The sequence below is a fragment of the Spirosoma foliorum genome (assembly GCF_014117325.1).
GTDB lineage: Bacteria > Bacteroidota > Bacteroidia > Cytophagales > Spirosomataceae > Spirosoma > Spirosoma foliorum.
This window is the reverse complement of sequence record NZ_CP059732.1, coordinates 3340757-3571442: the sequence shown is the minus strand read 5'-3', so window position 1 is coordinate 3571442 and position 230686 is coordinate 3340757. Positions and strand designations below refer to the sequence as shown.

Sequence of the window (230686 nt, the reverse complement as noted above, 5' to 3'; positions counted from 1 at the left end):
TCGCAGAATTTCTGCGTTAGCACCACCGCCCGATTTACGAAGTTGCCAAAAATACCCACCAACTCAGCGTTGTTACGTGTCTGGAAATCTTTCCAGGTAAATTCGCTGTCTTTGGTTTCGGGGGCATTGGCCGCCAATACATACCGAAGTACATCTTGCTTGCCCGGTAGCTCTTCCAGGTACTCGTGCAGCCAGACCGCCCAGTTGCGCGACGTACTGATTTTGTCGCCTTCGAGGTTCATAAACTCGTTAGCGGGCACGTTGTCGGCCAGAATGAAGCTGCCTTCAGCCATCAGCATAGCTGGGAAGATGATGCAGTGAAAAACGATGTTGTCTTTGCCGATGAAATGAACGAGTTTGGTCTGTTCATTACGCCAGTATAATTCCCAGTCTTTACCTTGTTCAGCGGCCCATTCTTTGGTCATTGAAATGTAGCCGATGGGCGCATCGAACCAAACGTACAGAACTTTTCCATCCGCATCAGGCAAAGGCACTTTAATGCCCCAATCGAGGTCGCGGGTCATGGCGCGGGGACGAAGCCCTTCTTTCAGCCACGATTGACACTGCCCGAATACATTCGTTTTCCACTCGGTATGGCTGTTGACGTACTCTTCAATTTTAGGCTGCATCCGGTCCAGCGGCAGGAACCAGTTTTTGGTTGAGCGCAGCACAGGTTTCGAACCCGACAGCATGGAGTGGGGTTCGATCAATTCAGTCGGGCTAAGGGCCGTACCACAGCGCTCGCACTGGTCGCCATAAGCGTTTGGGTTGCCACAAACCGGGCAGGTACCCACAATATAGCGGTCGGCCAGAAACTGCCCGGCTACTTCGTCATAGTACTGTTCGGTGACTTCCTCATCGAAATCGCCGTTTTCATAAAGTTTCGTGAAGAACTCCTGCGAGGTTTCGTGATGAATCTGGTTAGAGGTTCGTGAGTAAATGTCGAACGAGATACCAAAGTCGCTGAACGCCTGTTTGATCTGGACGTAATATTTATCGACGACCTCTTGTGGCGTAATACCTTCTTTCTTGGCTTTAATAGTAATAGGTACGCCGTGCTCATCGGTGCCGCTAATAAAGGCCACATCCTTACCCGTCGAGCGAAGGTAACGTACGTAAATGTCGGCGGGCAGGTAGCATCCGGCAATGTGTCCGATGTGAATCGGGCCGTTGGCGTAGATCAGAGCCGCCGTAACGGTATAGCGTTGGGGATTTTCTAACATCAGTTTGAGGTTCGATGTTTGAGGTTCGACGTGCAGGGCGCCATCAACTTCAAACCCATTTTTGGGCAAAATTAGCAATTCAAGCCCGAACGTTGTTATGTTTACAAAAACAGTACAGCCGGGCTACTATGGAGAACACAGCACCGAATACGAATAATTTCCTTAACTGGGTTGAAATCAAAAACTTCAAGTCGATCAAAGACCTACGATTAGATTGCAAGCGAGTGAATGTATTTATTGGCAAGCCAAACGTAGGGAAGTCGAATATTTTGGAGGGGCTGGGATTGCTGGGGGCAGGGTATGACACTGGTAAATTTTTAAAAGGCTCAGTAAGATATCAAAATATAAAGCACTTGTTTTGGGATAACGATACGAGCTTATTTGTCAAAGTTTCTACGGATAGGCAAGGTGCCACTCTTTTTCGTTTACCGTCTTTAAGGGTTCTATTAAACGATGGTTCGAAAAGTGAATCTCCTCCCAGTTTTTCTATTAGAGTAAACGATGAAACTTCTCGGGAAATTGACGGCTTAGGTAATTTGATTAAGATAACACACCTTAATAACGAGTTAAGACAAGGTGATGCCGAACAAAGAAGAGATCAATTAGATAACAAGTTAAGAATAGTCAAAAAATATGACTTTGCTAATTTGACAGAATTTGAAAATTCATTTCAAGGCTATCTACTACCTCCGAGTGGCGTAAATCTATACGAAGTAATTAGGAGAAATAAGGAATTATGGAGCGAATTTGCAAAGCTTTTTGTCTACCAACAGCTGGAACTTGTATTGTATGATGAAAAACAAGAATTCATTCTTCAAAAAAGAAATGGCCCATTTGTAATACAATATCCTTTCTTTTCCATCGCCGATACTTTTCGGCGATTCATGTTCTATATAACAGCCATTGAATCCAACAAAAACTCAGTTATCGTTTTTGAAGAGCCCGAAGTACACTCATTCCCACCTTACACGCAGGAGATGGCGTATCGAATGATTTATGATGAAGATAATCAGTATTTTATATCTACTCATAGTCCATATTTGCTTCATACATTAATTGAAAACCTCGAAGATAGCCAGCTTAATGTGTACGTTACCTATTATGAGGACTACGAAACGAAAGTTAAACTATTAACACCTGAGAATCTTCGGGAGGTGCTTGATTTTAGCATTGACGTATTTTTTAATTTAGATAAGTTCTTAGTCAATGCCTGATCAAATTATACGAATTATACCAGAATGTTATGCAGATACAACACTGGCGCAATTCTTCATAAAAGACCCCAACCCTGTTGACCATGAACAAGGTATCCATAATGTTGCACGAGCTATGAAAGAGGCTGGTGAGTTTGATGCTATCGTTGTTGGAATTATCGATAACGACAAAACAAATACGCCAACTTATTTTGATTCATTTGAAACCATTGATGATACTCAATACCTTACCTTAAAGAAGCATAGCACGGCTACGCAGTTTATAATTGTTATCAAACCAAAAGCTGTTGAACAGTTTTTTCTGGATAATGCCGCCGAAGTGTCTATTCGAGTAGAGGATTATGGTTTCCCAGGAGATGTAAGAAAACTAAGAAAGCTAACTAAAAAAGAAAGTATCAAAAGTAACCCAGATTTTCAGCGTCTTCTCTCCGATCTCCACACGCGCCAGGCTCCCGGCTTTCTTACTCTTGAACGTATTCTGAATGACCTCATCACTACCTAATTCCGTTTTTATTACTGGCGGAACCGGTTTCATTGGTTCCCATATTGCCCGACGCTATCTGACTGACGGGTATACCGTTACGGTTTTATACCGACCTCAGAGTGGCTATGGGTTGCTGGCCGATGTAGCCGACCAAATCACATGGCACGAGGGTGATATACTGGATATCCCGTCTCTCGAAGCGGCTATCTTATCAGGTATGGATGTTATTCATGCCGCAGCCATTGTCTCATTTGTCCCGAAAGATCGAGACCGTATGGAGCAGATCAATGTGGAAGGGACGGCCAATGTGGTAAACGTCTGTCTAAATGCTGGTGTACGAAAATTAGGCTATGTCAGTTCTGTGGCAGCTCTAGGTCGACCCGTGGCGAAAGGAGGGGAGCCCAATGAGCCTATAGTTATTGATGAGGAGCAAAAATGGGTGGATTCGCCCAATAACTCGATTTATGCCAAAACTAAGTATTGGGCCGAATTAGAGGTCTGGCGGGGTGTTGCCGAAGGGCTGAATGCGGTAATGGTCAATCCATCTATCGTGCTCGGTGTGGGCGATTGGAATCGGAGCAGTCTGCAGCTGATTAAATACGTACACGACGAAAAGCCTTTTTACCCGGCTGGCCTGGTCAATTATGTCGATGTACTCGATATGTCGGATGTTCTGGTACAGTTAATGCAGTCAACAACAACGGCGAAACGGTTCGTTTTAAATGGGGGCACCATTCCCTATCGTTCGTTGTTAGAACAGATAGCAACTGCCCTGAACAAGCGACCACCCACTATGCGGGTGGCGCCCGCTCTGACGCGGTTGCTCTGGCCACTTGAGGCCGTTCGGGCGTGGATGACCGGTAAAGCACCGCTTATCACGCGCGAAACGGCCCGATCGGCGAGTTCACTTTATCAATACAATGGGCAAAAAATTAAGCAGATACTTGATTTTCAATACCGACCATTAAGCGAAACGTTACGGCGAATAACCAGTGCGTTTAGCCCACCTTAATAGGTTAGTAAATTTTCGGGCCGAGGGTTGCAGTTTTGTTTTTTTGGCTATATATTTCAATACCAAAGGATAAATCGCATTATTAATGCGTCCCCTATCCGTGATTTACGAAGTACGATTATATCGTGGCTATAAATCGCAACCTGTAAATCGAACCCGCACCGGAATGCCGGACAACGGCGCCCGGTTCTAAATTTTTTATACATGGAGCAAGAGTTCGAAGAACGAGAAGGCGATATTAAAGAATCAATCCGGCGTTTTGAGCAGATGCTGGACCAGCAACAAAGCCAGTTTTTCGACCTGGATGTCTATGAACAAATGGTTGAACATTACCTCAACCAGGGTGATTTAGACAAGGCGTTGAAAGCCGCCGAATCAGGTCTGGAAAACTTTCCCTATGCGCTGGAATTAATGCTTGATAAAGCCCAGATTCTAGCTAATTTTCAACGGTTCGACGAATCGCTGGAGTTACTGGAACGGGCTTCGTTGTTTAACCCCGGCGATCTCGATGTGCCGTTTATGCAAGGCTCTGTGCTGAACATGGCCGGACGCTACGAGGAATCGATTCAGATTTTGGAAGAATTACTAGACCGGGCAGAAGATAAGGACGATATCCTGTTTCAGCTTGGCCAGAGCTACCAGAACTGGGGCAAATATGATGAAGCCATCACTCAGTACAAAAAGTCGATCGCGCTGAATATTAACAATGAAAACGCGCTGTATGAGCTGGCGTTTTGTTTAGACGTAACGGGTGAATTAGAGAATAGTCTATCGTATTACCAGCAACTAATTGATACGGACCCTTACTCGTACAATGCCTGGTATAACATGGGTATTGCCTACAGTAAGTTGGCCCGGTACGCCGAAGCAGCCGAAGCCTACGACTATGCAATTATCATTAAGGAGGACTTTGCATCAGCCCATTTCAATTTAGGGAATACCTATATGAATCTGGGTCTGTTCGAGAAGGCGGAGCATTGTTATCGTGAAACGCTGAAATACGAAGAGGCCACTGCTGATACGTATTGCCATCTTGGCGCTAGTCTGGAAAAACAGGATCGCCTGCCCGATGCCATCAAAGAATACCGCGAAGCAATTAAGTTAGATGCCATGTGGGATGAAGCCTGGTATGGTATCGGAGTTTGCCTGAGCGAATCTGGTAAGTGGTACGAAGCGTTGCCATTTCTGCAGAAAGCCGTCAAACTGAACGATCAGAACGGTGAGTATTACATTGCCATCGCCGAAACGGAATATAAAATTGGGAACGTTTTGTCGAGTGTGGAAGCGTTCGAAAAAGCAGCGGAGGTAGACGCCGAAAATCCTGATGTGTACCTGACCTGGTCATTGGTGCCGTTTGACCAGGGCGATTTTCTGCGAGCCAATGACATTATTCAGTCGGGGATCAACGATATGCCAGCTGATGCCGATTTGTATTATCGGTCGGCGGTGTATTTGATTCATGCGGGGCATTACCGGGAGGCTCTTATTCAGCTGGAAGCGGCTCTTTCGCTTGATTATGATGCGCACGTTCAGTTATTCGAGTTCTTTCCTGAACTGGAAAAACAGAAAGCACTTTACAAGATCATCCAACAGTACAAAAAAGATAAGTAGTAACTGCGAATGCGAGAAAAAGCCGCTCCCTGACAGCAGGAAGCGGCTTTTTGGTTTATAAATGGTTCAATTACGGAATTGGGTCAAGCTGAGCCAGGCGTTTGATGATTTCTGTTTTGCTCAAAAAAACGTCGGAATTTGGCCAGTTATTCTCCTGGCAAATTTGATAGAACCACTGATTCGCCTGTTCAAGATTTTGCAATCGCTTAATCTTGCCATCGTTATCCCAGGTAAACAGAACATACCCAATCTTTCCTTTATCTTCATTGATAGAATAAGTCTTATCGTAAAGCCCAACTTTGCCAACGGTTAATCGGCGGCATAATTGGTTTCGAACCCGGAGGAAAACCGTTGAATCATTTCGGGGAGTGGCAGCCGTATCGGCCCCAACCAGTTTCAGGTATTCGAACTTATAGGCGGGAATATTCATGCCTGGAGAATGCCCGTCCTGGTAGAAGGTAAACGAACTGTTCTTGTTGTACAAAAAACGACCTTGTAGCTGAGACCCGTCAGTTAGTCTGGCAATTCCGTCGTGTAACTGATAAACGATCGGCTGTACGTATGGTGTTGGTCGGGAAGGAATGATGACAGGATAACCACGATACATAGGTGTAGTACGGCCTGCCTGGCCAAAGGTGGCATAGGTTGATACAATCAGCAGTATGCCAGTGAGTAAAGTTTTCATAGGAGCGCTGGTTTGTGGCATTTTTCTTAAAACGGCAAGTATAGTTTTATTAATATGTCATGATGTTAATTTAACTGTATTTTTAGTTGGTTGGTTAAGGGAAAAAATGGCATGGTTATGGTACTTTAATACTTGCAGAAGCATCGCCAAATACGAGTCCCATGACACCTTCCAAGCAACTACTATTAACCCTCTGTATTGCCACAACTGGCACAATAAGCCAGGCCCAGGTAAGTATTCAACGACAACCGAGTGTTCAAAAAACGATTGTTGCCCGAGCCAATCGGCAAAACGACACCAGCGCGCCTATTACCAATCAGGCTACTGGTCAGCGGATTACGCTGGAGGAGTATAGCCTATTAACCAAATCTGATCCCTTTGCCTATCATTTAGTCCCCGATTACAATGAATATGGTGTGCCGAGTGCCTATACAATGCGGGCAGCTACCCCCGAAGAACATGAAACTCACCGATTCCGCGACCGTGATCCCGCCAAACAACCCAAAGCTGGCCAAATGATTGCGCCTTTTGTAATGACTGGAGCAGGCGGGAAATCGTACCGATCGGCCGATTTATTAGGCAAAGTGGTTATTCTAGGCTTTTGGGTTAGTTTAGATAAATCGTTGTGGGATGACAAACAGGCTGCCGATTTAGCAACTGTGCTACGGCCCTATAAATCAGAAACCGCACCCGTTGTTTTGGGTGTTTTAAATAGTGAACAACCTCAGGAAATAGGTGATCCGGAACTCAAAAAGCTTCCATTTACACCCATCTTTAATGCGTATGGGTTTCATAATAAGTATCATATCACCATAATTCCAACAGTTGTTGTAATCGATAAAGCCGGGAAAGTAGTGGCCAACCTGCAAGGAGCCGGGAGTTTCGATAAATTGAAACAAGTACTGGCAACGGTGATGCAATAAGGTGTGAATAGGGCTTAAATGAACGGAATGTTATGTGGATGGGTTAGCCAACAGAGTAATTTAGTATTGACCTTTTCTGGTTTCACATGAATAAGCCGACTAACGGCCTATTAAATTGGGGCGTCAGTGGCCATTTGTTGCTGGGTAGCCTATTGTTGACGCTGGCTTTGCCTTTGAATACTAGGGCACAAAGCGATTCTAGTCGGCTGATTACAACTAGCCAGCCGCCGATGGCCAAAACCGATACGTCGGCTGATGTCTGGGACGTGTATTACCGATTCATTAATCGGAAGGGGCACCGCCCAACAGAGGGCCAAAAGCCGGGTTTCCATCCGTCGGTATTTCCAGAACTTGCCTACGCCCTGCAAACTGGGTTTGCCGTCGGTATAAACGCGAACCTGTCATTTACCAGCGCCGACCCCAAACAGAACGTTTCTGTTATTTATTTTACTCCTCAGTATACTCAATATCAGCAGGTTATTGTGCCTGTTGAAGTAAATCTCTGGACGAAGGATAATCGCTATAATATCGTCACTGATTATCGTTATTACGATTATTCAGCGGATAATTTTGGTCTGGGCGACAACTCGCGATCCGATGTCGACGACCAGTTGACCTATTCCTATCTTCGGCTGTATCAGTCTGTTTTTCGGCAGGTTGCCACTAATTTTTCTATTGGTATCGGATACGCTCTTGATTACCACTGGAAAATTGGAGAGGATAATAAAACGCCTTTGCTGAACAATGATTTTCAGCAGTATGGGTCAGGTGAAAAGTCGGTTTCATCGGGGCCAACGTTTAGTTTGCAATACACGAATCGGCGTAATCCCAACAACCCTCAGAATGGATTTTTCGGAAACATCATCTTCCGACCCAATATGCGCTGGTTAGGTAGCGACCAAAATTGGCAATCGGTGCTGGCTGATTTTCGGAAGTATGTGCCCTTGTCGAACGATGGGCGACATATTCTCACATTCTGGAATGTTAACTGGCTTAGTTTTGGTGGCCAGGCTCCTTATTTAGATTTACCAAGCACGGGCTGGGACACCCATTCGAACTTGGGTCGTGGCTACACACAGGGTCGATTCCGGGGGCGAAATATGATCTATCTGGAAACCGAATACCGGACTGTATTGCTTAATAACGGCTTGCTGGGTGGTGTTGTGTTTGCGAATATGCAGACCTTCAGCGATTACCCCAATACCAATCAATTCGGGAAGCTTCTGCCCGGTGGTGGTGTAGGGTTACGTATTAAAATCAACAAACATTCAAACCTGAATCTGGCCGTCGACTATGGTTTTGGTATTGGCGGTTCGCAGGGAATATTCCTGAATCTGGGCGAGGTTTTCTAACAAAAAAGATTAACCACTAAGAAAATAGAGTGGTATAATTTTAACTCTGTGTTCTCTGTGGTCAAATATTATTTCTTATCAGCATCCGGGAACTGGCTTGTGGCTAGCTTTTGTTTCAAATCAAACGTTTGTCCAGCAAAGACAATCAGGATCTGATTTTCATCGAACACTTTTTTCACGGCAATCATCGCTTCACTTAGCGCCATTTGGGGATTTGTGCCAGTTGGCTTAATCCAGAACCAGAGGACAAACTGAACATTGGCATCGGCAAAGTTCCGATAATGTAGTTCAACGGGATGGTCGGACAGAACGAAAGGTAAAGCCGCTACAGCTCCTTTGGCCAGACGTTGGGCATTTGCCATGTCATCTAAATAGGAAATACCAGCAGCCAGTTCGATACGTCGCAGACCAATTCGGGAAAAATTCTTAATCGGTTTCTGAAAAACATCTTTACTCGGTATCTCGACGGTTTGCCCTTGCCCATTATCGATTACGATGGAGCGTAACTTGATGTCCAACACTTTACCCGTATAGCCATTCGTTTCTACTGTATCGCCAACCTGAATAGGCCGGGCCAGCGCGATCATGGCTCCTGAAATAAAATTGGTCGTTAAATCCTGAAACGCGAAACCTACGGCCAGCGCAATAACGCCCGCCCCCGCCAGCAATGAGGTTACAGTTTTATCTAATCCTAGTACGCCCAGCGCCACAAACAAACCGACCGACAGAACAACTACCCGCATGACGGCCCCTGTCAGATTAATCAAAGAGACGTTTGTGCTAACCCGATCCAATCCCCGAACCACCCATCGGCTCATCCAGCGCGATAAAAACGTAAAGAAGACAAGGAGTAATAAAGCTACGGCTAGCTTGGGTGTGTAACGTATGGCGGTACGAATCCAGGTAGATAGTTCGGAGTAAATAAGCCCGGCGGCCTGCGTAAAATTCATTCTCTAAAAACGACTAGTGATCCCAATAGAACGACGCAGATTTGGATTGTGTTTCATCTATAAACCAATCGCCGTACCTTTGCAAGGTATACAAACCTCATCGACAATGACACCCCCCGCTGCTATTTACCTGGATAACGCTGCTACAACCCGACTTGATCCTGAAGTGCTAGAGGCTATGCTACCGCTTATGACGGAGCATTATGGCAATCCATCGTCTATTCATAGCCACGGTCGAGCGGTGCGTACTGCCATCGAAAAAGCACGGAAAACAGTCGCGTCGTTACTGAACACATCGCCCGCCGAAATTTTCTTTACCTCAGGTGGTACCGAAGCAGATAACACCGCCATTCGAAGTAGCATTGAAACCTACGGATTAACACATGCCATTACATCGCCCCTGGAACACCATGCTGTTTTGCACACGCTCCAGCACCTGGCTGAACAGGGCACGATTCAATTGAGCCTCGTCAACATCGACGAAAAAGGTACTATCGATCTTGCGCACCTGGAAGAATTGCTCCGCACGCAGCCCCGCTCGCTGGTGTCGCTGATGCATGGCAATAACGAAATTGCAAACCTGTTGAATCTGAATCAAGTAGGGGAGCTGTGCCGGGCTTACGAGGCTATTTTTCATTCCGATACCGTGCAAACAATGGGTCATTTCCGGCACGATCTGCAAAAACTACCCGTTGATTTCATTGTTGGAGCAGGACACAAATTTCATGGTCCCAAAGGAGTCGGATTTCTATACGTCAATGCGGATCGGGTGAAAATTCACCCATTTATGTATGGCGGTGCGCAGGAGCGTAACATGCGCGGTGGTACCGAAAACGTATATGGTATCGTTGGGTTGGCTAAAGCGCTGGAAATTGCTTACCATGATATGGATACGCATCAGCAGCACATTACATCCCTGAAACGCCGGATGATTGAGCAACTTCGGGAGAAAATGCCGGATGTTCGTTTCAATGGTAATTCGGCTGATGTTGACAATAGCTTGTACACGGTTCTGAACGTAAGCTTACCTGCGTCGGAGATGAGCGATATGCTCTTGTTTAGCTTAGACATTGCGCGGATTTCGGCCTCGGGTGGTTCAGCCTGTTCGAGTGGATCAAGTATTGGATCGCACGTGTTAGGGGCGCTTCCTGGACTGGATTCCGATCGTGGGTATGTCCGGTTTTCGTTCGGGAAATACAATACAGCGGAAGAGATTGACTACGCCGTCGATACGCTCGTAGGGCTTTATCAGAAAGAGCTAGTGAAATAAACCGCAAGTTTTTTTTTCGCATCCTCGGTGTCCCCAAGGACGCCTTGGCAAAAGCTGACCAACAGGCGTTCTTGGGGACATCGAGAGTATATACACATTTCTGACGCATGCTAATCAGCCCTGTAAGGGCGTCCTGTCAATAGTGATTCTTGCCTACTAAAAGCTCAAAGCGCCGTAGGTGCGACCTGATTATTGATATATAGGTCGCACCTACGGCGCTTGAGGGTATGGACAAGCCACTATTTTCTATTAACAGGCCACTCCTAACGGAGTTTCGAACATGTCCCAAAAATGTGTATATACTCTAGGTGGGGACACAGACCGAGCATGCGAAAATCCTGTTCATCCTGTAAATCCTGTCGAAAAAATTCACCTCTATGCCAACTCCGTCCGTCGTTATCGCACCTTACAATCCTGATTGGGCTAGTTGGGCGCTTCAGGAAATTGATCGGCTTGCCCGGCCACTGAGGCCCAATCTGATTACGATCGAACATATTGGGTCAACATCTGTACCCGGTTTGGCGGCCAAACCGATTATTGACCTACTGCCGATTGTACAGTCGCTGGAGATTCTGGACGAACAGCGATCAATTATTGAAGGGCTAGGCTATCTATGGTATGGTGAGTATGGAATTTCCGAAAGACGCTATTGTAAGCTGATCGACGCGGAGGCTAACCGAGTCTTTCATGTACATTTCTTTCCCTCCACCTCTATTGGCGTTACGCGGCATTTGGCTTTTCGGGATTACTTACGAGCTTACCCGGCTATTGCAGAAGCCTATCAAAACGAAAAGCAGCGTGCTGCCGCCCTTCACCCGTTTGATTCATCTGCTTATACTGAAGAAAAATCAACTTGGATTCGCCAACACGAAACTGATGCACTTAATTGGTTTGTGGGGTAGCCAGACAATAGCTTAATTAATGAACGCTTAATTTGGTCCTATGGAAACAAATTAGATTTATATTCGTTTTCTCTGAACAATGGGCGCTTGGCTCTTACAAAGACTTGACCGGCGATACAGGCCGATGCCAGTGATTGGAGCCTTGAGGTAGCCACGAATATGATTCCCCGAATTCTGCTTAGAATTACGCATGTGCTGCTAATTGGCTGGCTAGTAATAAGCCACACCGCTCGCGCACAAGTGGATACGCTATTCCGACTTAATCCCGATCAGCGGATTCTACGGTTATGTCAGCAGGCTCCTAATTTTGCCGTTACACATCCGCCCTACCTGACAGCTAACGACTCTATCCGGGTTTTCTCACAACTCGACCGACTGGCCTCCTTTGCGCAACAACAGGATGACGACCGCTTGTTCTGGTACGCCCAACTTCATAAAATCCTTTTCCGACACGCACTGGTTTTGCTCTCAGGTAAGCCATCTTTTGTGCTTGAAGAGGCTCAATCTTATCTGGACCAGTGCCCAATACCCGTTGTCCAGGCAGCCTATTGGCATCAAAAAGGTACCTATGAGTTCAGTAAGAAAAAATTTAATGAAGCGTTTCGCTGGTTGCTGCGAGCGCAGCAAACCTTTGAAGAGATTGGTTACGAGCATATTCCCGAAATTAGCGAGTATCTTTCCGCTTTGGGAGGACGGTATTATTTTTTCGGCGAGTACGCTACCTGCATTCGCTACATGGAAGCCTCTTTTCGCTACCCAGCCTGGGTAAAACGAGCGGAGATCACCGCCCATAATACGGTTGGACTGTCGCATCAGCATCTCCATCAATATGCGCAGGCTCAGGATTATTTTTATCAGACCTTAGAGCTGGCCGGTAAACATGATGACTCGGCTTATGTGGCTATCGCCAACTCGAATCTAGGGCATTTGCTTCTTATACAGAGCAAGCCCAATCTGGCTTTGCCTTATTTGTATAACGGCTATCGATTTAGTTGGCAAGACTCCCCAGAGGACAACGTACCCGAGAATGCGGCCCTGACATCCCTCTACCTGGCTCAGGCACTGATGGATCTGGATAGTACTCAGAAAACCAGAATCTATATCGACCGATCAACCCGATTGTTTACTAACCGGCCTTGGTCAGATTATGATCTCCAGTATTATCAGGCTCAGACTCAGTATTATAAAAAAGTTGGCAATTATCGCCTGGCAACGGATTATCTGGATTCACTTCGTCACACAGAGGAATCGCAGCGAAACTTATTCAACACTCGTATGCTAACGGCAAGTCAAAGTCAGGTCAATGCTGAGCGCTATCTGAATGAACTGCGCACGTTGGAAGCCGAGCAGAAGAACGCTGTTTTGGTGCGCAATATCATCATCATCGCTGCCATACTGCTGACCCTGGCAGGTCTCTATGCGTTTCGGCAAAATCAGCGGAAACGCTGGCAGGAAAAGCAGGTGTTGTTAGCCCAACAGCAAAGGGCCGAACAACTATTGGCTCAATACGTGGCTAACATTCAGGAGAAGAACCAGCTTATCGATACGATCTCGGCCCAACTTCACCAGTCTGAACCAGTTAGTCCTCCACAACCATCCGTTAAAAGTTTACAAAACCAGGTTATTTTGACCGAAGCTGACTGGCAGCATTTCAAGCAATTGTTTGAAGATGTATACCCTGGCTTTTTTTCGGCTCTTCATACTCGTTACCCCGATTTGACTAAAGCTGAAATCCGCTTACTAGCGCTCTCAAAACTACAGATTGACCCTCCTCAAATGGGCCGGATGCTAGGCATCTCCCCCGAATCGATTCACAAAACAACCTATCGACTTCGGAAGAAACTAGGTGTCAGCAGTAAATTATACTTAGCTGACCTGTTAGCCGATACGCAAACAGATCAGCAATTGGCTGATAAATAGCTAGTTATTGTTTCTGACTATTCTATCCTCAGCTCTCCTTCAACTAAGGCTCATTATTCATCTATTTCTGTGATAATTCTGAGAACCCCGTCTTGTAAGTCAAATCAGGTGGTTACTCAAAATAGTAATATAGTTTAGACTCTGGCACTCAGTTTGTTCTACTTGCGCATAGGCCACATCTAAGCAAAATATACCTTCCTGAACTAAGGAAAGCTTAACATATACGGGGTATAGTTTACAGTTTCTTAATGTAGGGAAGCCTATTTTTGCAGCGTAAAAGCCGGTTTAATGCACTTCACAACAATTAAAAAATGATACGTTTGGTTGGTTAACCTGGCTGACCAATATTCCGAGCAAATGGGACGAGAAAGTCTATCTATACTCAATTCTGGAGAATGATTGTCTGTTAAACCCTGAAATCGGTCAGAATCCTGGCTGGTAGAAATCCGTAAGTTTCTGTTTTAGGTAATATATGCTGGCGCTGGTAAAGCAAAAGTACTAACGCCAGATAACTTTAAACTCGACTTAAATGCGCATACTAATTCCCCTTTTGCTTGGCAGTTTACTTGCAACAAATACCACATTTGCCCAAAAAGATTCACCTATTACGGTGGCCACCTACAATCTTCGCTACAACAATAAAGGCGATGGTATCAATGCCTGGCCCAACCGGAAAGAGAACGTAAAAGCCCTGATTCAGTTTCATGAATTTGACTTGTTCGGTACGCAGGAAGCGTTGCGTGGCCAATTAAATGATGTGGCTGAATTGAACGAGTTTGCCTTTTTAGGCGCCGGTCGCGACGATGGTAAGGAAGCCGGAGAACATTCGGCGATTTTCTATAAAAAAGACCGTTTCAAAGCACTTCAGTCAGGTAATTTCTGGTTGAGCGAAACGCCCGATAAGCCCGGTAAAGGCTGGGATGCTACCTGCTGCAACCGGATTTGCTCGTGGGCTAAATTCAATGACCTGAAGACGAAAAAAGACTTTTACTTTTTCAGTGTTCACTTCGATCACCAGGGTGTCGAAGCGCGTCGACAGTCGGGAAAACTGATGGTGGAAAAGATTAAGGAAATCGCGAAAAACGTCCCTGTTATTCTCGTCGGTGATTTTAACTCGACACCCGAAACGGAGCAGATTAAAACGATTCAGACACTCCTGAGCGATGCGCATAACGTGACAAAAACTCCGCCTTACGGTCCAGAAGGTACATTCAATAGCTTCAAATTCGATGCGCCAATGGATAATCGAATTGACTACATTTTTGTCAGTAAGCAGTTCGATGTATTAAAATACGGCGTTTTAACGGATGCTAAAGACCAACGATACCCATCTGACCATCAACCCGTAATGGTGAAGGTGATTTTGAAATAGTAGACAGCTGTAGGTTGATCAAATAAAAAAGCGGAGACCGTAATCTCCGCTTTTGCGTTTATGAGTAAATCAGAAAGGCGATACAAGCTTATTTTTCTACCAGCGCTGGTACTCCAATCCAACGTTGAGCTACAGTCAAGGTATAGTCCAGAAAAGCCTTCGCTGTACGTTCGTAGACTTCGTGGCCAATGAAGTGGCCATTTTCGTCCAGATTTTTATCCGTTTCGTGCGACTCATATAGCTTTGGCGAAACGATGGAATAGCTATGGGTGAAGCTGATAATTTTGTTCACCACCGTGGTCATATCCAGCGCTGGCTGCCGACCACCCCGTCCGTTTGAGATTCCCACCATCGCAAATACCTTATTGTTAAACAGGTGTTTGAAGGCAGGGCCACCCAGTTGGTGAATAGCATTGGTAGCCTGTGGGGGGGGCTGTCCAGTTGTATTCGGGCATAGCGAAAATCACTAAATCGGCAGAATCCCAACTGCTAATCAATGAATGCTGGAAAGGAGTTAGGGCATCTTTTTTGACCGATTCCTGGCCAACTAACGGTATATCGTATTCTTCAAAAGATACTATTGAAACCTCATGCTGGCCTTCTTCGGCCAATAAGTGCCGGAGATAGTTCACAAAACGTAATGAGTTACTATTTTTGCGCGATGAGGTAGAAATCAGCGTAATTTTCATTGTGTTAGGTAATTCAAGTTGGTTAACAAACCACAGCTTTTAGGCTTTAGTTTCGTTGCTTAATGCAACGATTTGGGCTTAAGTAGAGTCTATTCATTATCGTGTATCTAATCGCCTAAGCTCATGAAACTCGTCTACATATTATTATTAACTACAAGTTGTGCCTATGCCCAGGTACCCGCAACCGCCGTTCGTCGGGATTCACTGCCATCCGGTTTCTCTGCGGGCCAGATGCCAGTTGTAGGATCTAACAACTCGTTTTATCATTCTCCAACAGATCCGAAAAACGTCATACGGGCTACTCTGGATAATATGCCTATAAAAGTTCCCGATTCATCAACGAATTATACAATGATGCGATCGTATCCGCTTCATGCGAATCCTCAACAACAGCCTCAGTTGTTTCTTGAACCAATGCCCAAAATAATACCGAAAAGATTTAAATGAGGGTAAGGTTAGCCTAGATACGCCATATCTCATAAGATATGGCGTATCTGGCCGGAAACCAGCTGATAACTACGCTAACGCCTGCGCTAAATCAGCAATCAGATCGTCGGCATATTCCAGGCCGACTGAGATGCGTAGTAGATTTTTTGGAGTTATGGAATTAGGCCCTTCGGCAGTGGCCCGATGTTCAATCAGACTTTCCACTCCGCCCAGGCTTGTAGCTCGCGTAAACAAGTTCAACTTGCCAATAAACCGGATTGCTTCTTCGGCACCTCCCTTTACCTGCACCGACAACATAGCTCCGGGGCCTTTCATCTGTTGTTGAACCAACGCATGGCTGGCATGACTGGCCAAGCCTGGGTAATGGACTTTCTCGACCGCTGAATGTCCTTCCAGAAACTCAGCAATGGCTTGTGCTGTACTACTTTGCGCCCTCACCCGGACGCCCAGCGTTTTAATCCCCCGGCTAATCAGCCAGCAATCAAATGGCGACGGTACCGCTCCAGAGAGTCCTTGTAATAGCTTTACGCGTTGGGCAAACTCATTGTCTTCTTTAAAAATTAGTGCGCCACCCAATACATCGCTGTGGCCATTCAGGTATTTGGTGGTTGAGTGCATAACCACATCGCAACCGAAGTCGAACGGACGTTGCAGTACCGGCGTAGCCCAGGTGTTATCGCACACACAAATAGCTCCGGCCTCGTGAGCAATCTGACTGACTGCTTGCAAATCAGTAATGTCGAGCATCGGGTTTGAGGGAGTTTCACACCAGATGATACGGGTATTTTCATGAATCGACGCCCGCACGGCATTCAGGTCGCGCATATCGACGCGCGTATAGGTTAGTCCCCAGGGGTGAAAAACCTGTTCGAGTAGGGCAGGAGTACCATAGTACGCATCAGTTGACAACAGTACATGATCGCCGGGGCTAAGAGCCTGAAATAACGTCATCGTAGCTGCTTGCCCTGAGCCAAAAGCCATAGCTATGGCTCCTCCTTCGAGGGTTGCCAGTGCTTTCTCTAAGGCTTCCCGATTGGGGTTGTTTGGACGTGTATAGAGGTAATTGGCTGGCAACTCATTTGATTCATTGCGAGCATAGGTTGTTGATAAATAAATAGGCGGTACCACTACGCCCGTAACTGAATCGGGCTGGTGTGTAGCACGGAGAGCAAGCGTATCGAAATGCATAAGCGGAAGAGCCGTAAAAACGGCTCATTTTTTGTATGCCGAAGTTCTCGGTTTCCATTGGTAATTCCGCATTCGATAAGTCAAATTGTTTGTTACGGCGGTTCTCTTTTATTTTTTACTGGAACGAACTGGGTATGATGGCATCTCTGGACGAATACACGCCGTTGCTGACGGCCAAAACAGCTGCTCATCTACTTCGACGGGCAACCTTTGGACCGACTCAGGCTGAAATTAGCAACTTCACGGGCCTGACAGCCGCTCAGGCCGTACAGCAACTTATCGCCAATGCCAATTACTCACCTCCGCCCCCGGTCGATCTGGATAGGGATCAAGCCACTGCCGGACAAACCTATTTAGATAAGCCATTTAATCACGATCGGAACTTCGATTTTGGTCATTACCTGCGCTGCTGGTGGTTGGGGTTGATGACTTCGCAGTCTGCCCCGCCCAGTTTGCTTGATAAACTGACGTTATTCTGGCAAAACCACTTCGTTACCAGCCGCGAAACGGTTGGTGATTACCGCTTTCTGAACCAATACCTGTTGCTGTTGCGGAATAATGCCCTCGGTAATTTCCGGACGTTGGTTACTCAAATCTCGAAAGATCCAGCCATGCTTCGGTACCTGAATGGGAACGAAAATATAGTTGGTCAGCCAAATGAGAACTATGCTCGTGAGCTTCAGGAGCTGTTTACAGTGGGGGCTTTCGACTTTGCGGGGAATAAAAACTATACGGAAGATGATGTAAAAACAGCCGCTAAAGTATTGACGGGCTGGGAATACACAAACCATGAGGTAGATGGTTCGATGAGCTTTACAACAACGTTCACGGATGAAAAACACGACAGTACCGACAAAACATTTTCAGCGCATTACAACAATACGGTCATCCCAGGCCGGGCGACTTCACTACCTGGTACCACATCGGCCGGGGATGCTGAGCTGAACGATCTGGTATCGATGCTCCTGAATCATCCGCATACACCCCGGTTTATTTGTCGGAAGCTGTACCGATGGTATGTGAATCCTAACGTTACACAAGCCATTGAAAACGAGATAATTGGCTCGCTAGCGCAGTTGCTGGTGGACAGCAATTACATGATTCAGCCAGTGCTTGTTAAGCTATTAACGAGTCAGATTTTTTTCGATGAGACGAACATTGGCGCTATCGTTAAATCGCCTGCCGAACTGGCCATTGGGGCAATGCGATTTTTTAATCAGCGCGTGCCCGACATAACCACAGAATACGCGGCTTTTAAAACCTATTTCGATTTTGTGTTCTACCGCATGCAAGACATGCAGTTGGCCATTTTAGATCAATCGTCGGTATTTGGTTACGAAGCCTATTATCAAACCGGTTATTCGAAAATCTGGATAAACACAACTACTATGGGATTTCGGTATGATTATACCGATGCCTACGTTTATCGATACCTTCAGGTAACCCCCGATTATTTAATGGGAATCGATGTGCTTGCCTGGGCAAGGGCTCTACAGCCCAATTTTTCCGATGTCGCCGGAACGCCTGCCATTACTTGTGTGGATATACTCAATGGGTTCACGGTCAATTTATTTGTCTATGATTTACAGCCGTCTCAACAGGATTTTCTGATTGATACCATTATGATGCAAAACTTACCCCGTATGTCCTGGATCTTTCAATGGAACGCCTATCGAACTGATATAACGGATGGGGGAGCGCGGTATGAAGTGCGTGCCCGGCTGGAAAACCTGATGAAATATATGCTTCGAATGGCTGAGTATCATATTTTCTAAAGCAACCCGGTCGTTAACTAGGTACTTATTAACGACATATAATCAAACTGATTTTAAATCATGATCTTCAATGCACTGGTTTTTTGTATTTTGTTTATGATTATATTAATATATAAACTTGTATTTAAATAATTGTGTCTAGTGATTAGGTATATTACTGTTTTTTAACCTATATTGTTGATTGAACGGTATATATATGGTAAGGGTTTGTCTGTGCGTCCTTACTACTAGTCTCTTTTGAATGCCTTATCTGGATCAATACACAACAGTACTTACGGCTAAGACAGCCGCTCATTTGCTTCGGCGCGTCACCTTTGGGCCCACGCAGGCCGAAATTACCAGCTTCACAGGCCTAACGGCTGCGCAGGCAGTGCAGCAACTGATCAGCAACGCGAACTACTCACCGTCGCCACCGATTGATCTGGACAATACACAACCAACAGCCGGGCAAACCTATCTCGACAAACCGTTTAACGGGGATCGGAATTTCGATTTTGGGCACTATCTACGTTACTGGTGGCTGGGACTGATGACTTCCCAAACTAGTCCACCGAGTTTGCTTGATAAACTGACTCTTTTCTGGCAGAACCATTTCGTTACTACCCGCGACGTAGTTGATGATTACCGGTTTGTGAATCAGTATTTGCTTGTACTGCGAAACAACGCCCTGGGTAATTTTCGCACCCTTGTTACCAAAATCAGTAAAGAGCCTGCCATGTTGCGGTATTTGAACGGCAATGAAAATGAGGTAGGTAAACCCAATGAAAACTACGCTCGTGAACTTCAGGAGTTGTTTACCGTGGGCGCAGTCGATTTTGCGGGGAATAAAAACTATACGGAAGACGATGTAAAAGCAGCAGCCCGTGTGCTGACCGGCTGGCAATATACTAACTACTGGAAGGTTGGTTCAACCAGTTTTGCCACAACGTTTACGCTGGCCAAACACGATTCGACGAATAAAACCTTTTCAGCGAAGTACAACAATACAGTCATCTCAGGACGCTCCGCTAACCCATCAGCGACAGTGACAGCTGGTGATGCTGAGTTAGATGATTTGGTAACGATGTTGCTGAAACATCCGCAAACGCCCCGGTTTATTTGTCGAAAACTCTATCGCTGGTATGTTAACCCCAACGTTACTCAAGCAATTGAAGATAACGTAATTATACCATTGGCTCAATTTTTGTCAAGTTCAAGTAACAACTATGCTATTCAGCCAGTGATTGTCAAATTGTTGACGAGTCAGATTTTTTTCGATAACGCCAATCGGGGAGCGATGATCAAATCTCCTGCCGATCTGGCAGTTGGGGCAATGCGTTTTTTTAATCAACCAGTGCCCGACATGAAGACCGATTACGCAGCCTTTAAAAAGTACTTCGATTTCATGTTCTGGCAAATGCGCGATATGCAAATGGCACTTGTCGATCAACCTTCTGTATTCGGGTATGAGCCGTATTACCAGACTGGCTATTCAAAAATCTGGCTGAACACAACTACGATTGCACTCCGAAGTAATTACACCGATGCCTATATCTGGCGCTGGCTCGAGGTGAAGCCAGGTTATAATATGGGTATTGATTTGGTGGCTTGGGTAACATCTCTACAGCCAAATTTTGCCGACGTCACTGGAACCGCTGCCATTTCTTGCGCAGATATACAGGCGGCTTTTGCCAAAAATCTGTTTGCTACAGACTTGTTCCAGACGCAAATCGATTTTCTGATTGACACGATCATGATGCAGGGTATTCCTCGTTCATCCTGGACGTTTGAATGGAACGCGTACCGTGCTGCACCGACGAATACAAACAAAAAGAATGGGGTGTTGTGGCGGTTACAGAACCTGATGAAATACATGCTCCGCATGGCTGAGTATCAACTTTGCTGACAGCTACTGACTGAAGACTTCTTTTATGAAACGTAGAGATTTTTTAGCGGCAGCTTCGGCGAGTGTCTTGCCGGTGATGCTCGATGGATTTGGACTGAAAGCCATGTCACGTCAGTCGGCACTGGTTCAATCGCTGCTGGCGACAACGGCGCTTGCCAGCGATCGGGTGCTGGTCATTGTCTACTTGAACGGGGGCAATGATGGGCTCAATACCGTGATTCCACTTGACCAGTATTCGCTATACAATGGCCTTCGAAGCAACATTGCGATTCCACAGAATGCTGTTCTTGGTTTAGATGGGAATCTGGCAACGGGGCTTCATCCCGCCATGACGGGAATGCGGGATTTATATAATGATGGCAAGCTCTCTATTATCCATTCGGTTTCGTACCCCAACCCCGATCAGTCTCATTACCGGGCTACCGACATATGGATGACTGCCGTTGACTCCACTGTAACCTCAAATTCGGGTTGGGCTGGACGTTACCTCGAAAACCGATTTCCGGGTTATCCTGTAGGCTATCCGAATGCGCAAATGGAAGATCCGCTGGCCATTCAGATCGGTTACCTAACCTCAACGGCTTTATTGGGTAGTCAGCAGTCGATGGGTATTGCGCTCAGTGATCCGAATAGTTTTTATCAATTGGTCGGCTCGGCCAGCGCCACTTCGCCAACCGATCTTCCCTGCTGCGATGCGGGCGATCTGATTGCCTTTATCCGAAAACAGCAGGCTTTGTCGGTGGGGTATGCCTCTGAAATAAAGGCGGCTGCCGATGCGGGACAAAATCTGACAACGTACCCCGACAACGGCCTGAATTCTCTGGCTGATCAGTTAAAGATTGTGGCCCGATTGATTCATGGAGGACTGAAAACGAAGATTTATTTTGTATCACTAGGTGGCTTTGATACCCATTCGGGGCAGGTGGATGCCAGTGATACAACGGCTGGTAGTCATGCGGCACTCCTTGGTAAATTGTCTGCCGCGATTGCTACTTTTCAACAAGATTTGAAATTGCAGGGTACGGAGGATAAAGTAATTGGAATGACGTTTTCAGAGTTTGGTCGACGGGCTAATTCTAATAATTCGAAAGGTACTGATCACGGAATAGCAGCTCCCATGTTTGTTTTCGGTAGTAATGTAAAACATCGGACAATTGGACAAAATCCCGATCTGGCGAACCTAACGGGGCAAGTGGGTAGCAAGGATGTGAACATGCAAATCGATTTTCGGCGCGTTTACACCGATATTCTTAACGATTGGTTCGGAACGCAGCGTACCACAACGAATACATTGCTCTTTCATGAGTTTCCTACCGTTTCGTTGTTTTCCAATACGGTTGAAACCGTTGCAACCGGAAACTGGAAAGATCCGAATGTATGGACTGTGGGGCGAGTACCGTTTGCCAATGAGTATGTGAAAGTCAATGCTGGTCATACGCTGACGGTCGACAAAACAATCTCGGTTAAAAACATTCGACTCGAAGGTAAACTGCTCTTTACAGGCCCTTATTCAATTCAGATGACTGGCTAGTACGAACGAATAAGTAGGCGCATGCTTTGGTTCGCTTTCCTGTTCCAGCTTTTAGGCAACGGGTTGCATTGCATTTGGTAATTCTGCTACCTTTACGCAATTCGTATGCATGCATACTATTAGGTAATGGAACAGACATATCAATCTTTATCCTTCACGCAGACCGATGGCGTGATGACCGTTTCGCTGTTGGGGCCTGGCAAGGGCAACGCGATGGGACCAGAATTTTGGGCAGAACTTCCCAAGGCAATGGACGAAATCAACCAAAAGTCCGACATTCGTTGTATCGTGTTTCGGGGCAGTGGTGACCATTACAGTTATGGTCTCAACATTCCACAGATGATGCCTCTTCTGGGAAAAATGACCACTGGAACCGTGTTGGCTCAGCAACGCGTGGAGCTGATGGCGCAAATTCGGCAGATGCAGTCGGGGTTTCAGAAAATGTATGAATCACCTAAACCAGTGATTGCCGCGGTGCATGGTTGGTGTATTGGGGGAGGGCTGAATATGATTTCGGCCGCCGACATCCGACTCTGTTCCCGTGATGCCAAATTCAGTTTACGCGAAGCCAAACTGGCCATAACGCCCGATATCGGCGGATTGCAATTTCTTCCTAACATTATTGGTCAGGGATTTACCCGCGAAATGGCCTTTACTGGCGCCGATTACGATGCTGCTTTTGCTGAGCATACGGGCTTAGTTAATCACGTATATGATACGCCTGACGCTTTATTTGCGGCCGCGGCCACACTTGCCCAGCAGATCGCCGATAACCCAGCCACAGCCGTACAAGGTGCCAAACAAGTACTGAACTACAGCCAGAACAAATCCATCGAAGATGGCCTGCAATACGTAGCGGTCTGGAATTCGAGTCAGTTGCAATCCTCAGATTTCTCCGAAGCCATGCAGGCCACCATCGAGAAACGTAAAGCGGAGTTTAATAAGAAATCAAATCGAGGTTATTAATTCAAATGATTGAATGAGTGAGTGATTGAATGAGCGAATAAAACGCTGGCAATACTATTCTCTCATTCAATCACTCACTCATTCAATCATTATGACCACAGGCATGCTGCGCGACGACGCGCTGAAAGGGAAAACTATTATTGTTACCGGCGGAGGTACGGGTTTGGGTAAATCGGTCAGTCGGTATTTACTCCAGCTTGGAGCCAACGTCACAATTTGCAGTCGCCGACAAGCGGTAATTGATGCCACCGCGAGTGAATTAATGGAGGAAACAGGAGGTGTCGTTCTTGCCGTGCCCTGCGACGTTCGTAATACGGCTGAGATCGAAAACGTCATGGCCAAAACCATTGAAAAGTTTGGCCGTATTGATGGCTTGCTGAATAATTCTGCCGGAAACTTCATTAGCCCCACTGAGCGACTGTCGTACAAAGCGTTTGATACGATTGTCGATATTGTTCTGCGCGGAACCTACTATTTCACACTGGCGGTAGGAAAGTATTGGATCGAGAACAAAATTCCGGGTACCGTCCTGAACATTTCAACTACGTATGCTACTACGGGTTCGGGCTATGTAGTCCCGTCGGCTGTAGCCAAAGGTGGGGCCTTGATTATGATGAAGTCGCTGGCCGCCGAATGGGGGAAATATGGTATTCGACTCAATGCCATTGCACCCGGTCCTTTCCCAACTAAAGGTGCCTGGGATCGGTTGTTTCCCGAACCGCTGGCCAGCATGATGGACCCGACGAGCCGTATCCCTTTACATCGTGTTGGCGAACATGGCGAACTGGCCAATCTGGCGGCATTCCTACTGTCCGATTATTCCGGTTACATCACTGGCGAAAGTATTACGATTGATGGGGGCGAGGTGCTCATGGCAGGTGAGTTTAGTCATCTGGAAAAAGTCACTTCTGAGCAGTGGGATATGATCGAACAAACCATCAAACAAGCCAACCGGGCGAGTAAAAAAGAATGATGAATTATGAATGATTAATGATGAATAAACGAGAACTGAATTCATCATTAATCATTCATAATTCATCATTAATTACGCACCTTTGCACCCTTGTTTACGTTATAAAAGAGTACTAAAATTCGTTAAAATGCCCAACTGGTTTCTCGGAAAAATCCGCTATCAGCAACCCATTGACGACTCGAATGTCGGCAGCCGGAATGAAGAATTTATCAAGCAAAAAACCGTGACCGAAGCTTATCTGGTGGATGCCGTCAGCTATACCGAAGCTGAAGGACGGCTTTACCAGGAGATAGCTGCCAACACGCCCGATTTTGAGATTACCAATATCTCACGCATGAAATTGGCCGATGTCTTTTATAATGAAGATGGGGGCGAGGTGTGGTTTAAAGTGAAAGCTATGTTTATCACGGATGACGAAAAGACGGGTAAACAGAAAAAAACACCGAGTGTAATGCTGGTTAATGCCGTGACGCCTAAAGAGGCTTACGAGCGGGTAGAAATAAGCCTGAAAACGGCCCTCGATCCATTTGAGATTACGGACGTTAATACAACCAAAATCCTGGAAGTTTTCCCATATAACGAAGAGGAGCAGCGCAATCTTCGCCCACTGAGTGAGGTGATAAAGCCTGAACCAGAGACGGTTTAACGTAAATTGTCAGGCATCGTCAGGTAATAATCAAGAGTTGTCAGGTATAGTTTATTGCAATTCCTGACAACTTTTGACAATTCCTGGCCATTCTTGACTACTACCTGAACACTATCTGACGATTCCTGACTCCATTGACGGCCATTTTTTACAGAATGGCCGTCTTTTTTTATGAAATTCAGGACTTTTAGTCACAAATAGTTGCGTTGAATAGGAGCAAATCCGGATATTTGCCCCGTCATGAAACGCACCCTGTTCAAATACTTCAACCTACTAATGGCCTGCGTCGTGCTGCTGAGCAGTACTGGCTTTGGGTTGGTGGAGCATTCGTGCCAGATGCGTGGTAAGAAAAAAACGATGGTTGTCGCGTTCAGCGATGCCAAAACGCAAACAGGTTGTGCTACCGACAAAGGAGCTATGCCTGACGAGCAAACACTTGTTAAAAAGACACAATGCTGTCAGGATAATCAGCAGTACGAGAATGTCGATATTTCGTCATCGCTGAGTCAACTGGTAGCCAAGTTTGTTAAAACCATCACCGAAACGATTGCCGCAGGTGTCGTTAGTGTACTGACTTGGTTTTTTGAGTGGATTTTTGCCGGGAAATCGTCATCTGTTTCGGCTTTCCCATCTCCTCCTTCGCTTTCCGGGCGTGATATTCTGACGCTCGTTCGTAGTCTCCTCCTTTGATACGTTGATTGATCTGTTTTTCCCACGCCGGTAGCTATTGGCGCAGGTTTTGCCGTACTTATTTATCAATCAACGAATTCATGAAATACTTCTGTTTATGGATTGTGGTGCTGACGATTGGTCCGTGGCTTACTCAGTCAGGCATCGTTCAGGCTGCACCCCGCCAACTATTTGCCGCCGATTCTACCCAACCAACCTCTATTCGCGGACGGGTAAGCGAATTGGTCAATGCAAAGCAAGTGCCGCTTGTAGGCGCAACAGTACAATGGGCTAATACGTCGGTAGGGACGCTGACAGATGATACAGGCCATTTCCAATTGCCATTTCAAACAACTGCCAATCGGCTGATTGTGAGTTACGTGGGCTATCAATCTGATACCATTACAGTGACCAGCCCAACTACCGAAGTGGCTGTGACGTTACGCAGCACCCGAACGTTACAGGAAGTGACGGTATCGGGCGCTCCAGGCCAGATTGATCGAATCAACCCAATCCAAACCGAATTTATCAACCAGCGAACGCTCGCCAAAGCGGCTTGCTGCAACCTCTCCGAAAGCTTCGAAACCAATGCGTCGGTGAGTGTGTCGTATAGCGATGCCGTTACGGGCGCTAAGCAGATTCAGTTTCTGGGTCTTGGAGGCCAATATGTGCAGACGAATGTCGAGAATATCCCGACGGTGCGTGGATTAGCCACGACGTTTGGCTTAAACTATATTCCAGGTACCTGGATCACGAGCATCGATGTCGGTAAAGGCGCGGGTTCGGTTGTCAATGGTTATGAATCGATGAGTGGCCAGATGAATGTTGAGCTACAAAAGCCGGACGATGCCAATAAGCTGTTTCTGAACGCTTATGCAAACAGTTTTGGGCGTTTTGAAGGGAACATCAACTGGTCGAAAGTATTGTCCACAAAAAAAAGTGAACCTGAGTATCTATGGCCTGGGCTTACACAAAAACCGATTGCACCAACGGCTAAATGGAGTGTCGGTATTTTGGGACATGCCAGTACACTACGCACAGAAATTGACCAGAACAACGATGGCTTTCGCGATTTGCCGCTTTACAGGCAGCTTAATCTCATTAATCGATACAAATACAATAGTGATCGGTTTATGGCGCAATTTGGGGTAAAAGCGCTTTATGAAGATCGTGATGGAGGGCAATTATCGCGCTTCGGCGACAATCGGTATAAGTTTGGGAATACCACAAAACGGCTGGAATTCTTCTCAAAAACGGCCATTCTTTATCCAAATAAGCCTTATCAAGGGTTAGGCTTAATTATTAACGGAGTTCATCACGATCAAACAGCCGTTATTGGATTCCGACCCTATACTGGCCAGCAACGCACCATCTACGCCAACCTGATTTATCAGAATATCATCGGCAATACAAATCATGCCTATAAAGCTGGATTGAGCTATCTGCTAGATGATTACAGGGAAGAATTAGGGTCTTTAATTACTAAGCGAACGGAATCGGTGCCGGGTATATTTGCCGAATACACGTACACATACCCCGAAAAACTGACGCTGGTATTAGGTGGACGTTTCGATTACCACAATTTGTTCGGCCCTCAATGGACTCCTCGGGCGCACCTTAAATACAACGTCAATCGGGACCTTACCGTACGTGTTTCGGGCGGACGGGGTTTTCGGGTAGCTAACCCAATCAGCGAAAATATGGGTTTTCTGGTCAGTTCACGGGCTGTGTTTATGTATGAAAATCAGACTGCCGGACCCTACGTCAACTGGCAGTTGGGGCCACGTAAGCCCGAAGTCAGTTGGAATTACGGTATAAGCCTAACGCAAGATTTTACTTTGCTGGGCAAAAAAGCATCGTTAGTACTTGATTATTATCGGACTGATTTTCAGAACCAGTTAGTAGTTAATGTCGAGAATTCGTCGCGCATCTATTTCTATAATCTGAATGACGAATACCATCATGGCCGCTCGTTTGCCAATAGCTTCCAGGCTGAGTTGAACGTGCAACCCGCCCGCCGATTCGATGTGAAACTGGCCTATCGGCTTTTTGATACGCGACAAAGCACTGCCATGCCTGCGGGGGATACGTTATTATTGCCCAGAATGATGGTAGCTCGTGAGCGAGTATTGCTGAATGTAGCATATGCGTTGCCTTTCGATAAGTGGAAATTTGATGCCACCTTGCAGTGGAATGGCCCCCGCCGTATTCACTACCTGCGCGAAGGCTACGTTCACCCTAGTAATGAAAATGTGCCAACTGATTATTCACCGAGTTTCGCCAACCTGAACGCACAGCTGAGCCGGGCATTCAGGAGTGGCTTGGAATTCTATGTGGGTGGTGAAAACCTGACGGGGTTTCGGCAATTGAATCCTATTTTCGATGCCAGTAATCCGTACGGACCCGATTTTGATGCCGCGGGCCGGGCGTGGGGGCCGGTAACCGGGCGTATGATTTATGTCGGATTTCGATTTAAACCCGTAAACTAATGACACTGACCATCCGAAATATGGTGTGCGACCGGTGCAAGCGGGTTGTACGCGAGGAGCTAGAAAAGCTTGGCTTAACGCTTGGTCGGGTTGAACTGGGTGAGGTGGATGTAACGGATGACTCGTCGACGATTGACCTCGCTACGATTCGACAAGTCATGCAAGCCAACGGCTTCGACTTAGTGGATGACAAGAAGCAGGCTTTGGTTGAGCAGATGAAAATTCTGTTAATTAATGAAATCCAGCATCTGAAGGGGGAACGACTGCCAACCGAAAACTATTCTACCTTTTTAGAGCGTAAAATCGGGTATGAGTACTCGCATTTGAGTAACTTGTTTTCGGCAAGCGAAGGGCATACCCTCGAGAAATATATTATCGCGCTTAAAATTGAGAAAGTAAAAGAGTGGTTGCGCTATGATGAGCTGACCCTGAGTGAAATAGCCTGGCGATTGAGTTATAGTAGTGTTCAGCACCTATCGACCCAATTTCGGCAAGTGACGGGCCAAACACCTGGTCAGTTTCGGAAGGCGACTCAGGTAAATCGGCGGAATTTGGATACATTGTTCATGAACGAATCGGGTGAGGGAAAAGGATAATCGATAGGGTGATGGTGAACAGCACGTTCGACACAGAGTGCTCAGGTAAACGATAACTTTAACAGTATAAATTCTGATGATGAGACGTTTACGGGATCTACTAAAAACCTTTCTGGAAGCGCTGTTGAAGCGATTTGGAGTTGTTTTGTTAACGAAGCAACAGACAGAGGAATACCTAAGTCCGTACATCGTGGCGGTTAGTCCGGAAACCCAGATTATACTCCATGCTGTCCCCAATGCAGCTCATCCAGCAACCCTTGTATTTAAGCCGACCGAAGCTGTTGCCCACCAGAGTTATGTCTGGTATTATAAGCCTGCTCTCCCCAGAACGACCCAATTGCCGTTTGGCGGAATCCTGACGAATACCAATGTGCTTTGTACCGATTTCGAGCGCTATCATTTGGTGCAAAATTTCCTGAAAAAAGGAAGCCGAACCCGAATTATGCACGATATTCTCATTGCCCCCTGGGCGCATATGTTAGATGGTATTGCTTTTGGAGGATATTATGATTTTGTGATTTTGGTGGCAGCGAAATTGTGCCGAATCCGGGAAGCGCTACCCGAGGCCGTTTTTGCTGAAGCTGTTCTGGCGTATCCTTTGTTTAAAACGGAGTACGAACGTGAGTATCTGTCGTTAATCGGGTTTACACCAGATCGTACTTTGGACAGTCGCCTGTATGAGGTTCAATTTAACGAGTGTATACTTGGCAATAGCGGGCACTGGTTCTACCCAAATCTGGCCGATATTGTAGCTTTGAAAAAGCAGGTAGAAAGCCAACTAAAACCAGTTCGAACGGCCCATAACCGAATCTACATAAGCCGTTCGGGCCGACGGCGTGTGGTCAACGAAGACGCTCTGATTGAGTTACTGAAAAGGTATAATTTCACCATTGTTGATGACAGGCCCAGGTCTGTTGCCGAACAGGTGGCTATCTACAAAAATGCGTCGTTCATCATTGGGCCGCATGGCGCTTCATTCACCAACATCATTTGGTGTGAGTCGGGTACCCACCTCTTCGAGCTGTTCACGTCTACGATGGTTGTCGATCATTTTCGGTATCTGTCTCAATTAATGGGCATGCAGTATTCGGCTTATTACCACGTAATCATGATGGGGAATAGCCGGCATTCCCTTGAGGAAGACCTTTTTGTATCTATTGCCGACCTGGAGCAAAGTCTAAACAACCTGCTTCAGACTGCATAGGCACTGTTAGCTGTATTTATACAGTTCGTCCCTAATTATGTAAAAACCCTATCGAGTGTGTGTAGTTATTTTGTCAGACCAACGGTGGTCGATAAAACGACAACAACGATTATGGAAACGATGCAACACACGCATACCCATGTAGACACCTGTTTCGAATGTGCCGAAGCCTGCGAACGCTGCGTAACGGCTTGCCTGGAAATGGGCGACAAAGACGGAAAAGGTCATGACATGACGGCTTGCATTAAACTCTGCCGCGATTGTGCCGATATCTGTACACTGTGTGGCCGTTTGGATGCCCGTGGCTCAGACTTCTCGCGTGATTTTATGGTACTATGTGCCGAAGTCTGTGAGGCCTGTGCCAAAGAATGTGAAAAACACGCAGGGCATCATGCGCATTGTAAAGCCTGCGCTGAAGCCTGTCGCAAATGTGCCGAAGAATGTCGGTCCATGTCGGCAAGTGCATAAAACGTTTGCTTGATTTTGTAATTAGCGTGTACCCACGGGCTTCAGCCCGTGTATTATTTAAGCTCAAACACGGGCTGAAGCCCGTGGGTACAACGCTAATTACAAAGTTAGTCCATACAAAAACCCTGTTAGTCAATTCGATGCATCCGCTACTGAGCCTCCTGTTCGTAATCAACCTACTAATCGGCCCGCCAGCGATTACGGGGAAACAAGTAGGTAAAGGAAAGCATCCGTCGGTGGCCACCGACCCCGCCGGAAAGGTGCATGTTGTATACGGGCAGGGTGGACTTATTTACTATACCTGCACCCAGGATGGTAACCAGTTTGCCGAACCTGTACGCGTAGATAGTTTGCCAGGATTGCATCTGGGCGCGTCGAGAGGGCCACAAATTGCAGCTACTAAACAGTCGGTGGTGATAACGGCCATTGATAAAGCGGGCAATATTTGGTCGTATACTCGAGTAAATTCGACGGGGAAATGGCAGAAACGGGTTCGGGTGAATGATGTAGCTGATATTGCCAAAGAGGGTTTTGTTGCGCTAACCGCTGGACCCGACAACAGCTATATGGCCACCTGGCTTGATTTGCGGGGAGACAACCAAAACAAAATTGTGGGCGCTCGCTCGGTCGACGGCGGAAAAACATGGTTACCCAATCAGGTTTTATATCAATCGCCGGATGGAACAGTTTGTGAATGCTGTCAGCTTTCGATTGTAAGCCAGCGCCAGCAGGTTGCTATTATGTTTCGCAATTTCATCAACGGTGCCCGCGATATGTATCTGGTCCGGTCGAGCGATGGCGGAAAAACAGTTGGAAAGGCCGAAAAACTAGGAGAAGGCACGTGGCAACTCAAAGCCTGCCCAATGGATGGGGGAGGACTATTTATGACTGAGGACGGTAAATTATCGACCGTATGGCGCCGAAATGATAAGTTATTCATTGCCAAATCAGGGCAGCCCGAAACGGAATATGCCACGGGCAAGAATGCAAAGATTGTGACAACATCCAGGGGCGATTACATCGTCTTTCAACAGGATGGTCAAATTTGGGGTACATCGCCCGGTCAGACAAAACCTGCTCTTATTAGTACGGGAGGGTATCCTAAGTTGGCGCTAATGCCTAAAAATAAAGTACTCTGTTTGTGGGAGGAAGAAGGTACCGTTCAGGCAGGGTTCGTACCCTGAATCAGAGCAATTTATTGAATTACAGCGTTATGGATAAGTTTCTTTTGGTGCTTTTTCTAGGCTTTACACACTTGGCTATTGCACAACACCAACATCACGAAGGCATGTCGATGCCTATGAAAAGTAAACCAGTGGCCGATACAACCAAGCCAATGAGCCACTCGATGCATAGCGGCATGGAGAGGAGCAAGCATGAGGGCATGAATATGGCTGGTATGATGAACGATAAGGATACCCGAAATTTTGGCCTTACGATGGATACGACTATGGGAATGACGCACTCGTTGTCTCGTAATCTATCCATGAACCGCAACGGATCGGGTACGTCGTGGCATCCAGACAATACGCCTATGTATGCCTATATGAGTCAGCCTGCGAACAAGAAGTGGAGTTACATGCTGCACTATGCTCTTTATCTGCGTTACACCAGTCAAAATATCAACAATGACGGCAAGCGGGGGCAAGGAAGTCAATTTGGTGCACCGAACTGGGTTATGGGCATGGCACAGCGGAAAGTTGGACAACGGGGGCTATTTCAGGTGCGGGCTATGCTTTCGCTCGATCCACTAACGGTAGGAAATGGTGGTTATCCGTTGCTGTTTCAAACCGGCGAATCCTACAAAGGGCAGCCGTTAATTGATAAACAACACCCGCACGATCTGGTCTCGGAACTTTCGGTTAGTTACAGTCATGCATTTAGCAAAGACATCGACTTGTTCGGCTATGTTGGTTATCCGGGCGAGCCTGCTTTGGGACCACCTGCCTTTATGCACCGGATTTCGTCGTTCAACAATCCAGATGCACCCTTAAGCCATCACTGGCAGGATGCCACGCACATCTTGTTTGGTGTAGCCACGGTTGGCTTTCGCTATAAATGGATGAAGCTGGAAGGTTCTACGTTTAAAGGACGAGAACCTGACGAAAATCGGTACAACTTCGACAAACCTCAATTTAACAGTTATTCCTATCGACTGTCGGTGAATCCGTCGCCTTCTTTTGCCATGCAGTTCTCCCAGGGATTTCTACACAGTCCAGAAGAAGCGCACCCAGAGGAGAACATCACCCGAACAACGGCATCTATTTTGCATAGTAAAGGGTTAGGAAAAAGTAGTTATGTGACATCGGCCCTTATCTGGGGACGAAACAGTCATGATGGGGAGGGCGAAAACTCGTTTCTGGCCGAAAGTAGTTGGCAAATGAATAAACTAGCGGTGTATGGGCGCTATGAGAATGTAACAAAATCAGCGGAGGAAATGGGCCTTTACCAGCCGGCTTCGTCAATGGAAATTGGTCAAATTGCTAAAGATCAGCAGTTTGTGATTAATAATTTGACACTTGGTACCAATTATCGGCTGGTACAGACACACAATACCGACTTAGTGCTTGGGGCACAAATTACAGGGAGTATGCCTTCTACATCGTTGGAAACATTTTACGGAAAAACGCCCATTTCAGGAGAAATTTATCTTCGATTTTCGCCCAGTTTAATGACAATGCGAACGATGAATCATTCAGGACATGGTCGAATGAAAGGAATGAATCAGTAACTAAATAAAATTCCGCCTGCTGGGTGTATCTACCTGGGCACCAATTCAATTGAGTTTTCGTTATCAATTCACTATAAACCACTTACAACTATGTTGCGTAACCTGTTTCTAACCGCCCTGACCTCATTGGTGCTTTTGGGCAACTCGTTTGCCAGTGCGCCAAATCGGGACGATAAAGAGAAGGAAGTTAAGATCAAGACATCGGCCATCTGTGGCATGTGCAAGGCCCGTATCGAACGGAATCTGGCCTTCGAAAAGGGTGTTAAAGAAGCTGACCTGGACGTAAAATCGAAAGTCGTTACCATTAAATATAACCCTGCCAAGACGGATATTTCTAAACTGAAAGCCAACATCAGTAAAACCGGCTACGATGCCGAAGAAGTAACTGCCGATCCTGTAGGCTACAACAAATTACCGAGCTGCTGCAAGAAAGGTAGCGAGATGGAAAGTCATCAATAAGTTAATGATAATAAACCTATAAGGTTTTAAAAACCTTATAGGTTTGCAACGAAGAAGGCCCGAAATCCACAGATTTCGGGCCTTCTTCGTTGTTATAGTTTGTTATAGTTTGATTACTGCTTTGTTGTGTAATCAATGCGTATGACCTGCTTCCGATTTTCAGTTGGGCGTTCGATGACCATGTTGGTAATGTGATTCCCCGATTTGTTGACTACTTCTTTAGCATACTTGCCATTGAGCGTTGGCTTGCCATTAAGAATATAAATGACTGTGCTATCTGGATTGTCGAATACCTTGATAGTATAGTTATAAGCAAACTCAGACTGCCCATCCTTCGATACATAATCTATGATTTCAGAATCAGATCGTTTGATTTGTTGGTAGGTTGGGAAAGGCTCAGTAGCTATTTTCGCTTGCCCATAAAGAAGGCTACTCGTGAGTGTCAGACTAACTAAGGAAGCAAATACAGCGTAGTTCTTCATGGATTTTAGTGCTTTATCAAACGTGACCCTGAAATGGGGTTAAGAGTTGCAGCAGGTTTTAAGGGAAACTTAAGAAATGTCCAATACCGAGAACTGCTCAAAAGTCACATCGAACCCTCCTCCATCGGGAGCAGCTGCCATCAGGCCGATTTGTACAGAAACATCGGCAGGAAAATAAGCTAACCGTAGCATTTGATAGGTAAAATCATCGAACGAATAATCAATGCGTACTGAGTTATTCTGTCGGGTAAGACGGAAGTAAACGAACGGTGGATTATGAGGTTGCGGGCACACCGACCAGTCTGAAAATTCGCGCGTAACTACTGCGCTTACCTGTTGTTGCTCATCAACATATTCGATTCCCGTCTTGATCCAGTTGTGATTGTCGAGCCTCAGCATCAACCCTGCCTGATCATATTGGTTTTTGTATTGGCCGGACACTTTCACACTAGCTACAAAGTCACCCGCCTGTTCACGATAATAGAAATGCCCGTTATCGCGGATAAAATCATAATGAGTCACCCGCCAGAAATCGGTGTCACCTTCGGCCCTCAGGTACAGCCAGTCCCGTTCTTCCGACCAGATTGCCGGTTTATTGTACCAAATCATAGGTAATCTTTTAGAACGAAAGTATAAAAAAACGGCGGGCCATTGGCGTGGCTCGACCGAAATAAACTCATTGGTGCCGTATCTGCTTGATTCCGGTTTGCCGTGAGAATAGCTATTTTGCTCTGTTGATTGTTATAAAAAGTAGCAACAATTAGATGTAAGCCAATGCCCTCAACTGACCGTGCCTTTAACTATGATCTCGATTACCGAAATCTAAATCTCCGCGAACAGCCTGAACTTTATCGGGTTGGAAAAGGGGAGATGGGTGTGCTTTTGGTGCAGCCCTACAAGTCCGAAATTCTCCCATATTGGCGGTTTAAAACACCGGAAATCGCTCGTGAGTCATCCGGAAAAATTTATCAGCTCTTTCTGGATTATAAAGCCAATGGTGATTTCATTGGCATGGATATGGCCCGGAAGTTTCTACAAATGGGCTACACCAGGTCAAGGCGTTACGCAAACCATGCCAGTGGTCAGAAATACAACGGCCCTGTTCCTGATGATAAAAAAGGCCAGTCAGGTGCGCATGGCCGCGAGCAGCTTCCGCGCGAAGAAGACCCCGTCAAAGCCGAATCGGCACGGATTTTTTATGGGAAGTATCTGGAAGCACGCGAAGATGAAACCTATAAGAAGTTGAAAAAGGAATGGCAGGAGCAGTATGGGTAGTTTGCCAATCTTTGCGACCTTTGCGACTTAGTCAATAATTGAGGGTTGAGCGTGGTCAATAGTTAGCCATTAACCAACAACTATTGACTAACGACTAATCACTATTGACTATCGTATGCAACTCCTTGACGGTAAATTCCTTTCAGCACAAATCAAACAGGAAATCGCGGCCGAAGTCGCACAAATTAAAGAACAGGGCGGTAAAATTCCGCACCTCGTGGCGATTCTGGTTGGCAATAAGGGGGCTTCAGAAACCTACGTAGCCTCGAAAATGAAAAACTGTGAAGAGGTCGGTATGCACTCGACGCTGATCCGCTTCGACCCTTCGGTTACCGAAGAAGAGCTGCTCGATAAAGTTCGGGAAGTAAACGAAAACCCCGATATGGATGGTCTGATTGTGCAACTTCCGTTGCCAGATCATATCAACCCTGATCGTGTCATGGAAACGATTAACCCTGCGAAAGATGTAGATGGTTTCCACCCGATCAACATTGGGCGCATGGCAAAAGGGTTGCCCGCTTACATTTCGGCAACGCCCCAGGGTGTGCTGGAAATGCTGAAACGGTACGATATTCAAACGTCGGGTAAGCATTGTGTCGTGGTTGGACGGAGCCAAATTGTGGGCTTACCGATGTCTATTCTCATGCAACGAAATACCTACCCTGGTAACTGTACCGTAACGCTCACACATAGCCGGACAACGAATTTGGCCGAAATCTGTCGCTCAGCCGATATTTTGGTTGCAGCTCTTGGTAAACCAGAATTTGTAACGGCCGACATGGTTAAAGAGGGAGCTGTTGTTATTGACGTGGGCTTAGAGCGCGTACCTGATGCCAGGAAGAAAAGCGGATTTGCTCTGAAAGGCGACGTGAAATTTGATGAAGTTGCACCAAAAACAAGTTTCATTACGCCCGTGCCCGGTGGTGTTGGTCTAATGACTATCTGCTCCCTCATGCAGAATACCCTGAAAGCTGCGCGGGGAGAGATTTATTAGGCATTAGGCATGATTGAGAATATTCGGGATAAAGTACATGATGAACTGTTTGAGATATCAAATCACGCGCTTACTCGCAGTACTCAACGATACATCCTTCTCGACGAAATAGTAGAAGCAATTTTGGCGGGAGAGATTATTGAAGACTATCCAGATGATCGATATGGACCAAGTTGTCTAATTGCTGGATATACTAAAAAACAGCGACCTTTGCATATTCAGTGCAGTTATCCATCAAGACCTTTACTGAAAATTATTACTGTTTACGAACCAACACTTGACAAATGGGAAGCGAATCTAAAAGTAAGGAAGCGATGACCTGGCCCGACGAGCCGTTGATCGAAACGTTTGTGCGTTATATTCTTGATCAGAATGGGCAACTATTTGTTTTTGAAAACGTACCAGCTCGTGTTAACACAACCACTGGTGAACAATTCTTTTCCCCTGCAACAGTACGCCGTATTCAGCAAATTGCTTTATCAGCTAAGGAGCCAGTCCGAACTATTAAGGCTGGTGTATATGAATGGGGAAATGCAGCCTAAAAATGATCTGCTCACTGGTGTAGAATACGCTAAAAGCGACGCAAGGTGAGCTTTGTTAGAACGTAAAGTACCAATTGTATAGTGGATTCGTGGGAATTACAAAGGCTACGGATACTCACTTAACAAACTTTAACAGCCCGCCCTAGCCCGGTCGGGCTGCTTTTTTACGTATTTTTGATCGCTACTTACACAATAGCAGTCCGTTAATCTTCATTTATATGCAGTCATTCAAACGCCTGAACACCCTCACAGGCTGGTTCGTTTTCGCTGTCGCGCTGGTAACTTACGCGATGACCGTAGAACGGACAGCCAGTTTCTGGGACTGTGGCGAATTTATTGCGTGTTCGTTTAAACTTCAGGTTCCCCACCCACCTGGTGCCCCATTTTTCCTTTTGTTGGGACGACTCTTTTCCATGATGTCGTTTGGTAACCTGACCAATGTTGCCTACTGGGTAAACATGGCATCGGTACTTGCCAGTGCGTTCACCATCTTGTTTTTGTTCTGGACCATTACCATGCTGGCCCAAAAGCTCTTGCCAAAACCGGAGAGCGAATACAACACCGCCGATACGCTATTAGTGATTGGTACGAGTGCAGTAGGTGCCCTGGCCTACACATTTTCTGACACATTCTGGTTCTCGGCTGTTGAAGCGGAGGTATACGGGATGTCTTCGTTTTTTACGGCTATCGTTGTTTGGGCTGCGTTCAAATGGGAGCGTATCGATGATGAAGCGGCAGCCAATCGCTGGCTTATTTTCATTGCCTATCTGACGGGCTTATCGATCGGCGTTCACTTATTGAACCTCGTTACATTGCCCGCTTTGGCACTGATTTATTACTTTAAAAAACAGTCGAAACCAACATTCACAGGTGGCTTAGTGGCTGGTGGTATTGGCCTGGTTGTTCTGGGAATTATCAACGCAGGTATCATTCCGGGTCTTCCTGGTATGGCCTTTACTGTTGAACGGTTCTTTGTAAACACGCTGGGATTACCCTTCACTTCGGGGGCTATTTTCTTTACGGTCGTCTTTATAGGCGCTATCGTATATGGCATTATCTGGTCGGCCCGGAAGCGGCATGTGATCATGAACACGGCTTTGCTGGCCCTGGCATTTGTGCTCATCGGTTATGCCTCGTATATGCAAGTGTTGGTACGGGCTGAGTTCAACCCACCAATTAACGAGAACGATCCTAGCGATGAGCTGAACTTCCTGTCGTATCTGCGTCGTGAGCAATATGGCAGCCGTTCGCTGTTATACGGTCCGGTCTTCACCGCGCGTCCAATCGATCAGAAACAGGGTGCTGCTATGTGGAAAAAAGAAGGTAACAAGTATGTTGTCTTCGACCATCAGCCAGAATACATTTATGCGCCGGGCGATGAGATGCTGTTCCCACGTGTATATAGCAGCCAGCAAAATCACCCTGCGCTTTATCGCCAGATGCTGGGGCTTGCCGAAGGGCAGAAACCGACAATGGGCGATAACATTAAGTATCTGTTCAGCTATCAGTTGGGCCATATGTGGTGGCGTTACCTGATGTGGAACTTCGCTGGTCGGGAGAGTGACGAAGAGGGTGCTGGTTATCTGCTTCCTTGGTCGTCAGACAATGGCGCCCCTGATTTATTGAAAACCAACAAAGCCCGCGACAATTTTTACATGTTACCGTTTGCCCTGGGATTATTCGGGATTGCTTTTCAGTATTTCCGTCGCCGTCGCGATTTTATCATTGTAGGGCTGCTGTTTTTATTCACCGGTATCGCCTTACAAGTATTCCTGAACTCACCGCCATCGGAGCCGCGTGAACGGGATTATATCTATGTGGGTTCCTTCTATTTCTTTGCCATCTGGCTCGGTTTGGGCGTAATGGCCATTGCCGAAGGCTTGCGGAATACGCTGAAATCAGATACCGCCCGGAATGGTCTGGTCGTTGGTTTAGCGCTGCTGGTGCCTGTGATGATGGGTGCCAAGAGCTGGGATAACCACAACCGCGATCATCGGTACCAATCAGTCGATTTTGCGAAGAACCTGTTGAACTCCTGTGCGCCTAATGCGGTGCTCTTCACGGGTGGCGATAACGATACATTCCCGCTTTGGTATGTGCAGGAGGTTGAAGGCTTCCGCACCGATGTGCGTGTCTGTAACCTGAGTTTGCTGGGTACAGAATGGTACATTCAGCAGATGAAGCGCAAAACGTACCAGTCGGATGCGCTGCCGATCTCGTTAGAGTTCGACCAGTTCAATAAGGGTAAAAATGATATTGTGCCCTTCTATGAAGTACCGGGTGTGAAAAATGGTATCGATCTGAAGCAATACATCAGCTTGATTAAGACCAGCAATCCGGCCGTTCAGGTACCATTGACCAATGGCGACATGACGAGCATTTTACCATCGTCGGTGCTATTCCTGCCAATTGATAAAGCATCGGTTGATCAGGCCAATTTTGTTCCGGCAGCGTTGCGCCCATTGATGAAGGATACCTTGCAGTGGACCATTGGTAAGAAGGACCTCTACAAGCCTGACCTCATTATGCTCGATATCATTGCGACCAACAACTGGAAACGGCCTATCTATTTCTCCAGCACACTGGCAAGCGATAACTACCTGAGCCTGAAAAATTACATGCAGTTGGAAGGCTATGCATATCGACTAATGCCAGTTGCCGTTCCAGGTGCTACCGATGGCTATGTGAATGCTGACGTTATGTACACCAACATGACCAAGAAGACATTCTGGCGTGATTTCGACAACCCAAATACGTACTACGACGAAACGTATAAAGGACCTCCGGTGATTTCGGCTCGTATCGCGTTCTTCCGTCTGGCCGATCAGCTTATCCGCGAAGGGAATAAAGCCAAAGCGCATGAGGTACTCAATTACTCGCTGAAGGTGATTCCGGATAAGAGTATTCCATACGACCAGATTTCGTCAAACTACGTTCGGTTCCTGTTTGAAGTTGGCGATAATAAAAAGGCGCTTGAGATTGCTGAAATCATGGCAAATCGCGCCGATCAGGCATTGACCTACGATAAGAGTGGCAACGGAAACCGCTTCGGTAGCCCGGATTCCGATCTGTATATTCTGCAAACGATAGTTGAAGCTTGTAAAGAAGCCAAGCAAACAGCCGCTGCAAACAAATACGAAGCGATTTTCCAGAAGCACATAAATGCCTTTGGTTGATAGAAACTATCTTTTGACATAAAAAGCCCAGCATGCGGACTGCATGCTGGGCTTTTTATGTCAAAAGAGTTAACGTTTTATGCCGTTTTGTACTTTTTTGTCATTTCGACGAAAGGAGAGATCTCAAGGTGGCGATGTTGAGATCTCTCCTTTCGTCGAGATGACAGAAAATAAAATGCTACAATAGAGGCAGTCTAAAAATTAGTTTTTCATTTGTTTACCCTACCCCCAACCCCCTGAAGGGGGCTTAGTTCATCGTGGGAATGAGTCCCCTTCAGGGGGTGGGGTAAAACCGAGACTATTTTTATGGAATTTAGACAGCCCTTAGCCTTAAAAGCTCAATGAATCGGGTGGTCAATCTTTTCTTCTTCCAGGTCTATTCGAGCTTCTTCTCGGCGAATCACTTCGTCATCAAACTCCTGAATGCTTCGTAGTCGATGTAATTCGTCGCGTTTCACCCGAATAATATCAATCATGATTTCGTTGTATTGCGCCACGTTTTCGCCGTCGCTTTCTACAGAATCTAAATGCCGTTTTGTCTGATGAAGATCACTCTCTATTCGATTCTTTAAATTCTCTACTAATTCATTTTGGCTTGATGCTTCGGCATAATTTTGCTGGAGATATTGCAGGGCTACTTTCAATAGCTTTAATCGAATCTTTGTTTCCTGTCTGTCTTCCGGAGTACGCTCAACGAGTTCTTTAGGCTGAACCCATCGAATAACAAGCGGCAATGTCAGACCCTGAAAAACAAGCGTAACCAGAATGACTACGAACGTGATGAACAGGATCAAATTTCGATGCGGAAAAGGAACTCCGTCTTGAATGGTTAACGGAACTGACAACGCGGATGCCAGCGATACAACCCCGCGCATACCTGCCCAGCCAAGAACGATTGGACCGCGCAAACCGGGATTTCGCTGCGCGACAGTGATGTATTTTCCGATAAATTGCGTGAAATAGGAGGCCGATATCGTGAATACCATACGGGTAACAATGATAACGCCTGTAATCAGCAACGCATACAAAATGGCTTCTGTTTTCGAGTACCCATCCAACCCATTGATAATAACGGGTAGTTCGAGCCCGATTAGAATAAATACCAATCCATTGAGCGCAAAAACTACCGTGGCCCACATCCCCGTTCCTTGAATCCGGGAGCTATGATTGAGAATTACGTGACTCTGATTGGATAAAAATAGCCCACCACTAACAACCGCCATTACCCCTGATACTTCGAATTCTTCGGCAGCCATGTACATAATGTAAGGGGCCAGGAAGGTAAGCAGAATGCTAATGCGGGTTGAGGTAGGTAGCCAGCGGTGAATGGCGTAGAAGATGCAGGCAACGACCAGGCCAACAACAATCCCCATAAACGTAACCAGCAGGAAATCAACCGAAGCTTCCTGCCATACGAAAGAACCCGAAATAACAGCGGCCAGGGCAAACCGGAAGACAATCAAACTGGCCGCATCATTTACTAAACTTTCGCCTTCCAGAATACTAACCGTGGTTTTGGAAATCTTGACCTCCTTCAATACCGAAGTAGCCGCAACGGCATCGGGCGGAGAAATGATGCCGCCTAACAGGAATCCCATTGCCAGCGTAAATTCAGGCATTACCGCACTTGATACATACGCAACGGCAACTGAAGTAAAAATAACCAACCCAAAAGCCAGCACAATAATGATGCGTCGCCAGCGCCAGAATTCCTTCCAGGACGTAAACCAGGCTGCTTCGTACAGTAAAGGCGGCAGGAAAATCAAGAAGATGAGTTCAGGGTCAATTTCAATACGTGGAATACCTGGAATAAGACTGACAGCTAAACCACTTATTACTAAAAAAATAGGGACAGGGATACGCAGCCGCTGCCCAACCATTACCAGTAATGTAACCGCCAGCATTAATGCCAGACAAAGCAACAAAGTTTGATGCATACGTTTTCAATAGCGAATGGAGGAAAACTACCAGAAAAGGGTGCTTTAAACAAGGGCTTAATGTACGAAAAAGCCCAGTAAAAAGTCTAGCTGGATTTTTTTGATTTAGGCATTTGATAGATAATATAACTGAAATATGGCCTTATTGAATTCAGCCGAATTTCCTCGATCATTGGGAATGACTAGTCACCGTCATGTGGTGAACGAAGTAGCCTTCGGTTTTCTATCAAACCCCTTGTGGCCCGGTAAATTGATTGAATTATGTGATTGACCGTTAAGTTGGGCTGTCGCTATGTTACTGATGATTGAACAGTTTTCTCCCGGACTAAGGTAGGTTATCACTTCATCGACAAAAGAGTCTCAAAATCCCTGTTTATAATTACGATCATCTGGGCAACAAAAGCGTAAAACATAACTATTTGTGCATGAATAAACATAACAAACTGGATGGTATTGGAATTTGATGGGCGCCAGTAAGCTACATGAAAATAAATAATTGACCATACAGCCGTAAATAGTGTTTATCATTATATAGTGGGCATTATAAAAATATATCGCACCAGCCTGTGTACTCGTATCGTATGAAACTCTACATCAAGTACATGGTAAGCCTCCGCTGCAAAATGATTGTCCAGGAAACGTTAGACAGGCTTGGTATACATCACGGAGTTGTAGATCTGGGCGTCGTAGAAGTAAGAGATGATATCTCAGCTGAACAGCATAATCAATTAAAAATCAATTTGTTGAACTTTGGCCTTGAGTTGATGGATGACAGAAAAGCGATACTGATTGAAAAAATAAAAAATGTCATTATTGACATGGTACATTATACCGATGAGCTGCCTAAAACAAATAATTCAACGTATATCCAGGCGAAACTTGACTATGACTATACCTATCTGACTAATCTTTTTTCTGAGGTAGCTGGAATCACTATTGAGCAGTATATTATTGCTCAAAAAATTGAACGGGTGAAAGAATTACTCTTGTATGATGAGCTTAATCTTACACAGATAGCCTATAAGTTGCATTATAGCAGCGTGGCACATTTATCTAATCAATTCAAGAAAGTTACCGGATTAACTCCATCCTTTTTTAAGCGTCTCAAGCACAAAAAGCGTATTGAGCTAGAGATGATATAATAATGTTACTATTAAGTTGAAATATGTAAATTATGTAACTTTTATGTAAGATGTTGTAATTTTATATAGTGATAGTAGGTGCAGTTTTGTATTACGTAAACTTCTTTGCGTTTAACCTCCCGGAAAATGACTAAACTGCTATCACTTGCTGTACTTTATGTTACTCTATTCAGTTTATCAGCTATAAGTTTTGGGCAGGCACCAAACTTAGGAACAGCTTCTAGCTTTGCCTTGTTTACGGCTAATGGGGCCTTTTCCAACACTGGCGCGTCAATGGTAGTTGGCGATATTGGCACGAATGCAGGTGCTTTCGGTGGGTTTCCGAGTCCAGGAACAGTCGTTGGAAACATTCGTTTACCAGCTAGTGCTGAAGCAGCCCAGGCGGCACTAGACGTGGTAGCTGCTTATAACTCGCTGAACACCGTTGTCTGCAACACAACTATAATCGCTGAACTGGCTAGTCAAACACTCACGCCGGGTGTTTCCTGCCAGCCCTTGACAACGGCAAATTCACTAAACGGAACGTTGACGCTAAGTGGTACAGGTATCTATATCATTAAGTTGAATGGTGCCTTAACGACAGCAACAAATTCAAGCATTTTGCTGACTAATGGCGCCACTGCAGATAATGTGTATTTTCAGGTCAATGGAGCCGTTACTCTAGGAACAGGCTCTAGTTTTATAGGAACTATATTAGCTCTGGACGCTGTCGTTTTAGGAACACAGGCTTCTCTTGAAGGCAGAGCCTTGTCAACGGCTGGTGCAATTACCTTAAATAACAATAGAGTTAATGCGGCTACGCTTGCTCCCGATTTAACACCAACTATTGAATTATCTCAGGCAAATTTCGCATTAGCTCCTGATAATGAGAGAAACTTCGCTGTCAATGTGTTTGAACTGGCTGGAAATCCAACCTCCAGCGGAAATGTTGCAATGACAATCACGGTACCTATAGGCTATACCATTTCGTTTACTAATACTCTTTCAACCATACTTATTTCTGGTGGTTCTACTGAACCTGTGGCGGTAGACAACACCCACTGGACAGTTACTAATACTGATGGGAGACAGATTTCATTGATTATTAATGCCGGACAGTTTATTGCCGCTAAGGCAACAGCCAGGCTAGGATTCACTATGACCCGTACAACGGCTAATTCCGGAAGTATATCTAGTATCACGGTAAACGTAACGAACGATGCTTCACATAGCTATGATAGTAACCCATTCAATAATATCTATGCCAGAATTGTTAGTGGGTTATAAAATGGCTTTTGCCTAATGAGGCTGATACAGAAAGCAACTGTCAAATAATAAATAGATCTAGTGCTTTACCAAGGTAGATTCTCGGGTTTGCTCGCGCGGCTGATTCTATCGGATCCTAATGACGATATTCTGCTGATAATCAATGTCTAGACTATCAATTAGAATCAACCGCGTGGGCGAAATCGCTAGAATCTAAATTGGAATAGTACTAGGACATCTGATAACTCTACGTATGAAAAAAAGACAGCCTTTTAAGTCTGGAGTAAACTACTTTGAGCCAAAAACGGTGCTGTACCTAACCGGCGATGTTAACTATAGCCATGTTCATTTACTAAGTGGGCAAATTATTTTGTCCTGCCGTACTCTGAAATGGTTTGCCCAGCAATGGCCCTACTTTATAAGAGTTCATAAGCAAGCCCTCGTGAATCCAATTTACATTCACCAGCTCAACTTGGGGCCAACTTTACGATCTAACAGTTATTTGATTATGCAGGACGCAGCTCAGTTAGCTATCTCCCGCCGTCGGGTAGCCAGTGTTGTTGCACAGGTTGGGCAAACCAACAATTGCTAAATCCGAAACCGCTTGCTGGTAGCTGTCATAGGCTCAGCTCGGCAATGCATGACCTCACCATTGCTAGTTTTGACAAAACGACATGCTGGAATATAACCCTGGAAAAATAAATGCCCTGCTGTGTTGCAACACAGCAGGGCATTCGTTACTTGAAAAAGTTCTCAACCATGAAAAAAGTCTTTCATTTTGTCGAAGAATCCTTTCTCGTTCTTATTCGGCTTGGGCTGGAAGTTTGGTGAGTGACGTAATTTCTCCAGAATACCACGTTCTTCAGCCGATAGTACTTTCGGAGTCCAGACGTTGACGTGGACGATTTCGTCGCCCCGGCCATAGCCGTTCAGTTCTTTAATTCCTTTTCCTTTCAGGCGGAGCATCTTGCCGCTTTGCGTGCCAGGATCGAGCGTAATACGGGCTTTACCATCAATGGTAGGCACTTCAACGCTGGTACCAATAGCTGCATCAATAAAGCTGACGTACAGATCGAAGACAACGTTGTTGCCATCGCGCTTGAGGTCGGCATCTTCTTCTTCTTCAATTACGATCAGCAGATCGCCCGCAACGCCACCACGGGGAGGGACGTTCCCTTTGCTACCCACCGACAATTGAATGCCTTCGGCTACACCAGCAGGAATTTTGATTGGGATAACATCTTCCTGCAAAACACGGCCTTCACCAAAGCAGGCGTCGCAACGATCCGTTACGATTTTGCCTTCGCCATTACAGGTTGGACAGGTGCTGGTCGATACCATCTGACCAAGCATGGTATTCACCACTTTACGCGTCTGGCCGGTTCCCTGGCAAGTCGAACAGGTTTGTACCGCGGTCCCGTTTTTAGAGCCATTGCCTCCGCAGGTATTACAGGTTACGTGCCGTTTTACCTTGATTTTCTTCTCAACGCCATTGGCAACTTCCTGTAAATTCAGCTTTAGCTTAATGCGCAGATCAGACCCCCGCCGTACGCGTTGCCGTCCGCCACCGCCACCCTGGGCACCCCGGAAGAAACTTCCAAAAGGAGAATCATCGCCAAAGACATCACCAAACTGGCTAAAAATATCGTCCATCGTCGGACCACCGCCACCGTATCCGCCTGCTGCACCACTCATACCAGCATGGCCATATTGGTCATACCGGGCTTTTTTGTTGGGATCGTTCAGGACGTCATAAGCCTCAGCCGCTTCCTTGAATTTTTCTTCAGCGGTGGGGTCGTCGGGATTTTTATCCGGATGGTATTTGATCGCCATCTTGCGATAGGCTTTCTTGAGGTCTTCGGCCGAGACGTTCTTATCAACGCCCAGAATTTCGTAATAATCGCGCTTCGTTGCCATATTGTTGAATGAGTGAATGAGTGAATGAGTGATTGAGTGAATACAGGTTGCGTCAGCTATTCACTCAATCACTCATTCACTCATTCACTCATTGATTTTAGCTTCCTACAATCACTTTTGCAAACCGAATGACCTTGTCATTCAGATAATATCCTTTTTCTATTTCGTCAATAACTTTCCCTTTCAGGTCAGCGCTGGGGGCTGGGAATTGCGTAACCGATTCGTGCAGGTCGGCATCAAATGGCTCACCCTTTGATATCATTGGCTTTAACCCTTTGCCTTCAAGCGTCTTGAAAAACTTCGTATAAATCAGCGAAACCCCTTCTTTCAAAGCGGCCACATCTTCTGTGTTTTCCATCGACTGCATAGCCCGTTCGAAGTCGTCGACAACTGGAATCAGTGCCTTTAAAACGCCCTCGTTAGCATTGCTGATGAGGTCAAGTTTTTCTTTGGCAGTACGCCGACGAAAGTTCTCAAAATCAGCGTATAAACGGAGGTATTTATCTTTAAGTTCGGCTAATTCACTGCCAATTCGGTCCGTTTCAGCAACAAAACCCTCTGCCGAATTCGACTCTGTGGTTTCTTCTGCGGTAGCTGACACGGCTTCATCGCTATCGACTGGTTCGGTTGCCAGGTTGTCAGGTTGTGGAGTATCCATAGACGCTTGTTCGTCCAAAATGTCTTTATTTTCCATTGATGAGCTTCTATTTCGTTTCCAGAAATTCATAGACAAAGATGGGCAAAAGCCCGGCCAAAACCGCATTTCCTGACAAGTTGGCACGGTGTCAGAACGCCGATTTACACGATTTGGCGGCTATCTGAACCAGGATTTACTTGATTTTGCTGAGTTACAGGATTTATCTTTTGCCTAAATCTGTTTGTTTTTTGTCATTCCGACGACAGGAGGAATCTCAAGCTTGACTAATACGAAACTTGAGATTCCTCCTGTCGTCGGAATTGTAAGTTTGCTCTGAACAAATAATCTTTGGTTCTCCAGGTCATACCTACGTCGGGATGGTCTAAAAGACCGGTTGTCATGATCGGTAGCCTGGAGAGCCAATCTCATGGAACCCGGACAGTTCAGTGGGCATATAGCCCGTTTCACAATGATGTCGAGAGCATGAGTAGTATCCCGCTTTTTTCGTTTTTAGCATGAACCAACCAGCTATCTATTACGGGGTTGATGTCAGTAAAGAGACCTTACACATCAGCTACCAAATCGGAATCGATGCCAATGGGCAACCCCAATGGGCCTATCAAACCCTGCCCAACCAAGCGGACTCCATTGAGCAATGGGCTGCTGAACTGCCCGCCAATAGCCACCTCATTTTCGAGCATACAGGTACCTATTCGGCTCGATTAGCTTGGGTATTAGCCCTGCAAAATCGCCCCTTTAGCCTCCTTACGCCCAACCAAAGCAAAGGCTTTGCCGCCACTCTGAAGTCTATCAGCAAGACCGACCGGAGCGATGCGGCACTATTGGCGCGCTACGGACAAGTCTTTCAGCCCCAGCCTTCGCAACTGGCCGATGAGTCTCTACATCAGCTTCGCCAACAGCACAAACACCTCAACGACCTGCGAATCAGTCAGCAAGCGGTGGCTAATCAGCTTCATGCGCTGTCGTTCGACCCCCGGGCCAGTCAGAAAGTCAAGGCTAGCCTGCTGGTTCTCCAACAGAGCTACCTGACTCAGATTGCGCTCTTTGAAGAGGAACTGGATCAGCTGAGTCAACAGGAGTTGCAGGCCATTTCGGAGCGGATGCAGCGGGTCAAGGGGATTGGGCCGGCTTCCTCTCAAGCCTTGTGCACGGCCACCAATGGGCTGGCTGGATTCGAGTCAGCCAAAGCGGTAGCTAAGTTCGTGGGCATTGCCCCCAGTCAAACTCAATCGGGCAGTTCGGTTCGTCGGCGTGGTCGGATGGCCCGCACGGGTTTAGGGTATGTACGGGGCCTTTTATACATGGCAGCTCGTTCGGCCCGTAAATACAATTTGGGCTGTAAAGCGCTTTATGATCGGCTACGGGCCAAGGGTAAATGCCACAAAGTGGCGATGGTGGCGGTGATGAATAAGTTGTTGCATCAGGTGTTTGTGGTGGTGAAGAAGAATATTGAATTCGTCAATGGGTTCAGCCTATCCAAACAAAATTTGGCTTAAAACTTGTTTTTTGACACAGTTCATGACAAAAAAACAAAACATTCTTCATCGCTTATGAATTTGCCCGCCTACCAGTATACGCAGTTAATCAAAGCCAAAGCCACCGAATTGGGGTTTGATTTCTGCGGTGTGGCTAAAGCGGATTTTCTGGAAGATGAAGCGCCAAGGCTGGAGACCTGGCTCAAAAACGGGATGCATGGCCAGATGAATTACATGGCAAATCACTTCGACAAGCGACTTGATCCGCGCCTGCTGGTCGATGATGCGAAGTCGGTGATAACAGTCTTACTAAACTATTATCCCGAGCAGAAATTGCCCGATGAAAAAGATGACTTAAAACTGTCTAAATATGCGTACGGGACAGATTATCATTTTGTTATCAAAGATAAACTGAAGGATTTACTTGCGTATATCCACGACGAAATTGGCGACGTTGGTGGGCGTGCCTTTGTTGATTCTGCGCCGGTAATGGATAAAGCCTGGGCTAAACGGGCGGGCCTGGGTTGGGTTGGCAAACATACCAATCTGATCAACCGGGAGATGGGCTCGTTCTTCTTCATCGGCGAGTTGATTCTCGATCTTGAACTGGAGCCCGATGGGCCGATTGCCGACTACTGTGGCACCTGCACCCGGTGCATCGACGCCTGTCCGACTGATGCCATTGTCGGGCCGTACGTTGTGGATGGCAGTAAATGCATTTCGTACTTTACAATTGAGTTGAAAGACGCTATTCCTGAAGACGTTCGAGGAAAGTTCGATAATTGGATGTTTGGCTGTGATATTTGTCAGGACGTTTGCCCCTGGAATCGCTTCGCCCGACCGCATCAAACCCCCGCTTTCGACCCCCACCCCGAATTGAGTGCCATGACAAATACAGATTGGGTCGACATAACCGAAGAGGTTTTTCGAGAAATATTCCGTCGGTCAGCCGTGAAGCGTACAAAGCTGGAAGGACTAAAGCGTAATATTGCCTTTAATCAACCCAAATAGAATTTTCGAATAACGTCACCTACGCGCCAGACATCCTCAAACGTATTGTAGAGTGGAGTAGGGGCAAGGCGAATGCAATCGGGTTCACGCCAGTCGCCAATGATTCCCTGCTCGGTCAGGTGATTAAACAAGGCTTTGCCATTTTTACGAACTAGCAGCGACAACTGACAGCCGCGCTGGTTGGGATCATCGGGCGTTAGAATTTGAATTTCCTTAAAAGGTGTCAGTAAGTATTCAAGGAAACCCGTTAGCTGTTCGCTCTTTTGCCGAAGGGCCACCATGCCTGCTTCGGCTGTAATGGAAATAGCGGCTCGATGCAATGCCAGTGCCAGGATATTGGGCGTACTAACCTGCCAGCCATCAGCACCAGGCGCGGGCAGAAATCCGGGCGTCATTTCGAATCGCTTATCTTCCCGGTAGCCCCACCAGCCCGCTAGCCTCGGTAAATTCTGGTCATGATGTTTTTGGTGAACAAACACGCCCGATACAGCGCCAGGGCCACCATTCAAGTATTTATATGAGCACCAGGTCGCAAAATCGACACCCCAATCGTGTAGTTGCAGGGGAATGTTACCGATGGCGTGCGCTAAATCGAACCCAATCGGGATACAGTGTTTTTGAGCGGTTTCGGCAATAACCGCCATGTTGTAAACCTGTCCGGTATAGTAATTCAGACCACTCATCCAGATCAAGGCTAGTGAATCGGCATGTTCAGCAATGGCATGTTGAATATCGGTTATATGAATCAACCGGTCATCTGGATGGGGAGCGATCTCAATAAGTACATCGGCAGGGTTTAAACCATGATGTTTTATCTGCGTTTCCAACGCATATTGATCCGAAGGAAAGTCCCCTTTGATCGTCAGGATCTTGTATTTCCTGTCGTTAGGACGGTAGAACGACGACAGGAGTAAATGTATATTCACCGTCAACGCATTCATAGGGCATACTTCAGCTTGTTGTGCGCCAAGAATTTGTGACAGTGCACTTTTACAGGAATTATGATAGCTTAGCCACGGTTGTTCGGCCCCTTCTGACTGCTCAAACCAACCCTCGACGCCTAGATTTTGCCAGGTGTTTAATTCCTGTTCCAAAGCTGCTCGCGCGGTTTTAGGTTGTAAACCAAGCGAGTTGCCACAGAGATAGGTTTGCTGTACACCATTGCGTTGAGGTATATGAAACTGATCGCGGAAGTGGCGAAGCGAATCGGTCTGATCGAGGGCTTGGGCGAAAGTCAGTGAATTTTCGTAGGTCATGGAATGGTTGATCGTCGTTTACTTAACAACTTCTTATTTGTGTTGTTTGACTAGCCAGTCATAAATAGCCTGGTCTTCAAATAAGTATTGAATTTGGTGGCCTGTTTTTTCCAATCGAGTAAATTTTACGTTACCCTTACACGCGTCTAAACGCCTGACTAATCGTTCAGTTTCAGAGATAGGGATGAGATCATCGTCTATTCCATGAAACGTCCATATGGGTATGTGTCTAATCCGACAAACCTGCGTGGAATCGTCGCAACCACCGCACAACGGAACAAGAGCGGCAAACTTGTCTGGATAAGCAATGGCAGTTTGCCAGGCACCATAACCACCCATACTGATTCCGGTTAAATAAACCCGTTTTTGATCAACTCGATATTTGGTAATCAGCTCATTATAAAGGGAGTCGAACCAGTTGTCAGTCGACCAGAATTTGCCGTCGGGGCATTGAGGAGAGGCAATAATAAAGTTAAAATCTCGGCCCTTATCGACCAGATGCGGTAAGCCATATGTCTTGAGTTTAGCCAGGTCATTCCCTTTCTGAGAGCCTCCATGCAGATAGATAACCAGTGGATAAGCGGCCTTATTTGTCGCGTAATCTTTGGGCAAGTAAAGCAGATAGGGGTACTTTTCTCGCGATTTGCTTTTGGGTATTGATTGAGCGTAAACGCCTAAAGAAGAAAGTACGAATAAGAGACAAAAAAATGGATGGATAACTAGGCGCATGACAAGATTATAAAGCCACAAAGATCAGCGTCTTTAGCGGCAATTCAATCGATTTTTAAGCCCTTATGCAGTTCTTTCGTCCTGCTTTTAGGGGGCAAGCCAACTCATTTTGGACTCAGGTTCGTATTGAAAACAAGCACGTGTATGCCCTTGTCGGCTCAGTTGCAGATATTCCATAGCGAGTACCCGACACTCAATAACCGCGAAATTTTTACGGCCAGCTTCGCTTTCTTCAATCGATGGTAAATTGTTGACCAGGTGGTCGGGAACGCCAGGGTAGGGGTGCGGTTGTTCGGTGCCTGGCTTTTGCTCGGAAAGATAAGCTTTACGCCCAGCCACACCCAGTTTTTCCCAATGATCATCGGCAACGTAATCGTCGGTATGAAGCCGGGTTTCAACGGTCAGGCGGAGTTGCACATGTCGATTACTATCCCAGAAAAGTAAGGATGCCTGAGGGAAGGCTTCAAGTTGCAGCACCTTTTCGGCACGGGCATCAGAATAAAACCAAACGTACTTATGATCTATGTCGACCCGACGCAAAACGACCATTCGGGCGTCGGCACCTCTGGATGTACAGGTAGCCACCGTCATTGTTTTGAACCCAGAGGCCTCCGGTTGATCGTCTTTTTGTTCGGCAGCGGCCCGGAGTTGTTCCCAACTGGTACGCTCAAGATCGGGGAGCATGGCAACGGCTTTCGAATTTTCCTGACTGGGGTGGTGATTGGCTGCTGCGCTCTGAATGCTCATAATCTGCTCTATTCAAGAATCATTAACGGGCTGTCTACTTTATTTGTTTGTATTTGTTTTTTTGTCATTTCGACGTCAGGAGAAATCTTGAACTTCCTTATTAATCAAGCTTGAGATTTCTCCTGACGTCGAAATGACAAAAAATAGATTCTATGTCAAAGTAGGTTAGAAAGTAAGCCAAGCAACGAACGCTACGTAACTTCAGGGGCGCTTTATTGGTTTATAAAGAATATCCTTGGGGAGTTTTTGTGTAAATTCCATAGCCTATGTGTTATCATAAATCACTTGTAGTCTCGGCTCCTGAACTGGAGAAACGGTATGAAGCCACTATGCCAGCATCGGCTCACTTTCAGCCCGTATATCATGCCAATGCTTATCAGTTTCCTGCCTGGCCGATTGTGACTCATCAGGAACCGGGCCGGTTTCAGATGATGCACTGGGGATTAATTCCTCGCTGGACCAAAACCAATGACGATGCGACCGAGATCCGAACCCGAACGATCAATGCCCGATCCGAAACAATTTATGATAAACCTTCCTTTCGCTCATCGGCACAAGCCGGAAAGCGCTGTTTGATTCCAGTGACCGGCTTTTATGAATGGCATACGAAGGGCAGCAAAAAGTTTCCGTTTTATATCACGGCGACAGACCAGAAAATAGTGTCGGTAGCGGGACTTTGGGACGAGTGGCCAGACCCGGAAACGGGCGAACTAAAAATGACCTACACGCTTCTGACAACGGATGCAAATTCGCTGTTAGCGGAAATTCATAACTCAAAAAAGCGGATGCCCTGCCTGCTCACTGCCGAAGCTGAACATGCCTGGCTCCATGATAATCTGAGTGAAAAGGAGGCACTGGCTTTATTGGAAAAACAATACCCAACCAGCCGAATGCATAGCTATAGCATTAGCAAACGCATTACATCGCGATCAGAACCAAGCGATGTTCCTGAAGTAATGGCTCCCTCAAACTATCCTGAATTGACCAGTCAGCCTCAGTTGTTTGCGTAAAGCAAGGAGCCCGGTGCAGGGACCAGGGGAATTCCGTTTTAATGCCCTGCTCCCTGCACCGGGCTCCTTGTTTACAACATCGCTGCGCCAAATACACCGGCGCTGTCGCCTAATTTGGGTTTGAGTACACGGTTGTTCAACTCTCCGCTGTTGAACACATATTTTCGGGCTCTTTCTACGCCTTCGGTATAGAGTAGATCAACGTTGCCAAGGCCACCGCCCAGTACAATGACATCGGGGTCAAGCACATTAATGATTACTGAGATACCACGGCCAAAATATTCGAGAAGTCGGTTTACGGTCTGGCTGGCAACAAGATCTTTCCCCTGGTGATAACGCTCCATGATTTCCTGCATCGACCGTTCCTCTTTACTGATCTGCTGATAGTAACGCTGTAGAGCTGGCCCCGACAAGACTTGTTCGACACAGCCCCGTTTGCCACAATAACAAGGGTAACCATTCTCTTCCAGCACATTGTGGCCCCACTCGCCACCAAGTCCTTGTAGCCCATTCAGCACAAATGGACGATCGTTGGGTTCTCCCTGTTTGCTGCGCACCACAATACCGCCACCCACGCCAGTTCCCATAATCACGCCAAAAACTGTCTGATAATCAGGAACAACGTCGGGCACAATACCCATTGTGGCTTCGGCAAGTGCCAGGCAATTGGCGTCGTTCGCTATTTCGACAGGTAAGCCCAGTAAGCGGGCTAAGTCCTGTTTCATCGGTTTGCCGTTTAGCGATGTTGTGTTACAGTTTTTCATGGCCTGACGGGCCGGATCGAAGGTACCTGGTGTCGAAAAACCCACTCGCTCAGGTTGTAGACCCGTTTCTGCTTTCAGCATCTCAATGAGTCGAACAACCTGATTTAGAATGTGGTCGTAGCCGTTGTGGGCTTCGGTATCAATTCGCTTGCGAACAAGGACGGCGTCGGGTGAGGGAGCGGATAGGACAACGCCTTCAATTTTGGTGCCTCCCAGGTCAATACCCCAATAAGACTTCATAAACGATTGAACGACCGGATCGCCGGTCCGATTAGAAAATTCGATTTACGATTTAATTCGTTTCTGCACGTAGCTTTACGGTTAAAATCTTATTAAGCGTCTTATTAACCCTCATTCGTATGCTTGCTATTGGCCAGAAAGCCCCCGATTTTACGTTGTTTAACACCGCCAGAAAAGAAGTATCGCTACAGGATTTTCAGGGTAAGAACCTGATTATTCTCTTTTTCCCAATGGCGTTTACCAGTGTCTGCACGGCTGAGCTTTGCGAAATGCGCGATAACATTGCCGTCTACTCAGGCCTGAATGCCGAAGTCGTTGGCATCTCGGTCGATTCGCCGTTTACGTTGGCTAAATTTAAAGAAGAGCAGCACTTACCCTTCGATCTGCTTTCCGATTTCAACAAAGACGTGTCGCAGGCTTATGACAGTTATTACGACACCTTTGTCATGAATCTGAAAGGCGTGAGTAAACGGTCGGCCTTCGTTGTTGATCAAAACGGCCTGATTCAATATGCCGAAGTTCTCGAAAGCGCGGGCGATGTCCCTAATTTTCAGGCAATTCAGGAAACGTTGACGAACTTATAATTTTGAATGATTGAGTGATAGAATAATGTACAACACTTTTGTCCTAACCTCCATTATTCAATCATTCTATCACTCAATCATTCTATCATTCAAAAAATGGCCTGGTACCACAACTTCTTCCATGGGCTACCGCAGGATGCATGGAAAGCCGCCCAAACCGAGGAGCAAACACAGCTCGACCTCGAACTGCTTGTTGAATCGCTTGATTTTGGTCCCGACGATAAAATTCTGGATGTGTTCTGTGGCTACGGGCGTCATGCCGTACCCCTTGCCCGAATGGGTGCCCGCGTAACAGGTGTCGATATTTCAGCTGAGTATATCGCTGAAGTTGAATCTGTTGCCAAAAAAGAAAAACTGCCACTTGTGGCTCTCGCCGATGATTTTCTGAGCATGTCAGACGCTCAAATCGGTACGGCAGCCTCCTTCGACGCAGCTTATTGCTTAGGCAATAGTTTCAGTTTCTTCCCTCGGCCCGACATGCTGGCTTTCCTGACCCGAATTGCCAGATCGCTGAAACCGGGTGGCCGATTTCTGGTACATTCGGAAATGGTGGCTGAGTCTATCTTGCCCGATTATCAGGCTCGGAATTGGTTACCCGTAGAAGATGAAAAAGGGCAGCAGATTTTGTTTTTGGTGGAGAATGAATACTTCCCATTAACGAGCCATATTGATTCGCATCTGACGTATGTAAAAGCGGGTGAAGTACAGACGCGCACAGCTAAGCATTATGTGTATACCCTTGCCGAACTCGCCCAATTGTTTGCCGAAGCGGGGTTAAGTATTCTTGATTGCTATGGCACGGTAGAAGGTGATCCATACGCACTCGGCGATGAGGCCGTCTGGATACTTGCGCAACGAATGTAAACGGATGTGATACCTTTGTAGATAACGGGTAGTAATTAGTATGAAAATATGAACTAATAATCTATAGAATAAGGAGATATACTAACCGAAAAAGAGATAATTGACTTATTTCCAGAAAAATCGCATCAACTCTAGATAATGCAATCATTAATCAGTAGTTTTCAGATGATTTAACACCGTTAACTTAAGAAGAATAACCTACTCCTATGGAAACTATTGAACGCAAGCCGCGAAGCCGTGAGCAGACTCGCTCGGGTATCGTTAAAACGGCTAAGTCCATTGCGCGCCGGGAGGGCTGGCAAGCTGTGTCGATTCGTAAAATAGCAGACGCAATCGAATATAGTGCCCCTATAGTTTATGAATATTTCGACAGCAAAGATGTGCTGTTAGACGAAATCCGGAATGAAGGATTTCGGCATCTATATCAAGAGTACGACCGTATTCTGAGCCTCTATCGCGACCCCGAAAAGCGCCTGTACGAAATCTCGCTTGTACAGTGGCAGTTTGCTCGTGAAAATCCGGAAATCTATCAGGTGATGTACAATCTGGATGGGGCTTATTGCACAATTCCGGTTTATCAATCGGAAACCATGCAGGCAGTTAGCGCTATCGTTTGCAAAACTATCTTCTCGTTTATTCCTAAGGCAGAGGAAAGTATTAAGCGATTGTATTATCAGTGGTGGTCTATTTCACACGGGATGATTGCGCTGGCCATGCTACTGAAAGACGAACAACCACTCGATCAGTCGGAACAGGTTTACCGCGAAACCATGCGTCGATTCGTACGCGATTTGCGCTAAGTAACGCGGGTGGAAACCCGCGCTGGGCGAATCAATCGCGGGTTTCCACCCGCGTTACGTCATGCATATTGCCATTATAGGCGCAACGGGCATGCTCGGGCGGCCCGTTGCGCATGAATTAAGTAAGGCCGGATTTACAGTTCGCATCCTTGCGCGAGATGTGGTAAAAGCACGCCTGATCTTCCCTGATGTTGACATCGTTACGGGTGATTTACGTGATCCTGCAACCCTAACAGATGCGCTTAGGGGAATAGATATCGTCTACCTGAATTTATCCATTAAGCAAAGCGAGAAGCAGACCGATTTCCACACGGAAAGCGAAGGGCTACGTAACCTGATTGAGGCCGCCAAACGAGTGGGTGTTCGCCGAATTGGCTATCTGTCGTCTATCATCATGCGCTATCAGGGCATGAATGATTTCAACTGGTGGGTATTTGCTATAAAGAATGAAGCCGTCAGATGCATTAAAGACGCGGGACTGGACTTCAGTATTTTTTATCCCTCCTGTTTCATGGATTCGATCAATGGCACCCAGCGTGTTGGGCGTTTTGTCCTGCTAGTTGGGCGTTCGGCTGTTCGACCATGGTATGTATCGGCACAAGACTACGGCAAACAAGTGGCTCGGGCTTTCCAGATTGCTCAGCCTGGAGAAAATCAGGAGTATGTTATTCAGGGGCCTGAGGCAATAACGCAACACGAAGCCGCTCACCGATTTGTAGCCGCTTACCAAACCGAAAAACTGACTATCGTCACGACTCCGCCTTTTTTAATGCGTTTGGGGCGTTCATTTTCAGCGCAAGCTGACTACGGCTGGCACATTACGGAAGCCCTGAACAACTACCCCGAAGTTTTCGAAGCAGAGAGAACCTGGAATGACTTGGGCAAACCTAAAACGACGATAGAGCAATTTGCCAAACGGGTCAGGTAGTAGCCGTGATTGACAATACCTGACCCGTTTGGCAAATTGCTGACAGGTTAGCTACGCTCCACCTGCCCGACGCTTTTCATCCTCTGCTCCGCCCGATCGTCGGCGTGATTGTGATACGGTGTCGCTGCCGAAGCGATAGGTCAGCGACGCTGTAGCTATTCGAGTATCCTGACGCTGGTAAAACTGCTCTACATAATTCGCATAGGTCGATGTGGCGTGTAGTGGGCTGGTATAAAATGCGTCAGTCATATTCAGCTTCAGCGTTCCTTTCTTGCCCCACATCATTTTTTGCAGACCAATATTGATTTGTCCCAAGGGTCGAATATCTAAGAAACCATACAACTGATGCGATTGATAATTACCCGTCAGATCGGCAGTCCAACCCCGGCCCAGGGTGAACGTATTAGCGGTATTAAGCGTGTAGGCTGGCAAGCCCTCGTTCAGGGATGTTCCGGCCAGATCGCCAATAAAACGGTTGTAAAAGGCAACAATATTGTTGTCCATTGTCCACCAGTTGGTGGGTTGAACAGGAATCGTCAGCGTCAGGCCGTAATAATCAGAACGAGTTAAATTCTGGAAGGTTGAGACGGCCTGCCGATTACCTTCGGGAGCGGGCTGGATTACATTGATAATTGGCTGATCGGTACGGCTGTAGCTAATGGATGTCATGAACTTCTGCTTAAAGGTGTGCGTCAGTTCGATGTTATAACTCAATTGCGGATAGAGCGACGGATTGCCCGTAAAATACGTCGTAGCATCGATATACGCCCGGAATGGGTTCAACTGGTTATATGTTGGACGGTCGATTCGGCGGCTCAGCGATAGACTTAGATCCTGGTTTTTCGATACCGGTTGTTTGACGAAAACGCTGGGGAATACTTGAAAATAGTGCCGTTCGAAACCACTGTTGCCAATTACCTGCAAGCCTGTAGCATTGGTTTGCTCACCACGCAAACCAAGTTGAATAGACGTCTTGTTAATCGTTTTGTTAAGGTTCAGGTAGGCAGCATTGATGTTTTCAGTATACCGAAAACGATTACTCTTGCCCGTATCGACCAGACTGATGCCTTCGCTGATGTTGGTGAACAATACATCGTTGTCGGATTGTACCCAACTTGCCTTTATGCCGCCTTCCAGCCGGGTTTTATTGGGGAATGTGTGAACATAATCGGCTTTGAACGACGTAATATCCAGGCCACCATTCAATTTGCCATCTAATATGGTTGGTGATTGAACAGGAACGATGAACGAAGTTGCCAGATTCTGGAGTCGATGGATTCCGTAATGCGCAAAGTCAAGGTCAGCGGTCAATTCCCGCCGACCCGTTGAGTCGAAACTGTGTTTCAGATTTAGATTGGCCGCCGTATTCGGAGTTTCCAGCATACGCTGATTGGCTGATTGATAGCTAGACTGCAAACGACCCGTTTCATCGAACGTTTGCGTCACGTTAGGAATGCTGGCTTCGGCATGGTTAATCAATCCATTAACAACGGCTCCCAGCGTAGTGCGCTTCGACAAGGTATAATCCAGGCCAGCGCGATAGGTATTGGAGATCCAATGCGTTTTTCCTACGTTATCCTGATCGCTGCTGCCGATAAACTGGCTGTTCTGGTAAAAATCCCGATGGAGCATCAGTTGGCTGAACTGGTTCCGGTTGTTATAGGTGTAATTGCCGAAGATATTCAGCTTTTTATAGCGATGATTCAACGAAATGCCGCTCGTGAATTTGCCGTATTTACCATAACCATAACTGGCATTCACACTGCCATTGGTACCCTGACGACCGTCTTTTTTGAGTTTTATGGCAATTATGCCAGCGCTACCAGCCGCATCGTATTTGGCAGGTGGGTTGGTGATTAACTCAATTTTTTCGATTGAATTAGCAGGTAAGGCACGTAACATTTCTCCCAATTCAGCACCCGTCATGGGCACCCGTTTACCATCAATCAGTACTAAAACACCCTGTTTGCCCCGAAGCGCCAGATTGTCATTCTGATCGATTGTGACCCCCGGCGAACGACTCAGAATTTCTAACGAAGTAGCTCCTGCACTAAGCGGAGTTCCATCAACGTTCACCACGATCCGGTCCGTTTCTCGTTCAAACATGGGTTTTCGTGCCTGAACTGTAACTTCCTTCAATTGGGTATTGGCGCTTGATTTTAACTGAATTGGCGCCAGGGTTTGATCGGTGGACGAAATCACAAATGGAGCGGTCTGAACACGCTCGAAACCTACCTGTGAAGCCGAAACGAAATAGCTGCCTGCTGGTAGCTGGTCGAAATGGAATGCTCCTTTAGTGTCGCTAAACTCGGTTTTAACAACCACCGAATCGGCAGCCCGGTGAAGTGCAACCGTAGCAAACTCAACTGTTGTACCGGCTGGGTCGCGCACGGTACCCGATAGAATCGGGCCGGATTTGGCGTACAAACCCACTCGTGGGGCTAGTAGGAGTAAGAGAACAAAAAAAGAATGTAGAGAGAAGTGCATACTGAATTGTGTTTAGGTCAATCTGAGAAATCAGATTAAAGAACCCAAACCATAGCCCCGGCACGGCATTTCTCCACAAACGGGCAAAAATGAGTATTAATGGATAGAGTGATTTTTCGGGATTGATCAGTATCGAAAATATATGCTCACGCCTGCCAACTTTCCGAGAAAGAGTAATGCGCTCTCATCCAGATAGTAAGATTCAAAAACGAAAGGCAGATCAGTAGAATTGTTGCCAGTTGTAAATTCCCATGAGCCGATTAAGAGGGCCTAATCGGCTCAAAAATGCTGGTTTTGTGAGCCGATTAGATCATCATAATACGCTTAGATATAGTCAAGTATTGGTCAAATTTTTACATCTGACAATACCTGACTACATCTGACAAATATTGACTCTTTAAATTTAATGCATAGGCAGACTCTTTACTTTACCCCCTGACACGTCATCGACGCTGTGCTGAATAATAAAAGCATTGGGATCAAGTTCGAGAACTATTGTGCGCAATCGACTGATTTCCAGTCGAGTTATTACTGTGTAAAGGACTGTGTCGATATCCTGGTGGCTGCCGTGTTTACCATAGCCTCCCTGGCCTCTTAGAATCGTTATGCCCCAGCCCTTGGCAATAATCTGTTCTCGAATCGGATCTGGAGTTTTCGAGATGATCAGAATAGCCGTATACTCCTCAATACCGTGAATAACGAAATCAACCGTTTTGGAGGCTGCGAAATACGTGATCATCGAGTAAAGCGCCGGACTGATACCCAGGAAGAAGGCTGCTGCCCCGAAAATAAGTACGTTGAGTACTAAAATAACGTCGCTCACTTTCAGGATAGGGCTGCTGCGACTAATAAGCAGGGCTGCAATTTCAGTACCATCCAAAACGGCTCCCCCTCGCATCGCAAGTCCGATACCCGCGCCAATAAAAAATCCTCCGAAAACAGCTGTTAACAAAAAATCAGGCGTAACATCGGGGTAGGGTATAATCGCGAGACTGAGCGAGAGGCCAGCAATCGCGAGCGTACTTTTGATCGCAAACTGCCGACCAAACTGCCGGTAACCTAATCCAATAAATGGCAGGTTAATGAGGAGTAGCCAGATGGGCAGAGGAATGCTAAATAAGGTAGCCAGCAACATGGAAATACCCGTAACTCCACCGTCGATGAAATGGCTTGAGGTCAGAAATCCTTTGATGCCCATACCCGCACTGAGCACCCCCGCAACAATGAAAATGGTATCCTTTATTATTCTGAAAGCAGAGGTTTGTCGCGTCATTGAGTCGTGTTGAGAGTGAGTGAATAGTCGATAATCATTAGTTATTACCAGACTAATGACCGACAAATTAATATAAGCCTTCTATCGATAGATAGCGCTCACCGGTATCATAGCAGAAGGTCAGGATTCGGCTGCCGGGGGTAATATCGGGGAGTTTTTTCGCGACGGCAGCCAGTGAAGCACCAGACGAAACGCCCACAAAAATACCCTCTTCCTTGGCCGATCGCCGAGCCATTTCGTAGGCTTCGTCTTTACTAACCTGAATAGTGCCGTCCAGCAGATCGGTGTGTAAATTTTGAGGAATGAATCCAGCACCAATACCCTGAATAGGGTGCGGGCCTGGCGCACCTCCGCTAATAACGGGCGATAGCTCCGGCTCAACGGCGTACACTTGCAGATTCGGAAATTTGGCTTTTAGTACTTGGGCCACACCTGTAATATGCCCGCCAGTACCCACACCCGTAATCAGCACATCGAACCCTTCTGGAAAATCGGCCAGAATTTCTTCGGCTGTTGAACGAACATGGATATCGATATTCGCGGGATTCTCGAATTGCTGGGGCATCCAGGATCCTGGAGTCAACGCAACCAGTTCATGAGCCCGCTCAATGGCTCCTTTCATTCCTTTCTCGCGGGGTGTCAAGTCGAATTCGGCACCATAAGCCGCCATGATTTTCCGGCGTTCGATACTCATGGATTCGGGCATAACGAGAATGATCTTGTAGCCTTTTACCGCAGCCACCATTGCCAGACCGATGCCGGTATTGCCTGATGTAGGCTCAACAATGGTGCTATCCGATGTCAGCAAACCTTTCGCTTCTGCATCTTCAATCATGGCCAGTGCAATTCGATCTTTAATGCTGGCCCCAGGGTTTGCCCGTTCTAGTTTCGTCCAGACTTCATAGCCTGGAAATAGTCGGTTAATACGTACATGGGGCGTGTGGCCGATAGTATCAAGAATAGTAGTTGCTTTCATAAGGGTTTATTTATGTAGAGACGCATCCTTGCGTCTCCTGACCGGATGGGTTTTGAGCTGACGTGTTGGAAACGAAAAGACCGAAGACGCAAGGATGCGTCTCTACTAAATCACAAAATTGATTGGCTCCTGCGATTCCAGCGATTTCAACCGTATCTCCGTTTGGTGCTGGTGGAATACGAGCGAATGCGCTTCGACACTGCTGGTGAGCCAGACGTTACCGCCAATAACTGAATCGTGACCGACAACGGTATGGCCTCCTAAAATGGTGGCATTGGCGTAAATAACCACATTGTTTTCGATGGTTGGGTGCCGTTTTTTCTGCGCCATCGATTTGGCCACGTGGGTAGCGCCGAGGGTTACGCCCTGATAAATTTTTACGTTGTTGCCAATAACCGTTGTTTCTCCAATAACAACTCCGGTGCCGTGGTCAATAAAAAATGACTTACCGATTTGAGCCCCTGGGTGAATATCGATCCCGGTCTGTCCGTGCGCATATTCAGTCAGCATTCGGGGAAGAAGTGGCACATTAAGTTTCAGAAGTTCGTGCGCAATCCGGTAAACCGAGATGGCATAAAACCCTGGATAAACCGCTACGACCTCCTCAATTCCCACCGAAGCCGGGTCATTATCGGCAATAGCGTGGGCATCGAAAAGCAAGTTATCGTAGATAGCGGGTAGCTGTTCAAAAAAACGTTCTGTTAGTACAAGCGGGCTTTCTGCCAGATTTTTTTCCAGCGGACATAACAGGTTGTTGAGTTGTTCATGAAGACTCTGATAGGTCTCCTCTACATGTTGCGAAATGGATTTGCAATCCTGAGTGACCGGAAACAGCAGGCGCATTAACTGGTCAATAAACCGCCCGGCATCAGGTCGTGAGGGGAGTTTATAGCGGTATTTTGAACGCTGAGCTTGTAGGTGATCAAGAAGAGTATTGGTCGCCGTGGTCATAGTATTTTGCTTGTTAATAGATCAAATGGCACTACGAAATTTTTGTTGTCAGGCTTGAGTATAGTAGAATCTGCACCCCATAGTGTAGAAACACAACCTTAGGTCCCTATACGCTTAACGAACAAAAGGCTTGTCTCTATCAAAGAGATTCTATGATTTTGGAACAAAATGCGGGCCGCAAAGTTCGCCGGACGTGTTTGGAGTGTGATTTGTATTAAAAAAATAGTGTCTAATGAATCGAATCATCATGTTCAGTAAAACCGTCACCACATTTCTTATTTCTCTAATCGCCACGTCAGGGGTTTCCTGGCTCGTTGCGTCGGCCTGTAAGCCCGAAAAAGAAGCGAATGTTGTGACGACTGATTCAACAGGAAATACATCTGGTATAGCGGCTACTAAGGTTGTGAATGCTTACCCCAAATTGACCTTTGCTTCACCAGTCGAATACACCTATGCAAACGATGGCACCAATCGGGTATTTGTGGTAGAGCAGGAGGGACGTATTCGGGTAGTTGAGAACGACGCTAATGCCGCTTCGGCTGGTACGTACCTGGATATACGTTCGAAAGTGGCCTCCGGCGGAGAGATGGGATTATTGGGGCTGGCTTTTCATCCTGATTTTAAACAGAACGGCTTTTTCTACGTCAACTACACAAAAAATAACCCGCGCGAAACAATTGTGAGCCGGTTTAAGGCATCATCGGCTAGTGCATCCGAAGTTGATCCTGGCTCGGAAGTAATTCTGTTTCGCTTCGATCAGCCTTATACAAATCACAATGGTGGCAAAGTGTTGTTTGGTCCAGATGGCTACCTGTACGTTGCAACCGGCGATGGAGGCAGTGGGGGAGATCCTCAAAATAATGCACAGAACCGAGCCAGCTGGTTAGGAAAAATTTTGCGCGTTGATGTGAACAGTACCGATAAAGGTCAATATGGCATCCCCAGCGATAATCCGTTTAAAGGGAATACCAATGGCTACCGCGAAGAGATTTTTGCCTACGGACTCCGTAACCCCTGGCGAATCAGTTTCGATGAGAAAGGTCAGCTATGGGCGGGCGATGTAGGCCAGAATGCCATTGAAGAGGTGGATATTATTACGAAAGGGGGTAACTATGGCTGGCGAGTCAAAGAAGGCAATGCCGATTATAATGCACAAGGCAATACGGTCAATGCAGCCGATTTGAAAGCGCCGATCTGGCAATACTCGCATGACAAAGGTGACGTGTCGATCACGGGCGGTTTTGTGTATCGGGGTTCAACGAATCAAACATTAACCGGTAAATACATTTATGCCGATTATGCCAGCGGCCGTGTCTGGGCACTGACGACTAACGGCACAATATCAGCCACAAATCAGGAGATTATTTCATCGGCTGGAGCTATCTCGGCCTTTGGCGAAGATCAGAAAAAAGAACTGTACCTCTGTGATTATGGAGGAGGGAAAATTCTGAAACTAATGCCAAATTGATTGGCGCATATACGTTTTGCTGAGCCTGACTTTATAGAGGTCAGGCTTTTTATGTAACGCGGACATCTTGTCCGCCTAGTAAAAGGTAAATGCAGTCCAAAAGCTATTAGCCTTTACGGTGCGGACAAGATGTCCGCGTTACAATTGGCAGCCTACCCTATCAATTGCTAGTATCTAGGTTCACTGTGGAGATTGGTAGTTATACTCTACGGATTTTGTAGAAATTAAGAAACACATCCGCCTTCCCAAAATCTGTAACTTCAAGAGAATCAGCAGTTGGCTCGAAATTAGCAAAGTCCTGGTAAACTCAATGTTAGTTAACTCAAAACCATAGTAATCATGGCAACGTTTGGAGAACGCATCGCTAACTTTTTCGGCGGTACAGACACAGAAACACAGGAAGGCCTTCGGGGCTTATTTATTACCGAACTCAAAGACATTTATTACGCTGAAAAACAGGCTGTCGATGCGCTGGGTGAGCAGGCTGATGCTTCAACGACCGATGAAGTTCGAAACGCTTTTTTACAACATCAGGAAGAAACCCGAAACCATGTGGCCCGCTTAGAGCAGGTATTCAGCAGCATTGGGGTTGATGTTGAAGAAGGTTCCTGCGATGCGATTGATGGATTAGTCGATGATGCGCAGCGCGTTGTCTCGAATACTGACTCAGGTTCATTGACGCGTGATGCCGGATTGATTATGGCCGGTCAGAAAATCGAGCACCATGAAATCGCTTCGTATGGTTCGGTGGTGACGTTTGCACAAGTGCTGGGCTACAATCAGGCGGCCCGACTTCTGGAGCAAACTCTGAACGAAGAGAAAAATGCGGATAAAAAGCTAACGACCCTGGCTGAATCGTTTATCAATAGTCGGGCTTCTTCAGAAGAGAATAACTCGCACCGAAACGACGACAATGCCGATAATTTCGAAGATAATCTCGTTAAGCCGGATGGCGTCCGTTATGACTCCTCCGTCACACCAGGTAATACGTTGGGATCAACTTACAGTGGTAATGCCAGTACACCATTTGCGGGTACATCGGGCATTTAACCTGATTAAATGAATTGCCAGCTATATACTGGCTGATTCAATTACAAAAAGCTGACTTTTCGGAAAATCACTTTGATGAGATTTTTCGAAAAGTCAGCTTTTTTATGGAGTTTAGTTTTTTCGCTCAAAGCCGTGCCACGGTTACAGCTCTGAGCAAAAAAACTAGTATATCTACACCAAACTCTTTACCTACATGAACAACGTTTCCCGTGACCTGCTGAATGCCGATGAGCTGCTAGCTACGCCAATTACACCCACAAGTCGGCTGAAACGCCTGGCCAACTTGTTGCTGGATACTCTGTTTTTTTACATTATCGTCTTTACGATTGGCGGTGTAGTGATTTTGATATATCCAGAAATGAGCGATTCCCTCGAGTCAGTAAATCCATTACTGGATCGTCTGATCAGTACCTTACTGTTTTCAATTTACTGTATTGTATTTGAAAGCTGGCTCGGTAGAACACCCGGTAAACTAATTACGAAAACCAAAGTTGTAAACAGCCAGGGCGAAAAACCTGATTTTAACACCCTGGTAGTCCGTAACTTTGCCCGCGTTATTCCATTTGATGCGTTCACATTTTTGCGTGAAACCCCCATAGGGTTGCACGACCGACTAGCGCATACGATGGTAATTGATGATCGACCGTCCTTTACGCTCGATCAGTCGCTTCGCAACTTGCCTGACTAAAGTTTACGTTATGACAACCACCATTTTTGAATCTCCGCTTGGTCTGATCCGTATCGCTGGCGACGAAAATGGCGTTTCCGTGATTTCCTGCCTCGATGTTCCCGCACAGGAAACACAACCGGTTGATTCACTTGCCGGGCCAGTTCAGGAGGCCGTTCGGCAATTGCAGGAGTATTTTAAAGGTGAGCGACAAACGTTCGATTTTTTGATGAATCCGGCCGGAACCGATTTTCAACAAACGGTCTGGAAAGCGCTGCTCGAGGTTCCGTTTGGAACGACGTTATCATATCTGGCACTTTCCCGACGCATGGGCGATGAAAAAGCGATTCGGGCCGTTGCGGCTGCCAATGGCCGAAATCCACTCTGGATAGTAGTACCCTGCCATCGCATCATTGGTTCCGACGGATCGCTGACGGGCTATGCCGGTGGGCTTTGGCGCAAAAAATGGCTTCTCGAACACGAAGGCGCTTTCGCCCGGTCGAGTCAACTTTCGTTGTTCTGAATGACTGTTGTAAACCTATAAGGCTTTTGAAACCTTATAGGTTTTGCTCAACGAAATGCTGGTACGTCGGCCTTGTGATTTATCGGCAGATTTTCGAAAGTTTTGAACATTCGGAAATCTGATCTGGTATATTCACGATATGCACACTGTACTGCCTCTGATATTCGTATCCAGCCTGTTTTTGATTGTGTCGGCCTGCGCCCCGCGATACAAAGGCCCCATTACCGACCATTTCAACGGGAAGAAATTCGTTAATCCCGGAATGCCCGAACGAACCTCGGGTGGGGTGCTCAAATGGCTGCTTCACCGCGACAAAGGCCCCTGGCCAGAGCAACCCGATGCCTTTGTTGGCGCTAAACCGGCTACCCGCATCGAAGGCGATAGCCTTGTGCTCACCTTTGTGAATCATTCTACCTTTCTGATTCAGACCAATGGGCTAAATATTCTGACTGACCCTGTCTGGTCGAAACGGGTTGGGCCAACGTCGTGGCTGGGGATCAAACGGAAGCGACCACCTGGGCTTCGGTTTGAGGAGTTGCCCCCGATTGATGTGGTTTTGTTGAGCCACAACCATTATGACCACCTTGATTTACCGACCATCAAGAAATTGGTCAAGGCGTTTAATCCGCTCTTCGTTACACCACTTGGCGTATCGTATTTGCCTAAATCGGTTGGTGGGCGCACCACCCGCGAACTCGACTGGAATGATACATTACAAGTGAATGAAAAACTCCGGCTTAGCTGTACCCAGGCACAACATTTCAGTAATCGGGGCATGGGTGATCGTGATGAAACGCTCTGGTGTGGCTATTTGCTGCACACCAGTTTTGGGACAACTTATTTCTGTGGCGACAGTGGCTATGGCCCGCATTTTAAGAAAATCGGTGAGCAGGCGGGTGCCCCCATTAAGCTGGCACTGCTGCCGATTGGCTCCTATAGACCCGAATGGTTTATGGCCCCTGTCCACGTGTCGCCCGCCGGGGCTGTGCAGGCATTCATGGATTTGAACGCGATACAGGCCGTTGGTATCCACTTTGGTACGTTCCAGCAAGGCGACGATGGCCTGTTTGAACCTGCCGATGATTTGCGAAAATCGCTGCGGGAGAAAAAGATTCCTGAAGAGAAGTTTTTAGTACCGAAGGAAGGACACCCAATGGTGTTTAAGTAGGTTCTTATCAAGTAGTCTCTGGACTACGCCGAACAAAGAGAATTAGAATGAGTCTTCGTGGAGTCAGATTCTCAAATCTGACTCTAGTGAGGTTTCTGAAAACCTATCGATTCATACAATTCGGTTTTGAGAAACCTCACAATGTCGGGTTAAAGAACCCGACATCACAGATACGAATGTTGAGCGTAGTATTGACTACGTTCGAGTGTTATCCAGTCTCTGACCGGGGCGAAATAACTTGAAAATGCCGGTCGGAGACCGGATAACGCTACGACGTAGTCTGGAGACTACGCCGAACAAAGAATTAATCAACGATTTGAAAATTATCAGCCCACAGCTTTAGCTGTGGGTTAAGAGAAAGTAAGCCAACTAGAACAACCGTTTCAACGGTTTGAAAGCTGAGTAAACCGTTAAAACGGTTGCTAAAATGGGATCAATTTTGCCTATACCTACAGCTAAAGCTGTGGGCTGATACTAGGCCCGTTATTGGCGATTAATTACTGCAGACCAATCAGACTGCGCCGAACAAACGCAAACTAACTACTTGATAAAAAAACTACAACAAGATATTATTAACCGCCTGAATAGCTGGTGGAAGGTCGGTTTCGTCGAGCATTTCGCGGAGGTCGATCTCGATGGTGCGGCTCATGGACGTGATGGGCGTATCGTTGGCACTGCCTTCGAATGGGTTTTCGGTGCTTTCGCCAACCTGTTCTAAACTCATAAATACCCAGGAGACCAGCACGCCAAACGGAATTGTTAACCAGACGATGTGCTCGCCCAACTTGTCGAATTCTTTTAACAACCCAAACGGAACCAGCCAGACGAACAGGCGAATAAACAGCCCATTAATGGTGGCAAACTGGCGCGGGTAGGGGAAATTCTTGATGCGTTCGCTTTTGCCCTGGTGTTCATAGAGCTCTTTTAGCATCAACTCCAGTTCGACGTATCGATAGTTCTCAATCCAACCCTGATCAGCTAATTCGCGTAGCTGCTTGGACTGTAGGCTGATTAACTGCGTAGCCCGGTTTTTCTTGCTCAGTACATAATCGGTATCTTGGGTCGATAAGAGCTTCCGAAGTTCATCGGCCAGATTGCTTTCCCGTTCCGGAATTTTGTAAAACTGCCGGTATTCAGCATTGTAAATATTGTCAATGTTTTCCCAAACCCGTGGCTCCCGCAATTGAAACCGAAGGGCTGTCAGCCAGGCGATGTGCCGGTAAATGAGTTGCTGGTGAATGGCTTTTGAGTCGGTACCCAACGCTGCCGGCCTGCGCACAAAATCCCGAATCATAATTCCCAGGCTTCGGCTGCTATTGACAATACCACCCCAAATCTGACGAGCTTCCCAGGCACGGGCATAAGTTGCATTATTTCGGAAGCCAGCAATAAAGGCGGCTGCCGTACCTAGCAAGGCAATAGGCACCCAGGGCATACCCAGCCATTTAAGGCCAACCACCTGATACAGAACCGTGACTCCGACATTGATGCCGATTAACCAGTATAAATTCTGGCGAGTCCAGACGATAAATTCCTTTAGGGTATACTTCCTTCCTGCATGCATGGTGCGAAACGGTTAGCGTCATGATTTTCACAAAGATGTAGAATTATGCGAAAAACAGAAGCGCTTTAATATCCCGTAGAGATTCTGTAATTATCAGGCTAACGGCTTCTCATAAGCCAGAAACCGTAATCCGGGTCGGAAGCCAAGCGTAATTTCGCCCGCGTATTGATACCCTAGTTTGGGGAACAGCTTCTGCGTTGACTGGTTTTCGGAGTTGGTGTCAATCCGTAAAAATTTGATGCCGCGCTCAAGCGCCAATTGCTCTGCTTGTTCCAGTAAGGCAACGGCAACTCCTTGTCCGCGAAACGCCGGGTCGACAGCTAGTCGGTGCGTAACAATTGCACGCTGGCTCAAGTCAAAACCGACTTGCGCGTATTCTGGCTCCTGGTCTTCGGTTAGAGCAGCAACCCCTGCGAGTTGCCCATCGATGTCGGCTACCCAAAGTTGTTCGTTGGTAATATCGTTTCCGAAAACGGTAGCATTGGGGTACTGATCGTCCCACTGAAAATTACCCACTTCGTGCATAAGGGGTATTACATTTTTAAGCAGATTCAGTAAAGCTGGAATATCAGCAACAGTAGCAGGGCGAATGGTCATCGATTGATTCGTTAATGGAGCGCAAATAAGGTATTTGGCCGATTGCTAACCAAATGAAAGACCATTGTAACTACGTTAATCCTGTAAAAGTACCCCACTATCCTGATCAATGAATAACGTTGCGTTGCCATGTTGGCGTAAAATGGTGGAAGGGTATTTTTCAGAAATGGCGTCGGTCACCGTATGTTGAATCGCTTCGGCCTTATGAGCTGCCGGGACCATGCAAAAAATAATGGGTGCTTTTACCAGAGCTGGAATTGTGAGCGTAAGGGCGTATTCGGGTACTTCTGACAAGGAGGCAAAACAGCCGTCGTGAACCTGTTGCCACCTACTGGTTAAGTCTAACCCTACTTTTTTGACAAGCGTAGGATCGTCAAAACGGGCCACGTGCGGATCGTTAAAGGCAATATGACAGTTTTCGCCGATTCCCATACAAACAATATCGGTGGGGTATTCCTGGAGTAGTGCGGCATACCGGTCACATTCTGCATTTGGATCATTATTGCCATTGATGAAATAAACGGCTTTCAGGGGTACCTTGCTAAAGAGTCTATCATTCAGGAAGTTGCCGAATCGCTGAGGGGCGTCTTCAGCCAAATTGACGTACTCGTCCATATGAAAAGCATTGATGCGCTCCCAGGCAATGCCGGGTTGTTCGGCCAAGGCCGCCAGAAACTCATTTTGAGAAGGGGCTGCCGCGAAAATAATATTGATAACGGGTTGCTTCTCCTGCAAATTCCGAATGGTATTGGCAGCTTGCCCGGCTGCCTGTTGGCCCAGACTATGCCGGTTTTCAAAGAGCTTAACAGTAAGCTGGTCAACGGTAAATTCACGAATTAAAGAACTAATTGTATTCATAGTATCAGGTAGTTATGACGAGTCGATTTAGGCTGAATAGATAATTTTACCCTGTATCATGGTTAGGTTAACCGTAAAATCCTGATCGAAAAAGACGATATCGGCATCTTTACCTTTGGCTAGTGATCCTTTTTGCTGATCGACGCCCATGATGCGGGCAGGGGTTGTGCTGGCCATTCGGATGGCTTCGAGCAGCGGAACATCGGCTAGTTGAACCATATTACGAACCAGGCGATTCATGGTGGCCACGCTGCCAGCAAAGGCCGTTCGATCGGGTAGTTTCGCAACGCCATCTTCGACGATTACTTTCAACCCATTCTTTAAGGAACCTAAGGTACTTTCGCCTTCCGGCATCCCAGCGGCACGCATCGCATCGGTAATAAGCGCGGTCCGATCGGCCCCTTTAATTTTGTAAACCAGTTTGAGTAACGGAGCGGGTAAATGGACACCATCGCCAATGATTTCAACGTCCAGATCGAGCAAAAAGGCACTTTCGATAACGCCAGCATAGCGAAATGCATTTCGGCGGGTAACACCCGACATAGCTGAATATAAATGGGTTACCAGCGAGTAGCCATTTTCGTAGGCCAAAAGTACATCGTCATAGAGCGCATCCGTGTGGGCAATAGCCGCTATAATTCCTTTCTCTCGAAGCCGCTGCCCGAACCGAATGGCGCCGTCTAACTCAGGAGCCGCACTCCAGCGGGCAATGGAGGAAGAGTGAGCTAAAATCTCCTCGTACTCGAGAGGGTCAGGGTTTCGGATATAGCGAGGGTCTTGTGCACCCCGTTGACTGAGGGCGAAATAGGGGCCTTCCAGGTGCATGCCCAGAAAAGCCGCTCCCTGAGTATTGTTTCGGTGAGCTAGTTCGTAGACGTCCAGTGTTTGCAGGAGATCGTCTTTCTCGGCCGTCAGCGTGGTAGGGACCATTGCTGTCGTGCCGTAACGAGCATGGAGTTCGGCAATTTTCAGAAAAGCCTCCTGCGTGCCATCCATGAAATCGAAACCACCGCCACCATGTACGTGAATGTCGATAAAACCGGGTGCTACAAAATGCCCTTTTGCATCGAGTTCGACTGCTTCCGGCACATCGACAGGTCCTTCGTGGATGCCGATAATCTGACAGTCCTCAACGACAATTGTTCCACCTCGAATGGAGCGAAAGGGCGTTAGAATGGTACCGTTAACTATTTTTAGTTTCATCAGAATCCCCACCGTTTTACTTTATGCCCAAACATAGCATAATAGATCAGGTATAGGTAGCAGGGGAAAAGAACCCAGTAAGCAATATGGACAGAATAGAGGTCGGCAAAATAGCCGTAGACGAGTGGCATAATCGCATTGCCACACAAACCCATAATGAGAATCGAAGCGCCGAGTTTGGTAAATCGACCCAGACCATCCAACGCCAGCGGCCATAATCCGGCCCAAACCAGCGAGTTAGCCAGCCCCAACAAGACCACAAACCAGATCGAAATATCGGCTGTATGCCCCAGAAAAGTGACAGTGCCATGCGTGAAAATAATCAGTATCGTAAACGTCGCGCCCAGAATAGTGCAGATGCGTAACGCGTTGACCTGACTAATAAATCGCGGAATCGTGCTGATACCGATGAGATACCCGCAAATGGTACAGAACAACGTGTAGGAGGGAAAGGTCTTGGCTTTCAGGAGATCGATTCCCATCGAATTGGCATAACCGATAATGGTATCGATGGCGATAACCTGCGTTCCTACGTGGAGAAAGATGGCAACTGCGCCCAGAATCAGGTGAGGGAACTGGAGGATGCTACTCTTTCCGGCATTCGCAGTGGCTACATCGGGCGTTTCGTGCTCCGTGTCGATTTCGGGTAAGGGAGATCGATATACTAAATAGCCTAGTGCAAACAGAAATGTACCCAACACTGCATAGGGTGGAATAACCCGTCGAACCAGTTCGTCGAGAGCCGCTCCCCGTTGCTCCGCGCTCATAGTGCTTAATTGGGCAAACAAATCGGTATCCGTAGGCCGTAGAATAACGGCGGCAAAGATCAGTGGCGAGAGAATGCCGGCGGCTTTATTGCAGATACCCATCATGCTTATTCGCTGGGCGGCCCGCTCTTTGGGACCCAGAATCGTTATGTAGGGATTGGTTGCCGTTTGCAGAATGGCCAGCCCGACACCAATAGTGAACAAGCCCATCAGAAACAGGGCGTATGTTCGGGTCATGGCCGCCGGAATAAAAATGCCCGCGCCTGCGGCCATCGCCCAAAAACCAAACATCATTCCTTTCTTGAAGCCAACAGCCTTCAACAGATAAGAGGCTGGAACCGACATGATGAAATAAGCAATATAGAACGCAAAGGCAACCAGATACGCCTGAAAACTGGTCAACTCGCAGGCAATTTTGAAGTACGGAATCAGGATGGAGTTCACCCACGAAATGAAGCCGAAGATGAAAAACATCAGCCCGACCAGAAAAATCGAAATGGTCGTTTCCCGCTTACTCAGACTGTTGACGTCGATAGCTAGTGTGCTCATTTTTTTAGGTTTTAGTGCGGACCGTCCGCGCTACATTATAGCGTTGGTTCCCAACCCTTCTCGTATTCACGTTGCCAGAATTTCAGGGCGTTTTTGTTATTCAGAATATGACCGTTGGTTGGGTCAATATCCAGGGCGTCGCCTGAGCGCAGGGCGATATTGCCCAGTTGACAAAGCAGTGTACTCTGATGCCCACCCACAATGCCTGATGCCAGTGGTGTACCCTGTCTGATGGCTTCCATGAAATTTTGAAGGTGTGTGGCGTCTAGAGCCTGCGACGGGTTCATTTTGTTACGTGGGTCGATAGGCAGATCGTTCTTCACATCCTTGATCAGTTTATTATCGAGGTCGAAGATTTTGTAGGCGTTGCCACCACCGTATTGTAAAGAGCCCGTTTCTCCATAGAACGTAACGCCCACATCGCTGCCTTCTACGGTTCGTCCATTGCAGCTTCGGCCTTCCCAGGTCATGGCTGTGTTGTTGGCGAAGGTCAGGTTTATTACCTGGGTGTCGGGTGTTTCCCAATCGTCTTTATAGCGATACCGACCACCCAGCGACGTGACTTTATTGGGGTAGTCGACATCCAGACCCCAACGCATCAGATCGAGCATGTGGGTACCGTTGTTGAGGGCTTCGCCCGTGCCCCAATGCCAGAACCAGTGCCAGTTGTAATGAATAACGTTGTCTTTGTAGGCACGCCGGGGAGCGGGGCCCTGCCATAAGTCATAGTTGAGCCAGGTGGGTACTGCCTGCGGTTTGCCAACCCCAATCGTTGCCCGATTGTTGGTGTACCAGCCTTTGGCAAAGTAAGGCCTGCCAATTGCCCCTTTTTTGATGTCGTCGATGGCTTGTTTTACATTGGGCCAGGAGCGCCGTTGGTTACCCATCTGGATAACATTCTTGTATTTTGCCGCCACGGCAACCAGCAACTCACCCTCGTGTGGATTGTGGCTACAGGGTTTTTCGAGATACACATGTTTGCCCGCTTTAGAAGCCAGAATGGCAGCTGGGGCATGCCAATGGTCGGGTGCCGCAATAACGAGCGCGTCCATATCCTTGTCTTCCAGGGCTTTTCGGAAGTCGGGCTGATTCTTTGGCTTCGTTTTCTGAATGCCTTCTACCGTCGTAATGCATTTTTCAGCTGCTCTTGAATCAACATCACAGATGGTGACAACTTCACAATTGGGTTGCAAGGCGTAGTTACTCGATAAAGCCAATCCTCGACTGTTTACACCCATGACGCCGACCCGTACTTTTTCATTAGCCCCCAAAATTCGAGCGTAGCTTTTAGGGCTAAACTGGGGTAGAACCCCGCCAATGGATACGGAGGCAGTGCCAATAATCGCCTTCTTGACAAAACTTCTTCGGGAACTCGAAGTCTGATGATTTCTATCGTTTTTCATGAGCATGGTTTTAGGAAAAAGACGCTACTTACCTTGAGGAGCCCAATAGGTGCAATAGCCGGTTGTGTACACGGGGCCTTTGAAGAGCATACACGAACCACAGCTTTGCCCTTCTTTGGGAGGAAGCCACAAATTGCAGTTACCGCACTTCGATTCTGGTCGGGAAGATTGCTTCACGTAGCCCAGCTTTTTTCGGGTTTTCAGATCTGCTTCACTGACGCCCGAAAAGTCCTCACACGGATCGGTGGCCACTTTTTTCTCCTCTTGCTCTGAAGTCGTTTTTGACTGACACCTACTCAGGAATAGTACTAATCCTAAAGCCGTTGATCCCGAAAAAACGGATTTGCCAATAAATTGTCGTCGGGAGTAGCGTTGCTGTTTAGTCATTGGTTTTATTAGGCAAGGAATTATTTTGTACGCCGGGCGGCCCCGTCCGGCGTACCTGTGGATCTATCATACTTTTCAAGCGGTCGTCCAGCGGCACTCCCGCCGATTTTGCCCCATTTGTCAGGCCCGTGAATACGATCTGTTGCCAATGAGGTTGATTACTGAATAAACTCAACAATTGAACAGCTTCTCCTTTGCGATTGCGAGAGCCCACAACGAAAGCCAAATCCGTTAAAAATGTGTCTTTTTCAGGACTGATCGAGTTGAAGTAAGCACTGCTCACCAAATGACGGGCAAACCCGGTGGAAGAGCCAAGTTCTGAACTGAGCACCGCCGTTCGGAACCAGGTGTCTTTGCCGTGTTTCTCAAGCAGGTTTGCCAGAGCGGTCGTAACTTGTTGAGTTGGGAATTGCCCCAAACTCAACGCTGCCTGAAATGCGACCGGAACAGACGGGTCGTTGGCTTTTTCAATTAGTTGCGGTAAGGTGCCTGGAAAATGCTCGGCCATCATCACTCCATAGGCGCGAATTTCTGGTTGCGCATCCTGCATCGCCTGTTTTACCAGATTGGCATCCAGTGCATTGAGGCCTTCCAGCACGAAAAAAGCGTGCAGGCGCGTCCGTGGGTCCATATCTTTAATGAATAAGTCTTTCAAGGCCAGTACAACTGATTTGTCCTGCTTTTCCAGAAGCAACCGTTGGGCCTGTAGCCGCCACCATTGGTTGGTATGGCCCAGTAACGCCACCAGTTCGGCACTAGTTTTACTCCTCAGTTTAGGTTGACCAATGGCTGTTTTGCTCGTTTTATCTGCAATGCGGTAGATGCGGCCCAATTTGCTGCCATTCATGAAATCCATGTCTTCCTTGAGATCTTCGGGAATGGCGGTGGGCGTTTCAATGTGTTGCCGATACATATCGATCACATACAACGCGCCGTCAGGGCCGACCGTGAAGTTGACTGGCCGAAACCAGGGGTCGGTGGAGGCCAGGAACTCATGTGCTGCCTCCTGGTTGCCCCGTTGTGCGATAAATTGAGGACTGTTAGGCGAGCGTTTCAGCACATCACGGTGAACGAGATTACCCGCCACTTCTCCCGTAAAAATCGATCCGTAATAGTCTTTCGGTAAGGCATTGCCACCATAGTAAGTCCCTCCCGAAGCGCCCGTAAAATGATCATCGGCATACTCATGCCGGTCACTGAGTTTAGCTGCCTCAAACTGCTCATTCCTACGTTTTGTGCGTTCCTGACGCCAGTAGGGAGCAGGCGTTTTCTGGAACATTATTGGGTCGTGGTCAGAGATGTTGACAGTTGGCTCAACGGTTGGCAGGTGCTTGTGTCGGTATAGGTAACGGGCTGGAATCGGTGCCTGCTGGATGTGTAGACTATTTTCGGTGAAGAACCGATTGCCCCAATCGTCGATGGCTAGCCCAAACTGCCCCGAACTCGACTCTACTTCAAACTGACCCCGGTCTAACCGAAACCGGAAATCTCCTCCTTTGACCGAAACGGGTGCCGCTTTGGGGTTTCGGGTAAATCGGATTTCACCCTCCCGGCCAGTGTTAGAAGCATAAATCCAATTGTCGATGCTGTAACGGAGGTTGGTTATCTGCGCTTCAGAGTTGTCGGCAAAGAAACCAGTGAACAGGATTTCTTTCACATCGGCCCGATGGTCACCCGTTGTGTCTTTGAGAAACAGGATATTGGGGGCAGCCGTCACCAGTAAGCCACCTTGCCAGGGTAAAATGCTGGTAGCTTCGGAAAGATGATCGGCAAATACCGTCATCGAATCTGTTCGACCATCATTGTTCGTATCGATCAACATGCGAATAGCTCCGCCCAAAGTGCCATCTTCAGGCTTGGATGGGTAATCCGGCATTTCGACCACGAACGCGTTCCCGTCCTCGTCAAATACCATCTCAACTGGGTCCAGAACGTGCGGTTCTGCGGCAAACACAGAAACTGCTAATCGATCATCACTCAGTTTAAAACTGGTAAGAGCTTCCTCAGGCGAGAGGGCGTCTTTGTAATGCGAACAGGACAGGCATAAACTTATGAGCAATAGTAACCCCAACCATTTCATAGTTAATCCTGTCGAAAATAAATTTTAACTAAATCCTGAATTTCATGCCCTTCGTGTTCAAAGCGGGCTAGTGTATACACCGATTCATCCGCCCCAATGGCAATCGAGTTGACATAGGTTGGGCGATTCCCATCGGCATAAAAAATGGGGCCGTGGTCCGTGTAAGTCCGGCTCGGGATATGGAAAGTAACCAGGTGTAAGTTTTCAAGCCCTTTGGCCGCACCTTTGGCAATCTGCTCTTCGCCCTTTACCCGTTTGCCATCGACATACACAGGGCCGCCCGTGAGGTAATAAATAGTCTCCTGATCTGGCCCTAGCTGAAAGCCCAGATAGCCATAGCTGAACTGATCGAACATGCCACTTTTTCGAGATGGCTCTGAGGTAAGTCGTTCGACTAGTTCAATATGTTGCCGACGAGGGTCGAACCTGAACAGATAGCCCGAATTGCCATGAATGCCATAGGCCACTTCCTCGGGAGCGTACCAGAATATTTTGCGCCAGTTGTAGCCCATACTACCGGGGTGCGTTGGGTCATATTTTCCGAAGTAGTCGAGCCGTAAATCGACATCGGGGAGTTTACTCAAGCGGTCTATCTCAGGTTGATAGGTGAAAATATCCCCTTCGGAAGTGGAGAAATAAACGGCGCCATCGCGCGGATCAACAAACATAGATCGACACAATACCCGGTAGTCATCCCCCGGAATCCCGGCTTCTCCCTTGGCCGAAACGAGGTCAATTGTCTTGAGCGTATTGGTCTGACAATCATACTGGATGAAATAGCCTAGCGGCCAGGTGATGCCGTACAAATACCCACGCTCTTTGTCGATGGTCATGGTCAGAATTCCTTCGCCTTCGGGCGCAATGGCCAGATTTTCGAATGCGCCTGTCGTTAAATCGTAGGAGACAAAGTGCCCGCCGGGGTAGAGATTTTTGCCATTCGGTGCCTGCAGCGGCAACCGCTCCATCCCGTCGATCATTTCGTACACGCCAATGTGCGTAGCGAAATACAGCTTGCCATTACTCTCGTAAAACCGAACGTGGCTTTTGCCTTGTGGAATGGCATTGGCATGGGTTTCGCCACAGATGTCTGTTAAATCAGCTAGCCATTCGGTACTGTCGGTCGAGGGATCATATACATAGAGTTGACCACCTTGCTCGTACGATTCGGAACAAAGCACGTAGTAGATTTTTCCGTTGCTGGCGGCCGTGATCGCGTTGTACGTATCGTGCGCGAGCGGGAAGCCTGAGTAGTAGGGTGTAGCGGTTAACGAAGAGGTAGGCACGTGGGTTTCGTTGACTAAAGTCATTGTTATTTTTGTTAGTGGCTGTGGTGTCGGATTTAAGAATCCGACACGTGAGGTTTCTCAAAACCTCGTGCTGTTCTGTCAGTAGGTTTTGAGAAACCTATCAGGTCAGGTTTGAGAACCTGACCTCACGGCATGCGTCCCATGAGAATCAATTTAGTTTAGGCAGGCCCACCTGATCGGCGAGTCGGTTTATTTCCTGGTAAATCATGGCCGGGACATCGGGTGCCCAGACACTGGGTAGCCCATATACCATCTGCGACGAAGCGCCCTCGTAGCCGCCTTCCTGTAAAATTGTGGTCGAAGGAATATAGCCCATGACATCGTTGGAGTAGCCCATAACGAAAATATCCTGCCCGAAGCGTTTTTTGCAGTCGATTGCATATTGGATAACCAGTTCGCCACCAAAACTCAGGATGGATTGGGTGCCTAACTGCCAGATTTGTAATGGATAAGCATACCGGCTGATAGGGACTTTCCCTTGCTTCTTTTCGGCCAGCATACGCGTTGCCCAACGTTTAAGATAGCCTTCGTTTTCCTGAATCGTCTTTGTTAATTCAGCTTCGGATGGCGGAGCCGAAAGCGGAAGGTCAATCTCCGAATAGGCTGTACGAACCTGGGGCGTCAGATTGCGCATCGGTTCATCGAGTACACGATCCACAGCAGCAGCCAATTCCTGCCCGTACTGACGGGCCAGCGGTATCGTACGACGGGGTAATGGATTCTGGTCGCCAGCTGCTCCCTGAAAGAACATCGCTGTTACGCCGGGATGCGTTTTCTCCAACTCCAGTTGAGCAAAGCCGACATAATCGCCCGACCACTGGTATAAATCCAGAACCGTAGGGTGGCAGGCGTATCCGAACACAATGGTTTTGAGCTTTCCTTTGGCATCGACAATCTTGATCACCGGTACAGCATAATCGTTAGGGCCTTTCAACTCCGTTTGTTCTAGTAGAGCCCCTTCTTTGTTGTTGCGCCGATTGACCTGAAACCGCGTGACTCCATTTTGGGAGAACAATTCAACGGGTTCTAGCGTCTTCAATGCCTGACCAACCAGGCTGACGATCTTCGTTTCCAGCCAGTGCGAATACTGATCAATTTTCCTCTGCTCCTTTGCGTCGAGAGGATAAATATCCTGAAGGGCGTAGTCCAATACAGGCCCGGAGTGGGTATGCGAACTGTTGAGAATGATCTGGGCTTTGGCCAAGCCAAACTGGCTGTTCAGTCGCTCCCGAATCCGGTCCGACATGGCTTTAGGGAAGCCAAGCATATCGGTAGTAACTAATACAACGCGCGTTCCGGTTTCGTCTTCCAGCGCCAGCGCCTTGGCCCATAAGTCGTGCAGTTTTCCGTCGGCAGCGTGGGTGCGCGAGGCATAGCCTGCCTGCCATTGTGGCTCCTTGGGTGTAATAATCACCCTGGCCGTTCCAGCCTTCCAGCCCTTGCCCACCACATAGCCAGGAATCAAAAAGCCTAGCCATATTAACCACGCGAAGCCCAATCGATTTCTCATTTCTGACTCAGTAGTTTATCGGCGTGGGTATGAATTTTTTCGATGGCATTGGTAATTTCGTCCATATCGGCCTGCGTTCCCAGTAGCATGTTTTGCGTGAACCAAACGGCCTCCTCATTGCATAATCGGTCGTTTTGCGGACAATGGTTCTGCTCGACATAGCTCTTGAAATTCAGCATCGATTTTGGATACATTTTCTGGAAGTTTTTCGATTTGAACGCGTCATCCAGATAGGGCATGTTGTTCAGCGTAGCGTACCCTTTCGAGCAGGGAATTCCTTCCGCCGTGAGTGCTTTTAGAAACACCTCGCGCGATAAGCCTTTGAAGGCTTCTTTCTGATACCGAAATGGGAAGAGATGGAAAGCGGCCCGCGTTACATCATCGTAAAGTTTATACGGAACAATACCCGGAATGCTTTTGATTTTTGCTTTCAGATAAGCTGCGTTTTTGTTTCGGGTGGTGGTTTCGGCATCAAGTCGCTTTAATTGGGCCAGTCCAATGGCTGCCTGATATTCGGTTAATCGGAGTTTCGTGCCCTGAATAATGGTTCCTGCCCCAATGACTCCCGAAAGCATGCCATAGGGATTGCCGTAGTTGTGGTACGAAAAACAACGATCCATAAACGCATCGTCATTGCTGACAATGGCGCCACCTTCGCCGATGGCCAGGTTCTTGGAATTCTGGAAACTGAAACAGCCCGCATGCCCAAACGTCCCCACTTTCTGATGGTTGATCTCGGCCAGGTGCGCCTGACAGGCATCCTCAATCACAGCCAGATTATGCTTTTTCGCGATGGCCAGAATCTGGGGCATGTTGGCTGGTAATCCCAGAATATGCACCGGAATGATTGCCTTGGTCCGGGGCGTAATCTTGGCTTCAATTTTCGCTGGGTCGATCTGAAAGGTTTCCGGATCGACATCCACGAAAATCGGCATCGCGCCTGTCGACAAAACAGGGGCTACCGTTCCAATAAACGTGTAGGGTGGGACCAATACTTCATCACCCCCGCGAATATCCAGTTGAGCCAGCGCCGTCATGATGGCATTGGTTCCGTTTACGACAGCCAGCGACCGTTTGGCACCGAGGGTAGTGGCCCATTTGGTTTCAAACTCACTCACTACATTTCCCCGCGACCAGATGCCGCTACGAATTACTTCCAGCAGTTGTTTTTCGTCCTGTTCGGGTTTCCACAAGGGCCAGTTTGGCCATTCGGCGGTGCGTACGGGTTTGCCACCCAATAGAGCGGGTGGTTCTGCCAGTGAAAAGGGTGTTGATTTTGTGGCTGCGTTTGCCGGAGTGCTGGGAGGTAGTGCCGGACTATCCGTGAGCAACGAGGCCGGTAGCATAGCTCCCAGGCCAGTTAATGAGTTTCGTTTTAAAAACTCTCTTCTTGATACGTTAGACTGCGCCATACTGTTGGATTTGTAGCGCGGGTGGAAACCCGCAATTGGACTTAAAAGTCGCGGGTTTCCACCCGCGCTACTTCTTCGCTTTAGCCAGAACACTTTCGAGGGTAACGGCAGCCCCTCCGCGACGTTTACTTTCATCGGCGGCTTCCATAAAGGCGAAAATTTCGATGGTTTCTTCGGGTGTAACGGGTACTTCGCCGGTTTCGTAATAGGTGATAATGTCCTGTAACAAGGGTTCATAGCCACCGTAGGGACCCAACACCAGGTTGCCCGTTTGGGTAAACACCGTACCGCCGTAATCATGCTTTCCTGTACGTGTACCGCGAACGGTGCCTACGCGTCCATTGGCCCACGTTCCCACAATAATATCGGTGCCGTCGGTATGCACGCGAACCACCTGTTTGCAACCCGTCCCCATGACGGTGTACAGCGTTTCAACGCCATGAATACCATACCAGTAAAAGTCTGGGTGGGTCTTTTCGAGGACAGCCGGACTAAAAGTATCGGCACCCACGACCTGGCTTTTATCGACTTTTTCAATGCCTTTGATGTGCCGAAGGGACGAGGCCGAAAAAAGCGGAATGTTGTATTTCTTAGATGCGTCAAAAATGGCAATGGCATCCGACAACGAAGCCGCAATCGGTTTGTCGATGAACACCCGCTTGCCTGCTTTCAATACCTGTAGAGCCTGTTCCAGGTGCAAGCGCCCATCGTTGGTTTCGAGCAACACCACATCGACTTTTTTGAGCAAATCGCTGATAGACGTGACCATTTCGACGTTCTGCTTTTTTACTTCTTCCGTATAGGCCGGAACGCGCGAGGTACTGCTTTCAATATCTTTACTTCCCTGTGGATAAGCGGCCACGACCTTGTAGCCCAGAAAAGCAGGATTGGCATCGGGGGCATTGAGCGCTTTCACAAAAGCGGTGCTATGCGACGTATCCAGTCCAATGATTCCCACCCGTTTGCCAGTTGCCGTCGTTGGTCTGGCTTGAAGTAGCGTGGGGGCCAACAGCAAAGCCGCGCAACCCTGCGACGTATGTTTCAAAAATGTTCTTCGACTGGATGCTGGATTCATGACGTTAGGTTTTTACTGATGCAGTTGGGTTGGTAGTAGAGATATGCCGTGGAGTCGGGTTCTTAAACCCGACATCACGGCTAAAAATAAACCATTATACTTTCGCCTGCGTAGTGCCGCCTTTGCTCATCGAAATATCGACGGGTTTATTTTTTTGCCAGGCTCCACCCGTAAAGTCGGGGACATCAATTGAGTTGGATCGGTGCGCCACCGACCACGCACTTAGCGGCCCAACCGAACTCCACAAAGCGGCATCATACACATCCTGATCGAGCGGTAAGCCGTTCCGAAGACAGTCGATGGTTCGCCAGTCCATCAGGAAATCCATCCCACCGTGACCGCCTACGTTCTTGGCGATATCGCCCATTTTCTTGACGATAGGCGGCATGTATTTTTCTTCAAGTTCTTTAATTTCTTTCTCATTCATCCACTCATGGCCGGTGGAGTAGCGGGCGGGTTCAGGGTATTTTAACGCAACGCCTTTGGTGCCGCTAACCAGCTGGATTCGAGAATATGGTCGTGGTGAGGAAACATCGTACTGAACCATAATGGTCTTGCCCTTTTTGGTTCGGATGGTGGTGGTACTCATGTTGCCATTGAAAGGCTTACCCACGTACGGTTTGTAAAAATCGTCTTTGGCTGCCAGTTCTTTCGCCAGATTACCCAGCACAAAATCATTGCTCGACATGGAGACGAGATAATCCATCTGATCCCCCCGATTGATATTTAGTACCTGGCAAACGGGCCCTAATCCGTGAGTTGGGTAAAGATTGCCCGTGCGTTTGTACATCTCCTCTAATTCCCACATCTGGTAAAAGTGTTCTTTCGAGAAGACAAGCTCTTGTAAATTATGGATATAGGCGGCTTCGCAATGTGCTATTTCGCCGAAGAAACCGTGCCGTGCCATGTTTAGGGTGAGCAACTCGGTGAAGTCATAGCAGCAGTTTTCGGTCATCATGCAATGCTTTTTAGTGCGCTCCGATGTTTCGATCAACTGCCAGCATTCTTCGAGCGTTTTGGCGGCTGGTACTTCCACGCACACATGCTTGCCATGGTTCATGGAAAATACCGCAATGGGCGTATGCAATGCCCAGGGCGTTACGATATAAATAAGGTCGAGGTCGGTGCGTTCGCAGAGTTTTTTCCAGGCATCCGCACTCCCCGAATACAATTGAGGGCGGTGGCCGTTCGCTTCAATTTTCTTCAGCGCCAGATTCACCCGCTCTGGTCGAAGATCACAAAGCGCTTTTATCTCAACGCCCTCAATTTGATTCAGTCGTTCAACGGCTCCCATGCCCCGGTTGCCAATTCCTACGAAACCAACGCGAACAACATCCAGCTTGGGGGCTGCATAGCCACTCATATTGAAGACTTGAGAGCGTATTTTGCTGGCCTGCTCGCCAATAGTTTCCAGTTCTTTAGTGGTAGACGCATAGGCCGAAAATGGACTAGCCGCTACCAGACTTAATCCGCTTAGTCCGGCTGTTTTTAAGAAATTTCGTCTATTGTTTTCCATGTTCGTTTTGTGTGTATTGTAGTGACGTAGCGTGGACGTCTCGTCCGCGTAACCGAAGGCTAAAAAAAGCAATTTCAACTTAGCCTTCGGCTACGCGGACGAGACGTCCACGCTACATTGCTAGTCCATTAAATAGTGCATCGCCTAAAAAGGCAGGTTTATAGCCTTTTACAGTAGCCCATTTTATCGCTGTCAGAATACGATTGAAGAAGTCGGGTTGGTAGGCTTCGTAGAATGGGTAGAAATATTGTTCGTGTACGAGTAAATCAACGAAAGGGGGGGAGGCCCGAGGGTTGATTCTCGTAGTTGTCCAGGTATGGAACAATGTCAGGAAGCTCTGTTTTGTCGAGTACAATACTGCTCCGAATGAACGTGATGTCTTCCTGATTATCGTGCCAGACAAACCGTTTTTTCATGTGCCGACGCTGCGCTACATCGAGATAGTAGGAAACCGGTGGCAACTCATCGTCAACGTTGAAGTATCCCAATTGGCCAATGTATCCCGCGTCGCGTAAGGCTCGTGAACCTTCGACCGTCGCTTCGCCCCAGTGAAGGGTTGTAACAGGTCCCATAACAGCCTCACCCGCAAACCGTTGAATCTGCTCTTTCACGATGGCGCAATCCTGGGCTACCTGCTCGTAACCGGCTTGCTGGTAAGGCTTGTCTGGAAATTCACCCCAGGCATGGAAACTCAGTCGAAGCCAGTCGGCGTTGGCCTGCCATTCCGCTTTGAAACGGTCGGGAAACTGCGACAGGTTGAATCCGTCGGTCTGATAAAAAAGGTTGAGGTGAATTTTGGTGCCGTAAGCCAAATGTATTTTCTTCAAAAAGCCCAGATAGGGATTGTCGAATAGCGACTGGTAGTTGCCCTGTTGTTGATAAATATCCCGCAGAAACCAGATGTTATCGTCAATCGACAGCCGATAATGACCCGCAAAATTCGGCAGCCAGTACACCCGAATAGCTTTATTTTCATCGGTTGTGACGTCATGAACAGTAATCGTATTGTCGAATTGACTTAAACGGACCTTTCCCGAAAAAACGCCCTGTTTATAGTTCGCCCCGATCCCATTGATAGTTAACTGATGCGATGCTGGAGCCGATACCTGTACGTCGATTTCCAGGCCGTCTACGGTTGTTACGCCATCGCGGGCGTGGAGCATATCGCCATCAATAGGGCTTAAGAATTGGAGGTTATTGTTCATGGTCATTCGCAATAGAACACTGATCTTTATGATCGCTTTGATTTAAAAGTGATTGTAGAAATCATAATCATCATAAAAATCAGCGTTCCATTTTTCGTTAAAAGTCTGGAGTAAACATTAACTCGAAGGATTTCAGGGGCTCGGTCTTTTTCTGAATCTTATAGTCCAGCAGTTTCAAATGCAGTTTTCGCCAGAGGCCAAAATCGACGTCGAAGCGGCCCAGTATGGTGTTTAGTCGATACGGCATGTTTTCGGCGTTCCAGGCTTGGGCATAGGCTTGTTTCAGTTCGCCGGTCTCGTCCATCGCATCGACCAACAGGCTATGACAAGGGTAGGTCAGATCATAGAATACGTAATCATCCTTCGTTGAGGCTATCATCCCGTCGTTCCAGCGATCGGTAATGGCTTTCGCCCATAAAAATCGACTGGCAGAATAATTGATCAGCCGTGCCGATAACAGCATGCTCTGAATGAAACTGGTGTCGGAAGGGGTGGCCTGCTGAAGCGCGCTAATCAGCCTTGCCTGCGCTTCTTCTGTCTGAATACGGACCTGCTCAAAATCAGTTTTGTGTTCGGTGGTGTTGGCTAGATAGTAGGCCGAAAACGGATTCGACCAACTCTCGACCAGTGTGCCACGGGGCAGGCTTTGGGTGTTCTTACCGAGACATTTTTCAAGAAACTGACCCGCTTTGGCAATGTGGTCGAAAGCAGCCTGCATATCCTTAGCTACAGCAGGGTAGGTTACGGCGGCATACTGGCCGGTAAAGGTAGTCTTGTCGGACACGGTGCCCTGCCAGGCCGCGATGCAGCCATAGGCCATGAACAGCCAGGATGCCCGCACAAGGGGCTCGACAGAATCCGTCCAGACCGACGTAATAAACCCCAGCGTATTGTGTTTGATTCCTGCTTTCAGGCAGAGATTTATGTTCTCGTAGGTATAATCGGCAGCGGGGTAAATATGGCCCCAACCCGATACCGCAGGCTGGATAAAGAACAGTTTCTTCGCCTTGAGGACAGGGTTTAAGTAATTGTAAATAGCCGTTGTGTCGGGCGAATATTCCCAGATAACCGGGATAATATCTGTCGGGAATTTGGTCAGAATAGTCGGGTAAAACGAGTTCATGTCTGTCCAGGCCAACAACGTTTTGCCGTATTGCTTCAATTCGTTACTGACAAAACCGAGCTGTTGAACATACAGCGCTTCGGGGTCTAGTTTTTTTGCAGGGTCATTGGCCAGCCGTTTCGTTTCCCAGGTTTCGTCGAAGCCGACGTGGATGAACGGACTCTTAAAGAGGGTGGTATATTGCTTAATCCAGTCTTTCAGCAATTCCTGAACGGCAGGATTACGCGGGTCCATTTCATGACCATAGTGACCAATGGCCAGCGATGCGTATTTTTCGTTGCGAATCAGCTCGTGCAGGTGACCATAGAAATTGACGAACGGAATCACATCCATGTGCCGCTCGCGTGCGTAGGCAATGATTGCTCTGATTTGGGTCTTCGAATAACTAGCCTTGTAATTCAGCGTCGAATAGCCATCGAGTTGAATACTAACTTCGTTGTAGAAATAATATTGGTTGGTTTTCCAGCGCGCTAAAAAGTCAATCTGTTTTTTGATTTCGTCGACCGTCAGCAAACCCCCGTGCGCAAAATCCATCATTACACCCCGATAGGCCAGTTTGGGTTGGTCGTTAATCGTGACGAACGGAAGCGTTGACTTAGCGCCTTGGCCCTGAATCAATTGCCGAATCGTTTGTACGGCGTAATACAGGCCGGTCGAGGTTTGGGCTGTAATGTCAACCCCTTTGGCTGAGATCGTAATGGCGTATTGTTCCCGATGATTGCCATTGGTGGCTTCCTGAGTTTCGGGTACTTCCTGACCAGGCGTTTTAACCGAATAACGAATAGTAGAGGTGTTGGCTGATGAACTATGGAGAATGGCTTTTCCAGTCCGTTCGTTCAGGATTTTCTTTAGTTCGTTGAGCGCAAACAGAACATCGGCAGGAACCTTTGGCGCTACATGAATCGTCAGATTCTGCACCGACAACGCTCCCTGCCCATACTGGATAGACTGTGGTTGGGGAAGAAGTACAGGACGCTGCTGCGCCAATGCCGAACCCAGCCAGCAATAAACAAGAATACAAGTTATCCAGTAGCGTTTCATAGTATGCTGGCGCGTGCATTTGCACGTGTCTATAATTTCGTCAGTATCCACTGACGCATTCGCAATTCTACACATGCGTCAGCGAATGCTGACGAGATTATGAGCACGAGCAAATACTCGCGCCAGATAGTGGATAGTATGAGTACGGACAAAGTCCGCCCCATACTACACCAACCTAATACGTTGCCCGGCCACCCGACAAATCAAAGGTGAAACCGGTGGTGAAACTGTTTTTTGGTGATACGATATAAGCGGCCAGATTCGCGGCTTCATCGAGTGTACCACATCGTTTCATTGGAATTTTATCTGTCATGTACTTGACCTGCACTTCGGGCATCGCATCGACCAACGGGGTTTGGATAACCGCCGGAGCCAACGCATTGACCGTAATGCCCCGTTCGGCGTACTCTTTGCCCTGCACTTTCGCCATGCAGATTACGGCTGCCTTTGAGGCCGAGTACGCCAGCATACCAGCGTTCCCCTCTTTCCCGGCAATCGACGCGATATGCAGAATACGGCCATAATTACGAGCCAGCATGAAAGGCAATGTAGCCTTGGAGGTGTAAAAGCTGCTCATGAAGTTTACCTCAAACACCTTGTGTAGATTTTCACTGCTCACCTCATGGCTCTGTACGTTTGTGATACCCGTAATACCCACGCAGTTAATGAGGGCGTCAATCTTGCCAAACTGTGCGTGTACCTGCGAAACGGCTTCGTTTACCCGGGCTTCGTCGGTGATGTCGATGCCGATGAGCAAGGCATCCGGACCGTATTTTTCAAACGCCTGCTGTAAAGCCGCTTCATTAAAATCGAGTAAGCCAACCTGTGCGCCTTCGTTCAGTAACTTGTGCGCGATGGATAACCCAATTCCGGAGGCTGCTCCGGTAACCAGCGCAACCTGTCCGCTAAATTCTCCCATGATACTATGGTTTTGAGTAAATGAATAATAAGGATGCTGTTTAAACTTTTGATTTACTAGTGTTTTTGTCATCCCGACGCAGGAGGGATCTTCGGTATTATGGTTTTTTAGGCAGTTACCGAAGATCCCTCCTGCGTCGGGATGACAAAAATATACCGATTAGTACTTGATTTTAGAAAGCTCAAACAGCCTCAAGGTGTTGATTATCTACCTTAACTACCTTACATTATTCATTAGTTAAGCAACAAGGCTATTGGCAACGGGACGGATGGCGTACTTTTCATCGTTGACTATGTCGAGAATGCGCTGGTTCAACTCCCGGATGTAGCTAATTGACGATGAATCTGGAATATAAGCGGCTTTTCGGGCGATGCTATTACTCAGTACACCTCTGGCAATCAGCAACTCTTTCTCGGCGTAGTGGAACAACTCCATATTTTGGAGCGAGAAGAAGATTTGCGGCATGACCCGTTCGAATAACTCGAACGCCTTGGCATCTTCGCCACTGGAGCGCAGGGTGAAAATCTTTTGCAGAATGTCGGCAACAGCCAGACCCGGCATGACTCCCCGGATACCAATAGGTACCAGTTCGAGCATGTACAGACCACCCCAGCCTTCGAACAGCCCGATTTTGTCGTTAGTCGCCTGAATGATGCTCTCGAACTTGGGCGCGCAAAGTGGTTCTTCCAGCTTCAGGTATTTGAAATTCGGATTTTCGTCCATCAATTCTTTGATGAACTCCACGCTAATCGATGAGCCGCCTGGATTAAAGTCCTGAATCAGAACGGGCGTGTTTGGGATCGACTGTAAAAATTCTGACAGATAGACTTTTAGCGAGGTTTCGGGTAAGCTGAAAATTCGGGGAACCGCCAGTGAGATAACATCGGCACCAGCCTTCACATTAGCCTGTGCCAGTCTGATGGCTACTTTTAAGGAAGGGTGGTTCGATTGAGCGACGATTTTCAACCGGCCCGCAGCCCGTTCTACCGCCACCCGCACAACCTGTAACTTCTCGTCGTCGGTTAGTTTGTAAAATTCGCTGGCGTAGGCAGGCAGGCAAACCGCCTTTATACCACCGTCGATGGCAAAGTCAATTAAACTGCGGAGCGCGTCTTCGTCGATCTCCTCATTTTCGGTAAATGGTGTTGGAATGATGGGTACTACGCCAAACAGTTCGTTGTCTGTGTTTGTCATAACTTTGCCGGTTCTTGATTAATGTTAGCTACTTTTTTTTGTTGTACTTTACTATCGACAATGGATAGGATAAGGGTTGAGACCAGGACGAGCACACCACCAATGATGGTCTGTCGGTTCAGGGTTTCGCCGAGCCAGATGGCGGCAATGGGTAAGCCCATGAACGTGATGAGGTAGTTGGATAAAGCGACCTGCGTGGCATCCAGATTCTTCAAGGCTTTGAAAAACAGAAGCATCGACAGGAAATTGTGAAAAAGCGTCAGGGAAATCATCCCGATCCAGGTGTTCGTGGTGAAGCTCGGAACCTTCGCAAACATCTCCGGTTCGTAATACAGCACTAGGGGCGTCAACAGGATCGACATCACCAGGTAAGTGTAAAAAACCATCTCCATTTCGGTGTACTGACCCGACACCTTTTTGCAACCCACATTGTAGTAGGCATTGCCCAGAATGGCCAGAAAAATGAGCCCATTGCCCAGCGCATAGCGCGAGCTTAAGTCCATCCGCTTAATATCATCCGTCGAACACAGAATCACGCCCGTGATGGCAATGGCAAAGCTGATCCAGCGGGCCGTATTCATTTTTTCTTTCAGGATCAGAAAGGCGAAAACGGCAGTGATAACGGGTAATGTCATCACCAGAATGGCCGCATTGCTGGCCAATGAATACTGCGTTCCCCAGGTCATCAGCACTTGCGACGGGAAGGCCCCCAGCGCTGCCAACTGTACGAAAATCAGGATATCTTTTAGTTTCTTGCCCCCTTTCCGGAAATCCCGGATAACAAACGGAGCCAGGAAAATCGTGGCCAGCAGCATGGGAGCCCATACCGTAAAATACGGCCCGACCTGATCCTGAGTCAGTTTGATACTGGTGAAATGGAAAGACCAGATCAGGTTGCAGAAAAACAGGATAGCCCACGACTGAATCGACTTGTTCATAAGTTCGCTAGTAAAAACTGATTCGTTTGGTAGGTTTCCAGCGCGGAGTAGTCCAGTTCGATACCCAACCCGGCACCTTGTGGAACTAAGGCTGCTCCGTTCTCAAAGCGGATGGGTTCGGTAATCAGATCGTCGGTTCGGACTAGCTCGCCAAACAGATCGGAAGGGAGGGTGCAATTGATGCTGGCTGCTGCAATGTGCAGCCCCATCGTTTCCGAAATGCCTAAATCGACCTCCGAACCTCGCCAGCAGGATTTGCCTTCCAGATGAGCGATTTCGGCTAAAAGCACCGAATTATAGGCCGACCCATTGAAATTGTACCCATCCACGGCATCGGCCCGAACAAAGGCAATCATGTCGCGAATATCCTGGGTGTACGGCAGCGAAATGTGTCGGTACATGGGCATGCCCAACGTCTCACGCAGGTACTTGAAGCCAGCTACATCGGCATGTAAAATTGGGTCTTCGAGTCCCAGCATAATGGTTTTGTCGACGCCTTCCATCAATCGAAGGGTTGTCTCAACATCGGTCCAGCGCTGATTTGGATCGAGCAGGATTTTAATGCCGTCACCGCATTTATCCCGGATCGCTTCCGTCCAAAGTCGAACGGGATCTTCGTCAGAACACTTGAATTTGAAGGCTTTATGGCCTTTTTGCATCGCTTCATAGGCTTTCTGGGCAGCATCCTCGGGGGTTCGGCGGCCCGTCCAACCGAAGCAGTCGATTCGATCTCGGTACGTACCGCCCAATAGTTGGGACACGGGCACATTCAGCAACTTACCGACCACGTCCAGTACTGCCGATTCAAAGGCTTCGTAAATGCGTTGATCCACAATGGGTAATCGACGCCAATTGAGTGTCAATACATCCTGACCAACCAAGTTTTGCATAGCCTGATGGAGCAACTCGCCAGATGCACTACGGTAGGTCTCGCCAATACCTGTCAGCCCATTGGCCAGCGTCAGCTCAATAATCCATTTAGGCTGATTAGCAAACTCGGTCCAGCGCTCACCCGTCAGGAATTTTTTGGCAAAGGCCGAATCTTTGTCGATGACTTCATCAGAGTTCAGACTGCCCGGTTTGGCCGGAACAATTACTTCGGTGGCCTTTATAGATTGAATGCGTGTCATTTGGTGTCGTCGGCAGAAGTAGGGGTATAGGTTTGAGCGAGTTTCCGAATGTCGTAGCTGAAATCGATGAATTTCTCTTCCCACTCTTTGGCCGATTCGGGCGTGTAGGGATAAAAACCCTGCGCATTCTGCACGCCTTTCGCACCCGATGCGACCAGTTCTTCCATCAGTTTCGGGGTTTCGGTGCTGTTGCTGAGGTCGGGAAAGAGATCTTTCATGACCGTCAGATAAGCGGGAATACCGGTAAGGTCCATGAATCGAAACGGCCCGGCGAAGGTGATCCAGTAGCCCAGATCGTTCCGAAGAGAGCGATCTACATCTTCAATGGTGGCGTACCCATTTTCGACCAGATTGAACGACTCCCGGAGCATGGCGTACATAATCCGATTGGTAATGAATCCCCGAATATCTTTCTTCAGCAACGAAGGCTCTTTGCCCCAGCTTTCGGCAAGTTTAACGATTTCATAAGCATAGGTCAGGTCGGATTCTTTCCCACAAATGACCTCCATAAATCGGGTAATATGTGCCGGTTCCGCCCAGTGAAGGCCCAATAGCCGCTGTGGATGCTTAAGCCCGCTTTGCAACACCGACACCGGAATGGCCGAGGTGTTACTCCCGATAATGGCGGTAGGCGAGAGGACCGTTTCCAGTTGGTGATACAGTCGTTTCTTTTCGTCGATGTTTTCTGTAATCGACTCAATCACAACAGTGTGGTTGCTCAATAACGAAACGTCGTTGGTGATTGTAAGACGGCTCAGAACAGTTTCAGGCGTATCCGTTAACAGTCCTTCCTGGCTTAACTGCTGTAAATAACCAAGAATACGATTCCGGGCTTCATCGGCAGTTTCGATTTCTTTAATCAACGAGGTAACTGTATGGCCAGCCGCCAGTATGCAGGTCGCAATACTGCTTCCCATCAGGCCAAGTCCCACCGTTCCGATACGTAGTTGAGAGGTCATAAATAGCTGGACTAAACGTTGGCAGAATTGATACGGGCAATGGCATCAATTTCAATCTTGATTCCATCCGATAGCACTGATTGGACTGTTGTCCGGGCCGGGCGTATGCCCGTGAAGAATGACCCATAGACAGCATCGTAGCGATCAAATTCATTGATGTCTTCCAGATGCACCGTGCATTTTACGATGTCGTCGATGGTTCCTCCGGCGGCCTCTACAATCTTTTGTATATGCGAGAGAGTGAGCAAGGTTTCTTCTTCAATGGTGCCGTGTTTTACGTCGCCCGTTGCCAAATCCAACGGCCCCTGACCGCTAACGAATAGCAGATCGCCCACCAGAACACCTGATGAATAGGCACCCGTATTGATGGCTTTGTCGGGATGTTTAATTTCCAGTTTCTTCATGGTTTTGTTGCCAGGTTTTCAGATAAAGGCCAGTTGTTGAAGGCGTCCAGAAACTCAATCAGCGACCTGACGGCCTGGTCGAATAAATGTTTTCCTTTTTCGGGCGTGCCTAGTTGAGGTTCTCCGCTGCTACCGTTGCTGGAAATGAATTCGGTTTGTTTGAAGACCGTTACGCCCCGGTATGGCTCATCGTCTTCCCAGCCGATGTACCCGTTCCGTTCAGGTCGTTGTGCCCGATCCACCCGTTCCATCCTGACTTTTTCGGGGAAAAGATGGAGCATCAAACTCGTTTCGTATTCACAAGCATGACTCAAGGCCGGGCTTTCCATTGGAAACTCTCCAGCGAATACACTGCCTGCCAATTCCCAATAGGTTGCCAGCGCAATAGTAGGCTGATGACTCGCATCGAAGCGTTTGCTCAGGATAGCCAGCGCCTGTTTTACCGGAGTAATGTTCCCGCCATGACCGTTAAGAAGTACAATACGTTGATGCCCGCTGAGTACCAGCGATTCGACCAGACTGACGATCACCTGTGTGTATAAGTCTGGAGGTATGCTGAGTGTCCCACCAAAAGACAAATGATGGTGACTGGAGCCATAGGGCAGGGTTGGGCAAAGCAGTACTGTTTCAGGCAACGCTTTCTCGGCTTCCTGAGCAACCTGAGTCACAATATCCGTATCGGTCGATACCGCCAGATGAGGGCCGTGCTGTTCAATGGCGGCAATTGGTAGCAAAAGCACCTTGTCGGTATAGCTGTTAATCTGTGGGTAGCTTAGATCAGAAAACTTCATGGTCGAAGGAGAAAGGGGGTATTAGTAGCCCTATTTTTATCAAGGAATATCGTTACCTTATTTGATTGCTTTTTTGTTTACGAAAATAGATAAAATTTGTTTACAAAATATACTATGATCGATTAAATAAAATAGACTATTAGTGAACTGATCTCGCAGGGATTGTATGTCTTTAGAAAAGTAGTTGAGTTTTCAGGTACGTGTATTAGCACTTATCCCTAACTCGTGTTAAATGAAGGTCATAATGGATAGGTATATAGGTACTTGGATTCTACCCACGGGCTTCAGCCCGTGTTTTAATTGAACGCATATCACGGGCTGAAGCCCGTGGGTACAATCCAAGCACCTAATACATCTCTAATTTTTATCCCACCACAATGGGGTTGCGGCATTGTCGGGGCCACCGAGTAATTTGACTGCTTTGGCAACTTCTGATGCGTTCGTCTGCTTTTCTGAATCCAGGAAGGGCATCCGACGGATAAATGTGCCCGAGGGTAAATCTGTATTTTCGGAGTGAACGATCGGGTATAACTTGGGGAGACCGCTTCGGCGCACGTCGGCCCAGGCTTCCATACCATCTGGATACAGAGCCAGCCATTTTTGTTGGGCAATTTGTTTTCGCTGCATGTCGGTCGATGCGCTCCATTTTACGGGGTAGTCGTTTACAGCTGGCGAATTCATTCCATCCTGGGGGGCAATTGGAACGGAGGTATTGATCACATAAGCCGCAATGGCTGCCTGATCGGTAACGCCCCATTGAGCCATTGATGTTACAATTCCTTTTTTATACAAATCTTCGGCCGTTCCGCCCATAGACCATCCGTTTAGGGCACCTTCGGCCCGCAGGAAGTAGGCTTCGGCAGCGTGCATCAAATCCTGCGAAACATTATAGGTCGTTTTCCAGTCATTGTTAACCCAGTTAACCCAGCGTGTGCCCATGTTGGACGTGTAGGGTCTGGAGTTGATCGGAATAATTTTTTCGGAGGTAAACAGCCCATTTCGTACCCCTTCGTAGGTACCCGTGGTAACCGATGGCTGGAAGTAAATAGGCAGTCGCGGATCGTTATAGCCCTTTAAAATGGATTCCATTGTGGTGCTCATCCGAATATCGTCCCAACCTGCCGTTACAGCCAAACCATTATATTCATTGTAGGTCGTTGTTGATTTGGGCATATACGCGTCGTCGGCTATGTCCGTGAATACGCCTGCTGTTACGGCAGCCTCGGCCTGCTGTTTGGCCAATGTTGGATTCACTTTCGAGATTCGCAGGGCAAGGCGTAGACGTAGGGTGTTGGCTAGTTTCATCCAGGCTGTGGCTGGATTGGCGTTTTTGCCATACACGAGGTCATAGGAACCAAATGGTTTATCGGTTGCGTGCGCTTTTAAAACCGTAGAGGCTGCGTCTAATTTTTTGAAAAAATCATAGTAAATCGAATCCTGTGGCGTGTAGGCAATATACCGTTTTCCCGAAGCCGCATCGAAATAAGGAATGGGACCGAAATAATCGGTTACCCGATGGAACATCCAAACCCACCAGACATTTGCCACCGCATTCTCGGCCGATTGCGGAGATGTCCCGGCCATGATCGTTTTTAGCTGCGGGGCTGCCGAGGTATAGGCGGGGTTCCAGCAAGCGGGCATCCAATCCTGCCGAACCACATATCGGTCGGTTGGGAACGACTGAGCGGCCTGAGCGAAAAACTGAGAATATACCGATGCGATTGTGCCTTCGCCCACTTCAAAATTGTCGGGACTTAAGGTAGGCGTCATCAGTGCGTAGGCAAATAGAAACGGGTACTCCGTACTACCCACGCTACTGATTTTGGTGGGGTCCGTATTTAGCGTTTCAAACTGACTGGTGCAATTGGCTAAGCCAATGCCTACCAGCGCAAGCACAACAAGCTTTGTGGTTGCCGAATAAAGGGAATTTAGCCGTTTTAACATGATCAAATCGTTTAGAAAGATAGTTTGAGGTTCACACCAATGTTGCGGGTCGATGGCAGGTTGTAATATTCTACGCCCTGGAAGTTGCTGTTGCCGAAGCTCACTTCAGGATCGAAATCCATTTTCCGTTTGCCAATACCCGGAACGTCGAGAATGGCATTGCCCCGGTAGAGGAAGAACAGGTTGCGGGCTACGAACGACAGGCGGGCGTGTTTGAAAAAGCCCGGTAGCGTGGTGAAATTGTAGCCCAAGGTTAATTCGCGTACCCGAACATTGGTAGCGTCGTAGGTGAAGAATTCGCCCCAGGAATAATCCCCCTGCGCCACGGTTTGCCAGAATTTCTCGGCATTTACGGAAACGGTATTGGCTTTACCTTCGGGTGTTACGCCCGGAATCAGCCAGGAGTTGGCATCCCGAAACATTGCGGTACTAGCCGATGTGCCCGCATAGGCCATCTGAGCTGCTGTACCGGAGGTAACGATTCCTCCGAACTTACCGTCGATGAGGAGGTTCAGATTCCAGTTTTTGTAGGTGAAACTGTTGCTGAAACCTGCGGTGAATTTCGGGTTAAAATTGCCCAGTTTTTCAATGGCGTCGGTTTTTACGGGAACCCCATTGGCGTCGACTACGTGCTGGCCATTGAGCGTCTGCCATTTATAACCATACAAATCACCGTACGAACCGCCCTCTTTGATAACGGGTGTAGCCATCCGAACGTTGGCCGATGAACCGAGGTAAAACAGGCTCACGCCATCATACAATTCAAGTACTTTATTGGTGTTTCGGGCATAGTTCAGGCCGATATTCCAGGAAAAGTTCTTTTTCACGATTGGCTTCCCGGTCAGCATAACCTCAAAACCTGAGTTCTGAATATTCCCCGCATTCACATTCAAGGTCGAATAGCCGGAAGAGGCTGGCGCGGCTACCTGAAGCAACTGGTTTTGGGAATTGGTTTTATAATAGGTGAGATCAACATTCAGCCGATTGTTATAGAAGCCCCATTCCGTGCCGATCTCCAGAGACTGGGTCAACTCGGGTTTGAGATCCGAAATGGCCTTGGTACTACTGCTGGCAATGTAGCCGCCAAAACCCCCACGGATATAGCTATACGTTTGACCTAACAGGTAAGGATTGGCGTCGTTCCCCACTTTGGTCAGCGAGGCCCGAACTTTGCCAAGGCTAATCCAGCTGGGCAATTTGATCATTTCGGAAACGATGGCCGATACGCCTACCGACGGATAGAAATAGGAATAGGGCGATGGCAAAGTGCTCGACCAGTCGTTCCGGGCGGTCAGATCAAGAAACAGGTAATCCCGATACGCAAACTGGGCCGTTCCGTAAACCGATTGAAGCTCCCGTTTGCTGGTAGTAGCTTCTACTTTCAATGTAGTAGCGTAGCTAAGATCATATTTATTGGGGAAACCCAGACCGTCGGCTGCATTGACGCGGTGGCGTAGGCTGCGGGTCAATACCGAACTACCCAGGTTGTAGTTTACTTTCAGATCACTCGTCAGGCGGTTGGTTCCGGTCAGCAACACATCGATGTTGCGTTCAGCAATGAAATCATTTCCTTCCGAGTAATAGCCACCCGGCTGACGGGCGTAGTTAACCGTGTTGTTGGCGTATTTCTGGGTAATGAAATCATTATAACTATCGGAGCTAACGCGCCCCTGAATGTTGAGCCAGTCGGTGAGTTTGTAACGCATAACCATCAGGCCCGTTACCCGACTGCGGTTCTCATCGTGGTGCGTATTGTTGATAGTCCAGTAGGGATTCATATACACGGCATCCGTGGTGGTCCAGTAGGTAGGCGTTTCAACCCCACTGACGTTCAGCGTTTTATACGACTTCAAGGTTTCAGGGTCCACACTTCGGGGAATTCGGAAAATGTTGGCCACAACCAGCCCGTCGCCCCCTACACCGGGTTTGTCGTAAATGTTCTGAACCATGTAGGTGATCTTGGCATCGACAGACAGTCGGCTCGTCAAATCTACACTTAGCCGACCATTGAAGGTGTTTCGCGACAAACGGTTATTGGGTACGATGCCATTGATGTAGTTGTTCGAATACGACAGGTAAGTCTGTATTTTTTCGGAGCCGCCACTCACACCCACCGAGTTGTTGGTCGATACAGCAGTCTGAAAAAAGTCTTTGATATTGTCGGGATAAGCCTGAAGATTAACCGTTTGACCCTGCCAGTTGGTTACGCTTTGTCCACTAATGGCTGCCCCCCAGCTTCCACTTGCCAGTGTCGAGTAGGTTCCGCCTGCCCCCTGCGAATAGGTGTTCTGGAGGTTAGGCGTAGTCAACGCGCGATCAATAGTCACCCCTGAGTTGATATTGACATCAATCTTTCCACTTTTCCCTTTTTTCGTGGTGATAATGATTACCCCGTTGGCGGCCCGGCTACCGTAGAGAGCAGCCCCAGCGGCTCCTTTCAATACGTTAAGTGACTCGATATCATCGGGGTTGATGCTGGCGGCACCGTCACTTCCGCTCTGTCCACCGGCATCACTCCGTACCTGACCCGCAGGTGTAGAGTTGTCGATAGGCACCCCGTCTACAACGATCAGGGCGTTATTCGAACCCTGAATAGAGCGGTTTCCGCGAAGAACAATTCGGGTTGCTCCACCCGGACCGTTTGCCGACGGCGTAATGGTTAAGCCAGCAATTTTCCCCGAAAGTGTGTTCGTGAAGTTAGCATCCCGAACCTCGTTAATTTGCTCACCACCAATCTTCTGGATCGCATAGGTAATGGTTTTGGCCGCCCGTTCAATACCGAGTGCCGTTACTACTACTTCGCGCAGTACCATGCTGCTTTCCGACAGGACGATATCGCCCAGTGCTGAGCGATTGCCCACTTCAATTTCCTGCGGTGTCATGCCGATATAGGAAATGACGAGCGCATTGACAGCGCTGGAAACGGAAAGCGTAAATTTTCCATCGGCATCGGTTGTAACGCCCGTATTACTGCCTTTAGCAACGATGGTTGCGCCAGGAACGGGACTTTTCTGGTTATCCAGCACGCGCCCTGTAATCTGTTTGACCTGCTGGGCGAAGGCACGGTTCGCTGTAGACAGGTTCATCAGACTGAATGCTCCTTCGATCCCAAGAAAAAAGAGGGTCAGATAGAAAACCCGCCGGATGTGCCTGCCTGTACTGCTGTTGCGATCAGGAAAACTGACGGATGGTTTGGCTTGTGTTTTCATAAGGTAGTTTTTTTTCAAAAAGTCGCATGATAAAGATTATAGGTAATGAGTTAAGTGTACGCTGAGAATCGGGCAGTAACAGGAATGCATTGGGCAATAAGTTCCTTACCAACTCCAGGGGTGTATCCTGGAGCCTATAGGTGTGTAGCTACATAGGAGGCTTTCGTCAACGAGCCGGATTGCACTTACTATGAACAATACGACTAACGGTCTTTTATTCGGCCTGCTATCAGTTACGCAATATGTTTTGGCTTATTTTTGATTACAAATAAAAGCAAATTTTGTAAACAAAATAAAAAGAGAAACCAAAAAATATTTTTCGAGCCAATGAGCTAGCCAGATAGGGGAATAAGTTTGGTTTCAGCTTCGTATTCGTTGTGAGAACAGGTAGGCAACAAGGGAGAATGTGGCTGGCGAATAAATCAGCGGAAATAATAGAGCTAATCTTGTTGGGTTTTGGCCATTGTAGCCGATTGTGGGATACAGCCAGATAGGCTTGCTTAAGAGTAAGCTTGAAAATACCTACAAGATTAGCAATTGGAGAAGGGGGAACAGTATAGCCCGATTGGGCTCCTGGGGCTATTTATTCAATCTCTAGTGAAGCGGTTTCTCCCCGGAGTAAATGCTTGGTGAGGGCCTCTTGAGCAAGTGGTAAGTTTTTGTCTTTCAGGCCTTTTAGGATTTGTCGATGTTCCTGATCGGTAAGCTCATAATCGTTCATATGGATCTGAGTTTTCCCAATTTTTTGGTGGAACAAGGGAATGTTGCTGATTTGATAAATGTCCATCAGCTTAGAATTACCAGCACAGTCGATGAGAGTTTCATGAAATTTAACATCAGCCTCCAGAGCACCGCTCAAATACCCACGAGCGACCATTGAGGTGAAATCATTACAGATTTCCTCTAGTTTTGTAAGTTGCTGATCATCAATTTTTTGGATAGCTAATCGTAAGGCGCTCAACTCCAATATTTCGCGTATTTCGCGTATTTCACGGATATCATCGGCTGTTATGGATTTCACGAAATAGCCGCCTTTCTCGCCAAAGACAACCAATTGCTCACCCTGAAGGCGAGTAAGCGCTTCGCGAACCGCCATCCGATTCACGTCCAGCTTTTTAGCCCAGAGATCTTCTTTTAAGCGCGTTCCCGCCACTAACTGGTTGGATAATATTTTTCGCCTGATTTCGATATAGGCCTTGTTGGCAAGCGAATCGACTTTCATATTTTGTAAACAAAAAATAGATCTATTAAGGTGACAAATGTAAGGTTTTTTGTAATCAATTAAGTTATTGTATAATTCTGTCTGATGAGATCGGGTTGTTATCGCTTAGATCCGTGCCACGGTTCTATTGAGCGCGATAATAAACCGTGGCACGGATCTAAGCGACAATAACCCGGTCTCCATGACTCTTGGGCGTTGAGGTAACCATGAAGACGACATCATGCAGCGAGTCGTTCCGCATTTGATGTGGAACTAAGGGCGGGATTTCGATGCCTTCGTTTGCCTTCAGACGGATTGTCTCCTGCCCGATTTGCATGGTTGCTTCGCCCGATAAGACAAAGAAAAATTGCCGTGACTGTCGATGATAATGCTTCACTTCAGCCGTTCCCGGTGGCATACGTTCCTGAATGATGCTCAACGAATCGGATTTCACTAAATGCCAGCCATCGCACTCTGCTCCCCAGATGTAGTGTTCGGCGTTTTGCGTAGATATGATTTTAGGATTATCCTCTGGCATTGGGTTTGAACATTTACTTTCCTTCTTTCAGCATTTCGACCACCAGGGCCAGCTCATTAACGGTGGCTTCAGGGTCGCCCGAAAAACCAATTTGCCGATACCGAACGCGACCATTAGGGCCAATTACCACCTTCGTTGGGATGCCCTGAACTTTATAGGCATTGGACACTTTCTGCTGGCTATCTAGGGGCACCACAAAATTATATGGATGTTTTTCCATGAAATTATGCACTCGCTGAACTGGCCCACCTTCGCGCGTATTGACGAACAGGAACCGAACATTTGGATCACTTTGGAATCGATTCTGAGCCTGTTGCATGGCTGGGAACGATGCAATGCAGGGCCCGCACCAGGTGGCCCAGAAATCAAGGACAATCACTTTACCCTTGAAGGCCGAGGACGAAATGGTTCGCCCCAGCAAATCGGTGAGGGTAAAGGCAGGAGCTGGCTCGTTGATCAGCTTTTCCTGAATCTCGTCGCGTTGGTCGGCCTTTATATCGGCTTCGAGATTGGCCAGATACGTATCGGCTTTGGCGGGCGTGTTGCCGGGTTGTTTGGCATACCAGTCATGTAACGCGGTTTTCAGGCCCGGTGTTGCCTTGCCTACCTGAATGGCAGCCTCGGTCATCGGAAGCGCATCGGCGGCATGGTTCGCCCGTAGAGCGCATAGGAAATAGCGTTCGTTCGTGCGTGGATCACTGGCTTCGGCATCATCTGGATTAATAACCTCCTGGTAGGCAGTATAGGCTTCGGTGTATTTGCCTTGCTGTTCCAATACCCGAGCATACGTATTCATTAACTGCCGTTGCCGGTTTTGCTTTTCAGCTTCCCAGTTAGCCGACGCGTTTCTGGGTTTAGGATGCACTTTTAATACGGTGATCGCGTGCTTGATCAGCTGTTCCGCTTCGGGTAAAGAGCGACGTTCGTCGGCTAGTTGAAAGGCAATGGTATTCAGGACTAGTACATCGGTTTGGGTGGTTGGCTGCTGCTCGACAAACGTAACCAGACCCGGGATATCGTTGTTTTTGAAGTACCCATTTGTCATAATCACCGCCAGATCGGACAAATGCGATGAGGTCGGAAACTCATGAACAAAGGCTTCGTAAGCTGCTTTTTGGCGAGTCCAGTCCGTTTGTGCCCGAATGGCGATAGCGCGGTCTTTCTGCACTAACGAACCCGCAGGTTCTGCCACTTTTTGCCGTTCGCGGAGGGCATTCACTTTCTGATAATCCCCCATGCTATCGTACAATCGTATGGCATCGGTCAATTCAGTAAGGGTTGGATTTGGGCGGGAGGCTAAATAACTCTCTATCTCGGCTTTGACCTTCGGGCCATAGCCCGGTTTTTTCTGTTTAATAAGCGCAGCTAACCGATCGGACCAGTACAGCGACTGCAAATCAGGGTTTTGCGCCAGCTCGTGATTATAGAGCGTGACAACCCAGTTAGGATCGAACCGCGTGTTTGTTTCATTCAAAAAATGACTACGCGTAAACACCGATGCCTGACCACCCGTAGCATGGGGCACTATTCGGCCCGATGCATCACAAACTGGAATGACATAAAACTGGCCATTGTTCAGATCTGTCCGCTGAGGTTGCTTGCTGTTACGAAAAAAGAGCATCGTTCCAGTTACGTCTTTGGTCGGTATATAAATCTCGCCAACGTAATCTGCGCCCTGTCGTACTAACGTAACAGTCGTCGGACGGCTGATCTGCATCATGTTCGGGGTGCTGTAGCGCACAAAACGACCCTCAAGTGTGCTGTCTTTGGCTAAAGGTGTAGTTTGTGGGCTATAGGTAAACGACACCATCTGCCCCAACTGCGGCTTTTCTGGCGAAAAACAGAATTGGGCCCATGTTGTGGTTGTTACAAGCGAGAGAAGAGTACAGAAAGTTAATCGCATAACGTTACAAATAATTCTTATTCAAGGGTATAGTCAAGTTGATCTGCTCCTCAGAGAACGCCTACAGGCGTTCTCTGAGGACACAGACTGAGATTATGGTATTATTACACAAAGATGCATTCTAAAGTAGACCTATTAACCCCCTCCTTCAGCTGTGTGTTAGCGGAGTAATTTCGTTAAGCGAAAAAAGAAAAGTATGATTAATTCAAAATATCTACTTGTTAATAAACCAAGATATGTGATTGCACCATTTAGTAGTAGCCGCTCAAAACCAAACTTGTAGCCACCAAACCAAAATGCTGAATTTTCATTGATAACATAGGTTAATATGGGTGATACTACACAGATTAGTGGTACAATGCGATCTACTACAGGGCGTTTGCTGAAAATACCGAATGCATACAAGCCCAATAATGGCCCGTACGTATAGCCCGCAATGTCAAAAACAGCGGTAATGACTTCTTTGTTGTTCAATTGCCGGAACACAATGATGACAATGTAAAACAGTATTGAAAAGCCAATGTGAACAATGTGCTTGATTCGCGACCGCTCGGCTTCCGGGCGCTTTTCCACGTCCATAAAATCGACGCAAAAGGAGGTTGTTAGGGCCGTTAGGGCAGAATCAGCGCTGGCGTAGGTAGCAGCTGTAATACCCAACAGAAACGTAATGGCAACGACTAGACCAAGATGGTTCAGCGCCAGCATTGGGTACAGGTCATCGGTCCGGGTTGGAATTTCGATGCCTTCGCGTTGAGCATATACGTATAACAAGACACCAAGCGAGAGGAACATAAAGTTCACGAAAACGAGTGTTACCGTAAACCAGAACATGTTCTTCTGGGCTTCGCCAATATTCTTACAGGTCAGGTTTTTCTGCATCAAATCCTGATCAAGACCAGTCATTACGATAGCAATGAATGCCCCCGAAATAAACTGCTTGAAGAAGTTCTTAGGGTCATTGCCATCCCAATAAAACACCTGCGACATCGAGCTGGTTTTTACGGTTTGGATCAATCCGCTGAACGATAAACCCAGCTCCTGGGAGATTAGCACAATAGTCAATACAACTGCCGTAACCAGAAATACGGTTTGGAGTGTATCGGTTACAATAATCGTTTTAACGCCCCCTTTGAAGGTGTAAATCCAGATTAATCCGATTGTGATGAACACCGAAACCTCGAACGGAACGCCCAATGCATTGAAAAGAGCGATCTGCAAAACCCCGGCTGCTACGTAAAGTCGCACGGCTGAGCCCACCGTTCGGGCGAGCAGAAAGAAGCCCGCGCCAGACTTGTAGGACCAGAACCCAAATCGCTTTTCGAGGTAGCCGTAAATGGAAATCAGGTTCAGGCGATAATAGAGCGGCATTAGTACCGAACCGATCACAAAGTAGCCAACGATGTAGCCCAATACGACCTGGAAATACGAAAATCCAATCTTTCCAACGGCTCCTGGAACCGAAATAAATGTAACGCCTGATAAGGAAGTGCCAATCATTCCGAAAGCGACTAACCACCAGGGAGACTGGCGATTAGCAGTAAAAAAAGCATTGGTATCGGCTCCCCGGGCTGTGTAAAACGAGACGGCAATCAGCATCCCGAAATAGGCAATTAAAATCACTAAAGCGAGGGTAGTGTTCATGAAGTAGACTAACGATTTATAACGGACAACGTACAAGTAGAAAGCCTGTCCGAAGGCAACTTTTTACGCTCAATTAAGGTTGTTTTTGTGTACGGATGTAGTTTTTAAAACTGCCCATTTTTCCGTAAATTTGCTAAGTAAACACGCTTTTCGATCCCATGCAACCTTTTGAAGAAAACGACTGGTCGACCGACGTACATGTACTCGATGAAGTAGTTGAAACCGACGTTCATAACCTCGTGGTTTTCAATGATGATGTCAATACGTTTGAACACGTCATTGATACCCTGATCGACGTTTGTGAACACACCCCCGAACAGGCTGAGCAATGCACACTCCTGATCCACTACAAAGGGAAGTGCTCTGTTAAAAACGGTTCATGGGAAGAACTTGTCCCAATGCGTAATGAGATCTGCCGACGAGGCATCTCGGCTGAAGTCCTGAATTGAATGGATAATGTATACTGTAGAATGGTTTAGCTCATTATACATTACTCACTGTACATTATTCATTAAACAACAAACTCTTGGAATACCCCTCCAAACTAATAGAAGAAGCGGTTAACGAGGTGTCGAAACTGCCGGGAATTGGGAAAAAAACCGCACTCCGGCTGGTATTGCATCTGCTTAAACGTGACGAAGACCAAACCGAGTTGCTGGCCCAGAGTTTAACGGCCATGCGAACGAAGGTCAAATATTGTCAGAAGTGCCATAACCTGTCAGACCACGATCTGTGCACCATTTGCGCCAGCCATAAACGCGATCAATCCTTGATTTGCGTTGTAGAAGACACGCGCGACGTACTTGCGATTGAGAACACAGCCCAGTTTAAGGGTCTATATCATGTGCTGGGAGGAATCATCTCTCCCGTTGAAGGAATCGGGCCAAGCGATTTGCAAATTGACTCGCTCATGGCTCGTTTACGTGGGCCAGAAGGTGAACACGTTCGTGAAATTATTCTGGCCATTAGCCCCACTATGGAAGGTGACACAACGGCTTTTTATCTGCAAAAGAAACTCAAGCCGTTTAATCTTAAAATTTCGACTATTGCCCGGGGAGTTCCCATCGGGGGCGATCTCGAATATGCCGATGAGGTAACCCTTGGTCGGAGTATTCTGAGCCGGATTGCCTATGAATAATCTCTGGCTCCGATAGCCTAGGGGAGACAAAAACTCGTTTCTTTGCGTCTGTGACCGTTCGTTGTTGAACATTCGCCCATTTGTGGGGTTTTGTTTAACGGCACTTGTGGTCGCAGACGTTTTTTGTTTTCCCAAAACCAATCATTCGCATGAATCGCTCCGAGTTTTTGAAACTGGCATTCGGTACTTCAGCCAGCTTGATAGCCTTCCGTTCTCTTGGATTTGCACCTGCTCAGGCAGAGGGACCGTTTAAGTTGCCGCCACTCCCTTACGACACGGGCGCACTTGAGCCACATATCGATAAAATGACCATGGAGATTCACCACGGTAAGCACCACAAAGCTTATGTGGACAACCTGAATAAAGCGGTTGCCGGAACCGACATGGCGAAGATGGATATTGAGGCTCTGGTGAAAAGCGTAACAACCAGTACCCCAGCCGCTGTGCGTAACAATGCCGGTGGTCATTGGAATCACACGTTCTTCTGGAATATTATGGGCCCTAATGCTGGTGGCGCACCAAAAGGCGCTCTGGCCGATGCGATTAATAAGAAATATACCTCGTTCGACAATTTTAAAACGGAATGGGCTAAGGCTGCCACCGGTCGTTTTGGTTCAGGCTGGGTATGGTTGATCAAAAATGGTAACGAGGTTGAAATCATTTCGACACCGAATCAGGACAATCCACTGATGGCGCTGGCCGAGAAAAAAGGTACACCTGTTCTGGGCCTTGACGTTTGGGAACATGCTTATTATCTGAAGTACCAGAACCGTCGCCCTGACTATGTTACCGCTTTCTGGAACGTAATTGACTGGAATAAAGCAAGCAAGAATTTCGGCGCCTAACCGAAAGAGTAATAGGGTTAAAAAGTTATAAAGTCATAAAGTTGTAGAGTCCATGGGCGTATTAACCAACTCTACAACTTTATGACTTTATAACTTTTTAACCTTTAGCTTTTGTATTTTTGTGAAAATAGTTTTCGTCTATGTTAGCAGAAGAATTATACAATGAAATTCCGTCATTGGATTTGGCGGATTTCACCTCAGGCGATCCTGACCGTAAAGCTAAATTCGTGCAGGATTTAGGCCGGGCATTTAATCAGATTGGATTTGTGGCCATTCGGAACCACGGCCTGACCGATGAGTTGACGAAAAAATTATATAGCTCAGCACAAGCATTCTTTTCTTTGCCGGATAGTGTGAAGCAAAAATACGAACACCCCGAGCTCAACGGCCAGCGCGGCTATATTGGCAAAGGGAAAGAAACTGCGAAAGGCTTTAAAGTCGCTGATTTAAAGGAGTTTTACCACATCGGTCAACCTGAGCCAGAAGGCGATATGCCTGCCAATGTGATTCCTGAGGAATCGCCCGAATTTGGGGAAGCAACGCTGACCGCTTACCGAACACTCGAGAACGCAGGCAAGCAATTATTGCGAGCCATTGCCCTGTATCTGGAGTTACCCGAAACGTATTTTGATGATAAAGTTCGGAACGGCGACAGCATTCTGCGGGCTCTCCATTACTTCCCGCTTGATCCCGACACGACGCCTGATGGTGCTGTACGAGCGGCTGCTCATGGCGATATCAATCTGATTACATTGTTGATGGGGGCTTCGGCAGATGGCCTGGAAGTACTGCGTCGCGATGGGAAATGGATTGGCATTACGGCGCTGCCCGATCAGGTTGTGGTTAACGTGGGAGATATGCTCGATCGGCTTACAAACCACAAATTGAAGTCGACGATTCACCAGGTTGTGAACCCCCCCCCGTGAAAAAATGAACCAGTCGCGCTACTCCATTCCGTTTTTTATGCACCCACGGGCTGACATGAATCTTACTAGTCTGGAAAGCTGTATTGATACGCAACACCCCAAACTATATGTCGACATGACAGCTGGGGAATTTCTGGATGAGCGGTTGATGGAATTAGGACTAAAAAAGAAATAGTCATTGATGAGTCAGAAGTAGTCAAGTGTTGTCAGGAATAGGTGAGAATTGCCTGGTATTTCGACACTTGACTATTTCTGACCACCTCTGACTATTTCTGACCACAGTTGACCACTCCTGACCCTCAACCATGTTGCCTTATCTAACGACTGCTAAACCCGTGCGCCGAATCCGGTACATCATCTTCCTGAAAGATGTGCTGATTCTTGCCCTCACGACGTTTGGTGGTCCGCAGGTGCACCTGGCCATGTTCTACGACCGTCTGGTAAAGAAAAGGCGCTACCTGACGGAAGAAGAACTGCTGGAGCTAAATGCCCTTGGGCAAGTGTTGCCGGGGCCAACTTCCACCCAAACCATCACCGCTTTAGGTTTTAAAATTGGCGGTCCAAATCTGGCTTACCTGACCGTTACCATCTGGATTCTGCCTGCTGTATTAATCATGACAGCGGCCGGAATCGGAATTTCTTACCTGGAACGTCATCATCTTTCGCTCCAGTTTGCCCGGTTTATTCAGCCAATGGCCGTTGGCTTTATGATAGTCGCCGGGTACAGAATCGGGCAAAAGGTTATTCAGGATAAAGTGAGTCTGGCGCTTGCAATTACGGCAGCGTTGGTTGGCTATGTTTTTCGATCGCCAGTTATGACACCAATTGTTATTGCCATTGGCGGCCTTACCACTGCGCTGACTTATGAGAAGCAGGAACGAATGGAGAAAAAGCCATTGCGTGTTCAATGGGCTAATTTTTTTCTGTGGTTAGGCGTATTTGTTTTAGCGGCTGGAATGGGCGCCATCACCCACGCTTTACCCGTTCGGTTATTCGAGAACTTTTATCGGAACGGCAGCTTTGTCTTTGGCGGAGGACAGGTGTTGACACCCATGCTCTATAATGAGTTCGTGGCTTTCAAGCATTATCTGACCCGCGAGGAGTTTTTGTCTGGCCTTGGTCTCGTACAGGCTGTACCAGGGCCTGTATTTTCGTTTGCCTCCTACATTGGAGCACTGTCCATGCGTGATGCAGGTGTACACGGCCAACTATGGGGCAGTTTAGTGTCAACAGTTGGGATTTTCCTGCCCGGTACGTTTCTTATCTTCTTTGTGTATCGTTTCTGGGAGCAGCTCAAACGGTATCGGGTTGTACGTGCCTCCCTGGGGGGAATCAATGCCGCCAGCACAGGATTAACGGCTGCCGCAGCCATCGCACTTTTTGAACCAATGGCACCACATTGGCCATCGGTAGTTGTGGTATTAGTGACGATAGGATTGCTATTGTACAGCAAGATTCCGCCTTACGTACTGATTTTAGGTGGTTTGCTGGCAGGTATTGTCTTATAGTTTCTTTCTAAGTTCTTACGGCTGAAAGAGTAGCTGACCGGTTGGATTAATGGCAAGTTGGCCACCACCCGTGTAGTTTACCTGCAACGCTTTGGCTATAAATCCATTGGGAATTGTAACCTGATGACCAACCGTAACTAAATCGGTTTGGGTGGGTAAGCGATTGCACGACCAGACGGTAGGGTCGTTCCAGGAACCGATTTTGAGTGTGTACATAGTTGTGCAGGAATTGACCGTAACTACAGCGATACCACTAACTGTACCAGTTGCACAAGCATTAACAACTTTAGTGAGTGTATACGTTGTGCTGGCTGCAGGAGTCACAGTGAAAGCAAATGGAGAGGCCGTAATGCCTGTGAATGTGATCGGTGAGCTATTACTGGTATTCACTGTTAATGAAAAAGGGCTGCTACCAGTTAATGTGACTGTAAGGGTTGCCGTTTGCCCAGCTGTGATAGTCGTTGTTCCGTTCAGACTGGCAACAGGTGGACTACAAGGTTGCTGTACAACTAAGATATAGTCTTCTGTCTCTCCGTAATCATAACTACCACATGGGTCTCCCGGAATTGTTGAAAAGGCAGCTACGATGCGCATAACAACTGTACTTGCCGTAGTACTGATTGGTATAGTCAACGTGCCTGAAAATGTAGCTGCCTTATCGGCTGCTGACATTTGATATAGCCGTTCGCTGGTTTCAAAAACATGATTATTGTTTACGTCAACCCAAATAGAACTACCCATCGTATTCGTTGTGCCTTTTGTGACAGTAAACGAGACTGATTGTCCCGCTACGACTGTTCCACTAACGCCTGTAAATGAGGTATAGTAGCTATTCGTACCAGATGAACAACCTGAACTTTGACTTAAAACTTTGTTGTTAACAGTTACACCAGTTATGTTAATTGAAAAAGGGCATCCATCGTCAGAGAAGCTAGGAAGGCAATCGGGCGCAACTATAGACGCCGTTGTACTGATACTGCCTGTAGTGGTATTAGATGCCTTAATACGATAATAATAGGTAGTCCGGGAATCAAAGGATACATCGGTGAATGTTGTTACATTAGGCTCTACACCGCCTATCGGAGCGAATCCTGCTGTTGGTGATGTGGATCGTTCGATGAAGTAGCCCATTTCATTGCTAGCGTTATCCTGCCAGGTTATTACTATTTGATTACTCAGTATGCTGGCTACTACATTGGAAGGGGCTACCATACTTGTAGGGGGCGCATTGAGGGTATAAGCGGTGTGGCTTTGACGGGTAGCTAGTCCGGCCTGAATCCGATCATATTGTCCGGTCGTAAAGTCATGCGTACAGGGGTAATAGTAGGACATAATATTCGTTGGTAAAGGGGAATACAGATTTCCCTGATCGTCGGTAAATGAACAGGTATAGCTAGATGGGCATCCAGAAACGCAGGAACTGGTTGCAGCAGCGTATCGCCCATAAGGATCGGCTGGCGTATCACAGATTAAATCGCCTGTTGTGGTACAGTTTGCTCCACTGCCCCGAGTCACCCGCTCATAGCCATAGGCCGATTCGAAGGTATGTAGCAGATTAAACGTATGGCCTAGTTCGTGTGGCACTAACCGATTGCCCATATCATCGTCATAATTTTCATCGAGAATGATTGTACGGGTAGAGGCTACATCGTTCGATGGAAATCGGGCGTAACCTCCCAGATTCCCATTATCGAACTGATGGACATAGTATTGGTTCAATGCATTCGTTACATCGTATGGGGCTACCGTGGCATCATCTGTATTTTGCCGGTACTGATTATACAGGGCGTCGTTATTTATATAGTCGGGGGTGGTGCCTGAAAAATAGAACTGGATACCGTTACCATTCTGAAGATAATACTTGTTGGTGAGCGCCATTACATTGTTAAGACTAGCCATTGTATAGCCGCCCGTACCATCCGATTTGCGGATTATGTGTGGTCGGATGGGGATATAAGTAATGGTGGTGAAGAGTGCTCCTGAGGCTTTTTTCAAGCGGAGCGCCAACGCTGCTTCCGCTTCAAGATCCTTTCGTTCGTCGGCCGTCAAGTTTTCAGTACCACACAGAACGGCACGCGGTTTAATCAGTTGAGCTAGCAGAAAGGAAGGCGTAGCCAGGCTTAAACTGATAACTATGCAAAGGAATTGAATAGACGAATGTCTAGCTTTTTTTAAGTAGAGAGTAGGCATAGGAACATGTTGGTGTTGAAAATTCAAGGTACAACAGTTTCCTATATAAATAGATATGTATTTATACTATTTTTTACGAATAGATTATTTGTGTAATATAAAGTATATTTTATTCTTACTTTTTTGATAGTTTTTAAATATTGTATTGATCGTTCATTCACCAGGGATTTTCGGAACGAGTGTTTATTAAGTTGACTAAGTTTTTTCATATTCGCCGGGTTAAAACCCGGCGCAGTTCGTTTATTCTGTGTTTTTGCGCCGGGTTTTAACCAAGTGAGAATAAAAAATCAAATTGTGTATAACAAAGCTTATAAGTTGAGTAAGGCTTTTAGCTTTTCATAGAAACCGGTATTCGCGAATGTGAAGCGTTTGTGAAGTATATAATTGCTTAAGAAGCTAAGCCCCATACCGGCAATCTGCGACATGAATTTATTCAGATTAACTTCTTTTACCGAGAAAGGAATGATAATGGTATGGGTCCCAATTGCTGCCGTTGAATAGTCATTTAGGAAAGACGCTCCATAAACAGTTATCAGGCAGGAGAGAATGGATACAAGCGTAAATTTGACTGCTTCCCGTTGTGTCTTTGCTGAGTTTTTCGCGTTGAAGGCAAAAAGCTTAGTTAGGAAAAAGCCCGCCAGAAAAGCGATGATATATCCTATAAATAAAGCTTGCTGGTAGGTAACCTGAAACCAATCCTGGAGTACGCTTCCAGCTATTAGTTGCACGGATGCACCGACTGCAGCGACGATAAAATAGGCTAAAACATCTCGGCGGTTAAAAAGCTCATTGGCCATAAGTAATACGAAAAAGTTGATACTAGGAGGGTTGAGAGTTAATGTGATTTTGCCTTTCTTTTGCTAAATATACCAAACTCCTTCTGAGATTAATTTATTTCGCCCTCCCACATTTAGTTGATAATTACCGCCCGAAATTTTTCCATCAAGGTACAAATATGATTTTCGTTCAATTTGAAAACCCTGTTCTACAGTTACGTTAATTTGGGGACTCATATGGGCTAATAAATAAGCTAGAAAACAGCCGTTGGCACTACCAGTTGCTGCATCTTCGGTTAGCTTATTATTTTCAAGTAATAACATTCTGGTATTGTAGGTATTACCTGATTCATACGTTTCTTTGGTGAAGAAAAATAGAGAGGTAGTATGGCCTGTCAGGCTGTTGGTTCGGTATCGATTTCGGAAAACTAAAAACTCTTTTAATGAGTCAAACGTGAGGCTAAGGCGTTCCATAGCCGCCAAGCTGGTGAGCGGAATAAGGATATACGGAAGCCCAGTGCTTATTTCCTGAATAGGAAAGCTTGTGTCAATGTCGTTCAGGCTGATTCTGAGGCCTTCAGAAACTTCTTCTCTTGTAAAGGTATCCCTAAATTCAGGCTGTGCCTGGCGCATAAAAAATAAGCTATCATCCAGATTTTCAGGATTGAAGATGGTAATGTCGATATCGCTATGGGCTAATTCAAGGACTAAGTTAGGGATAGCTTTTGGTAAAATAAATTTAGCTATGATATAGCTGGTGCCGAGTGACGGGTGACCCGCAAATGGAACTTCGTATTCGGGCGTAAATATTTTTACAATAAAGCGTTCATTGTTTTTATTCTCTTTAATAAAAGCCGACTCAGCAAAATTAATTTCTTTCGTAATTTGCTGCATTTCTTTTTGAGAAAGTGAATCTTCCAGATCCAGAAAAACAGCTAACTGATTACCCTGATATTTTTGAGAAGCGAAAACATCAACAATATAAAACTTTACTGACTTCATTATACGTTAATCTGGAGTCTGTTCAACCTTTTGTTTCTATAGAAATCACTTATCTTTTTTGTCATTTCGACGTCAGGAGAAATCTCAAGCTTGATTAATACGCGAACTTGAGATTTCTCCTGACGTCGAAATGACAAAAAAGATTATTAAGAAAACTTAAATACGATCTAATAGAAATCCCCGGAAAAGAGTTGCAGTTATTTTTCGGAAATACACGACACAAATCTAGAAGGATATATCGAGACTTATTGGCATGTAGATAGGTTTAGACGTAGAATAACCATGACAAGTCAAAAATTAATGTAGATTAAGTGTATGAATTCGCATTTTCTGTACTCACCCCGCTTACTTTTCGTAGCAGCTTCACCAAGTCTATTGCAGTCAGAGTTAATTAGTAACCAGCGACTTGCGCACTCCCTGAATGTGGCTATTCCTGCTGATTGGCCTCCAGGTGAATATGATCAGGGAGCTATGCAGTTTTTTCTGGATCAACTTTTAGCTGGTGGCGAAGAGGCTCTCGGTTGGTATGCCTGGTATGTGATTGCGTATCCGACGGCATCAACTCCTGCAACTTTGGTTGCTAGTGGTGGTTACTTTGGACCGCCAGATTCAAGCGGGTTACTGGAAATTGGTTATTCAGTTTCCCACGAGTGGCGACGTCAGGGAATTGCTACCGAAGTGGTTGCAACGCTCAGTAAACATGCCTGGCAGCAAGCAGGCGTAAAGCGAATTATTGCCCATACATTACCTGACAATCAGGCTTCTATTGGCGTGCTGGTTAAAAACGGCTTTCGTCAGATTGACAGTGACGATCCAGAAAAATTGTGTTTTGAATTCTTAGGCTAATCGCAATGCTAGACGAATGGCTTGCTCAACCGGCGAATAATGGCCGTTTGCTCGCTCTAGTTGAAAAGGATGAGCCGGTAGGAGCGGTGGTTGAGCCAAAAAGCGTGGATGGATGCCGTGATGTGGCTGAGCTGCATGAACTAGAAACGGATGGCATAAATAAACAGTGCCTGCTTCGCCGGTCGCCAGTACTTCGGGTAGGTCAGCTGTTTCGTCAAATCCGTTGGCGGCCAGTTCGCGCAAAGACAATCCCACTTCGCCAGCGGGCTCCAATTGACGGGCGATATCAACATGCGAGCCAACCCGAATACGTGTTGGGGCATCATTTTCGGTGATTGTCGAGAACAGAAACAGCATCAATAGCGATCTCCCTTTCGAAACTACATTAGCCCGCCAGGACAGAAAGTCAGTCGGGTCGTCGTCTTCCATGGCAAAACTTACGTCGATGTGCCAGCCTGTATCAGCCGGATCGACGGGGCTGGGAAAACGAATAGGAAACGTACCCAGGCTAGTTAGGGGCTGCCATTGGCCCGGACCAACCAATTGATCGAACGCATTCAGTAAGCGGGGTGTATTGGCTGCCTGTCGAAATGGTTCCTGATCGTAATTACCAAGCCGAATAACGGGGCTAGTCCAGGTAGTTGGATCGTTCGGATCGCAACCCGTATCCGCCCAAAGTATAGTCCGGCACGCTTCGGCCAGGCTTGTGGAGAACGCCCGGTCAATGCGGACAAATCCCTGTTGAATAAAATCCTGAATTTGTTGATGATCGAGCGTATTCTCCATAGTCAGGTACTCGGCGAAGAAATAGGTCAAAACAGTAGCTGCCTTCTCCTTATAACTCGTCAGAAAGAAACTTCCGAACAGTTTGATAGGGTCTGAGCGTCTGTGGCTTACCATTCGTTCCGTTAGTAGGCGAAGCGCCATTCGGACGAGATTCATCGGTTCGCTTTCTGTTGTTGTTCTGAAGTGACAGCATCTCTTTCCGTAGTTGCCGCTGTTCTTCGGCACTCAAGACAGTGCGTGTAGCTTCTCCCTGACCATAGCCGTCGTTGAAATTGCTGATACGACTATCGGTTTGGGCCAGTTTTAGTTCAGCAAACAACTCGTTCAAATCAGCATTTATAGTCTGCCGTTGTTCCTTCAACTCTGTAAGGCTAGGCAATAAATCAAGGTTATGTTGCAGTACGTTTTGCTGCGTAAGCTGCTCCGCAAACTGAGCTTCAAGCGGGGCAATTTGCTGATCAACTCGTTTCAGGCGACGGCGTAATTTCCAGAGCTTTATATCGGCCTGCAACCATCTAAACCAGAACGCAGACAAAACCGGCAATGCAATACCCAGACAAACGGCCCCGGCCAGTGCGAACAAAATGCCACTCAATACAAACGATAAAAGTGCCCACGGGCTATTGACTAGGGCTAAATTTAGCTCACTCGACTGGCCCAGTTGTTTTTCAATTTGGTTGAGCGTCGATGGACTAAGGGTTTGTGTTGCAGCAGTTGGATCGGTATTCAGTTGAAGTTGACGAACAGATTTGTTAATGGCCGACTTGAGTTGGTCGGTACGATAAGCTTCATACCGAAACCAGCCTAGTACGGCTAATGTCAGCACCGAAAATACGGCCAGCGCCATTTTAAAACGTCCGTATCTCTGCCCGTTTTTTACCGGGTCCTCCTGGTAAGGTTGCTCGATCAGTCGATCATAAGCAGGCTTTAACAGAATGGACACCATCGCTAATCCGACGGCAAAGGCCCAGGCTTCGTTGGTGTTGCGGATGTTAAGCGCATAGGCCACAATTTCATGGGAGATAATTAAATCACCCGCCAAAAATGAGGTACCGGCGATGAGGAACAGAATTCCTGCCAGAAGCGAGTAATCGGGAGCGGCCTTGGTTCGGCGTTCGAGTAGTGTATCCCGTTCCGTTTCCAGCGTCTTCCGGTCGGCCTCGTGCTGGCTGATTTGTTTGGCTAACCGTTCTACCTGAACTGTATGCGCCTGTAGCGTAGCAAAAGCTGTGCGGTTGGCATCGGTCGTTTCGGTTAACTGCCGTTCGGTGTTGGCTAGTTCGGTTCGTTTTTCCTGAATTCGCTCAGAAAGCCAGTCTGTATTAATCTGACTGGACAAATATCCTTCGTATGTTTCCCGATTTACGCCTTCCACACCGCTGGTATAGCCGTGTTGAAAGTCGGGATTATTGGTTGGTTCCATAAATAGTCAAGTTGTATTGTTAGGAAGTTGTAGAGAAATACGTTGTGCTTTTTCAACTAGGAAAACAGGGCAACATAATCCGTACTACAACTCATTAAACATCGCTTCCCGCTGCTGCGTGGTCAAACGATCACGGAGGCTGCGGGCGAGCTCAAACTCACTAATAAATAAGTTAACAAGCCCATCGCGTTGAGTGTTCAAACGGGTCTGTTCGGCCTGGGTATGATTTAGGGCTGTTACAATAGGCCACTTCTTCGTCCGGATGGCATCAATTTCCCGATTCAGGCGCTCAATCTCGCCTTCCCAGGCAGGGATATTCTGCTTTTTATTAATAGCTAATTGGTGATTGTGCTGAATAGCTAACAGATCGGTCTGAAGCGCCGTCAGCGTACTTAAGAGGAGCTTTCCGGCTAAAAGGAAGAGAAAGAACACAAACACAAATAAGCCAACGGCTTGAGAGAGCGATTGGGTCTGTAAGGCCTGAACGAGAATAAAAAGCGACGTGGCAAGTGGTAAGCCAAACTCTTCGATCAGTCGTCGACCGGTTAAACGAGAATCGGTTTCGTAAAAAAACGATGTTCGCCCAAACAAATTGAACATGCCCGCCATAAAAACACCGACCGCAATCCATCGATTGGGAAATGTGGGGCGCAGAGTTTCGTCGATCAGGTAAAAATTGCCAACACACAACACAAGCGATAAAATCAGACTTGCACTATGCCGGATCAGATTATGCTGGGCTGTTTGGGCGTCGCGTAGATCGCTACTTTGATCACGAAGACCTGTGATACGGTTTTCCCGCTGTTCGATTAACAGATTGAGTTCGCCAATCTTGTCGGTGTAATGCTCGACCTGTTCCTCCAGCGGGGCTGCTTGTTGGCCAAAATAGGCCCGAATTTGGGCGACTTTGCCATCGGGTCGAGCATCTGAGAGACCAAAAAGCACACCCTCATCGCGCAAACTCTCTTCATCAGCTAGCCAGGCGGGTAATGGCGCAGTTGTACTATAGGAATTTAACGGAAATTCAGGTTCTGACTGGTTCAGAAGGGGAGTATCCAAAGGAGCAGATACGGGCATAACCGCAACAATAGGGGATACTGGCTCCTGCTTTGCCGAACTGCGGGAAAAAGCGGAAAATAATCGATTGATAAGCGTCATTATAGAAACCAGCCGACACAGCGTTGGCCGGATCAGGTCGTTAAATAGAAAACGCCTGTAAATACGGAAATAGTACCCTATTGATGCAACTCATCCGTGTGATACGGAGAAAATTTAGGCTGAATGGCAAGTGGTATCGGGTATGTTTAGGACTACTTGTTAGTGATTTTACAAGACCTCGGTTTTTCCCGACCGGTAGGGCGACAATTGCGGAGAATCGGCAGGTAGCTCGGTGATCAGATAATCGATCTGGCCCAAATCGGCCACTTTCATGCGCATAACGCTGTTCATCTTTTCGGAAATGGCCAGAATGACAATCTTTTCCGCAGCCCGAATCATCGTCTTCTTGGCTTGTACCGTTTCCCAATCCGAATCGGTCAGCCCCTCTTTGGCGTCGATGGCATTGGTTCCCATAATGCACAGATCGACGCGTAATTCTGATAGACGCTGGTACACTTCGCCCCCTACACTCATCTGGCTGTAGCGGGAAATTTGCCCGCCAATCATAATGATCTCCAGATTGGGTTTGTCCAGTAACTCAACGGCAGTGAGGGGGTTAACCGTAATAAAGGTTGCTTTTAGGTCCGCCGGAATCATCTTGATGAACTCCCGGATCGTTGTGCCGCCACCCATTAGAATCAGCATGCCATCGCGCAGGAGCGTAAGTGCCTTCTCGCCAATAATCCGTTTGCTCTGGTGTGCATACGTTTCCTGCAACTGCGAGGAGTGATGGTACGCCTTCGACATGGCGCCCCCACGAATTTTAATCAGCTTCCCTTCGTCGGCCAGGTCATTTATATCGCGTCGGACGGTGTCTTCAGATACGTTTAGCGTAACAGCCAAATCGGTCAGATTGATTCGCGTATGAAGATTTAATTGATTGATTATTAAATCTTTACGTTCCTCCTTTAAAAAAGCAATTGACATAAGAGAATGTTACGTTCGGTTACTTAACACAGAAAGCAAAATAAGGGCAAAATCTTACCTATTCACAAATTGATCAACCAACAGCTTAAGAACTAGTTGCTGATTTATTGCAACGCTCTTTGCAAAAACTCCGATTATGCCGCATAAAGCAACTGAAAAATGTACTTTTTGCATAGAATATTTAGGTTTTGGCCATATAGGTGAAATATTATTTGCAAAGTTGCAATATCGGCGGCTATATTGCGCAAGAATTGCATTGAAAGATTGCAAAATTTGCAAAACTGCATCCCAGGTATTCTTAACTTAACTAATTAATCATAAACTATGGATCGTATTTTACTACGCTGGCCTACTCATTTAAGTAAGCTGCTCACAATGCTCTGGTTGTTGAGTGTGCCTGCCTTCGCACAAACGATTTCGGGGAAAGTGACGAATACTGGCGATGGCGCTACGCTACCCGGTGTAACGATTGTTGAGAAAGGGTCTACGAAAGGAACTGTCAGCGACAGTCAGGGAAAGTATTCGATTAATGTGTCGAGTCCGCAGGCCACACTGATTTTTTCGTACATCGGATTTGTGGCTCAGGAAATTACCGTAAACGGCCGCTCCGTAGTTGATGTGAGCCTGAAAGAAGACGCTACCCAACTGGGCGAAGTTGTTGTAACGGCGTTGGGGATTACAAAAGATAAGAAAGCACTGGGTTACTCAGTGACCGAAGTAAAAGGATCGGAGTTTACGCAAGCTAGAGAGAACAACGTAGCAAACGCACTTTCGGGGAAAATTGCGGGTGTCAACGCAACGGGTCTCTCAACCGGCCCTGGCGGTTCCAGCCGAATCATCATTCGGGGCAACGGTTCGTTGACCGGTGATAACCAGCCACTGTACGTAATTAACGGTATGCCGATTGACAACACGGTACCTGGTGGCGCTGCCACTACGAATGGTGGCCAGGGTAACGTTGACCGGGGCGATGGTATCGCTGGCATTAACCCGGATGATATTGAGTCGATTAGCGTTTTAAAAGGAGGCACGGCTGCGGCTTTATACGGTTCGCGGGCGGCCAACGGGGTTATCCTGATCACAACGAAAAAAGGGAGAGCGCAGCGCGGCATCGGTGTGGAGTACAACTCGACATTCACGATGGAAAATGCAGCGGTATTCCCCGATTGGCAGTACGAATATGGCCAGGGCGACAACGCGACTAAGCCAACTACACAGGCACAGGCTATTGCCTGGGGACGCCGTTCGTGGGGCGCTAAAATTGATGGTTCTGACTTTGTCGGTGCCGATGGATTGACGCACCCTTATATTGCGCAGAAAGACAACATCAAAAACTTCTATCAGACTGGTAAAACCTTTACGAATACGTTGGCTTTTACGGGTGGTAATGAGAAAGTTAACTATCGTTTCTCGCTATCTGATCTGGATGCCAAAGGGATTCTGCCAACAAACACTTACAAACGGAAAACCGGTAACCTGAACATTAATGGGTCATTCGGGGATAAGATTTCGCTGGAAGCCGTGGCGCAATACACGCTGGAAAACGGGCATAATAAAACCGGTGCCGGTGATGCCCTTGGCAACCCGAACTGGACGCCTTACATGATTGGAAATACGTCCGACATCCGGTGGTTGAGCCCTGGCTATGATGCCAATGGTACTGAAATTGCCTGGAACGATGCCGACATTGCATCTAACAGCTACTTCGTTGTTAACAAATACCAGCAGGACGACAGCAAAAACCGCTTTATTGGTCAGTTGGGGCTGACGTACAAAATCCTGAAAAACTTATCAGTGAAAGGTACCGTAAGCCGGGATTTTTATAATTACAACTACCGATACATTCTGCCAACAGGAACGCGCTATGTCCCGAACGGTCAGTTCAATCAGTTGAAAACTGATGTGAGCGAAACCAACAGTATGCTCACGGCAAATTACAACACAACATTTGGGCACTTTGGCTTTTCGGCACTGGCGGGGATGAACCAACGGAATTTCAGCTATAACCAGTTGAATTTATCGGGAGCAACGTTTACGATTCCTTTCTTCTATAGCTCAACAAACCTGGCTACGTCGAGCACCATACCGCTCAACCAACACACCAGGACAAACTCAGTATTCGGCTCGGTTGACTTTGATTATAAGGGGATTGCGTTCTTAACGGCGACCGGACGGCAGGATTGGTTCTCAACCCTGAGTCCGCAGAACAACACCATTTTTTACCCATCTGTAGGAGGTAGCTTCGTCCTGTCGCAAGCGTTCCAATTGCCCCGCCTGGTTGATTATGCCAAAGTTCGTGCTTCATGGGCACAGGTGGGTGGCGCAACGCCTGATCCGTACGTCGTTAATCTGACTTATTCGATGATTCCAAGTTCTGGACAACCGCTTCAGAACGTGACGACTAACCTGACAACTAGTTCAGGCTTAACCAACGCAGGATTGAGACCACTAACGTCAACGACATTTGAAGCGGGTATCGATTTACAGTTTTTCAATAAGAAAGTTGGCCTTGATCTGACCTATTACAACCGGGCCACTAGCAACGATATTGTGCAAACGAGCACTTCGCCTACGTCGGGGTATAACTCGGTTTACCTGAATGTCGGTAAGCTTAACAACCGGGGTATTGAGGCACTGGTAACCGTAACGCCTATCCGCACGTCGAACTTCGGCTGGAATCTGAGTTACAATGTGGCTTATAACCAGAGTAAAGTTGTGAAGCTGGCCGATGGTATCAATTCGATTCAAATGGCAACGACGGTAAACAACTACGCTTACATCAATTCGATCGAAGGAAGTACCTATGGTTCTATTGTTGGAACCACGAAAGTGCGCGATGCCAACGGTAATATCGTATACGATCCGGCTACAGGTTACGCCGTGAAATCAGCTCTTCAGGAGTTAGGCAAAGGGGTGCCTCCGCTCACAATGGGTTTCACGAATGAGTTCAAATACAAGAACTTCTCGCTGAATATTTTGCTGGATGGTAAGTTCGGTAACAAAGTCTTTTCCGTCATGGAGGTATACGCTGTCCGGATGGGTAAGTTGAAACAAACGCTGCCAGGACGCGATAATGGGCTGACGATAACGGGTGTGACGGCTAAAGGGGATGCTTATAGTCGGACAATCGCGAAAGGGGATTTACGGACGTATTATGACAATGACAAAAACTACACCGATCTGTTCCTGCATGATGGCAGTTTCGTGAAGCTTCGTCAGGTCATTTTCAGCTACAATATCCCGACCAGCGCCCTGAAGTTTGTGAAATTACAGTCGGCGAGTATCTCGTTTGTGGCTCGTAACCTCCTGACACTCTACAAGAATACCGACAATTTCGATCCAGAGCAGAGCTTCACCAACAGTTCGAATCAGGGTTTTGAATCTTTAGGATTACCCCGTACCAGAAGTTATGGCGCGAACCTCATCGTAAAATTCTAACGACGACATTCATGAAAACTATATTCCATAAAATTACCTATTGCCTCCTGGCACTTTGCGTACTGCAGAGTTGCGATAAAGGGCTGGAAGAACTCAATATCAACCCCGATGCATCCAGCACGGTTAGCGCCGATTTCGTATTTACCAAAGCGCAATATGACGCTGTCGGTAACATGATTACGGGTTTGCAGGGCACGATGCAATACACGACCAGCTATAACGATGTAGCGAGCTGGGGGTCCAAATATATTTTCAACCAGGGCACGGCTCCCTACACCGTTTTTACGAACGCCTACCCAAACGAGATCAACGAAATTGGTGAGGTAATTCGGGCGTTGGAAAAAGATCCGCTGCAGGTGAACAAACTGGCCATTGCCAAAATATGGCGAGCTTATAGCTTCTCCAAAATCACCGATTTATACGGTGACATTCCGTACAAGCAGGCGGCACAGGGGTATACCCAAAGTATTTTTAAGCCGGTTTATGACCCACAAAAGGACATTTACGCCGACTTGTTAAGTGAGCTGGAAAAAGCGGTTGCCTTGTTCGATGCCACAAAATCGACTTATGGTGCGGCTGATTTGATGTACGGGGGCGATATCAATAAATGGAAGAAGTTCGCCTACTCGCTCATGTTACGTATGGGTATGCGGATGACCAAGCCCGATGTGGCGCTGGCCGAAACCTGGGTGAAAAAAGCCATCGCCGGAAGCCTGATCACCGAAGATGCCGATATGGCCAAAATTACGTATCTGTCTTCAGGTCAGGTTATTAATCAGAATCCATTGTCGTACTGGATGCTAAATAGCGATTACCTGAAGGCCGACGGTATAAGCAATCCGGAGGGTGGCAAATATCACGAGACGTTTATCAATTACCTAAAGAAAACGAATGATCCTCGTTTACCTGTTCTTTCAGTTGTGTACGTTGGAGGCAAACCAAGTACCGATGTGAGTATTCAGAAAGGGATGGTGGCTACAATTCCAAATACCAAACCGTCTGATTTCGTCACGTACTCGGAGCCTAATCAGAACACAATTCTCAAGCTGAACGCACCAATGTTAGTGCTGACGAATGCGGAGGTTAACTTCTATCTGGCCGAGGCCGCTATTCGGGGTTGGTACACGGCGAAGACACCTGCTGCCTTGTATGATCTGGGACTTAAAGCGTCGATGCGTCAATGGTCGTTGTTTGGTACTGATGGCGTGATTTCGCAGGCGAACATTCGATGCATATGCTGCCGCTAACGCTTTTGTTCCCACGGCAACCCAGGCGCAGCAACTGGAGCAACTGTACACGCAGTTCTGGGTATCGGTTTTCCCGAATTCGCAGGAGGTGTTCTTGAATTGGCGTCGTACGGGTTATCCAGCTCTGGTGCCTAACAATTATACGGGGAACATTACAGGAGGAAAAATCTTCCGTCGGATGCTTTATCCTGCAACAGAAGAAAACCTGAATAAAGAGAACTATTTAAGCGCCGTTGCCCGGCAGGGAGATAATACCTTTCTGACGCAGATGTGGCTGGATAAGTAATCCGACATACAATTGAACCGCATCGGCGGACCGGCGGATTTTTAGGATCATCCTTAATCCTAGCTATCTTAAAAATCAGCGGGTCCGCCGGTGCGGGGCTATCTCAAATGAAACAAATTGCCCTATTCCTCCTCAGTTTAGGAAACCTATTCGCTCAAAGCGGACTGATTCCTGAACCAGTAACCTATCGCCAGAGGGCGGGTGAATTTCGACTTGCTCCCCAGGTCGGAATTTCACCCGGTGCTGGGGTGTCTGGTCAATTTGTGTCGTTGTTTCAGGCGCAACTTCGGGCCTCTACGGGGGTATCGCTATCGGTAAAAAAGACCAAGGCTAGCATCGATCTAAAAATTGATAAAAGTCGGGTTACGCAGGCAGAAGGCTATCAGCTTCAGATTAGCACGGGCGGAATTAGCCTGATTGGCCACGATGAGGCTGGGTTATTCTACGGGCTTCAATCGCTAGTTCAGTTGTTTTCACAATCGAAATCGGCTGTAGTTCCGGCTTGCGACATTACGGACTATCCAAGATTCGCTTACCGAGGGATGCATCTCGATGTCAGCCGACATCTGTTTCCGATAGCATTCGTTAAAAAGTACATTGATGAGTTGGCTCTGTTTAAATTCAATACCTTTCACTGGCATCTGACGGATGATCAGGGCTGGCGGATCGAGATTAAGAAGTACCCCGAATTACAGCGGAAGGCAGCCTATCGGACCGAAACGCTGATTGGTCATAAAAAAGAATTGCCTCATCGGTTCGATGGCAAGCGCTATGGCGGCTATTACACGCAGGACGAAGTACGCGACATTGTTCGGTATGCCACCCAGCGACATATAACGGTCATTCCCGAAATTGAAATGCCGGGACATGCTATGGCGGCTTTAAGTGCTTACCCGAAATTGGGTTGTCTGAAACCCGATGGCCAACCAGGTGGCCCGTATCAGGCGGCTACGTTTTGGGGTGTTTTTGAGGAGGTTTTCTGCGCGGGCAACGACAGTACGTTTGCTTTTCTGGACGATGTGCTGGATGATGTGATTGCGTTGTTCCCATCGACTTACATCCATATCGGGGGAGATGAATGTCCGAAAACGCGCTGGAAAACCTGCGCGAAATGCCAGGCTCGCATCCGAAGCGAACACCTGAAAGACGAAGATGAGCTTCAGAGTTATTTCATCCGACGTATCGAACAACATGTAAATAAGAAAGGTCGGCAGGTGATTGGCTGGGATGAAATTCTGGAAGGTGGCTTGTCACCCGGAGCAACTGTGATGAGTTGGCGAGGGATTGAAGGCGGTATTGAGGCCATAAAGCAAAAGCATAATGCCATCATGACGCCCGAAAGCCACGTTTATTTCGACTACTATCAATCGCTCTATCCCGAAGAACCATTAGCTGCTGCTGGCTACACGCCCTTAAGTAAAGTGTATGGCTACGAACCTGTTCCGGCCTATCTTACTCCCGATGAAGCCGTGTATCTGAAAGGCGTTCAGGGAACGGCCTGGAGTGAATACCTGGACAGCCCTCAACAGGCAGAATATATGATTTTTCCGCGAGCTATTGCGGTCGCCGAAATCGCCTGGAGTCAACGAGAGCATCGTAATTATCCTGATTTTCTGCGCAGGCTTCGCTTACAGGAGAGGCTGTTAAAACGCCTGAATATTCAGTACGCCAACCGTTTCGATGAGCTAACCGATTCGGTAACCGTTACACCAGCGGGTTCGGTGCAACTAAGGCTTTCGACCACATTACCCGATGCAACGATTCGCTACACAACTGATGGCACAACCCCAACGTTGAGCAGCATTACGTATACGAAGCCAATTGACATCGAAAAGACTGAGACTATAAAAGCAATTACCTTCATCAACAAACAATCACAAGGACGGGTTTTTCAAAAATCGCTGACAATCAGTAAATCAACTGGAAAACCCGTCACCTTTACAACAGAGCCAACCGGCAATTATCGACCAACTAGTCCGCTTGTAGCCGTAAATGGCGTTGCTGGAACTAGCCGATACAATACGGGTGAATGGATTGGCTTTCAAGGAAAAGACGCTGATATACTGATCGATTTGCAACGTACAATGTCGATTTCCAGCATTGGCACGCACCTATTAAACTATCACTGGCAGCGCATGTGGGCGCCCAATACACTCAGCTTTGCGGTGTCGGAAGATGGTAAAACATTTCGCGAGGTTTATCAGCAAACACAGTTCCCAATTAATGGCATTAATCCAGTAAACGCTACGTTTCCGCCGACTCCGGCGCGCTACATACGTATACAGGCAACCAACAAAGGCATCATCCCTCTCGGCGAATATGGCGCGGGCGGGAGGGCATGGCTACTACTCGATGAATTTCGGGTAGATTAACGAGTTCACAATCTTACCCATAAGAGCATAAATTTCAGTAAATCAAAGACATAGCTGTATCATTTCTCCAATGGAAACACAACGCAGATCTAGTTTAAAACGCCTATTTGCCTCGTTTGCAGGGATCGTTGGCTTAGGGTCGACAACCAAAGTAATGGCCGAACCGACTCCTGAAAAAGAGGTGTTCAACGTGGTTAGTCAGCATGATGTGCCCCTGTTCTCGGGTTCTACCAAATTGGGCAATCTCGTATTTGTGGCTGGTAAAGGTTACCACAAAGAAGGTGACATTAAAGTGCATACCGACGAAGTGCTGAAAGAACTTGAAAAGGAACTGATTAACGCTGGCTCATCGATGGAAAAAGTGCTGAAGGTGACTGTATTCCTGCATGATCTAAACGACTATAAAGCCATGAATGAAGTCTACAAAGGTCGGTTTGGTAGTAAACCTCCGGTTCGGACAACGGTAGCCGTTTATGGGGGCGTTCCCGGCGAGTCGCTGGTCGAGATGGATTGCATTGCGTACATCTAATGTGGTCGTGGTGTCGGTTTCTCAAAACCGACACTATTGCTGACTCGGACTGTCAGGTTTGAGAACCTGACATCACAAAGAACCAAATACCCAATCTTCCCTTTTTTACCAACTACTTCTATGTTAAGCAGACGAAAACTCATTAAGCGCTTATCAAGCGTTCCATTGCTGGGTGGATTGGCTGGTGGTCTTCCAGTTGATGTGGATGCTGAATCCTTGACAGCTCCCAAGCGAGATTTGTTCAAAGAATTGGGAATCAGAACATTTATCAATGCGGCTGGCACACTAACCTACATGACCGGCTCACTCATGCATGACGAAGTGCTGGATGCTATTAATGGGGGAGCAAAAGAATTTTGTCTGCTTGACGAAATTCAGGATAAAGTGGGGGAGAAAATTGCTCAACTGGTTCATTCCGAAGCAGCTGTTGTAACGTCGGGGGCTTTTGCAGGTATGACACTCGGGTTAGCGGGTATTCTGACCGGAATGGATCAGAAGAAAGTGGAGAAACTGCCGCATCTGGAAGGTACGGGTATGAAAACGGAAGTGATCTGTCAGAAAGCCCATGACATCGTCTACAACCACGCGCTGACGAACACCGGCTGTAAAATTGTCGTGGTCGAAACGGCAGAAGATGTGGAGAAGGCGATCAACGAAAAAACGGCACTCATGCACTTTTTGCATATCGAAGCCGATAAGGGCAAAATTATGCACGAGGAGTGGGTAGCGCTGGGCAAAAAGCATAACATTCCTACCTCCATCGATATTGCTGCCGATGTGCCTCCGGTTGAGAATTTATGGCGTTTCAACGATATGGGCTTCAGTTTTGTGGTTATCTCGGGCGGGAAAGCCATGCGGGGCCCACAAAGTGCGGGCATCCTGATGGGTAAAAAAGACATTATCTCAGCCGCTCGCTTGCACATGCCTCCTCGTGGATTCAATATTGGCCGGGGCATGAAAGTCAATAAAGAGGAAATTTTTGGCATGTATGTGGCTCTTGAGAAATTCATCAATGAAGACCACGCTAAAGTCTGGAAAACCTGGGAAGAAGGCACTGCTCATATCGAAAACACGGTGAAAGGAGTGGCTGGCGTGAAAACCGAAGTCCATGTTCCCCCCCCTAGGAAATCACACACCAACGCTTCGCATTGCCTGGGACCCGGCTAAACTTCGTATTACAGGTAAAGAACTACAAGAATTACTGCGCAAAGGCGATCCATCGATTGAAGTGGGTGGAGGAGGTCCAAGCAACATTAGTGTGACTGTCTGGATGATGAAGCCGGGTCAGGAAAAAATCGTTGCGAGACGAATTAAAGAAGAACTATCCAAAGCTTCCGTTTAACTGCACGCTGGCGCGAGTATTGACTCGTGCCGGTTATAAAGCAAGCATTCGCTTGCGGGTAGTGACTGTTTTTTAGACGCAAGCGAATGCTTGCTTTATAACCGGCACGAGTCAACACTCGCGCCAGACTTGATGAGAAAAATAGTTTTTTTTCTGTTCGCGGTCTTATTAAGCCATTTGTCTTTGGGTCAGGCATATAGCATCCTGATTAAAGGCGGGCATGTTATTGATCCCAAGAATAAGATTGATGGCATCATGGACGTCGCTATCAATGATAGCAAAATTGTTCAAATAGGCCGGAATCTTGATCCCAAAGAAGCAATCCAGGTAGTTAATGCCAGGGGACTTTATGTGACGCCCGGCCTGATCGACATGCACACGCACGTATTTTTTGGTACTAATCTGGATCAAACGTACAGCAACGGCCCCAATGCCTTACCGCCAGATGGATTCACGTTCCGTAACGGAGTCACGACCATTGTGGATGCGGGTTGTTCGGGTTGGCGAGATTTTGAGACGTTCAAGAAACAAACCATCGATCGGTCGCAAACGCGTGTGTTAGCACTACTGAATATTGTGGGGAGCGGTATGCGGGGCAGTAAGTTTGAGCAGAACGTAGACGACATGGATCCCACTCAAACGGCAGCTATGGCAAAACAATACCCTGATTATGTAGTGGGCTTTAAGCTCGCTCATTACAGTGGCTACAATTGGACACCAACCGAACGCGTCGTTGAAGCGGGTAAACTGGCTGATCTGCCTGTCATGATTGATTTTGGTGGGAGTACTCCTACGCTATCTCTTCAGGAATTGTTCTCAAAACACCTCCGTCCTGGCGATATCTACACCCACTGCTTTGGCCAGTTAAAAACTCGTGAGCCAATTCTGGATATAGAAACGGGTAAAATCAAACCGTTTGTTTGGGAGGCCCAGAAAAAAGGAATCCTTTTCGATGTCGGGTACGGTGGCATCAGTTTTGCGTTTTCGCAGGCCATTCCAGCTTTGAAAAGCGGTTTCTACCCGAACACCATCAGTACTGATATTCACACGGGAAGTATGAACAATGCGATGAAAGACATGCTTAATGTGATGTCGAAATTTATGGCGATGGGCATGGATTTGCGTAGTGTGATTCAGGCAAGTACCTGGAATCCAGCCCAGGCTATCCGACGTCCTGAATTGGGTAGTCTTACGATAGGCTCAGAAGCTGATGTCGCTATTTTGACAATCCGCAATGGGAAATTTGATGCCAGAGATTCGGGTTACTTCGGTTTCTTCGATTATACCGGCAATAAAATTGAAGGCAAGCAAAAGTTGGAATGCGAAATGACCATTCGGAAAGGTAAAATTGTGTACGATCTGAATGGTATTGCCACTCCAGTTGTAGTGGTACCAAAGACCAAATCGTAATAGGACGCAGATTTTTATGATTATTAAGATCATATTTTAAATCTTAACAATCATAAAAATCTGCGTCCTATTAGCTGGGAATCAGCCTGTAAAGCCAATTTTGAGATGCGAGCCATCGCAATAAGGTTTGTTGCTACTGGCTCCGCATCGGCAAAAGGCCGTAACTTTATTTTTCTGGGTTTCGTGACCACTGGCATCTTTTACGCGCAGGTTTCCGTACACGAGTAGCGGCCCATTGGGAAGCGGTTCGACTAAACTTTCGGCCTGAATATCCTCTGTTTTAACCGGGCTATCGTTTCGAAAATAGCTTAATGCTTTCGATGGGCAACGGTCTACCTGTTCGGTAATGCGATCGGTAGGTGCACCATCTATTTTAATCCAGGGTCGTTCTCTTGGATTGAACACCTCGATCAATTGCGTCCAGCATACTTTGGAGTGAATGCAGACGGCCGGCTTCCAGACAACCGTAATTTCACCGTTGGTGTACGTCTTGGTAATATCGGGAGTTGAGTTATGCTCAGCCTGACTCATAGCGTTTTGCGAGTTAAACCTACAAGATTGCCAAAATCTTATAGGTTTGTAGTTATGGGATCTTCAATCAAAATCGTTTCAAAATCAATCGGATTCTGGAGTGCCCGATGAACCGGACAGCGGTCGGCCATTTCAAGAAGGCGTGCTCGTTGTTCTTCGCTCAAACTGCCATTCAAGATCAGCTTTAAAACGAAAAGAGAGCGTTTTGTTATCGGATCATTGGAATACTCGACATGTGCCACCGCCGAATCGAGCGGCCAGCCTTTTCGGTCGGCATACATGCGCAACGTCATAACGGTGCAGGTTGCCAATGACCCGGCTAACAATTCACCCGGTCGCATACCCCGATCCTGGCCACCCATGTCGCTCGGTTCATCGGCAACAATTACCTGCGAATCAGTCGAGAGATGCGTCTCGTAAGGGGTTCGTTCAATTCGGGCGGTTACGATGGCCATAGTGGGGTAATTTAGAATTAGCTTCAATAATATCTATTTTATATGACCCTGAAGGGGTCATACAAAATATGAGTCAATTTACCTTGATATATCTCTCAATTACTGACCCCATTGGGCTGGATTTTGACGCCAGGCCGCTAGTGATTCCATGGCTTCGGCCGGAATGTAATCAAGCTCCTGCGCTTCCACTAGCAGCGCATCGTAATTACTCAGACAAATCAATGGCACGTTCTTCGCTTCGAAATTTTGACTGGCAATCGGAAATCCATAAGTGAAAATAGCGGCCATTCCCAAGACTTCAGCTCCGGCTGCCCGAAGTGCATTCACCACTTTTAGCGAACTTCCCCCTGTCGAAATCAAGTCTTCGATAACAACGACACGTTGCCCACTTGTCAGATGTCCTTCAATCTGTTTCCCCATGCCGTGGGCTTTCGGTTCAGGCCGAACATAGCAATAGGGGAGGTTCAGCACATCGGCAACCAGCGCACCTTGCGGAATACCGGCAGTGGCGACTCCGGCAATAACCTCAGCCTTGGGAAATTGCTTTCGAATGGCATCGGCCAGGGCATTTTTGATAAAGGTTCGTACTTCGGGATAAGCGAGCGTAACCCGGTTATCGCAATAAATGGGAGATTTCCAGCCCGAACTCCAGGTAAAAGGCTCATTGGGCTTAAGGCGAACAGCCTGCACAGCCAGAAGATGCCGTGCTACAGTTTTTTGAATAAGTATTGAATCCACGGAGTAATGAAAAGTATTGCCTCAAAAGTAAGCAAACTCAGTCAATCTGTCCTGATAATGAAGAATGGATAATGCAAAATGTATAATGTTCTGGTTATCAATTGTCCATTTTACATTATCCATTCTTCATTCAACTTACTCCTGACCCAAATGCACTTTTACCGTGTCAATTCGAGTACCATCCATCGAGACGATGGTAAAGGTAAAGGGAGAAAACTCAATGACTTCGCCAACTTGAGGAACGTCTTCGTGCGTTGCCAGAATCAGCCCGCCGAGCGTATCGTAACTGCCTTCGGGAATGTGCCAACCGTAGGTTTTGTTCAGATCGTCAATTTCGTGCCGGGCGCTTAATAACCAGGTTTTTTCATCAAGTCGTTGTTCTACCCAGTCTTCATTGGTGTCGTATTCATCCTGAATCTCACCAAAAATCTGCTCGACCATGTCTTCAACGCTTACAATACCCGCCGTTCCGCCAAATTCATCAACGACCAGAGCCAGGCTCTTTCGTTCCGACAGAAACCGGAGCAGTAAATCCTGAGCGGGCATGGTTTCGGGAACAGTAATAATCGGCGTGATAATTTCTTCGACAGTTGCAGGCTTCTTGAACAGTGCCAGTGCGTGACAGTAGCCAATAACATCATCGATCGTATCCCGGTAGATCACAATCTTTGAGTGGCCACTTTCTTCAAATGCCTGACGTAATTCTTCGACGGTATCATCTACATCAATGGCCGAAATTTCCGTTCGTGGCACCAGACAGTCGCGCACGCGTACGTCACGAAACTCAATCGCGTTGTTGAAAATTTGGGTATCGACTTCAACCGATTCTTCGGTAGTATCGGCCTTCTGGTTGTTTAGCTGCTGGAGATAGTGGTTCAGGTCGGTCAGACCAAAAACAGGCCGAATCTCGGGGTTGCGTTTGCCAAGTATATAGCGGATAAAAAAGCGGGCGGTGCCCACCAATACCCGAACAATGGGCGCTATGGCTTTGTAGATAACCCAGAGAGGGACTGCTAAAGCTTCCAGAAATCGGTCGGGGTGGATAAGCGCCAGACTTTTAGGTATATAATCGGCGAAAGGCAGAAAAATAACCGTCAGAATGAGCGTTTCAATCGCAATCACAACAAATTCCTGATCCGCCCATGTCTGGGGCAAAACAGCAATCAGTAAGGGGTTGAGCGACATAACCCCCAGCACGGTGTACAGGACTAAAAAGAGCGTGTTGCCAGTTAGGGTGGTACCGACGAACAAAATGGGGTTTTTCAGAAAGCCCGATACGAGTTTTTCGCTTAACGGCCCCTGCTTGCTGTGTAGCTCAAAATACAGCCGATTAACCGATACATATGCCATCTCGACTGCCGAGAAAAACCCGGCGAGTACAAGAGCAAGTAAGGCACCGAATAAAAGGAGGGAGGCTTCCAAGTAGGTTTGTTAGTTGAAGTTTGAAGTTCGTAGTTTGAGGTTTGTAGTTAGCTAATGCAGAAATACACTTGCGTCAGCTAACTACAAACCTCAAACTACGAACTTCAAACTATTTTTTTTTCTTCTTCCGATCTTCGACCATTTGCTTAATGGTCGGTGAAACGGCTTTTTCGCGTTCCAGGCGTTTGTTCTTAAAATACTGAAACGCGAACAGAAACCCGACACCGAGCATAAGCAACCAGTAACTGTCGGCGAAGGTTGTTCGCTGGTATTCGGCAATCCAGAGAATCAGAAAACCAGCAGCAGCCGAAAGCAGGAGAATTTCAGAGAGTTTCAGTTTCATGCGTACTCAGCAATAGTCAGTCAGATGGGTAAGTACCAACTGATGACTAAGCCACTTTATTTTTCATCTTGTCGAAATCCCGATACCGTCGGACAGTAGCGATCAGGAAACCGATCACGACCACTAGCGTACCAATCCAAAGTATATTGATGAGTGGTTTTTCAATGGCTTTCATCACGATATAGTCGCGCTGAGTCCGGTTAACCGCAAACGTGAATTTACCCGTTTGGGGGTTAATTTCGTTCAGCTGGATACGAACACCCAATTCATCACTCATTTCGGCTGGGTGGGCTACCATCCGGTTTTTGATGATAAACGCCGGACTCAGAATATGCTCCCCGTTTTTGTCGAGCACGCGTACTTTCGCACGGACGGCGGCATCTTCAGGCCCAATTTCCATGCCTTCTACTTCGTTAGTCCGCACAACATCGTCCAGAATCGCGACATAGTCGTTTAGGAAAAAGGTGTCTTTGATGGCAACGCTATAGGTTTCGGTTTTCTCCCATTTGTTCTCATCGCCGGGGTTAGGTACCGAGTTTACATAGGTGTACATATCCCGATCCGCTTTGTGGCGAATGTCGGGCGATGCCAGTAAGCCCATCCGTTCGTTTACCTGAGCGCGTGGGTATAGATTAAAAATTTTTCCGTTTGGCTCCCGGTACTCAACGTCGTAGTAGGTGTTTTCGGGATAAAGCGCTAAAGTGTCACCTTTTTTATGATACACCTTGCCATCCTGAATGATATCCTTAAGAGCAACACCATGGAAATCCCCTTCAATTACTTCTACATCCTTGCGTGGAATATAGCCAGGGACGTCGCGAGCTTCGATGCGCTGGCCGCGGTAGGTAAGCTGATATTGGCCCATACGCTCTGGCTGATTAAGCCACAGAAGCGTATTTTCTTTATTTTGTTTGTTATTGTCTTTGGTAAATTCTTCCTGCTTCGAAATTAACAGACCACTATTATTGATCGAAATTACTTTCGTGTAGCCAGCCGAATAAAGAATACCTAGGAGCATCAAGGCCATGCCGATGTGTGAAATCGCTCCCCCCGACAGTCGGTAGTTCCCTCGAATTACATCGAGTAAAATGTTACCATTGGTCATTAAGGCAAAGATTGAGGCTACCAGCAAGGCCATGTAAACCGGATTCTTCATCTCGCCGAAGGCAATTAAACCTGCGCTGATCAACAAGGTGAGGATACCGGGTGTAATGAGTGCGTCCCATTTCTTGTTTTCCAGCTTACGCCACCAGATATATTGAGCAACACCAGTTAGTAGAGCAATCGCAACAAAGAACCAAATCTGGAATTTGCTGTAGTGAGCAACCTGATCGGCGGGAAGCGCCAGATTCGAAATTTTACCAAACGATTCCAGAATCTTGTTATAAACCGGAATAGAGGTAGTGGCAATTACCTGAAAGGCTGCCAGACACAACACCGTGGCGCCAATAAATAGCCAGAATTCTTTGCTATACACCGATGCTTCGTCCGTATCGGCTGGAATATATTTCCACTTGCTGGCCGCTAGAGCCACTGCCAGCACGATAAAGGCCATGAGGTACAAGAGTAACTGTCCGGAGAGGCCTAAGTCGGTGAAAGAGTGAACAGATGCGTTGCCAAGTATACCACTTCTCGATAAAAAAGTAGAATACAGAATCAGGACATAGGTGGAAATGGTTAGGATGATGGCCATTTTTAGGCCTGCCGAACTGCGTTTCGCAATCAGCATTGTATGTAGTGCTGCTACCAGAACCAGCCAGGGAACATACACCGCGTTTTCGACGGGGTCCCAGTTCCAGTAGCCTTCGAAGTTGAGGGTTTCGTAAGCCCAGTAGCCGCCCATCATGACACCGATACCCAGAACCATACCGCCAATGAGTGTCCAGGGAAGTGCTGGCCGAATCCATTCGAGAGGCTGATTACGCCACAAGCCAGCAATGCAATAGGCAAATGGCACTAGTGCTAACGCGAAACCCAGAAATAGGGTAGGTGGGTGGATCACCATCCAGTAGTTCTGAAGTAATGGATTGAGGCCATTGCCATCTTTAGGGACGAAGTTTGGGTCGGCTGAAAAGATAGGTGCATCGGGCATGGCCTCACTTAACAGCAGGAAAGGCGATGAACCAACTTTGAACGAATCGCCGAAAATTACGCCCAGAATCATAGAGGCCAGAAACGCCTGCACTAAGGCAAAAATTGCCAGCATGGGGGCTTCCCACTGCTTGCTGCTTGTGCGTGTTAACACAACCCCTAGGACCGCATTCCAGAACAACCACAGAAGGAATGACCCTTCCTGACCTTCCCAGAAACACGAAATCATGTATTGCACCGGCAGCGCCCGCGACGAGTGACTCCAGGCATAATGGTATTCGAAATAGTGATTGTAAATGATGTAGAATAGACTCGAAGCTACACCAACAACAGCCGCGCCATGAATGTAAAAGGCCCAGCGAGCCAACGTCCGCCAATCGTCACGAGCGGGCGGTTCTGGATTTTGAACGGCCGGTTTTGCTTTCCGTTTAGCAGTTTTGCCGCCGAAATTAGCTTCTCTCGACGTCGATTCGCCCGCATAGGCTAATTGTGGCTCCTCGACTAGTTCAGCTTGCGCCATTTTCCCTAAGCCAAGCGCCGACAGAAAATAGGCAACCGTTGCTACGAGTGCCGTAACAAACGATAGTATAACAAAAAAATGGCCGAGTTGCCCGACTGTAGTGTGTATCATGAATTGAATGATTGAATTGTTGAATGAATGAATGAGAGAATTCAATAATTCAATCACTCAATCAATCTGTCACTTACAACTGTGCCGTTTTAGCTTCGTGTTCAGTGGTTTCCAGCTTGCCGTCCTGATATTTAGATGGACATTTTAGCAGGATTTTGTTGCATTGGAAATGATCTTCCTTCATTGTCCCGATAATGACAATCTGTTCAGATCGGTCGAAATCCTGCGGCTTAGGGCTGTTAAATACAACTTTTTGAGCCCGGTTGTCATTATCGACAAGGATAAACTCAAAGTGGTTTGGGTCGATAGCTGGGTTGTAGAACATATCGGCAATTTGACCGTGTTCATCTTTTTTAAGCTTACCAACTACGTGGATCATTTTGTCGTCGCCATCCTGCGCCATTTCAGTGGCTTGCTTGAAGGTAACGTACGAACTGGCATCGCCTGCCGTTGCGACAATGATACCAATGGCCAGCGCGATAATAACAATGCCGAAAATATGAGTGAGCTTCATTGTGTTAATTAAGTGTAATCAGTGATTGCAACTAAGCACCAATTTGTTAACGACGAACTGCTGCTGACTTGTCTTTTACTTCTTTCTCCAGTTTTCCAATTTGCCGATCGAGCCGGACGAGGTAAAGAATGATACCCGCAAAGACGGCTGCAACAACCGCTACAACGACCCAAATTTTGCCATCAGCCCGAAGCTGATCAGCCATTTCAACCCCGTTGGCAACGGGTTGTTGAGCAAATAACGGTTGACTAAGCAGAAGCAAAGCCAGCAATGGAATTTTTGTCAAAAAAGACAGTCGCATCTGAAAACGAAATAGTTGAAAAAAGAACGTAAAAATAAGGCGAATCATTCCGGGAACTACCCATGACTTTAGTCATCTAAAGCCGCTTTCACCCGACGGAGACGGATTCGGAGTTCGGTGATCCAGACGCCCAGTAAGATAAAACCGATAATGGCCGGATAGAATACCATCCGCATGTTGCTGTCCATATCGTATTTCCCGAATGCAGGGTTACCGCCATTGCCTGGATGGAGTGAGTCGGTCAGGCGGGGCACAATGAAAATCAGGGGAACGAATACGGCAAAAGCGAAAATGTTGTAGACCGCCGAAATGCGGGCGCGCCGTTGCTCGTCGTCGAATGAACCACGTAAAATCAAATAGGCAAGATACATTAACATACCTACGGCCACACTATTGAGCTTTGGATCATTAGGCCAGGGCTCGCCCCAGGTGAAATTCGCCCATAAAGACCCTGTTGCACAACCCAGAATCCCGAACAAAATGGCGGTGTTGGCAAACTCAACAGCAATCAAATCATCGTCAAATCGGCCATTGCGAAGGTACTTAATGGAGAAGATCGCTGATGTTAGCAGCAAGGTAATCATGCCAAACCATAGAGGCACGTGAAAATACACGTTTCGAATACTCTCATTCAGAATTGGTTGACGAGGGACAACTCCTAGAAAGCCTTTCAGAATAACATACGATAGAATCAAGACGGCCAGGGCCTTCCACCAGGTTTTATTCATTTTTGTAACGCGGACATCCTGTCCGCATTTAATAATCAAATTATTGCGGACAGAATGTCCGCGTTACACTAGCTCCGCCATAAAAACGGAAACAACAACCACGACATCGTTAAGACAATCGCGTCGATCGCCAATACCGTTCCTATTTCATTCCAGCTAACACTACGATCCAGACCGTCGAGGGCGTTTTTGGATATTTTCAGGAGCATCAGCAGGAGTGGCAGAATAATTGGGAAACTCAAAACGGCCATTAGCGTAGCCGGATTCTCTGCTTTACTGGCAATACCCGAAACGAGTGTTAAAGAGGCTGCGAAACCTATGGCCCCAAGGATTAACGTGACCATATAGATAGGTACGTCGTTGACGGGATTTCCCAGTACGAAAGCATATACGCTAAAGCCCAGAAAAGCTAACACCAGCATCAGGGCCGTATTGTACAGGATTTTGGAGAGAATAATCTGCTGTGGACTAGCTAGCGTGTAATAATACAATTGGCGGCTGGCCCGTTCCTGCACAAAGCTTTTGGCGATGGCATTGATGGCTGTAAACAACAGGATAATCCAGAAGAGGGTGTTCCAGACGATAGGTGTGAGTTGCCCACGCCGAGCGTTAAAGCTTAGGTAACACACAAACACAGCCCCTACAATGTACAACAGCATCCCATTGAGCGCATAGCGTTGTCGCCATTCCAGCAGAAATTCCTTCCGCATCAATGCACCCATTTGCCGTACTGACTCTGCCATTGTGGTTTCGTTAATTCTGCAAATTTACAGCGCAATGCTGACGCGGAAAAGAAATAGTATTGTTTTCACCCTTTTATCAGCGGATATAAAGTAAAGTCATACCCAAAACAAGCCATTACGATGGGTAAGCGAGGAGTAGGTAAGGTTTCATTATTGCGGAATGCCTACTATTAATACTCTATTAACAGATTGTTAATCAAGTGTTAATTTTTCATACATGGCCTAGCCCATAGTTTTGTAGAAATTAAAAGTATTAGATAGTAATAAGAAAAGCGGGTTAGCTATGTTGACTCGCTTTTTTGTGGTTAGCAGTCAAGACAAATAAGCCTACTACTTGATTCGATTATACTTCTTAAGCACATCAATGACCAGCTTGTGCGGAAGCGCGTAGGATTTGTTGCCGTTGATACCCTCAGTTGTTTCAGCAGCTACCATGGCGTTGATAATGGCTTCTTCAACGGCCTGAACAGTTGCCTCAAACAGGGGATTAATTAAATCGTTAGGTAACTCGTCTACTTTGGTGAATTTGTCGCGTTGAAAAGCAGACGGATTGGCGGTAGAAAAAGCAATGAAAATATCTCCCGAGCCATTTTCGCCACGTCCGCCCACTTTACCAACGCCTATGGGAACGCGAGCCGCTATGCGCTTTAGCTGATGGGGTAACAAAGGGGCATCCGTAGCCACCACAACAATAATAGACCCATCACCTTCCTGTCGGTAATGCACCGGAGGAGATTTTAACACATTGTTCAGAGTGTCTTTTAATTCCAGACCAACGGGTACTCCGGCAATGGTCAAGTTCCGTTTTGCCCCAAAGTTCGACTGGACTAATACACCAACCGTAAACGTTGAATCTTTAATTTTGACAATGCGTGATGAGGTCCCAGTCCCCCCTTTAAAACCCAGGCACATCATGCCGGTACCACCACCAACATTACCTTCGTTCAGCTTACCCGTCGCGGCTGTATTTAGCGCTTCGTAGGCATTGCTTTCCTTTACGTGGAAGCCGTAAATGTCATTCAAGAAGCCATCGTAAGTTTCGGCAACAACCGGATAAGTGTACCAGAAATTTTCTTTGTACCAGTGTTTTTCAACAAACCATTTTAACACCGCATCCCGAACCACACCCACGCTATTCGTATTGGTTATCATAATAGGCGTTTCCAGAAAACCGGATTCGGTTATCCATGTGGTTCCCGTCATTTCGCCGTTTCCATTCAAGGAGTACCAGTTGGCGAAAACAGGGTTATTGGTTCGTCCTCTTGGTAAAATGGCCGTGACGCCCGTTCGGACGGGGCCTTTTCCTAACACATTTTTGCCTTCTCCCGAAATGATGGTGCTATAGCCAACTTCAACACCTTTGACATCAGTGATGGCATTAAATTTTCCCGTAATACCGTCGAACGGAATGCCTATATCGCGAGCCCGTGGCTTTTGGGCGTAGCCGGAAAATTGGCTTATGAGACTAAGCGTGATAAGTGAGAGAATTTTCATATTGTGGGTGTTAGTCGATTATGTCCTAAAAATAACCTTTAGTAGTAGGATTTACTCAGAACCAAAGCAATTTCTAGGTAAAGTTTCGGAGCGGAAAAATGGGCATTCGCGCTACGAAAAAGGCGATTAGGCTTACTTGATTTGGCCTTTGGTTAAAAAGTAAAGAGGTTAGAAACCGTAATGAAGATAGGAAACTTGAAAGGGGGTATCAGAAAAAGCCAACTTCAGTCTGTCCAGCGAAAGCTAATACCTATTTACAGAACTAAGATGTGGGTTTATTTGAGTACTCAATGTTTTTACTGAATAGTACCATGATAGATAATAGAATGGTGAAGCAACCTAAAAAACTGCGGGCATTCATACTAATCCTCGTGGCTGCTGGCCTGTTTTTTCTGGCTATGAGTAGCGTTGCGCTAGGAGTTATTGAAGTGATTCAGAATGATACTACTGGAATTTGGTTAGTAAGCGTAGGGATAATACTACACGGCACTGCGTTTTTAGTTGCCTTAGGAGGAGGTAGGAGACCAAAGAACCAGCTAATAAACAGTTAATAAGGGCCTTATATGAGCGTGTAGTTTACTAATCAAATTAAGTCATGGTTTACAGTCGGGAAGTATACTTTGAAGAGTACCCTCCATCTATTGAAAAAATAATTGAACGGGTTGGTCAGCGAACGGGTATCAAGGCGACCTACCTGGCCGATAAATGGCTGTTGACAAATCCGGTTGATATTCGCGACGTTTTTTGTTTATACCCAGATGAAGCGAATACAATTACCCTGATTAACGAAGGTGAAGTGAGGGATTTGCTACAGGCCACTTTGTATACGCTGCTAGAAATGGGCGGCTACTATTCTGACTGAACTAATTAAATCCAGGGCTTAGCCTAGACGAAAAAACATATGCCCGGCCTCTGTAGAGTCGGTTTTTTTCGTTTTGAATATACGTAAAAGCATTATGGATTTACAGTAGATTCTGTGCCCTGTACAGCTTCATAGCCGCCTTCAATAATGTTTTTGTAAGCTGTTAGGTACTTAATCGAGTCGGTACAATCCATATAACGGTCAAAGGTTATCTGATCTTTCCGGCGAGTTATAGCAATATGTCTATCGCTGGTTAAAATATCCCAGGCTACTTTTATTCGTAATAAGTAGTTTTTGATCATAGCTTTTTTGTTGATCGATTGACTTAGGTAACGTCAGCTCAGTGCCCAATTGATTACTGATTCCACTCGCCCGCACGTTGCGTTTATGCCATAGAGTTATAAGGCTGGCTTTGGTTTAATGCATATTCTCGTAAGATTTTAAGAATAGTCGCTTACGGGCTTACCCACAACTAAATTTCATAGGAAGTTTTTGTAAAAGAGAAGCGAGCCCCGGACCGATTTTTACTTTTTTTAATATCTTTCCCTAATAATTTATTAGTGCTGTTAATCGGCGTTATTGGGATAATGGCTACTCCTGTTTCATCGTTTAACGAAATATGCAACGTTAGAAAAATACCTTTAAAATTGACTGATCATCGATTACGGCATGTGCCCGTCGGTCGTGTCTGCCTACTATCCCGTTATGAATTCTGCTCGCCTTAAACTAGTATTAATAAGCACGTTTGGGCTTGTTATTGTTCTACTTGGTCTAACCGCCTACTTGTCATGGCGAAGTAACCAGCAGCAGCAGGAATTAAATGAGCAGGTACGCCATACATATGAAATAATCTCCTTGGTGGAGCAGGTAGCAGCCCTGTCGCGGGATATTCAGACCGATGCTCGTAACTATGAATTATCCGGGAAGCGGGAGTTCGCAGTGGCCTATTGGCAGGCTAGGCAGCAACTGCCTGAACGGCTCCGTTTGCTGGATCAGGCGCTCAGTAATGAACGTAGTGAACAGGCTCGATTTCATCGGCTAAGCGGATTCATTGACCAGCGCCGACAGGTTAGTCAGCGTTTGTTCGAAAAGCGAAGCCAGCCGCAGGTTGGCCCTACTTCAGAAGATTTATTAGCGCAGGGACGTGAATTACTCTCTCAATTACGCCCTTTAGTCGGGCAGTTGACCCAGCATCAGCGTGCATTAGCCAATTGGCGTCGGAAACAGGCTGAGCAAGCGTATCAGGTCACCCAGCAATGGATCGTCCTCTCCAGCGGAGCCGCTATAACTGTAATTGCCTTTGTATTCTGGCTACTGTTTGTACAATTGTTGCGACGTATCCGGAATGAAGCACAACTGGCTCAGTACGAAGTAGAATTACAAAACCAACTGCAACAGCAACAGGCTCAAAATCAGGCGCTGGATCAACTGAACCAGCAACTAACCCGATCAAATGAAAACCTGCAACAGTTCGCTTATATTGCCTCACATGACCTACAGGAACCTTTACGCAAGATTCAGCAATTTGGCGACCTTTTGAAAACGCGTTATACAACGTCATCGGGCGAGGAATTAATGTACCTGAATCGGATGCAGGTAGCCGCCATTCGTATGTCGTTATTGATCAAAGATTTATTAACATTTTCCCGGATTTCTACTCGCCCGGCACCAACCGTTTCTGTATCGATTAAGCAGGTAGTTAGTGACGTTTTAGATACCTTATCTGTTGCCATCGGTGAAACGAAGGCCCAAATTCGAGTAGGTGATTTACCGACCTTGCCAGGCGACCCCTCCCAATTAGGCCAGCTTTTCCAAAACTTACTCTCCAATGCCATTAAGTTTAGTCGTAAAGATCAGGCGGGTGCTTTGATGACTCCCGAAATTAGTATCCAGGCTATCCGTATCCCAGTTGGAGAGCTACCTGATTCAGTAAAGCCAGCCCGTTTGGCTGATACATTCTATCGGATTGAAGTTGCTGATAATGGCATAGGTTTCGATGAAAAATATACCGATCGAATCTTTCAGGTTTTTCAACGGCTTCATGGTAAAGATGAGTTTGCCGGGACGGGGGTAGGTTTAGCGATTTGCCAAAAAGTAGTGACCAATCATGGGGGAGTTATTACAGCTACGAGCCAGCCGGGTAAGGGCGCTACCTTTAGTGTGTATCTCCCAGCTTAGTAATTAAGAGATTAAAAATAGATGGATGAATAGAGTGGCTTTTAGTTAAAAACAGACTTTATTTCTAGAGATGTTACTAATTAATCTTTTCAACGTCTAACTAATATTGATTGCTCGTCTACTATTAGCAATCAATATGGTTTAGATTTTAACGCTGGAACAGTTGATTCCAGCGTTTTTTTGTGACTTTGATTTAGTTTTTCAATCTAATAAAAGTAAGCATCGGAATCTATCCCATAAGAGCCGACATTTAACTAGCAAAGCCCCTGTCCGTACGGAAGGGGCTTTGCATTTTGCGCTGTCTAGTAGACTATGCTCTGGAAAGGATGTGGTTTTGCTCAACTAATATTCCAAATCCCTGGTATAAGTTCAATTAGGTTAGCTTACCGTAGAGCCTCTTGTTTTATCAACAACGATCATTGAAATCAATACTTCGAGAGCGGATAATGCTCGACTAAAGCAGTTTCCTGAAGTATTAGCTCGACAATTTCATGCCAGAATCGGCCAACATACCAGTGAAGGTGTTGTGGGGTGTACGAAAATTGTTCAAATTCTCGAATCAAACTTTCGCGTGAATAAGGGTCAGCTTGTTTCAGCACCAATTTAAGTTCAGTATAAACTTTATAGAGTTCGTCATCACTAAAGCATTTTCCCCACTGGCGGGGTAGAACACCTGGAAAAACCGTCTTCGAGGCAAAAATGGTTTTAATATATTCCTTCAGCAGGTTGAATGAATTGGTTTGCGAGATCATGGTGGTAGCGAATTTATACGTACTCATTCACTAAAATCTTGCCAATCATGAAAAAAATCCTGCGATAGGTCTTATTTATTTGTAAGCATTAAACAAGGAGGATTCCTGAATAGGAATCCTGTAGTCTCTACAAATAAAAAGCCCTTTGGAACTTCCAAAGAGCTTTTTATTTGTTTTGTGAGGCTTACAGATAATCGACAATCCGTTTGCCTGAAATCCCGTTCTGCAATTCCCGACGGATCACCGCCCGACGACGACGTGGATGCGTTGATACATATCTCACCCGCATTTTTAGGGTGAAACTCACCAGCATATATACACCAAACAAGCACCCTAAAATCACAATAGAAAGTGTATTCGAAATATTACGGTGTAATAGCAGAAATGTGATGGTGTTGAATAACGATGCGCCACAGAGGACAGCCGTTGCCCCAATGTGCGATAGGCCATTATCTAACAGAATGTGATGCATGTGATTCCGGTCGGCGGAGAAAGGCGAACGACCCGCTAGAATCCGTACGAGGAAAACACGTAGTGTATCGAATATTGGTACGATCAAAATGACAATGGCAATGATGGGGGCATTGAAAAAGGCAGTCGGCTCATATCGATAAGACGCGTTGAGGCTAACGAACCGTACGGCAAAGAAAGCCAGCATAAAACCAATGATAAGCGAGCCGGTATTCCCCATGAAAATTTTACTGGTTTTGGAGAAGTTAAACCGTAGGAAACCGAGCAATGCCCCTGTCAACGTGAATGCCAAACAAGCCATTGTAAAGTGATTTGTTAGCAAAAACCAGCCACCAAATGTACCACTGGCAATGGTAGAAATACCCGCTGCCAGGCCGTCAATACCATCTATAAGGTTAATAGCGTTCGTGAGCGTAATAAAAATAAAACACGTCAACAAAGTGCCAACCACCACATCAATGTGGTGAAAACCCATAATGCCATACAGATAATCGACGCGCAAATCACCAAAGAGAATAAGGATCATGGCCGCTAATACCTGAAACATGAGTTTCTTGGCTGGGTCAATACCTACCAAATCATCTTTGATGCCAATAAAAAACAGAATGGTCATGCCAACAATGGACAGATTGGTCCGATAAATTTCGGTCTGATCAATGCTTGGCCATAAGAAATAGGCAATCAGAATAGCCGCAAAGATGGCTATGCCGCCAAAAGTTGGTGTTGGCGTAGAGTGTGACCGACGTTCGCCGGGCTTCTCCATGAGTGATTTCAGTTCCGAAATCTTAATGACTACGGGAATGGCTACAACCGAAACAAAACAGGCAACCAGCAAGGAAAGTACGCATTGGTACAGACCAAGCGTGAACAGGTCGTCACTGAATTTATGTTGTAGATAAGCAATAAATAAATCAATATTCATAAGGCAGGGCGTTTAGATATTGTTTCCCTTCCGGGATTATCGTAAACAATTCGTCGAGTAACGCTACCTAGACCGAAGGTTGGCTTTCTATTTCGGCCTGGAAAGGAGCGTAAAAATCATGGGTTTAACTAATATCAGACTAAAAATCTGAGTTAACGGTCATATCTATTCGTTGTCAAGCGCTTCGGGTGGTTTGGTAACATATTGTTTTAGCTTCCGTAAAGGCTTCAGCCAGAAGGTGAAGAAATACGGAGTTAGCCCATTTAGTTGCCAGGCGAGTTTATCTTCGCGATTAGCTCTCAATCGATTTTGGACACTACTGTTACTAATTCCGCCCGCTCGCATCACAATAGTTACTTCGTCCATGTAAGCAAGTTTGGCTTTGTTTTTGTGAATAAACCGTAGCATCAATTCATAATCGGCAGCACTTTTCATATCGAGCCGAAACAGACCGTATTTTTCGTAAAGCCATTTCTTCGCAAAAAACGAAAGATGACCTGGCATCCAACCCCACGAAAAAGCATTCTCGCTGTACCAGCCAGATCGCCAGTAGCGTTTAAGCTTTTGTGGATTATCACGTTCTACGTATAACATATCGCCATAAACAGCATCGCTACCCGTTCGTTCGAAGGTCGCTACCATGTTTTCTATAACACGTTTATGCCGATAAAAATCATCCGCATTCATCAGCCCAATTATGTCGCCGGTGGCTAATCTGATCCCTTTATTCATGGCATCATATAACCCTTTGTCAGGTTCGGAGATAAATCGGGCAACTTTCGTGCCGTAGGATTGTACGATTTCTACAGTCCCATCGGTCGATTTTCCGTCGACAATAATGTACTCAATGTTGGTATAGGTCTGATTCAGGACCGATTCTATGCAGTCCCGAATAAACTCTGCGCCGTTATAAACAACTGTTATGATAGAGACTTTCACGCCGTAATAGTTCGTTGCCGGACAAAAACAGCCGGATTGCCCTGATAAATGCCATATGCCTCTAATGAATGTGTAGCTACCGAATTGACCGATAGCACAGCATGAGATTCGCAGTGAACACCTGCGCAAACGACTGCTTTGGCTCCAACCCAGACGCCATCGTCCAAAGTAATAGGCCGGGTCGTTAGATCGAAGGTTGACAGGCGATAGTTATGGTTACCCGTTAAGATCATGGCTCCCTGAGAAAGACAGGCGTGATCACCAATAATTACTTTGCTCAAATTATCAATCCAGACCTGTTCACCTATCCAGACGTAATTACCCACTTCTAGTAACCAGGGGTATTTAATATTTACGGCTGGTTTGAGCATAACGTGATGACCGATTTTTGCGCCAAACAACCGTAAAATCGCTATTCTGAAACTGCCCGGTATTGGTAAATAGGTATTGATAAAAAAGGCATTCACAATGAACCATACTACCACTCGCCACCGAGGGCCGTGGTCATACCAGCTATTGTCGAACCGAGATAAATCGGTTTTACCAATAGACTGATTTGATGGTGGTTCGTTGTTTTTCTTTTGATAGGATTCCATGAATTGACTAGTAGTCGAGTTAGGATTGGCTAACCTGTTCTGAGCGAGCTGGCCGTAGATCTTTGCCGTATTCTTTTCGGAAGTACTCAATGAGTGCTTCTTTATCATCGCCAACCCGAAGCTTTACTTCCATAAGTTTGGCATCGACCAGAAAGCGGTACCATAGCCCTTGTAAAAAACACCAGGCAAAGCCAGGGATACCATCCAGAAAGCCTAAACGAATAAAATAGCGATAGATAAAATAGAGTATTGGCCGTGTAAATAAGGGTAACGATGCATATTTGGCTTTTAAATACCGCGTGCGTTGATCCTGTGTCCCAAACAAGCGGGCCTCCATGGTATCGGCCTTATCAAAATGATGGCGATAATTCAGCAGGTTAATCATTTCCAGAATAGAGTAATGATTGTGCTTCTGCGTCCACCAGGTCAGATTATTCAGGTTATGATCAACAAGGTCGTGATCGAATTGAATCGACTCGCCTTTGGTGAGTTTGATATGTTCGTCGTGCCAGACCTGCTCGCAAAACCCATCGCCCCGGCGCCAGAGTCGAAGAAGCCAGAGTGGGTAAAAGCTTCCGTGGCGAATCCAGCGATTCAAGAAGAATACCCTTCGCTTTACGTAAACGCCACCTACCTCAGTTGGTAAACCCATTAACCGACGGTTGATCTCATCGGCTAATTCAGGCATTACATATTCGTCGGCATCCATCCGCATCACCCATGCAGTCGTAAACGGGTTATGGTCAATACCAAAGTTGAATTGGGTAGCGTAATTCACCCAGGCGTTCTGCACCACTACGGCGCCCATTGATCGGGCAATCTCAACAGTTCGATCCGTTGAAAAAGAGTCAACAATGAAAATTTTGTCTGTATACGGAAGTAAACTCTGTAGACACCGAGTAATGTGTTTTTCCTCGTTGAATGTTAGAATGATGACAGATACATCGGTCATACTTTAGATAGCTTTGGGGGCAATAGATAGGTTTTTTGATTCTTTTTCGCAAAAAAGGCCGTATTTTTATCCACCCGTTATGAGCTTAATAGATCATGCAATATTATAACTTTTTTTTAGACGGGACAAAGCCAATGAAGAGACTTTATGGTGCCTTTATATTGTTTTTGTCATATTTCGGTTCGTTTGGGCAGGTTGTATTTGACCAACTTCCCCGTGACTTGCAATTATATCCTCGCGATGCAACTAATCAGGCTGCAATCAGTGTGAGTGGTTCGATGAGTGGCACTGCCGTTAGTTATACAAAAATTGGCGTACAGGTGTTGCGAGAGGGTTTGCTGACTAAAGCGCTTAGTCAGACACTTAGTCCAAGCAGTACGACCTTCAAACTGACAACAACCATCAAGGCCGAAACGGCTGAATATGGGTTTCGGGTATTTGCTTACAAAGGTGCTGATTCAGTGCTCGTTGCTGAACGGAAGCGAGTTGTTTGTGGCGACGTTTACATCATTCACGGGCAATCCAATGCGTTGGCCCTGGCTGGGTTAGATACCTATTACTCTGTTGGTTTCGATGATAAATATCTTCGTAATGCAGCCTATTCCTATGGCTCCCCTGCCTCCAATATGACTTGGTTTCCGGCTAAACAGCCCTATGCCAGTGTTGGCGGATTAGGCTTGACAATACAACGGCTGATCTTGCAAACCTACGGTATTCCAACCTGTGTAATCAATGGTGCCCAGGGTGGAACCCAAATTTCGCTTCTGTTGGCTCGCAATCCTGCCAATCATGCTGACACAAATACATTCTACGGAAACCTGCTGTATCGGGCACAGTGGGCGGGTGTTGCCAGACAGGCTAAGGCCATTATTTTTCGCCAGGGCGAAGAGGATGCCGGAACCGGAATATCAGGATATGCCGGAAAATTTGCCACGTTGTACAATCAGCTTCGGGAAGATTATGGTGACATGCGTATTTATGTTGGCCAGATCAATATTCTCGACAATACAAACCCCAATGATAGTGCAGCTGCTTTGCGGGATTTTCAGCGACGTACGAAATTCCTGTTCAAAAATGTTGAGACGATCGCTTCCGTTGGTACTGTTGGTTATCAGGGAGTTCACTATGAACCTTTAGCCTATCAACAGCTTGCCTTTGAGCAATTCAGGCAGCTTGCCCGTGATATTTATGGCTCAACGGATACACTTCAGATTAATTCACCTGACGTGAAAAAGACATTTTACAACGCCCGAAAAGATTCGATCACGTTGGTTTTCGACGATCAGATGCAGATGGTATGGAAGAGTGATACAGCCTTTTACAGTTTTGCAACAGGGGTAAAAGAGTATGGCCGTGAGCAGAAAGATTATTTCTATCTGGATGGTAAATCAGGTTTGGTGGCTGGCGGCTCAGCTACCGGAAACCGAGTGATTCTGGCACTAAACCAGCCAGCCACAGCCAAAACGTTGCGTTATCTGCCAGCTTATTTTTCCGATAATTTCTCCGCGTTTTATGATGGACCTGTACTAAAAAATTCACGGGGCATGCGTGCCTTTTCATTCGATGGAGTTCCGATTGCTGACGCCATTGCAACAGTGACCACACTCGCGGCCAAACCATTGTCGGAGAAACAAATTCAATTGAACTGGACTGTATCGGCCAATGCGCAAACACAGCTGTTAGAACGATCAGATGGTACACCGAGTAGTTATAAACAAATTGCCTCATTCAATGGCACAACGGCAACTTACACCGATACGAATTTGCCAGATCCGTTGGGTACCTATTATTATCGGCTTCGTGCGTCCAATAGCACATCAGAGTCTGGTTACAGTAACGTGGTTATTGCACGCCCTTTAATTCTGGAGATTGAACCAACTGAACCTCTGGTACAGCTATACCCGAATCCGCTAAGTACGGATCGACTACTTCATGTGGAGGCCAGCCAGGTAACCTTTACCAATCTCTCAGTACGAGACCTGTTAGGGCGCGTTGTGAAAAGCTGGAGCGGTACGGCCAAAAATACGCTTACGCTTGGCCTGAGCGACCTGGAAGCGGGTTTGTACATTGCTAATTTACAAACAACCGACGGGCAAACGCTACGACGAAAAATAGTGATTCGCTAAGAAATGAATACTGCCTTTCGGTCGGAATACGTAGTTTTGTGACATTACCATAGCCTACTCTTTATGCGCCTTGTGATTCTTACGCAGGATGACCCATTCTACCTCGCTCGTAATATTGATTATCTTCTGAAAAAACTGCCGCCTTACGCCGAAGTGGTGGCAACGGTAGTTTTCGATGTTTCGCCATTTGGTAAACGCGAAAGTTTCAGTGAGAAAATGAAGAAAACCTACGACATCTTTGGGTTGCCTTTTTTTATACGCTACGGAACAAAATTCGTAATGTCGAAGCTCGATTCCCGGAACAACGTCCGGAAAACACTGGCCGATCGAAATATACCCTTGATTCATATTGAAGGGAATATTAATAAGGACGAAAACTTAGAAAAACTAAGGGAGTATAAGCCCGATCTGTTGGTGTCAATTGCTGGTAATCAGATTTTTAAGCAGAAACTACTGGATGTTGCTACCTACGGTTGTATTAATCTCCATACGGCTCTTCTGCCGAAATATCGCGGATTGATGCCTTCTTTCTGGGTGTTGAAAAACAAAGAAACACATACGGGCGTCTCTGTATTTTTTGTAGACGAGGGTATCGACAGTGGCCCAATTTTGGTTCAGGATAAACTGGCTATTGGCAACATGAGCCAGGCTGAGTTAATCGATGTGACGAAGAAAATGGGTATGGATGCGATTCTGAAATCGATCGACAAAATCCATTCGGGCAAGTACACGCTTATTGAGAACGATGCCTCTCAGATGACTTATTTTACCTTTCCGACGAAAGAAGACGTAAAGGCCTTCCGTGACGCCGGAAAACGGTTTTATTAAAAGAGAGAGGAAAGGAAGAGAGGAGGAGAGGGACGAGAGGATTAATCGATTCCTTCTTGCCCTATCCTCCCACTCCTCCCTTTCTTCCTTCTCCTCCCGTTTTTATGAATATCCTGACATTTGATATTGAAGAGTGGTTTCATATTCTGGACAATGCCTCAACCCGAACAGAATCGGACTGGAGTCGTTATGAGAGCCGTATTCACCAGAACATGGACCTCATCTTCCAGCTTTTAGACGAAACAAACAGCCGGGCTACTTTTTTCTGTCTGGGATGGGTTGCCGCTAAGCATCCTGATGTGATTCGACGCATTGATGCCGCTGGCTACGAAATTGCTACGCATTCGTACGCACATCAACTAGCGTATGAACAGACGCCCACCCAATTTCAGGATGATTTGGTCCGATCGATTCAGCATTTGCAGGATATTACAGGCAAAAAAGTGCGATCATATCGAGCACCGGGTTTTTCAATCAAAGAGTATAATCGCTGGGTATTCCCAATTCTGGTTGAGCAGGGTATCGAAATTGACTGTTCGGTGTTTTCTGCACGGCGTTCCCACGGGGGCGATGCATCGCTAGGTATGTTTGAGCCAGGGTATCTGAATGTTGGAGGGACTTTATTAAAAGAATTCCCTATTAATACGGCTCCTGTACTGGGGCAAGATCTGATTTTTTCGGGGGGAGGTTATTTTAGACTATTTCCGTATAGTCTGATAAAAAGCCTGATGGGTCGATCTCCCTATGTCATGACTTACTTTCATCCACGCGATTTTGATGCGAAGCAGCCTATGATTCCAGGGTTGAGCCAAATGCGTAAGTTTAAGTCATACTATGGCCTTCAGAATTGCTGGCCCAAATTAAAGCAGTTGCTTCTCGAATTCCCATTTGTAGACCTTGCCGAAGCCGATCAGCAAGTCGATTGGACTAAGGTTATACAGCGTACTGTGTGATTTTTTTACTAGCTAATTAATTAGCACATTAACTACAACTTATTTGAAAAATGGTTACTGATTTCTCTAGAAATAGAGGTACTGTTACATGGTTTATTTTGCTCAGTGCCATTCCAATTCTGCTTTTTTTCTATATATTTTTCCAGTATATCAGTAATATTCCTTTTCAGGACGATTATGATGCGCTCTTAGAACCTGTTACCAAGTTTACGCAGCTAACTCATTTTTCTTTGTCTGAGTTTGTGAAAATTGTTTGGACACAGGATGATGAACGACGAATTGTAATTAATCGGTTAGTCGCAATTTTAACTTATTCGATACTTGGTAAATTAGATCTTAGGCTACAGGCTTTTTTAGGCTTATTATCTTTAGTGGGTATATTTTATCTAATATACACGATTATTCGTGATGCTAAACTTCCGTTTATTTTAGTCCTGGCTTGTTCATTATTATTATTCCACATCCAGTATTACGAAACGATCTTTTGGGCAATGATTCCCTTACAACATGTCATTGTTTATTTTTTCGTTCTATTCGCTTCATCTTATTTATATACGCCTAAACTGTCTTCTCTGATAATTTCACTAGTAGTAGCTATTCTTGCCATTCTAAGTGATGTAAGTGGGACGTTTATTTTACCCGTAGGTTTACTGCTGTTAGGGTTACAACACCGATGGAAACACAGTATTATATGGGCAATTGTTATAGGGGGAATGATATTCCTGTACTATCAAAACTTTACAGTTCCTTCCTTCAGACCTAAGTTATCCGATAACTTACAACGACCTGATCTGATTATTGGACGTATTTTGGTGGCTAGCGGGATGTCGTTCGATGCGAACACGCTACTTCCAGCAGGTATACGAATAGGTCTGATTATGGTAATGGGGGTTATTTTGTGGGGTTGTGTTATTTTATCCGGATTTTTTCTGGTTAAATCAGCATTTAATCGGTTAGGTGTAAAGCTTGCTCGCTGGGAAAGTATATTATGGGGAGGATTATTCCATTTTAGTATAACCTTGCTTGCTTTAGCCGTAGGAAGGGCAATTGAAGGCATTGATCCGTTATTAATTAGTCGCTATAAACATATTGGATTTATTTGGCTGATTTTGATCATTTTATTGATTGCCAGCAAACTTAAACCTGCGACCCAGCTTGTATTTAGTAAAGTCTGGCTTGTGATGGGTTTTTGCCTATTTCTATTTAGTTATTTCACTTATTTAGCCCCGCTGGATTTTTATTATAAAGACCGTTATACGGATATATATGGCTGGAAAAATAGCCGGACAATACCTAGCACGCCTATTTATATAAGTGTGCAGGCAACCGTAGATACCATAACAAATCAGGCTGTTCGGACAGGTGTTTATCAGTTACCTGATCACTACTTTTTTGAGGGCCCGTATCAGGAAAAAAAAGAGATCGTCCGCTTAAAAACAGAGCATATGGGGGGACACACATTGTCCTTTGTAAACGATACATTTACCCGGCGATTCGGTAAAAAAAATGGGGCTTTTATTGTTCTCAAAAGTGCCGATCAGCAGCAAATTGTTCCGACTCAGCAAAACAAATATTCCCTGAAATCTTTTCTGTTTTCGTTCGGACAGAATTATTATGCAAACGGTTTTTTCGGTGTATTTACCAGCAAATACTTGAAAAATAATCAGACGTATAATGTATTTGTTTTAGGGATTGATGGGGATAATAAAATTATTTACCCCACCAATACACAAATTGAAACGGGTACTGATTCACTCAAAATTGTGTCATTGTAGCATTACTTCTTTTGAACGATTTTCGTATACTCGTCCAGAAGCTGTTTAGCTACCACATCAATATCGTAGAGTTTCTTTACCATTCCCGTTGCATTCTGGGCTACCTGACTGCGAAGCAACTCATCGCCCAATAGTTTTTCAAGACCAGCCGTTACAGCTTCCGGGGTTAAACTACTTAATAGACCTGCCGCTTCATATTGCTGAATCGTATCGCCAAATCCAACTCGATCCGACACAAGAGCAGGTGTTCCGGCTGCCATTGCTTCAAGAACAGCCATCGAAAAACCTTCTGAATAGGAAGGAAGCGTAAATACATCCGCGTCAGCGAGAGCCGCCTTCTTATCGTCACCGGTGAGCATGCCTACCAGCCTTATCGAGTCGCTAAGCCTATGCTGATCAATAAACTGCTGGGTTGTGGCTTGGTAGCCATCATCGGAACCCGCCAGAGCCAGTATCGTATTTGGGTATTTCTGCACATAATCCCGAAAGCCAGGTAAGAGTAAGTCCAATCCTTTTTTTACATTCAGACGACTCATAAACAGCACTAACTGTTTATTGGCGGGGATATTGAATTTCTGTCGGAACGTGCCTTTGGGAGGAAGTTGAGCAAAGTCGCTGGTTTTTACACCATTGGGAATAACAACTACATTGGGGTGTGGCTGCCCGAGGTACCGCAAGATATCTTCCTGTTCATCGGTATTATTGATCTGTACTAAATCGGCACGGCGTAAATAGGCTTTTTGGGCAAGCGAATTCATCAACTCTTTTTTCCAGTTGTTGTGCGCATATACCCAGCGGTCCAGCACCCCATGAATCGTTATGACTTTGGCGATCTTCCGATCGAGCATAAAGGGGGCTAGTGTGCCAAAATGCCAAAGCCCATGACAATGAATGACATCGTACTCGTGGATATGCTTTTGGAGATATTGATACAATTCGACCGAAAATTCCCGGAAAAATCGACTGATAAGCGGAGTTCGTTTGCACAATATTAAGTTCGCGCCTTCGGGGATTGGGTAGGGTTTTTCGCCGGGAGTAAATGGGCTTAAAATGTCAACCTGATGGCCGTAGCGAAGAACAACCTGCGTGTGGTCGAAAATAATTTTAGGAGGGCCACCGGCTTGCCAGGTGTAAGCACAGATATTTAAGATTCGCATAGATGCCGCGAAATAACTGATTAGTTCGTGATTTTTATAAAACCATTGAGCATTTCCTGAGCTACCGCTTCGGGCGCGTATGGCGCAATGATCTGTCGGGCTGCCTCACCCATTCGGTTTGTATCCACTAAGCCATCCATAAACTGAGTTAACAGATGACTTAATTGCTCGGGCTGATCAGGGTTGAAGACAAACCCATTTTGCCCATTTTTAACGAGGTCAACTGCACAACCACATCGCTCAGACACGATAACGGGTAGGCCGCAGGCCATAGCCTCATTGACGACTAAACCCCAGGGTTCTGACCGACTTGGCAGCACCAGTACGTTACTAAGAGCCAGCACCTCCGGTACCCGAAACCAGGGTCGACCGGGCAGCAGAATGATCTGGTCTGTTAATCCCAACGTGCTGATTTGCTGAGTGAGGTTCGCTTTTTCCGTGCCATCTCCCAATAGAATTATCCCCCAGTCAGTTCCGTTTTTCGATTGTTTACGAGCTTCTGCAAACGCGTTTAGTAACATCGGGAGGTTCTTGGCCTCAATGAGCCTACCCACAAAAACAAAGTTATTGGGGCGCAACCCGAATACCTGCTGTTGCTGCGTGCGGGAAGGCAATGACTGGTTGTATACTGATTGAAGTACGTTATTGTCAACAGCGTTTTTGCGGAGTAAAATCTTACTGGACGGCACGCCGAGTTGGATTACATAATCGGCAGCCTGGCTACCAAAGCAAAAGAATCCGTCGCACTGACTAAACACCCATCGTTTTAGCTGTTCTTTCCAACCTCCCCGTTGTTGATCAGCCGCCGTACTTTCGTTTTGCATCACAACCCGAATACCATTTACTTTAGCCCATACTAGCAACAGAAGCTGCGCCGGATCGTAATAACCCGTTAGGTTTATGACATCGGGTCGAAAGGCTTTAGCGTGCCGAAGTAGTGCCTGAGCCCGTTCGCGAAAGCTGACTTCCTCTAGATAACGGTCAAACAGAAGCTCGTACTTGTACATGTAGGTTGGAGTGGATTCATACGAATTTGATTCCAAACTGGCACGGGAACGTTCGTTACGGGCAATCTGTAGGACGAGTACAGAAATATCGGTTTGTTGATCAACAAGCTGCTGTAAGGCCTGAAATACACTGGATTTATAGTGCGCCCAGAGCATATTATGAACTATAAGAATACGCATCAGGCCGATTCGGGGTTTGCTATGACAACGTATTGCTCATGGGCATCTACGGGGGTATTATCGTGTAAATGATCGGGAAATAGATGATCGACGCCCATAAATCGGATCATCAGTGCTAAGGGGAACCAGAACGAAATTTCATACGGTCGCCCGTTTGTGATTGACTGGATTAGGATCAGTAGGAAAAAATACGCTAAAAATACACTCAATGGATTGGGGTTTCGGCGCATAATACCCAACGAATAGAAACCGGCCATACCAATAACGCCCCCGAATAAGACTAACCCCAAAATCCCCTGATCGGCCAGGGCCTCCATTATTGGCACATCCAGATACAGGAACTTGTAGCCATATCCGAGAATCAGCATGTGAATGTGGCCAAGTAAGACATTTCGAAGGAAATCGGCACTGGCTGACCGGTTTGCTGTAGAATCATCGAGAACGGCTTTATAATCGGCCCCCTGCGCTTTTAGCCCTAACATCGCATAGACCGTTTCTAAATTTCGCTCTGCGAAGGAGGTTACGTAATCGTATAGAATGAAGTAAACGGTTAGATAGCGCTGGAAAAAATACATAACGCCTAAGAAACCCACGACCATAATTGTGATCGGAATGGGTTTGACCAGGCTACGAGCAACCTGGCGAATCTGGGCTGGCCGAACGTTGAAGTATAAAAATAAACCAATGGCTAAGGCCAATGCAACAATAGCCGAACGGGTTTGAGTGAGTACCAAAATCGCAATATTAAGAACACCTGCAAAAAAGGAAAGAAGTCGAAATATAACATGCGTGTTAGGTCGAAGGAGCCAGATTGCACAGGCAATGGCACCCATAAAGGCGTTGCGGGAAAATGAATGAGGATTGCCCGATCCTGGATCACCATTGTTCAGTGTAATGGTTGCTCGCTGGCCAATAGCCCATGTCGGATCTGTTATTAGTGCGTAAACTAGTCCCAGATTTGATAATAATGTAAAAATCACCACTACCGGAATAAACACCGGAATAATTTCATTGGGTATATTGATCAGTAGAAATAAGAAAATCAACATGTAGGCATAATAGATCATATCCCGACCCGAATCCTCATAGCCGGGCACACCATTGTATAGGTACATGTAGATAATGCTAAGCAGGAGAAAGCCCAGGCCCATCCAGAACATGGTCATGTTAGGACGATAAAGTCGGCGTAAAAAGGTAAATGGAACCATAAGCACCAAACCACCCGCCAAAGCCGCAGCCGTAAATGCTGTGCTGCCAGGGGCAAGTCTCATTGTTTCCCGAAAAAAGAAGATCAGCGGGTAGCCATCCACCAGAATGCAGATACCGAGAACTATCCGCATATAATCGAGGGTCTTCAATAAGCGAATAAAGTTGCTCATAAACAGACTATGGTTTGTGGTTTGTGTTATTCGGTTTTAGAAATCGGGTAACGATAAACCGGATAATGCACTTTCAATTTAATGCCTGGACCGATTTAGGGTAAGCCGATGACGGACATAGCCCCATTCACCTTTCAGTACAAAAGTCAGTAGTTTGCGAAGTCGGCAATAACGTTGCCAGAATGATGCCCCTAACGATGAGGTTAAGCTAGGAAGGTATTTTTCCTTCACGAACTTATGTTCCTGGAGGCCAACCGTTGCGGCAATCGTCGACGATTTCGCATCTGGCTGTACCCGGAATCCTCCCCAAAACCCATTCACATGCCGAAACTTTATGCCAGATTGAACACCCAGACGTGCTATGATTTCGTAATCGATCACAAATCTCAGGCTTTCGTCGAGTAACCCGAATTGCTCTAAACGTTCGCGTCGGATAAATAACGACTGATTAAATACCTGCATACCTTCGTAAAGCTGACATTCTACACAAAACTCAGGGGCACGCATCTCCTCTAAAATAACGTCGGCTTCGTCGATGATATACATATCTCCAAAAAAAACGTCGGTAGTCGGGGCTTTACGCCAGGCTTCAGCTACCCGGCTAAGGGCATCAGGAGCAAATACATCGTCGGAGTTCTGAAAGGCAACGTAATCGCCTGTGGCCAATCGAAATCCTTTATTTATGGCGTCAGTTTGACCACGATCTTTTTCACTAACCCATCCGGCCAGATAGGGTTCATATTTTTTTATGATGTCAAGACTACCGTCTGTAGATCCACCATCCATAATAAAATACTCAAGGTTTGGATAGTGCTGATTCAGGACGCTCAAAATCGTTCGTTCGAGGTATTGAGCCTGATTAAACGAAGGCGTTACGATCGTTAACTTCGGGTAGACTTTCGAATCGGCGACGGAATTTCCTTGCAGACGATACGGCGAAGTCACAAAATCCTGTAAGGTGTTGTTCGAAGAATTCATACTGTCTAGCGCAGAGATTGATAAACCTCCAGCGTTTGCTGAGCAGTTTTGTCACACGAAAAATCACGAAGGCGCTCAGTCCCTTTCTGGCGCAGGTTGGCAAAGAGTGCATCGTCGGTTACGATGCGTTCAATGGCATGGGCCATCGAATCATCATCTTCTGGATCGAAATAAATAGCAGCATCGGCACCTACTTCGGGCAGCGAACTCCGGTCGCTTAATACCACTGGGCATCCTGCACTGTAAGCCTCCAAAACTGGAATACCAAACCCTTCGTTCAAAGATGGAAAAACAAAGGCACGCGCGTGCTGATAGAGCGTCACCAAGCCCTCATCTGTGAGGGGGCGAAAGTGAACTCGTTCACTAAGGCGGGCGGCATGAAATAAGGCTTGTTCATTGGGCGTAAAGGCCCCTCCGCCCGCGCAAATAATGTGCAAATCGGGGTGCTGATGTAAAACGGGTTGAATGGCTCGGAAAAAACCGTTGAAATTTTTATATAAACCACGCTTTCCTACATACAGTAAATAGGGAGCCGCGAGGGGAGAGGCTTCCCGTTTGGAGGGAGCTACATACTCATCCATTGTTGTGCCCAGCAAAACAACCTTTACTTTATCGGGATCAACCGGGAAGTAACGAAGCAGATCCTGCTTCGAGAATTCAGAGATGCAGATAACACAATCAGCCCGGCGCAGGAGTTGTTTTTTCGTCTCATAAATCCCCTCACCTAATTCTGGATATTGATCACCAAATCGTTCGCTGGTGGCATCGAAAAAGGTGAGCACAAATGGTTTAGAGCCGATCGAGTCCAGGAAATAGCGGTGGTAATAGGTTGGGTGGAAAATATCAAATTTACCTGAGCGAATCCGTTGTTTACTATACAGCCGATTAAGAACTGAGGCAGCCCGATGCGCATTGTGCATATGAGCCAACCTTGGATAGCGTATATGGTTACTAAACGATGCCTGATTTAAATATTCATTATTCGATAGCCGTAGCGATAGCTCAAAGTCAATGTCTGACCGTTTGGCAAACGAACGCATCAGTTCAAAAAAATAGCGGGAAACACCCCCATAGGGCAGGCCCGTGAACGATTGATGGTCGAAGAGTACTTTCATGAAAGGGAAACCTACAACCCAACTCGGTTTGTATTTTTCTGAGATAATTTACCGGCAAAAATAGGTCTAATTGCCGATAAATCCTCGCTGAATATAAGTATTCGGTTTTCGGCCTTTAGTTGATGACAGGGATCTGCACACGATCAAGAAAGCTGGTAACGGCCTTCATGGATTTAATGGTGGCATACCGCCAGCCCCGTACAATCGGTGGTTCATGTTGTTGGCCATAGGCTGGATTAATAGCTGCGAACGGTAAGGTTTGGTGGCGAGCAATAACCTGGCGATAATTGGCTAATAACGTCATTAGTTCAGGCTTCTCAGAAATGCGTACACGATTCTGGTAGGGGAAAAAGCCTTCGTTAGGATTCAGAATGCCTTTGAAATTAACAAACAGCACTGGCTCTTTCAAGCCACCAGGGCCGCTCGCCTGCCAGTTGCCAGACTGTTGTTGAATCGATCGCTCGTGCAGATTCCAGAGTCCGATGTGCCAGCCTGGATTTTTTACAATAGCCACTTCCTGGAACATAACCGGCACGTGCATTAGCCAAATCTGATCGAGACAAAGTCCTTCACAATAATTGATAAAAGCCCGTTCTCGCACTCGGTTATCCCACCAGGCTAATAAACGATCGGTTTCGGCTGATCGGCGGAATGCCAAAAAATCGGAACTATAAAGCCCAATATTTTGGAAAAACTTTTCATCTGGCCAAGCCTTGTCTGTTGGCCCATTGACCAGATTTTTTGTGATAAATGGGATTAATAAGATATCAGCTGTATCGAGCCTATCCAGAACTGGAGCTAGTGAACTCAAAAAATGAATGTTTGGGTCGGCATATATAAGTTTATCTATAGCTGGGTAGCGTCGAAAGGCTTCAGCGATAAACAACGGTTTGCAGGCTGCCGCAAACTCCGTCGGCGTGTATTTTGCCGACAAAGCAACCAGCTGTTCGGTTGGCAATAGCTCCCCAATTGGCAGTATCGGATAAGCGGATACAAAACCAGGTGGAAGATGAGCAGGATCGTCGGCTAAACCAATCAGAATTGATTCAGTTTGGCCAGTTGCGGTGAATTGATTTAAGGTATCGCCCAGCGCAAGTGCCTGCGGTAATTGACGGATTGTACAGATTGTTAGTAGCACAGTAGGCGCAAAACTACATTATTCGAGTATATCGCCCAAAACGGCTAATAAAGGAGCATACCAATTGGCTGCAGGATCGGCATAGCGCCGGTAATTGCCTTTGACCAAATTAGTGAGTACAGGCACGATACGTTTTAGTCGATTTGGTGCTAAATTACTCCGCAGGCTGAAATGAGCCAGGCGCTGTCGGAGTTGAGGTAGACCTGGTGAATTTGCAGGAACTCGTTTGGTCAACAAGTCATTAATCGTGCTTAGTTGAACCTGTTTTGTGAGTAGCGGAGCAAGTTTTCGGTTTCGGTGGCGAGTTAGGCGATCCCGTAACCGTATTCGAGCGCCAACTTCTTGCGGACGTACGCCCACTTGTTGTTGAACGTGGGTACGGTAAAGCTGTAGTGGTTGATCGATGAAATTAATTACGTTCTGGGTAGCAGCTACTAATGCAATCCAACCATCATAAATATAACCCGGAATTTTTCCTGGAATTGGTAATACAGTGGGCAAAAATGTCCGACGAATCACGCTGGCACAACCCATCATACGGTTTCCATCCAACAATACATCCATTGTTTCACCTGCTTTCCATCGTTCCTGAGTTTCTTTGTCGAAAAGAACGGCTTCCCAAAACCGATTCTGACGTCCTTCAAGATTTTCGTCCGTTACCCAGGCGTCACAAAAAGTGACCTGGACATCAGGATGATCAATCATGTATTGAGTCATTGTGCGGATTTTTTCGGGTAGCCAGAAATCATCCTGATCACAGATAAAAATTAAATCGCAAGTGCAGGCCGCCAGGGCTCGTTCAAAATTTTTATTGTAGCCCAAACGAGTTTGATTCCCTAAAATACGCACAGAGAAAGGGGCCTCTGCAGCAAATTGCTCAAGTAAACTGCCGGTGCCATCCGTTGAACGGTCGTCAGAAATGACAACTTCGTTGGGTAACAGTTGTTGATTAAGCAAACTTTCCCATTGAGTTGGCAAGTAGGCCATACCATTGTAGGTACAAAGGGCAATGGAGATTGTTGGTTGCGCAGATGTAGTCATATTTTGTAACCGTATTGGGCGAAAATAGGACGCCAGTACTCTGTTCCATGGATATTCCATGCATGACAACCGAATGGTAAACGCCCTTGATTATAATGTTCAACAGCCCATTTCGGAAAAAACTCAATAGCAAAATGTAAGGCCTTTCTGTATTTAGGAATACGTAGTCGAGGCCAGTGACGATTTACTTCAATACCCCAGAAAACATCTTCGTGATAATGGTGCAGATCAATGCGGTTGTACTCAGCAATTTTATCCTTAAAGGGCTCCAGACAACGTAACATCGCTGGTACTCGTCGAAGTGAGAAACCACCACAGCCAACGCCGTTCAGATTAATAATTTCCCGAGGGGTTATACCATCTTCTTTTTTGAGATTAAACCAGGTCGCTATCTGCTGTTTAATGCTAAACCAGATGTAGTCACCAATACCCGTAAAGTCTCGGTCACGCAACCAGGGGGCTCCTATATAATCGTAGTTTTGCTGACACCAATAGGCCAGATCATCCTGAAATACAAAAGCATCCAATTGATAAATTAGTAGATACTCCTGGTCATCAAAGGCTTGATAAAAGTCGGCAGATAGCATGAGTCGATTATAACCCTGGATATCGGTGAAATAACTTTCATCGAATGTCCGGGCCTGCAACGACGGCTCTAGTTCCCGGTAAGCCGAAATATCCAATGAATGCGGAGTAGCTAGCCAAATTGGGTAATTACCCAATACCCGTAAGCATTGGGTCAATGAGATGCGCTCATAATCAGTAAGCTGTGGTTTGTAAATAGGTAAAACCACATTTACACTAACTTTATTCGACGACTTCATACAAATTTGGGTTGGCCTAATCGTTCCTGAACAGCATCCTGAACCCAGCTATAAGGTAGCTCGGCACATGGATGGCCATAATCGTTAAGAATGGTTACCCCTTCTCCCCGTTTGAAACGACCAGAATAAGGCAGATAATCGACAAAGTCGAACAGCTTGCCTAGTAAAATAATGCCCTCTGTTTCCATAGCATTTGCCATATGAGCGGGGCCACTGTCAATACCTATAAACAGGCGAGCCTGTCGGATTACTTCAGCCGTTTCGAGCAAGCTCAACTGGCCGCATAAGTTTCGAAACTGTGGGTGTTCTTCAGTTACAGTCGGAGTTAAGCCAATTTCAATGATTGGATAAGGATAAGTCGCTAGTAGCCACTTCACAAGTTTAGTCCAATTTGCGGCAGGCCAGTCGCGCATGATATGGCTCGACTGGCAATGAATGACAATCGGACCGGGCAGTAAATTCAACGACTGTACCTTTTCCTGAACAGATTTCGGGATGTACATCTTTGGATCGGCAGTGATGGCCGGTAAGCCAGCCGCCTGTGAAAACATGTACAATAGATCACCCCGATCGTAGTAATTATCAAAATTTAGGCCAATACCATCAGAAATTGGATTAATCGGGTCTTCGAGGCAGTATTTGCACTTTCTGTGTGAGATGTGCATGTTATACACTTTATCGAAAATACCTGATCGCAGTAGCCGTACTCGTTCACCGGGGCATTTTTCAATCAGAAAACCATCCAGATCCGGGTGGTGGCTTACTAATTCTGCGTACGGTTTGCGCACCATCCAGATAATATGATCATCAGGATGAAGCCGACGAACTTCACGGGCAACGGGTTCACAGGCAATAATGTCGCCCATTTGCTCCGAAAGGATAATAACAACCAACTGCCGAGATCCCAACTTCTGTTTGAGCCGACGCAACTGCTCATACTTAATGGCAGCTGACCAGAACTTCCCGATGATGTGGGTGTACTTGTGAAAGCGATACGTCCAGAGTTGCTGGATACGTGACCAATCTGCCATACTTAACGAGATTCTAACAGCGCAATCGCTCGATTAAAAGGTGTTTTTAGCAATTTGCGAACTCGAAGATAGCGAAGAACTACGGGAGGCTTAATATAAACGCAAGGATATTGTCGATATTGATCATTATGATTCGCCAAAAGCCGTTCTCGATACAAATCGAATAAGGGTTTTGTATCAGGCCGTTCCTTTTTTTGCTGACCCGAATCGGCAAAGACATACCGGGTCTGATATTTAGAAATCTCATTCGGCCGCTCGGGGTTATAGCCACTATAGTGGAAAAATTGTAGCGGCTCTACTACGTTAAGCTCGTCGTTCTGATATACAGTATCATTAAGGCTAGTCACCTGCCATTGACCCGCATCATTTTGCGATAGATAGCGTTCATGCAGATTCCAGTAAGCTACATTGTAACCTTTGTGTTGGTCGATTAAGACATTGTCGTAATAAACCGGCGCAAAATTTACCCAGTGCTGATCTACGAAAAGGCCTGCGCACAAGTCAATTCGGCATTCATACACGAGCCGATCTTTCCACCAGTTAACGAAGCTGCGTGCAGTAGCATCGTTGCGTAAGCCAATAAAGCCAAGGTTGAAAATACCTGTATTTAGGTGGTGTTGCTCGTTAGGGCGCTCCCAATCGGGCGTGGGCGAACAGGTATGGGGAGTTAAAACTAAGCTATATGTTTTTAAGGCTTTGTTAAGCTGTTCCAGTGGTTTGAAAACAATAATATCGGGGTCAAAATAAATAACCTCGGTGGCGTCAGGATATGCATTATAGAGATAATCAATAAAAAATGGCTTGACAGCCGTATTGAGTTCCGTTATATCATAACGGTCGCACATGGCGGCAAAGTCAGGAATCCCGATCTTGTCAACTTCAAGCATGGGATAAACAGGCATCAACTCCGCCGGTAAATTGGCTTCACTCAATTTATCGACCAGGCCAATTATATACTGGTAATCAGGATTGGTTTGCCGAAGCGAATCGCCTAAGGTTCGGGCCTGAGCCAGATAATTGATTGAACAGATTGTAAATGCAAGCGTCATAAACGTAGTTGGTCGGTAATGCAGTTGAGTAAATAGGATTGCCTAACTCACTAATTCACTCGTTCTTTTCTGAATAAAATGACGCTTTAGGTTTTGCAAAGGTTTCTCAAACAGATACCAGGAAAGCGATGCTACTACCAGCAGCAATAACAAACTTACAAAACGATGTGACCAATACCCTAAAGTCAAGGAGAGGTGGATGCGATTACTAATAGCGAATAGTATCTTCATGCCATAAGACGGAACAAGCATATGAAATACATAAAGCCCGTAGCTGATTCGTCCAAAATACTGAAGAACAGAGCTATTAAGTACCTGCCCAACCAGACCTTTGAAACCCAGGCTTGCTCGGGCAATGATAAATAGAGCAAGTATCGAGATGAGTGTTCGTTGGAACAAAACGGCTAATAAATGATCATTGGGTAAGAAAAGTAAACCCACGAAACCAAGGAGTGCTAATCCGGCGGCAATGGTTAATTTTTTCAGAAAGGAATCGATTGAGTTGGGATGATCAACAACCACGTAAGCCCACAAAGCACCTATCCCAAACGTATCTAAACAGGCAGGCGTCAGAACGCCATCAAGACTCCCTTGCGTATACCCGTAAGCGCGTGAAGCTATCCCCAACACAATCATGGCCAAAATAGCCCAGCGAAAGTAGTTTTTTGGAACTAATAAGACGATGCAGGGCCAAATGAGGTACAGTTGCTCCTCGACCGCCAGCGTCCAGAAAGGAGATAATATATCAGCCCAATTTCCGGTTTTGTTAAGCAGGAAATTGTATCCGTATAAATAATAGACTAAAGGGTGTTCATCAATATCCGAAGCGTCGGGAAGTACTAGCCAGACGAAGGTAATAGCCAGGTAATAGAGCGGTAAAAGACGAAGGATGCGTCGAATGAAAAAATTGCGATAGGTATTCTTAAATGAATACTCGCCCAGCTGAATCAGGTCTCTGCTTTGGAGAAGAATTCGGGTGATGAGAAAGCCACTAAGGACAAAAAAAATCACAACACCTATCGAGCCGTTGGGCAATCGATTGATGCCTTCGCCCGTTGGAAACCAGTGATAAATAATCACTAGCATAACCGCAAACGTCCGTAGCGAATCTAATTGGGGCATATAGCCAGAGGGACGTATTGCCATTCAAATAGTCTATTTAATAGTCAGTTGATTGAACAAAGTTACGAGAGTTTCAACACTCTGCTTCGCAGGGTGACGTTCCAGTATCTTTTGACCGAGTCGATGTCCTAGCTTATGACGAAGATCAGGCTGTTGAAGTAACGCTACTACTTGACTGCTCATCGTGTCGAGGTCAAGGTAAGGAACAATAAAGCCGCCATCGTCTTCAACCAGTTCGGGAGAACCTCCAGCGCCCTCGAAGCAGACAACCGGAATGCCACATAAACCAGCTTCAAAAACAACTAACGGGTAAGGGTCTTCGCGGGAACAAAGGACAAATACATCGAACCGGCTCATGTAGCGCAACACATCGGGCGTGGGCGGAATTAAATGAACCTGATTAGTAAGGCCAGCTTTTTGAATATCCAGCAGTAAATCATCGTGCAGTGAACCGGGGGGCATGCCAACCCAAACAAAATGCAGACCACAGTCAGTTACTGCTGCCTGCGTCCGGCCAATTACTTGCCGAGCCAGCGAGATAAATAAATCATTTCCTTTTCGCCACTCTGCATTTCCGCATCCCCCCACTATCAACGCATCTGCAGGCAGACCCAAGGCGGAATACAAACCTGGTTGATCGCGCGCTTGTTGAACATTTCGCGCCAGTACAGGCGTATCAATGAGTGTATAAAGGCTTATACGGGCTGAATCGAAGCCATGTTCTTGCTCATAATAGAGAGCCGTTGCTCGCGAAACAGCCAGTAAATGAGTTGTTCGCTTTAGCAGATGAGCCAGTTCGTCGGGCTTCGAATAAATCCTGACCGACATCGCCAGTTCGTGTACGAATGTGACAACCGGTGTTTTATCTGGAATTGCTAACTGACTGAACAAGTGACTACTGGCAACGGTGTTAACCAACACCAGATCAATGGATTCCAGAGCTAATTGTGTCTGTATTTCACGCTGTCGGGCTTCTTGTTGCCGATCATGAAACTGCTGCCATAGACCGAGCTTGCCCAACACTTTATCTGCCAGTGCGTTCAGGACATAGGGCTTGGGAGCAGGCCAGATTGTTACGGGGCAGATAGCCTGATAATCAGCTAAGATTGGGCCACCTTCGCCAAGTAACAGATGCATTTGCAGGCCCTCAGCCTTTAGCAAACGCATTATATTAAGCAGAACAAGTGGCGCACCGGCGCGATTGGCATCGTGGCCAATAAGAAGTATATGCATGTACGATTTACGAAGTACGAATTACGATTGTAAAATCACGAGTTCATAAATCGTAATTCGTACTTCGTAACTCGTACCGCTATCAATAGGCTTCGTAACTTGGTTTGGGGAGTTTTTTTGCCGGATTGCCCAGGTACATACCCCATTCTTCGGTGTCTTTATAAATGGCGGCTGCCATTGCTAAAAGAGTGCCGGTTGCAACATGTAGGTAATCGCGAATGGTACTATTGACGCCAAAAAAGCAGTAAGGTTCGATCACACAATGCCCTGACATTACCACGTGTGATGTAAAGAAAACGTGATCCTTGATTTGTCCATGATGGCCAATGTGGTTACCGCTCCAAAGAACAACATTGTTGCCAATCGTGGTGAACGGCTGAATGGTATTATCTTCCAGAATGAAGCAATTTTCGCCAATCTGATTCCCGAAGAGTGTTGCCTTTGAACTGATATAGGAAATGAATTCGTATCCTTTCGCTTTGGCTTCGAGGTAAATTCGTTCGCGATTCCGGTTCATGTTCCGACCCGTCATAGGCGCGAAAAATTTGTATTCCTTCGGCGAAAACAGTGTTTCTATCTCCTCAAACGCCACCAACGGCAATCCCTGGAATTCAGTGCCGTTCATGTATTCCCGGCTAACCGTAAAAGCCACTACTTCGTGTTCCGAATCGTGCGTAAGGTAGAAGTGGGCCAGTTCAGCCGTATCCATTACCCCGAAAATGATAACTTTTGCCATAGTTTAATGAGCGAATGAGTGAATGAGCGAATGAGTGAATATAGACTTATACGTAAATTATTCACTCATTCACTCATTCGCTCATTCACAATTAAGATTCGTCGTTATACTAATTCATACTCAGTCAACATCGTCCTTACTGTGGCGATGTCGTTAAACATGAATACATCGATGATGGATAACCAGGGAACAAATTCGTTTTTGAATTGAGGATACTCGACCCGATTAGACTTAATAAAATTCAATTGGATACCTGCCTGATCAAACGTCGGTTTGTCGTACAACTCGGTTCCGCCAATTGGATTAATATAACGCTGTGCGTTTTCCTGCCGACAAATGTCCAGTATACGCGCCTGGGCTTTCATGTCCTCATTAGCATAGATCGTAGATGATTGTACCAGGCGAGTCGTTAGACCCAAATACTGATTCAGTTCAACCAGGCTAAAATGGACCAGATCAGCAATTGAATCGGTGGTAAAATTGATAATTTTTTCGGTTAGCGGCATCACCGTTTGATAATAGGGCGCTTTCCGATAACCCTGTTCAATCGTTTTTAACAACTTACTACGCCACTTCGGATCGTCGGCCAGATGCACTTCATTAATGCGTTTATTCTGGCTGGCATCTTTCAATGGAACGGTAAACAGGTATTCCTGCCCGTTTATAAGTAACCGATTCCGGTTTATCCAACCTCGGTTTATAAACGCTACATCATCGTACAACACAAATGTATCAACAGCGCTCATGAGCTGCATGTAGCCGATGTAGGGCAGAAAATAAGGTTGCATGATGGCAAGCGTCATAACTTATTTTTTGAGTTTTCGCAAATAATAGTCCTCTGCAGGTACAATTACATTGGCCCGCATGGTGGTGTCGGTGCCTAAGCGTAAATCGCCGGGTTGAGGTTTTATCACACTTTTATCAAAAAAGAGATAATCTGCCTCTTTCGGGATTGGCTTCAGACCCTTTTCAAACGGATTGATGGCAATAAGTCGTCGGGATAAATGCGGGCCATAAAGTGGATACTCGTAATCGTCGTTGATGGTGGCTAAGGCAACCGTAGCACTGTCGGGGACTAACTCATCGAAACGTTTGTAAGGAACATAGGTGTCAGGCCGCCCCAGAGTCATTTGACGGATTCTGTCGGATTGGAAGGCTGAGGAAAACGACGTCCCATCTGGCGCTGTCCAGGCAAATGGCAACGCTCGGGTATTGAGAAATATAGCTAATAGAGCCGAAAGACAGCCTACTACCGTTACCAGACCAACGTAACTTTTCCAGATCACTCGGCCCGGCGTATTGACCGTTGTTCGTGGATGTAGAAATAAGAGCGCCAGAAAGGTAATACCGAATAAACCAGTTTCGATAAAATAACGCCCTTTAAATGGATCATAGGGGGCGGAGTAGGAGAGAGCGGCAAAATGAAGTAGCAACGCTATACCCAGGAAAAAATGAGGTGTTGAGCGTACGAAACCAATTAATACCAGAATGAGTAACGGAAAAATAAGCCCAAACCCAAAGATGCCCCAATATGGATTGGCATTGTAGAATACAAACTTCCGATCGAAGGCGAAGGGCTGGATAGAGAAATCAGTTTCTTCGTCCAGCCGCATGTGTAATTTATTTTCCAGGACGACAAGGGGCTGGCGCATAGCATGATTGACTTCGGCGCCGATGGCGAGATTTCGGATGCCGTCCAGATTGACATGATCATAGCCATACCGAATTACATTTCGGCTACCTTGCTCCAGCAAATTCGATAAGGAACCCGCTCGCTCAACAGACTGGTGTTTGAGCGCAGTTGGCGGGCCAATGGGATGACCAAAAACTTCAACGTTCTTCAAATAGCCTGTTGGCAAAGTCCATATGCAAAACCCAATTAAAATTGCCACTGCCAGTCGCCAGGTTCGTCCAAATATAATGGCCCAGAATGGCACCGAACGCGGCCCGGACATCAAAACGGTGTAAATCATGATAACAAACACCGAAGGCAATAGTAAGGTAAACGTAATCTTATGGCCATAAGCAATACCGAACGCTATACCGGCTAAATACAAATAGCGGCTATCGGGCTGTGGCGGAGTGCCAACCTGCCGGGTTCCACTCGTCCGATAACTGAACAGCATATACAACAACACACTCAGATAAGCTGTCAAGACAATATCCGTTTCGGTTGTGATCGACTGCATTAAAAAATCGGGAAGCAGGGCGTATGCTAACGCACAGAAAAAGCTAGCTGATAATTGATTTTGACCGATGCGTTGCACAATACCAAATACGGCAACGATAGCTGTCCAATAACTTAGGTGGTGAATGAATTTGAAGCCGTTTTCGAAGTGGCCTGTTATCAGAAATGAATAGATCTGAAGTGTACAAACACTCTTTGGGTACGTATCGATATTCCAGTTTGTACCACCAAAATGACGCATCGTACCTCGTTGTACGTATTGCATTACCCGGTTTAAATGGCCGGTCATGCTGTCCCACTCATTCGGAACTGTGAACAGAACCAATAGAAGATTGGTAACTCCAATGAGGAGGAGCGTTCCGAAGAGTATAGAAAACAAAAAGCGAGAATAGCCGGATAATCCACTGAACCATTCTCGGCCGGTTTGCCAGCGCTCTTGAATAAGGGGGATTACCGAAAAACGTTCCTGATCAATCAATCGGCTCAACAAACCTCCAACAACAGTAGCGGTAACGAACACCGAACCAGCCCAAACCAATGTGTTGGCCGTCAGGTACAAAGCGGAAAGGATAAAACCAGTTAGAATAACGCTGCCAGCTCCCAGAAGGAAAGTGGTTAGCCACCACTCCGTCAGTGACCGCCGAGAAATACGTGTCGATAACTGGCCGACATAGTAAATAAACAGAAAAAGCGAAAGGAGATAGACTAAGATCATAAGGTACAACAAACCGTACTAGCAGCATTAAACAAAGTTGCCTGCCAGCAAGCGCAACCATTGATCTGATTGGCTAATTGTCAGGCAGCTAATGGATTAGGCATCTTCGTTGACCGCAAGCACGGCTTCGTTGACGATAGTGGCAATACGGTCGATATCTTCTTTAGCTAAATCAGGGTACATGGGTAAACATAACACCCGGAGTGCAACATCCTCCGATACCGGACAAGGCTGTGCTTCGCCTGAAGTAAGTGCAAAAGGCAATGTATTTAAGGAAGGGTAGAAATAGCGCCGAGGTACGATATTCTGAGATATTAGCGTCTCCATTACGCGCAAAAGCGTTTCTTCCGAATCGAATACAATCGGATAATAGGCATAATTATACTCTATGCCAGGTGTAAGGGAAGGGCGCGTAATCCGGCTAAAATCAAGCTGACTATCGTAGTAGCCGAACCGTTCTTTACGGGCCGCAATCAGATCGGGTACTTTTGGTAGCACGCACAAACCCATTGCCGCATGGAATTCCGAGTTTTTGGCATTAATGCCTAACCCAAAATACGTGTCGTTCTTATGACCAAACGAACGGTAGTGATGTAATTTCTCTGCCAGGACATCGTCATTCGTTACAATACAACCACCCTCAACAGTATGAAATACTTTCGTAGCGTGGAAACTACAGGTACTGATATCCCCATAGCTGAGAATTGAATTTCCTTTATACGTAGCTCCAAAGGTATGCGCTGCGTCGTAAATAACTTTCAGATTATGTTTCTCTGCTATCGCCTGAATCTGCTCGATCTGACAAGCATTCCCATATACATGCGTAGCCATAATAGCCTCTGTATTCTCGGTAATCAGGGATTCGATTTTGGCCGGATCAATATTGAAATCGTCTGGACGAATATCAGCAAAAATAGGCGTACAGCCTTCCCACAATAGCGCGTTGGTGGTTGCAACGTAGGAGAAAGGAGTGGTAATCACCTCTTTTTTGATATCCAGTACCTTGAGTGCCATCTGGAGAACAATGGTGCCATTGGTACAGAATTTCAGGTGCTTAACGCCCAGGTACTCTTTTAGTTGATCCTCTAAGTCGCGCAGTAAGGGTCCGTCATTTGTTAGGTGAACGCGTTCCCAGACACCTCTTAAAAGGGTTACATAATCCTCAAGATCGGGCAGGTATGATTTGGTTACGTTAATCATTCGTCAGGAATCAGTGAATGGCCACTAGTAGATAGTTGACAGTTTCAGTTCATAATCGTTTACGAATCATGAGGTTAACTAGTGATTGTACACCAGTAAATCATGATTCTTGATCGATGACTGATACCTGTTAACTACTCACTAACAACGGGTTCCAGCATTTTGGTATGAAAAGGAAATTGCGGTCGAACATAGCCTGGCCATTTTCCGTACCAGGCAATTCCTTCGCGATAATCCTCAACATCAAAGGTAATGCCTTCTTCCATAACATAAAGTGGTGTAACCGTATCCTTAACGATCATTATGGAAATGGTATATGAACCATCGTTGAGGAAATAACCTGGAATGGTACATTCGGCAGCAATCAATCCTTTGCCATACGGTTGTGATAGTGTACCGATATTAAAAATACACTCACCCGTAAGCGAATTAAGGTGCAGACTTAAATTCAGGTTGGCATGGTCCATTTGATTCCAGAATTCAAACTGAAACGTCATGGAGGTTCGAACGTCGATATGGGTCAGGTCATCCTGATAGTCTGGAATCAACTCAATCCGTCGTACACGGACCAGATCATTGCCTGGACCTTCTTCGGGCGTATCCCACTGACGGCGTAATCGTGTTTTCGAAACCTTACTCAGGTAAGAGGCAATAACTTGGTTCGTCTCGCCCTGTTCAATCAAACGGCCTTTTTCAAAATAAAAGGTCTTATTGCAAAGGGCTTGTACGGCGGTTAAGTTATGACTAACAAAGATAACCGTTCGACCACTGGCCGAGTTATCCCGCATTTTACCCAAACTTTTTTTCTGGAATTCCGCATCACCTACCGCCAGGACCTCATCAACAATCATGATTTCGGGATCGAGGTGAGCCGATATGGCAAACCCAAGCCGAACGTACATGCCTGACGAGTATCGCTTTACGGGAGTGTCCAGGAATTTTTCAACTCCAGCGAAAGCCACGATTTCGTCGAACTGTTTCTTGATTTCGCTACGACTCATTCCGAGCAGCGAACCATTTAAAAAGATGTTTTCCCGGCCCGTCAGTTCTGGGTGGAAACCGGTTCCTACTTCGAGCAAACTGGCTACCCGTCCCCGAATACGTACTGTTCCTGTAGTTGGTTGGATAATCTTGCTCAAGATCTTGAGCATCGTTGATTTTCCGGCTCCATTATGCCCAACGAGACCTACCCGATCGCCCTGTTCAATCGAAAAGTTGACGCCGCGTAAAGCCCAGAACTCTTCATGAGTAGTGGCATTCTTAGCCTTCTTACCAAACATCGACCGGAAATTTTCCGTCAGAACATCGCGTAGCGTATTGCTACCCTTGCCCCGTTTGTGGTCAATGATGTATTGCTTACTTATATTTTCGACAGTGATAACAGACATAGTGATTTACGATGTGTGATTTACGATGCACGAATTCGCTGGGGAAGCGCTACAAGTTACAACTGTGATACGTCGTAATTCGTACTTCGCAATTCGTAATTCTTATATATCATCTACAAAAGTATTCTCCCGTTTCCGAAAAAAGTATAGAGACAGAATTAAACAGACTGTTACTATACCAATAGACAGGAGTAAACTATGAAGATCAAAGTAGGCCCTTTCACCGAGCAGCGACCAACGAAAACCGTCGATGATACCAACCATCGGATTAAACCAGTAAAAAGGTGCCCACCATTCGTTGGCTTTTTCGGCAACTAGTCGGCTGCTGTATGCAATCGGGCAAATGTAAAAACCAACTTGAACAATGAACGGAATAAGCTGGCCTATATCGCGGAATTTGACATTAACGGCGGCAAAGAAAAGCCCAAAGGCAAACGATGCCAGCAACGCTAGTACGATAAACGCAGGTAGTAAAAGCAAATGCCAGTCGGGTATAAACCGATACCAAATGGCTAACAGAATAAATAACCCCAGTGAAACCAAAAAGTCGACAAAACTAACGGCGATCGAACTGATCGGCATAATAAGGCGTGGAAAATAGACTTTCGTAACCAGGTTAGAATTCAGCGTTACGCTGTTACTTATTTGGGTAAAAGCCGTTGAAAAAAATGTCCATACCGTAATACCACCTAGTACCATGAGGGGGTAGGGGACACCTGGATCGGCTGGCAGTTTGGCAATTTTACTGAAGACGAACACCATAATCAGCATGGTTGTCAGGGGGCGAATAAGCCCCCAGGCAGTGCCTAATGCTGTCTGCTTATACCGAACAGACACGTCGCGCATAGACAGAATATACATCAGTTCCCGATTGCGCCAGAGGTCTCGCCAGTAATGCCGCTCTGAGCGACCCGGTTGAATAATTACTTCGTGAGTTTTCAAAATAAGTTAGTCGATTAATAACAGGATCGTTTACTTGTCCAGTTAATCCATAACTGTTTATTCTTCCTTCATGATAGACCGATATGTCTCTCGGATGAAAATGACGATAATCGCTAAAATAAACGAAAGCGCTGTTCCAATCTGCAATCCCTTTGTATTAAGTACTTCCCGGAATAAAGGCAATGATACAGGCTCAATAATTGTGAACAAGGGTGTTTCCCGAATAAGTGACAGACGCATGTTATCGGCCTGTTGTAAAGCCTGATAATACAAGGTAGTTAGGAAGGTTGAATTGCGAGTCAACTTATTCTCCTTTATACGAGCCTGCGCTACCACTACCTGCTGATTCTGATCCATGAACTGGGCCAACTGGTTTTCGGTACCACTTAAAATCCTGGCCAGCGAATCAGAACGTTCATTAAGCAGGTCATACATTTCGCGGGTTTTTTTGGTTTGCTTCCGCTGATAATCTTCTTCAATCGTTTTGAGGTGGCGAGACAGAAAAGTTGCCGTCAGTAGCTCATCTTCCATAAAGCAGCTCAACTCCATAAATGACGATTTGCGTTCTGGCTGTTTTATCGCTATTTCACCTTTGATCCGCGTATAAATGTCGGCCATTGCCAACTGCTCCATTTTTGTATACTCTTCCGGCTTTTTTGCTCTTTTAAAATAAAAAGCTCTTAAAGAATCATTTTCTTCCCATTCTTTATCGCGAATACCACTATGGCGAATGTAATAATTGACCAGTAGCGTGTCTTTGTTATTAATGGTATCATGCTGCATCAGGGTTTTCTCAACAACTGGCCGAGACTGAGCATAGATTAAGAAGTTATCTCCAACAAAGATATTTGCATCAGGAGCGCCAGAACTTAATCCGAAAGCTCCCGCTAATTGACCTAACTCACCAAATCCACCACTCGATGACCCTCCGCCGAGGTTAAACATAATCGAACCCGTGTAGGTGATTCGGCTTTTATGCATTAGATCATATATATACCCAATCAGTGCTCCTATTGCTACCAGAATAACAAGTAACTTCCAGTTGCGTCGAAATACGTTCTTTATCTGGAGAAGGCGTAAGACAACTGCTTTGGGGGAAATCTGATCGGGAGGTAACGGCCGGGTAACGATGCCGTTTGGATCTATAGCTGGTTTATTTGTAGGCGTCATAGTTTCCTTTAAATTAATTCCCCACCCGGCTTAAAGCAATAATCAATCCGATTACACTTAACAGCGATGAAATCGTACCTGCTGTTGACGATAATATCTGTTGGGGGGTCAGCGGCACATTTGTTTTTCTTGGAACGATGATTTCAGCACCTGGCTCAACACGTGGATACACATTGAAGAAAACAAACTTGCGGGTACGATCGACGGAGCCATTGGCATACATGATAAACGATCGCCGACGTTGCGATTTACTGGTAAAGCCACCCGTTTCTGAAATGTAATCCCGGAAGCCCTGGCCAGTCCGGTATTTTACTGTTTTGGGTAACTGGACTTCCCCTTCAACACGTACTGTTTCGAGGAGCTTGGGAATGCGTAAGGTGTCGCCTTCCTGAAGCAAAATATCTTCAGACGAACCTGGTTTTTGAAGGATCTTCTTAAGATTAATATTAATGGACTCAACCGAGTTCGTCGAAATAACTTCAGTTTCAACGACAGATTTTGCCGCACTATTAGCGACGTCTTCGATAGCCTGCTGCTTCCGACGCAATTCTTCAGCACTCAGTTTTACCGGACGAACCAATGTTGCTCCTTCTACATAAGCTTGTGGCGTGAGGCCGCCGGCCTGAGCAACCAGATCCGAAATTTTCTGATCTTTACTAATAATTGCGTACGCACCGGGTAATATTACTTCGCCAGCAACGGTGGCGTAGGTTTGAACGGCGTAGTTGGGCGATCGGCGAACAATGATCTGGTCGAACGGTTCTAAAGTGAAGTTTTTGTTCTCGTCGGAGTTGATCGACAAATCCCGGTTGACATTGAACCGATAAATTGTAGCAATCTGGGCAGATGGAGAGCGGGGGTCAACATCCTTTTTTCTACGAACAACTTCAACCAGCGATGCTGCTGCTGATTCTTTCAGACCACCCGTTTGAACTAGTGCATCGTTCAGCGTCATATTAGCCATATAAGGCAAGTCAGTATCTATTCTGTTTACCTCACCCTGTACTGAAATTGTTGCTGCCTGAGCTAACTCGAAACGTGATGGAATAATAACCTGATCTTCGCGCTGGAGAGGGATATCTTCCTGTGTACCAGCCATGATAGCGGCCAGGTTTATAGCCAGGTTTTCCATGGCCAAATCTTCACGAGTTCTCAGGATATTGATTCGACCCGTAAAGGCGTCTCCTTTCAACCCTTCGGCAGAGGCAATGAGTTGTTTTAGTGTACGGTTATTATCCAACGAATATTCGCCAGGGCGATAAACTGACCCTTCAATAGTTAGTTTATTCTCAAAACGATTGAGTAATCGTTCGACAGTCACGATATCGCCGTCCTGCATCACAAACGTCTTAAATTCGGGAACAGTTACATCCAGGAATTTTAGTTCGCGATCGGTTAGGCGGGTTACCTGTAGCCGACTTTTATACGCGTTTGACGTAAAGTCGCCTGCATAGAAAAGTAACCGTTCCAGAGTTTCGCCCGGAAGCATTTCGAAAATATTTGATCGTTTAACCGCTCCATTGATTTCAACCCGCTGAATATAGGTTGTAAATCGAATGTTGTCATTATCCTGTAAACGAAAATCATTGCGTTGAGTACCATTTAACAGATAATCATAGAGATCGAGTGTGGCCAAAATATGGTTGTTCCGAATGAGTTGAACTTTACGGAATGAACCAACATCGTTAGGCCCACCTGCCTGATAAATAGCGTTCATCACTGTCGACAAACCCGACATAGTATAAGTGCCAGGCCGTATTGCATCGCCAGTTACGGTAACCCGAATACTACGAATATTTCCTAATGAAACCTCCAGGAATGTATTTTGGGCTCCATATGAGGAGTTGCGTAGCCCCACAAACTTAGCCGACATCCGGCTTATGAGACGTTCTTTCGCTTTATCGACGCTTAAGCCAGATACGAAAATTGGTCCAATACCACTTTGACCTGAAATATAAACATAACCTTCTGGCGATACTTTCTGCGAAAAATCACCAGCCGAGTAGCCATACATCTGAATATTCAGTTCATCACCTGGTCCAACAATATAGTTCCGGGGAGTAGCAATATTCAGGTTTGGCTGAAAGGTAGTGGCCATTGCAGGGTCGTTAAAGAGCGAATAGCCAAATAGTTTCTGGCGTCGCTCGGCCTGCTCACGTAGCTGGGCGCGCTTAACTCCTTCTGCCGCAATTTCCTTATCGGTCAATCCTTGCTGAGTGGTGTCCGTTTGCTGCGAAAAATCAGCACCTGTTGGCGTTTGGGTTGTTCCAGGTGTTGCGGTTCGACCATTGGTTGCTCCCTGGCCTGTTCGTTGATTATTGATCTGCTGCTGAACACCAGCCGGTAAATTGTTGATATTGACGCCTGCTGGTAATCCTCCTTTGCTACTGCCAGGTAGTGATGATGGCGTGCTACTTGGTAATCCAGATGCGGGAGTTGCCCCTGCTCCCGACGATGGGGCAATCTGAGCCTGGGTGGTAAAGCCTGCTATGGATACCAGCAGAGCGGTTAGGATAACACGATTTTTACGTTGTAAACGGGTTGCCACACGTTGAAAAAAAAAATAGTGGCAAGACGTGCATAATTGCTGGTTTTTGCATATTTTTAAGATGTCGAACAGCTCGCAAACGATAAGGGCGAATCCCTGTAGTAACGTAACGATAGGTTATGTAGTACACAGGACAGTTCAGCCGGCAAAGTAAGCGAACTTTTGTTGGATTATAAATAGTTTCCTCTTGTGCGGTAATTTTTATCCCTGTAACTATACCGGGTATAATTTTTCCGATGTTTGGTTTTTAGGGAGTATCTTATTTAGCCTCCCGATCTAGTCTATTAGTTACTAACTCCTTATGGCAGAATTGCTGAATCAGTCAGTTCAATACAATGAAGACAGTATCCGCTCGCTGGATTGGCGCGAGCACATTCGCCTGAGACCAGGCATGTACATCGGTAAACTTGGCGATGGATCCGCTGCCGACGATGGAATTTATGTCCTTATTAAAGAAACCATCGACAACTGTATCGATGAACACGTGATGGGTTTTGGTAAAACCATTGACGTTCGGGTGACAGATCACAGGGTTGAGGTACGCGACTTTGGCCGGGGTATTCCCTTAGGAAAGGTTGTTGAAGTTGTCTCTAAAATCAACACCGGCGGTAAATACGACTCGGGCGCGTTCCAGAAATCGGTGGGGCTCAATGGCGTTGGTACAAAGGCCGTTAATGCCTTGTCTACTTATTTTCGCGTGCAGTCGTTTCGGGAAGGACGTACCGTATGGGCCGAATTTGAACGAGGTGAACTGAAAAATAAAGGCGAAGATTCGACTACCGAGCGAAACGGTACATTGATCTGCTTTGAACCCGATGACAGTGTATTTAAGAACTTTCATTTCATTCCGCAGTTTCTGGAAAACATGATCTGGAATTACTGCTATCTGAATGCGGGGTTGACAATTGCGTTCAATAAACAGAAATACATTTCGCAAAACGGGCTGCTTGATCTACTTCGCGACAAGACCAAAAAAGATGAAGAGTCGCTCCGGTATCCGATCATCCATCTGAAAGGAAATGATCTCGAAATTGCCATGACTCACGGCAACCAATACGGCGAAGAGTACTATTCATTTGTAAACGGCCAATATACGACACAGGGCGGTACGCATCTGAATGCCCTCAAAGAGGCTATCGTTGAAACGGTTCGGCGCCACTTCGATAAGAATTATGAAGTATCCGATATCCGATCGTCCATTATTGCCGCTGTTAGTATACGGGTTCAGGAGCCCGTTTTTGAATCGCAAACCAAAACAAAGCTTGGATCACAAAACATGTCGCCTGAGTCAAACGCTCAGTCTGTCAGTTCGTTTGTTAAGGATTTTGTGAAAGAACGCCTGGATAATTATCTGCACATTAACCCCGCTGTTCGCGACGCGCTCAAGAAACGAATCGAGCAGTCGGAACGGGAGCGCAAAGAACTCGCCGGTATTAAAAAATTGGCCAATGATCGTGCCAAAAAAGCAAGTCTTCACAATAAAAAATTGCGCGATTGCCGCAATCATTTGCCTGACTTGAAAGCGGAAGATCGCTACCAGTCAACCCTCTTCATTACCGAAGGGGACTCGGCGAGTGGTTCTATCACAAAATCGCGGAATGTGCAGTCGCAGGCTGTGTTTAGCTTGCGTGGAAAACCCTTAAACTGTTTTGGCCTGACTAAAAAAGTCGTGTACGAAAACGAAGAGTTTAACCTGTTGCAACACGCCCTTGATATTGAAGAAGGATTGGATGGCCTTCGGTACAATCGTATTGTTATTGCTACCGATGCAGATGTTGACGGCATGCACATCCGGTTGTTGATGCTAACATTTTTTCTGCAATTCTTCCCCGACCTGGTTCGTAACGGGCATTTGTACATTCTCGAGACACCTTTGTTCCGGGTCCGGAATCCGAAAAACCATAAAGAAACCACTTATTGCTATTCGGAGGAGGAAAAACAGGCGGCAACCGATAAATTAATAAAAGGCAACAAAAAAGTTGAGATTACCCGATTTAAGGGTTTAGGCGAAATCTCTCCTGATGAATTTGGCCTGTTTATTGGCGAAAACATGCGTTTGGAACCCGTGATTATGGAGAAAGAAACATCGGTTCCTAAACTGCTGAGCTATTATATGGGCAAAAACACGCCCGATCGTCAGCGATTCATTATCGACAATCTTCGTATCGAAAAAGATGTAGACGAAGTTGCCTTAGTATAAGCTGTCAGTCAATAGTCGTTACGAGGTCGCCCATGTGATCATTAGGGATTTTAGCCGTTATTTGCAGGCTATACCGCCCTTGGCGACTCACGACTATTGACTGACAATTTTTTATGACTTTAGAGTCTCTCCGTAACGACATTGATGCCCTCGATGATCAACTGCTGACATTGCTCAATCAGCGGATGGAACTGGTACGTCGGGTGGGCGAATTAAAGCGCTCGACCAATGCTGTTATTTATCGACCCGAACGCGAAAAGCAAATTATTGACCGCTTACATGAGCAGAATAATGGTTTATTGAACCGGCCTGCCATTGAAGCGATCTTTTTGGAAATTTTTGCCGTATCCCGCAATCTGGAACTCCCCGAACGAGTGGCTTATCTGGGGCCAGAAGGTAGCTTTACCCATCAGGCTGCCGAAAGTCGTTTTGGGGCCATGAGTACCTATATGGCGTTGCCAAGCATTCGGTCAGTATTCGAAAGTGTCGAAACGGGCAGGGTGCGCTTCGGGGTTGTGCCCATTGAGAATAATCAGGAGGGTGTTGTTGAGGAAGCGATTGATTTGCTCCTCGAAAAAGACCTGCGTATTGTTGCGGAAATTAAGATTCCTGTACATTTTACGTTTGCTACACAGGCCGAAAGCCTAGCCGATATTACCCATATTTATTCGAAAGACATCGCGTTTAGACAGTGCAGCCAGTTTTTGAATGACTATTTCGACGGATTGAAAGCGGAGCTTGTGCCTGTTGAATCAACATCGAAAGCGGCAAAACTGGCTTCACAGCATCCTCATACAGCGGCTGTGTGTTCAGGTATTGCTGCCAAGTTATTCGATGTGCCTGTCTTGTTCGACAACATCGAAGACAGTGACCTCAATCGGACACGTTTCCTGATTCTGGCAAAAGATTTTGTGAACCAGCCGAGCGGCCATGATAAGACCACGCTCATTGCCCGATTACCGAATACGCAATCGCCGGGTGTATTGGCCGAATTTCTTCAGGAGTTCAACTCTCGAAATATTAACCTGACTAAAATTGAAAGTCGTCCGTTACGGGAAGGAGCAACCTTCAAGTATTGGTTTCTGCTCGAATGCGAGGGGCACGCCAATGACCCTGATTTACAGGAAATCCTGAATCATCATGCTGCCGAAGTAAAACTCCTGGGAAGTTACGTTCGGGTTTCTTAATTGTCTTATCAATAGACGAATATAAGAATGCATATGGGCACCTCTCTGAACTGGAGGGGTGTTTTTTGTAGCCTACTATCTGGTTAGTAACCGGTAAAAAATAGGGCGTTAGACCGTTAACTTTTTGGCGAAAAAATAGCTTATAGAGGTATGGAAGCGAACGAAAAAACCGATCGAATTATCGATGCCCGTATGAAACTCAAACGTAGGTTTGAGGAAAAAATGGCCATGACCCCTTCCTTGACGGATGAAAAGCCACGTGGCTCAGGTCCGGTGAATCGTCATGGTATGCCAGCAATTCCAGTAGGACAGACGGTCACGACCAAATGGCCTGTATTGGACCTGGGGTATCAACCAAGTATTCCGCTCGATAAGTGGCAGCTTAATATAGATGGCGAAGTGAATCATCCAATCCGGCTTAAATGGGAGGATTTGATGGCCTTGCCACAGGTAGAAGATACAAGCGATTTTCATTGCGTTACGACATGGTCGCGGTTGGATATTCCCTGGGTCGGCGTACGTTTTATGGACCTGGCTGCCTTAGTCGATCCCAAAGGGTTGGCTACCCACATCATGTGTTATGGGTATGATGGCTATTCCACGAATGTTTCGCTTGAAGAGGCTCTCAAACCCGATGTTCTGCTGGTTCATACCGCCGACGGGCAACCGTTGTCGCGCGAGCACGGTGGACCCCTTCGCATGATAACACCGCAATTGTATGCCTGGAAAGGCTCTAAGTGGATAAAACGGATTGAATTCCTGGCTAAAGATCAGCTTGGTTTTTGGGAGGAACGTGGCTACTCGAATACGGCCTATCCGTGGCGTAATGATCGGTATTCGTGAGATTATTATGTGTTGTGAAATGGATGCGACCCCGATGGGGTCAAATGTTTATAGTAAAATTTAGCTCTATAAACATTTGGCCCCATCGGGGTCGTACATTGTGTAGGTAATTGAAACCAATTTTTTGTGCTACTTAGCCACTAACTCAAGCAGCAACTCCGGCTCATTGGTGGTAATGTAATCGATTTTCTGATCCAGAAACCATTGAAGGGTTGAGCGGTCGTTTACTGTCCAGGCGTTTGTGGTCAAATGGCGTTGTTTGGCGTCCTGCAACCAGGTTTCGTTCTTTTTCAGAACCGAGAAATGATAATCAAAACCCGTCAGTTTATCCGCTGCTAGTTGCTCCGGCGATTTATCGCCATTGAGGTAGGAAACCTGCGCTACAGGATCTAAAGCCTTCACTTTTTTACAGACATCGTAATCGAAGGCAATATAATCGACCCAAGCCTGTGCCTTTAACTGATGAACCATGTTGACCACCCGCTCAGTCAAGGCCATCGACCGTCCTGTTTTTGAGGTTTTTATCTCTAGAACCAGCCGGGTTCGATTCTGCTTCATGCCTTCCCGCAAGTACGACTCTAACGTTGGCAAAGGCTCCCCATTGCTTAGCTTAAGTTTCGCTAAATCAGCGGCAGATGTCTTCTCGATCTCAACGCCATCCATTGCTGGATCGTGATGGATAAACATGACTGAATCGGAGGACATGTGCACATCAAACTCACTCCCCATGCAGCCTAACTTGACCGCGTTGTTTAACGAGGTCAGAGAATTTTCGGTTGTACCACTTTGCTTCCAGGCACCACGATGGGCAATTACTTGATTTCGAATAAATTCATCCTTGACCAGCCGAAAGGTATCTCGTAGTGTCCCTTTGGCACTCTGACCTTCAACAATCAGATCATACCAATGTTCTGAAGACTTAGTTGCCGCCGATTTGATTGATAACTGATTCGCTTTGTTTACGCTAAATAAAGCCGCATTCGGCCCGCGTAGAGTAAATCGGCTGATTGGCTCTTTTGACTGAATCGTGCCAATAACCAACTGGGTTGGCGAATAGGTATAATTAGAAAGTGACAGGACTGATTGAGCCACGCTGACTGCAGCTCCGTAGTAAGCCATGAAAGCGATGCCAATTAGCTGAAGGAGCGTTTTTTTCATGAGTTGAGATGTCGAACGAGTCGCGGGTTTACGCTTTTTTGCCTTCTTCAATAAATCCATAGCAGAGCATATGGCAGATTGTCATCTGGGCATCTTCAACCCGGCCATAATGTTCATCCTGAATTGTAATCGACTCATGGGCTATTTCGGCTAATTTACCCCCTTTGCCTCCTACAAGAGCGATGGTTGTCAAGCCGTTGTCATTAGCCCATTGAACAGCCTTTACCACATTGGGCGAATTGCCGCTCACACTGAGCGTTAATACCAGATCGCCGGGACGGGCGTAGTTCTGGAGCTGACGAAGGTAAATGTCTTCGTAGGCGTAATCGTTGCCCAGCGCTGTAATCCACGAAACACTTTCGTTTAGCGAGGTGCACCGAAAGCGTTTCCCCATCGTATCGGAGGCACTTTTGCCGAGGTCGGTGATAAAGTGCGACACATTGGAAGCACTACCGCCATTTCCGAAAGCAAACAATTGCCGATCGTCTTCCCAGCATTGTTTAATGAGGTTGATGAGGTGTTCTACCCGATCAATGGGTATTGCGTCGTAGGCTGCTTTCTGACGATCCAGGTAATTTTTGAAATAAGTCTGATTCATGAGTAAAGGAATAATTAATGATTAATGATTAATGATTAATGATGAATGATGAATGATGAATGATGAATGATGAATGATGAATGATGAATGATAAATGATGAATGCTCAACATCTTTGGAGCATTCATCATTTATCATTCATCATTAATTCTAAAGCCCCAACAGGTACTGCATCTTCACCTAGTTTGGCTAGTAAGACGATGGATGGAGGCTGGAATGATTTCATAACAAAGCGAGGGAGAGCCTGTCGGACAGCCGCCCGCAAGGGCTCGCCAATGAGTGAAATACCCCCACCTAATACAATGGCATCGGGGTGAAACAAGTGGATTACGTGCGAAAGGGCGAGGGCCACCACCGACCCAATCTGCTCAATGAGCATTCGGGCAACGGGATCGCTGGCTTCGTAAGCGGGGTGTAGAAACCGGGCTTCTTTACCTTGATCGCCATTGGCATGAGCTTTCTGAACGGCTATTTTTAAGGCCGAATCATCGGGAAGCTGAGGGAGTAGGTCGCGAATTTGTTTGTCGACGGCCCAACCCGATACGGTTTGCTCAACAGTTTGCCCCGGTGATGAATCGCCGGGTGGAACGAGCCATAAATGACCAATTTCGGCTTCGCCGGGCAACGCGCCGTGATATAAGTGCCGATCTACGACCATACCTCCACCAACGCCACTGCCCAGCGTAACATAGAAAACACGATCGAAGCCGGTAGCTACACCGCGACGGGCTTCTCCAAGCGCGGCTACATTGGCGTCGTTTTCAATGCGTACCAATGCCCCCGGTGCCTGCTCCCGAAGCCAGCTGGCTAGGTTAAAACCTGACCAGCCTGCAATTTGATGAGAAGTCGCAATTTTACCCGTTTGCCAATCGACAGGGCCGCCAAAGCCTACGCCAATTGACTGAGGAGTTTCGGGAAGTTGCTGGATAGTGCTTGCAATTTGCGTCAGAATACCTTCTGCACCCTGTGCCGGGTCAATTGCGAATCGAAAACGTTGGTTAATTTGGCCAGTTATGTCGCCTGTCACCAATTGTAATTTCGTGCCGCCAATTTCAATACCAAGATTCATGCGGCAAAGATAATCGGTTGTTTCAGGTTTCAAGTTCCATATTTATGAACAAAGCACGCCTTGAAACAATAAAAACTTAACTAGATATTATCCTTTTTTCATGGTTGCCCGACCCAGATAGATTTCATCACCTTTGAGCGAAATCGTTGTGTAAAAATTGTAGCCGTTCTGTACATAGCGAACCATAACCTGGTTCGTTTGGCCAGATCGGGCGTAGGCTTTCGTAGCTGCCACCAGAATCTGGTCTCCATTGACAATGGCTCGTACAAAGGGCAAATCATGCGTTTTTAACTGATTGGCATTGTATTTCAACCACGTTTGCCCACTGTCATACGAACATTCAGTTGCTTCATTAAGATACGTTTCCCGACCATTGAACAAGTCGCCGTGATGCTTGAAGAGCCGCCAGAGTCCATGAACATAGTGTTCATAGCAGGCATAATTCCGATCATTGCCGAGTCCTTTCTGATTTGGATCAGTAGGAGAGGGCTGATCGGGGACAAGGTCATTCTGATCGTCCCAGAACAGCACACCATAAGCACCGGTGAACCAGTAAAAAATGCCCATTCCTTCGGCCACAGCAGGCGGAGCAGCATGTTCGGCCTTGCCACTATTCGGAAGTTCGCTTTGAGTGTTGAACAACCAATGCCAGGCAATACGCTTTTTGGGTGAAAGTTTCATGTTGACCTCCTGCTCACCTAGCAAAGCCGCCAACCAATGCCGATCATTGTCGTCGGTGTGCTTGATGGTATAATCAAAGTCAGGGTAAACGTAATATGTGCCAGGCATCTGAAAGTCAGCATAATCACCGAAAGATTTTCCCAGAATATCATCGGACATACCTCGTTGCCGACTGGTTGCTGTATGCTGAGCCGGTGTTGTCCAGAGCCATTCCGGTCCCGCTTTATAATCTTCGGCTCGTGAATAGCCTACGCTGTTATGCAGCACGGGAGCAATAGAGCCAACCAACGTTTGTGGACTGGAGTTTTCCTTGATCGTTTTGATCATGTAAGTGTATAGATTTGCCTGCTCCTGCCGATTACTCATATTGGCCCCATCATTTTCAATATCCAGCACGATTAGCCCATACGTACTCTTCCAGGCAGCGGGGCAATCCCCGAAATTTGAACAACTTCCCTGTAACTCCGAAGATGCCTGAAAAAGCGTGTTCCGATTGAGTGGAGCTGATGGGTTCGCCCGATTAGGTAGTACTCGATAAATGGTTTCATTGGCCTTATCGCTATTCTGCGCCCAGGCCAAACCGAACGCATCCCGGAAATAGTTCTGATAAATAATCCAGGTTCGTTGGCTAAAATTAAGGGCACTTTTCCAGCCTTTAGCCGGAAAACCATCCCGCCAGATTTCAACATTGGGGACCATCCGGCTCGACTCGACCGCCGAAAAGCCACGCCGGAAAATTTTCGACCGATCTTGCTGTACGTGCAGATTCCGACCAGCTCCACAGAACGTGAGGGTTTTCGTGCTGGGCAGGGTAAAATCACTCACAATATCCAGACTATAATACCCTTTTCGGGTACTTGGTGTGAAGCGGGAGCGCGGTGTTGCAATTAGTTGTGTTGGAGCAGGCAAAGCTCCCTGTAGTTTTATGGCGGCCGGTTCTGGCAAAGCCGGACGTGAAAACCAATAGCCTACACCGGCCAGACCAGCCGTTAAACCTAAGAGAAGCAGTTTCATATTGAGTTTCAAGGAGCTAAAAGGATATCAGGGCTGCGTATCATTACACAACCCCCTGATTTTTGCGGTTAGTAATCTTCCAAAGTAGATTCTCGGGTTCGCCCGCGCGGTTGATTCTATCGGATTTTATTGACGATATTCTGCTGATAATCAGTAGCTAAACCATCAACTAGGATCTAAAGAATCTCTAGAATTTACTTTGGACAAGTACTAGTTCTATTCCTGATCAATATACCGTTTCGTGATCGGCTGATAAGAGTCGATGCGCCGGTCGCGGAGATATGGCCAGGTAGTACGGTATTTTTCCGATAATGCCAGATCAATGGTTTGTACGTGCACCAGTTCCTGATCGTGAGGAGCCAGATACAGCAATGACCCAAACGGATTAGTAACGAACGACCCCCCCCAGAATTGCTGATCAGCTTCGCGTCCAACCCGGTTTACCGAGACGACATGGACGCCATTGGCAATAGAATGACTGCGTTGAATCGTTTGCCAGGCATTGTACTGCTCTTCGTTTTGCTTAGGATCGGGTTCGTTCGTATCCCAACCAATAGCCGTCGGGTAGAAGAGAATTTCGGCACCCATTAAAGCTGTGATGCGAGCGGCTTCCGGATACCACTGATCCCAGCAGATAAGTACGCCAATCCGGGCAAATTTTGTATCGAAAACCTTATAACCCAAATCGCCGGGCGTAAAGTAAAATTTCTCGTAGTAACCTGGATCGTCGGGAATATGCATCTTCCGATATTTCCCTAAATAAGATCCGTCTGCATCCAGAACGGCCGTTGTGTTGTGGTATAAACCATGCGCCCGCTTTTCAAAAAGAGACGCTATAATGACGACACCTAATTCACCCGCTAATGCGCCTAAACGGTCGGTTGTTGGACCGGGAATGGCTTCGGCTAAACTGAAATTATGGTGATCTTCGACATCGCAGAAATAAAGAGAGGTGAATAATTCCTGCAAACAAACAATCTGAGCCCCTTTTTTGAGCGGCTTCACGAATGCCATTGATGGCTTTCTGAATGTTGGCCTCGACATCTGCCGAGCAACTCATTTGCACTAAACCGATATTGACGTTCTTAGACATGGGGCAAAAATAGGGTGTTCTTTATGAACAGACCCCATTGGCAACAAAAAGCTTATCGGGCGGGTTCGGAGCCGGTTTCAAGGTCAAGGTTCAAAGTTTCAGGTTTCAGGTTTGAAGTCTGGCAACTGTCCACGAACTTTAAAGCTGAAACTTTGAACCCGAAACAAAAATGACGTCGCGCCGAACCTTCTTAAATACCACTATTCTCACGGGAATAACCGCTTCTATTTCGCCCAATACACTGCTTTCGGCAACTCGACCAGCTAAAGATCGTCTTGGGGTTGCGTTAGTTGGGCTGGGTTATTACAGCACTGATTTGCTGGCCCCTGCTTTACAGAAAACAAAGAATTGTTACCTGGCTGGTATTGTGACGGGAACTCCCGAAAAGGCTGAGAAGTGGAAAAAGCAGTACAACATTCTCGATAAGAATATCTACAACTACCAGAACTTCGATCAGATCGCCAACAATCCTGATATCGATGTTGTGTATGTGGTATTGCCGCCGTCTATGCACGAAGAGTATGTGGTGCGGGCAGCGAAAGCGGGCAAGCATGTGTGGTGCGAAAAGCCGATGGCTGTAACAGCAAAAGAATGTCAGAATATGATTGATTCCTGTGCGAAAAATAAGGTGTCGCTGTCGATTGGTTATCGATTGCAGCATGAGCCTAATACGCAGGAATGGACAAAGGAGCTTCGGGCTGGTAAAATCGGTAAGATATTGATGGTCAGTTGTTCGGCAGGCTATTATGATAATCGGACTACCCATTGGAAGCAGAAAAAAGAAATGGGCGGGGGCGTAATGTACGATATGGGTGTATATGTGCTACAGGGAGCCAGGCTGGCCACTGGCGAGGAACCTATTGCGGTTACGGCTCAGCAGTATACCTCACGTCCTGATGTCTATAAAAATGGTCTGGACGAAACGTCGATGGCGCAACTTATTTTTCCGAGTGGAGCACGGGCTGCTGTTCAGACGAGTTATGGCATGAATATGAATTTCTTGAATGTAACAGGCTCAAAAGGTACCCTGATGATGGAACCTTATTCGGCCTATAATGGACAGAAAGGAATCTGGAGTAACGGAGGAAAGATCGAACATCCCTATGAGGTGCCCTGGCAGCAAACAAAGCAAATGGACGACGATGCCAAAGCGATTATGAACAAGAAACCGATGCTGGCACCCGGCGAAGAGGGTCTTCGCGATATTAAAATTGTTGAAGCGATCTACCAGGCTGCGCGAACGGGCAAAGAAGTGAAAATAGTTTAAGCTATGTATGTTTCAAGTTTAATGTTCCATGTTTCTTAATTTTGGCATAACGAACTGAAACATGGAACATTAAACCTGATACTATTGGATTTGTATGCTAATTGTGTTTTAGTTGGAATATATAAAGTCGGTTGGTGTGTTTGGAGGAGCGTATGCTTTTCGCTTATTTCGCCTGTCAACCCCGTTTGCCCATGCAACCCGCCGATTTTACCCGCCTACCCGCCGAGCAACAACTCGACACCTTGTATTTCACTGGCGACATTCTCGCTAATCGTTACGAAGGTGAGAATATCTTTCTCCTATACAATCTACAGGATTTCTACGTCGAACTCCGGTATGATGCCTACAACAACAAGCTTCATCAGGTTAGTGCTTTTAAGGATACCACTAAATTGGAACCGTATCTTCCCTATTTATCGGTTTAGGTATTAAGCCTTGTTGGTGGTGTCAATTTCTTATTTCGATCGCGTAGCGATCCAATGTTTATAGAAAATGAGCGCCCCCCCTTTGCCTTGGTCGCGTAGCGACCGAATTAAGTCCAAGTCCGATCGCTACGCGACCAAAAAAAGGAGTAGGAGTTCCCTTTTTTCTACAAACATTCGATACCTAACGGCATCACTAGAAATGTGTGTATACTCTAGGTGCGGAAACAGATCGAGGTTTCGGATACAGGCGCACGAAACGATAGCCGCCGAATTGGGGTAACTTTACGCTGTGGAGAAAACGGAAATCAATTTTGGCTTTGTTGTTGGCACAACCAGTCTGGCCTTCGTAGTCTCTCAACTGGACGTATCTATCGTAAACGTGGCTTTACCCCAGATTGGTAAGTCATTAACCGCCGATGTCAGCACGCTCCAATGGATTATTGATTCCTATACAATTGCGTTTGCCGTGCTGATGCTATCGGCCGGTGGTATGAGCGACCTCTTCGGGTCGAAACGGCTTTTTCAGGCAGGCCTTCTCGTTTTTGGCGTCGCTTCTATTGGTTGCGGACTTGCCTGGAGTTCGCTTGCGCTCATTGGTTTTCGGGCAGTTCAGGGCATGGGGTCGGCTATTATGATTCCAAGTTCCCTATCCATTTTAAATCATACATTTTCTGAAGAACCTAAGCAGCGTGCCCGAGCGGTTGCCCTTTGGACGGCGGCTGGTGGCGTATCCATTGCTGCAGGGCCGGTTTTGGGTGGTTTGCTTATGCAACTTAGTAGCTGGCGAATGATTTTTCTGGTCAATATTCCAATCTGCCTGATTGGTATTCTTTGTAGTACAAAACTGATGGAGAGTACTAAAAACGGCAAAAGTGGGTTCGACATTCCAGGCCAGTTAATTTGGATGTTTGCCATTACAGCACTTATTGCTTCCATCATTGAGTGGCATCACTTGGGCCTTAAGTCCCCGCTGATTTATGGCGGCATTATTGTCAGCGCTATACTGTTCGTCTTATTTATTTGGCGAGAAAAAATGGCCAAATCACCAATTTTACCACTCGATTTGTTTAACTCGACCAATTTTAACGTACTGATTGGGGTAGGTGTACTCTTTAATTGCACCTATTATGGAACGGTATTTATTCTGAGTCTTTATCTTCAAAATGTTTTAGGGTACTCGAGCCTTACTGCCGGAATGGCATTTTTACCGCTAACAGCTGGCTTTATAATTTCTAACCTGACTAGTGGAAAACTGATGCAGACCTATGGCATTCGTGTCCCCATTTTAGTTGGCTTACTCGTTTTCTCAATAGGGTGTGGCCTTCTGCTGGTCGCTAAGCCTATAACACCGTACTGGCAATTGCTATTCCCTTTTTTAGCCTTGCCGCTGGGAATGGGTCTGGCGGTTCCGGCCATGACAACCGGCACCTTGGCCACCGTTGATCGTAGTCGTTCGGGTATTGCTTCGGCTGTGCTGAACACTACCCGGCAAACGGCAGGGGCCATTGGTGTAGCCGTGTTTGGCGCTATGGCAACGGGTGGCCCTGCGGCCATTGTTCAGGCAATTATAACCAGTTCAATTAGCTCAGCGGTGTGTGTATTGCTGTATACCTGCTTTGTATTTAAGTACCTCAAGAATAATTAAATGAGTTGGAGACGGCTCTGATTAGAAACGAAGGGATTTGGGGGATTTATACGGAAAGATTCTTCTAACAGCACTCGCTTTAAAAATGAGCACACAAGCCGATTCCTGGCAGACCCGCGCCGAAGTATTTCAGAAACTTCACCAACGAACAGGGATTTTCGTCGTTCCTAACCCCTGGGATGCGGGCTCGGCACGAGTGCTGGAAAGTCTGGGCTTTGAAGCGCTGGCAACAACAAGTGCTGGTCTAGCCTACGGCCTTGGAAAACCAGATGGACATGCTTCCATAACTCGGGAAGAAACTCTACAGAACGCCCAAAGTATCGTTAGAGCAACTCGGTTACCCGTAGCTGCCGATTTGGAAAATGGCTATGGTGACTCTCCATCTAGCTGTGCTGATATGATTCTATTGGCTGCTGGGGTAGGACTTTCTGGCGGTTCCATTGAAGATGCGACTGGCAGACCCAGCGATCCAATTTATCCCTTCGATCTGGCTGTTGAGCGAGTTAAGGCTGCTGTTGAAGCTGCGCGAAGTTTATCCTATCCATTTACATTGACGGCAAGAGCCGAGAATTTGATTTATGGTCGGCCTGATCTTGCCGATACAATCAGGCGTCTGGAAGCCTTTGCCGATGCGGGCGCTGATGTGCTTTTTGCGCCCGGTTTAAAAAGTAAAGAAGAGATTCAGGCCGTTGTGAAGGCAGTACACCCGTGCCCTGTAAACGTGATTATGGGCCTGTCTGGTAGTAATTTTTCGCTGGAGCAACTCGCCGAATTAGGGGTTAAACGTGTGAGTGTAGGTTCGTCATTGGCTCGGGCAGCTTATGGAGCACTTTTCCGGGCGGCCGAGGAAATTCAACAAAAAGGCACGTTCAGCTATGCTAATGAAGCGAAATCCTATGCCTACATGAATAGCCTGTTTACAAACGACGCACAGAAGGGCTAACACTAATTTAGCAACTGCTTCTTAAATTGATTTGGACTTACGCCCGTTTCTTTCTTAAAAAGCCTCGAAAAGTACGGTAGATTTTCGAACCCTAATGTATAGGCAATTTCGGATACGCGCTGATCTTCGCCTTTTAAACGATTTTTTGCCTCGTTGATCAAGTGAATATGAATCAGCTCAATGGCTGTTTTACCCGTTTCCTGTTTCAATAAGTCGCTTAAATAACGGACCGATAGATTAAGTTGAGACGCTACGGCATGTACGGTTGGGAGGCCATTCGTTTGGAGAAGGCCCTTCTTTGAATAGCTCGTTAAGATATCGTTGAACCTGGAAACCGTGTTGCCCGACAACTCAGTTCTATTGATAAACTGACGTTTATAGAAGCGTTGAGAATACTTCAGGATAGAGTCAATATGGGTCAGAATGATGTCGCGACTATATTCATCGGTAATGTTGTTATACTCGGTTTCAATTTTTCGATAAAGATCCCAGATGATTGCTTCCTCTCTGGGCGATAGATGCAAAGCTTCATTCGTTTCGTAGTCGAAGAAACCATATCGGTTCATCTCATCATGTAGCGGAGAGCCTATTAGGAAGTCTTCGTGAATAAACAGATTGAAACCAGTTTCTTCAAATTGTAGGTCTTTAAATTCAATGACCTGACGAGGCTTTACAAATAATAACGAGCCATTCTCGTGGTCATACTTGGTGCGGCCATACTTAATAATCCCCGATTTCAGCTTTTTGAAACCGATCATGTAGAAATCGCTGGTAAAGGCTTCATCGCCCAGCGAACATTGACCATTACAGTCTATAAGGACAATCATCGGGTTTTCAGGTGGTGGAAAACCGTTGGATGTCAGGAAATGGCTCAAACTTTTATAATGCTTCATACTGGTAAAGATGTAACACAAATTACACCGGTAAAAGCGCAACTTGTGTTACAAATAGATGAAAAACTACGATTAATGACCATGTGCGGCTGTTGATACCTCGCTCCATTGATCCCATTCGGCTATACGTCCGGCATAAACCTGTTTGACCCAGGGAAGCGCTTTTTTGCCCAGAAACAACCGAAGTGGTGGATTTTTGGCATCAATCAATTGTAGGATCGCATCGGTCGTCGATTCTGGATAACCATAATCATCGTCGGTAGTGCTGGCCGCAAAAGCTGCTTTTACCCCTTCGTATTCCTGCATCGGTGCTGTATGAAAGGCAGAAGCGCCACCCCAATCTGTCGAGAATCCATTGGGTTCGATAAGCGATACGTGGATACCGAACGAACTTACCTCGGCCGCTAGTGATTCGCTCAAGCCCTCTACTGCATATTTGGAGGCATTGTAAAGGCCAAGTACTGGAAGCGTTACCACGCCTAATACACTGGATACCTGTACGATATGGCCATGACCTTGCTTCCGCATAACGGGTAAAACAGCTTGGGTTAGCCAGAGCAAACCAAAGAAATTGGTTTCGATCTGGTCACGAGCTTCTTGTTCGGTGGTCTCTTCAACACTGCCAAATAGGCCATAACCAGCATTGTTGATGAGTACGTCGATCTGGCCAAAATAGTCGGTTGCCTTTTGTATCGCAGCAAAATCGGCAGCCCGGTCATTGACGTCTAGTTTAATTGGGAGTATGGCGTCGCCATATTGATCAATTAGATCGCTAAGGGAATTTATATCACGAGCCGTAGCAACCACTTTATCTCCACGTTGTAAAAAGGCTTCGGCCCAGATTTTGCCAAAACCACGCGAAGCACCTGTAATGAAAATTGTCTTTGACATTGTTGTGTTGGTTTATTGTCAGGACAAAAGTAGCGGGTGGATCGCCGGAGAATTTATACGAAAGTAGGGAAGAGTGATACAGTTATACGGCACTCTGATCAATAGGATAAGGCAAGTTGAAAAAACTCTAACGGACTAATTCGGTTAACGTATGAGGAGCATGCAAGCCTGGAAATTTGGGTGATACTGTTTGCCAAAAGCCATCTGATTGTTCCTCATTATCTGAAAACAACCAACGTTATGAGCGAGAAAAATGTGAAAAAAGTAGCCAGAGTTTTTCTGGGTGGGGCGTTAATTTTTGCGGGAATCAGCCACTTGACGTTTGCCCGAAAAGCATTCAGAGCACAGGTTCCCGATTGGGTTCCACTGCAAAAAGACGATACAGTTGTCTATTCGGGCTTAGCTGAGATTGCGCTGGGTAGTAGTTTGGTGCTAACCGACGAAAAGCATCAGGAGGTTGTTGGGAAGGTGGCGGCCACGTTTTTTACGGCCGTTTTTCCTGGCAACATTTCGCAGTATACGAATGAGCGAAGTGCGTTTGGGTTAGATACCGACCTAAAGCGTTTTGTCCGCTTATTCTTCCAGCCTGTACTTATTGGCTGGGCATTGAAGAGTACAGAAACAAACTAAGTTAAAACCTATAAGGTCTTTAAGACCTTATAGGTTTGTAGTTAAAGTCATTTAAAGTGTTGATATTTAAATTCTATATTTGGTCAATTTAAGATTGACGCCTAACGAAAACTTAGTTCCAGACTTTAAAGTACTTGATGCCAATATCCATTGATTGATTATTCGCTCGAATGCCACCACGGTGCCCAAGGATAATACCGACCTTGCCGGTTTCTGCCGATTCTACGGTTTTGTTAAACAGAACTCTGCCATTAACACTCGCTTTTATGTGTTTGCCAAATCGTTCTACACGTAAAAGTTGATTATTCTCACTCGAAATCATACCGCCAAGGCCGAAGTCTTCTTTGTCATCCGTTTGAACGTATAGCGTATTGGGCGTTGCATAGGCGGCTTGATAGTGGGTTGGGTTCTGATTGCCATTGTCGTTAGCGCCCCAGAAAATACCTGTGTAAGCATCACCACCCCAGTTGCCCAACTGAATTTCGGCTATGAAATCTCCGTACCTATCTTTCGAGCGAATAAAATAATCCTGTTGATTTTGGCGAGGGTAAATAATGCCTGAAAAATGCAATTCATTTTTCTCGAATTGAAAATAAGAAGTGTTTTGGTCTTTAAGATCGAGTTTTTCGAACCGATTTTGGGCGAAGTTCTCCTCAATAACCAGTTTCATCGATCCTTTTTTAGTTTCAATTTCTTTCTCAAAAACAGCTTGCCCCTTGGCAATTGCAGCCTGTTTCTTTTCATCCTCAATTTTTTGAGCTGCGTCCAGGGCTCTTTTTCTCTGTAGGGCAGCTACATTTTCTGGTTTGTTTGCCCATTGAACGAACAGATAACCCAGGAGAAAAATAGACAGAATAGCGATGATGAAAAATTTCATGGTAAGACAGATCAGTTAGTTAAACAGCGAATGGATGTAAGTTCAGTAACACTCTACTTTCAGACAGGCCATTACGGATTTTGAGATTCCTTTCAATTTTTCGCAGGCATAATCGCCTTCCGATAAGGCAATCATTTTCCAATTGCCCTTACTTAGTTTCAGTACTTGGCCTGCTCCCTGAGAAGTCTTGTGCTTCTCTTTATCCAACAGGTTTATACTAACCTCGGCATAGTCACCACAGATTCCACCCCCAGAAATCTGGGTCTTTCGCTGACTAATGATCTTGCCTGATTTAAGCTCGGCCGTGTATTCTACTTTCCCGATTTTAACTAAAAGAAATGTATCGCCCTCAGAGTGGAAATTAGGCTGATTAGCCTCTTCGACAAGGTGTGTTATCAAGGACTTTTTCTTTGGGGGCTGCGCATGCGCTGTATGAAAGCCTAGCGACAGCTGGAAAAGCAGACTTGCAATAACTGCAGAGACAATAGAGTTCATTTCGCTTCGAATTCGGGTGAATCCATAGTTGTTATGGAATCGGAACTCAAAGCTACTAGCTGCGGAAAGATCTAATATGTCAACTCCACAGGTGGTAGGGTTGGCTTTGTAAATGGCAGTAAGGTGGGTAAATCTGGTTACAAACTTGAGCTAAATCCGAACTTTTTGCCGAATCTGTTCAAGCCATATAGCCCGGCCTTCGCAATTCCAGTGAGTATCGCTTTTCAGATAGGGCGATGGCGTTGCGCGTTTGAACAAATCGTATGTGTCAATATAAGGGACGACCAATTTAGGGTTGTTCTGTACTCGTTCAATCAGGTGATTGTAGTCACTGCGATTCGTTTCCAGAATGCTGGCCTTGTTCGGAATAATGGACAAATACACCTCATCGAACCCTAACTGCCGATAGCGGCTAGCGACCGCATTTACACTGTCGACAAGTGTGTTCACTTCCTGATCGCTCAGTTCCGAAAACGAAGAAAGAAGTTTCTGGGTGGTATCTGTGTCCATTTTAAGAAACAGATTCTGCTTGTCTTTCGATAAACTCACTTTTGAGTTCGTCCGATTGAACCAGTTGAGTGTTAGACTCGCTTTAAGCTCTTTAAACCAAAAAGCCCAGTTCTGACTAAACAAGGTCGATTCAAGGCGTTCTTCTATATCCGTCCGGTGAAGATCATCTGAAATCCGCTTGCGAAGCGACGGTTTGGTTTGACCTAGTTGGGTAGTATCTTTTTCAACAATAAATTCGATGATTGGAATAGCCAGATGTTCGCGAAAATGACGTTCAACCGTTTCAATGATCAACACATTCCGTTTGTCTGGATTGAGCTGTATGCGTTGTTGGTTGTACCAGGCAACCCGCTGAAAAAGACTCACCTGAAAATCCGATTCACTCAGTCGCTGAGGTTCCGTAAAACTGTCGCCAATGAGGTATAGTTGGGTCGATGCAGTATCGCTTGATCGATGCGATGGAGCGCAGTCGGGCTGGGCCATTTTAAATTGTGGCAATGCCGAAAGACGGTATAAATCTCCAAATCGATAATCGTCGGCAATGAACCCAATTTCATAAAGCCAATGCGATATTGTGCTCGAGAGGCCACCTCCCCATAGGACGAGTGCAAATAGTAAGATAGTGTAGCGAAAAAAACGCATAAGGTTTTGGGCAAAGATTTGTGGCTTGGAACAATCGATTTTGTACGCTATTCGTTGCCCAAAACTTTGCTATCTAAGTCGAATACTAAAGAGTAGAACGGCTTGTTGTGCGCCACTCAAAATATATAATTCGTTGGTTCGCTCATCAAATTGAAGCGCTACCGGAAAATCACTAGGAATAGGCCGCTCGCCTACAATCCGCCCGTTTAGGTCATACAGCGTTGTAAATCCTCCCGATTTAACACTGATCAGATCAATACCTGCACCCAGGCGATGGTAGCGCACATTGTTACGGCCCGATTGCAAAGCTCGTACATCGAACAGGCGTTGTCCTTGCTGGTTCAGTATGGTTACTTCTGTATCTGTTGTTCGTAAGAGCAACCAGTTCGTTTGATCTTCGTCCGGGAAAAGTCGGAATGATCCTCGCCGAACCGGTCTATACAACTGAGTTCGCTTGGCAACCAATCCATTGGAGTTTATAGAAAGCAGTTGCCCTTCATCAGCAATTGTCTGAATCAAGGATTGACCTATCGGTAACAGGGCTGGCCCAATGAATTTAATTTCGGGCTCTTCTTCGTTGGTTCGTTCAATCCGACTAGGAAAATGTGGGTATTCACTGCCATTGTCACGCCAGTAATTTAAGGTGCCATCGGCCTGTATTCCCAATACATTCATGCCCGCGGGTGTGGCCAGCACTTGAAACGGAAGTTGTAATGGCCCTTTATGGGGAGCCGTCATAATTCGAATAAAAGCTCGCCGTTGCCGATCAAGGGCATAGATATGCCCGTCTTCATGAGCAGCCAAAGCGACCAGATTCCGCTGTAGACTTCCCCGTGGCTTGGCCAAATAAGACGGGTCGAGACCTTTAGGGAGAGGAATCGCCTGGAGAGCAACTTGTTTACTAATCCGTACTGGATCGGCAATATAAAGCGTCCGATCAGTCATGAACAGGTACTGCAATCGACCGTTGTTCAGAAAATCGACTCCCAATGCATTACTACGAATAGGCCCATCGGTATTGTTCTGTACAATCTTGTCGCCTTCTGGCGTTACCAGCACAAATTGGCCGGCATTGTTTTGCGCATAAAACTGAGCTGAACTATCGATCAAGTTGCCGGTTACAATAGGGGCTGCAATCAGAGGGGCATTGAATTCCGTTCTTTTCTGGAGTAATAATTTATTGAGAACGGCCCGGCTGGCCCGGCGGGTGGTGCGGCCCAAAATGACCGTCGATTGAATGTTCTCGTTTCCATAACTGGCTTGATAGGCCATGTTTTCCAGATTCGACAACGAGGTACTACCCGTAGCTGGATCAACCTGATCGAGCAGGTTTTGCCAGGCCAGAGGCCAGGTTGCGGGTACGGTTGTCTGTGCCCGATTCAGCCGAACGAAGGCTGTAAAGTTGGCTGGGCGCAACGTTGTATTTAGCAATTCTGCTTGCCGACCATCCGCTGTCCAGACTGCTCCTCGCTGAACCTGCTGCAGGTAATCCTGCATCGCTTCCTCATTGTTAGCGACGATTAATGAAGACCCATGCTGCGTAATCCAACTTTGCGAAAAGCCAGAGAATAAACTGCTGAACAGAGACGCAGGCAGTTCGGGCACATTCAGCAATAAGAGTTTATGACCTAAATATTCTTTAAGGAGCGTAGGCGCTTTGGCACCAGCCAGATAGGCTATCTGCTGATAAGTAGAAGCCAATTGTTTGCCATTCTGGGATGTCAAAACAAGAACTTGCCGAAGAGAGCCAGTAGGTGATTCCAGCCGACATAATAATAAGTCACTCCCTAAGGTTTGATAAAGCGCCTTTGTTGAAGGCTCAATCTGGTCGAATCGATCCCGTAGAAAATCGCTGGATGCTGACCCCAGCAGTTTGCTTAACGAACGACCAAAACGAGGAGCATCACTGATACTAATGTGATAAAGCGTAGCCGTTGATTGCGGAATAAGGTTCGCGTGTTGAATACGCTGGGGAGTTTGATCGGCAAATAGGGCAGCTACATCGCTCCGAGCACCAATTTTATCGACGGCGTATCCAATCAGGTGTGATCGGGACGCTGATTGGCGAAATTGCAGATTTAACTCTTCGGGCAGAAATAACCGAACCAGTGATCCTACATTACTGAATAACGATTGAAGTACATCGGGCCGAACGGAAACGACAGCCAGATGATCATCATCAACCCGAAAATCGGTCTCATCCTTCGTTAGTTTCAGCGATTGGTGCATTCGTTTGGCTACGTTCTCGATCAGGATTCCTGATACGCTACCGACCAGAAAACCATCTGTCAGAATAAAGGATCCAATCGGTTCATTCATCCTGGAAACAAAATCCAGAATTTTTTCGCCCGCAAATGTATGATTCAATACCCGGTACTGTCGTGGATCGGGGTTGGTAATTCGAGTCAGAAATGCCTGATCTTTATCGCTTAACGGAATGTAAAAAACGAATTCAAGTGTCGTTTTGGAAACCGAGTGGAGAGAGTAGCGAATGGTTCGGCCCTTAACAAATTGCAATACCTTGGCCGAGTCGGCGGTTGCATACAGGAATCGATCCAGCCGTTGACGGGCTTCATCAAAAACGGGTATCTGTCTTAACGACATTTCGGTACGCAAGGATTGCGCCGAAACGGTGTCCTGTAAGCGATCGCTGGATAAGATCATCAACGCGCCTGGCGGTACCAGTGAGCCAACCGTACGAGTCACTGGGAAGAATTGTCGGTAGGCCCACCAGCCAATCGCTAGCAGCAATAACGCACCGATACCGATCCAGAGAGTTCGTTTCATTTAAATGTTTTATAGTTGTAAAGTTATATAGTTGTAAGGTTATATAGTTGTAACGTGAACTTCAAGAATCACCCAACTATATAACCTTACAACTATATAACTTTACAACTATTTTTATTTCCCCCACATCGCATTCGCGGTTTCGGGGAAGGGCATGGTTACTTCGGGTACGTTTGCGGCTATACGATTAGCCCACTCAACGCCTTGCATGAGCGAATGATCCTGGTTACTGACCTCGTATTTCCAGGCACCAAAACGACCTCGGGAGTAGATTCCGAACGGCTCGAGTTGGGGTAGGACGGCTTTTAAAATACCATCCCGTTCAACCGATGGCGTTGGATAACCATAATCGAATGCCATGTGGAAGGTCGAAATCACATCATCGGCCGATTCAATCAACTGGTCTTCAATAAGAGCGCGGATCGTATCATCAATCAACGTTTCCCGATTAACGGGCTTGGCCGATGATTCACTTGTTTCGGTCATTAACGACCAGTGTTCATTGATATCAGGAACGTTGTTTGGGCTGTAGTTCGAGAATACCGTAACCCGATAATAAGGACTGTTGTATTCCGGGAAATACATCCAGCACATAGTTTTCAGGCTTTCTTTAGGTTTTCCTTTTAAGCCAATGCCGACTACATTGGTCGATGAATGTTTGAGCCCCTGCGCCGTTTGCACTGCTTCTGGCGATAGTCCTTCTACCCGTTGTGTGAACAAATCGAGTGGCATTGTACTCATCAGGTGCTCATAGTGAATTTCTTCGCCACTGGCCAGTACTATCTTTTTCTCAGGCCCAATTACCTTTTCGACGGTAGCATTCAACTTAACATACTCCCGACCAACAAGGTCGCCAACTGCCTCCCAAATACCACCGGTGCCTCCTTGTTTGGGGAACTGAAATGTGCTGTTGGGACCCCACGAAAAATCGTCCTGATCGAAGATGATGTTTTTTGTGACCCGTTGCAGGTCAGTAACGGCTACCCGTTCGCCCACCCAAACGGCATTCATGTCTTCGGGCGGGTAAGCCCACACTTTAAAGTTGTAGGGAAACATGAACGTTTCTGCCAGACCAGAACCAAACGTAGCCAGAATCCACTCCCGAAAATTAGTCGGCTTCTGATTAGTAGGGAATTTGTAGTTGTGGATAATACCTTCAAGGCATTTCCACATTGTTTCTGGAGTCAGGTATTTAATGTTATTCTGAAAAGGGTAGGGCACAAATCGATTTTCGATCCAGACCCATGATTCGCGCTGATGACTAAGCCAGCCGTCTGAGCCTAAGGCTTTCAGCATCAAATCGTCGAAGTATTTGTAGTGCGAAAATTGTACGTGTCCACCAACATCCCAGGTGAACCCTTTTTCGTCTACAAAACTTTTGGATAGTCCCCCAATTCGATTTTCTTTTTCTAAAACGATAAAGTCGGTAATACCCAGCTCTTTCAGGCGATAGGCTGCTCCAAGACCCGTAGGGCCAGAGCCAATAATGACATATTTATAGTTCATAAGTTGATGCAGATATATGATATATGATGTATGGGCTGTTTAGCTAAGAATCATACATCATATATCATATATCAATCTATGCTGTTACTGGTTCAGGTTTTTTGAGCGCTTTCACTTTGCCACCTAACTCGAAGCGGAACTGCGCCAATTCTTTAAAGCTCTGAATGCACACTTTCAACAGTTTCCACTTCAAAATCGAGACAGTACCGGTTTGGCGCTCTTTGTGTGTGATGGGGATATCGAACGTATTGCAACCGGCTTTCTTTGCCATCACTGCCAGGAAAATATTAGGTGCAAATGGCGTTGGATCAGGTAGTTGTGCCAGCAGCTTTCTCAGGAACGTACCTCGGATCAGCCGAAATGGAATATTGCTGTCCATGATGTAAGTACCATAAATGAAGGCAATGCTCCAGCGAAGAATTCGGGTGATAAACAAACGGGCCGAAGCATCATACCGTTCTTCACGGTAACCCAAAATAAATGGTGACTCGTTACGATGAGCCCATAACTTACCAAAGTCATCGGTAATAAATTGGTCGTCACTGTCGGTCTGGAACACATATTCAGAGTCTAGGGCAACGGCCTGCCGATACCCATTAACAACCGCATTGCCGTGCCCCCCATTGACCTGATGCACTACCATCAATTTGGGATAACGGCTTTTAATTTGGTCGAGGATCTCCCCGGTTTTGTCACGTGACCCGTCGTTAACAACAATCAGACGGGTATTTTCAGTAGGGAATTGACGGGTCAACAAATCGGTCCACTGTTTAACAACAGTTTCGATCACTTCTTCTTCGTTGTAAGCCGGCATTACAATGGACAGCAGGAGGCTCATTCAGTGTACTTTAGGGATTGACAACACGCCTAACGCTTGTCAACGGGTTTAAAATAAGTTGGATTAACACACAGCACCAACCGGATTATGTATTCCTATCAATACTGCAAATATATAAAATTGTTGATGGCTAACCGTTTAATTGAGGAAGGAGCTTAGCGAGTGGTTAAACAGAATCAATACGTGAACCTGTCTTTGAGGGCATTAATCGGTTTTTCAATTAAGTACCAGGATAGGGTAGCTACTAACACCGTTAATGCATAGAAATAACCCATTTTTAGCGCAGTTATACTGTCTAGAGCTGGAAGTAAAGAAACCGCTTTATTCCAGATTCGCATTGTTATGTAGGTAGGTTGCGTGTGATAATAGTTGAATACCAGATTGTGAAATAAGTAAAGACCGTAACTAATTTTTCCTAAATAATTGCTGACAGGATTCTCTAAAATCCATTTAAAAGGCTGATCAAAACCAACTACGGCTCGGCCAATTAGAAACATACAAAACAAGGAAGTAAAAAAGCGGTCGGTGATGTCGGTAGCCACGTTTCGAGTAAGGTAATCAGGCGGCCCTACCAAAAGTTTCATCAGGTATATGTTTGCTGCGTAGAGCAAGCAACTTAGCAACAGAAACCAATTGTTGGTCACCAATTTCAGGAAACGATCTCGATGGTTAACCATTAAATAGGCTAAAATTCCTCCCATACCGAAAGCGTCCAAACAAGTCGGCATCAGGACAAACTGCGCCATCCAGGGAGCTTGCACAACGAATAGATAGATGCGCAATAGAAAGGCAAACCCGATTAACCCATACAGAGTACGCAGCAGGTAACGGCCAGGAGTAAAGAGAACTAAGAATGGAAAAAAAATATAAAACTGCTCTTCAACGGCTAATGACCAGAGGTGGTCAATAGCACCCATCCAGGTTTGATGCTTAACAATCCAGATGTTCGGGGAATACGTGACGAGCCACCAAAACGTCTTTCGGACAGCCTGAAAATTAATGGCTGCTAAAACCAGAATTGTGAGGTAATAGATCGGGAAAATCCGCAAACTCCGACGGATATAAAAAGCTTTGAGCGAATGGCCGTGACCTCGATTAAGTCGAGAGTCGTGTTGCTTACTGGTAATGAGAATTCGGGTAATGAGGAACCCACTTAGTACAAAAAAAAAGATTTACCCCTAAATAACCTATTGGGAACGGATTGGCTTCGCCAAGCCAGTGGTCAAACATAACGAGGGTTACGGCAAGAAACCGCAACCCATCCAACTGAATGAGGTAATTCTTTTCTTTCTGAATAGTCTCTAAAGATGCTGTTGCGGTTGGCTGCATGTTGCGTTAGGTGATTCCGGCCACAATCTATATGGAGAAATCTGGAGTGAATGTGGAAGCACCGTACTATAGAGACGTAAAAATAACGTATCGGTCAGTCATAGCAAGATGAATCCGGTTATTCTGATTGGTAAGAATGCCAATTCTGTAGCGTCCAGGCTCTAGTTTTTCTTTCAATGCTTGCGTAGAAAACCCATAAGGATTAAAGTAAGGTGTTAAACCTGACGAATTTAGTAAGGGGCGAGCTGCAAATAAATACGTACGCGTTGGGCTTTTGAAATAAAGATAAGAACCGTCGTCGGGTTGGAGAAGGGTAGGGTTCACTGACTTAGCCTTAGCCATGTTATACATAAATGGTCGATCCTCAATTTTGTCGATGTCAGTAGTAGTCTGAGCCGTCCACCAGGTTGGCGATGTAAACTGATCAACAGTCGTACTGAAAAATGGAGGCTCTGTTGGTATAAACACCTGCCGAATAGCCTGTTGCTTTTCTTGTGGCGTATTGACTAAATACGTGAAGTATTCGGCCACAGTCCGCCGGTGTTGGGCAATGATACCTTCCAGGCAGCGGTAATCCGACAATAAACTTTGCCCAATCAGGAGCATGCTTATAACCAACACAATCCGTGGGAGAAATTTCTTTTTCTGCCAATAGAATAAGCTGTAAAGATAGACGACACTAAGTGCAAGGGCTGAATATATTTTATAACGGCCTTGTAATAAATAGCCAGGTCCAGCAAACCCAACGCGTGAATAGACCGTAATAACGGCTGAGGCAACTAGAAAAAGAATACACCCCAGAAAGAAACTGTCCGCCAGCTCAATTTTCGATTTGTTCAGACGCCGAAGCAGTGAAGTAACAAAAATCCCGGTAAGTATAACAATTAAGCCACCAACAACGATTGTCAGCCAGAGTGTAGACTCATTCGTAAAGCCACTAGGACCTAAATTGGGCGATGAATCGGCAAAGGAGCCTAAAAAAACGAAAAATGCCTTTATCCAGTCAGTTATTGGGTATCGAAATGGAGACGGGAAAAATGAGATGCGGTGGTAGGTGTAGAAATAGCCAGCCAATGAAATCGCCGTGGTTAGTAGCCAGATAACCATAAATCGCCAGTGTTGTTGGTAAGCTAATACGATCAGGCCTGCAATAAGTGCCAATGAACCATTACCACTAGTGAATGTAGCCAGGATGGCCAAACCTAGCGCTACTATCCGGGGTAGCGGTTTGTTAAGAGCCAGACCATAAAAAATGCCAAACACAAAGGCAATTATCCAGAAATTTTGGATAGAAGCCATTGCCCAAATCAGATTTTCGTACGACTGTAACGTAAAGAGCAGAAAGGGGATAGGAATAAAATAGCGTAAGGGTAATGACAATCGGCGAAACACAGCAAATAGTATGCTCAGTACGATCAGGAGACCACTGAAGCCAATGAGTGTTAATCCGTAATAATTTAACGAACCATTGATTTTGGCAAAAAAAGCAAAAATCAGACGAGTCCAAACAATACGATGCTCCCAGTGCTGATCAAACAGATGGGCTAATTTCTGACGCCCCGTTCCGGTTTTTAGGACTAACAAATGCTCCTGAATCAAATAATCATCCCAATACGGTAAATTAATGGCATAGGTTAGGATTACCCAACTCACTAGCACAATAGGTAAACTAATGAGTAAAAGTGAGCTAAGTTGTTTCCAGGCAGTTACTCGTTTGGATGAAGTGGTCAAGTGCATTACGAAAGTTTACCAGTTTTTTTTAATCTCAGGCTGTGCCTGTGAATTGGCTATAGCTGTAATCGTTTGACCAGTAGGATGGCGTTCGATAGCTCCATCCGCTTGAACAATGAGCCGTTCAACATGATAGGTAGCGGGTACTACTGCAGATTCAGAAATACTACTTGAGAAGCCTTTCTTAAACAGATCGGAAAGGCCAACACGGCTTCTCCAGGCTTGATTAATAACAGGCGTTGTCTGAAACAAATAGAGCCGCTGACTTGATCTTAGCAAAATATACGTACCAGCATCTGGAGCGGCTGGAGTAATTGTTGTTGAATCGCCCAACGTAAAATTCCCGCTCATTTTCGTTAGTTCAGATAGTGGGAGCGAAGGGCCAGAAGCGGGGCTGTATAGTGACGCCAACGAGGCATCATAAAAAGCTGGAGAGTTATCGATTAAGTGAGCCGTGTGAGCGTCGATTGTAGAAACAGGCTTATTGGTAGTATAAGTCCAGTTAAACTGGTTTGTTAGGAGCCATTGGCGCCACCAGATTGTATCGTCCTGATACGATCGATAGGAACTTCCCATCAAAATCAGGCTAAATACCAGACCTAATCCAGCTACTATTTTTTGGAGTAATGCGCGAGTTTGCCCTATCATATACACATAAATGAGGGCTAACGTCAATACTGAATAGAGCTTATAGCGACTGGTAATTAAGGTATTTGCACCAAAGCCAGCTCGTGTCCAGGCAACAACAGCACCGGTGCCAACCAAAAAAGCGGCTGAACCAAGAACGAAATAATCGAAAGGTGAGAGCGTTCGTTTGCTCAACCACTTTTTAAGGATATAGAGGCAGACTCCCAAAATAAGCGTGAAACTTACCCCACCCAATACTACACAAGCTGTAAGGACGGATTTGACGGGGAAAGCCTCTGCGGCCGATCCTGTAAATGCTAACCAACCGCTAATTAAGTCAAGCAGAGAGCCTTTGGACGGAGGATTACCAGCTGGTTTTTCATAACCCCAAAAATAGAGGGTAATAACCGCCATAGCGCTGCCTCCCCAGTAAAGTAGATTTTTAACGTTTGCGCGACTAATTGTTTGTAACAGGAGCATCGCAAAGCCAACAGGCCACACTAGTAGCCCATTGCCACTAGTTAAACTGGCAACTATAGCTACCAATAGAGTTGCTCCAATTTTTTTTGTATAGGCAAGTAAATAAATAACCAAAAAAACCCAGAAGATAACAGTGAAGTTTTGTAAGGCCGCCATGCCCCAAAACATATTCTCCCAGTGAGATAAATTTAAAATCAAATAGGCAACTGGTGGCAGGTAAACTAACCCACGCTCTAAATCAACTGATGTCCGACGCGTTAAGGAGTTGCTCAACTGGCTATCTGATTGTCCCAACACCAAGCCAAATATAATCACTAGACCCATCAGACTCAGGTTACCCATCAGCATTAAATGAAGATAGCTGAACTTGCCAAACAGACGAAAATCAAGCCAGGTTATTAACCGATCATAAACAATTCGGTGCTCGTTATGCTGTTTGAAAAATTGGTATAGTTTTCCTGAAACGGAGGTTTCGCTGTCTAGGTTGACCAAGAAAGTCTTTAAGACATGATCATCCCATTTGGGAACGTTCACTGCATAGATTGACCAGACATACCAAAATACGCCAACTGGTATCAACAGCAGGGACACTGCTACCCAGAGGTCGTAGCGCCTGGCGTGAGTCTGACGGGATAGTTTGGTATCGTGTAGTGTAACCAATGGAGAGAAACAGAAGGCTAGTTTGTGAAAGAGGCCAATTGGCGGGCAATATTAGCTGGGTCTAGCCCAGACAACTGTTGATGGTATTTCTGATCGCCATACAAGCCATTCGGATAGCCTTGTGCCGAAAGACTTACAAAATGGCTGGGAGTAGCTCCATCGGTAAGTAGTTTGACCGACAGTTGCTGTGCTAAACCTCCAACAGACACATGCTCTTCAACAACCAGCAATGGTTTTCCGGCCCAACGATGCGCCAGATCCGCAGGTAGATTGAGGGGTAGGTTTGTAGCCGTGAACACATCAAATTGACCCGTCAGCAACTCATCGTTAAGGGCTGTCAGGACATTGGCAGCTACAGGGCCCAGAGCCACAACCGTACCGACCGAAGCTTTACTATGGACAATGTGCTTAAACGAACCATGGACTTCGGCACCGTCGGGTGTGTTGGGGCCAGCTCCTAAGCGGAGATACGTTGGTCGACCTTCTGCAACGATCTGATGAAGCATTGGTGATACCTCGTCAGCAAAAGCCGGGATGTAGGTATTCACATTCTGAAGACTACTCAAACAGGCCAGATCCTCAATGGCATGGTGCGTACTGCCCATAATACCGTAGCCATAACCTCCGCCATTTCCAACTAAAAAAACAGGCATTTGGTGCAGACAAACGTCGTTACGAAACTGCTCCAGGCAGCGATAAACAACAAAGGGGGCTATACTATAACAAAATACTTTATACCCTTTGTAAGCCATTCCGGCAGCTACTCCCACCATGTTCTGTTCCGCTACACCTGCATTGATGAAGCGGGGACCAAGGGCATCGGCCACGTTTTCCAGGGCAGCATATCCCAGGTCGCCCGTAATGAAAACTACTTTATCGTCTTCGCGCCCGATTTTCTCGATAGCGGCTGCAAATTCTTTACGCATGACAGAAGTATGAATTATGATGTAGGATATATGATGTATGCGTTGTTTATATCCTACATCATACATAAATTTACTTACTTTTCCGCTGCTCAATCATGGTACTGATCTCAGCCGCTGTTTTGTATATTCGATCCCCTTTACGAACCATCGTTCGGATAAATTTCGGGCGTTTTTTCGTCTCCTCAAATATCTTGCTGATATACTCCCCTAAAAACGAGATACCCAGCAAATTGATGCCACCGAAGAACATGACCAGAATGATGACGGTTGATAATCCGTAAGGAGTGTGGGGATCGAAATTGAGTAGTCGGGAAATGATCTGCCAGACGATCCCCAGCATCGACAATCCCGTTAGAACGAAGCCTGCGTAGGTCATCAACTCCAGTGGCGCAAAGCTAAACGAGAAGATCGCTTTCTTAGCCCACCAGATATTCTTGGTCCAGTTGTTCGTTGAAATGCCGAACATGCGCTCTGGACGAACGTAATCCACTCCTGTTTGTTTGAAACCCACCCAGGCTCGCAAACCACGCAAAAACTGCTCCGTTTCAGGAAGATTGACCAGTTCGCGCACCACTTTGCGGTCAATAATCGAAAAGTCGCCCGCATCAACCGGAATATTGATATAAGCTGTCCGTTTGAATAGACGATAAAACTGCTTATAGAAAAAATGGACATGGGGCGGCATTTCACGCTGTACTCGAACGCCATACACTACATCGAAGCCCTGTTGCCATTTTTCGTAAAACTTCGGAATCACTTCTGGTGGGTCTTGCAGGTCGCCATCCATTAAAACGACGGCATCGCCCGTGGCAATTTCCATTCCGCTCAAAAAAGCTGATTGTGAACCGAAATTACGCGAATGCTTAATGGCAATAACGTTCGGATCTTTAGCGCAAATCTCACTAAGCACTTCGTCGGTATTGTCGGGCGAATTGTCGTTTACGAAAATAATTTCGTACCGAACCTTCATTTCATTGAAGGTTTTCACCAGCCGCTCGTACATGTATGGAATAGCCTGAGCGTCTTTGTAACAGGCAATGATGGGTGAGATAACAGGGTTGAGCGTAGGCGTTTGAAAGGCAGGAATTACTCTATTCTCATACTGATGAGCGATCTGCCAGTCAGCGGTTTGGCGAAGTCCGTCGCTGAGCGAGGTTGTCGCTTTCCAGCCCAGATCAGCTTCAGCAGCTGTTGGGTCGCCATACCAGTCGGAGAGATCCCAGTTGCGATTCGTCATACTGCCCCAAACAGGCTCTTGTGTCAAGCCAAAGGTTTGCCGCGCCACATCGACCAGCTCACGCATGGTCGTTTTTTGACCCGTCGCAATGTTGTATGACCTTCCCCGAATTTCGGGATTTACCTTAAGGGCAGCCTGAACAAACGCGTTAATGCAATCGTCTACGTAAACAAAGTCACGACTGATATCGGGCGATACGAGCGGGGGCAACTGCCCTTTTCGATTTTCTTCCACAAGCCGTGGAATAAGCCGATCCGGTTCTTCCCAGCCGCCATAAATGGAATAAAGGCGTAAATTAAGAGTATTAAGCTGATGAACTTTCGCGTAATACTCAAGGGTATAAGCCGCCGAAACTTTCGAAACAGCGTAGTGACTATTCGGTTCTACCCGATCGGTTTCTTTCGGGGCAGTACAGTTAAAGCCATACTCAGAGCTGCTGCCTGCATGGATATAAACCATGTCGGGCGTACAGTTTTCGAGAATATTGACTGTTCCGAGTACATTTGTCTCGTATGTCAGGCCAACATTTTTCTGCTTGCTGTAGGCACCATAGGCCGCCAGGTTGAAAATTGTTTTGGGCTTAATTTTGCCAAAAACATCCTGTACCGATGTCGTCGATAAAATATCGCAGTGAACGATATTTTCAGCGGGTACATCTAACAGTTTAAGACGCCAGGCTTTGGTAGCGTCGTGGGTCAGCGCGTACACATCCTTGCGGACGCGGAAGAGTTGCTCGAATAGGTTAGCGCCGATGAAGCCACTGGCTCCGAAAACGACGATAGGACCCTTGAGTCGTGTACTATCAGTAGGTAGCAAATTGGGGGCAGACTGATTCATTCAGGCCGCAATATTACGGGAAAAGACGGATATGCCTTCTTTAATAGGCTTTTTTATAGGAAACGGTAACCGATACAGGCTTATTCCTGAACTGTGGTTAAGGCTAGATAACGCTCATTTACATCGTCTTTAGCTTGTTCGTACTGCGTTTCGGTCATGGGTAAATAGTGCCATTCAAGCCGATTTTCCATATACGACACGCCTTTACCTTTTACCGTTTTGGCAATGATGAGTTTGGGTTTTCCGTTTGGCGTAGCGGTCAGTCGGTCGATTGTACTCAGTACCTCGGCAACGTTATGCCCATCAACAACCGCAGTTTCAAAGCCAATGGCATTCCAGGTTTGAACAGAAGCGGTATCTCCCAAAACGTCGGCAGTTTGGCCAAAACCCTGCAAGCCATTTTTATCAACCAGTACGATCAGATTATCTAACTCATGTTGAATGGCAAAATGAGCGGCTTCCCAGGTTGTCCCTTCGTTCGTTTCTCCATCCGACATCAGGACAAATACGCGGGAATCATCGCCTGTGAGCTTGCCCGCCTGAGCTATCCCGGAACCAATGGGTAAACCATGTCCTAACGAACCCGTAGCAAATGGAATGCCTTTATGTTTATTCGGTGCAGGGTGAGCCGGTAGCGTAGTGCCATTCAGATAGTAAGTTGCCAGTACTTCGTCTGAAATTTCACCCAAATGGTTCAGGCAGACATAAAGCGAAGCCGCTGCATGTCCTTTCGAGAGTAAAAACGTATCCTGTTCCCGCTTGCGTAGCACGAGTGTAGCAATCATTAAGTCTACGCAACTCAATGAACAACCAATATGACCGGCATGCGCCTGATTGTAGAGACTCAGTATTTTGAGTCTAAGCTGCCCCTGAAGTGTTTGCAGGTCAGTGATTTCTGTCGTTGATGTCATGGTTGTTAAGTAAATGGATAATGTACAATGAATAATGGACCATTCGGCTGGCATTATTCATTGTACATTATCCATTGTTCATTGGTTAGTCTCCGTAGCGATAAGTACCGCCCTGAAAATCAAAAATAGTAATTTTTTTATCCGAATTTCCTTTCACCAGTACAATCCGATCCCGTTCATTTGGGTCAACCCGCTGAATATATTGCGCATCTTTGGGCAAATAAACGTTTACTAATTGAGCATCATAGAGCGATACAGGAGAGAAGGTTTTGTCATTTTTCTCAGAGTAGATAACCCGTTTTTTATTTGGATACAGAATCGTATCTCCCGGCGCATACAATTGGATCAATTGCTGAGCAGACGATCTATAGGGATTGGCAATTCGGGGTGTACCAAATAGCGTGTATTTAGGCGAAGTATCGGCGTAAATATCGCCCAAGGTCAGAACGATGTGGCCTGCCTGAATGAGTAGAACAGCTGCGATAGGCAAACTGAACCACCAGCGAAGGCTTGTTAATTGATAGAGTCCTAACGCTACTAAAATACAGACATAGGGAAATGAAAAACCTGAGTAACGCTGCGTAATGCCGTACGTATGCCCGGAGCGCCAGGCCATAAATAGTAAAAACAGCGTGGGCACAAAAGCTAGTAGAGCTAAAAGAACCACAAAACGCTTCTGGTCTATATCAGTTTGATCAACTACGTATCGACTGATGAGGTAAATAAACGGAATGGCTATCGACAGAACCAATAGCCGAAGTGGTTGAACCGTGTAAAATGGCAGGCCAATTAACAAAAGCACTGTCACTGCAGCGTACACCCAGACTGGCGGTTTCGCTATCGAAAAGTACCGATGCATGATTAGCGTCGTAACTGCTCCGAGTCCTAAGGCCAGTGCTGAGTTACGAATACCGCTTAAGACCTGACTTAGCCCGTTAGTGACCATGAACAAATCGGAGAAAACAGGAATTGCTCGAACTGTGATATTAGGCAGAGTGGCAGGAAGAATAATGCCGAAGACGTTGTTTCTGGGGTTGGTAAGAGCCAGGTTACGGTAAAAATTCTTTTGTTCCTCCAGGATATAAAATGTGTATTTACCTCCACCGTAACGGAACCACAACGAAATAAGCCCCATACCAACTACGGCTGTTAGACCGAGGGCGACCCAGGACCGACCATTCCGGAGATAGAGCAGTGCATAAAGACCATGACATAAAAACACCGTGATCGCTAAATAATGCGATAGCACGGCTGTTATAAAAACGGCCCCGTAGCTAATGTAAAGCCAGGGTAATGAAGGTCCAGAATAGCGTAGATGACGATCTGACGAACGGACGCGCTCCTGAATCAGCAGAAAAATATGCGTGGACAGTAACGTCAGAAAAAACGTCATGGAGTAATTCCGGGCGATGTGACTGTAGGCTACAAAAAAAGGCTCGATTGTAGCAATAGCGGCACTCGTCAGCGCGATTTTATCAACTGGAGTAAGCCCGAAAGCGTCGGCAGATCTTCCTGAAGTAGATCGATTGGTGGATTGGAAATGTCGTCGGACAAATACAAAAAGCAGCCAAACAATCAACGTACTAAAAATAACCGAAGGCATTCGCAGGGACGCATCGCTTAAGCCGAATACCTTGAGCCATAGCCATAGCACACCATAGTAAGCAGGGCTATTGCCTATATCGCCCCGGATATTCGCTTCAATAAAGTCATTGATGGTTTTGGGCTTCCAGAATTCAGCTGGCGTAAAATAGGGTTTGCTGAAGACATCCTTCTGATTAGCACCTTCCAGGCAAACCCCCTGGCTAATGAGTAAGGTCGATTTTTCGTCGAAATAAATGCCATAGGTACCAACTCGATACAGGCGAAGCGCCAACGCTAAGATTAGTAAGGCGCTTAATAAAAGCAGGCTATTGCGGGATAATTGGACAGACATTGGGCCAAAACTACGGCAAAATGAGTGTAGGACAAGTTCTTTTCGATAGGATTTACCGGATGACCAGGATTGGCAATTCGTACAACCAACTGTTTTTGTTCAGTAAATCATGTTCTGCCTGTAAATCCTGCCAGAAAAATATACCCTATCAAAGCTGGGTACTTATAATTTGAGAATCGTGAATTCGACGCGTCGATTCTGTTTCCGTTTCTCTTCGGTTTCGTTGCTGGCAACCGGTTTACTCGGTCCCCACGCCTTGGTCTGGATGCGTTTTTCGGAAATTCCTTTGCTGATCAGGTACTCTTTTACAACCCGAACACGGTCTTCAGAAAGCTTCATATTAGGTTCCCAATCGCCCTGATTATCCGTATGGCCTTCGATTAGCAGTTCCATTGTCGGGTATTTTTCCAGCATTGATACGACCTGATCCAGTTCTGTGTTAGCTCCTGGAAGTAGAGTAAATTGGCTTTGCTGAAACAGCACCTCGCGCATGACGATTTTTTGGCCTGGCTCAATTTTTACCAGATAAAGCGTCCGCTTAATATCCCGGAATCGCTTGTCTTTGCTTAAATCAAGGGTTTCGGTGGTGGTAAAGTAGCCCTCTTTTTTTGCTTTTAGATTGTAAACCTTCTGCGTAGGGAGAATCATTTTATACTCGCCCGTTTCAGGATTGTAATCTACTTTAGAGATCTCTTTCGAATCGCCAAATAGACCCGATGCTACTTCGGAGGCCACTGGCTTTTTGCTTTGAGAGTCCAGCACTTGCCCGGATATAATGGCAACGGGATCTGGCTTTATGGCAGGAAATAGTCGCAGACGAAAAATGTCATCTTCTCCCAGCGAACCAGCTCGCGAACTCAGGTACGCAAAATCGCCGGAGGCCGGAATGGTAAAATAACCGTCCCATTCGTTGGTGTTGATAGATGGCCCAAGGTTTTCGGGTTCACTCCAGTTTCCCCAGGAGTCATCTTGTCGGCGGCTGACAAAAATATCGCCATTCCCATAACCAGGATGCCCGGCAGAGGTAAAGTAAAGTGTTCGGCCGTCGGCAGCTAAAAAAGGCGAACTCTCAAACTCGGCGGTGTTTACAACGCCACCCAACGATACCGGCTCCGACCAGGAATTATCCGGTTTTAGAAGCGAAACATAGAGATCACGATTACCACGGGTATCTTTTCGCTGTACAGCTAAGATAATTGCCTTCCCATCGGGCGATACACAAAACTCAAGTTGATTTTTTTCGTGCAGGTTATAGTTGTTGGCAATTCGGCACTCGACTGGCTGCGACCAACCGGCTTTGGTCCGAATGGACTTCGAAATGCCAAACGACATCCCTCCATCGGGGCGATATACATTAATGAGGTAAGCCGTTCGTCCATCTGGAGCCATTCCGCTAATGGCATTGTCACCATTGTTATTGATGGGCGGCCCAATATTGACCGCTTCGCTCCAACCAGGCGGGTTGCCGTTTGACGCCGATTCCAGCGTAGAGTACCAGACGTCCTGACGATCAGGTGCCCCCATATTTGCTTTGTTGAAATTCCGGGTGAAGTACAACGTCCGCCCATCGGGTGAGATAACAGGAGCCACTTCCTGGCCCGGCGAGTTTACTGTTTTTCCGAGATTTTCCTTCTGAATGTCCTTAGGCGTGTTTTTCGAAACGTTGATGCCTACCGTAAGTGGTTTCGTATCTTCAGAAATTCCAATGGCATCAATCTGATTCATTCCTTTCAGAGCCGCTCCATTGATGACCACTTTAAGTTGCGTACATAAAAAAGCCGAGTCCTTGGGGAAAATTCGTAGTAAAGGGTCCTGACGCGCCTGAACACTGGTGGCCTGATAAACAGTATGCTCTTTCCCTTTTTCATCAATCACGATGACTTTTACCACTGATCCGGGATTTACATTTTCTGCCACAATAATTTGCCGGGCCTGAATAGGATTTTCAAATCCTACCTGAATCCATTCATCGGCTGTGCCATCGGCGTAAAAAGGTGCCCATGCACAGGGACTTTCGCCCATTTCAGGGACTTTACTAGGGCGGCCCAGTGCCTGAGAGGCTTTGTATTGCTCGCCGGTAGGTTCGCCTTTTTTCTCAGATGATACACCCACAACCCGACTGGCCCATTGTATGGCGTCTTTTTCGGTGGATAGCAGATTGGTAGGGCTGGCGGCTCGCTGTTGCGCATCAGTTGTTTGCGCAAGACCAATCGAACTGGCTACGCTAAATATGACCGCTAAAATGCTCCAGACTCGCATAAACGATTAAACGATGAGTAATATAGACTGATTTTTGTTGCAATAGTTGCAATGTGGAACACAGAATTACCACCCAGTCAGAAAACCTAGTACTCGTCCAATTTTAGATTCTTTAGATTCTATTTGAGGTTTTATTGATAATCAATTTAATAGAATCTGATAGAATCAATAGCATCTTGTTTGGTAGAGCACTAGTTTGTTAGCACTCGGTATTCCCACGGTTTTAAAGTTACAGCCATTTCGGCTTTTAACTCTACCGACTGGTGACTAAATATTTCTGCATACGTACCTGCGTAACCATCACCCGATAAATGTACTGTTTGGGGTTTCCCGCTTAAGTTAAGTAAAACAACAACACGATCATTATCGCGCTGACGATGAAAAGCATACACCTGATCGTCATGATCCGTTATTATTTTCACCGCATTGCCACCAGACAGCCCATTCCAGAGCGCCTTGTTGCGATGTTTTAGCGTGAGCAGGGTTTTGAAGAAATCGCTTTTAGAATAGCCGTCCCAGGCTATCGTGTCTTTATCCGAAACAGCCAACCGTTTATTTAGGTTAGATTCCATTCCATTGTAGACCAGCGGCATGCCTTCGAGCGTACTGCTTAAAACAATGAATGCGTCGGCTCCGGGGCCAAACGATTCGTCTAGCGTACCATTGTTGGTATTCTCATCATGATTCTGCGTGAACAGCATCTGATAATACCACTTTGGAAACAGTTTCTGATTGGCGTCGCGTAGGGAGTCAATCTTGTCGGCAGTACTAACACCTTTGGCTACGGATTTCATCAGGTTATACATGCTCCAACCGTAATTCATGTTAAAACAGCCTCGAAACTGATCTGGATCAGCTTCCCATTCGGCTAACATAAATACAGTCTTGATCTTGTCTAACTGAGGGCGTAGCGAGTTCCAGAAAGAATTGGGAACGTAGCCCGCTGCATTGCAGCGATAGCCGTCAATATCGGCTTCCTTGACCCAATATTGCATGGCTTCAGTCATGCTTTTTCGTAGGTCTGGATTGTCGTAATTAAGTTTAACCACGCTAAGCCAGTTGGTTGGTTTACCCGTCTGATAATTAGTGGGAGAAACCATTTTGCCTTTTTCTGTCACGTACCAGTCTGGGTGTTCTTTTACCCAGCTATGATCCTGAGCCGTATGGCTGGCAACCCAATCAAGAATAACCCGCAGCCCCAGTGCATGAGCCCGGTTAACCAATGATTTAAAGTCTGCCATTGTCCCATAGTCTGGATTAATCGTTTTGAAATCGGTTATCGCGTAAGGACTGGCTTGTACTCCTTTTTTTGTTTCCTGACTAATGGGATAAATCGGCATCAGCCAGATAATATCTACACCCATCTCTTTCAGCCGGGGCAGTTGGGCTTCAATGGCCTTAAAATTCCCCTGTGGCGAAAACTGGCGTGTATTTACTTCGTAAACAGTCGCATTCTTAGCCCAGTCGGGTGTTGGCGGAGCGGCTGAGGCAGTCGTATCAGAGGGGGAATTCTCTGTTTGATTCTGGGAAGAATTTTTACAAGCCGTGATCAGAAGGAGCGAACTGAACAAAATGGCCAGATATAATTTAATCATGGAGGATGCTTGCTGAGTCAATTAAAGTTAAGAGTTACGGAAAGCATCAGGCTATTGTAGGCTGACGGCTATTTTTTAATTGACGGATTGCCTCCAGCGGATCGTTGGCTCTGAAAACGGAATTGCCCGCTACCAGTATATCAGCGCCAGCGTTGAGTAAGGTTGGAGCGTTTTTTTCGCCAACCCCTCCGTCAACTTCAATCAGAGCCGCCGATCGATTTGCTGTTAGTAATTGCTTTAACTTCGTTATTTTCTGAATCGTATGGGGTATAAACGTTTGCCCCCCGAAGCCCGGATTTACAGACATGATTAAAACAACATCAATCTGCTCCAGAACATCTTCAAGGACGGAAATTGGGGTATGTGGATTAAGAGCCACTCCGGCCCGGCAACCTAATTCCCGAATTTGGCTAAGCGTTCGGTGGAGGTGCGTGCAGGCTTCATAATGTACGTGAATAACCGATGCGCCCCCTTCGGCAAAAGCTTCCAGATAACGTTCCGGTTGTACAATCATCAAATGCACATCCAGCGGTTTCTGGCAATATTTTTTTGCCGTTTCTAGCAGTGGAAAACCAAAAGAAATGTTAGGAACAAACAAGCCATCCATTACGTCGAAATGAAGATAATCGGCCTCGCTGCGGTTTATTAAATCCAGCTCTTTTTGCAGATTAGCAAAGTCGGCGGCCAGTAGCGAAGGGGCAATGAAAGGCTGAGTCATGGTTGTTTTGACGCCCTAAAAAATCAATCCATTGAAAAAGAAAGACTTAGTTAGTAGCCGTTGACAATTACGTAATTTTTTATCCTGTAAAACTAACGTTTTTTTGCTTGAACGAGGAAACAAACCCAATATTGCTGACTAGTCGTTAGTCAACGGTCAATAGTCAATAGCCAATATCTACTATTGATGACTATTGGCTATTGGTCAACGAAGAATGCCTAACAACTTATTTTATGACACCCCAGGAGCGTATAGCCGAATTAACCGATCGTCTGAATTATTATACTCACCAATACTACCAAAATAGTATTTCGGAGGTAGATGATTTTACATTCGATCAACTCCTGGCCGAATTGGCCGATCTTGAAACACAATACCCCGAATTTCGCCAGCCTGAATCGCCAACAGCGCGGGTTGGTGGCACAATTAGCAAGGAGTTCGCAACGGTTTATCACCGTTTTCCAATGTTATCGCTGGGAAATACCTATTCCGAAGAGGACCTGATTGAGTTTGATAAGCGGGTCCAGAAGGGATTGAATAATCAGCCCTACGAATACATCTGTGAACTCAAATTCGATGGTGTAGCCTTGAGCATGACCTATGAGAACGGCTTGCTGGTACAGGGTGCTACCCGCGGAGATGGTGTTCGGGGCGACGACATTACGAATAATGTTCGAACAATTCGAACTGTCCCCTTACGTGTGGTAGGTGAGGGGCGCGGAGCAAGCAGCGCAGAGCGGGGTGAAGTGGGCACAGAGGTCGGCGGACAAAGTGGTAGCCAGATCACGATTGCCTTTGCTGATCATACACCCCAGGTCCCAACTCCTTTACCCCCTGCTCTTTTTGAAGTGCGTGGCGAAGGTTTTTTGCCATTGGCTGAGTTTAATCGGATCAATAAAGAGCGCGAAGACATTGGCGAACCCTTGTTGGCCAATCCGCGCAATGCCGCTTCGGGTACGTTCAAACAACAGGATTCCGGGGCGGTGGCTAAACGCCGACTTGATTGCTATGTCTATTCGTTTTTATCGGACCAAGACATTTTTCAGACCCATGAAGAAAGCCTGATTGCGATGAAGCAATGGGGATTCAATGTCTCGCCAACCTGGCAAAAATGCACCAACATTCAGGAGGTGATGCAATACATCAACCAGTGGGAAGAAAAACGGTTTACGTTGCCACTGGGTACAGATGGGATTGTAATCAAAGTAAATCGCTACGATCAGCAGCGGGAGTTGGGCTATACAGCAAAAAGTCCGCGTTGGGCCATCTCGTTTAAATATAAGGCATTAGCTGCCAGTACCGTTTTAACCGGTATTCGGTATCAGGTTGGCCGTACAGGATCGGTCACGCCCGTTGCCTTGCTTACCCCCGTCCTACTGGCAGGAACCACCGTGAAACGAGCATCCTTGCACAACGCGAACGAAATTGAACGCCTGGGAGTACGGCTATACGACACTGTATTTGTGGAGAAAGGTGGCGAGATCATTCCGAAAATAACTGGTGTAGATCTGAATAGGCGTACCGATCAAAGCCAGCCCATTGTTTACCCCACAACCTGTCCTGCCTGTGGCACCCCCTTGATTCGGAAGGAAGGCGAAGCCAACCACTATTGCCCCAATGAGCGCGGATGTCCACCGCAACGACAGACCCGATTCGAGCATTTTATCCAGCGTCGGGCTATGAATATCGAGAGCCTGGGCGAAGGCAAGATTGAAATGCTCATTGATCGGGGACTAGTGGAAACGCCAGCCGATCTCTATTCACTGACCAGCGAACAACTGCTAGGGATTGAGAAAGTATTCCTTGATGAAGAGACTGGAAAAAAACGGATTGTTAGTTTTCGAGAAAAAACCGTTGAGAATATTCTAACAGCCATTGAACGGTCGAAAGCGCAACCCTTTCAGAATGTGCTATTTGCGCTGGGTATTCGTTATGTAGGCAACACAACTGCCGAAAAACTGGTAGATTATTTTGGGTCGATGGATGCTATTATGAAGGCTAGCCAGGAGGAGTTACTGGCTGTTCCGGATACGGGTCCACGCATTGCCGAGAGTGTGGTAACGTGGTTTGCCGATGAGTACAATCGGGCGTTCGTAGAGCAATTGCGGGCGGCTGGATTGCAGTTTGCTGGCGAGAAAAAAGTGGTTGAACAGGAAGGAGATGCACTGGCTGGGAAGACCTTTCTGTATACGGGCACATTCGCCAATTTCAGCCGTGAAGAGCTGGAAAACCGTATTGAAGCCAATGGCGGAAGACTGCTCAGCGGTATTTCCAAAAAGCTGAATTACCTCATTGTGGGCGAGAATGCGGGTCCATCCAAGATCGATAAAGCACAAAAACTCAATGTGCAAATGATTGGCGAAGACGAATTCCTGGCGATGCTGGAGGTGTAAGGTATATCGAAACTAAAATCCCTATATTTGTATACTTAATCGCCCGCTGAACCATGGAGTCGACTACTAGCTTTGATGAAATAAAGAAAATCCTCACGCGTACCGCTGAGCTTACCGAACGTAATGCTAAGCTCATTGGCGATCTGGGTAACAAATTTGGGAGCTTTACAGAAGGCATGGCGTTTCCGGCAATGGAAAAAGTACTTCGGGAGCGATTTGGTATGACCACTGTTACAACGCGTTATAAAACGCAGAAGGGCAGCGACACCATTGAAATTGATGTGCTCGGTATTGCTAATGGAGCAGTCAATACGGTGGTGGTTGTGGAAGTTAAAAGCCATCTGAAGCGACGGGATATTGAGCAGTTGCTAAAAGTCCTGGACCGCTTTGCCGATTATTTTCCAGAACAAAAAGGTAAAAAACTGTACGGAATTTTAGCATTCGTGGATGCCTCTGATAATGTCATTCAAGAGGCTGAAAAATCCGGATTATATGTCGCTCGAATTCATGATGAGCTTTTTGACCTATTGCCTCTGAATGGTTTTTTGCCAAAAGACTTTTCTCAAGTTACTCTGAAGCAATAACTCCCCAGTAAAATCCTGTAACTTTGCAGGAATATATATTCCTGTTTCTTCTAATGGATACTAAATTCCATGGCGTAGGTGTTGCCATTGTGACACCTTTCAATGCCGACCTGTCTATTGATTACGACGGCTTCGGCCGCATCATTCGACACATCTCCGATGGCGGTGTGCGTTACATTGTCCTGCAGGGCACTACTGGCGAATCGCCTACGGTGACTAAACAGGAAAAGAAACAGTTGTTGCAATACCTTAAGGAAAATAACCCGAAGAAACTCCCTATTGTATTTGGCGTGGGCGGAAACGTTACGTCTGAGGTTGTGTCGGGGATGAAAGATATTGATTTTGAAGGCGTCGATGCTATTCTGTCGGTTTGCCCATATTATAATAAACCCGGTAAACGGGGCGTTATCGAGCATTTTACCCGAATCGCCGATGCAAGTCCGGTACCCGTTATCCTGTACAATATTCCGTTTCGGACTGGTATCAATATGTCGGCCGAAACGATTTGTGAACTCGCGCAGCACCCAAACATCATTGGCGTAAAAGAAGCATCGTGTGTGATTGAGCAGTGCATGGAAATTGTTCGCGATAAGCCAGATGACTTCCTGCTCATTTCGGGAGATGACGTGCAGGGTGTCCCCATTATCAGCATCGGTGGAGTAGGGGTTATGTCGGTGGTTGCCAATGCACTACCTGCTAAGTTCAGTGGTATGATTGAAGCTGCTTTGCAAGGCGATTTTGCCTTTGCTCAGAAAGAACTCGGTCATTTCCTGCGTATTGATCCGCTCTTGTACGAAGAAGGAAATCCTGTAGGTATTAAAAATGTTCTGGAAATTATGGGCTTGATTTCGGCTGAAGTCCGGCTACCGCTTATGAAAGCTTCCGACGATCTGAGCGAACGCCAACGAGCTGTGCTTCAACGCGATGGTCTGCTGGAATTGGTAGCTTAAGCAAAGCATACGTAAAACAAAAGCAATGGCCCTCAACAACTAAGTTGAGGGCCATTGCTTTTTATAGCCTTTGTCGCAACCGTGGCACGGCTTTCCGCGAAAGGCCTGGTGACAAGTAATAATGGGAGAAGTTAAACTTTACCCATTTGATCGCCAACTCGCCAAATCGCACTCATTTCCTGGTAAATCCAACTGCTAATTTTAATCGCAATGTTTACTATCGATAGAAAAACATTCCTGAAAGAAATCTCATTACTGGCTGGGGCCTCTCTTATGTCAGGATCAACAACCCTGGCTATGGAACTTGCTAAGGAAAAATCGGCGATTAAGTTGGGGTTTGTGACCTATCTGTGGGGTAAAGATTGGGATTTGCCTACGCTGATTAAAAACTGTACGGATACAAACATACGTGGTGTCGAATTACGTGTAGAACATGCGCATAAGGTAATGCCTGACCTGAATTCGGCGCAGCGACAGGAGGTTAAAAAGAGATTTATGGATAGCCCCGTTCAGCTTGTTGGACTGGGGACAAACCAGCAATTCGATTTTGTGGATCAAGCTAAACTGAAAGAATCGATTGAACGGTCAAAAGAATTTATTCGGTTGAGTGCCGACGTGGGCGGAACAGGCGTAAAAGTGAAACCGAATGCGCTCCATAAAGAAGTACCTACCGAAAAAACACTAATGCAAATCGGCGAAGCGCTCAATGAGCTTGCTCGCTATGGGGCAGACTTTGGACAGCAGGTCCGGCTGGAAGTTCACGGGGAGGAAACACAGGAGTTGCCTGCTATTAAGCAGATTATGGATGTGGCTACCCATCCGAATGCGACCATTTGCTGGAATTGCAACCCGCAGGATTTGAATGGCAAAGGTTTCGCATCCAATTTCAACTTAGTCAAAAACCGATTTGGCGCTACCTGCCATGTTCGTGAACTCGACAGAACCGACTATCCTTATCAGGAATTATTGACTAATCTGGTGAAAATGAACTACAAAGGCTGGGTACTCCTTGAATGCCATACCAATCCAGCCGATAAAGTAGCCTCAATGAAAGAGCAGCGAGCGGTGTTCGATCGGATGATTGCCAAGGCGTAGCGACTAACTGATAATAAGTATATTTTTTGTAATGTAGCCTCACATATAGCTCTACTTATCTATCTGCATTTGTCTTTAAATTATCCGTAGATTATTTGTGATGACTCGGGAATGTATAGCCTAGCGTAAAATAAGCTTCTGACGTAAGTAAAGAGTTCGCCTGAACATTAATTAGTGTACTTCTGGTGCTTAATCCTAACTCTAAATTAAGATAGAAATTCTTCCTATATGTTCGCTGGAAACCCCACAGAGTTTGCAATGCAAACCCCTGAATATCATTTGGCCGAATAGCAGGTCCATCACAGTCACAGTTAGAAATTGGTGAGAACGTATAGAGAACTTTTGCGCTGATATAATTCCCCGAATTATACCGGATTGATTTGCCTTTTTGAATACGACGGTTGAAATTATAAAAATGTCTGCCTGCTATTGATAATCGGGGACTAAAGGCAAAACCACCAGATGATTCAAACTGACCTCTAGACGAAGTTACAGTTTTAATAAAGGCTGGTGAACTAACAAACCCAAGACGAGCTACTATTGTAGCTTTCTGTCCAATCGACCTTTCGTTACTAATACTAGGCCCGAAAAAGTCTACACGCCAGACATTTCTTTCGAGATATCGAATCGATGATGTCGAATCCTGAGCCTGGCAGAAATAAGTTAAAAAAAAAGAAAGGTAAAAATTTATACATGAAGCTCTATATAGTAATTTAAAGTATAAATATAGTATATATATAAGTATGTAGTATAATAGAATAAGTATTTTCACTTTAAATTGACTTCCGCATACTGCACTCAACAAAAAGGCAGCTTTCTAATTTTAGAAAGCTGCCTTTTTGTTGAAAAAATCTTAAAGAGAAGTTACTTACTGCCTCCACCAAAGAGCTTGGAGATCAGCCAGATAACTAGTCCAATACCGAGAATGACAAATATAGCCCCTGTCCAGGCACCGGCTTTGAAAATATCGCCAATGGCCTCGCAACTGGTCAAAAACAGGGTTAAAAATAAAGCCACAAAGGCTACGGGGAAAAAACGCAATAGAGTTTTCATAAACGTTGACTGAATTTTAGTGTAGTAACTAACTGTCCGTTTTTTAGCGGATTGTCAATAAAACAGGCATAGATTCAGTTTGTTTAAAACCCTGAAAATTAAAGATTCCACCAGTAGGTCCACTTCAGTACCAGCGCCCGATTTTTAACCGAAAAGAAGCCCGGTACATCCTGACCAATCTGCGCAGAATTGGGTAAATAGTTGTCGGTATAGACCAGGAAAAAGTCGGAAGCGGGTTTGTAACGCCATTGAACACGAGCATTAACATTCATGTTTTTTTGCTGCTCATTATACTGCACAAACGTGGTCAGGTACAGCTTGTTGGTGAACGTAAAGTCAAAACGGGGGCCAACGAGCCAGAAAGTAGTGGCACCCCAGGGCTGCGGCAGACGGATGTCATTATAACTCGCACTGGCGGCCAGACTGACGTACGGTTGGAACCGATAGCCCAGATCGGCAGTGAGATTCAAGCGAGTACCGTTCGCGTAGTAACCACCATAACGCGACGAAAATCCATAGGTAAAGACGCTCTGCGGTTTCGAGTCAAAATCGGTTCCCCAGGCTGTCCAGTTATGTTCTGTACCCGTTGCCAGCGTTTCGCGACCTGTATTGGTTGGGTCAAAAGGTTGAAGTAATCGAACATAATCGGTGGCAACCCAGGCGGTGAACACACTTCGACTACGGAACGTGATAGCATAGCTGAGCATGCTTTCATTATCGCTCTGTTTCCAGGCAGGATCGAAAAAATACGTCGATGTGAGCGTTGGTCCGTGGTTGAGTACGCCACTAGCCGTGGGTAGAAATGTATAGCCGAGTGTCGCCATGCCTCGCTCATAACCAATACGAGGAACATAGCCGGCTTCGGCCGTGTAGTTTTTGCCGATCGACTCTACCTGACCGCTGATCAGCCATCGACGAGTGAAATATTGCAGGTTAGCGGCATATACGGCATCATTCCCCGGCTGATCGGGTCTGAATGATTTGACATACAGGGCCTTTCCCGTCCAGATGTTATTTGACGAAGCCAGATTATACTCCAGCCCTAGGTTTCGGTTATAGCGTGAGTAAAGGGGTTTGTCAGGGTTTGGGGTATACGATAGCGATTCTTTATTGACGAAGATCATCCCGATGTTCGAACGAGCGGAAACACGTCGTTGTAGGGCGACAACCGCAAAATTCTGAGCGGGCAACCCAGTTTCATCCACGCTTCCGGTTTGCATGTCCATAATGCCAAGTCGCCAATCCTTATTGAGTTTACCACTCAGTCGGGCACCAAAGCGAATAGGAACACCACCCAGCCCAATCCGACGGCTGAAAAATGGTCGAATCGTTGCATAGCCGAAGTTGGTAAATTGATCACCGTTCTCTAAAAAAAACTGTCGTTTCTCTGGAAAAAACAGCTCATAGCGGTCAAGATTCGTCACTTGTTGATCGACATCGACCTGCGAAAAATCGGGGTTAACGGTTAAATCAAGGTTTAATGATGAGGTAACGGCAACTTTGGCATCCAACCCGGCATCGAAACGACTTTTGGTTGGCACGCCGTTCTGATAGTCGCGTGTTATCCCGCTTAATGCATACGGAATAATGGAAATATTGGGGCCGGGTTGTGGTGGAGGCTGATCCCAGACCAGAACTCCGGTTAAGGCCAGCGAGGCCGTTGGAAACTGACGCTGTATAGGCGTCCAGGATGATTTCTCTGTCGTTTTCAGATCCTGCCGGCTAAAGTTGATTCCCCAGCGAGAGATGCCTTTTTTGTAGCGAATCGTTTTGAACGGAATCGCCAGTTCGATTACATAGCGATCCGGGTAATTCCTAACAACGGATGTCCATTTATTATCCCAGCTTAGATTGGCTTTTCCTCCTTCATATAACAGCCCATCCCACTGAGCGCCAGCGGCATTGGTGCCAAAGGTAAACCCATTCGTCTGGTCGTCGAAGGTGTCCATGAAAAAGATGAAGTTATCATTTTTGAGAAAAGCCCAGTCGCGTCGGAGCGATTCAACCATGTAGGGGCCTGGCACGTCGCCATGATAACAGATGGCACTCAAATACACGTTATGGTCATCGTAGGTCATCCGAACGTCGGTACGAACGCGGGCACGGCTGGTATCCATGGGGAGTACCATCCAGAAATCACTGGCCACTTCGGCTGCCTGCCAGGCAGGCTCATCAATGGCTCCGTCGACAATAACTGGTGAGGTGGCCCGGTTGATATGAAGCTGATAACTCTCGTTTTTTTTCTGAGCCAATAGGATATTGGGACTCAGTAACAGACAGATAATAGAAGCAATAAAGGAAAACTTCACCAAAGAACGACGTTTAAAAAGATCACTACTAAAAGCAAAGGTAAGGTAGATTTACCTGCCCATAAGCATTAAAACAACCGGCACCGCTTGATCAAGCGGTGCCGGTTGTTTTATGATCGTAATCGTTCTTTACATTGTTCATTAGACCTGATCTTCGTCTGTCCAGGCAGGGTCTGGTTCAGTGCCATCGTTATTTCCGAGGGCATCTCCATTACCATAATTCGTTAAATCGGGCTCCATATTTGGACTACCCGAAGCGGCACCGGTTCCTTTATTGGGTTGGGCTGCATCCTGCTCGTCTGTCGGTGTAGTAGGCGGGGAGTTCACATCGCCTGCCAAATCGGTTGGATTATAATCTTCATTCAGCATAATACTGTCGTCGGGCGTTTGGGCTGTGCCCCCCGTGCTGGGATTGAACGTCTGCGATTGCTCATTGAGCATCGCATCCTGATTTGCATTTTCCATGGTAAGTAGGGACATCGTTTACTGCATAACCCGAAAAGCCGAATTCGGTTTAACCCTTTGTGAACAATTCCCACAGACGATGATACAGTTTACCCGCGTAGGTCTTCACGTCGAGGTGCGACGCGTGTATGGTAAACGGAGCAAACTGGCTGGCCGATGAGGCCAAGGGTTCAATTCGGACAGTGCGTCCGGTTGTCCACCGACCTGCCAGCTGGCGTACTGAACCCGTCAGTCGTACACCCGCATCCAGTAAATCGACCTGATAGGTTTCTGGATATTGGGCCATTGCCAGATTCTGCGAAAAATTTTGCAGTTGACTAGCGTCAAACCAGGTCAATTCGGGTATTTGGAGATGGTTCGCATGACGGTCGCTGCTACACAGGAAGCGCAACGATAGAATTGCTTTCCCCGAAGTTCGTCGGGAGGTTACCTGTAAATCAAGGACTTCTAGGGGAGATTGGTCGGTGGCGGTAGAAAGCTCGATATTCATAGCTGACGAAGATGATAAAACTACTTACTAAACACCACAAAGGTGAGGATGTTTTAGCCTTTTTAGTAGCGTAGTTATACGTAAATCATTTTACGGGTCATTCCGCCATCAACTACAAAATTTTGCCCCGTAATAAAGCTGTTTTCGGGCGCTATCAGGAACAGAATCATCCGGGCAATATCGTCGGGCTGCCCCACCCGGCCTGCCGGATGCTGATCGTGATCTTCGGGTTGAAGTTCATCGGATTTAGCCTTCGCTTTTTTCTTTAGTGCCGACACATCGATCCAGCCGGGGCTAATGGCATTGACACGAACGTCGGGGCCCAGACTAATGGCAAGGGAGTGGGTTAGGGCCAGAAGGCCCCCTTTGCTGGCTGAGTAGGCAAACGTATCCGGCTCCGACTGAAACGCCCGTGTTGAACAGATATTGATAATGCTGCCTTTCTGAGTAGCCAGGTAAGGGGCGGTATGTTTCGCACACAGAAAAGCACCTGTTAAATTCGTACTGATGACCCGGTTCCATTCGTCGAGCATGAGTTTGTCGAGCGGTTTTTCAATCATGATGGCCGCATTGTTAATCAGGGTATCGATTTGCCCAAAATGCGCAACAGTTTGTTCGGCTGCTTTTCGGACATTCAGTTCACTGGAAACATCACAGGAAACGAATAAAATTTGTGCCGACGAGGCTTTAAAGGCTTCTTTGAGTTCGGCGAGGGCATCGGTGTCGGCTTCCCAAACCGCTACCCGATAACCGTGCGTGAGTAAATATTGTGTTGCAACGCGGCCAATCCCCTGACCGCCCCCGGTGATAATAGCTGTTTTCATACAAGCCACATTATGAAGTTGGATAAACTATACCAACGAACAATTAAGTTGGTTTGGTAACACAACTTGCCGCAGATGGGTTAACTAATGCGTATCCTTATCGAACGGGACAGTTGATTTTTGCAACCTACCGACCTTATTCGTTCATGCTTCAGATTGCATTTTCGCCCGTTTACCGACTCCGATTACCCGAAGGCCATCGGTTTCCCATGCTCAAATATGAACTGATTTATGAACAACTTCTGTACGAGGGAACCTGTACGGAGGCTAACTTTTTTGCCCCTGATCCGGTCGATGATCGATGGGTACTGGGCGTGCATACTGCCGAGTATGTGCAGTCGTTAAAAACCGGAACCGTTGATCCAAAGATGATGCGCCGGATTGGGTTTCCGCTCACGCCTGAGCTTATCGATCGGGAGTGGATCATTACGCAGGGAACGCTTAAAGGCACCCAAATTGCCCGAACGGATGGGGTTTCGATGAACATTGCGGGAGGAACTCACCATGCGTTTCCTGATCGCGGGGAGGGGTTTTGCCTGCTAAATGACGTGGGCGTTGCGGCTCACTATCTGCTTGAAACAGGTCAGTCGCAGAAAATTCTGGTGATTGATCTGGATGTTCACCAAGGGAATGGAACCGCCGTTATGTTTCAGCATGAGCCCCGCGTATTTACGTTTAGCATGCATGGGAAAGACAATTATCCCCTCAAAAAAGAGCAATCGGACCTCGATATAGAATTCGATACCGGCACCGAAGATGAACGCTATCTGAATACTTTATTCGATACGTTACCGGGGTTGATTCGTCGCGTGCAGCCTGACTTTCTGTTTTATGTATCGGGTGTCGATATTCTGGCATCGGATCGCCTGGGAAAGCTGAGCGTTAGCCGGGAAGGGTGCAAGGAGCGGGATCAGTTTGTGTTTGACCAGGCTATTAAAAACAGCCTGCCCATTGTTATATCAATGGGAGGGGGCTATTCTCCACGACTAACCGATATTGTTGAAGCGCACTGTAACACGTTTCGATTGGCGGTCGATTTGTTTGGGAGTTAGGCGGTTTTCGGTATTCAGTTTACGGTAGCTGACGCGCCATCATTCCTGCGTCAGCCACCGTAAACTGAATACCGAAAACCGTATTACCTTCGTACTATGAAGCAAAATATTGTTAAAACCCGGCTCAAAAATAGCCAGCCCGTTCTGGGTGTTCTTTCTAACAGCTCCGATCCTACCGTTGCGGAACTTTGTGGGTTTTCGGGCCTGGATTTTTACATGATCGATGGTGAGCACAGTCCCGTCACAACAGCACAGGTTCAGGACATTGTGCGGGCTTGTGAGTTAAGTGGCATCACGCCGTTGGCTCGTGTGCGGAGCAATGACCCCAAATTGATTCTGCAATTTCTGGATTCGGGCGTAATGGGCATTATGATGCCTGGCGTTAGTACAGTTGCCGAAGCCGAAGCGTTGGTACAGGCCGTTAAATATCCGCCTTTGGGCCTACGAGGATTTGCTCCTGCACGGGCCAATGATTACCTATTGGGGAATATGAATCAGGGCGAGGCCGTCGAATTTGCGAACGAACAGACCCTGATCTTAGCACAAATTGAAGACAAAGAAGCCATCGCTAATCTCGACGATTTGCTACAGGTTGACGGGCTCGACGGTTTCGTGATTGGCCCTCGTGACTTAGCCATGAGCATGGGTTATTACGACGGCCCCGGCCACGATGAAGTGAAACGGACTATTGCGGGCGTTGTCGAAAAAATCAGAAAAGCAGGATTGATTGCAGGGACTACTGCGGCCACTGGCGATCAGGCTAAAGCGTTGATTGATCGAGGTGTTTTATTCTGTCTGAACTCCTTTGCCGGGCTATTGAAATCTGCCGCCGGTGATTTTATGAAAGGTAGAGTATAACGGCAGGCCTGCATGATCCAAACGATTTCGGTTCTTGAAAACAGCCTCATTGGTTCCGCTGAACAGTGGACAGAGCCTCCGCTGAACGGGATTCTGGTGCCCGATAGCGTTTTCCAGTCACTACGTCGGTTTGTGTTTGACGATGAGCAAGCCGAAGGATTGCTGGCATTTTCGATTCAAAAAGGCCGGGAACTTATTCAGGTTCGGAATTACGTCGGGTTGTTTCCGTTGCCCAATCATCAACAGCTTGAGGTACTGCCGAAGGTGGGTCAGGTTGAAAAATCGCGCCCCATACTGCTGAAGATGTTACGCCATCTGCGATATAGTCCGTTCAGAACATTATCGGCTGCGCATACACGCGCCATTCAGTTGCCTCTTTGGGATGTGTTTATTGCCGCCTTTCTTGATACGGTAGAGCCGCTGGTTCAACAGGGAATCCAGCATGCGTATGTATCGGTCGATAGCAATGAACGCTTCTGGAAAGGTAAGCTTCAGGTAGCCCGGCAACAGCGAGAAAATGCCTGGCACGCTGAGCGGCTGGCGGTCACCTATGAGCGCTTAACGGCCGATGTAGCCGCGAATCGTATTCTGAAAACAGCACTGATTTACCTAAATGGAGCGACCACTCATCCGCCTACTCTTCGCCGGATTCGGCAGGTGCTTTGGGCGATGGATGAAGTGCCTTTTACTGAATCGTTGCCAGATGATTTACGCCTGATTCGCCGATCCAGTCGCTTGTTTCTACGCTACGAAGCGGCCTTGCGTTGGGCCGAAGCTTTGCTGCAAGGGCAGGGGTTTGGGATTAAAACGGGCCAGATGCCTAGCCTGTCTCTCTTATTTCCAATGGAACGGGTTTTTGAAGATTACGTGGCCTATGGCATCCGCTCGTATTGGCCCGATACTGATGAGGTGCGGGTTCAGGAGTCATCAGCCCACTTGGTCGATGAGCATGTTGGTGCGCCTAAATTTAAACTTCGGCCCGATATATTAATTCGACACGCTGCCAAAACGATGGTGTTCGATACGAAATGGAAGCAGATAAAAGGCCGGGAAGCTGGCCTAAGTGCGAGTTCAGGAAACTATGGTATTGAGCAGACAGATATGTACCAACTGTATGCGTATGGTAAAAAATACGCTGCGGATGATCTGTTTCTGATTTATCCGACCAATGAAACCTTCCGCCAACCCTTGCCCGTGTTCGGCTACGATGCTACCACCCGATTGCACGTTGTTCCGTTCGATCTGACCAATTCATTAGTGAATGAAGTAGAAAAATTAGCAACTTACGCTTTGTCGTTCTAAACCCACCTGCTTATCATGCCCCTTATTCTAACCCTGATCGGGATTCTGACGCTTGTTTTTTTAGTTGCCTTTGTTCGATTAGACACCTTCATTTCGTTTGTCATTGTTTCCTTAGGCATTGGTTTAGCGTCTGGTATGGACGTTGTGGCTGTCGGTAAGTCCATCCAAACGGGGATTGGCGGCACCCTGGGCGAGCTGGTATTAATTATCGGTTTCGGGGCTATGCTGGGCCGATTAGTTGCCGAAAGCGGAGCCGCCCGACGAATTACCGACGTTCTGATTGGTTGGTTCGGTATCAAAAACATTCGTTGGGGATTGGCTCTGGCGGGCTTTGTGATTGGTATCCCGCTTTTTTACAATGCGGGTTTCATTATTGTTGTTCCCCTGATTTTTACGATTGCGGCTTCCTCCCGATTACCCCTGATGTCGGTAGCTGTGCCCATGTTGTCGGCTTTGTCGGTGGCACACGGGTATTTGCCTCCGCACCCATCGCCATCGGCTGTGGCGGGGCAGCTTAATGCAAACATCGGGCAAACCCTTCTCTACGGTATTATCGTGGCCATTCCAGCTATCATTATTGCTGGCCCGATATTTGGCAAAACACTGACAAACATTAACGCGACGCCTAATCAGGAGTTATTCAAAAATCGTGATATCGCCGTAAAAAACTTGCCGAGTGCGGGCATTAGCTTTCTGGTGGCGTTATTACCCGTATTGTTGTTAACAACATTTGGCCCGTTGAAAAACTCGATGGCGGGTGATTCTCTTCTGAAAACCATCGTCACCTTATTGGCCGAACCCTATATCGGCATGTTATTATCGGTACTGGTGGCGATGTACACATTGGGCATTCGGCAGGGGCAATCCATGAAAGCGATCACGAAAGATATGGAAGAAGCCGTCAAAGCCGTAGCCCCGATTTTACTGGTTATTGCGGGGGCAGGGGCGCTTAAACAGGTTTTCGGCGATAGCGGTACCAGCAAATACATCGGTAGCTTACTGGCGGATGCAGCTATCCCTCCTTTATTACTTGGCTGGGGCATTGCGGCTTTTATCCGCGTGTGTGTTGGCTCGGCTACCGTTGCTGGGTTGACAACCGTAGGTATCGTATTGCCCTTATTGCAATCGCAGGCCATAAAGCCGGAGTTGATGGTATTGGCCATTGGTTCCGGGAGTCTGATGTTTTCGCACATCAACGACGGTGGCTTCTGGCTCTTTAAAGAATATTTCAATTTAACCATTGGACAAACCATCCGAACCTGGTCGTTAATGGAAACCATTGTATCAATTGTTGGATTAATAGGAGTATTATTACTTAATATAGTGGTTTAAGTTTGTATCTTCGGGGCAAAATAGAACTGCCTAATAAAGCTATTAATAAAAAAGCCGTGTCGTGGGTCAAACCCATGACGCGGCTTTTGGCTTATGAGTAACACGCTACCTGTGAGCTTGACGCTACGGCTTGTTCTGAGCAATGAACTGCGTAATAAATTGGTCGAAATCGCTATCGACGTCGAAGCCGCAATGCAGGGCTCTTGTATTATCGAGTAAACCCGGCCAACTGCTTACAATTGCATTGATGGCTGGATCGGGCCTGAACTGTACGCGCGCCCGCGTTTCTTTATTGGTGATTCGTTCGAGCGAATCAAGCATCTGCTCTACGGTTACGCTAATTCCGGGTAAGTTTACAGTTGCCCAACCGCCGAAGATAGCACTATCCAGCAAGGCTCCTTTGACGATATTCTGAATGATTGTATCTGGACTCGACAGCCATAAGACAAGCTCTGGTGAAACCGGACAAATGGCTTCTTCGCCATTAATCGGCTCCCGAATAATACTGCTAACAAAGGAAGAAGCGGCCAGATTGGGTTTGCCGGGTCTGACGCAGATGGTAGGTA

197 protein-coding genes and 4 pseudogenes (2 of these 201 cut by a window edge) are annotated in these 230686 nt (G+C 46.5%); 80 read left to right on the top strand and 121 right to left on the bottom strand.

The window, feature by feature from the left end; all coding sequences use genetic code 11:
- A protein-coding gene (metG, locus tag H3H32_RS14975; protein ID WP_182463469.1) for a methionine--tRNA ligase crosses the window boundary here: on the bottom strand, nucleotides 1-1223 show its 5' portion. Its footprint begins 826 nt before the window's first position; the window shows 1223 of its 2049 coding nt (coding positions 1-1223); its start codon is at nucleotides 1221-1223; the stop codon falls past the left edge of the window.
- A gap of 14 nt (nucleotides 1224-1237) precedes the next feature.
- Here metG and H3H32_RS14970 point away from each other — a divergent pair, with 14 nt between their 5' ends.
- From H3H32_RS14970 to H3H32_RS14955, 4 genes are all read left to right on the top strand, one after another.
- Nucleotides 1238-2437, top strand: a complete 1200-nt coding sequence (locus H3H32_RS14970; protein ID WP_240543778.1) for an AAA family ATPase — start codon at nucleotides 1238-1240, stop codon at nucleotides 2435-2437.
- The gene (locus H3H32_RS14965; protein WP_182463468.1) at nucleotides 2430-2939 is read left to right on the top strand and encodes a hypothetical protein; all 510 of its coding nucleotides are present in this window, start codon (nucleotides 2430-2432) and stop codon (nucleotides 2937-2939) included. Before H3H32_RS14970 ends, H3H32_RS14965 begins: the two co-directional genes overlap by 8 nt.
- Entirely contained in the window at nucleotides 2920-3933 is a 1014-nt protein-coding gene (locus H3H32_RS14960) for an NAD-dependent epimerase/dehydratase family protein (RefSeq protein WP_182463467.1), read from the top strand. The genes H3H32_RS14965 and H3H32_RS14960 overlap by 20 nt, the downstream gene beginning before the upstream one ends.
- A 204-nt stretch (nucleotides 3934-4137) precedes the next feature.
- Nucleotides 4138-5544 carry a tetratricopeptide repeat protein gene (locus H3H32_RS14955; protein WP_182463466.1) on the top strand — a complete coding sequence of 469 codons (1407 nt, stop codon included), beginning with the start codon at nucleotides 4138-4140 and terminating at the stop codon, nucleotides 5542-5544.
- Nucleotides 5545-5614: 70 nt separating this feature from the next.
- Here H3H32_RS14955 and H3H32_RS14950 read toward each other — a convergent pair whose 3' ends face one another.
- On the bottom strand, nucleotides 5615-6229 hold the full coding sequence (locus tag H3H32_RS14950) for a hypothetical protein (RefSeq protein ID WP_182463465.1): 615 nt from the start codon (nucleotides 6227-6229) through the stop codon (nucleotides 5615-5617).
- A 161-nt stretch (nucleotides 6230-6390) separates the two neighbouring features.
- Here H3H32_RS14950 and H3H32_RS14945 point away from each other — a divergent pair, with 161 nt between their 5' ends.
- Together H3H32_RS14945 and H3H32_RS14940 are read left to right on the top strand one after the other, a co-directional pair.
- A complete protein-coding gene (locus H3H32_RS14945; RefSeq protein WP_182463464.1) occupies nucleotides 6391-7152 on the top strand; it encodes a TlpA family protein disulfide reductase in 762 nt (253 codons plus the stop codon).
- An 86-nt stretch (nucleotides 7153-7238) separates the two neighbouring features.
- Nucleotides 7239-8504, top strand: coding sequence for a BamA/TamA family outer membrane protein (locus H3H32_RS14940; protein WP_182463463.1), 1266 nt, complete (start codon nucleotides 7239-7241; stop codon nucleotides 8502-8504).
- 68 nt (nucleotides 8505-8572) lie between these two features.
- On the opposite strand, the gene H3H32_RS14935 is transcribed toward H3H32_RS14940, so the two are convergent.
- Nucleotides 8573-9454, bottom strand: coding sequence for a mechanosensitive ion channel family protein (locus H3H32_RS14935; RefSeq protein ID WP_182463462.1), 882 nt, complete (start codon nucleotides 9452-9454; stop codon nucleotides 8573-8575).
- Nucleotides 9455-9560: 106 nt separating this feature from the next.
- Between H3H32_RS14935 and H3H32_RS14930 the strand changes: the two genes are divergently transcribed.
- From H3H32_RS14930 to H3H32_RS14915, 4 genes are all read left to right on the top strand, one after another.
- Nucleotides 9561-10724: a cysteine desulfurase family protein gene (locus H3H32_RS14930; RefSeq protein WP_182463461.1), complete on the top strand. Its 1164-nt coding sequence runs from the start codon at nucleotides 9561-9563 to the stop codon at nucleotides 10722-10724.
- Nucleotides 10725-11101: 377 nt separating this feature from the next.
- A complete protein-coding gene (locus H3H32_RS14925) occupies nucleotides 11102-11626 on the top strand; it encodes a GrpB family protein (RefSeq protein ID WP_182463460.1) in 525 nt (174 codons plus the stop codon).
- 159 nt (nucleotides 11627-11785) lie between these two features.
- Nucleotides 11786-13546, top strand: a complete 1761-nt coding sequence (locus H3H32_RS14920) for a transcriptional regulator (RefSeq protein ID WP_182463459.1) — start codon at nucleotides 11786-11788, stop codon at nucleotides 13544-13546.
- 529 nt (nucleotides 13547-14075) lie between these two features.
- Complete coding sequence (locus tag H3H32_RS14915; RefSeq protein ID WP_182463458.1) at nucleotides 14076-14918, top strand: endonuclease/exonuclease/phosphatase family protein; 843 nt, start codon at nucleotides 14076-14078, stop codon at nucleotides 14916-14918.
- Between the two features lie 88 nt (nucleotides 14919-15006).
- Here H3H32_RS14915 and H3H32_RS38010 read toward each other — a convergent pair whose 3' ends face one another.
- Nucleotides 15007-15270, bottom strand: a complete 264-nt coding sequence (locus H3H32_RS38010; protein WP_309547157.1) for a hypothetical protein — start codon at nucleotides 15268-15270, stop codon at nucleotides 15007-15009.
- A 16-nt stretch (nucleotides 15271-15286) separates the two neighbouring features.
- Nucleotides 15287-15607 (bottom strand): NADPH-dependent FMN reductase, encoded by a 321-nt coding sequence (locus H3H32_RS38005; protein ID WP_309547156.1) that lies wholly within the window; start codon nucleotides 15605-15607, stop codon nucleotides 15287-15289.
- Nucleotides 15608-15730: 123 nt separating this feature from the next.
- Between H3H32_RS38005 and H3H32_RS14905 the strand changes: the two genes are divergently transcribed.
- Nucleotides 15731-16054 (top strand): hypothetical protein, encoded by a 324-nt coding sequence (locus H3H32_RS14905; protein ID WP_182463457.1) that lies wholly within the window; start codon nucleotides 15731-15733, stop codon nucleotides 16052-16054.
- Between the two features lie 69 nt (nucleotides 16055-16123).
- Here the strand turns inward: H3H32_RS14905 and H3H32_RS14900 are convergent, their stop codons facing one another.
- The gene (locus tag H3H32_RS14900) at nucleotides 16124-17242 is read right to left on the bottom strand and encodes a trans-sulfuration enzyme family protein (RefSeq protein ID WP_182463456.1); all 1119 of its coding nucleotides are present in this window, start codon (nucleotides 17240-17242) and stop codon (nucleotides 16124-16126) included.
- Between the two features lie 137 nt (nucleotides 17243-17379).
- Between H3H32_RS14900 and H3H32_RS14895 the strand changes: the two genes are divergently transcribed.
- The 14 genes from H3H32_RS14895 (at nucleotide 17380) to H3H32_RS14830 (ending at nucleotide 33634) form a co-directional block, all read left to right on the top strand.
- Nucleotides 17380-19017 carry a DUF1800 domain-containing protein gene (locus H3H32_RS14895; protein WP_182464346.1) on the top strand — a complete coding sequence of 546 codons (1638 nt, stop codon included), beginning with the start codon at nucleotides 17380-17382 and terminating at the stop codon, nucleotides 19015-19017.
- A 241-nt stretch (nucleotides 19018-19258) separates the two neighbouring features.
- Nucleotides 19259-20902: a DUF1800 domain-containing protein gene (locus H3H32_RS14890; protein WP_182463455.1), complete on the top strand. Its 1644-nt coding sequence runs from the start codon at nucleotides 19259-19261 to the stop codon at nucleotides 20900-20902.
- A gap of 25 nt (nucleotides 20903-20927) precedes the next feature.
- Nucleotides 20928-22433 (top strand): DUF1501 domain-containing protein, encoded by a 1506-nt coding sequence (locus H3H32_RS14885; RefSeq protein WP_182463454.1) that lies wholly within the window; start codon nucleotides 20928-20930, stop codon nucleotides 22431-22433.
- Nucleotides 22434-22559: 126 nt separating this feature from the next.
- Nucleotides 22560-23399 carry a crotonase/enoyl-CoA hydratase family protein gene (locus H3H32_RS14880; protein WP_182463453.1) on the top strand — a complete coding sequence of 280 codons (840 nt, stop codon included), beginning with the start codon at nucleotides 22560-22562 and terminating at the stop codon, nucleotides 23397-23399.
- 91 nt (nucleotides 23400-23490) lie between these two features.
- A complete protein-coding gene (locus H3H32_RS14875) occupies nucleotides 23491-24372 on the top strand; it encodes an SDR family oxidoreductase (protein WP_240543777.1) in 882 nt (293 codons plus the stop codon).
- 127 nt (nucleotides 24373-24499) lie between these two features.
- Nucleotides 24500-25018 (top strand): DUF4494 domain-containing protein, encoded by a 519-nt coding sequence (locus tag H3H32_RS14870; RefSeq protein ID WP_182463452.1) that lies wholly within the window; start codon nucleotides 24500-24502, stop codon nucleotides 25016-25018.
- A gap of 240 nt (nucleotides 25019-25258) precedes the next feature.
- A complete protein-coding gene (locus H3H32_RS14865) occupies nucleotides 25259-25708 on the top strand; it encodes an HYC_CC_PP family protein (protein ID WP_182463451.1) in 450 nt (149 codons plus the stop codon).
- Nucleotides 25709-25788: 80 nt separating this feature from the next.
- The gene (locus tag H3H32_RS14860) at nucleotides 25789-28176 is read left to right on the top strand and encodes a TonB-dependent receptor (protein WP_182463450.1); all 2388 of its coding nucleotides are present in this window, start codon (nucleotides 25789-25791) and stop codon (nucleotides 28174-28176) included.
- Nucleotides 28176-28772, top strand: coding sequence for an AraC family transcriptional regulator (locus H3H32_RS14855; RefSeq protein ID WP_182463449.1), 597 nt, complete (start codon nucleotides 28176-28178; stop codon nucleotides 28770-28772). Before H3H32_RS14860 ends, H3H32_RS14855 begins: the two co-directional genes overlap by 1 nt.
- A gap of 76 nt (nucleotides 28773-28848) precedes the next feature.
- Nucleotides 28849-29976: a glycosyltransferase family 61 protein gene (locus tag H3H32_RS14850; protein WP_182463448.1), complete on the top strand. Its 1128-nt coding sequence runs from the start codon at nucleotides 28849-28851 to the stop codon at nucleotides 29974-29976.
- Between the two features lie 111 nt (nucleotides 29977-30087).
- Entirely contained in the window at nucleotides 30088-30444 is a 357-nt protein-coding gene (locus H3H32_RS14845; protein WP_182463447.1) for a four-helix bundle copper-binding protein, read from the top strand.
- Between the two features lie 140 nt (nucleotides 30445-30584).
- Nucleotides 30585-31628: a sialidase family protein gene (locus H3H32_RS14840; RefSeq protein WP_182464344.1), complete on the top strand. Its 1044-nt coding sequence runs from the start codon at nucleotides 30585-30587 to the stop codon at nucleotides 31626-31628.
- Nucleotides 31629-31657: 29 nt separating this feature from the next.
- The gene (locus H3H32_RS14835; protein WP_182463446.1) at nucleotides 31658-33175 is read left to right on the top strand and encodes a hypothetical protein; all 1518 of its coding nucleotides are present in this window, start codon (nucleotides 31658-31660) and stop codon (nucleotides 33173-33175) included.
- A gap of 90 nt (nucleotides 33176-33265) precedes the next feature.
- Nucleotides 33266-33634 carry a heavy-metal-associated domain-containing protein gene (locus H3H32_RS14830; RefSeq protein WP_182463445.1) on the top strand — a complete coding sequence of 123 codons (369 nt, stop codon included), beginning with the start codon at nucleotides 33266-33268 and terminating at the stop codon, nucleotides 33632-33634.
- Nucleotides 33635-33747: 113 nt separating this feature from the next.
- On the opposite strand, the gene H3H32_RS14825 is transcribed toward H3H32_RS14830, so the two are convergent.
- Both H3H32_RS14825 and H3H32_RS14820 read right to left on the bottom strand, forming a co-directional pair.
- Entirely contained in the window at nucleotides 33748-34116 is a 369-nt protein-coding gene (locus H3H32_RS14825) for a hypothetical protein (RefSeq protein WP_182463444.1), read from the bottom strand.
- Between the two features lie 69 nt (nucleotides 34117-34185).
- Entirely contained in the window at nucleotides 34186-34725 is a 540-nt protein-coding gene (locus H3H32_RS14820; RefSeq protein ID WP_182463443.1) for a DUF1349 domain-containing protein, read from the bottom strand.
- Nucleotides 34726-34890: 165 nt separating this feature from the next.
- On the opposite strand from H3H32_RS14820, the gene H3H32_RS14815 reads away from it, so the two are divergent.
- The 5 genes from H3H32_RS14815 to H3H32_RS14795 all read left to right on the top strand — a co-directional run bounded on the left by H3H32_RS14815 (nucleotide 34891) and on the right by H3H32_RS14795 (nucleotide 40103).
- Nucleotides 34891-35391, top strand: coding sequence for a DUF4385 domain-containing protein (locus tag H3H32_RS14815; protein WP_182463442.1), 501 nt, complete (start codon nucleotides 34891-34893; stop codon nucleotides 35389-35391).
- A 115-nt stretch (nucleotides 35392-35506) separates the two neighbouring features.
- Entirely contained in the window at nucleotides 35507-36385 is an 879-nt protein-coding gene (locus H3H32_RS14810; protein ID WP_182463441.1) for a bifunctional 5,10-methylenetetrahydrofolate dehydrogenase/5,10-methenyltetrahydrofolate cyclohydrolase, read from the top strand.
- Nucleotides 36386-36394: 9 nt separating this feature from the next.
- On the top strand, nucleotides 36395-36703 hold the full coding sequence (locus H3H32_RS38250; RefSeq protein ID WP_182463440.1) for a DUF4258 domain-containing protein: 309 nt from the start codon (nucleotides 36395-36397) through the stop codon (nucleotides 36701-36703).
- Nucleotides 36670-36927, top strand: a complete 258-nt coding sequence (locus tag H3H32_RS14800; RefSeq protein WP_240543776.1) for a hypothetical protein — start codon at nucleotides 36670-36672, stop codon at nucleotides 36925-36927. The genes H3H32_RS38250 and H3H32_RS14800 overlap by 34 nt, the downstream gene beginning before the upstream one ends.
- A 218-nt stretch (nucleotides 36928-37145) precedes the next feature.
- Complete coding sequence (locus H3H32_RS14795; RefSeq protein ID WP_182463439.1) at nucleotides 37146-40103, top strand: glycosyltransferase family 117 protein; 2958 nt, start codon at nucleotides 37146-37148, stop codon at nucleotides 40101-40103.
- A gap of 338 nt (nucleotides 40104-40441) precedes the next feature.
- Here the strand turns inward: H3H32_RS14795 and H3H32_RS14790 are convergent, their stop codons facing one another.
- Nucleotides 40442-42040, bottom strand: coding sequence for a Na+/H+ antiporter (locus H3H32_RS14790; RefSeq protein WP_182463438.1), 1599 nt, complete (start codon nucleotides 42038-42040; stop codon nucleotides 40442-40444).
- 581 nt (nucleotides 42041-42621) lie between these two features.
- On the opposite strand from H3H32_RS14790, the gene H3H32_RS14785 reads away from it, so the two are divergent.
- The 3 genes from H3H32_RS14785 (at nucleotide 42622) to H3H32_RS14775 (ending at nucleotide 45019) form a co-directional block, all read left to right on the top strand.
- Nucleotides 42622-43182: a helix-turn-helix domain-containing protein gene (locus H3H32_RS14785; protein WP_182463437.1), complete on the top strand. Its 561-nt coding sequence runs from the start codon at nucleotides 42622-42624 to the stop codon at nucleotides 43180-43182.
- 126 nt (nucleotides 43183-43308) lie between these two features.
- Entirely contained in the window at nucleotides 43309-44448 is a 1140-nt protein-coding gene (locus H3H32_RS14780; RefSeq protein WP_182463436.1) for an ice-binding family protein, read from the top strand.
- A gap of 232 nt (nucleotides 44449-44680) precedes the next feature.
- Nucleotides 44681-45019 carry a LytTR family DNA-binding domain-containing protein gene (locus H3H32_RS14775; RefSeq protein WP_182463435.1) on the top strand — a complete coding sequence of 113 codons (339 nt, stop codon included), beginning with the start codon at nucleotides 44681-44683 and terminating at the stop codon, nucleotides 45017-45019.
- A 161-nt stretch (nucleotides 45020-45180) separates the two neighbouring features.
- Here the strand turns inward: H3H32_RS14775 and dnaJ are convergent, their stop codons facing one another.
- On the bottom strand, nucleotides 45181-46344 hold the full coding sequence (dnaJ, locus tag H3H32_RS14770) for a molecular chaperone DnaJ (protein ID WP_182463434.1): 1164 nt from the start codon (nucleotides 46342-46344) through the stop codon (nucleotides 45181-45183).
- A gap of 97 nt (nucleotides 46345-46441) precedes the next feature.
- Nucleotides 46442-47038 (bottom strand): nucleotide exchange factor GrpE, encoded by a 597-nt coding sequence (locus tag H3H32_RS14765; protein ID WP_182463433.1) that lies wholly within the window; start codon nucleotides 47036-47038, stop codon nucleotides 46442-46444.
- Nucleotides 47039-47496: 458 nt separating this feature from the next.
- On the opposite strand from H3H32_RS14765, the gene H3H32_RS14760 reads away from it, so the two are divergent.
- Together H3H32_RS14760 and queG are read left to right on the top strand one after the other, a co-directional pair.
- Complete coding sequence (locus tag H3H32_RS14760; RefSeq protein ID WP_182457633.1) at nucleotides 47497-48498, top strand: IS110 family RNA-guided transposase; 1002 nt, start codon at nucleotides 47497-47499, stop codon at nucleotides 48496-48498.
- 54 nt (nucleotides 48499-48552) lie between these two features.
- Nucleotides 48553-49488, top strand: a complete 936-nt coding sequence (queG, locus tag H3H32_RS14755; RefSeq protein WP_182463432.1) for a tRNA epoxyqueuosine(34) reductase QueG — start codon at nucleotides 48553-48555, stop codon at nucleotides 49486-49488.
- Here the strand turns inward: queG and kynU are convergent.
- The 3 genes from kynU to H3H32_RS14740 form a co-directional block, all read right to left on the bottom strand.
- Entirely contained in the window at nucleotides 49476-50744 is a 1269-nt protein-coding gene (gene kynU / locus H3H32_RS14750; RefSeq protein ID WP_182463431.1) for a kynureninase, read from the bottom strand. The genes queG and kynU overlap by 13 nt on opposite strands.
- Nucleotides 50745-50777: 33 nt before the next feature.
- A complete protein-coding gene (locus tag H3H32_RS14745) occupies nucleotides 50778-51473 on the bottom strand; it encodes a carboxylesterase family protein (protein WP_182463430.1) in 696 nt (231 codons plus the stop codon).
- A gap of 87 nt (nucleotides 51474-51560) precedes the next feature.
- Nucleotides 51561-52220 (bottom strand): pyridoxamine 5'-phosphate oxidase family protein, encoded by a 660-nt coding sequence (locus H3H32_RS14740; protein ID WP_182463429.1) that lies wholly within the window; start codon nucleotides 52218-52220, stop codon nucleotides 51561-51563.
- A gap of 266 nt (nucleotides 52221-52486) precedes the next feature.
- Between H3H32_RS14740 and H3H32_RS14735 the strand changes: the two genes are divergently transcribed.
- The gene (locus H3H32_RS14735; RefSeq protein WP_182463428.1) at nucleotides 52487-53230 is read left to right on the top strand and encodes an SOS response-associated peptidase; all 744 of its coding nucleotides are present in this window, start codon (nucleotides 52487-52489) and stop codon (nucleotides 53228-53230) included.
- Nucleotides 53231-53301: 71 nt separating this feature from the next.
- Here the strand turns inward: H3H32_RS14735 and H3H32_RS14730 are convergent, their stop codons facing one another.
- Nucleotides 53302-54234 (bottom strand): ROK family protein, encoded by a 933-nt coding sequence (locus H3H32_RS14730; RefSeq protein WP_182463427.1) that lies wholly within the window; start codon nucleotides 54232-54234, stop codon nucleotides 53302-53304.
- A gap of 119 nt (nucleotides 54235-54353) precedes the next feature.
- On the opposite strand from H3H32_RS14730, the gene H3H32_RS14725 reads away from it, so the two are divergent.
- From H3H32_RS14725 to H3H32_RS14710, 4 genes are all read left to right on the top strand, one after another.
- Nucleotides 54354-54818, top strand: coding sequence for a redoxin domain-containing protein (locus H3H32_RS14725; RefSeq protein WP_182463426.1), 465 nt, complete (start codon nucleotides 54354-54356; stop codon nucleotides 54816-54818).
- 96 nt (nucleotides 54819-54914) lie between these two features.
- The gene (locus H3H32_RS14720) at nucleotides 54915-55682 is read left to right on the top strand and encodes a methyltransferase domain-containing protein (RefSeq protein ID WP_182463425.1); all 768 of its coding nucleotides are present in this window, start codon (nucleotides 54915-54917) and stop codon (nucleotides 55680-55682) included.
- Between the two features lie 206 nt (nucleotides 55683-55888).
- On the top strand, nucleotides 55889-56482 hold the full coding sequence (locus H3H32_RS14715; RefSeq protein WP_182463424.1) for a TetR/AcrR family transcriptional regulator: 594 nt from the start codon (nucleotides 55889-55891) through the stop codon (nucleotides 56480-56482).
- A gap of 61 nt (nucleotides 56483-56543) precedes the next feature.
- Nucleotides 56544-57410: an SDR family oxidoreductase gene (locus H3H32_RS14710; RefSeq protein ID WP_182463423.1), complete on the top strand. Its 867-nt coding sequence runs from the start codon at nucleotides 56544-56546 to the stop codon at nucleotides 57408-57410.
- A gap of 51 nt (nucleotides 57411-57461) precedes the next feature.
- On the opposite strand, the gene H3H32_RS14705 is transcribed toward H3H32_RS14710, so the two are convergent.
- The 4 genes from H3H32_RS14705 to H3H32_RS14690 form a co-directional block, all read right to left on the bottom strand.
- On the bottom strand, nucleotides 57462-59897 hold the full coding sequence (locus tag H3H32_RS14705) for a TonB-dependent receptor (RefSeq protein WP_182463422.1): 2436 nt from the start codon (nucleotides 59895-59897) through the stop codon (nucleotides 57462-57464).
- Between the two features lie 403 nt (nucleotides 59898-60300).
- Nucleotides 60301-61170 carry a YitT family protein gene (locus tag H3H32_RS14700; RefSeq protein ID WP_182463421.1) on the bottom strand — a complete coding sequence of 290 codons (870 nt, stop codon included), beginning with the start codon at nucleotides 61168-61170 and terminating at the stop codon, nucleotides 60301-60303.
- Nucleotides 61171-61237: 67 nt separating this feature from the next.
- Nucleotides 61238-62146 (bottom strand): cysteine synthase A, encoded by a 909-nt coding sequence (gene cysK, locus H3H32_RS14695; RefSeq protein ID WP_182463420.1) that lies wholly within the window; start codon nucleotides 62144-62146, stop codon nucleotides 61238-61240.
- A 105-nt stretch (nucleotides 62147-62251) separates the two neighbouring features.
- On the bottom strand, nucleotides 62252-63097 hold the full coding sequence (locus tag H3H32_RS14690) for a serine O-acetyltransferase (RefSeq protein WP_182463419.1): 846 nt from the start codon (nucleotides 63095-63097) through the stop codon (nucleotides 62252-62254).
- Nucleotides 63098-63329: 232 nt separating this feature from the next.
- Here H3H32_RS14690 and H3H32_RS14685 point away from each other — a divergent pair, with 232 nt between their 5' ends.
- The 5 genes from H3H32_RS14685 (at nucleotide 63330) to H3H32_RS14665 (ending at nucleotide 67973) form a co-directional block, all read left to right on the top strand.
- Entirely contained in the window at nucleotides 63330-64565 is a 1236-nt protein-coding gene (locus H3H32_RS14685) for a PQQ-dependent sugar dehydrogenase (protein ID WP_182463418.1), read from the top strand.
- Nucleotides 64566-64904: 339 nt separating this feature from the next.
- On the top strand, nucleotides 64905-65615 hold the full coding sequence (locus H3H32_RS14680) for a YciE/YciF ferroxidase family protein (protein ID WP_182463417.1): 711 nt from the start codon (nucleotides 64905-64907) through the stop codon (nucleotides 65613-65615).
- Between the two features lie 193 nt (nucleotides 65616-65808).
- Nucleotides 65809-66303, top strand: a complete 495-nt coding sequence (locus tag H3H32_RS14675; RefSeq protein ID WP_182463416.1) for an RDD family protein — start codon at nucleotides 65809-65811, stop codon at nucleotides 66301-66303.
- A gap of 10 nt (nucleotides 66304-66313) precedes the next feature.
- Nucleotides 66314-66805 (top strand): methylated-DNA--[protein]-cysteine S-methyltransferase, encoded by a 492-nt coding sequence (locus H3H32_RS14670; protein ID WP_182463415.1) that lies wholly within the window; start codon nucleotides 66314-66316, stop codon nucleotides 66803-66805.
- Nucleotides 66806-66944: 139 nt separating this feature from the next.
- Nucleotides 66945-67973, top strand: a complete 1029-nt coding sequence (locus tag H3H32_RS14665) for an MBL fold metallo-hydrolase (RefSeq protein ID WP_182463414.1) — start codon at nucleotides 66945-66947, stop codon at nucleotides 67971-67973.
- A gap of 556 nt (nucleotides 67974-68529) precedes the next feature.
- Here the strand turns inward: H3H32_RS14665 and H3H32_RS14660 are convergent.
- The 28 genes from H3H32_RS14660 to H3H32_RS14525 all read right to left on the bottom strand — a co-directional run bounded on the left by H3H32_RS14660 (nucleotide 68530) and on the right by H3H32_RS14525 (nucleotide 104341).
- Nucleotides 68530-69537: a bestrophin family protein gene (locus H3H32_RS14660; RefSeq protein ID WP_182463413.1), complete on the bottom strand. Its 1008-nt coding sequence runs from the start codon at nucleotides 69535-69537 to the stop codon at nucleotides 68530-68532.
- Nucleotides 69538-69630: 93 nt separating this feature from the next.
- Nucleotides 69631-70134: a GNAT family N-acetyltransferase gene (locus tag H3H32_RS14655; protein ID WP_182463412.1), complete on the bottom strand. Its 504-nt coding sequence runs from the start codon at nucleotides 70132-70134 to the stop codon at nucleotides 69631-69633.
- A gap of 75 nt (nucleotides 70135-70209) precedes the next feature.
- Entirely contained in the window at nucleotides 70210-70992 is a 783-nt protein-coding gene (locus tag H3H32_RS14650) for a glucosamine-6-phosphate deaminase (RefSeq protein WP_182463411.1), read from the bottom strand.
- Nucleotides 70993-71019: 27 nt separating this feature from the next.
- On the bottom strand, nucleotides 71020-72195 hold the full coding sequence (gene nagA / locus H3H32_RS14645; protein ID WP_182463410.1) for an N-acetylglucosamine-6-phosphate deacetylase: 1176 nt from the start codon (nucleotides 72193-72195) through the stop codon (nucleotides 71020-71022).
- On the bottom strand, nucleotides 72195-73511 hold the full coding sequence (locus H3H32_RS14640; RefSeq protein ID WP_182463409.1) for a sugar MFS transporter: 1317 nt from the start codon (nucleotides 73509-73511) through the stop codon (nucleotides 72195-72197). The genes nagA and H3H32_RS14640 overlap by 1 nt, the downstream gene beginning before the upstream one ends.
- Before the next feature lie 35 nt (nucleotides 73512-73546).
- Nucleotides 73547-74914 carry a Gfo/Idh/MocA family protein gene (locus H3H32_RS14635; protein WP_182463408.1) on the bottom strand — a complete coding sequence of 456 codons (1368 nt, stop codon included), beginning with the start codon at nucleotides 74912-74914 and terminating at the stop codon, nucleotides 73547-73549.
- Between the two features lie 24 nt (nucleotides 74915-74938).
- Nucleotides 74939-75301, bottom strand: a complete 363-nt coding sequence (locus tag H3H32_RS14630) for a high-potential iron-sulfur protein (RefSeq protein WP_182463407.1) — start codon at nucleotides 75299-75301, stop codon at nucleotides 74939-74941.
- The gene (locus H3H32_RS14625) at nucleotides 75294-77381 is read right to left on the bottom strand and encodes a PVC-type heme-binding CxxCH protein (protein WP_182463406.1); all 2088 of its coding nucleotides are present in this window, start codon (nucleotides 77379-77381) and stop codon (nucleotides 75294-75296) included. Before H3H32_RS14625 ends, H3H32_RS14630 begins: the two co-directional genes overlap by 8 nt.
- A 2-nt stretch (nucleotides 77382-77383) precedes the next feature.
- Nucleotides 77384-78688 carry a hypothetical protein gene (locus tag H3H32_RS14620; RefSeq protein ID WP_182463405.1) on the bottom strand — a complete coding sequence of 435 codons (1305 nt, stop codon included), beginning with the start codon at nucleotides 78686-78688 and terminating at the stop codon, nucleotides 77384-77386.
- Between the two features lie 148 nt (nucleotides 78689-78836).
- Complete coding sequence (locus tag H3H32_RS14615; RefSeq protein ID WP_182463404.1) at nucleotides 78837-80198, bottom strand: neutral/alkaline non-lysosomal ceramidase N-terminal domain-containing protein; 1362 nt, start codon at nucleotides 80196-80198, stop codon at nucleotides 78837-78839.
- On the bottom strand, nucleotides 80195-81610 hold the full coding sequence (locus tag H3H32_RS14610; RefSeq protein WP_182464342.1) for a DegT/DnrJ/EryC1/StrS family aminotransferase: 1416 nt from the start codon (nucleotides 81608-81610) through the stop codon (nucleotides 80195-80197). The genes H3H32_RS14615 and H3H32_RS14610 overlap by 4 nt, the downstream gene beginning before the upstream one ends.
- A gap of 67 nt (nucleotides 81611-81677) precedes the next feature.
- A complete protein-coding gene (locus tag H3H32_RS14605; protein ID WP_182463403.1) occupies nucleotides 81678-82685 on the bottom strand; it encodes a Gfo/Idh/MocA family protein in 1008 nt (335 codons plus the stop codon).
- Nucleotides 82686-82779: 94 nt separating this feature from the next.
- Nucleotides 82780-84201 carry a Gfo/Idh/MocA family protein gene (locus H3H32_RS14600; RefSeq protein ID WP_182463402.1) on the bottom strand — a complete coding sequence of 474 codons (1422 nt, stop codon included), beginning with the start codon at nucleotides 84199-84201 and terminating at the stop codon, nucleotides 82780-82782.
- Nucleotides 84202-84467: 266 nt separating this feature from the next.
- Complete coding sequence (locus H3H32_RS14595; RefSeq protein ID WP_240543775.1) at nucleotides 84468-85406, bottom strand: hypothetical protein; 939 nt, start codon at nucleotides 85404-85406, stop codon at nucleotides 84468-84470.
- 97 nt (nucleotides 85407-85503) lie between these two features.
- Nucleotides 85504-87570: a beta-N-acetylhexosaminidase gene (locus tag H3H32_RS14590; RefSeq protein WP_182463401.1), complete on the bottom strand. Its 2067-nt coding sequence runs from the start codon at nucleotides 87568-87570 to the stop codon at nucleotides 85504-85506.
- Nucleotides 87571-87745: 175 nt separating this feature from the next.
- A complete protein-coding gene (locus H3H32_RS14585) occupies nucleotides 87746-88489 on the bottom strand; it encodes an SDR family NAD(P)-dependent oxidoreductase (protein ID WP_182463400.1) in 744 nt (247 codons plus the stop codon).
- 237 nt (nucleotides 88490-88726) lie between these two features.
- Nucleotides 88727-89683: a dihydrodipicolinate synthase family protein gene (locus tag H3H32_RS14580; RefSeq protein WP_182463399.1), complete on the bottom strand. Its 957-nt coding sequence runs from the start codon at nucleotides 89681-89683 to the stop codon at nucleotides 88727-88729.
- Nucleotides 89680-90621 (bottom strand): DMT family transporter, encoded by a 942-nt coding sequence (locus H3H32_RS14575; RefSeq protein ID WP_182463398.1) that lies wholly within the window; start codon nucleotides 90619-90621, stop codon nucleotides 89680-89682. The genes H3H32_RS14580 and H3H32_RS14575 overlap by 4 nt, the downstream gene beginning before the upstream one ends.
- A complete protein-coding gene (locus H3H32_RS14570) occupies nucleotides 90618-91751 on the bottom strand; it encodes a mandelate racemase/muconate lactonizing enzyme family protein (RefSeq protein ID WP_182463397.1) in 1134 nt (377 codons plus the stop codon). Before H3H32_RS14570 ends, H3H32_RS14575 begins: the two co-directional genes overlap by 4 nt.
- Entirely contained in the window at nucleotides 91748-92710 is a 963-nt protein-coding gene (locus H3H32_RS14565) for a 3-hydroxyacyl-CoA dehydrogenase family protein (protein ID WP_182463396.1), read from the bottom strand. The genes H3H32_RS14570 and H3H32_RS14565 overlap by 4 nt, the downstream gene beginning before the upstream one ends.
- An 11-nt stretch (nucleotides 92711-92721) precedes the next feature.
- Nucleotides 92722-93114, bottom strand: a complete 393-nt coding sequence (locus H3H32_RS14560) for a RidA family protein (RefSeq protein ID WP_182463395.1) — start codon at nucleotides 93112-93114, stop codon at nucleotides 92722-92724.
- Entirely contained in the window at nucleotides 93111-93905 is a 795-nt protein-coding gene (locus tag H3H32_RS14555) for a creatininase family protein (protein WP_182463394.1), read from the bottom strand. The genes H3H32_RS14560 and H3H32_RS14555 overlap by 4 nt, the downstream gene beginning before the upstream one ends.
- 357 nt (nucleotides 93906-94262) lie before the next feature.
- Nucleotides 94263-95849: a SusD/RagB family nutrient-binding outer membrane lipoprotein gene (locus tag H3H32_RS14550; protein WP_182463393.1), complete on the bottom strand. Its 1587-nt coding sequence runs from the start codon at nucleotides 95847-95849 to the stop codon at nucleotides 94263-94265.
- An 11-nt stretch (nucleotides 95850-95860) separates the two neighbouring features.
- A complete protein-coding gene (locus tag H3H32_RS14545; RefSeq protein ID WP_182463392.1) occupies nucleotides 95861-99058 on the bottom strand; it encodes a SusC/RagA family TonB-linked outer membrane protein in 3198 nt (1065 codons plus the stop codon).
- Between the two features lie 583 nt (nucleotides 99059-99641).
- Entirely contained in the window at nucleotides 99642-100280 is a 639-nt protein-coding gene (locus H3H32_RS14540) for a GntR family transcriptional regulator (RefSeq protein ID WP_182463391.1), read from the bottom strand.
- Nucleotides 100281-100437: 157 nt separating this feature from the next.
- Nucleotides 100438-100797: a cupin domain-containing protein gene (locus H3H32_RS14535; RefSeq protein ID WP_182463390.1), complete on the bottom strand. Its 360-nt coding sequence runs from the start codon at nucleotides 100795-100797 to the stop codon at nucleotides 100438-100440.
- A gap of 13 nt (nucleotides 100798-100810) precedes the next feature.
- Nucleotides 100811-102700, bottom strand: coding sequence for a TlpA disulfide reductase family protein (locus H3H32_RS14530; protein ID WP_182463389.1), 1890 nt, complete (start codon nucleotides 102698-102700; stop codon nucleotides 100811-100813).
- Nucleotides 102701-102859: 159 nt separating this feature from the next.
- Nucleotides 102860-104341, bottom strand: coding sequence for a sodium:solute symporter (locus tag H3H32_RS14525; RefSeq protein WP_240543774.1), 1482 nt, complete (start codon nucleotides 104339-104341; stop codon nucleotides 102860-102862).
- Nucleotides 104342-104499: 158 nt separating this feature from the next.
- Here H3H32_RS14525 and H3H32_RS14520 point away from each other — a divergent pair, with 158 nt between their 5' ends.
- The 5 genes and pseudogenes from H3H32_RS14520 (at nucleotide 104500) to chrA (ending at nucleotide 108758) form a co-directional block, all read left to right on the top strand.
- Nucleotides 104500-104790: an ATP-dependent Clp protease adaptor ClpS gene (locus H3H32_RS14520; protein WP_182463388.1), complete on the top strand. Its 291-nt coding sequence runs from the start codon at nucleotides 104500-104502 to the stop codon at nucleotides 104788-104790.
- Nucleotides 104791-104867: 77 nt separating this feature from the next.
- Nucleotides 104868-105479 (top strand): recombination mediator RecR, encoded by a 612-nt coding sequence (recR, locus tag H3H32_RS14515; protein ID WP_182463387.1) that lies wholly within the window; start codon nucleotides 104868-104870, stop codon nucleotides 105477-105479.
- Nucleotides 105480-105628: 149 nt separating this feature from the next.
- Complete coding sequence (locus H3H32_RS14510; protein WP_240543773.1) at nucleotides 105629-106324, top strand: superoxide dismutase; 696 nt, start codon at nucleotides 105629-105631, stop codon at nucleotides 106322-106324.
- 140 nt (nucleotides 106325-106464) lie between these two features.
- Nucleotides 106465-107425 (top strand): annotated as a pseudogene (locus H3H32_RS14505) (isopenicillin N synthase family dioxygenase).
- Nucleotides 107426-107555: 130 nt separating this feature from the next.
- Nucleotides 107556-108758: a chromate efflux transporter gene (chrA, locus tag H3H32_RS14500; RefSeq protein WP_182463386.1), complete on the top strand. Its 1203-nt coding sequence runs from the start codon at nucleotides 107556-107558 to the stop codon at nucleotides 108756-108758.
- 15 nt (nucleotides 108759-108773) lie between these two features.
- On the opposite strand, the gene H3H32_RS14495 is transcribed toward chrA, so the two are convergent.
- From H3H32_RS14495 to H3H32_RS14485, 3 genes are all read right to left on the bottom strand, one after another.
- The gene (locus H3H32_RS14495; RefSeq protein ID WP_182463385.1) at nucleotides 108774-110948 is read right to left on the bottom strand and encodes a GEVED domain-containing protein; all 2175 of its coding nucleotides are present in this window, start codon (nucleotides 110946-110948) and stop codon (nucleotides 108774-108776) included.
- 308 nt (nucleotides 110949-111256) lie between these two features.
- Entirely contained in the window at nucleotides 111257-111745 is a 489-nt protein-coding gene (locus H3H32_RS14490) for a GtrA family protein (protein WP_182463384.1), read from the bottom strand.
- A 63-nt stretch (nucleotides 111746-111808) separates the two neighbouring features.
- A complete protein-coding gene (locus H3H32_RS14485; protein WP_182463383.1) occupies nucleotides 111809-112726 on the bottom strand; it encodes a PhzF family phenazine biosynthesis protein in 918 nt (305 codons plus the stop codon).
- A 315-nt stretch (nucleotides 112727-113041) separates the two neighbouring features.
- On the opposite strand from H3H32_RS14485, the gene H3H32_RS14480 reads away from it, so the two are divergent.
- Entirely contained in the window at nucleotides 113042-113572 is a 531-nt protein-coding gene (locus H3H32_RS14480; protein ID WP_182463382.1) for a GNAT family N-acetyltransferase, read from the top strand.
- Here the strand turns inward: H3H32_RS14480 and H3H32_RS14475 are convergent.
- The 4 genes from H3H32_RS14475 to H3H32_RS14460 form a co-directional block, all read right to left on the bottom strand.
- The gene (locus tag H3H32_RS14475; RefSeq protein ID WP_309547155.1) at nucleotides 113564-114472 is read right to left on the bottom strand and encodes a phytanoyl-CoA dioxygenase family protein; all 909 of its coding nucleotides are present in this window, start codon (nucleotides 114470-114472) and stop codon (nucleotides 113564-113566) included. The two genes, H3H32_RS14480 and H3H32_RS14475, sit on opposite strands and share 9 nt — an antisense overlap.
- Nucleotides 114408-115781, bottom strand: coding sequence for a hypothetical protein (locus H3H32_RS14470; protein ID WP_182463381.1), 1374 nt, complete (start codon nucleotides 115779-115781; stop codon nucleotides 114408-114410). Before H3H32_RS14470 ends, H3H32_RS14475 begins: the two co-directional genes overlap by 65 nt.
- Nucleotides 115782-115865: 84 nt before the next feature.
- Nucleotides 115866-116939: a hypothetical protein gene (locus tag H3H32_RS14465; protein ID WP_182463380.1), complete on the bottom strand. Its 1074-nt coding sequence runs from the start codon at nucleotides 116937-116939 to the stop codon at nucleotides 115866-115868.
- A gap of 168 nt (nucleotides 116940-117107) precedes the next feature.
- Nucleotides 117108-117866 carry a DeoR/GlpR family DNA-binding transcription regulator gene (locus H3H32_RS14460; protein ID WP_182463379.1) on the bottom strand — a complete coding sequence of 253 codons (759 nt, stop codon included), beginning with the start codon at nucleotides 117864-117866 and terminating at the stop codon, nucleotides 117108-117110.
- A gap of 324 nt (nucleotides 117867-118190) precedes the next feature.
- On the opposite strand from H3H32_RS14460, the gene H3H32_RS14455 reads away from it, so the two are divergent.
- The 7 genes and pseudogenes from H3H32_RS14455 to H3H32_RS14430 all read left to right on the top strand — a co-directional run bounded on the left by H3H32_RS14455 (nucleotide 118191) and on the right by H3H32_RS14430 (nucleotide 128490).
- A complete protein-coding gene (locus tag H3H32_RS14455; protein WP_182463378.1) occupies nucleotides 118191-121304 on the top strand; it encodes a SusC/RagA family TonB-linked outer membrane protein in 3114 nt (1037 codons plus the stop codon).
- Between the two features lie 11 nt (nucleotides 121305-121315).
- Entirely contained in the window at nucleotides 121316-122551 is a 1236-nt protein-coding gene (locus H3H32_RS14450; protein ID WP_220472642.1) for a SusD/RagB family nutrient-binding outer membrane lipoprotein, read from the top strand.
- A 25-nt stretch (nucleotides 122552-122576) separates the two neighbouring features.
- Nucleotides 122577-122837, top strand: a pseudogene (locus H3H32_RS37855) (SusD/RagB family nutrient-binding outer membrane lipoprotein); the annotation flags it as partial.
- 107 nt (nucleotides 122838-122944) lie between these two features.
- Nucleotides 122945-125209, top strand: a complete 2265-nt coding sequence (locus H3H32_RS14445) for a glycoside hydrolase family 20 protein (RefSeq protein ID WP_182463377.1) — start codon at nucleotides 122945-122947, stop codon at nucleotides 125207-125209.
- 70 nt (nucleotides 125210-125279) lie between these two features.
- Entirely contained in the window at nucleotides 125280-125738 is a 459-nt protein-coding gene (locus tag H3H32_RS14440) for a RidA family protein (RefSeq protein ID WP_182463376.1), read from the top strand.
- A gap of 120 nt (nucleotides 125739-125858) precedes the next feature.
- A pseudogene (locus H3H32_RS14435) lies at nucleotides 125859-127080 on the top strand (aminotransferase class V-fold PLP-dependent enzyme).
- Nucleotides 127081-127212: 132 nt separating this feature from the next.
- Complete coding sequence (locus tag H3H32_RS14430; RefSeq protein WP_182463375.1) at nucleotides 127213-128490, top strand: amidohydrolase/deacetylase family metallohydrolase; 1278 nt, start codon at nucleotides 127213-127215, stop codon at nucleotides 128488-128490.
- Nucleotides 128491-128571: 81 nt separating this feature from the next.
- Here the strand turns inward: H3H32_RS14430 and H3H32_RS14425 are convergent, their stop codons facing one another.
- The 11 genes from H3H32_RS14425 to H3H32_RS14375 all read right to left on the bottom strand — a co-directional run bounded on the left by H3H32_RS14425 (nucleotide 128572) and on the right by H3H32_RS14375 (nucleotide 138481).
- A complete protein-coding gene (locus H3H32_RS14425; RefSeq protein ID WP_182463374.1) occupies nucleotides 128572-129021 on the bottom strand; it encodes a (4Fe-4S)-binding protein in 450 nt (149 codons plus the stop codon).
- 38 nt (nucleotides 129022-129059) lie between these two features.
- Complete coding sequence (locus H3H32_RS14420) at nucleotides 129060-129476, bottom strand: OsmC family protein (RefSeq protein ID WP_182463373.1); 417 nt, start codon at nucleotides 129474-129476, stop codon at nucleotides 129060-129062.
- 99 nt (nucleotides 129477-129575) lie between these two features.
- The gene (gene pyrE, locus H3H32_RS14415; protein WP_374191839.1) at nucleotides 129576-130205 is read right to left on the bottom strand and encodes an orotate phosphoribosyltransferase; all 630 of its coding nucleotides are present in this window, start codon (nucleotides 130203-130205) and stop codon (nucleotides 129576-129578) included.
- Nucleotides 130206-130349: 144 nt separating this feature from the next.
- The gene (locus H3H32_RS14410) at nucleotides 130350-131636 is read right to left on the bottom strand and encodes a hemolysin family protein (protein WP_182463371.1); all 1287 of its coding nucleotides are present in this window, start codon (nucleotides 131634-131636) and stop codon (nucleotides 130350-130352) included.
- Nucleotides 131637-131745: 109 nt separating this feature from the next.
- Complete coding sequence (locus H3H32_RS14405; RefSeq protein ID WP_182464339.1) at nucleotides 131746-131973, bottom strand: hypothetical protein; 228 nt, start codon at nucleotides 131971-131973, stop codon at nucleotides 131746-131748.
- Nucleotides 131974-132025: 52 nt separating this feature from the next.
- A complete protein-coding gene (ccsA, locus tag H3H32_RS14400) occupies nucleotides 132026-134701 on the bottom strand; it encodes a cytochrome c biogenesis protein CcsA (RefSeq protein ID WP_182463370.1) in 2676 nt (891 codons plus the stop codon).
- A gap of 73 nt (nucleotides 134702-134774) precedes the next feature.
- Nucleotides 134775-135215, bottom strand: coding sequence for a cytochrome c maturation protein CcmE domain-containing protein (locus H3H32_RS14395; RefSeq protein WP_182463369.1), 441 nt, complete (start codon nucleotides 135213-135215; stop codon nucleotides 134775-134777).
- 46 nt (nucleotides 135216-135261) lie between these two features.
- A complete protein-coding gene (locus H3H32_RS14390) occupies nucleotides 135262-135516 on the bottom strand; it encodes a CcmD family protein (RefSeq protein WP_182463368.1) in 255 nt (84 codons plus the stop codon).
- 68 nt (nucleotides 135517-135584) lie between these two features.
- Complete coding sequence (gene ccsA, locus H3H32_RS14385; RefSeq protein WP_182463367.1) at nucleotides 135585-136244, bottom strand: cytochrome c biogenesis protein CcsA; 660 nt, start codon at nucleotides 136242-136244, stop codon at nucleotides 135585-135587.
- A 68-nt stretch (nucleotides 136245-136312) separates the two neighbouring features.
- A complete protein-coding gene (locus H3H32_RS14380) occupies nucleotides 136313-136987 on the bottom strand; it encodes a heme exporter protein CcmB (RefSeq protein WP_182463366.1) in 675 nt (224 codons plus the stop codon).
- A gap of 330 nt (nucleotides 136988-137317) precedes the next feature.
- Nucleotides 137318-138481, bottom strand: a complete 1164-nt coding sequence (locus H3H32_RS14375; protein WP_182463365.1) for a DmpA family aminopeptidase — start codon at nucleotides 138479-138481, stop codon at nucleotides 137318-137320.
- A 595-nt stretch (nucleotides 138482-139076) separates the two neighbouring features.
- Here H3H32_RS14375 and H3H32_RS14370 point away from each other — a divergent pair.
- Nucleotides 139077-139343 (top strand): hypothetical protein, encoded by a 267-nt coding sequence (locus H3H32_RS14370; protein ID WP_182463364.1) that lies wholly within the window; start codon nucleotides 139077-139079, stop codon nucleotides 139341-139343.
- Nucleotides 139344-139435: 92 nt separating this feature from the next.
- Here H3H32_RS14370 and H3H32_RS14365 read toward each other — a convergent pair whose 3' ends face one another.
- A complete protein-coding gene (locus H3H32_RS14365; RefSeq protein WP_182463363.1) occupies nucleotides 139436-139645 on the bottom strand; it encodes a hypothetical protein in 210 nt (69 codons plus the stop codon).
- Nucleotides 139646-140048: 403 nt separating this feature from the next.
- On the opposite strand from H3H32_RS14365, the gene H3H32_RS38000 reads away from it, so the two are divergent.
- Entirely contained in the window at nucleotides 140049-141521 is a 1473-nt protein-coding gene (locus H3H32_RS38000) for a sensor histidine kinase (protein WP_182463362.1), read from the top strand.
- Nucleotides 141522-141946: 425 nt separating this feature from the next.
- Here the strand turns inward: H3H32_RS38000 and H3H32_RS14355 are convergent, their stop codons facing one another.
- From H3H32_RS14355 to H3H32_RS14335, 5 genes are all read right to left on the bottom strand, one after another.
- A complete protein-coding gene (locus H3H32_RS14355) occupies nucleotides 141947-142273 on the bottom strand; it encodes a hypothetical protein (RefSeq protein ID WP_182463361.1) in 327 nt (108 codons plus the stop codon).
- A 184-nt stretch (nucleotides 142274-142457) separates the two neighbouring features.
- Entirely contained in the window at nucleotides 142458-143666 is a 1209-nt protein-coding gene (locus H3H32_RS14350; protein WP_182463360.1) for a glycosyltransferase family 4 protein, read from the bottom strand.
- Nucleotides 143667-143831: 165 nt separating this feature from the next.
- A complete protein-coding gene (locus H3H32_RS14345) occupies nucleotides 143832-144605 on the bottom strand; it encodes a glycosyltransferase family 2 protein (RefSeq protein WP_182463359.1) in 774 nt (257 codons plus the stop codon).
- Entirely contained in the window at nucleotides 144602-145201 is a 600-nt protein-coding gene (locus H3H32_RS14340; RefSeq protein WP_182463358.1) for a WcaF family extracellular polysaccharide biosynthesis acetyltransferase, read from the bottom strand. The genes H3H32_RS14345 and H3H32_RS14340 overlap by 4 nt, the downstream gene beginning before the upstream one ends.
- 19 nt (nucleotides 145202-145220) lie before the next feature.
- Nucleotides 145221-146153 carry a glycosyltransferase family 2 protein gene (locus tag H3H32_RS14335; protein ID WP_182463357.1) on the bottom strand — a complete coding sequence of 311 codons (933 nt, stop codon included), beginning with the start codon at nucleotides 146151-146153 and terminating at the stop codon, nucleotides 145221-145223.
- Between the two features lie 134 nt (nucleotides 146154-146287).
- Here H3H32_RS14335 and H3H32_RS14330 point away from each other — a divergent pair, with 134 nt between their 5' ends.
- The 4 genes from H3H32_RS14330 (at nucleotide 146288) to H3H32_RS14315 (ending at nucleotide 151835) form a co-directional block, all read left to right on the top strand.
- Nucleotides 146288-148279, top strand: a complete 1992-nt coding sequence (locus tag H3H32_RS14330) for a sialate O-acetylesterase (protein WP_182463356.1) — start codon at nucleotides 146288-146290, stop codon at nucleotides 148277-148279.
- 63 nt (nucleotides 148280-148342) lie between these two features.
- Entirely contained in the window at nucleotides 148343-149107 is a 765-nt protein-coding gene (locus tag H3H32_RS14325) for a methionyl-tRNA formyltransferase (protein ID WP_182463355.1), read from the top strand.
- A gap of 104 nt (nucleotides 149108-149211) precedes the next feature.
- Nucleotides 149212-150060: a polysaccharide deacetylase family protein gene (locus H3H32_RS14320; RefSeq protein ID WP_182463354.1), complete on the top strand. Its 849-nt coding sequence runs from the start codon at nucleotides 149212-149214 to the stop codon at nucleotides 150058-150060.
- A 50-nt stretch (nucleotides 150061-150110) separates the two neighbouring features.
- Nucleotides 150111-151835, top strand: a complete 1725-nt coding sequence (locus tag H3H32_RS14315; RefSeq protein WP_182463353.1) for a hypothetical protein — start codon at nucleotides 150111-150113, stop codon at nucleotides 151833-151835.
- A gap of 2 nt (nucleotides 151836-151837) precedes the next feature.
- Here H3H32_RS14315 and H3H32_RS14310 read toward each other — a convergent pair whose 3' ends face one another.
- From H3H32_RS14310 to H3H32_RS14215, 20 genes are all read right to left on the bottom strand, one after another.
- A complete protein-coding gene (locus tag H3H32_RS14310; RefSeq protein WP_182463352.1) occupies nucleotides 151838-152992 on the bottom strand; it encodes a glycosyltransferase in 1155 nt (384 codons plus the stop codon).
- A gap of 20 nt (nucleotides 152993-153012) precedes the next feature.
- A complete protein-coding gene (locus tag H3H32_RS14305) occupies nucleotides 153013-154179 on the bottom strand; it encodes a glycosyltransferase family 4 protein (protein ID WP_182463351.1) in 1167 nt (388 codons plus the stop codon).
- Nucleotides 154179-155558, bottom strand: a complete 1380-nt coding sequence (locus tag H3H32_RS14300; RefSeq protein WP_182463350.1) for an O-antigen ligase family protein — start codon at nucleotides 155556-155558, stop codon at nucleotides 154179-154181. Before H3H32_RS14300 ends, H3H32_RS14305 begins: the two co-directional genes overlap by 1 nt.
- A gap of 78 nt (nucleotides 155559-155636) precedes the next feature.
- Nucleotides 155637-156536, bottom strand: coding sequence for a glycosyltransferase family 2 protein (locus H3H32_RS14295; RefSeq protein ID WP_182463349.1), 900 nt, complete (start codon nucleotides 156534-156536; stop codon nucleotides 155637-155639).
- Between the two features lie 5 nt (nucleotides 156537-156541).
- Nucleotides 156542-157651, bottom strand: a complete 1110-nt coding sequence (locus H3H32_RS14290) for a glycosyltransferase family 4 protein (protein ID WP_182463348.1) — start codon at nucleotides 157649-157651, stop codon at nucleotides 156542-156544.
- Nucleotides 157652-157766: 115 nt separating this feature from the next.
- Nucleotides 157767-158789, bottom strand: coding sequence for a hypothetical protein (locus tag H3H32_RS14285; RefSeq protein ID WP_182463347.1), 1023 nt, complete (start codon nucleotides 158787-158789; stop codon nucleotides 157767-157769).
- Between the two features lie 18 nt (nucleotides 158790-158807).
- Entirely contained in the window at nucleotides 158808-159830 is a 1023-nt protein-coding gene (locus tag H3H32_RS14280; protein ID WP_182463346.1) for a glycosyltransferase, read from the bottom strand.
- Nucleotides 159827-160654: a DUF5672 family protein gene (locus H3H32_RS14275; protein ID WP_182463345.1), complete on the bottom strand. Its 828-nt coding sequence runs from the start codon at nucleotides 160652-160654 to the stop codon at nucleotides 159827-159829. Before H3H32_RS14275 ends, H3H32_RS14280 begins: the two co-directional genes overlap by 4 nt.
- Nucleotides 160651-161685 carry a glycosyltransferase family 9 protein gene (locus tag H3H32_RS14270; RefSeq protein ID WP_182463344.1) on the bottom strand — a complete coding sequence of 345 codons (1035 nt, stop codon included), beginning with the start codon at nucleotides 161683-161685 and terminating at the stop codon, nucleotides 160651-160653. The genes H3H32_RS14275 and H3H32_RS14270 overlap by 4 nt, the downstream gene beginning before the upstream one ends.
- Before the next feature lie 2 nt (nucleotides 161686-161687).
- Complete coding sequence (locus H3H32_RS14265) at nucleotides 161688-162734, bottom strand: glycosyltransferase family protein (RefSeq protein WP_182463343.1); 1047 nt, start codon at nucleotides 162732-162734, stop codon at nucleotides 161688-161690.
- Between the two features lie 42 nt (nucleotides 162735-162776).
- Entirely contained in the window at nucleotides 162777-163880 is a 1104-nt protein-coding gene (locus tag H3H32_RS14260) for an acyltransferase family protein (RefSeq protein ID WP_240543771.1), read from the bottom strand.
- 9 nt (nucleotides 163881-163889) lie between these two features.
- Nucleotides 163890-165089 (bottom strand): glycosyltransferase, encoded by a 1200-nt coding sequence (locus tag H3H32_RS14255; RefSeq protein WP_182463342.1) that lies wholly within the window; start codon nucleotides 165087-165089, stop codon nucleotides 163890-163892.
- 82 nt (nucleotides 165090-165171) lie between these two features.
- Nucleotides 165172-165825 (bottom strand): acetyltransferase, encoded by a 654-nt coding sequence (locus H3H32_RS14250; RefSeq protein WP_182463341.1) that lies wholly within the window; start codon nucleotides 165823-165825, stop codon nucleotides 165172-165174.
- 104 nt (nucleotides 165826-165929) lie between these two features.
- Nucleotides 165930-166628: a WbqC family protein gene (locus tag H3H32_RS14245; RefSeq protein ID WP_182463340.1), complete on the bottom strand. Its 699-nt coding sequence runs from the start codon at nucleotides 166626-166628 to the stop codon at nucleotides 165930-165932.
- 3 nt (nucleotides 166629-166631) lie between these two features.
- Nucleotides 166632-168728, bottom strand: a complete 2097-nt coding sequence (locus H3H32_RS14240; protein WP_182463339.1) for a glycosyltransferase family protein — start codon at nucleotides 168726-168728, stop codon at nucleotides 166632-166634.
- A 96-nt stretch (nucleotides 168729-168824) separates the two neighbouring features.
- Complete coding sequence (locus H3H32_RS14235) at nucleotides 168825-169928, bottom strand: DegT/DnrJ/EryC1/StrS family aminotransferase (protein ID WP_182463338.1); 1104 nt, start codon at nucleotides 169926-169928, stop codon at nucleotides 168825-168827.
- 134 nt (nucleotides 169929-170062) lie between these two features.
- Nucleotides 170063-171316, bottom strand: a complete 1254-nt coding sequence (locus tag H3H32_RS14230; protein ID WP_182463337.1) for an ABC transporter ATP-binding protein — start codon at nucleotides 171314-171316, stop codon at nucleotides 170063-170065.
- A gap of 102 nt (nucleotides 171317-171418) precedes the next feature.
- Nucleotides 171419-172258: an ABC transporter permease gene (locus tag H3H32_RS14225; protein WP_182463336.1), complete on the bottom strand. Its 840-nt coding sequence runs from the start codon at nucleotides 172256-172258 to the stop codon at nucleotides 171419-171421.
- Between the two features lie 57 nt (nucleotides 172259-172315).
- Nucleotides 172316-173428, bottom strand: coding sequence for a GumC domain-containing protein (locus H3H32_RS14220; RefSeq protein ID WP_182463335.1), 1113 nt, complete (start codon nucleotides 173426-173428; stop codon nucleotides 172316-172318).
- A gap of 13 nt (nucleotides 173429-173441) precedes the next feature.
- Nucleotides 173442-175976, bottom strand: coding sequence for a polysaccharide biosynthesis/export family protein (locus H3H32_RS14215; protein WP_240543770.1), 2535 nt, complete (start codon nucleotides 175974-175976; stop codon nucleotides 173442-173444).
- A gap of 301 nt (nucleotides 175977-176277) precedes the next feature.
- Here H3H32_RS14215 and H3H32_RS14210 point away from each other — a divergent pair, with 301 nt between their 5' ends.
- The 3 genes from H3H32_RS14210 to H3H32_RS14200 all read left to right on the top strand — a co-directional run bounded on the left by H3H32_RS14210 (nucleotide 176278) and on the right by H3H32_RS14200 (nucleotide 180206).
- Nucleotides 176278-178176: a DNA topoisomerase IV subunit B gene (locus tag H3H32_RS14210; RefSeq protein ID WP_182463334.1), complete on the top strand. Its 1899-nt coding sequence runs from the start codon at nucleotides 176278-176280 to the stop codon at nucleotides 178174-178176.
- Between the two features lie 113 nt (nucleotides 178177-178289).
- Nucleotides 178290-179363, top strand: coding sequence for a prephenate dehydratase (gene pheA / locus H3H32_RS14205; RefSeq protein WP_182463333.1), 1074 nt, complete (start codon nucleotides 178290-178292; stop codon nucleotides 179361-179363).
- Nucleotides 179364-179513: 150 nt separating this feature from the next.
- Entirely contained in the window at nucleotides 179514-180206 is a 693-nt protein-coding gene (locus H3H32_RS14200; RefSeq protein ID WP_182463332.1) for a sulfite oxidase-like oxidoreductase, read from the top strand.
- Nucleotides 180207-180335: 129 nt separating this feature from the next.
- Here the strand turns inward: H3H32_RS14200 and H3H32_RS14195 are convergent, their stop codons facing one another.
- The 5 genes and pseudogenes from H3H32_RS14195 to H3H32_RS14175 form a co-directional block, all read right to left on the bottom strand.
- Nucleotides 180336-181364 carry a glycerophosphodiester phosphodiesterase gene (locus H3H32_RS14195; RefSeq protein ID WP_182463331.1) on the bottom strand — a complete coding sequence of 343 codons (1029 nt, stop codon included), beginning with the start codon at nucleotides 181362-181364 and terminating at the stop codon, nucleotides 180336-180338.
- Nucleotides 181365-181392: 28 nt separating this feature from the next.
- Complete coding sequence (locus H3H32_RS14190) at nucleotides 181393-181962, bottom strand: D-sedoheptulose-7-phosphate isomerase (RefSeq protein WP_182463330.1); 570 nt, start codon at nucleotides 181960-181962, stop codon at nucleotides 181393-181395.
- Nucleotides 181963-182088: 126 nt separating this feature from the next.
- Nucleotides 182089-183030, bottom strand: a complete 942-nt coding sequence (locus H3H32_RS14185) for an ROK family protein (protein ID WP_182463329.1) — start codon at nucleotides 183028-183030, stop codon at nucleotides 182089-182091.
- An 87-nt stretch (nucleotides 183031-183117) separates the two neighbouring features.
- Nucleotides 183118-184725, bottom strand: coding sequence for a hypothetical protein (locus tag H3H32_RS14180; protein WP_182463328.1), 1608 nt, complete (start codon nucleotides 184723-184725; stop codon nucleotides 183118-183120).
- A gap of 216 nt (nucleotides 184726-184941) precedes the next feature.
- A pseudogene (locus H3H32_RS14175) lies at nucleotides 184942-185818 on the bottom strand (carbon-nitrogen hydrolase).
- 169 nt (nucleotides 185819-185987) lie between these two features.
- Between H3H32_RS14175 and H3H32_RS14170 the strand changes: the two are divergent.
- The 4 genes from H3H32_RS14170 to H3H32_RS14155 all read left to right on the top strand — a co-directional run bounded on the left by H3H32_RS14170 (nucleotide 185988) and on the right by H3H32_RS14155 (nucleotide 190098).
- A complete protein-coding gene (locus H3H32_RS14170; RefSeq protein ID WP_182463327.1) occupies nucleotides 185988-187085 on the top strand; it encodes a Gfo/Idh/MocA family protein in 1098 nt (365 codons plus the stop codon).
- Between the two features lie 191 nt (nucleotides 187086-187276).
- Complete coding sequence (locus H3H32_RS14165) at nucleotides 187277-187510, top strand: hypothetical protein (protein ID WP_182463326.1); 234 nt, start codon at nucleotides 187277-187279, stop codon at nucleotides 187508-187510.
- A 289-nt stretch (nucleotides 187511-187799) separates the two neighbouring features.
- Nucleotides 187800-189155 (top strand): MFS transporter, encoded by a 1356-nt coding sequence (locus tag H3H32_RS14160; RefSeq protein ID WP_182463325.1) that lies wholly within the window; start codon nucleotides 187800-187802, stop codon nucleotides 189153-189155.
- An 85-nt stretch (nucleotides 189156-189240) separates the two neighbouring features.
- On the top strand, nucleotides 189241-190098 hold the full coding sequence (locus tag H3H32_RS14155; RefSeq protein WP_182463324.1) for an isocitrate lyase/PEP mutase family protein: 858 nt from the start codon (nucleotides 189241-189243) through the stop codon (nucleotides 190096-190098).
- A 2-nt stretch (nucleotides 190099-190100) separates the two neighbouring features.
- Here the strand turns inward: H3H32_RS14155 and H3H32_RS14150 are convergent, their stop codons facing one another.
- Together H3H32_RS14150 and H3H32_RS14145 are read right to left on the bottom strand one after the other, a co-directional pair.
- Nucleotides 190101-190991: a helix-turn-helix domain-containing protein gene (locus tag H3H32_RS14150; RefSeq protein ID WP_182463323.1), complete on the bottom strand. Its 891-nt coding sequence runs from the start codon at nucleotides 190989-190991 to the stop codon at nucleotides 190101-190103.
- A 72-nt stretch (nucleotides 190992-191063) separates the two neighbouring features.
- The gene (locus H3H32_RS14145; protein WP_182463322.1) at nucleotides 191064-191882 is read right to left on the bottom strand and encodes an SDR family NAD(P)-dependent oxidoreductase; all 819 of its coding nucleotides are present in this window, start codon (nucleotides 191880-191882) and stop codon (nucleotides 191064-191066) included.
- Nucleotides 191883-192122: 240 nt separating this feature from the next.
- Here H3H32_RS14145 and H3H32_RS14140 point away from each other — a divergent pair, with 240 nt between their 5' ends.
- Entirely contained in the window at nucleotides 192123-192512 is a 390-nt protein-coding gene (locus tag H3H32_RS14140) for a DoxX family protein (RefSeq protein ID WP_182463321.1), read from the top strand.
- A 112-nt stretch (nucleotides 192513-192624) separates the two neighbouring features.
- Here H3H32_RS14140 and H3H32_RS14135 read toward each other — a convergent pair whose 3' ends face one another.
- From H3H32_RS14135 to rpe, 17 genes are all read right to left on the bottom strand, one after another.
- Complete coding sequence (locus H3H32_RS14135; protein WP_182463320.1) at nucleotides 192625-193389, bottom strand: hypothetical protein; 765 nt, start codon at nucleotides 193387-193389, stop codon at nucleotides 192625-192627.
- 42 nt (nucleotides 193390-193431) lie between these two features.
- Nucleotides 193432-193884 carry a hypothetical protein gene (locus H3H32_RS14130; RefSeq protein ID WP_182463319.1) on the bottom strand — a complete coding sequence of 151 codons (453 nt, stop codon included), beginning with the start codon at nucleotides 193882-193884 and terminating at the stop codon, nucleotides 193432-193434.
- A gap of 150 nt (nucleotides 193885-194034) precedes the next feature.
- Complete coding sequence (locus H3H32_RS14125) at nucleotides 194035-195036, bottom strand: alginate O-acetyltransferase AlgX-related protein (RefSeq protein WP_182463318.1); 1002 nt, start codon at nucleotides 195034-195036, stop codon at nucleotides 194035-194037.
- A 69-nt stretch (nucleotides 195037-195105) separates the two neighbouring features.
- Nucleotides 195106-197823 (bottom strand): hypothetical protein, encoded by a 2718-nt coding sequence (locus H3H32_RS38430; RefSeq protein ID WP_240543769.1) that lies wholly within the window; start codon nucleotides 197821-197823, stop codon nucleotides 195106-195108.
- A gap of 114 nt (nucleotides 197824-197937) precedes the next feature.
- On the bottom strand, nucleotides 197938-199329 hold the full coding sequence (locus tag H3H32_RS14115; RefSeq protein WP_182463317.1) for a protoporphyrinogen/coproporphyrinogen oxidase: 1392 nt from the start codon (nucleotides 199327-199329) through the stop codon (nucleotides 197938-197940).
- A 76-nt stretch (nucleotides 199330-199405) separates the two neighbouring features.
- Nucleotides 199406-200167 carry a glycosyltransferase family 2 protein gene (locus H3H32_RS14110; protein ID WP_182463316.1) on the bottom strand — a complete coding sequence of 254 codons (762 nt, stop codon included), beginning with the start codon at nucleotides 200165-200167 and terminating at the stop codon, nucleotides 199406-199408.
- Between the two features lie 176 nt (nucleotides 200168-200343).
- A complete protein-coding gene (locus tag H3H32_RS14105; RefSeq protein ID WP_240543825.1) occupies nucleotides 200344-201294 on the bottom strand; it encodes an acyltransferase family protein in 951 nt (316 codons plus the stop codon).
- Nucleotides 201284-201496, bottom strand: a complete 213-nt coding sequence (locus H3H32_RS37505; RefSeq protein ID WP_240543768.1) for a hypothetical protein — start codon at nucleotides 201494-201496, stop codon at nucleotides 201284-201286. The genes H3H32_RS14105 and H3H32_RS37505 overlap by 11 nt, the downstream gene beginning before the upstream one ends.
- 66 nt (nucleotides 201497-201562) lie before the next feature.
- Nucleotides 201563-203233 carry a hypothetical protein gene (locus tag H3H32_RS14100; RefSeq protein WP_182463315.1) on the bottom strand — a complete coding sequence of 557 codons (1671 nt, stop codon included), beginning with the start codon at nucleotides 203231-203233 and terminating at the stop codon, nucleotides 201563-201565.
- A 9-nt stretch (nucleotides 203234-203242) separates the two neighbouring features.
- On the bottom strand, nucleotides 203243-204994 hold the full coding sequence (locus H3H32_RS14095; RefSeq protein WP_220472641.1) for a hypothetical protein: 1752 nt from the start codon (nucleotides 204992-204994) through the stop codon (nucleotides 203243-203245).
- A gap of 17 nt (nucleotides 204995-205011) precedes the next feature.
- The gene (locus tag H3H32_RS14090) at nucleotides 205012-205920 is read right to left on the bottom strand and encodes a transketolase family protein (protein ID WP_182463313.1); all 909 of its coding nucleotides are present in this window, start codon (nucleotides 205918-205920) and stop codon (nucleotides 205012-205014) included.
- Nucleotides 205921-205990: 70 nt separating this feature from the next.
- Nucleotides 205991-207994: an NAD-dependent epimerase/dehydratase family protein gene (locus tag H3H32_RS14085; RefSeq protein ID WP_182463312.1), complete on the bottom strand. Its 2004-nt coding sequence runs from the start codon at nucleotides 207992-207994 to the stop codon at nucleotides 205991-205993.
- An 80-nt stretch (nucleotides 207995-208074) separates the two neighbouring features.
- Complete coding sequence (locus tag H3H32_RS14080) at nucleotides 208075-208905, bottom strand: transketolase (RefSeq protein ID WP_182463311.1); 831 nt, start codon at nucleotides 208903-208905, stop codon at nucleotides 208075-208077.
- Nucleotides 208906-208990: 85 nt separating this feature from the next.
- A complete protein-coding gene (locus H3H32_RS14075) occupies nucleotides 208991-210841 on the bottom strand; it encodes a glycosyltransferase family 39 protein (RefSeq protein WP_182463310.1) in 1851 nt (616 codons plus the stop codon).
- 162 nt (nucleotides 210842-211003) lie between these two features.
- The gene (locus tag H3H32_RS14070) at nucleotides 211004-213100 is read right to left on the bottom strand and encodes an OmpA family protein (RefSeq protein ID WP_182463309.1); all 2097 of its coding nucleotides are present in this window, start codon (nucleotides 213098-213100) and stop codon (nucleotides 211004-211006) included.
- A 191-nt stretch (nucleotides 213101-213291) separates the two neighbouring features.
- Nucleotides 213292-214695: an alpha-amylase family glycosyl hydrolase gene (locus H3H32_RS14065; RefSeq protein WP_182463308.1), complete on the bottom strand. Its 1404-nt coding sequence runs from the start codon at nucleotides 214693-214695 to the stop codon at nucleotides 213292-213294.
- A 46-nt stretch (nucleotides 214696-214741) separates the two neighbouring features.
- Nucleotides 214742-215413, bottom strand: coding sequence for a ribulose-phosphate 3-epimerase (rpe, locus tag H3H32_RS14060; protein WP_182463307.1), 672 nt, complete (start codon nucleotides 215411-215413; stop codon nucleotides 214742-214744).
- 233 nt (nucleotides 215414-215646) lie between these two features.
- Between rpe and ligA the strand changes: the two genes are divergently transcribed.
- From ligA to H3H32_RS14040, 4 genes are all read left to right on the top strand, one after another.
- Nucleotides 215647-217806: an NAD-dependent DNA ligase LigA gene (gene ligA / locus H3H32_RS14055; protein WP_182463306.1), complete on the top strand. Its 2160-nt coding sequence runs from the start codon at nucleotides 215647-215649 to the stop codon at nucleotides 217804-217806.
- A 53-nt stretch (nucleotides 217807-217859) separates the two neighbouring features.
- Nucleotides 217860-218390: a DUF8196 domain-containing protein gene (locus tag H3H32_RS14050; protein WP_182463305.1), complete on the top strand. Its 531-nt coding sequence runs from the start codon at nucleotides 217860-217862 to the stop codon at nucleotides 218388-218390.
- A gap of 53 nt (nucleotides 218391-218443) precedes the next feature.
- Complete coding sequence (dapA, locus tag H3H32_RS14045; RefSeq protein WP_182463304.1) at nucleotides 218444-219340, top strand: 4-hydroxy-tetrahydrodipicolinate synthase; 897 nt, start codon at nucleotides 218444-218446, stop codon at nucleotides 219338-219340.
- A gap of 210 nt (nucleotides 219341-219550) precedes the next feature.
- Complete coding sequence (locus tag H3H32_RS14040; RefSeq protein WP_182463303.1) at nucleotides 219551-220435, top strand: sugar phosphate isomerase/epimerase family protein; 885 nt, start codon at nucleotides 219551-219553, stop codon at nucleotides 220433-220435.
- 864 nt (nucleotides 220436-221299) lie between these two features.
- Here H3H32_RS14040 and H3H32_RS14035 read toward each other — a convergent pair.
- From H3H32_RS14035 to H3H32_RS14015, 5 genes are all read right to left on the bottom strand, one after another.
- Entirely contained in the window at nucleotides 221300-221488 is a 189-nt protein-coding gene (locus H3H32_RS14035) for a hypothetical protein (RefSeq protein ID WP_182463302.1), read from the bottom strand.
- 98 nt (nucleotides 221489-221586) lie between these two features.
- Entirely contained in the window at nucleotides 221587-223800 is a 2214-nt protein-coding gene (locus H3H32_RS14030) for a carbohydrate binding family 9 domain-containing protein (RefSeq protein WP_182463301.1), read from the bottom strand.
- Nucleotides 223801-223938: 138 nt separating this feature from the next.
- Complete coding sequence (locus H3H32_RS14025; protein ID WP_182463300.1) at nucleotides 223939-224262, bottom strand: hypothetical protein; 324 nt, start codon at nucleotides 224260-224262, stop codon at nucleotides 223939-223941.
- A gap of 49 nt (nucleotides 224263-224311) precedes the next feature.
- Complete coding sequence (locus H3H32_RS14020) at nucleotides 224312-224752, bottom strand: hypothetical protein (protein ID WP_182463299.1); 441 nt, start codon at nucleotides 224750-224752, stop codon at nucleotides 224312-224314.
- Between the two features lie 74 nt (nucleotides 224753-224826).
- Nucleotides 224827-225576, bottom strand: coding sequence for an SDR family oxidoreductase (locus H3H32_RS14015; protein ID WP_182463298.1), 750 nt, complete (start codon nucleotides 225574-225576; stop codon nucleotides 224827-224829).
- 146 nt (nucleotides 225577-225722) lie between these two features.
- Between H3H32_RS14015 and H3H32_RS14010 the strand changes: the two genes are divergently transcribed.
- From H3H32_RS14010 to H3H32_RS13995, 4 genes are all read left to right on the top strand, one after another.
- Entirely contained in the window at nucleotides 225723-226628 is a 906-nt protein-coding gene (locus H3H32_RS14010) for a histone deacetylase family protein (protein ID WP_182464336.1), read from the top strand.
- A gap of 96 nt (nucleotides 226629-226724) precedes the next feature.
- Nucleotides 226725-227486: an HpcH/HpaI aldolase family protein gene (locus H3H32_RS14005; protein ID WP_182463297.1), complete on the top strand. Its 762-nt coding sequence runs from the start codon at nucleotides 226725-226727 to the stop codon at nucleotides 227484-227486.
- Between the two features lie 12 nt (nucleotides 227487-227498).
- Nucleotides 227499-228788, top strand: coding sequence for an McrC family protein (locus tag H3H32_RS14000; RefSeq protein WP_182463296.1), 1290 nt, complete (start codon nucleotides 227499-227501; stop codon nucleotides 228786-228788).
- 15 nt (nucleotides 228789-228803) lie between these two features.
- Nucleotides 228804-230120: a gluconate:H+ symporter gene (locus tag H3H32_RS13995; RefSeq protein WP_182463295.1), complete on the top strand. Its 1317-nt coding sequence runs from the start codon at nucleotides 228804-228806 to the stop codon at nucleotides 230118-230120.
- Nucleotides 230121-230243: 123 nt separating this feature from the next.
- Here H3H32_RS13995 and denD read toward each other — a convergent pair whose 3' ends face one another.
- A protein-coding gene (gene denD, locus H3H32_RS13990; protein ID WP_182463294.1) for a D-erythronate dehydrogenase crosses the window boundary here: on the bottom strand, nucleotides 230244-230686 show its end. The gene runs 505 nt beyond the window's last position; the window shows 443 of its 948 coding nt (coding positions 506-948); its start codon lies beyond the right edge, outside the window — the gene reads right to left on this strand; it ends in the stop codon at nucleotides 230244-230246.

Excerpts from the sequence above, each read along its gene's own strand:
- H3H32_RS14780 (WP_182463436.1), top strand. The coding sequence starts at position 43,309 with ATGACTAAACTGCTATCACTTGCTGTACTTTATGTTACTCTATTCAGT.
- H3H32_RS14000 (WP_182463296.1), top strand. The coding sequence starts at position 227,499 with ATGATCCAAACGATTTCGGTTCTTGAAAACAGCCTCATTGGTTCCGCT.
- H3H32_RS14110 (WP_182463316.1), bottom strand. The coding sequence starts at position 200,167 with ATGAGCCTCCTGCTGTCCATTGTAATGCCGGCTTACAACGAAGAAGAA.
- H3H32_RS14635 (WP_182463408.1), bottom strand. The coding sequence starts at position 74,914 with ATGAAAAACGATAGAAATCATCAGACTTCGAGTTCCCGAAGAAGTTTT.
- H3H32_RS14005 (WP_182463297.1), top strand. The coding sequence starts at position 226,725 with ATGAAGCAAAATATTGTTAAAACCCGGCTCAAAAATAGCCAGCCCGTT.
- H3H32_RS14535 (WP_182463390.1), bottom strand. The coding sequence starts at position 100,797 with ATGCCAGAGGATAATCCTAAAATCATATCTACGCAAAACGCCGAACAC.
- H3H32_RS38000 (WP_182463362.1), top strand. The coding sequence starts at position 140,049 with ATGAATTCTGCTCGCCTTAAACTAGTATTAATAAGCACGTTTGGGCTT.
- H3H32_RS14945 (WP_182463464.1), top strand. The coding sequence starts at position 6,391 with ATGACACCTTCCAAGCAACTACTATTAACCCTCTGTATTGCCACAACT.
- H3H32_RS14950 (WP_182463465.1), bottom strand. The coding sequence starts at position 6,229 with ATGAAAACTTTACTCACTGGCATACTGCTGATTGTATCAACCTATGCC.
- H3H32_RS14890 (WP_182463455.1), top strand. The coding sequence starts at position 19,259 with ATGCCTTATCTGGATCAATACACAACAGTACTTACGGCTAAGACAGCC.
- H3H32_RS14510 (WP_240543773.1), top strand. The coding sequence starts at position 105,629 with ATGAATCGCTCCGAGTTTTTGAAACTGGCATTCGGTACTTCAGCCAGC.
- H3H32_RS14745 (WP_182463430.1), bottom strand. The coding sequence starts at position 51,473 with ATGCGCCTAGTTATCCATCCATTTTTTTGTCTCTTATTCGTACTTTCT.
- H3H32_RS14315 (WP_182463353.1), top strand. The coding sequence starts at position 150,111 with ATGGTTACTGATTTCTCTAGAAATAGAGGTACTGTTACATGGTTTATT.
- H3H32_RS14450 (WP_220472642.1), top strand. The coding sequence starts at position 121,316 with ATGAAAACTATATTCCATAAAATTACCTATTGCCTCCTGGCACTTTGC.
- H3H32_RS14475 (WP_309547155.1), bottom strand. The coding sequence starts at position 114,472 with ATGGTAAGCCACAGACGCTCAGACCCTATCAAACTGTTCGGAAGTTTC.
- H3H32_RS14730 (WP_182463427.1), bottom strand. The coding sequence starts at position 54,234 with ATGAAGTCTTATTGGGGTATTGACCTGGGAGGCACCAAAATTGAAGGC.
- H3H32_RS14735 (WP_182463428.1), top strand. The coding sequence starts at position 52,487 with ATGTGTTATCATAAATCACTTGTAGTCTCGGCTCCTGAACTGGAGAAA.
- H3H32_RS38430 (WP_240543769.1), bottom strand. The coding sequence starts at position 197,823 with ATGAAACGAACTCTCTGGATCGGTATCGGTGCGTTATTGCTGCTAGCG.
- H3H32_RS14810 (WP_182463441.1), top strand. The coding sequence starts at position 35,507 with ATGCAACTCCTTGACGGTAAATTCCTTTCAGCACAAATCAAACAGGAA.
- H3H32_RS14335 (WP_182463357.1), bottom strand. The coding sequence starts at position 146,153 with ATGACCGATGTATCTGTCATCATTCTAACATTCAACGAGGAAAAACAC.
- H3H32_RS14850 (WP_182463448.1), top strand. The coding sequence starts at position 28,849 with ATGATGAGACGTTTACGGGATCTACTAAAAACCTTTCTGGAAGCGCTG.
- ligA (WP_182463306.1), top strand. The coding sequence starts at position 215,647 with ATGACACCCCAGGAGCGTATAGCCGAATTAACCGATCGTCTGAATTAT.
- H3H32_RS38010 (WP_309547157.1), bottom strand. The coding sequence starts at position 15,270 with ATGGTGGGAATCTCAAACGGACGGGGTGGTCGGCAGCCAGCGCTGGAT.
- H3H32_RS14365 (WP_182463363.1), bottom strand. The coding sequence starts at position 139,645 with ATGATCAAAAACTACTTATTACGAATAAAAGTAGCCTGGGATATTTTA.
- H3H32_RS14785 (WP_182463437.1), top strand. The coding sequence starts at position 42,622 with ATGAAACTCTACATCAAGTACATGGTAAGCCTCCGCTGCAAAATGATT.
- H3H32_RS14200 (WP_182463332.1), top strand. The coding sequence starts at position 179,514 with ATGGAAGCGAACGAAAAAACCGATCGAATTATCGATGCCCGTATGAAA.
- H3H32_RS14885 (WP_182463454.1), top strand. The coding sequence starts at position 20,928 with ATGAAACGTAGAGATTTTTTAGCGGCAGCTTCGGCGAGTGTCTTGCCG.
- H3H32_RS14715 (WP_182463424.1), top strand. The coding sequence starts at position 55,889 with ATGGAAACTATTGAACGCAAGCCGCGAAGCCGTGAGCAGACTCGCTCG.
- H3H32_RS14325 (WP_182463355.1), top strand. The coding sequence starts at position 148,343 with ATGCGCCTTGTGATTCTTACGCAGGATGACCCATTCTACCTCGCTCGT.
- H3H32_RS14290 (WP_182463348.1), bottom strand. The coding sequence starts at position 157,651 with ATGAAAGTACTCTTCGACCATCAATCGTTCACGGGCCTGCCCTATGGG.
- H3H32_RS14530 (WP_182463389.1), bottom strand. The coding sequence starts at position 102,700 with ATGCGATTAACTTTCTGTACTCTTCTCTCGCTTGTAACAACCACAACA.
- H3H32_RS14970 (WP_240543778.1), top strand. The coding sequence starts at position 1,238 with ATGTTTGAGGTTCGACGTGCAGGGCGCCATCAACTTCAAACCCATTTT.
- H3H32_RS14065 (WP_182463308.1), bottom strand. The coding sequence starts at position 214,695 with ATGATTAAATTATATCTGGCCATTTTGTTCAGTTCGCTCCTTCTGATC.
- H3H32_RS14615 (WP_182463404.1), bottom strand. The coding sequence starts at position 80,198 with ATGAGAAATCGATTGGGCTTCGCGTGGTTAATATGGCTAGGCTTTTTG.
- H3H32_RS14560 (WP_182463395.1), bottom strand. The coding sequence starts at position 93,114 with ATGAAGAAACTGGAAATTAAACATCCCGACAAAGCCATCAATACGGGT.
- H3H32_RS14050 (WP_182463305.1), top strand. The coding sequence starts at position 217,860 with ATGGAGTCGACTACTAGCTTTGATGAAATAAAGAAAATCCTCACGCGT.
- H3H32_RS14140 (WP_182463321.1), top strand. The coding sequence starts at position 192,123 with ATGAGCGAGAAAAATGTGAAAAAAGTAGCCAGAGTTTTTCTGGGTGGG.
- H3H32_RS14895 (WP_182464346.1), top strand. The coding sequence starts at position 17,380 with ATGGCATCTCTGGACGAATACACGCCGTTGCTGACGGCCAAAACAGCT.
- H3H32_RS14355 (WP_182463361.1), bottom strand. The coding sequence starts at position 142,273 with ATGATCTCGCAAACCAATTCATTCAACCTGCTGAAGGAATATATTAAA.
- H3H32_RS14465 (WP_182463380.1), bottom strand. The coding sequence starts at position 116,939 with ATGACGCTTATCAATCGATTATTTTCCGCTTTTTCCCGCAGTTCGGCA.
- H3H32_RS14370 (WP_182463364.1), top strand. The coding sequence starts at position 139,077 with ATGGTTTACAGTCGGGAAGTATACTTTGAAGAGTACCCTCCATCTATT.
- H3H32_RS14930 (WP_182463461.1), top strand. The coding sequence starts at position 9,561 with ATGACACCCCCCGCTGCTATTTACCTGGATAACGCTGCTACAACCCGA.
- H3H32_RS14830 (WP_182463445.1), top strand. The coding sequence starts at position 33,266 with ATGTTGCGTAACCTGTTTCTAACCGCCCTGACCTCATTGGTGCTTTTG.
- H3H32_RS14955 (WP_182463466.1), top strand. The coding sequence starts at position 4,138 with ATGGAGCAAGAGTTCGAAGAACGAGAAGGCGATATTAAAGAATCAATC.
- pheA (WP_182463333.1), top strand. The coding sequence starts at position 178,290 with ATGACTTTAGAGTCTCTCCGTAACGACATTGATGCCCTCGATGATCAA.
- H3H32_RS14900 (WP_182463456.1), bottom strand. The coding sequence starts at position 17,242 with ATGCATTTCGATACGCTTGCTCTCCGTGCTACACACCAGCCCGATTCA.
- queG (WP_182463432.1), top strand. The coding sequence starts at position 48,553 with ATGAATTTGCCCGCCTACCAGTATACGCAGTTAATCAAAGCCAAAGCC.
- H3H32_RS14570 (WP_182463397.1), bottom strand. The coding sequence starts at position 91,751 with ATGACACGCATTCAATCTATAAAGGCCACCGAAGTAATTGTTCCGGCC.
- H3H32_RS14210 (WP_182463334.1), top strand. The coding sequence starts at position 176,278 with ATGGCAGAATTGCTGAATCAGTCAGTTCAATACAATGAAGACAGTATC.
- H3H32_RS14305 (WP_182463351.1), bottom strand. The coding sequence starts at position 154,179 with ATGCGTATTCTTATAGTTCATAATATGCTCTGGGCGCACTATAAATCC.
- H3H32_RS14790 (WP_182463438.1), bottom strand. The coding sequence starts at position 42,040 with ATGCATCAAACTTTGTTGCTTTGTCTGGCATTAATGCTGGCGGTTACA.
- H3H32_RS14195 (WP_182463331.1), bottom strand. The coding sequence starts at position 181,364 with ATGAAAAAAACGCTCCTTCAGCTAATTGGCATCGCTTTCATGGCTTAC.
- H3H32_RS14835 (WP_182463446.1), top strand. The coding sequence starts at position 31,658 with ATGGATAAGTTTCTTTTGGTGCTTTTTCTAGGCTTTACACACTTGGCT.
- H3H32_RS14135 (WP_182463320.1), bottom strand. The coding sequence starts at position 193,389 with ATGAAATTTTTCATCATCGCTATTCTGTCTATTTTTCTCCTGGGTTAT.
- dapA (WP_182463304.1), top strand. The coding sequence starts at position 218,444 with ATGGATACTAAATTCCATGGCGTAGGTGTTGCCATTGTGACACCTTTC.
- H3H32_RS14130 (WP_182463319.1), bottom strand. The coding sequence starts at position 193,884 with ATGAACTCTATTGTCTCTGCAGTTATTGCAAGTCTGCTTTTCCAGCTG.
- H3H32_RS14380 (WP_182463366.1), bottom strand. The coding sequence starts at position 136,987 with ATGGCAGAGTCAGTACGGCAAATGGGTGCATTGATGCGGAAGGAATTT.
- H3H32_RS14170 (WP_182463327.1), top strand. The coding sequence starts at position 185,988 with ATGACGTCGCGCCGAACCTTCTTAAATACCACTATTCTCACGGGAATA.
- H3H32_RS14020 (WP_182463299.1), bottom strand. The coding sequence starts at position 224,752 with ATGAATATCGAGCTTTCTACCGCCACCGACCAATCTCCCCTAGAAGTC.
- H3H32_RS14455 (WP_182463378.1), top strand. The coding sequence starts at position 118,191 with ATGGATCGTATTTTACTACGCTGGCCTACTCATTTAAGTAAGCTGCTC.
- nagA (WP_182463410.1), bottom strand. The coding sequence starts at position 72,195 with ATGAAACTAAAAATAGTTAACGGTACCATTCTAACGCCCTTTCGCTCC.
- H3H32_RS14595 (WP_240543775.1), bottom strand. The coding sequence starts at position 85,406 with ATGAACAATAACCTCCAATTCTTAAGCCCTATTGATGGCGATATGCTC.
- dnaJ (WP_182463434.1), bottom strand. The coding sequence starts at position 46,344 with ATGGCAACGAAGCGCGATTATTACGAAATTCTGGGCGTTGATAAGAAC.
- H3H32_RS14960 (WP_182463467.1), top strand. The coding sequence starts at position 2,920 with ATGACCTCATCACTACCTAATTCCGTTTTTATTACTGGCGGAACCGGT.
- H3H32_RS14185 (WP_182463329.1), bottom strand. The coding sequence starts at position 183,030 with ATGAATCTTGGTATTGAAATTGGCGGCACGAAATTACAATTGGTGACA.
- H3H32_RS14720 (WP_182463425.1), top strand. The coding sequence starts at position 54,915 with ATGGCCTGGTACCACAACTTCTTCCATGGGCTACCGCAGGATGCATGG.
- H3H32_RS14070 (WP_182463309.1), bottom strand. The coding sequence starts at position 213,100 with ATGCGAGTCTGGAGCATTTTAGCGGTCATATTTAGCGTAGCCAGTTCG.
- H3H32_RS14795 (WP_182463439.1), top strand. The coding sequence starts at position 37,146 with ATGCAGTCATTCAAACGCCTGAACACCCTCACAGGCTGGTTCGTTTTC.
- H3H32_RS14685 (WP_182463418.1), top strand. The coding sequence starts at position 63,330 with ATGAATCGAATCATCATGTTCAGTAAAACCGTCACCACATTTCTTATT.
- H3H32_RS14025 (WP_182463300.1), bottom strand. The coding sequence starts at position 224,262 with ATGGAAAATGCAAATCAGGATGCGATGCTCAATGAGCAATCGCAGACG.
- H3H32_RS14670 (WP_182463415.1), top strand. The coding sequence starts at position 66,314 with ATGACAACCACCATTTTTGAATCTCCGCTTGGTCTGATCCGTATCGCT.
- H3H32_RS14460 (WP_182463379.1), bottom strand. The coding sequence starts at position 117,866 with ATGTCAATTGCTTTTTTAAAGGAGGAACGTAAAGATTTAATAATCAAT.
- H3H32_RS14655 (WP_182463412.1), bottom strand. The coding sequence starts at position 70,134 with ATGACCATTCGCCCTGCTACTGTTGCTGATATTCCAGCTTTACTGAAT.
- ccsA (WP_182463370.1), bottom strand. The coding sequence starts at position 134,701 with ATGATACACACTACAGTCGGGCAACTCGGCCATTTTTTTGTTATACTA.
- H3H32_RS38250 (WP_182463440.1), top strand. The coding sequence starts at position 36,395 with ATGATTGAGAATATTCGGGATAAAGTACATGATGAACTGTTTGAGATA.
- H3H32_RS14040 (WP_182463303.1), top strand. The coding sequence starts at position 219,551 with ATGTTTACTATCGATAGAAAAACATTCCTGAAAGAAATCTCATTACTG.
- H3H32_RS14640 (WP_182463409.1), bottom strand. The coding sequence starts at position 73,511 with ATGAGCACACTAGCTATCGACGTCAACAGTCTGAGTAAGCGGGAAACG.
- H3H32_RS14600 (WP_182463402.1), bottom strand. The coding sequence starts at position 84,201 with ATGGAAAACAATAGACGAAATTTCTTAAAAACAGCCGGACTAAGCGGA.
- H3H32_RS14680 (WP_182463417.1), top strand. The coding sequence starts at position 64,905 with ATGGCAACGTTTGGAGAACGCATCGCTAACTTTTTCGGCGGTACAGAC.
- cysK (WP_182463420.1), bottom strand. The coding sequence starts at position 62,146 with ATGAAAGCAACTACTATTCTTGATACTATCGGCCACACGCCCCATGTA.
- H3H32_RS14165 (WP_182463326.1), top strand. The coding sequence starts at position 187,277 with ATGCAACCCGCCGATTTTACCCGCCTACCCGCCGAGCAACAACTCGAC.
- H3H32_RS14080 (WP_182463311.1), bottom strand. The coding sequence starts at position 208,905 with ATGACATCAACGACAGAAATCACTGACCTGCAAACACTTCAGGGGCAG.
- H3H32_RS14180 (WP_182463328.1), bottom strand. The coding sequence starts at position 184,725 with ATGAAACTGCTTCTCTTAGGTTTAACGGCTGGTCTGGCCGGTGTAGGC.
- H3H32_RS14875 (WP_240543777.1), top strand. The coding sequence starts at position 23,491 with ATGACCACAGGCATGCTGCGCGACGACGCGCTGAAAGGGAAAACTATT.
- H3H32_RS14245 (WP_182463340.1), bottom strand. The coding sequence starts at position 166,628 with ATGACGCTTGCCATCATGCAACCTTATTTTCTGCCCTACATCGGCTAC.
- H3H32_RS14440 (WP_182463376.1), top strand. The coding sequence starts at position 125,280 with ATGGAAACACAACGCAGATCTAGTTTAAAACGCCTATTTGCCTCGTTT.
- H3H32_RS14485 (WP_182463383.1), bottom strand. The coding sequence starts at position 112,726 with ATGAAGTCAGTAAAGTTTTATATTGTTGATGTTTTCGCTTCTCAAAAA.
- H3H32_RS14445 (WP_182463377.1), top strand. The coding sequence starts at position 122,945 with ATGAAACAAATTGCCCTATTCCTCCTCAGTTTAGGAAACCTATTCGCT.
- H3H32_RS14495 (WP_182463385.1), bottom strand. The coding sequence starts at position 110,948 with ATGCCTACTCTCTACTTAAAAAAAGCTAGACATTCGTCTATTCAATTC.
- H3H32_RS14190 (WP_182463330.1), bottom strand. The coding sequence starts at position 181,962 with ATGAATCAGACTTATTTCAAAAATTACCTGGATCGTCAGAAAGCAGCC.
- H3H32_RS14705 (WP_182463422.1), bottom strand. The coding sequence starts at position 59,897 with ATGCACTTCTCTCTACATTCTTTTTTTGTTCTCTTACTCCTACTAGCC.
- H3H32_RS14420 (WP_182463373.1), bottom strand. The coding sequence starts at position 129,476 with ATGGCCATCGTAACCGCCCGAATTGAACGAACCCCTTACGAGACGCAT.
- ccsA (WP_182463367.1), bottom strand. The coding sequence starts at position 136,244 with ATGAATAAAACCTGGTGGAAGGCCCTGGCCGTCTTGATTCTATCGTAT.
- H3H32_RS14870 (WP_182463452.1), top strand. The coding sequence starts at position 24,500 with ATGCCCAACTGGTTTCTCGGAAAAATCCGCTATCAGCAACCCATTGAC.
- H3H32_RS14760 (WP_182457633.1), top strand. The coding sequence starts at position 47,497 with ATGAACCAACCAGCTATCTATTACGGGGTTGATGTCAGTAAAGAGACC.
- H3H32_RS14675 (WP_182463416.1), top strand. The coding sequence starts at position 65,809 with ATGAACAACGTTTCCCGTGACCTGCTGAATGCCGATGAGCTGCTAGCT.
- H3H32_RS14565 (WP_182463396.1), bottom strand. The coding sequence starts at position 92,710 with ATGACCTCTCAACTACGTATCGGAACGGTGGGACTTGGCCTGATGGGA.
- H3H32_RS14425 (WP_182463374.1), bottom strand. The coding sequence starts at position 129,021 with ATGAGTCAGGCTGAGCATAACTCAACTCCCGATATTACCAAGACGTAC.
- H3H32_RS14820 (WP_182463443.1), bottom strand. The coding sequence starts at position 34,725 with ATGATTTGGTACAATAAACCGGCAATCTGGTCGGAAGAACGGGACTGG.
- H3H32_RS14630 (WP_182463407.1), bottom strand. The coding sequence starts at position 75,301 with ATGACTAAACAGCAACGCTACTCCCGACGACAATTTATTGGCAAATCC.
- H3H32_RS14520 (WP_182463388.1), top strand. The coding sequence starts at position 104,500 with ATGCAACCTTTTGAAGAAAACGACTGGTCGACCGACGTACATGTACTC.
- H3H32_RS14265 (WP_182463343.1), bottom strand. The coding sequence starts at position 162,734 with ATGACGCTTGCATTTACAATCTGTTCAATCAATTATCTGGCTCAGGCC.
- H3H32_RS14010 (WP_182464336.1), top strand. The coding sequence starts at position 225,723 with ATGCTTCAGATTGCATTTTCGCCCGTTTACCGACTCCGATTACCCGAA.
- H3H32_RS14650 (WP_182463411.1), bottom strand. The coding sequence starts at position 70,992 with ATGAATACAATTAGTTCTTTAATTCGTGAATTTACCGTTGACCAGCTT.
- H3H32_RS14125 (WP_182463318.1), bottom strand. The coding sequence starts at position 195,036 with ATGCGTTTTTTTCGCTACACTATCTTACTATTTGCACTCGTCCTATGG.
- chrA (WP_182463386.1), top strand. The coding sequence starts at position 107,556 with ATGTTGCCTTATCTAACGACTGCTAAACCCGTGCGCCGAATCCGGTAC.
- H3H32_RS14575 (WP_182463398.1), bottom strand. The coding sequence starts at position 90,621 with ATGAACAAGTCGATTCAGTCGTGGGCTATCCTGTTTTTCTGCAACCTG.
- H3H32_RS14220 (WP_182463335.1), bottom strand. The coding sequence starts at position 173,428 with ATGACGCCTACAAATAAACCAGCTATAGATCCAAACGGCATCGTTACC.
- H3H32_RS14905 (WP_182463457.1), top strand. The coding sequence starts at position 15,731 with ATGAAACTCGTCTACATATTATTATTAACTACAAGTTGTGCCTATGCC.
- H3H32_RS14395 (WP_182463369.1), bottom strand. The coding sequence starts at position 135,215 with ATGAAGCTCACTCATATTTTCGGCATTGTTATTATCGCGCTGGCCATT.
- H3H32_RS14390 (WP_182463368.1), bottom strand. The coding sequence starts at position 135,516 with ATGCGACTGTCTTTTTTGACAAAAATTCCATTGCTGGCTTTGCTTCTG.
- H3H32_RS14825 (WP_182463444.1), bottom strand. The coding sequence starts at position 34,116 with ATGAAGAACTACGCTGTATTTGCTTCCTTAGTTAGTCTGACACTCACG.
- H3H32_RS37505 (WP_240543768.1), bottom strand. The coding sequence starts at position 201,496 with ATGCAGCCAACCGCAACAGCATCTTTAGAGACTATTCAGAAAGAAAAG.
- H3H32_RS14295 (WP_182463349.1), bottom strand. The coding sequence starts at position 156,536 with ATGAATTCTTCGAACAACACCTTACAGGATTTTGTGACTTCGCCGTAT.
- H3H32_RS14855 (WP_182463449.1), top strand. The coding sequence starts at position 28,176 with ATGACACTGACCATCCGAAATATGGTGTGCGACCGGTGCAAGCGGGTT.
- H3H32_RS14800 (WP_240543776.1), top strand. The coding sequence starts at position 36,670 with ATGGGAAGCGAATCTAAAAGTAAGGAAGCGATGACCTGGCCCGACGAG.
- H3H32_RS14270 (WP_182463344.1), bottom strand. The coding sequence starts at position 161,685 with ATGGCAGATTGGTCACGTATCCAGCAACTCTGGACGTATCGCTTTCAC.
- H3H32_RS14765 (WP_182463433.1), bottom strand. The coding sequence starts at position 47,038 with ATGGAAAATAAAGACATTTTGGACGAACAAGCGTCTATGGATACTCCA.
- H3H32_RS14860 (WP_182463450.1), top strand. The coding sequence starts at position 25,789 with ATGAAATACTTCTGTTTATGGATTGTGGTGCTGACGATTGGTCCGTGG.
- H3H32_RS14350 (WP_182463360.1), bottom strand. The coding sequence starts at position 143,666 with ATGAATATTGATTTATTTATTGCTTATCTACAACATAAATTCAGTGAC.
- H3H32_RS14605 (WP_182463403.1), bottom strand. The coding sequence starts at position 82,685 with ATGAATCCAGCATCCAGTCGAAGAACATTTTTGAAACATACGTCGCAG.
- H3H32_RS14880 (WP_182463453.1), top strand. The coding sequence starts at position 22,560 with ATGGAACAGACATATCAATCTTTATCCTTCACGCAGACCGATGGCGTG.
- H3H32_RS14935 (WP_182463462.1), bottom strand. The coding sequence starts at position 9,454 with ATGAATTTTACGCAGGCCGCCGGGCTTATTTACTCCGAACTATCTACC.
- H3H32_RS14590 (WP_182463401.1), bottom strand. The coding sequence starts at position 87,570 with ATGAAACGCTACTGGATAACTTGTATTCTTGTTTATTGCTGGCTGGGT.
- H3H32_RS14250 (WP_182463341.1), bottom strand. The coding sequence starts at position 165,825 with ATGGCAAAAGTTATCATTTTCGGGGTAATGGATACGGCTGAACTGGCC.
- H3H32_RS14580 (WP_182463399.1), bottom strand. The coding sequence starts at position 89,683 with ATGACAAACACAGACAACGAACTGTTTGGCGTAGTACCCATCATTCCA.
- H3H32_RS14255 (WP_182463342.1), bottom strand. The coding sequence starts at position 165,089 with ATGCATATACTTCTTATTGGCCACGATGCCAATCGCGCCGGTGCGCCA.
- H3H32_RS14085 (WP_182463312.1), bottom strand. The coding sequence starts at position 207,994 with ATGAATCAGTCTGCCCCCAATTTGCTACCTACTGATAGTACACGACTC.
- H3H32_RS14815 (WP_182463442.1), top strand. The coding sequence starts at position 34,891 with ATGCCCTCAACTGACCGTGCCTTTAACTATGATCTCGATTACCGAAAT.
- H3H32_RS14940 (WP_182463463.1), top strand. The coding sequence starts at position 7,239 with ATGAATAAGCCGACTAACGGCCTATTAAATTGGGGCGTCAGTGGCCAT.
- H3H32_RS14470 (WP_182463381.1), bottom strand. The coding sequence starts at position 115,781 with ATGGAACCAACCAATAATCCCGACTTTCAACACGGCTATACCAGCGGT.
- H3H32_RS14710 (WP_182463423.1), top strand. The coding sequence starts at position 56,544 with ATGCATATTGCCATTATAGGCGCAACGGGCATGCTCGGGCGGCCCGTT.
- H3H32_RS14660 (WP_182463413.1), bottom strand. The coding sequence starts at position 69,537 with ATGCATGCAGGAAGGAAGTATACCCTAAAGGAATTTATCGTCTGGACT.
- H3H32_RS14155 (WP_182463324.1), top strand. The coding sequence starts at position 189,241 with ATGAGCACACAAGCCGATTCCTGGCAGACCCGCGCCGAAGTATTTCAG.
- H3H32_RS14920 (WP_182463459.1), top strand. The coding sequence starts at position 11,786 with ATGATTCCCCGAATTCTGCTTAGAATTACGCATGTGCTGCTAATTGGC.
- H3H32_RS14625 (WP_182463406.1), bottom strand. The coding sequence starts at position 77,381 with ATGAAATGGTTGGGGTTACTATTGCTCATAAGTTTATGCCTGTCCTGT.
- H3H32_RS14150 (WP_182463323.1), bottom strand. The coding sequence starts at position 190,991 with ATGAAGCATTATAAAAGTTTGAGCCATTTCCTGACATCCAACGGTTTT.
- H3H32_RS14260 (WP_240543771.1), bottom strand. The coding sequence starts at position 163,880 with ATGGCAATACGTCCCTCTGGCTATATGCCCCAATTAGATTCGCTACGG.
- H3H32_RS14725 (WP_182463426.1), top strand. The coding sequence starts at position 54,354 with ATGCTTGCTATTGGCCAGAAAGCCCCCGATTTTACGTTGTTTAACACC.
- H3H32_RS14665 (WP_182463414.1), top strand. The coding sequence starts at position 66,945 with ATGCACACTGTACTGCCTCTGATATTCGTATCCAGCCTGTTTTTGATT.
- H3H32_RS14525 (WP_240543774.1), bottom strand. The coding sequence starts at position 104,341 with ATGAACACTACCCTCGCTTTAGTGATTTTAATTGCCTATTTCGGGATG.
- H3H32_RS14585 (WP_182463400.1), bottom strand. The coding sequence starts at position 88,489 with ATGGGAGAATTTAGCGGACAGGTTGCGCTGGTTACCGGAGCAGCCTCC.
- H3H32_RS14100 (WP_182463315.1), bottom strand. The coding sequence starts at position 203,233 with ATGCACTTGACCACTTCATCCAAACGAGTAACTGCCTGGAAACAACTT.
- H3H32_RS13995 (WP_182463295.1), top strand. The coding sequence starts at position 228,804 with ATGCCCCTTATTCTAACCCTGATCGGGATTCTGACGCTTGTTTTTTTA.
- H3H32_RS14865 (WP_182463451.1), top strand. The coding sequence starts at position 25,259 with ATGAAACGCACCCTGTTCAAATACTTCAACCTACTAATGGCCTGCGTC.
- H3H32_RS14115 (WP_182463317.1), bottom strand. The coding sequence starts at position 199,329 with ATGAACTATAAATATGTCATTATTGGCTCTGGCCCTACGGGTCTTGGA.
- H3H32_RS14545 (WP_182463392.1), bottom strand. The coding sequence starts at position 99,058 with ATGAAAACACAAGCCAAACCATCCGTCAGTTTTCCTGATCGCAACAGC.
- H3H32_RS14035 (WP_182463302.1), bottom strand. The coding sequence starts at position 221,488 with ATGAAAACTCTATTGCGTTTTTTCCCCGTAGCCTTTGTGGCTTTATTT.
- H3H32_RS14480 (WP_182463382.1), top strand. The coding sequence starts at position 113,042 with ATGAATTCGCATTTTCTGTACTCACCCCGCTTACTTTTCGTAGCAGCT.
- H3H32_RS14925 (WP_182463460.1), top strand. The coding sequence starts at position 11,102 with ATGCCAACTCCGTCCGTCGTTATCGCACCTTACAATCCTGATTGGGCT.
- H3H32_RS14340 (WP_182463358.1), bottom strand. The coding sequence starts at position 145,201 with ATGGAATCCTATCAAAAGAAAAACAACGAACCACCATCAAATCAGTCT.
- H3H32_RS14300 (WP_182463350.1), bottom strand. The coding sequence starts at position 155,558 with ATGAGCAACTTTATTCGCTTATTGAAGACCCTCGATTATATGCGGATA.
- H3H32_RS14490 (WP_182463384.1), bottom strand. The coding sequence starts at position 111,745 with ATGGCCAATGAGCTTTTTAACCGCCGAGATGTTTTAGCCTATTTTATC.
- H3H32_RS14320 (WP_182463354.1), top strand. The coding sequence starts at position 149,212 with ATGAATATCCTGACATTTGATATTGAAGAGTGGTTTCATATTCTGGAC.
- H3H32_RS14015 (WP_182463298.1), bottom strand. The coding sequence starts at position 225,576 with ATGAAAACAGCTATTATCACCGGGGGCGGTCAGGGGATTGGCCGCGTT.
- H3H32_RS14700 (WP_182463421.1), bottom strand. The coding sequence starts at position 61,170 with ATGACGCGACAAACCTCTGCTTTCAGAATAATAAAGGATACCATTTTC.
- H3H32_RS14145 (WP_182463322.1), bottom strand. The coding sequence starts at position 191,882 with ATGTCAAAGACAATTTTCATTACAGGTGCTTCGCGTGGTTTTGGCAAA.
- rpe (WP_182463307.1), bottom strand. The coding sequence starts at position 215,413 with ATGACTCAGCCTTTCATTGCCCCTTCGCTACTGGCCGCCGACTTTGCT.
- H3H32_RS14280 (WP_182463346.1), bottom strand. The coding sequence starts at position 159,830 with ATGACTACATCTGCGCAACCAACAATCTCCATTGCCCTTTGTACCTAC.
- H3H32_RS14775 (WP_182463435.1), top strand. The coding sequence starts at position 44,681 with ATGAAAAAAAGACAGCCTTTTAAGTCTGGAGTAAACTACTTTGAGCCA.
- H3H32_RS14275 (WP_182463345.1), bottom strand. The coding sequence starts at position 160,654 with ATGAAGTCGTCGAATAAAGTTAGTGTAAATGTGGTTTTACCTATTTAC.
- H3H32_RS14740 (WP_182463429.1), bottom strand. The coding sequence starts at position 52,220 with ATGAGCATTCAGAGCGCAGCAGCCAATCACCACCCCAGTCAGGAAAAT.
- H3H32_RS14540 (WP_182463391.1), bottom strand. The coding sequence starts at position 100,280 with ATGAAAGTCGATTCGCTTGCCAACAAGGCCTATATCGAAATCAGGCGA.
- H3H32_RS38005 (WP_309547156.1), bottom strand. The coding sequence starts at position 15,607 with ATGAAAATTACGCTGATTTCTACCTCATCGCGCAAAAATAGTAACTCA.
- H3H32_RS14915 (WP_182463458.1), top strand. The coding sequence starts at position 14,076 with ATGCGCATACTAATTCCCCTTTTGCTTGGCAGTTTACTTGCAACAAAT.
- H3H32_RS14235 (WP_182463338.1), bottom strand. The coding sequence starts at position 169,928 with ATGATTAACGTAACCAAATCATACCTGCCCGATCTTGAGGATTATGTA.
- H3H32_RS14075 (WP_182463310.1), bottom strand. The coding sequence starts at position 210,841 with ATGTCTGTCCAATTATCCCGCAATAGCCTGCTTTTATTAAGCGCCTTA.
- H3H32_RS14965 (WP_182463468.1), top strand. The coding sequence starts at position 2,430 with ATGCCTGATCAAATTATACGAATTATACCAGAATGTTATGCAGATACA.
- H3H32_RS14690 (WP_182463419.1), bottom strand. The coding sequence starts at position 63,097 with ATGACCACGGCGACCAATACTCTTCTTGATCACCTACAAGCTCAGCGT.
- H3H32_RS14240 (WP_182463339.1), bottom strand. The coding sequence starts at position 168,728 with ATGATCTTAGTCTATCTCCTTTCGCTTTTTCTGTTTATTTACTATGTC.
- H3H32_RS14310 (WP_182463352.1), bottom strand. The coding sequence starts at position 152,992 with ATGCGAATCTTAAATATCTGTGCTTACACCTGGCAAGCCGGTGGCCCT.
- H3H32_RS14090 (WP_182463313.1), bottom strand. The coding sequence starts at position 205,920 with ATGCGTAAAGAATTTGCAGCCGCTATCGAGAAAATCGGGCGCGAAGAC.
- H3H32_RS14430 (WP_182463375.1), top strand. The coding sequence starts at position 127,213 with ATGAGAAAAATAGTTTTTTTTCTGTTCGCGGTCTTATTAAGCCATTTG.
- H3H32_RS14845 (WP_182463447.1), top strand. The coding sequence starts at position 30,088 with ATGGAAACGATGCAACACACGCATACCCATGTAGACACCTGTTTCGAA.
- H3H32_RS14610 (WP_182464342.1), bottom strand. The coding sequence starts at position 81,610 with ATGGCGCAGTCTAACGTATCAAGAAGAGAGTTTTTAAAACGAAACTCA.
- H3H32_RS14840 (WP_182464344.1), top strand. The coding sequence starts at position 30,585 with ATGCATCCGCTACTGAGCCTCCTGTTCGTAATCAACCTACTAATCGGC.
- H3H32_RS14330 (WP_182463356.1), top strand. The coding sequence starts at position 146,288 with ATGAAGAGACTTTATGGTGCCTTTATATTGTTTTTGTCATATTTCGGT.
- H3H32_RS14230 (WP_182463337.1), bottom strand. The coding sequence starts at position 171,316 with ATGTCTGTTATCACTGTCGAAAATATAAGTAAGCAATACATCATTGAC.
- H3H32_RS14375 (WP_182463365.1), bottom strand. The coding sequence starts at position 138,481 with ATGAAAATTCTCTCACTTATCACGCTTAGTCTCATAAGCCAATTTTCC.
- H3H32_RS14555 (WP_182463394.1), bottom strand. The coding sequence starts at position 93,905 with ATGAAGTTTTCTGATCTAAGCTACCCACAGATTAACAGCTATACCGAC.
- H3H32_RS14550 (WP_182463393.1), bottom strand. The coding sequence starts at position 95,849 with ATGTTAAAACGGCTAAATTCCCTTTATTCGGCAACCACAAAGCTTGTT.
- H3H32_RS14620 (WP_182463405.1), bottom strand. The coding sequence starts at position 78,688 with ATGACTTTAGTCAACGAAACCCACGTGCCTACCTCTTCGTTAACCGCT.
- kynU (WP_182463431.1), bottom strand. The coding sequence starts at position 50,744 with ATGACCTACGAAAATTCACTGACTTTCGCCCAAGCCCTCGATCAGACC.